Annotated in this window: 164 protein-coding genes and 3 pseudogenes (1 of these 167 only partly in view); 84 read left to right on the plus strand and 83 right to left on the minus strand. The window is 48.5% G+C overall.

Annotated features, from left to right (window positions below):
• Positions 1-32: 32 nt before the first annotated feature.
• The 6 genes from AOT11_RS16610 to AOT11_RS16635 all read left to right on the plus strand — a co-directional run bounded on the left by AOT11_RS16610 (position 33) and on the right by AOT11_RS16635 (position 8,736).
• Positions 33-389, plus strand: a complete 357-nt coding sequence (locus AOT11_RS16610; RefSeq protein WP_011082289.1) for a diacylglycerol kinase — start codon at positions 33-35, stop codon at positions 387-389.
• 5 nt (positions 390-394) lie between these two features.
• Positions 395-2,047: a phosphoethanolamine transferase gene (locus tag AOT11_RS16615; protein WP_026050572.1), complete on the plus strand. Its 1,653-nt coding sequence runs from the start codon at positions 395-397 to the stop codon at positions 2,045-2,047.
• Positions 2,048-2,057: 10 nt separating this feature from the next.
• The gene (locus tag AOT11_RS16620; protein ID WP_026050573.1) at positions 2,058-3,989 is read left to right on the plus strand and encodes an LTA synthase family protein; all 1,932 of its coding nucleotides are present in this window, start codon (positions 2,058-2,060) and stop codon (positions 3,987-3,989) included.
• A gap of 137 nt (positions 3,990-4,126) precedes the next feature.
• On the plus strand, positions 4,127-4,561 hold the full coding sequence (locus AOT11_RS16625) for a YccF domain-containing protein (protein WP_011151663.1): 435 nt from the start codon (positions 4,127-4,129) through the stop codon (positions 4,559-4,561).
• A gap of 214 nt (positions 4,562-4,775) precedes the next feature.
• Complete coding sequence (locus AOT11_RS16630) at positions 4,776-6,827, plus strand: alpha-amylase family glycosyl hydrolase (RefSeq protein ID WP_017421867.1); 2,052 nt, start codon at positions 4,776-4,778, stop codon at positions 6,825-6,827.
• Positions 6,828-7,104: 277 nt separating this feature from the next.
• On the plus strand, positions 7,105-8,736 hold the full coding sequence (locus tag AOT11_RS16635; protein ID WP_017421866.1) for an endonuclease: 1,632 nt from the start codon (positions 7,105-7,107) through the stop codon (positions 8,734-8,736).
• An 81-nt stretch (positions 8,737-8,817) separates the two neighbouring features.
• Here the strand turns inward: AOT11_RS16635 and AOT11_RS16640 are convergent, their stop codons facing one another.
• Positions 8,818-9,603, minus strand: coding sequence for a substrate-binding periplasmic protein (locus AOT11_RS16640; protein WP_017421865.1), 786 nt, complete (start codon positions 9,601-9,603; stop codon positions 8,818-8,820).
• Positions 9,604-9,722: 119 nt separating this feature from the next.
• Positions 9,723-10,007 (minus strand): hypothetical protein, encoded by a 285-nt coding sequence (locus tag AOT11_RS16645; protein WP_017421864.1) that lies wholly within the window; start codon positions 10,005-10,007, stop codon positions 9,723-9,725.
• Positions 10,008-10,192: 185 nt separating this feature from the next.
• Here AOT11_RS16645 and AOT11_RS16650 point away from each other — a divergent pair, with 185 nt between their 5' ends.
• A complete protein-coding gene (locus AOT11_RS16650; RefSeq protein ID WP_017421863.1) occupies positions 10,193-11,266 on the plus strand; it encodes a sensor domain-containing diguanylate cyclase in 1,074 nt (357 codons plus the stop codon).
• On the opposite strand, the gene AOT11_RS16655 is transcribed toward AOT11_RS16650, so the two are convergent.
• Positions 11,238-12,146, minus strand: coding sequence for a DMT family transporter (locus AOT11_RS16655; protein ID WP_017421862.1), 909 nt, complete (start codon positions 12,144-12,146; stop codon positions 11,238-11,240). The genes AOT11_RS16650 and AOT11_RS16655 overlap by 29 nt on opposite strands.
• An 87-nt stretch (positions 12,147-12,233) precedes the next feature.
• Between AOT11_RS16655 and AOT11_RS16660 the strand changes: the two genes are divergently transcribed.
• From AOT11_RS16660 to AOT11_RS16675, 4 genes are all read left to right on the plus strand, one after another.
• Complete coding sequence (locus tag AOT11_RS16660; RefSeq protein ID WP_017421861.1) at positions 12,234-13,682, plus strand: aminotransferase-like domain-containing protein; 1,449 nt, start codon at positions 12,234-12,236, stop codon at positions 13,680-13,682.
• Positions 13,683-13,806: 124 nt separating this feature from the next.
• On the plus strand, positions 13,807-18,393 hold the full coding sequence (locus AOT11_RS16665; protein ID WP_017421860.1) for a PKD domain-containing protein: 4,587 nt from the start codon (positions 13,807-13,809) through the stop codon (positions 18,391-18,393).
• A 170-nt stretch (positions 18,394-18,563) separates the two neighbouring features.
• Positions 18,564-20,411: a M3 family metallopeptidase gene (locus tag AOT11_RS16670; protein ID WP_017421859.1), complete on the plus strand. Its 1,848-nt coding sequence runs from the start codon at positions 18,564-18,566 to the stop codon at positions 20,409-20,411.
• A 302-nt stretch (positions 20,412-20,713) separates the two neighbouring features.
• Positions 20,714-22,450, plus strand: a complete 1,737-nt coding sequence (locus AOT11_RS16675; RefSeq protein ID WP_026050574.1) for a hypothetical protein — start codon at positions 20,714-20,716, stop codon at positions 22,448-22,450.
• A gap of 313 nt (positions 22,451-22,763) precedes the next feature.
• Here AOT11_RS16675 and AOT11_RS16680 read toward each other — a convergent pair whose 3' ends face one another.
• The 3 genes from AOT11_RS16680 to AOT11_RS16690 form a co-directional block, all read right to left on the minus strand.
• Complete coding sequence (locus AOT11_RS16680; RefSeq protein ID WP_011082275.1) at positions 22,764-22,973, minus strand: hypothetical protein; 210 nt, start codon at positions 22,971-22,973, stop codon at positions 22,764-22,766.
• Positions 22,974-23,177: 204 nt separating this feature from the next.
• The gene (locus AOT11_RS16685) at positions 23,178-26,846 is read right to left on the minus strand and encodes a hypothetical protein (protein ID WP_017421857.1); all 3,669 of its coding nucleotides are present in this window, start codon (positions 26,844-26,846) and stop codon (positions 23,178-23,180) included.
• A gap of 177 nt (positions 26,847-27,023) precedes the next feature.
• A complete protein-coding gene (locus tag AOT11_RS16690) occupies positions 27,024-27,779 on the minus strand; it encodes a helix-turn-helix transcriptional regulator (protein WP_017421856.1) in 756 nt (251 codons plus the stop codon).
• Positions 27,780-27,993: 214 nt separating this feature from the next.
• On the opposite strand from AOT11_RS16690, the gene AOT11_RS16695 reads away from it, so the two are divergent.
• Positions 27,994-28,860 (plus strand): TauD/TfdA dioxygenase family protein, encoded by an 867-nt coding sequence (locus AOT11_RS16695; protein WP_017421855.1) that lies wholly within the window; start codon positions 27,994-27,996, stop codon positions 28,858-28,860.
• A gap of 25 nt (positions 28,861-28,885) precedes the next feature.
• Here the strand turns inward: AOT11_RS16695 and rlmC are convergent, their stop codons facing one another.
• The gene (rlmC, locus tag AOT11_RS16700) at positions 28,886-30,016 is read right to left on the minus strand and encodes a 23S rRNA (uracil(747)-C(5))-methyltransferase RlmC (protein WP_017421854.1); all 1,131 of its coding nucleotides are present in this window, start codon (positions 30,014-30,016) and stop codon (positions 28,886-28,888) included.
• A gap of 161 nt (positions 30,017-30,177) precedes the next feature.
• Here rlmC and nfsA point away from each other — a divergent pair, with 161 nt between their 5' ends.
• Positions 30,178-30,900, plus strand: a complete 723-nt coding sequence (nfsA, locus tag AOT11_RS16705) for an oxygen-insensitive NADPH nitroreductase (protein WP_017421853.1) — start codon at positions 30,178-30,180, stop codon at positions 30,898-30,900.
• A 96-nt stretch (positions 30,901-30,996) separates the two neighbouring features.
• Here nfsA and vmh read toward each other — a convergent pair whose 3' ends face one another.
• Both vmh and AOT11_RS16715 read right to left on the minus strand, forming a co-directional pair.
• Entirely contained in the window at positions 30,997-31,842 is an 846-nt protein-coding gene (gene vmh, locus AOT11_RS16710; protein ID WP_011082269.1) for an MBL-fold metallo-hydrolase Vmh, read from the minus strand.
• A 131-nt stretch (positions 31,843-31,973) separates the two neighbouring features.
• The gene (locus AOT11_RS16715) at positions 31,974-32,876 is read right to left on the minus strand and encodes a LysR family transcriptional regulator (RefSeq protein WP_017421852.1); all 903 of its coding nucleotides are present in this window, start codon (positions 32,874-32,876) and stop codon (positions 31,974-31,976) included.
• Positions 32,877-33,270: 394 nt separating this feature from the next.
• Here AOT11_RS16715 and AOT11_RS16720 point away from each other — a divergent pair, with 394 nt between their 5' ends.
• Positions 33,271-33,585 carry a hypothetical protein gene (locus AOT11_RS16720; RefSeq protein WP_017421851.1) on the plus strand — a complete coding sequence of 105 codons (315 nt, stop codon included), beginning with the start codon at positions 33,271-33,273 and terminating at the stop codon, positions 33,583-33,585.
• Between the two features lie 104 nt (positions 33,586-33,689).
• On the opposite strand, the gene AOT11_RS16725 is transcribed toward AOT11_RS16720, so the two are convergent.
• Positions 33,690-34,289 (minus strand): TetR/AcrR family transcriptional regulator, encoded by a 600-nt coding sequence (locus AOT11_RS16725; protein WP_026050575.1) that lies wholly within the window; start codon positions 34,287-34,289, stop codon positions 33,690-33,692.
• Positions 34,290-34,496: 207 nt separating this feature from the next.
• Between AOT11_RS16725 and AOT11_RS16730 the strand changes: the two genes are divergently transcribed.
• The 4 genes from AOT11_RS16730 to AOT11_RS16745 all read left to right on the plus strand — a co-directional run bounded on the left by AOT11_RS16730 (position 34,497) and on the right by AOT11_RS16745 (position 39,176).
• Positions 34,497-35,345, plus strand: coding sequence for a hypothetical protein (locus AOT11_RS16730; protein ID WP_017421849.1), 849 nt, complete (start codon positions 34,497-34,499; stop codon positions 35,343-35,345).
• Positions 35,346-35,348: 3 nt separating this feature from the next.
• Positions 35,349-36,464 (plus strand): BamA/TamA family outer membrane protein, encoded by a 1,116-nt coding sequence (locus AOT11_RS16735; RefSeq protein WP_017421848.1) that lies wholly within the window; start codon positions 35,349-35,351, stop codon positions 36,462-36,464.
• A 6-nt stretch (positions 36,465-36,470) separates the two neighbouring features.
• Complete coding sequence (locus AOT11_RS16740) at positions 36,471-37,571, plus strand: DUF4056 domain-containing protein (protein ID WP_017421847.1); 1,101 nt, start codon at positions 36,471-36,473, stop codon at positions 37,569-37,571.
• 300 nt (positions 37,572-37,871) lie between these two features.
• The gene (locus tag AOT11_RS16745) at positions 37,872-39,176 is read left to right on the plus strand and encodes a dicarboxylate/amino acid:cation symporter (RefSeq protein WP_017421846.1); all 1,305 of its coding nucleotides are present in this window, start codon (positions 37,872-37,874) and stop codon (positions 39,174-39,176) included.
• Positions 39,177-39,290: 114 nt separating this feature from the next.
• Here AOT11_RS16745 and AOT11_RS16750 read toward each other — a convergent pair whose 3' ends face one another.
• Complete coding sequence (locus AOT11_RS16750; protein ID WP_017421845.1) at positions 39,291-40,205, minus strand: LysR family transcriptional regulator; 915 nt, start codon at positions 40,203-40,205, stop codon at positions 39,291-39,293.
• A 104-nt stretch (positions 40,206-40,309) separates the two neighbouring features.
• On the opposite strand from AOT11_RS16750, the gene AOT11_RS16755 reads away from it, so the two are divergent.
• Genes AOT11_RS16755 through AOT11_RS16765 form a run of 3 tightly spaced genes read left to right on the plus strand, consistent with a single transcriptional unit; the run spans position 40,310 to position 43,195 of the window.
• Positions 40,310-41,524 carry an argininosuccinate synthase-related protein gene (locus AOT11_RS16755; protein ID WP_017421844.1) on the plus strand — a complete coding sequence of 405 codons (1,215 nt, stop codon included), beginning with the start codon at positions 40,310-40,312 and terminating at the stop codon, positions 41,522-41,524.
• An 11-nt stretch (positions 41,525-41,535) separates the two neighbouring features.
• Positions 41,536-42,288 carry a 2OG-Fe dioxygenase family protein gene (locus AOT11_RS16760; protein WP_026050578.1) on the plus strand — a complete coding sequence of 251 codons (753 nt, stop codon included), beginning with the start codon at positions 41,536-41,538 and terminating at the stop codon, positions 42,286-42,288.
• Between the two features lies 1 nt (position 42,289).
• A complete protein-coding gene (locus AOT11_RS16765) occupies positions 42,290-43,195 on the plus strand; it encodes a DMT family transporter (protein ID WP_026050579.1) in 906 nt (301 codons plus the stop codon).
• Between the two features lie 142 nt (positions 43,196-43,337).
• Here AOT11_RS16765 and AOT11_RS16770 read toward each other — a convergent pair whose 3' ends face one another.
• Together AOT11_RS16770 and AOT11_RS16780 are read right to left on the minus strand one after the other, a co-directional pair.
• Positions 43,338-44,231 carry a LysR substrate-binding domain-containing protein gene (locus AOT11_RS16770; protein ID WP_017421842.1) on the minus strand — a complete coding sequence of 298 codons (894 nt, stop codon included), beginning with the start codon at positions 44,229-44,231 and terminating at the stop codon, positions 43,338-43,340.
• A gap of 371 nt (positions 44,232-44,602) precedes the next feature.
• Positions 44,603-45,283 (minus strand): Crp/Fnr family transcriptional regulator, encoded by a 681-nt coding sequence (locus AOT11_RS16780; protein WP_017421840.1) that lies wholly within the window; start codon positions 45,281-45,283, stop codon positions 44,603-44,605.
• Positions 45,284-45,540: 257 nt separating this feature from the next.
• Here AOT11_RS16780 and AOT11_RS16785 point away from each other — a divergent pair, with 257 nt between their 5' ends.
• Complete coding sequence (locus AOT11_RS16785; RefSeq protein WP_017421839.1) at positions 45,541-46,137, plus strand: DUF1294 domain-containing protein; 597 nt, start codon at positions 45,541-45,543, stop codon at positions 46,135-46,137.
• A gap of 187 nt (positions 46,138-46,324) precedes the next feature.
• On the opposite strand, the gene AOT11_RS16790 is transcribed toward AOT11_RS16785, so the two are convergent.
• The 4 genes from AOT11_RS16790 to AOT11_RS16810 all read right to left on the minus strand — a co-directional run bounded on the left by AOT11_RS16790 (position 46,325) and on the right by AOT11_RS16810 (position 49,485).
• On the minus strand, positions 46,325-47,053 hold the full coding sequence (locus AOT11_RS16790; RefSeq protein ID WP_017421838.1) for a nucleoside phosphorylase: 729 nt from the start codon (positions 47,051-47,053) through the stop codon (positions 46,325-46,327).
• Positions 47,050-47,802 (minus strand): nicotinamide riboside transporter PnuC, encoded by a 753-nt coding sequence (gene pnuC, locus AOT11_RS16795; protein ID WP_011082253.1) that lies wholly within the window; start codon positions 47,800-47,802, stop codon positions 47,050-47,052. Before pnuC ends, AOT11_RS16790 begins: the two co-directional genes overlap by 4 nt.
• 172 nt (positions 47,803-47,974) lie before the next feature.
• Entirely contained in the window at positions 47,975-48,817 is an 843-nt protein-coding gene (locus AOT11_RS16800; RefSeq protein WP_017421837.1) for a hypothetical protein, read from the minus strand.
• A 290-nt stretch (positions 48,818-49,107) separates the two neighbouring features.
• Entirely contained in the window at positions 49,108-49,485 is a 378-nt protein-coding gene (locus AOT11_RS16810) for a SirB2 family protein (protein ID WP_223848367.1), read from the minus strand.
• A gap of 404 nt (positions 49,486-49,889) precedes the next feature.
• Here AOT11_RS16810 and AOT11_RS16815 point away from each other — a divergent pair, with 404 nt between their 5' ends.
• Positions 49,890-52,037, plus strand: coding sequence for a M9 family metallopeptidase (locus tag AOT11_RS16815; RefSeq protein WP_017421834.1), 2,148 nt, complete (start codon positions 49,890-49,892; stop codon positions 52,035-52,037).
• A gap of 21 nt (positions 52,038-52,058) precedes the next feature.
• On the opposite strand, the gene AOT11_RS16820 is transcribed toward AOT11_RS16815, so the two are convergent.
• A complete protein-coding gene (locus AOT11_RS16820; RefSeq protein ID WP_017421833.1) occupies positions 52,059-53,003 on the minus strand; it encodes a LysR family transcriptional regulator in 945 nt (314 codons plus the stop codon).
• A gap of 113 nt (positions 53,004-53,116) precedes the next feature.
• Here AOT11_RS16820 and xapA point away from each other — a divergent pair, with 113 nt between their 5' ends.
• Positions 53,117-53,947 carry a xanthosine phosphorylase gene (gene xapA / locus AOT11_RS16825; RefSeq protein WP_017421831.1) on the plus strand — a complete coding sequence of 277 codons (831 nt, stop codon included), beginning with the start codon at positions 53,117-53,119 and terminating at the stop codon, positions 53,945-53,947.
• 105 nt (positions 53,948-54,052) lie between these two features.
• Here the strand turns inward: xapA and manA (AOT11_RS16830) are convergent, their stop codons facing one another.
• From manA (AOT11_RS16830) to malX, 3 genes are all read right to left on the minus strand, one after another.
• Complete coding sequence (gene manA / locus AOT11_RS16830; RefSeq protein ID WP_017421830.1) at positions 54,053-55,240, minus strand: mannose-6-phosphate isomerase, class I; 1,188 nt, start codon at positions 55,238-55,240, stop codon at positions 54,053-54,055.
• Positions 55,241-55,250: 10 nt separating this feature from the next.
• Entirely contained in the window at positions 55,251-56,438 is a 1,188-nt protein-coding gene (locus tag AOT11_RS16835) for a MalY/PatB family protein (protein WP_017421829.1), read from the minus strand.
• Positions 56,439-56,517: 79 nt separating this feature from the next.
• Positions 56,518-58,089 carry a maltose/glucose-specific PTS transporter subunit IIBC gene (gene malX / locus AOT11_RS16840; protein WP_017421828.1) on the minus strand — a complete coding sequence of 524 codons (1,572 nt, stop codon included), beginning with the start codon at positions 58,087-58,089 and terminating at the stop codon, positions 56,518-56,520.
• A 237-nt stretch (positions 58,090-58,326) separates the two neighbouring features.
• Here malX and malI point away from each other — a divergent pair, with 237 nt between their 5' ends.
• The gene (malI, locus tag AOT11_RS16845) at positions 58,327-59,349 is read left to right on the plus strand and encodes a Mal regulon transcriptional regulator MalI (RefSeq protein ID WP_017421827.1); all 1,023 of its coding nucleotides are present in this window, start codon (positions 58,327-58,329) and stop codon (positions 59,347-59,349) included.
• 72 nt (positions 59,350-59,421) lie between these two features.
• Here the strand turns inward: malI and AOT11_RS16850 are convergent, their stop codons facing one another.
• The 3 genes from AOT11_RS16850 to AOT11_RS16860 form a co-directional block, all read right to left on the minus strand.
• A complete protein-coding gene (locus AOT11_RS16850; protein WP_172840617.1) occupies positions 59,422-61,902 on the minus strand; it encodes a beta-mannosidase in 2,481 nt (826 codons plus the stop codon).
• 167 nt (positions 61,903-62,069) lie between these two features.
• Positions 62,070-66,269, minus strand: coding sequence for a formate dehydrogenase subunit alpha (gene fdhF, locus AOT11_RS16855; protein WP_017421825.1), 4,200 nt, complete (start codon positions 66,267-66,269; stop codon positions 62,070-62,072).
• A gap of 293 nt (positions 66,270-66,562) precedes the next feature.
• The gene (locus tag AOT11_RS16860) at positions 66,563-66,859 is read right to left on the minus strand and encodes a hypothetical protein (RefSeq protein ID WP_017421824.1); all 297 of its coding nucleotides are present in this window, start codon (positions 66,857-66,859) and stop codon (positions 66,563-66,565) included.
• Positions 66,860-67,116: 257 nt separating this feature from the next.
• On the opposite strand from AOT11_RS16860, the gene AOT11_RS16865 reads away from it, so the two are divergent.
• From AOT11_RS16865 to AOT11_RS16890, 6 genes and pseudogenes are all read left to right on the plus strand, one after another.
• Complete coding sequence (locus tag AOT11_RS16865) at positions 67,117-67,776, plus strand: HAD family hydrolase (RefSeq protein ID WP_026050581.1); 660 nt, start codon at positions 67,117-67,119, stop codon at positions 67,774-67,776.
• 265 nt (positions 67,777-68,041) lie between these two features.
• Entirely contained in the window at positions 68,042-68,482 is a 441-nt protein-coding gene (locus AOT11_RS16870) for a PTS sugar transporter subunit IIA (protein WP_017421823.1), read from the plus strand.
• A gap of 11 nt (positions 68,483-68,493) precedes the next feature.
• On the plus strand, positions 68,494-69,897 hold the full coding sequence (locus AOT11_RS16875) for a PTS fructose transporter subunit IIBC (protein ID WP_017421822.1): 1,404 nt from the start codon (positions 68,494-68,496) through the stop codon (positions 69,895-69,897).
• A gap of 121 nt (positions 69,898-70,018) precedes the next feature.
• Positions 70,019-72,839, plus strand: a pseudogene (locus AOT11_RS16880) (GH92 family glycosyl hydrolase).
• A 133-nt stretch (positions 72,840-72,972) separates the two neighbouring features.
• Positions 72,973-75,393, plus strand: a complete 2,421-nt coding sequence (locus tag AOT11_RS16885; protein ID WP_017421820.1) for a GH92 family glycosyl hydrolase — start codon at positions 72,973-72,975, stop codon at positions 75,391-75,393.
• A gap of 47 nt (positions 75,394-75,440) precedes the next feature.
• Positions 75,441-78,149, plus strand: coding sequence for a GH92 family glycosyl hydrolase (locus tag AOT11_RS16890; protein WP_017421819.1), 2,709 nt, complete (start codon positions 75,441-75,443; stop codon positions 78,147-78,149).
• 107 nt (positions 78,150-78,256) lie between these two features.
• Here the strand turns inward: AOT11_RS16890 and AOT11_RS16895 are convergent, their stop codons facing one another.
• Entirely contained in the window at positions 78,257-80,122 is a 1,866-nt protein-coding gene (locus AOT11_RS16895) for a PTS fructose transporter subunit IIBC (RefSeq protein ID WP_017421818.1), read from the minus strand.
• Positions 80,123-80,363: 241 nt separating this feature from the next.
• Here AOT11_RS16895 and AOT11_RS16900 point away from each other — a divergent pair, with 241 nt between their 5' ends.
• Both AOT11_RS16900 and AOT11_RS16905 read left to right on the plus strand, forming a co-directional pair.
• Positions 80,364-80,663, plus strand: coding sequence for a PTS fructose transporter subunit IIB (locus AOT11_RS16900; RefSeq protein WP_026050582.1), 300 nt, complete (start codon positions 80,364-80,366; stop codon positions 80,661-80,663).
• Positions 80,664-80,671: 8 nt separating this feature from the next.
• A complete protein-coding gene (locus tag AOT11_RS16905) occupies positions 80,672-81,451 on the plus strand; it encodes a PTS sugar transporter subunit IIA (RefSeq protein WP_017421816.1) in 780 nt (259 codons plus the stop codon).
• Here the strand turns inward: AOT11_RS16905 and AOT11_RS16910 are convergent.
• Complete coding sequence (locus AOT11_RS16910) at positions 81,443-82,282, minus strand: helix-turn-helix transcriptional regulator (protein WP_017421815.1); 840 nt, start codon at positions 82,280-82,282, stop codon at positions 81,443-81,445. The genes AOT11_RS16905 and AOT11_RS16910 overlap by 9 nt on opposite strands.
• A 416-nt stretch (positions 82,283-82,698) precedes the next feature.
• On the opposite strand from AOT11_RS16910, the gene AOT11_RS16915 reads away from it, so the two are divergent.
• The 3 genes from AOT11_RS16915 to AOT11_RS16925 all read left to right on the plus strand — a co-directional run bounded on the left by AOT11_RS16915 (position 82,699) and on the right by AOT11_RS16925 (position 88,172).
• Positions 82,699-84,600 (plus strand): PTS fructose transporter subunit IIABC, encoded by a 1,902-nt coding sequence (locus AOT11_RS16915; protein ID WP_017421814.1) that lies wholly within the window; start codon positions 82,699-82,701, stop codon positions 84,598-84,600.
• Positions 84,601-84,708: 108 nt separating this feature from the next.
• Complete coding sequence (gene manA, locus AOT11_RS16920) at positions 84,709-85,926, plus strand: mannose-6-phosphate isomerase, class I (RefSeq protein WP_026050583.1); 1,218 nt, start codon at positions 84,709-84,711, stop codon at positions 85,924-85,926.
• Between the two features lie 701 nt (positions 85,927-86,627).
• On the plus strand, positions 86,628-88,172 hold the full coding sequence (locus AOT11_RS16925) for a hypothetical protein (RefSeq protein ID WP_017421811.1): 1,545 nt from the start codon (positions 86,628-86,630) through the stop codon (positions 88,170-88,172).
• A gap of 132 nt (positions 88,173-88,304) precedes the next feature.
• Here the strand turns inward: AOT11_RS16925 and AOT11_RS16930 are convergent, their stop codons facing one another.
• Positions 88,305-89,429, minus strand: a complete 1,125-nt coding sequence (locus AOT11_RS16930; RefSeq protein WP_017421810.1) for a helix-turn-helix transcriptional regulator — start codon at positions 89,427-89,429, stop codon at positions 88,305-88,307.
• Between the two features lie 196 nt (positions 89,430-89,625).
• Between AOT11_RS16930 and AOT11_RS16935 the strand changes: the two genes are divergently transcribed.
• Positions 89,626-90,822, plus strand: coding sequence for an adhesin (locus AOT11_RS16935; protein WP_223848368.1), 1,197 nt, complete (start codon positions 89,626-89,628; stop codon positions 90,820-90,822).
• 24 nt (positions 90,823-90,846) lie between these two features.
• Positions 90,847-90,984: pseudogene (locus AOT11_RS24270) on the plus strand (helix-turn-helix domain-containing protein); the annotation flags it as partial.
• Positions 90,985-91,028: 44 nt separating this feature from the next.
• Here AOT11_RS24270 and AOT11_RS16940 read toward each other — a convergent pair.
• The 3 genes from AOT11_RS16940 to AOT11_RS16955 form a co-directional block, all read right to left on the minus strand.
• A complete protein-coding gene (locus tag AOT11_RS16940; RefSeq protein ID WP_017421808.1) occupies positions 91,029-91,871 on the minus strand; it encodes a hypothetical protein in 843 nt (280 codons plus the stop codon).
• A 10-nt stretch (positions 91,872-91,881) separates the two neighbouring features.
• The gene (locus tag AOT11_RS16945; RefSeq protein WP_017421807.1) at positions 91,882-92,418 is read right to left on the minus strand and encodes a hypothetical protein; all 537 of its coding nucleotides are present in this window, start codon (positions 92,416-92,418) and stop codon (positions 91,882-91,884) included.
• 586 nt (positions 92,419-93,004) lie between these two features.
• A complete protein-coding gene (locus tag AOT11_RS16955) occupies positions 93,005-93,760 on the minus strand; it encodes a siderophore ferric iron reductase (protein WP_017421805.1) in 756 nt (251 codons plus the stop codon).
• 172 nt (positions 93,761-93,932) lie between these two features.
• On the opposite strand from AOT11_RS16955, the gene AOT11_RS16960 reads away from it, so the two are divergent.
• Positions 93,933-94,862, plus strand: coding sequence for an AraC family transcriptional regulator (locus AOT11_RS16960; RefSeq protein WP_017421804.1), 930 nt, complete (start codon positions 93,933-93,935; stop codon positions 94,860-94,862).
• A 142-nt stretch (positions 94,863-95,004) separates the two neighbouring features.
• Positions 95,005-97,170, plus strand: coding sequence for a TonB-dependent siderophore receptor (locus AOT11_RS16965; protein WP_017421803.1), 2,166 nt, complete (start codon positions 95,005-95,007; stop codon positions 97,168-97,170).
• A 65-nt stretch (positions 97,171-97,235) separates the two neighbouring features.
• On the opposite strand, the gene AOT11_RS16970 is transcribed toward AOT11_RS16965, so the two are convergent.
• Entirely contained in the window at positions 97,236-98,852 is a 1,617-nt protein-coding gene (locus tag AOT11_RS16970; protein ID WP_017421802.1) for an NAD(P)/FAD-dependent oxidoreductase, read from the minus strand.
• 288 nt (positions 98,853-99,140) lie between these two features.
• Between AOT11_RS16970 and fdxA the strand changes: the two genes are divergently transcribed.
• Complete coding sequence (gene fdxA / locus AOT11_RS16975) at positions 99,141-99,464, plus strand: ferredoxin FdxA (protein ID WP_011082218.1); 324 nt, start codon at positions 99,141-99,143, stop codon at positions 99,462-99,464.
• Between the two features lie 111 nt (positions 99,465-99,575).
• On the opposite strand, the gene AOT11_RS16980 is transcribed toward fdxA, so the two are convergent.
• The 3 genes from AOT11_RS16980 to AOT11_RS16990 all read right to left on the minus strand — a co-directional run bounded on the left by AOT11_RS16980 (position 99,576) and on the right by AOT11_RS16990 (position 104,266).
• Positions 99,576-100,310, minus strand: coding sequence for an RNA methyltransferase (locus AOT11_RS16980; protein WP_017421800.1), 735 nt, complete (start codon positions 100,308-100,310; stop codon positions 99,576-99,578).
• 127 nt (positions 100,311-100,437) lie between these two features.
• Entirely contained in the window at positions 100,438-101,811 is a 1,374-nt protein-coding gene (gene melB / locus AOT11_RS16985; RefSeq protein WP_026050584.1) for a melibiose:sodium transporter MelB, read from the minus strand.
• A 334-nt stretch (positions 101,812-102,145) separates the two neighbouring features.
• Positions 102,146-104,266 (minus strand): alpha-galactosidase, encoded by a 2,121-nt coding sequence (locus AOT11_RS16990; RefSeq protein WP_017421798.1) that lies wholly within the window; start codon positions 104,264-104,266, stop codon positions 102,146-102,148.
• A 377-nt stretch (positions 104,267-104,643) separates the two neighbouring features.
• Between AOT11_RS16990 and AOT11_RS17000 the strand changes: the two genes are divergently transcribed.
• The 10 genes from AOT11_RS17000 (at position 104,644) to AOT11_RS17045 (ending at position 120,949) form a co-directional block, all read left to right on the plus strand.
• Positions 104,644-107,739 carry a beta-galactosidase gene (locus tag AOT11_RS17000; protein WP_017421796.1) on the plus strand — a complete coding sequence of 1,032 codons (3,096 nt, stop codon included), beginning with the start codon at positions 104,644-104,646 and terminating at the stop codon, positions 107,737-107,739.
• Positions 107,740-108,082: 343 nt separating this feature from the next.
• Positions 108,083-109,057, plus strand: a complete 975-nt coding sequence (gene mglB / locus AOT11_RS17005; protein WP_011082209.1) for a galactose/glucose ABC transporter substrate-binding protein MglB — start codon at positions 108,083-108,085, stop codon at positions 109,055-109,057.
• 105 nt (positions 109,058-109,162) lie between these two features.
• Positions 109,163-110,671, plus strand: a complete 1,509-nt coding sequence (gene mglA / locus AOT11_RS17010; protein ID WP_017421794.1) for a galactose/methyl galactoside ABC transporter ATP-binding protein MglA — start codon at positions 109,163-109,165, stop codon at positions 110,669-110,671.
• A 10-nt stretch (positions 110,672-110,681) separates the two neighbouring features.
• A complete protein-coding gene (gene mglC / locus AOT11_RS17015) occupies positions 110,682-111,689 on the plus strand; it encodes a galactose/methyl galactoside ABC transporter permease MglC (RefSeq protein WP_011082207.1) in 1,008 nt (335 codons plus the stop codon).
• A 181-nt stretch (positions 111,690-111,870) separates the two neighbouring features.
• Positions 111,871-112,878, plus strand: coding sequence for a substrate-binding domain-containing protein (locus AOT11_RS17020; protein WP_017421793.1), 1,008 nt, complete (start codon positions 111,871-111,873; stop codon positions 112,876-112,878).
• Between the two features lie 123 nt (positions 112,879-113,001).
• Positions 113,002-113,658, plus strand: coding sequence for a TetR/AcrR family transcriptional regulator (locus AOT11_RS17025; protein ID WP_017421792.1), 657 nt, complete (start codon positions 113,002-113,004; stop codon positions 113,656-113,658).
• Positions 113,645-114,967: an efflux RND transporter periplasmic adaptor subunit gene (locus AOT11_RS17030; protein ID WP_017421791.1), complete on the plus strand. Its 1,323-nt coding sequence runs from the start codon at positions 113,645-113,647 to the stop codon at positions 114,965-114,967. Before AOT11_RS17025 ends, AOT11_RS17030 begins: the two co-directional genes overlap by 14 nt.
• Positions 114,964-118,065, plus strand: coding sequence for an efflux RND transporter permease subunit (locus AOT11_RS17035; protein WP_017421790.1), 3,102 nt, complete (start codon positions 114,964-114,966; stop codon positions 118,063-118,065). The genes AOT11_RS17030 and AOT11_RS17035 overlap by 4 nt, the downstream gene beginning before the upstream one ends.
• A 131-nt stretch (positions 118,066-118,196) precedes the next feature.
• The gene (locus AOT11_RS17040; protein ID WP_017421789.1) at positions 118,197-119,165 is read left to right on the plus strand and encodes a GGDEF domain-containing protein; all 969 of its coding nucleotides are present in this window, start codon (positions 118,197-118,199) and stop codon (positions 119,163-119,165) included.
• An 86-nt stretch (positions 119,166-119,251) separates the two neighbouring features.
• On the plus strand, positions 119,252-120,949 hold the full coding sequence (locus tag AOT11_RS17045) for an RluA family pseudouridine synthase (protein WP_017421788.1): 1,698 nt from the start codon (positions 119,252-119,254) through the stop codon (positions 120,947-120,949).
• Positions 120,950-121,103: 154 nt separating this feature from the next.
• On the opposite strand, the gene AOT11_RS17050 is transcribed toward AOT11_RS17045, so the two are convergent.
• Both AOT11_RS17050 and AOT11_RS17055 read right to left on the minus strand, forming a co-directional pair.
• Positions 121,104-122,021 (minus strand): lipase family protein, encoded by a 918-nt coding sequence (locus tag AOT11_RS17050; protein WP_017421787.1) that lies wholly within the window; start codon positions 122,019-122,021, stop codon positions 121,104-121,106.
• A 237-nt stretch (positions 122,022-122,258) separates the two neighbouring features.
• Positions 122,259-123,656, minus strand: a complete 1,398-nt coding sequence (locus AOT11_RS17055; protein WP_017421786.1) for an SNIPE associated domain-containing protein — start codon at positions 123,654-123,656, stop codon at positions 122,259-122,261.
• A 553-nt stretch (positions 123,657-124,209) separates the two neighbouring features.
• On the opposite strand from AOT11_RS17055, the gene AOT11_RS17060 reads away from it, so the two are divergent.
• Positions 124,210-125,208 (plus strand): hypothetical protein, encoded by a 999-nt coding sequence (locus tag AOT11_RS17060; protein ID WP_017421785.1) that lies wholly within the window; start codon positions 124,210-124,212, stop codon positions 125,206-125,208.
• 103 nt (positions 125,209-125,311) lie between these two features.
• Here AOT11_RS17060 and AOT11_RS17065 read toward each other — a convergent pair whose 3' ends face one another.
• The 5 genes from AOT11_RS17065 to AOT11_RS17085 all read right to left on the minus strand — a co-directional run bounded on the left by AOT11_RS17065 (position 125,312) and on the right by AOT11_RS17085 (position 132,421).
• A complete protein-coding gene (locus AOT11_RS17065) occupies positions 125,312-126,322 on the minus strand; it encodes a DUF2955 domain-containing protein (protein WP_017421784.1) in 1,011 nt (336 codons plus the stop codon).
• Positions 126,312-127,418, minus strand: coding sequence for an HlyD family secretion protein (locus AOT11_RS17070; protein WP_026050586.1), 1,107 nt, complete (start codon positions 127,416-127,418; stop codon positions 126,312-126,314). Before AOT11_RS17070 ends, AOT11_RS17065 begins: the two co-directional genes overlap by 11 nt.
• Before the next feature lie 13 nt (positions 127,419-127,431).
• Complete coding sequence (locus tag AOT11_RS17075) at positions 127,432-127,929, minus strand: hypothetical protein (protein ID WP_017421782.1); 498 nt, start codon at positions 127,927-127,929, stop codon at positions 127,432-127,434.
• 160 nt (positions 127,930-128,089) lie between these two features.
• Positions 128,090-129,430 carry an MATE family efflux transporter gene (locus tag AOT11_RS17080; RefSeq protein ID WP_017421781.1) on the minus strand — a complete coding sequence of 447 codons (1,341 nt, stop codon included), beginning with the start codon at positions 129,428-129,430 and terminating at the stop codon, positions 128,090-128,092.
• A gap of 174 nt (positions 129,431-129,604) precedes the next feature.
• Complete coding sequence (locus AOT11_RS17085) at positions 129,605-132,421, minus strand: glycoside hydrolase family 3 protein (protein ID WP_017421780.1); 2,817 nt, start codon at positions 132,419-132,421, stop codon at positions 129,605-129,607.
• 112 nt (positions 132,422-132,533) lie between these two features.
• On the opposite strand from AOT11_RS17085, the gene AOT11_RS17095 reads away from it, so the two are divergent.
• Complete coding sequence (locus tag AOT11_RS17095; protein ID WP_017421779.1) at positions 132,534-133,403, plus strand: helix-turn-helix domain-containing protein; 870 nt, start codon at positions 132,534-132,536, stop codon at positions 133,401-133,403.
• A 167-nt stretch (positions 133,404-133,570) separates the two neighbouring features.
• Here the strand turns inward: AOT11_RS17095 and AOT11_RS17100 are convergent, their stop codons facing one another.
• From AOT11_RS17100 to AOT11_RS17110, 3 genes are all read right to left on the minus strand, one after another.
• A complete protein-coding gene (locus AOT11_RS17100; protein WP_026050587.1) occupies positions 133,571-134,854 on the minus strand; it encodes a carbohydrate porin in 1,284 nt (427 codons plus the stop codon).
• 382 nt (positions 134,855-135,236) lie between these two features.
• A complete protein-coding gene (locus AOT11_RS17105; RefSeq protein WP_017421777.1) occupies positions 135,237-136,838 on the minus strand; it encodes a glycoside hydrolase family 16 protein in 1,602 nt (533 codons plus the stop codon).
• Positions 136,839-136,942: 104 nt separating this feature from the next.
• On the minus strand, positions 136,943-138,790 hold the full coding sequence (locus tag AOT11_RS17110) for a glycoside hydrolase family 17 protein (protein ID WP_017421776.1): 1,848 nt from the start codon (positions 138,788-138,790) through the stop codon (positions 136,943-136,945).
• A gap of 412 nt (positions 138,791-139,202) precedes the next feature.
• Here AOT11_RS17110 and AOT11_RS17115 point away from each other — a divergent pair, with 412 nt between their 5' ends.
• Entirely contained in the window at positions 139,203-140,213 is a 1,011-nt protein-coding gene (locus AOT11_RS17115; RefSeq protein WP_017421775.1) for a LacI family DNA-binding transcriptional regulator, read from the plus strand.
• Between the two features lie 249 nt (positions 140,214-140,462).
• On the opposite strand, the gene AOT11_RS17120 is transcribed toward AOT11_RS17115, so the two are convergent.
• The 6 genes from AOT11_RS17120 to AOT11_RS17145 all read right to left on the minus strand — a co-directional run bounded on the left by AOT11_RS17120 (position 140,463) and on the right by AOT11_RS17145 (position 149,604).
• Positions 140,463-143,912 (minus strand): hypothetical protein, encoded by a 3,450-nt coding sequence (locus AOT11_RS17120; protein WP_017421774.1) that lies wholly within the window; start codon positions 143,910-143,912, stop codon positions 140,463-140,465.
• Between the two features lie 63 nt (positions 143,913-143,975).
• Positions 143,976-144,962 carry an ABC transporter ATP-binding protein gene (locus AOT11_RS17125; RefSeq protein ID WP_020480152.1) on the minus strand — a complete coding sequence of 329 codons (987 nt, stop codon included), beginning with the start codon at positions 144,960-144,962 and terminating at the stop codon, positions 143,976-143,978.
• A gap of 11 nt (positions 144,963-144,973) precedes the next feature.
• The gene (locus tag AOT11_RS17130) at positions 144,974-145,927 is read right to left on the minus strand and encodes an ABC transporter ATP-binding protein (protein WP_017421772.1); all 954 of its coding nucleotides are present in this window, start codon (positions 145,925-145,927) and stop codon (positions 144,974-144,976) included.
• Complete coding sequence (locus tag AOT11_RS17135) at positions 145,924-146,916, minus strand: ABC transporter permease (protein ID WP_089529833.1); 993 nt, start codon at positions 146,914-146,916, stop codon at positions 145,924-145,926. Before AOT11_RS17135 ends, AOT11_RS17130 begins: the two co-directional genes overlap by 4 nt.
• Positions 146,917-146,924: 8 nt before the next feature.
• On the minus strand, positions 146,925-147,899 hold the full coding sequence (locus tag AOT11_RS17140) for an ABC transporter permease (RefSeq protein WP_017421770.1): 975 nt from the start codon (positions 147,897-147,899) through the stop codon (positions 146,925-146,927).
• Between the two features lie 67 nt (positions 147,900-147,966).
• The gene (locus AOT11_RS17145; RefSeq protein ID WP_026050588.1) at positions 147,967-149,604 is read right to left on the minus strand and encodes an ABC transporter substrate-binding protein; all 1,638 of its coding nucleotides are present in this window, start codon (positions 149,602-149,604) and stop codon (positions 147,967-147,969) included.
• Positions 149,605-150,094: 490 nt separating this feature from the next.
• On the opposite strand from AOT11_RS17145, the gene AOT11_RS17150 reads away from it, so the two are divergent.
• Complete coding sequence (locus AOT11_RS17150; protein ID WP_017421768.1) at positions 150,095-150,868, plus strand: type 2 periplasmic-binding domain-containing protein; 774 nt, start codon at positions 150,095-150,097, stop codon at positions 150,866-150,868.
• 22 nt (positions 150,869-150,890) lie between these two features.
• Here the strand turns inward: AOT11_RS17150 and AOT11_RS17155 are convergent, their stop codons facing one another.
• The 7 genes from AOT11_RS17155 to AOT11_RS17185 form a co-directional block, all read right to left on the minus strand.
• Positions 150,891-151,913, minus strand: coding sequence for a LacI family DNA-binding transcriptional regulator (locus tag AOT11_RS17155; protein WP_017421767.1), 1,023 nt, complete (start codon positions 151,911-151,913; stop codon positions 150,891-150,893).
• Between the two features lie 152 nt (positions 151,914-152,065).
• The gene (locus AOT11_RS17160; protein ID WP_017421766.1) at positions 152,066-153,163 is read right to left on the minus strand and encodes an ABC transporter ATP-binding protein; all 1,098 of its coding nucleotides are present in this window, start codon (positions 153,161-153,163) and stop codon (positions 152,066-152,068) included.
• Positions 153,163-154,512 (minus strand): GH1 family beta-glucosidase, encoded by a 1,350-nt coding sequence (locus AOT11_RS17165; RefSeq protein ID WP_017421765.1) that lies wholly within the window; start codon positions 154,510-154,512, stop codon positions 153,163-153,165. The genes AOT11_RS17160 and AOT11_RS17165 overlap by 1 nt, the downstream gene beginning before the upstream one ends.
• A gap of 30 nt (positions 154,513-154,542) precedes the next feature.
• A complete protein-coding gene (locus tag AOT11_RS17170; protein WP_011082173.1) occupies positions 154,543-155,424 on the minus strand; it encodes a carbohydrate ABC transporter permease in 882 nt (293 codons plus the stop codon).
• Position 155,425: 1 nt separating this feature from the next.
• Entirely contained in the window at positions 155,426-156,415 is a 990-nt protein-coding gene (locus tag AOT11_RS17175; protein WP_026050589.1) for a carbohydrate ABC transporter permease, read from the minus strand.
• A gap of 90 nt (positions 156,416-156,505) precedes the next feature.
• Positions 156,506-157,750, minus strand: coding sequence for an extracellular solute-binding protein (locus AOT11_RS17180; RefSeq protein ID WP_017421764.1), 1,245 nt, complete (start codon positions 157,748-157,750; stop codon positions 156,506-156,508).
• Positions 157,751-157,770: 20 nt separating this feature from the next.
• Positions 157,771-158,775: a LacI family DNA-binding transcriptional regulator gene (locus tag AOT11_RS17185; RefSeq protein ID WP_017421763.1), complete on the minus strand. Its 1,005-nt coding sequence runs from the start codon at positions 158,773-158,775 to the stop codon at positions 157,771-157,773.
• Positions 158,776-158,888: 113 nt separating this feature from the next.
• Between AOT11_RS17185 and AOT11_RS17190 the strand changes: the two genes are divergently transcribed.
• On the plus strand, positions 158,889-159,041 hold the full coding sequence (locus AOT11_RS17190; protein ID WP_223848370.1) for a hypothetical protein: 153 nt from the start codon (positions 158,889-158,891) through the stop codon (positions 159,039-159,041).
• A gap of 4 nt (positions 159,042-159,045) precedes the next feature.
• On the opposite strand, the gene AOT11_RS17195 is transcribed toward AOT11_RS17190, so the two are convergent.
• A complete protein-coding gene (locus AOT11_RS17195; protein ID WP_026050590.1) occupies positions 159,046-160,326 on the minus strand; it encodes a carbohydrate porin in 1,281 nt (426 codons plus the stop codon).
• Positions 160,327-160,855: 529 nt separating this feature from the next.
• Between AOT11_RS17195 and AOT11_RS17200 the strand changes: the two genes are divergently transcribed.
• From AOT11_RS17200 to AOT11_RS17215, 4 genes are all read left to right on the plus strand, one after another.
• Positions 160,856-161,317: a putative pterin-binding protein gene (locus AOT11_RS17200; RefSeq protein WP_017421760.1), complete on the plus strand. Its 462-nt coding sequence runs from the start codon at positions 160,856-160,858 to the stop codon at positions 161,315-161,317.
• A 14-nt stretch (positions 161,318-161,331) separates the two neighbouring features.
• Positions 161,332-162,423 (plus strand): GGDEF domain-containing protein, encoded by a 1,092-nt coding sequence (locus AOT11_RS17205; protein WP_017421759.1) that lies wholly within the window; start codon positions 161,332-161,334, stop codon positions 162,421-162,423.
• 118 nt (positions 162,424-162,541) lie between these two features.
• Positions 162,542-163,198 (plus strand): response regulator, encoded by a 657-nt coding sequence (locus AOT11_RS17210; protein WP_017421758.1) that lies wholly within the window; start codon positions 162,542-162,544, stop codon positions 163,196-163,198.
• The gene (locus tag AOT11_RS17215) at positions 163,188-164,606 is read left to right on the plus strand and encodes a sensor histidine kinase (protein WP_026050591.1); all 1,419 of its coding nucleotides are present in this window, start codon (positions 163,188-163,190) and stop codon (positions 164,604-164,606) included. Before AOT11_RS17210 ends, AOT11_RS17215 begins: the two co-directional genes overlap by 11 nt.
• Before the next feature lie 93 nt (positions 164,607-164,699).
• On the opposite strand, the gene AOT11_RS17220 is transcribed toward AOT11_RS17215, so the two are convergent.
• Complete coding sequence (locus tag AOT11_RS17220) at positions 164,700-165,506, minus strand: substrate-binding periplasmic protein (RefSeq protein WP_017421757.1); 807 nt, start codon at positions 165,504-165,506, stop codon at positions 164,700-164,702.
• Positions 165,507-165,583: 77 nt separating this feature from the next.
• Positions 165,584-166,462, minus strand: coding sequence for a LysR family transcriptional regulator (locus AOT11_RS17225; protein ID WP_017421756.1), 879 nt, complete (start codon positions 166,460-166,462; stop codon positions 165,584-165,586).
• A 188-nt stretch (positions 166,463-166,650) separates the two neighbouring features.
• On the opposite strand from AOT11_RS17225, the gene AOT11_RS17230 reads away from it, so the two are divergent.
• Entirely contained in the window at positions 166,651-167,136 is a 486-nt protein-coding gene (locus tag AOT11_RS17230; protein ID WP_026050592.1) for a VOC family protein, read from the plus strand.
• A 110-nt stretch (positions 167,137-167,246) separates the two neighbouring features.
• Here AOT11_RS17230 and AOT11_RS17235 read toward each other — a convergent pair whose 3' ends face one another.
• Positions 167,247-169,994, minus strand: coding sequence for a M16 family metallopeptidase (locus tag AOT11_RS17235; protein WP_017421755.1), 2,748 nt, complete (start codon positions 169,992-169,994; stop codon positions 167,247-167,249).
• Positions 169,995-170,183: 189 nt separating this feature from the next.
• Here AOT11_RS17235 and AOT11_RS17240 point away from each other — a divergent pair, with 189 nt between their 5' ends.
• Both AOT11_RS17240 and AOT11_RS17245 read left to right on the plus strand, forming a co-directional pair.
• Positions 170,184-171,992: a Na/Pi cotransporter family protein gene (locus AOT11_RS17240; protein ID WP_017421754.1), complete on the plus strand. Its 1,809-nt coding sequence runs from the start codon at positions 170,184-170,186 to the stop codon at positions 171,990-171,992.
• 143 nt (positions 171,993-172,135) lie between these two features.
• On the plus strand, positions 172,136-173,461 hold the full coding sequence (locus AOT11_RS17245; RefSeq protein WP_017421753.1) for an HD-GYP domain-containing protein: 1,326 nt from the start codon (positions 172,136-172,138) through the stop codon (positions 173,459-173,461).
• 137 nt (positions 173,462-173,598) lie between these two features.
• Here AOT11_RS17245 and yghU read toward each other — a convergent pair whose 3' ends face one another.
• Both yghU and AOT11_RS17255 read right to left on the minus strand, forming a co-directional pair.
• A complete protein-coding gene (gene yghU, locus AOT11_RS17250; protein WP_017421752.1) occupies positions 173,599-174,456 on the minus strand; it encodes a glutathione-dependent disulfide-bond oxidoreductase in 858 nt (285 codons plus the stop codon).
• A gap of 153 nt (positions 174,457-174,609) precedes the next feature.
• Positions 174,610-176,037, minus strand: a complete 1,428-nt coding sequence (locus AOT11_RS17255) for an NAD-dependent succinate-semialdehyde dehydrogenase (protein WP_017421751.1) — start codon at positions 176,035-176,037, stop codon at positions 174,610-174,612.
• A gap of 295 nt (positions 176,038-176,332) precedes the next feature.
• Here AOT11_RS17255 and AOT11_RS17260 point away from each other — a divergent pair, with 295 nt between their 5' ends.
• Positions 176,333-176,878: a hypothetical protein gene (locus AOT11_RS17260; RefSeq protein ID WP_017421750.1), complete on the plus strand. Its 546-nt coding sequence runs from the start codon at positions 176,333-176,335 to the stop codon at positions 176,876-176,878.
• 118 nt (positions 176,879-176,996) lie between these two features.
• Here AOT11_RS17260 and AOT11_RS17265 read toward each other — a convergent pair whose 3' ends face one another.
• The gene (locus tag AOT11_RS17265) at positions 176,997-178,619 is read right to left on the minus strand and encodes a methyl-accepting chemotaxis protein (protein WP_017421749.1); all 1,623 of its coding nucleotides are present in this window, start codon (positions 178,617-178,619) and stop codon (positions 176,997-176,999) included.
• Between the two features lie 214 nt (positions 178,620-178,833).
• On the opposite strand from AOT11_RS17265, the gene AOT11_RS17270 reads away from it, so the two are divergent.
• Positions 178,834-179,436, plus strand: a complete 603-nt coding sequence (locus AOT11_RS17270; protein ID WP_026050593.1) for an HAD family hydrolase — start codon at positions 178,834-178,836, stop codon at positions 179,434-179,436.
• 81 nt (positions 179,437-179,517) lie between these two features.
• On the opposite strand, the gene AOT11_RS17275 is transcribed toward AOT11_RS17270, so the two are convergent.
• The 3 genes from AOT11_RS17275 to AOT11_RS17280 form a co-directional block, all read right to left on the minus strand.
• Positions 179,518-180,129, minus strand: coding sequence for a Fic/DOC family protein (locus AOT11_RS17275; RefSeq protein WP_017421747.1), 612 nt, complete (start codon positions 180,127-180,129; stop codon positions 179,518-179,520).
• Positions 180,119-180,274, minus strand: a complete 156-nt coding sequence (locus AOT11_RS23630; protein ID WP_017421746.1) for a hypothetical protein — start codon at positions 180,272-180,274, stop codon at positions 180,119-180,121. Before AOT11_RS23630 ends, AOT11_RS17275 begins: the two co-directional genes overlap by 11 nt.
• Positions 180,275-180,469: 195 nt before the next feature.
• Positions 180,470-181,651 (minus strand): lytic polysaccharide monooxygenase, encoded by a 1,182-nt coding sequence (locus tag AOT11_RS17280; RefSeq protein ID WP_026050594.1) that lies wholly within the window; start codon positions 181,649-181,651, stop codon positions 180,470-180,472.
• 432 nt (positions 181,652-182,083) lie between these two features.
• Between AOT11_RS17280 and pcp the strand changes: the two genes are divergently transcribed.
• On the plus strand, positions 182,084-182,722 hold the full coding sequence (pcp, locus tag AOT11_RS17285) for a pyroglutamyl-peptidase I (protein WP_017421744.1): 639 nt from the start codon (positions 182,084-182,086) through the stop codon (positions 182,720-182,722).
• Positions 182,723-182,806: 84 nt separating this feature from the next.
• Positions 182,807-183,994, plus strand: coding sequence for a hypothetical protein (locus AOT11_RS17290; protein WP_017421743.1), 1,188 nt, complete (start codon positions 182,807-182,809; stop codon positions 183,992-183,994).
• Here the strand turns inward: AOT11_RS17290 and AOT11_RS17295 are convergent.
• Positions 183,991-184,431 (minus strand): Lrp/AsnC family transcriptional regulator, encoded by a 441-nt coding sequence (locus AOT11_RS17295; protein WP_026050595.1) that lies wholly within the window; start codon positions 184,429-184,431, stop codon positions 183,991-183,993. The genes AOT11_RS17290 and AOT11_RS17295 overlap by 4 nt on opposite strands.
• Positions 184,432-184,552: 121 nt before the next feature.
• Here AOT11_RS17295 and AOT11_RS17300 point away from each other — a divergent pair, with 121 nt between their 5' ends.
• On the plus strand, positions 184,553-185,140 hold the full coding sequence (locus AOT11_RS17300) for a LysE family translocator (protein ID WP_017421741.1): 588 nt from the start codon (positions 184,553-184,555) through the stop codon (positions 185,138-185,140).
• A gap of 88 nt (positions 185,141-185,228) precedes the next feature.
• Here AOT11_RS17300 and rimO read toward each other — a convergent pair whose 3' ends face one another.
• From rimO to AOT11_RS17325, 5 genes are all read right to left on the minus strand, one after another.
• The gene (rimO, locus tag AOT11_RS17305) at positions 185,229-186,638 is read right to left on the minus strand and encodes a 30S ribosomal protein S12 methylthiotransferase RimO (RefSeq protein WP_017421740.1); all 1,410 of its coding nucleotides are present in this window, start codon (positions 186,636-186,638) and stop codon (positions 185,229-185,231) included.
• Between the two features lie 253 nt (positions 186,639-186,891).
• Positions 186,892-188,835 (minus strand): methyl-accepting chemotaxis protein, encoded by a 1,944-nt coding sequence (locus AOT11_RS17310; protein WP_026050596.1) that lies wholly within the window; start codon positions 188,833-188,835, stop codon positions 186,892-186,894.
• A 126-nt stretch (positions 188,836-188,961) separates the two neighbouring features.
• Positions 188,962-191,109: a 1,4-alpha-glucan branching protein GlgB gene (gene glgB / locus AOT11_RS17315; protein WP_223848391.1), complete on the minus strand. Its 2,148-nt coding sequence runs from the start codon at positions 191,107-191,109 to the stop codon at positions 188,962-188,964.
• 267 nt (positions 191,110-191,376) lie between these two features.
• Positions 191,377-193,557 (minus strand): 4-alpha-glucanotransferase, encoded by a 2,181-nt coding sequence (gene malQ, locus AOT11_RS17320; protein ID WP_017421737.1) that lies wholly within the window; start codon positions 193,555-193,557, stop codon positions 191,377-191,379.
• 112 nt (positions 193,558-193,669) lie between these two features.
• A complete protein-coding gene (locus AOT11_RS17325; protein WP_026050597.1) occupies positions 193,670-196,123 on the minus strand; it encodes a glycogen/starch/alpha-glucan phosphorylase in 2,454 nt (817 codons plus the stop codon).
• A gap of 555 nt (positions 196,124-196,678) precedes the next feature.
• Between AOT11_RS17325 and malT the strand changes: the two genes are divergently transcribed.
• The 3 genes from malT to AOT11_RS17340 all read left to right on the plus strand — a co-directional run bounded on the left by malT (position 196,679) and on the right by AOT11_RS17340 (position 201,772).
• On the plus strand, positions 196,679-199,387 hold the full coding sequence (gene malT / locus AOT11_RS17330; protein ID WP_017421733.1) for an HTH-type transcriptional regulator MalT: 2,709 nt from the start codon (positions 196,679-196,681) through the stop codon (positions 199,385-199,387).
• Positions 199,388-199,707: 320 nt separating this feature from the next.
• Complete coding sequence (locus AOT11_RS17335; RefSeq protein ID WP_049797996.1) at positions 199,708-200,745, plus strand: hypothetical protein; 1,038 nt, start codon at positions 199,708-199,710, stop codon at positions 200,743-200,745.
• A 19-nt stretch (positions 200,746-200,764) separates the two neighbouring features.
• Positions 200,765-201,772, plus strand: a complete 1,008-nt coding sequence (locus tag AOT11_RS17340) for an immunity 49 family protein (RefSeq protein ID WP_017428810.1) — start codon at positions 200,765-200,767, stop codon at positions 201,770-201,772.
• An 89-nt stretch (positions 201,773-201,861) separates the two neighbouring features.
• Here AOT11_RS17340 and AOT11_RS17345 read toward each other — a convergent pair.
• The 5 genes and pseudogenes from AOT11_RS17345 to AOT11_RS17365 all read right to left on the minus strand — a co-directional run bounded on the left by AOT11_RS17345 (position 201,862) and on the right by AOT11_RS17365 (position 207,780).
• Positions 201,862-203,832: pseudogene (locus AOT11_RS17345) on the minus strand (alpha-amylase family glycosyl hydrolase).
• A gap of 38 nt (positions 203,833-203,870) precedes the next feature.
• A complete protein-coding gene (locus tag AOT11_RS17350) occupies positions 203,871-205,001 on the minus strand; it encodes an ABC transporter ATP-binding protein (protein WP_017421728.1) in 1,131 nt (376 codons plus the stop codon).
• 121 nt (positions 205,002-205,122) lie between these two features.
• Positions 205,123-205,611 (minus strand): glycosidase, encoded by a 489-nt coding sequence (locus AOT11_RS17355; RefSeq protein WP_017421727.1) that lies wholly within the window; start codon positions 205,609-205,611, stop codon positions 205,123-205,125.
• Positions 205,612-205,698: 87 nt separating this feature from the next.
• Positions 205,699-206,709 carry a UDP-3-O-(3-hydroxymyristoyl)glucosamine N-acyltransferase gene (locus AOT11_RS17360; RefSeq protein WP_017421726.1) on the minus strand — a complete coding sequence of 337 codons (1,011 nt, stop codon included), beginning with the start codon at positions 206,707-206,709 and terminating at the stop codon, positions 205,699-205,701.
• A gap of 33 nt (positions 206,710-206,742) precedes the next feature.
• Positions 206,743-207,780, minus strand: coding sequence for a hypothetical protein (locus tag AOT11_RS17365; protein WP_017421725.1), 1,038 nt, complete (start codon positions 207,778-207,780; stop codon positions 206,743-206,745).
• A 401-nt stretch (positions 207,781-208,181) separates the two neighbouring features.
• On the opposite strand from AOT11_RS17365, the gene AOT11_RS17370 reads away from it, so the two are divergent.
• The 12 genes from AOT11_RS17370 to sstT all read left to right on the plus strand — a co-directional run bounded on the left by AOT11_RS17370 (position 208,182) and on the right by sstT (position 221,020).
• Complete coding sequence (locus AOT11_RS17370) at positions 208,182-209,411, plus strand: sugar ABC transporter substrate-binding protein (RefSeq protein WP_017421724.1); 1,230 nt, start codon at positions 208,182-208,184, stop codon at positions 209,409-209,411.
• 2 nt (positions 209,412-209,413) lie between these two features.
• Entirely contained in the window at positions 209,414-210,697 is a 1,284-nt protein-coding gene (locus AOT11_RS17375) for a carbohydrate ABC transporter permease (RefSeq protein WP_017421723.1), read from the plus strand.
• A gap of 2 nt (positions 210,698-210,699) precedes the next feature.
• On the plus strand, positions 210,700-211,533 hold the full coding sequence (locus tag AOT11_RS17380; protein WP_017421722.1) for a sugar ABC transporter permease: 834 nt from the start codon (positions 210,700-210,702) through the stop codon (positions 211,531-211,533).
• A 14-nt stretch (positions 211,534-211,547) separates the two neighbouring features.
• The gene (locus tag AOT11_RS17385; RefSeq protein WP_017421721.1) at positions 211,548-213,326 is read left to right on the plus strand and encodes a glycoside hydrolase family 13 protein; all 1,779 of its coding nucleotides are present in this window, start codon (positions 211,548-211,550) and stop codon (positions 213,324-213,326) included.
• Positions 213,327-213,331: 5 nt separating this feature from the next.
• On the plus strand, positions 213,332-214,225 hold the full coding sequence (locus AOT11_RS17390; protein WP_017421720.1) for an ROK family protein: 894 nt from the start codon (positions 213,332-213,334) through the stop codon (positions 214,223-214,225).
• 55 nt (positions 214,226-214,280) lie between these two features.
• Positions 214,281-215,087 carry a TrmB family transcriptional regulator gene (locus AOT11_RS17395; protein WP_017421719.1) on the plus strand — a complete coding sequence of 269 codons (807 nt, stop codon included), beginning with the start codon at positions 214,281-214,283 and terminating at the stop codon, positions 215,085-215,087.
• Between the two features lie 465 nt (positions 215,088-215,552).
• A complete protein-coding gene (locus tag AOT11_RS17405; RefSeq protein ID WP_026050600.1) occupies positions 215,553-216,473 on the plus strand; it encodes a polyprenyl-phosphate transporter in 921 nt (306 codons plus the stop codon).
• Between the two features lie 135 nt (positions 216,474-216,608).
• Positions 216,609-217,052 carry a hypothetical protein gene (locus AOT11_RS17410; protein ID WP_017421717.1) on the plus strand — a complete coding sequence of 148 codons (444 nt, stop codon included), beginning with the start codon at positions 216,609-216,611 and terminating at the stop codon, positions 217,050-217,052.
• Entirely contained in the window at positions 217,049-217,648 is a 600-nt protein-coding gene (locus tag AOT11_RS17415; protein WP_026050601.1) for an SCO family protein, read from the plus strand. Before AOT11_RS17410 ends, AOT11_RS17415 begins: the two co-directional genes overlap by 4 nt.
• A 1-nt stretch (position 217,649) precedes the next feature.
• Positions 217,650-218,099 carry a copper chaperone PCu(A)C gene (locus AOT11_RS17420; protein ID WP_017421715.1) on the plus strand — a complete coding sequence of 150 codons (450 nt, stop codon included), beginning with the start codon at positions 217,650-217,652 and terminating at the stop codon, positions 218,097-218,099.
• 312 nt (positions 218,100-218,411) lie between these two features.
• Positions 218,412-219,473 carry a ribosome small subunit-dependent GTPase A gene (gene rsgA, locus AOT11_RS17425; RefSeq protein WP_017421714.1) on the plus strand — a complete coding sequence of 354 codons (1,062 nt, stop codon included), beginning with the start codon at positions 218,412-218,414 and terminating at the stop codon, positions 219,471-219,473.
• Between the two features lie 326 nt (positions 219,474-219,799).
• The gene (gene sstT, locus AOT11_RS17430) at positions 219,800-221,020 is read left to right on the plus strand and encodes a serine/threonine transporter SstT (RefSeq protein WP_017421713.1); all 1,221 of its coding nucleotides are present in this window, start codon (positions 219,800-219,802) and stop codon (positions 221,018-221,020) included.
• A gap of 53 nt (positions 221,021-221,073) precedes the next feature.
• Here sstT and pdxY read toward each other — a convergent pair whose 3' ends face one another.
• From pdxY to AOT11_RS17455, 5 genes are all read right to left on the minus strand, one after another.
• Positions 221,074-221,946, minus strand: a complete 873-nt coding sequence (gene pdxY / locus AOT11_RS17435) for a pyridoxal kinase PdxY (protein ID WP_017421712.1) — start codon at positions 221,944-221,946, stop codon at positions 221,074-221,076.
• Positions 221,947-222,310: 364 nt separating this feature from the next.
• The gene (potE, locus tag AOT11_RS17440) at positions 222,311-223,621 is read right to left on the minus strand and encodes a putrescine-ornithine antiporter (RefSeq protein ID WP_017421711.1); all 1,311 of its coding nucleotides are present in this window, start codon (positions 223,619-223,621) and stop codon (positions 222,311-222,313) included.
• 65 nt (positions 223,622-223,686) lie between these two features.
• Positions 223,687-225,867 carry an ornithine decarboxylase SpeF gene (gene speF / locus AOT11_RS17445; RefSeq protein ID WP_017421710.1) on the minus strand — a complete coding sequence of 727 codons (2,181 nt, stop codon included), beginning with the start codon at positions 225,865-225,867 and terminating at the stop codon, positions 223,687-223,689.
• Between the two features lie 412 nt (positions 225,868-226,279).
• Complete coding sequence (locus AOT11_RS17450; RefSeq protein WP_011082126.1) at positions 226,280-226,726, minus strand: helix-turn-helix domain-containing protein; 447 nt, start codon at positions 226,724-226,726, stop codon at positions 226,280-226,282.
• A gap of 189 nt (positions 226,727-226,915) precedes the next feature.
• On the minus strand, positions 226,916-227,146 hold the full coding sequence (locus AOT11_RS17455) for a hypothetical protein (protein WP_015727366.1): 231 nt from the start codon (positions 227,144-227,146) through the stop codon (positions 226,916-226,918).
• 422 nt (positions 227,147-227,568) lie between these two features.
• Here AOT11_RS17455 and pulA point away from each other — a divergent pair, with 422 nt between their 5' ends.
• Positions 227,569-230,686: the 5' portion of a pullulanase-type alpha-1,6-glucosidase gene (gene pulA / locus AOT11_RS17460; RefSeq protein ID WP_017421708.1), read on the plus strand. It continues 494 nt past the right edge of the window; 3,118 of the gene's 3,612 nt are visible here — the first part of the coding sequence; it begins with the start codon at positions 227,569-227,571; its stop codon lies beyond the right edge, outside the window.

The following is a 230,686-nucleotide window of genomic DNA, read 5'->3' on the forward strand; positions in this document are numbered from 1 at the left end:
TTCCCATTAATAACAAGTAGTAGGGTTATATTTTGAAACCAGGAAAAACAGGTATTCGTCGTATTGTCGACGCAACGGGCTATTCAATGAAAGGCTTGAAAGCCGCATGGATTAACGAGGCTGCTTTTCGTCAGGAAATTCTTCTGACCGCTGCGCTAACCATCACCGCGTTCTTCCTTCCAGTGACGACCATTGAACGAATTCTCATGGTTTCTAGCTTACTGTTGGTGGTCATTGTTGAGTTGATCAACTCTGCGGTGGAAGCCGTCGTAGACCGCATTAGTGACGATTGGCATGAACTGAGTGGCCGAGCGAAAGACATTGGCTCTGCAGCTGTCTTCGTTGCCTTAGCACTGGCGCTGTTTGTTTGGGCGAGTGTATTGCTGTGACCACAATGAATCGAATCAAATCCCTGTTTAATCGTGAATGCTCATACACCACATTCACTTTGGTGCTGGCGATCTATTTCGCCACCATCGTTAATTTGCCGATTTACAAAGAGCTGTTCAGCATCATTAGCCACCTCGACTCTGTCAAGGTGGGTTTTGTTATTTCAGTACCAATCTTTTTCCTTGCGGCATTGAACTTCTTGTTCAACTTATTCAGTTGGCCTTGGCTAAGTAAGCCTTTCTTTGCGGTGCTGCTTCTTCTCTCTGCGATGGTCAGCTATGCCGGCTACAACTACGGCACTTTGTTTGACTACGGCATGATTGCCAACATCATGGAAACAGACAGCAGCGAAGCAGGATCATACCTCAGCGCGTATTCTGTCATCTGGACCTTGTTGATGGGCGTAGTTCCTGCCCTGTTGGTGTGCAAACTGAATTTGTGTCTGTCAGGCTCTACGCTGCACATGGTGGCGAAGAAAGCTGCGAGTATGCTCGCCTCCTTGGCCGTGATCGCGGTGATTGCAGGCCTTTATTACCAAGATTACGCATCTATTGGGCGAAACAATACCCATCTGAAAAAGATGATCATCCCGACTCAGTATGTGTACAGTGCCACTAAGTATGTTCGCGATACCTACTTTTCCACGCCACAGCCCTACCGCCAATTGGGCCTTGATGCCAAACAGTCAGAACTGGCTCTAAAGCAGGCGGAGCAAAAGCCGACCTTGTTGGTCTTTGTCGTCGGTGAAACGGCACGTTCGCAAAACTACCAAGCGAACGGTTATGCCCGTCCTACAAACCAATACACCAACGAATTGGGCATGATCTCGTTTCAAGATGTCAGCTCATGTGGCACCGCAACCGCAGTCTCTGTACCTTGCATGTTCTCTAACATGACACGCTCAAACTTTGATCGCCCAACGGCAGATAATCAAGACAATGCGCTGGACATCTTAAACCGTGCTGGTGTGTCACTTCTGTGGAAAGAAAATGATGGTGGCGACAAGGATGTAGCAAAAAACATTCGCCTAGTGACCATTGACCGCTCTCGTAAAGATGCACTTTGTAATGGCAGCACCTGTTTCGACATGGCGTTGCTGGAAAATTTTGAGCAAGACGTTGAGAGCTTGAATGGCAACCGTGTGATAGCGCTTCATCTGATTGGTAGCCATGGACCAACCTATTTCCAACGTTACCCGAAAGACAAAGCGGCCTTTATGCCCGATTGCCCACGCGCAGACATTGAAAACTGCTCGGTAGAACAGATCGTCAACACTTACGACAACACCATCCTCTATTCTGATTATGTATTGAGCCAAACTATCAATAAGCTCAAAGCACTTGAGGAGCGTTACAACACGGCGCTGATTTACGTTTCTGACCACGGGGAATCTCTGGGTGAGAATGGTTTGTTTCTGCATGGCATGCCATACAGCTTAGCCCCTGAGTACCAAACAAAAGTCCCACTGATGCTTTGGATGTCACCGGGTTTTGCCCAGACAAAACAGATCAATGCTGACTGCCTTGAGCAGCAAGCCAAGCAAACCGATACCTACTCGCATGATTACATTTTCCATTCACTGCTCGGCGTGATGGATGTGAGTACCAGTGAGTACGATGCCACCCTTGATCTCTTTAAGCAGTGCCGCGCGCAATAAGGAAACATCAATGCGTAAGATTAATTTAGGTCCCTTACAGCCGATTGCTGCCTTTGCAGCCGTTGCACTTGGTCTTGTAACACTCTCGCGATTCCTACTCGCTTTGTGGCAATTTGATCGCATTACCGCCGCTGATGGATGGAGCGATTTACTGTTTCAAGGTTTGCGCGTGGATATTGCCACCTTGTGTTGGCTATTTATCCTCCCTTGCCTCTTAGCTGCCATCCTGCCTGTCGACGGTATGGTCGGCAAAATTTGGCGCGCCGTGTTACGCGTATGGCTTGTGGCTGGTCTTTGGATCATGGTTTATATGGAACTGGCTACGCCACCATTTATCATGGAGTACGATCTACGACCAAACCGATTGTTTGTTGAGTACCTGATCTATCCAAAAGAAGTGTTCAGCATGCTTTGGCAAGGCTATAAGATTGAACTATTTATCGGTCTTGTAGGGTCCATCGCTACGCTTTGGTTAGGTTGGATTTTCAGTGGCAAAGTCACTGAAAATGTTCGTCAAATCAAATGGCAATGGCGCCCTGTGTTAGCCACTGCGGTTGTGCTATTGGGCGTGTTGGGTGCACGTTCATCTCTGGGACACCGCCCGCTGAATCCAGCGATGGTGGCATTTTCCAGCGATCCGTTGGTTAACGATCTGGTACTCAACTCCTCGTACTCGGTCTTTTTTGCCATCAACAACATGAAATCTGAACGCAGCGCGGACAAGTTTTATGGCCAAATGAGCCAAGACAAGATCATCGAGCTGGTGAAAGCCTCATCGGCCAAGCACGATTTTGTCCAAGGCTCACTGCCAACCCTCAACGTGAATAACGCCACTTATCAAGGCAAGCCCAAAAACCTAGTGATTTTGCTGCAGGAAAGTTTAGGCGCTCGTTTTGTCGGTGGCTTAGGCGGTTTACCGCTAACACCCAATCTAGACAAACTGTTGGAAGAAGGCTGGAACTTCACTCAAATGTACGCCACCGGTACACGTTCTGTTCGTGGTATTGAGGCCATCACCACGGGTTTCCCACCATCGCCATCACGTGCCGTCGTGAAACTCAGCAAGAGCCAAACGGGTTTCTTTACCATCGCGGACTTGCTGAAAAAACAAGGCTATCACACCCAGTTTATTTACGGTGGTGAAGCGCACTTTGACAACATGAAGAGCTTTTTCCTTGGCAACGGCTTCGAGCAAATTGTCGATGAGCCACAATACCAAAATCCGGAGTTCACCGGTTCTTGGGGTGTGAGTGACGAAGACTTGTACAACAAAGCGGATGAAGAATTTACCCGTCTTAACAAAGAGGGAAAACCGTTTTTCAGCCTCGTCTTTACCTCCAGCAATCACAGCCCATTTGAGTATCCAGCGGGCAAAATTGAGCCGTATGAGAGTGAGTTCAACACGCGCAACAATACCGTCAAATACTCTGATTACGCACTAGGAACTTTCTTCGACAAAGCCAAGCAGTCCGACTACTGGGAAAATACCATTTTCATCGTCATTGCAGACCATGATGCCCGAGTGTTTGGTTCGCAACTGGTGCCTGTCGATCGCTTCCATATTCCGGCAGTGATTTTGGGCAAAGGTATTGAACCACGAAAAGATGATCGCCTAGCGAACAACATCGATATGCCTCCAACGCTGCTGTCGCTGATCGGCATTGATGCAACATCGCCAATGATCGGCCGCGACTTAACCAAGCCTTTGGCTCGCAAAGATGAACGCGCAATGATGCAGTTTGACAAAAACTACGGTTATTTAACGCGTGACAGCTTGGTGGTGTTCTCTCCAGGTGAAAAAGTGTCGTCCTATCACTACAACTTTGAAGACAAAAGCTTAACACCAAAAGAGGTCAGCCAAGAGTCGCTCGATAAAGCCAAAGCCAATGCGCTATTTGGTTCGATGGCGTACAAATACAATTGGTACAAATCGGATTATTAACCGAGAACATGCTAGGGGCCTGAAACGGCCCCTTTGTTTTATCGCGTTTTTATTTGGCTTACGCGCTTCTCGTTCATCTCAGATTAATCTAGTCTATGGATACTCAACGCTTCATTTCACTGGGTTTAGGAACACATATGCGAACTCTCGGAAATATTATTTGGTTTTTGTTTGGCGGCGTTTTTATGGGGCTTGCTTGGTGGTTTTTTGGCATTTTGGCCTTTATCAGTATCATCGGGATCCCGTGGGGAAGAGCGTGTTTCGTCATCGGTAATTTCTCCTTCTTTCCTTTTGGTTCAGAGGCAGTCTATCGCGACGAACTGACCAATAAACGCGATATTGGTACAGGACCACTAGGGCTTATTGGCAACGTAATTTGGTTCTTGGTCGCAGGCGTGTGGCTGGCAATTGGTCATATTCTCTCTGCTGTGGCGTGTTTTATCACCATCATTGGTATTCCATTCGCGCTGCAACATCTCAAACTGGCGGTGATCTCACTGGCGCCTATTGGCCAAACCATCGTACCGGTCGAAGTGGCAGAAGCAGCCCGATACCACAACCGCTCTCGTTAACGGACGTCAGCACCACCGTTAGTGTGACACTGATTACAAAAACGCCACTTGTTCAAGGTGGCGTTTTTTCGTCCAGCGGCACAATTCGTGATCCTCACCCTGCTCTGTAGGACAAAAGATTCAATTGTCCGTGATAGCGATCTCTCATCCTCCCCCCTCCTCCCTCTAACACGTCTTATAAGGCTGATTCAGTTGGTGAATTGTTCATCAATAATTGAGCGAAAAGTCTAATAAGGAAATCAACGTGAAACAGGTACTGACTACACTCTCACTGGCTGTTACTGCCGCTTTGCTTGCCGGTTGTAATGCTTCATCTAAAATCGACACGCCTCCTACCGCCAATGCCTATCGCTGCGATGCGGTTGCCATGAACAAAGCCGACGATTTACGCATTTATCAAGTCATGGTGGAAAGTTTCGTTAATGGCAACGATCAAATTGGTCACGGTACTGGCTATGGTACCAGCCATCATAAAGGCGATATCCAAGGGATTATTGATTCGCTCGATTACATTCAATCTTTGGGTATGAATGGCATTTGGCTGACACCGATTTTTAATTCCAAGCCTAAAGCGGGGCAAGACCATTGGGCTGATCGCCTTGATGCCACGGGCTACTTTGCCACTAATTACTTCGAGGTTGATCCACGCTTTGGCACAATGGACGACGCCAAACGTTTAGTCGAAGAAGCGCATGCCCGCGGGTTGTACGTGTTCTTTGATGGCGTATTTGGTCATCACAAAGGCGATGTGGCGGCTTCCCCCACAGGCAAGCTGCCTGAAGGAAGCAACAACCCGGTCGACTATCCAGAGAGTCTCGCCTTCTATCAAGAAGTGGCCGAATTTTGGATTAAAGAGTTGAAGATTGATGGTTGGCGTTTAGACCAAGCCTACCAAGTGCCAAAAGAAGCTTGGGTGGAGATTCGCAAAACCGTGGATAACGCTTCAAAAGCCGTGACGTACACCAACAGCAAAGGGGAAACCGTCAATCCGCTTGGATACATGGTGGCGGAAATCTGGGCTGGAGAAAACCGCATCATTGAAACAGGCTATGGCAGCAATGAAAATCCGGCCCTTTGCTCCGCGTTTGATTTTCCGGTCCGCTACCGTTTGGTTGAGACTTTTGGTGTGAATGAAGCGGGTGTTGGCGGAAAATCAGGGGAATGGCTAGCAGAAGGCATGAACTTGCATGCACTCTACCCTGAACACGCCAAACCCAATTTGATGATTGGCAACCATGATTTGGTGCGCTTTGGTGATCTCCTACAACGTGGCAACATCGCTCAGCCACAAGACGAAGAGTATTGGCTACGGCACAAAGCGGTGTTTGCCTTCCAAGCGGCCTATACTGGCCCCATTACACTGTATTATGGCGACGAAATTGGCGATCAAGTTGAAAACTTTGCTGCCAAAGTAGAGCAAGATTGCGCAGTGAAAGGGTTATGTGACGATCACGTGGCGCGCTCAAGTGGCAAAGTGGAAGGCGTGACTGCCACATTGAATGCCAATGAGCAAGATCTCAAACACTATATTCAACAGTTGATGAATTTGAGAAATCAGCACCCTGCGTTATCACAGGGTAAGCGCGTCAATGTACTGGCCGACAACAAAACCTACATCGACCATAAGAGTACCGATAGCGAAGCGATCCTATATGTGGCCAACATCAGCAAGCACCTGCAATATCTGCAGCTTGATGCGGTTAAAGCAGGCTCTGAAGGGCACTTGACCGACCTTATTAACGACGAAGAGATCAAACTGATCGACGGGCAATATTTGATTCCTTTAGCGCCATTGGAAGCACGCTTCCTCAGCATTGAGCAACCCTCTAAAGCAGGACCACAAATCGCCAAAATGGCGCTCGCCAGCGGTATTGGCGAAGGCTTTATGGCGCAATGTGATAACCCGACCGTCGATGAAAAAGGCCCGATGCGCAAGAAGCTTTACGTGGTCGGCGATTTCAGTGACTCCAGTTGGCAGCATAAAGATCATCGCCAATTTGAATACAAAGGCGACGGCATTTACCAAGTGGTCACCAACGAAAAACCGGGCAGCTATCGCATGCAGTACGCTGCGAAGACTTGGACACCCCAATTCACCGCGAAAGGTCTCAGTTTGAAGCTAGGGCAAGAAAACCCACTCATCAAAGGGGGCTATGGGAAAGACACTGCCGTTACCATCATGGACGAGGGTCGCTACGTTTGGAGCTTACAGTTCGACGAACAAGGCACACCACTCAACGTGATGGCGTCAAAATGTGCTGAGTAACGCCAACTCAGTGACATAAAGCTGGGTGTCTCCACCCTGCTAGTTTGGGATGCTCTCACGAGCATCCCTTTTTTCTTTTCGCCACTCTATCGACGCGACTCAAACACCACAAAACACCCGCATAGATTGCCGTTACCTACCACCATACCGTGATAAGTTTCAAATATATTCATGAAAGCAATAGGATTGTAATAAAAAATTGAGAGATTCGTTAACTTTCTATCTTTGATGAAAATTTATCCTTAATTGATTTTTATATCATTAAACAGAAGGTTATATGCTAAATAGAATAATTACCCTAAGTACACTGGCTCTGCTCTCCGCCAATCCAGCTTCCGCACAGCTACTCAATGGCGATTTTGAAACATGGAGCGGCAATAGCCCACAAGGCTGGAGCACCATTGATTCTGGTATCGCCGTTTCTTCCGCCACAACCCCACTAAAAACCGGTAAGCTTGCCGCCGCAATTGCCGTCAATACCGGGACACAAGGCAACACTGACTTCTTGCAGATGGTCAACGTGGAACAGGGCAAAACCTATCAGTTCTCGGTGTCGGTGTACCATACCGAAGGCAAAGTCATGGCGCGATTGATTGCCGATGGCTACCAAGGTTACTCCAATAACGGGCTCACTAATCAATGGCAAGAGCTGACGTTTTCCTACACCGCCACCAGCACAAAATCCATTCCTGTAGGCCTACGCTTTTATGACGTTTCCGGTTTTGATGGCTCAGAAGTGGTGTATATCGACAACTTCCAACCAACGGAATCGGCAACCACACCGACCGAACCGGAAAGCTGCTCCGCAACCACGGCAACCTTGTCACTGACAACAGACCAATACGCGTCTGAGACAAGTTGGTTGCTGAAAAACAGCAGCGGTACCACACTCTTCTCGGGCTCTGGGTATGAGAACTCCACCACTTATAACCAAGAAATGTGCTTAAGCGATGGCCAATACACTTTTGAAATTCTAGACAGCTACGGCGATGGCATTTGCTGTGGGGTCGGTAATGGCTCTTATAGCCTTGTTGCCAATGGCAACACACTGGCTTCTGGTGGCGAATTTACCCAATCGCAACTCACGTCGTTCACCATCGGTGACTCTGGCACCACAACGCCCACTGAGCCCCCCGTCTTAGGCGACTACTACAAAGCGGCCGAAGGTAAGAGTGGCTTTGCGCTAAAAACCGCGCTCTACAACATCATCACTAACCACAATAGCCAAGGATACAGTGCGATTTGGGAACTGGCGAAAGTGGCCGATCTCGATCTTTACTACGAAAATGATGGTTCCATTTTGGATATGTATTCGGAAAAAGCCAGCGGCGCAGACAGTGTTCATTTTACCAAAGGCACCAACCAGTGCGGTCAATACAGCAAAGAAGGAGATTGTTACAACCGTGAACACTCTTTCCCGAAAAGTTGGTTTGGTGGCACAGTGGAACCAATGAACTCAGATGGACACCATATTTTTGCGACAGACGGCTATGTGAATGCAAAACGCAGCAACTGGCCATTCGGTGAGGTTGGCAGCGCAACGTACGTTTCCAGCAATGGTTCCAAACTGGGCTCGGCGAAATCTGACTTAGGCTATGCGGGCACCGTCTTCGAACCAGTAGATGAGTTTAAAGGTGATTTTGCTCGTGCTTACTTCTACATGGCCACCCGTTACGAAAACGCCATTGCGAATTGGGAAGGCAACACCACGAACGCTAACGATGTACTCAATGGCACCAGCACCACGGTCTTTGAACCTTGGATGCTCAACATGCTGAAACGTTGGCATAACGCTGACCCCGTTAGCCAAAAAGAGAGGGATCGCAACCAAGCGGTGTACGAGTTCCAAGGTAACCGCAACCCGTTTATCGATCATCCTGAGTTTGTCACAGCAATTTGGGGCAACTAAGTTACTTCCCCCTAATTGTATTAAAAAGCGCCCAACATCAAAGTTGGGCGCTTCTTGTTTTATCCCACTCTTTCTTAAATATTAGCGATAACGATTGAGGATCGCTTGATGCAGCGTAACGCCTTCCTCATTGGTTTGCTGTTTCAATATATCGATGCCTTTTTGCAATTGATCGACCAGCTTCTTGGGCACGTTTTTATTGAAGGCAAAATAGAGCTCACCCTCTTTTAAGATATAAACGGTTTTAAAGAGTTTGGGGTCTAAACCCGCTTGTGAGGTGAACCAAAGTGCCGCACTCTCATCATAAGCAAGCAAATCAATGCGCTTTTTCATTAACTGCTCAGCCAATTGCGTTACGTAGTTGGCTTCTTGCATCGCCTCACGCGGTACTCCCAGATCTAGCAACATCTGCTCACCCACATCATCACGTATCACACCTATTCGATAGTTCGCCATGTCGATGGGATCGTTGATGACGATATCGGAATCCACTCTCGCCATGACCACCGCTTTGATGTCTGAAATTGGCCCCGCCCATTGGAAGAGGTGTTCTCTATGTTCAGTGCGTGTGGTTGAGAACAGCGCCGCGTCGTCGTGGGTCAAGGTTGCGCGATAAGAACGCGGCCATGGCTGAATCACAATTTGTTCGTCTTTGATATTGGTTCCTACAATGCTTGCGGCTTGGCGCAAAACATCAACCGAGTAACCTCTGGGCATCTTGTTTTCAAGATAATTGGCTGGTGGATAGGATTCCGAGAAAAATGTGAGTTGCTGTAATGAGGTGACCGGTGGTGTTGCTGCACTGACGGAAAAGGTGAATGCAAGTAGTCCGCAAAGTGCCAAGCCGCTTTTTTGAAAGCCATTCATGATCGCTCCGTCAATCGTTTGGTCCTGTTAAAAAGCTAGTCAAAGATCACATGACCGTCTAGGGCCAAATCATCACAAACGCCATTTTTACTGGACAAATTTTTGGACAGAGCAAAAAGTCAGGTGCTTGAAATCAGGTTATTTCTCACCAAACCCTTACGCACGCTACTGCATAACTTACCAAAACGTCGAATTTCATCAAAATGGGGGATCACACCACGGTTCATTGCATGTTCCCAATAGCTCAGTTCACCATCCACCATCTCAAGCAGTTTTTTCGGGCAGCCTACACACTCCCCTTTCGGACCACAGACAAACGTCTCTGATTCGTACAATGGCAATTCTTTTTTCACCGCGTCAATGATATTGCGCATCGCGGTTTGTCTATCCGGTTTTTTAGTCATCGGTCGCACGCTTGCAAAAAAGAGCCAGAGTATAGCGTCAGATGAAAAAATCTGCACAGATTGTCATACGGATCACGTATAACGAAAACGATTAATAAATTCGATGACGTCTCAAGAATGTGATTAGATATTCAACTCGTCCCATCCTAAACTTTGTTTATTTTATAAATTACAGTTGGCTAAAGATGGAATCTTATCTAAGTAAAAAAGTCGTGCCACCAAAAGAAAGCGGGGGCAATAACGACGCTCGAGAGAACAAAAACAATTTTGCCGCCCTCCCTCTAGGCTTTCTTGAAGAGCTCGCACAGTCAAACTCATTGGAAGACATATTACTGTGCACGTCATACTGGATTAGAGAAATCTTTCAAGCGGATAGATCAAGTATTGCGCTGAGAGAAAATGATGCTTATCTCAAGCTTTATGCCCTCGATGGTAATGACGTTTTACCAAAAGACTGTTTGATTCCCATACAAAGCAGTTTTGTTGGCCAAGTGTTTTCCCAACAAAAAACTGCGATTAGCCCAGATAACCGAAAAAGCAACATGATTGACTGTCAATGGCTTGTGGATGGTGGTCTGCTTTGCTGCATGGATACCCCTCTAAAATACAAAGAAGAATGCTATGGCACTTTAAACGTAGCTCACAAACAAGTGGATAGCTACAGCGAAATTGATGCGAAAATCCTAGAAACCATAGCCAAATGGGTAGCCGCTCAAATCTATAAACACAAACAAATCAACAAGATGATTGAACTCGCGCACCTTGACCCACTCACTGGCGCGCTCAATCGGCGTGCGTTTGTTGAAGCGACTTACTTTATCAATGACAAACCAAGGCAATACGACCACAAAACGGCACTACTGATGCTCGATCTCGACAAGTTCAAAGCGATCAACGATGCGTATGGACACCCCGTCGGTGACAAGGTTCTGATTGAAATTGCTCAAATTCTTAAAAACAGCGTACGATCTGATGATTTGGTGGCAAGATTGGGTGGCGAAGAGTTTGCTATCTTGCTACGCCACGTCAACGCAGATGAAGCCCTAAGGCTTGCAGAATTGCTTCGAGCGATGGTAGAACAAACCGTGGTTGAACATCAGAATCAAGCTATTCACTGTACCATCAGCATTGGTATCGCTCTTCCATTGCCGACCGATCAAGGTTTTGAAGAGTTAATGCAACGCGCCGACAACGCCTTGTATGTGGCCAAACGAAAAGGACGCAATCAAATCATTCTGTCAGGTATGAGTGAGACTTAACAGACTCATTCTTCACCTTTTTGGGCTTCCTCACGACCAAATACACCGCCACCGCAGCCAATAGAAAACCCACCATGGCTTTTGTATCAAACGACTCGCCAAACATCAGCCAAGCTTGCAACGCGGTGACGGGAGGAACGAGATAAAAAACCGATGCCACACTCGAAGAGGCGCCATTTTTCACCATATAGAGCAACAGCAGAATAGCTGCACACGACAACACCACCACGAGCCAAAGCAGTGTCAGAACAAAGGTTGTAGTCCATTGCACTTGCATGGTTTCAAACTGCCACGCAAAAGGCAGAAACAGGCATGCCGCGGCGAAATACTGCACCATAGCACCACCCACCATATCCACCCCATGGCAAAAACGTTTTTGGTACAAGGTGCCTAATGTGATCCCCACCAGCGCCATTAGGCACAGCGTAATCGCAAGCGTTTTGTGTGCTTCGGTTTGCCAATCCATCTTGCCAGAAAGCACCAAGCTGATACCTAGCAATCCCAGCGCTAAACCCAACCACTGCGAAAACCGAAAGCGCTCTTGAACCGTGACCACCAAAATCAGGGCGGTTAAAATCGGTTGAATCCCCACCAATAAGGAACTCAATCCGGCAGGCATCCCCAATGAAATGGCCCAATAGGTTCCACCGAGATACAACCCATGAATACTCAGCCCCACAACACATGAGTGCCAGAAGGCTGCCCCTGTCGGCACTCGGCGGCGTAGCAACACAATCAGCAACAAAAACAGCGCGATGTTTGCCAACATCCGGATCGCCAGCAAGGTTGCGGGTTCGGCGTATTGCAGGCCCAATCTGGCACCAACAAAACCTGAAGCCCAGAGCAGTACAAACAAAAAAGGGATCAAACGGAGCAGCATGGAAATTCCTTGTGGCTATTATTATCAACTTGCTGTTACTGTAATTGGGTACAGAAATGAAAATAAGTGACAGTTTGAAGGGAATTTATGGGTACAGATGAGCGTGATATCACACACAACAAGTACTTAGTGGTCGAGCAATATGTGCGCTCGGCCATCCAATCTGGCCTGTTCCAACACGATGAAAGACTGCCTTCGATTCGTCGTCTCCAACAGGAGCTGTCAGTCAGTAAAAACACCGTGATTCGTGCCTATCAAGAGCTGGAAGCACAAGGTTGGGTCTATTCTGTTGAACGCTCGGGTTATCGAGTGAAACCCGCTTTGATCTCTCCTGAGCGCACTCATACCAAACCCACCAAGGTCGATCTGCTTTCTGTCTGTAAAGAATTTCTCACCTATCCGCACGAAAAAGAGCAACTGCCAACGGGGTCTGCGCACCCCAACATCGATGCCCCTGCCATCAAAAGTTTGTATGCGGAAATTGGGCGTCATAGCCGACGACAAAGTCAGCTTCCTAGCCACTACCAGTTGCCTCCGGGCGATACCCTTTTAGTAAAACAGCTGGCCAAAATCACCGCCGATCTTGGTGTCCCTGTCCAACTTTCCGAGATCATCACAACCCACGGCGCGCAACAAGCCATCAGTCTGGCACTGCGAGCCACGACGGTGACTGGTGATATAGTCGCTGTTGAATCTCCTTGTTATTTTGGCAACCTCCTTCTACTCGAATCCCTAGGGTTGAATGTGTTGGAGATCCCCAGTTGTCCTAAAACGGGGATGGAAGTTGACGCACTCGCCAAAGCAATGGAAGAGTGGCCGATCAAAGCGATTTTAGTCACACCAAATTTTACTAACCCCACCGGCGCCACCATGACGCTGGAAAAGCGTCTGGCCCTTTTACAAGTCAGCCATGATGTACCGATCATTGAAGACGACGTATTTGGCGCATTGAGTTTTGAAGAGCCCTTGCCGACCCTAAAATCACTCGACAAAGCCAATCGCGTCATTTACGTCAACTCGCTCTCCAAAACTTTAGATTCGCGTTTGCGCATTGGCTGGCTGTTAGCCGGTCGCTACCAGGCTCAGATTGAAAAGCTTTTGCTGTGTGACAATATGGGCAGTTTGAACCTGATGCAAAGTGCGATCGCGTCGTTTCTCACCACGGGCAAATACCGAGCTCACACCGCCAGAATGCGTCGACAATACCAGTGTCAAAGTAAGCGCTTCCACGCCATGCTTAGCAAGGCATTAAATCAGATTCCCGCGCTGGAAAATCGCTATCAATTGCATCTCAATCAAGGGTCGTTTTTGCTGTGGTTAATCCTGCCTGAAGGGGTGGATAGCCATGCGTTGTATCTCGATTGTCGCAAAGAAAAAATTAGCCTACTACCGGGGACGGTATTTGGCACACACAACCAATATCAACATTGCGTGCGTTTTTGTGTGGCGAACTTTAGTCATGATAGAGATTGGACGCTTCCCATCTCTCAATTAGCTAAATTAATCCGCCATCACAGCCGCAAAGCAGCAACATAGAAATGCAAACACAATTTGATGATTACCGTTGTTAAGCTGTTATTTTTATGAGCCTTTCCTTGAACATATGAAATTCATTGTCTAGCTTTAAAATCAAAGAATCTTTTTAGTGCAAGGAACGGCAATGAAAAAAAGAACAATGCTTTTGTTGGGTTTTGTCGCGGTATTCAGCATTGGGTGTGACAACAACACAACAACACAACAAGAAATATTACCGATTGCGAATGCAGGGCATCCAATATCCAGCGGGCGTGGAACAACCGTCGTACTCAACGGCAGTCAATCCCACGACCCAGACGAAAAATCATTGACTTATCAATGGACAATTATCGAAAAACCGTCAGGTAGCCTTTCAACATTAATTGACAACACATCCCCTTTTCCCAGTTTATATCTCGATAAAGTGGGCATTTATAAAGCTCAGCTCATCGTCAGCAATGGCGAGAAAGAGAGCCAGCCTTCCATTGTCACCATTTCAGATGCAGACACTCCTCCCGTTGCCAATGCAGGGAAAGACATAAAACTATCGGATCTTGGTTTTGTCGTTCTGGACGGAACTGGCAGTTTCGACTCAGATGGAGACAAGCTCGAATACCGCTGGACTTTGGTAAAGAAACCTCAAGGCAGCAGTGCCAGTATTCTCCAACCAACAAGTGCGACACCCACACTAAACTACGACTCTTCTGGCGAATATATCGCAGAGCTCGTTGTGAGTGATGGAGTGTATCAAAGTACACCAGATAGAGTGGTTTTGACGGATAGCAACATTGCCCCCATAGCCAAACCAAAGGCCGCTGCTTTTATGACCCTTGGACAAGCGGTCGCTTTAAGTGGATCTGAGTCGTTTGATGCGGATGGTGATACTTTAAGTTACCAATGGCATATGGTCGCAAGACCAAACGGCAGCCAGGCAAACTTACTTGATGCGACCACGCCACAAACGTCGATCACTCCCGATGTGGCAGGCGATTACATCGTAGCGTTAGTCGTAAAAGATGGGAACAACGCCAGTAGCCCAGCCACCGTGACCATTCATGCTGCTTCCAGTTTAAATCAGGCTCCCATTGCGGTAACAGGCCACGATAGGCAGATAACCACTTCACAGGAAGTGCATCTCGATGGCAGCGCCTCCCACGATCCGGAAGGTAATAGCCTGACTTATCGCTGGTCACTGGTACATAAACCTTCTGGCAGTCTGGCGCAGCTCAGTGAGCCGTTCAGCGTCCATCCGTTTTTTACTCCGGATATCCCCGGCAGTTATGTGGCGCAGTTAATCGTGAACGATGGTACGCGAGACAGCCTTCCGACTAGCGTTCTCCTGTCTGATAGCAACCTTCCACCTGTCGCCCATGCCGGCGGCGATCTCAAAGGCACCCCAGGGCAAACCGTTCAGCTTGATGGCAGCTCTTCCACCGACGGTAATGGTGATCCTCTCAGTTATCGCTGGCATATTGTGAGCCAGCCTTCAGGAAGTCAGGCAGTATTAGCCAATAGCACAGCGGCACAACCATCATTCACTCTTGATGTACAAGGTCATTACGTTGTTCAACTCGTGGTCAATGACGGCTATGCGGACAGTGCACCAGATACTGTGGTGATAACCGATGTAAACCTAGCGCCGATAGCGGATGCGGGTAGCGACCAAAAAATCAGTAAAGGCAGTACGGTTAACTTAAGTGGCAGCCGCTCCACCGATCCCGAAGGCCAGCCACTGAGCTATCGCTGGAAACTATTGAGCCAACCTGCTGGCAGCGCGGCGCTGCTCAGTGCGACCGATACCATAACCACTGACTTTGTGGCCGATGTCGGTGGCGATTACATAGTCCAACTGGTGGTGAATGATGGTGAACTCGACAGTACACCCGCGACCGTCATAGTGCGTGATTTTGACAAAAATACTTTGCCAGTGGCCTCTGCAGGTGCCGATCTGGCCGCCGAAGCGGGGCAGAGTATATTGCTCGATGGCAGCGCCTCCTACGATGCCGACGGCGACAACCTGAGCTATCAGTGGGCCTTGCTGACCCGACCAACTGGCAGTGCCGCCCAGTTAACTGATGCCGTCAGTGCCAATCCGACCCTTAAAACCGATGTGGTGGGTGATTACGTGGTGCAACTGGTGGTGAGTGACGGTAAGGGCAACAGCTTGCCGGATACCGTACTCATTCATGATGTTGCCAAAAATGTCGCCCCGGTTGCCGATGCCGGCAATGACAGGCAGGTTGATTTGGGAAGTGTAGTGACTCTTAACGGCCAGGCGTCCTTTGATGCCAATGGCGACTCCCTGAGTTACCGCTGGGCGCTCATCAGCAAGCCCGCAGCCAGTGCGGCTTCGCTGAGCAGTACCAATCAAGCCAGCAGCCAGTTTACCCTGGATATCGCCGGCAGCTATGTAGCTCAACTTATTGTTAACGATGGCAAGCTCGATAGCAGTCCGGTCACTGTCTCCATCAGCAACAAGCCCAGTTCGGGTATTGGTGCCAACCCTGTCCCCAGTGGTCATACGTTGATTTTAAGCAGTTCTCTTGGCGGGGATGAGCAGGTCGGTGGACTCTATTCCATCAGCGAGAAGAACCTCAATGAAATACACCCACTGATGAGCCTGAAGGGCAAACCCGGGGTACAAACAACTGACTATTTGGGTCTGGTGTTCAGCCCTGAGCGGGGCAAGTTCTTCTTTATGCTGCCGAATGAGGGGTTGTACGGCGGCGCGACAGTAATGAGTTTTGACCCGGCAACCAAAGCGGTGGAGGTGTTACGCCACATTGAATATGAAGTCGTCAATAGTAACCGCGTTTATGGGTTTGCCAGCCGCTTGCTCATTCATCCATCAGGTAAGGCGCTGTTTGGATTGGCAAAATATGGCAGTTTGCTAAATGCCGGTCGAGTATTTTACCTGAACATAGATCCAGCAAGCCCCGACTATCTTACATTTACCTGGATCGCCGACCTTGGTACCCCAGACGTGCTGGGTGATACCTTCGGCCGCGGCCCGCTAGCACATATGCAGTGGAATGGTGACAATCGCATTTTTATCGCCAACCAAAGTAAAGTAAACGCGACCAAGACCAATGTTTTTGAGCTTACGCCTTCCAATTCAGCGGATTTAAGTCAACCCTGGGTTCCCAGCCCCTTCCTTAACTCACGGTATATCAATTCATTTATTTACAGCTACAGTGGCAACTACATCAGTGCTTCTGGGGACTCCTTTGTCAGTGCAAATAACTTTGACGGTAAAACTATTTTTGATGTGAGTACCCGTGAAGGTGGTGGCTCTGGTACCGTCAATTTTGACTGCAGAAGAAGCCTCGGGGTATTCAGTTGGCTTGGAAGAAACCGCTACTCAGTCTGCAGAGGAGACTCTTCACGCACACCTTTGCTGACGGAAGTCAACACAGTCAATGGTGGGTCAAGTGACGTGCGGCGTTTTTCTGGCTGGGGAGGCGCAATCGCCACCGGATTTGCACCATCCTCCACTGGTGGCGCACTGTATATCGCGAATGGCGATGATGCGGCATCCGCATTTGCCGATGGGGTGCGCAGCAGCGGCTCAAATGTGATTGCAGGCTTTACAATAAAACCTTCGCAGATCCGCAGTGTAGGTGGTCTCAACTATGCGGACAGCGCCTTTATCGTTGGCGGCGCAGACAGAGGCTATATCTTCGTCGGAGATCCCGGTATCGCCGATTTCCCCAACGACAGCATCAACGACCGGTATGTCTCTATCTTAAGCTATGATGGCGGTGCGACCCGCAATGGCGCTATTGTCACCAAGGACCGTTTGGATGACAGCGTAACCGTGACCAGCCTGGGATATGCGGCAGGCGCCTACCCGATTGGCAAACCCTTAGTACATTCCAGTGGCAATATTATCAGTAGCGTTTGGTTCGCGCCGGGATTTGAAGGCTGGGGGGCAACGTTCAGTTACGATCCAACCAATGCTCTGATCAAGTACGGCACCGGCAACCAATCTGTCCGTCCGGGCATTGCACTGAAAGAAGATTCGCAAGGTCAGCTGATAGGCCTTGGAACCGACACGAACGATGCGTTCCGACAGGTGCTCTACAGCATAGACCCGGATACCCTCACCTATTCTGCCATCGCCAGCTTTGACAGTACCGGTCAGGCTGAGGCGACCACTGAAGTGGCTGTGAAAGACTCTCAGGCATGGGTTATCTCGGACAGTAATCTCTACTGCTTTGATTTGCTAACAAAGGCGCGCGCCAACACTGGCTCCTTTACCAGCAACGGCGCCCATTCTCCTGTCAGGGCCTTGACCTACTCTGCTGCGAGCAGCCTTTGGTATTTGCCTACGGCGGCGAGCGGCGTGAGTGGGCAGGGAACCATTCAGCAGATCACCGATGATTGCTCTGCCCCCATCAGAACCGATGCCGTTACTGGGCTTGTAGACATACCTTCCACGGCTCTGCTTGCCGCCTCTGACGGCAAGCTGTACTACGGCACTGAGAATGGCAAACTGATGCAGTTTGACCCTATGCTCAATCAGGTGCAGCAGTTCGCTGCATTAGGGGTAGGCAAGGTGGTAGGTTATCTTACCGAAGACAGCAATGGCGACATTCTGGGCATACTGCGACTGGATGGCAGTGACGTGCTGTTTGCAGCACCTCTGGCGGGTGGCACGGTTACTTCCAAAGCGCTACCAAGTTCCTCACCAGTAGATGCCTATTACCCTGGAGTCGTCGAACTCAAATGATGACCTTAATAGCCAGCCCAGTTTAATCTGGGCTGCTTCTTTCCCCTGTAAACGCTAAGTACATTTCCCTTTACGACACTGCCGTTAACCGTACGAAAGGGAGATTCGTCATTCACAATTCATCATGACATAATGCCCCATTCTTCAGGCAACCATTTTAAAGGACAAAAATGACTGCAACTGCCTATCTTAATGAGCTAAACCAACAATATCTGACGATTCATCGCACCAAAGAAGATTTCTTCTGGGAAACCTACATGGGGATCAGCGACGATCATCAAGGCTCAACCAAAGCACAGACCGAGTGGACCAACTTCCTTTCTCAAGCTTCAAAAATTAACGAAATTAGACAACAACTTGAAGCCGCAGAAACCATCGCAGACTCAAGCGAGAAAGCGCAGACGATTCAAGGACTCAATGGCTGGTTAGCCATGTTCCAATCGCACGCTATTGAATCCCCCGAAGCGGGCGAGCTTAAGAATGATCTGATTCAGTTTGAAGCAGAGATTTTTGAGAAGAAGCAAAAGCACGTGCTTACTTACGTGAACGAGAAGGGTGAAACGGTGGAAGGCAGCCTGCCGATCCTGAGCTCGGCAATCCGCGCCAACAATCAGGAATCCGTTCGCCAATCTGCGCATCAAGCGTTATTGGATCTCGAACAGTGGCTACTGCAAAACGGCTTCCTTGAGCTGGTGAAAAAGCGTAACGCCTTTGCCCGCACCATGGGCTACGCCAACTTCTTCGATTATTCTGTGGTGAAAACCGAGCACATGACCAGTGACGAACTGTTTGTGATTTTGGATGATTTCGAACAGCGCACTCGCCAAAACCATCAAAATAGCCTGGATGCATTGGCGCAAGAGAAAGGCAAGGACGCCTTAAAAGGGCATAACTTTGTTTACTCTTTCTCTGGCGATGTCATGCGTGACTTGGACCCATATGTGCCGTTTTCTAAATCGCTACGCCGTTGGGTAGAATCGTTTGGTCGCCTCAATATTGATTACTCCGGAGCGGAGCTCACACTCGATCTGTTGGATCGCAAAGGCAAATACCCGAACGGTTTCTGTCATGGCCCTATCCCTTCTTTCTATGACCAAGGAGAGTGGATTGCCGCTAAAGTGAATTTCACTTCCAATGCCAAACCAGACCAAGTCGGTTGTGGCTACGATGGCATGAATACCTTGTTCCACGAAGGAGGCCACGCCGCTCACTTTGCTAATGTGAAACTCAATGCGCCTTGTTTCTCGCAAGAATTTGCGCCAACCTCCATGGCTTACGCCGAAACACAATCGATGTTCTGCGATAGCCTGCTTGACGACGCAGATTGGTTGAAGCGCTACGCATTGGATGACGCTGGCAACCCAGTACCAGACTCGATCATTCAAGCGATGGTCAATAATCGTCAGCCGTTCAAGGCTTATGCAGAACGCAGCATTCTCGTTGTGCCGTACTTTGAGCGTGCGCTTTATCAAATGAGTGACGAGCAACTCACGGCAGAAAGCGTGACCCAGTTGGCCCGAGATACCGAAATGCGCATTCTAGGTTTGGCGTGCAGCCCACGTCCACTGATGGCCATTCCACATCTGCTGTCTGATGAAGCCTCTTGTGCTTACCAAGGTTACTTGCTGGCTCACATGGCGGTGTACCAAACTCGTGCCTACTTCACCGAGAAATTTGGTTACCTATGTGATAACCCAGAAATTGGCCCTCTGTTGGCAGAGCATTACTGGCATGCAGGCAACAGTGTGTCTCATTCTGAGTCGATTAAGCGCCTGACAGGTGAAGGGTTCAATGCGAAATACCTCGCCGACGCCTGTAACCAAACTGCACAGCAGGCGTGGGAAAAAGAGCAGCAGAAAATCGCCGCCCTTGCCGAACGAGAGATTCACACTCCTGCTAGCCTTAACGCAACCATCACCATCGTCGATGGCAGTAAGGTGTTGGCTTCGAACGCCATTTCTGACGCCGATATGTGCGATCAATTTGAAGCGTACATCGTCAAAACCTATGGTCGATAACTGATCGATATCCAGAGCCAGCAACGTGCTGGCTCTGCTTTTTCCCCTAGCACTCTCTTCCTCCAGCTTCTTCTTCTCCTCGACGCCATCGCTGAATGTCTGACCGATTCCAAAAGCAGAGACACAACACTCATCTCAATAAATAACGCATTGAATAACAAGCCAACTTATATATGATGAGACTACAAAACTAATTGCATATATAGCATAGCGTTTTGTTTTATTATCAATGATCAAAACTCTCCCACTCGTCTGCATAGAGCGAGAGATGAGAGAGTCAATAACAGACAACGGAGTTGGTCGTGAATAAAATTATCCTCGCTTCTGCAGTTGCAGCGGCTGCCGCTAGTGGCGCGTATTTCTATAAAGTAGGACTCAATACTCAAGCAGGCGATGACTTCTTGGCTTATGTACCCGCGGATACCCCGCTGATCTCTTTGCAGACCAACGCCATTAATCATTACGAGTACTTAACCTCTATGGGTTATCAGAATGAAAGCTTCGCCGATGCGTTCGATCTGAAAGAGCTCACCCCAGAGCAAGCCTTTCTTCTCGCCTACTTTGATGGCTACCTTAACAGCGCCAGCAATGAACAAAGCCTCAAGAATTACCTTGGTACAGGCGACAACGTGAAACCACTGCTCTACACCTTAGGCATGGTACCGGTTTACAAGTTCGAGATTGAAAACCCAACGGCTTTCTGGGCCACCATCGATAAAAAGGAAAAAGAGACAGGTGCGACGCATGAAGTCGGTAAACTTGGCCAAGCTGATTACCGCCGCTATGTTCTCGCGTCAGAGCCAAGCGCAGAACAAAACCTTGGTTTTGTAATCGCCCTGGAAGGCAAGGTGGTCACCTTCACGCTCGATGTCCCGATGTTTGGCGCTGAGAACACATTGAAAATGGCACTTGGCGCAGAAAAACCTCAACACTCGTTTGCAGATAGCGGCAAGTTAGCCGCACTTCAAACTAAATATGGCCCAAATTACCAATTTTACGCCTACCTTGATAACCAAGAAGTGATCAAAGGGATCACGCTCAAAGGCAGCAACCAGTTGGCTCGTCAAATTGATGTGCTGCAACAACTCTCTCCAGAAGATCAAATTGACGTGCTGCGTCAGCCGACTTGTCATTCTGAATTGACAACCATCGCCAACAATTGGCCTCGTATTGTGTCTATCGCGAGTTACCAATCCAAAGACAAACAACTGGTTATGGATGGCAGCATTGTCGTCGAGAGTAACAACCAAGTTCTCATCAATGCACTCAAAACCGTACGCGGCTTTATTCCTAGTGATGAAATTAACCGTGACAGCATCTTTGGTATGAGTTTTGGCCTCGATGTTGCCAAATTAGCGCCAGCGATCAGCAATATTTGGAACGATTTGACGCAACCAAGTTACTCTTGTGAACTCCTCGCAGACGTCCAACGAGAGATTCGAGGTGAGAACCCTGCTGCGGCCGTGAGCATGGGTGCTGGCATGGTAAATGGCGTAAAAGGCATTCAGTTTAGCCTGAATGATATTACGATGAACTTACAAGGCCAGTATGGGCCTGAATTTGAAAAACTGGATTTCCTATTCAGCCTCTCAGCAGATGATCCATCACTTCTGGTGCAAACGGCAAAAATGTTTGTTCCACAATTAGCAGAAGTGAACATTGAACCCAATGGCCAAGCCGTGGATCTCAGTGCGCTGGTTGAAGCGCAAACGGGGATGAAAACGCCACTCTTTGCGCGCATGAACGACAAACACCTCACGCTCTATGCGGGTGAAAAAGCCGCAGCGGAGTCAGAAGTCGTGCTCAAGCAGCCGTTAGAAGCAGGGGGGTTGTGGCAAGCCTATATGAACACCTCACGCGTCCTTGAATTCGCAACGATGGCGGCTGAACTCAGTGGCGAGCCAATTCCAGAAGAAGTTAGTGAAGCATTAACGGTGGATGCCACACTCAATTTTGTTTTTGACGCGAACGATAAAGGCCTAGAAATGCGTTACGACTACCGCATTGATAAGTCATCCATGAATGTTGCCAATCAATAATCACTGTCGCGATTGTGCGTTTATCCAAAGGGACCATTGGTCCCTTTTCTATTCCCGGCTATTTCTACTTGCTAACAGGAGATATACCCAAACAACTTGGCGTTGCAGCCAACACCGCTTCAGCTTCAAGTAGCAAAGGGATAGAACCCCATCCACTGACGCTCCCCCTAACTTGGGATGGTTTCATTCCGCACATCACCGAGTAAGGCAAACGCGCTGGGTCCTGTGCATTTTTCTGGCATACCAGCACAAAAAAAACGGCCACCAAATGAAACAATATTCGCTGGTGGCCATTTATCTATTCGGTTTGGGTTTACTTCATTGGCGTACCGTCAGCAGGGTTGATAAACGCCGTCTGATCGGGATCGTCAGAATGATAGAGAGAGGCTTGTCGGTTGTGAATGAGTTGAGCTGCTAACGAAGGGCTTACTGCTCTGTGCTCACCTTTTTCCACTCTGAATTCGCCATCCCAAAAGTTATCCCTGAAGCGTCCTGACTCGAGGAACTCAACAACAACCTTCATCGCTTTCTCCTTTCTACCGCACTGGGTTAATTATAGATATGTCAATATAAGAAGTGATAATGCGAAGGTGTTATAAGCAAAGGAGGTATTACAACCAAAATCCAGTTTTCATGGCGCGATGTATTGAGCCAGAGAGACAATAAAAATGGGCTGAAGAAACAGCCCATTCGACACTCTTAGTGATTATCGTCTAAACACAAAGAGTTAGCGGAAACCATCAAAACGATAAACTTGATCGAGGATTTCGCCTTCTCCCGCGTTCACATCGCTCCACTCCGTACTATGCCAAAAGCTTTTTAAGGACAGATCGGTGGCGTCTGAATTGATCAGTTCGCTGATTTCGTAGGAACCGACGTAATCAGCGTGTGTGACGTCAATTCTCAACTGACCATTTTCTATCGCCCAGTTAAACGGAAACTCTCCATCTTCAGCATCGACAAACGCCCCAGTGCCCTGCGGATTAAAGTAAAGCCATTCGTCGGCGGTAAACACACGTTGCTGATCGATGTACTCGTAATAGCCCACCGCCCAATAAGCGCTTTTGCCGCTATCGGTGCCAGCCATGAGTTCGGCAGTCAGTACGCTTCCGTCCCCCATTTGTGATTTACATTGCGCCACTGCGGCTTGATAAGCTTCAAAGCTTTCGTAGTAAACGGGTTTATCATTGGGCTCATCCCAAGGAGTATTGCCCGTATCACAGCTCACCGCGGGATCACTCTGTGGCGCATATTTCATGTAGTCGACAGCGACGATTTCGGAAAGTCTCTCACTTTCTTCTTCCGTAACCACTTTGTTCCATTGGAAGTACCCTTTGAGGTAGTAGCCCGTTTTATGCTCGCCAGTGAGAGCAAACATATCCACATCGTCATCCAGTGGGAACCGAATAGTCACGATCCCTTTTTCATTGATTGTCCAGGTGAGATCCTTGAGATAATTGCCGTTTTCAAGCATCACCCCTGCCCCCTCTTCATAGAAGAGGTAACTTTCATGCACGCGGTCTTCGGCATCATAGTAGTGCCATTGCATTGTCACTAACTGCTCTGGGGTCAGCGGTAGGTACAAACACGTCTCTAAGGCTTGATAGAAATCCGCTTCAGTCGGTGAACCCGCTGGGCGATTATTTTGTTCATCCCAACCCGTGTCACCATATGTGCAGAGTGATTGCTGTGCTTGCAGCACTTTCAAACGCTGCTGCGCTTTTTCACGGCTGGCAAAGTACTCATCGCCTCGTTCAGTCATAAACGAAATGCCGCTACTGTCCGCTTGTGCATTCTGCATAAAGATCGCTCGAGGAATGATCTCCTGCCACTGTTGTGGCTGTTCAACTTTGCCTTTCAGTAAATAAATACCGTTCACCACATCGAACACATCAAACGCATTGGCCAATCCACCTGGAGTAAAGGTGATCGCTTGCATGACATAACCCGATGCGTCATAGAAAGGATCATCGGTGACCAAATACCACACGCGCGGATCACCATTGTCGTGGTAACGGAATGATGGTGTAAACGCAGGTTTGGCATAGAGATTCAAATTCGGAATCATCTCTGACGTAATTTGGTCAACCGGCACACCTTGCTCTAGCAAGCTATCCACTTCAGCGATCAAGTCGATATTGCGATCAAACCACTGGGTATAGCTGTAACCCATCCAGATGTCGTCATACAAATTGAACACCGTGTATTGATGACCAAAGACATTCTCGGACGCGGTAAAATCGTACCCTTCCAGTGCAATATGATGCCAAGTTTCGTAAGCGCGTTTCTCCGTGGCAGATATTGTGCGCTCATGAAGTGAGAACTCACTGAATTTCTCACCATCTGGCTTCTCTGACGACGTGCGTTTTATTGCATCCGAATCGGCAAGCAAGTAGCGCGAGCCAGACACTTTCGTACTGCTGTCTGCCAACAACTCGGTGGTTCTTTCCACCCAATACGCGGTGCGATTTTCCCATTTTTGGTTGTTGTAGTTATAGTCAGCATACTCTTCGTAGCTGTTGTCTGTCGGGCTCGACCAAATAGGTTGATGCTCCGTTAAGCGATAGGTGTTTTCGCTGTCAGCAACAAACAGGCGGTATTGGTTTGTCGAGCCATTAGCTTGCCAATCCCGGTGTTCTTCCAGCCAAACAGGGATCTGTTCGCGACGTTTTTCTACGCCACGGTAGGCATAATCTTTCACGTGGGTCGCGTCATCATCGATCTTGAAGCCATTGACGGCAAATTGATCCAACTGCGTCGTCACGCTAGCCAGTTCACCATCCGTTCCCTGAGTGACGGTCACATATTGAATGGTGTCGATACCCAGTAACGTTTGTGGATGTTGTCGGCTGGTAAAATTCACGCCATCGAACGTGCGTCCTCCGCCATTGTCAGCCCCTTCCAAAGCGGCATCCGCTTCATCAATGTATTTCCAATACTGCTCACCCTGCGCGGTTTTCTTCCCGATATCCAAAGACCGGCCAACAAACAAAATCTCGCCGTCTAAGTTGAAATCATATCGCCATTCGCTAATGCGGCTAAAGCTGCCATCTTTTTGCGTCTGTTCAATACTATGTTCTTCGCCCAGTAAATCCCCCTCTACGGTACGGAAAGTCCGTTCAACTTCGGTGGTGACCAAGCCACTGTTAAAGGTTTCGACGCTTGTGTGATAGGTCACGTCAAGCACTCTGGCTTCTTTACCGAGGTGGGTCACCGTTGGCCAGCGATAGCTTAGCTCTGTGCTTTGGTCTTGGGTTGATTTGTCCGCATTGTCGGGATAGGCATCCACGAGGCTATCCACACCATCGTTATCGTGGTCGCCCGCTTGCGTGTTGTCGTTCGGGAACTCATCCACCACACTGTCATAACCATCTTGGTCATGATCCCCCGCCAATTTCGGATCGGTTGGATATTGATCCACCAAGCTATCAAAGCCATCCTTGTCTGGGTCACCCGCTTGCGTGTTGTCGTTCGGGAAGAGGTCATCGACATCCTTCACCCCATCGTTGTCATCGTCAGGGTCGGCGTTATCTCCCAGCTCATCACCGTCAAAATTGCGATATTCGGTAGCATCGTCTGGGTATTCATCAAACAAATCAGGAACGCCATCACCATCATCGTCCATGTTGCCGTCGTTGTCGGCATCATAATTAAACTCAGGCTTCTTATCGGCCAGATCTTCTGCAGACGTATCTTCGATGGTCTTCTTAATGCCCTTATTAACCTGTTCCGCAGTATGCGCCATTTTTTGGCTAGCCTCTGGGTCATCCATCGTGGTTTGATATTGTTCTGGAGTTTCAGCTAGCACGACGCCTACTGTCACCAAACTACGCGCCGCAAATGCCGCTTGTTGATGCTCTTCATCCAAGAAGTCACCCAAAACTTGTTCATCCGTTAAACCTAGTTGCTCGGCAATGCGCTTAACCGATTGTTGCTGCTGAGCGGCGATGAGTATGGGGTTAGTTTCGCCTTGCAGGCGATTCACCATATCAACATGAACAAGGGTAGAAAGTGGCGTGATGGCCGCTTCACCAGCGGGGGCAGACATGGTGTATCCCGCGGTGATGGGATCGACATTTCCGCCTTCCGTATCGATGGTTTCACCGGCTATCGCTTGCACGATAACGGGAAAGCTTTGGTAGTTAGCAACGTTGCTGACGTCCAATTGCGCGACGCCCTGCTGATTTGAGTAGGCGATGGGCTCACCATCATCGTGAACCCAGTTAGGGGTGGTGTCCAACCACACCTTAGCATTGTGAAGATAGCCATCAATGGCTGTGACACTATAGGTATCAGGCACCGTAGGTGTGCTGCTGTCTGATGAGTCACTACCACATCCAACCAAACTGACCATCCCCGCCACGCTTAGTGCAATGACGATTTTATTGGCTCTCATGATTCCCTCCGAATTCCTTTTTATTTTCTTCTCACATCGCAATGTTGCGCGGTTACGCAACGGTTATATGCAGCTTAAAAAGGGAACTCAGTCACTTCATCACCCATGTGGGTGACGCAGCACGAGCAATTGAGCGGGGTTTGATTTACATCAATAGAATTAATAATAAGAGACCATTCATACAACTAAAGAATAAGATCCTATACGGTAATAGCGCGAGATCAATTGATTTTGATGACGGCACCCTGTCTTGTGCAAAATCCGTTTAATCTGAGTACGAACCGTCTCTTTCGAGACAGAGCGATAGTGGGCAATTTCACTGCCATCCATCCCTTGCACCAGAAGTTCCAGCACTTCCAATTCGGCATCCGTCAGTACATCACCGTTATGCACGATCGAACGAATAGGGCTGAGCTGAGCAAGTCGTTTTACCATGCTTTGCTGGGCGACCCAACAGTTGCCCCATGAGATCAAAAACTGCCACAACCTCTTGAGATGATCACGCTGCTTAGGCGGTAATGCACTGAAACCATGACAACTCAACATCAAGTAGTGGTGCTCAACCAGTCTAAACAAACCGCAATAGGAATGATGAAGTTTCATGGTTGGGATCAGCACTTCACGAAAGACGGGGTTGCGGATCTGTTTCACTGGCAGCATCTCTTGCATGTAAAGATACTGGCCAATCAATCCCTTACGCAGGTAATACTGTAAGAATGAATCGTGATGTTGATTTTGCTGATAAATGTCCAACTGTTGGCTCGAAAATCCGAAATCAAACTGCAACCGTGGCACCTGATAAGGGTCCAAAATCATGAACACCACATTCTCGATACCCGCCTGAGCCAGTTCGCGCAAGACGATCTCTTCAAGCTCAATGGGTGAAATATTCACGTGATTAAAATCGAGTAAGGTCGAAAAATCTGATTTCATCATTTGCCCCGTTCGGTTGCTGTTTGTCCGGCCATACTGCAAGTGAACGCCTTGATAGTTTCACCTCAAATATTAGTTGAACAAATACTCAACCAAAGTACTAGAAACCGAACCAATGATCTGACGCACGTTTGTCGCGATATTGACTGCCAAAAATGAGGGCTATGAATGAAAATGGAGCCAAAGACGGTCTGATGTTCACTCCCTAAAGCCAGTGAACAAAATTGAGCGAGAAGCCATGAAAATAACCCCTGTAGCGGCATCGTTTGGCGCCTTAGTTGAAGACGTTCAGCTCGGTGCCATCAACGAGCGACAATTTGAGGCGTTGTACCAAGCGTTCTTACATTACAAAGTGCTGTTCTTTCGCGATCAGTTGCTGACAGCAGAGCAGCATTTGGCAATCGGGCAATGCTTTGGTGAGCTGGAACCGATCCACCCTTTCTTTCCTCATTTGGCAGACGCCCCACAAGTGGTGGTGATTGAAACCCGAGAAGGATTGCCACCTGGAGAGAGCTACTGGCACACCGATCTCACTTGGAAAGCCCGCCCCTCAAAATGCGCTCTGCTTCATGCCCAGCACTGCCCAGCTTCTGGAGGCGATACGATTTGGACCGACATGGAAGCGGTTTGGCAATCGCTTGATGATTCATTAAAGCAGCAGTTGAGACCGCTGTTGGCCACCCATGCTTTACACGCTTTTGAAAATAGCCGTTATGACCACAAGGATGAAGATGGGGAAAGCTACGTGGTGAAGAAATCGCGCGAGTTTCCAGCGGTACATCACCCTGTGGTAGCGCAGCATCCGGAAACTGGACGAGAGACACTGTATATTAATGAACAATTTACCCGTTGTATTGACGGGTTGGAGGAAGCGCAAAGCCAAGCGCTGCTAGAAACGCTTTTTGCCACAGCTCGAGAAGAGAAATTTCAAGTCCGCTTTCAATGGCAAGCAAACTCTTTGGCCATTTGGGATAACCGCGCGACCCAACACTTTGCCGTGACCGATTATGGCGATCAGCCACGTCGCTTGCACCGCGTCACCATTACTGGCGATGCACCACAAGCAACGCAACTTAAGTAAGCTGAATTCAGTTAAGGCTAAGCGCTTATTGGCGCACCAACAGCATCATCACTTCAGCGTGATCAGTATGCGGGAACATATCAAACCACTGAGCACGCTCGACTCGGTAGCTAGGCAGATGCGCTAGGTCTTGCTGCATCGTCACTGGGTTACAACTGGAGTAAATCAAATATTGTGGTGCCAGTTGCTCCAACTGTGCAGTCAGCGCTTGGCCCAAGCCGCGGCGTGGAGGGTTAACCAAAATAAGATCCGCGGCTTGCGTTTGTGCCTGAGAATACGCCGCCGAATCCAACGCAGAGAAACTCAAATTATCAATGCCGAGTTGTTGAGCCGAAAGCTTCGCGCTGTTGATCGCTTCTTCTTCAATTTCAATGCCAATCACTTGCTCTGCGTGCGGTGCGCAGTGAAGCGCAAAGCCACCAACGCCGCAGAAGAGATCCCACATTTGGCGTGGTTTGAGCTCGGCTACCCAATCGCGGGCAGTGGCGTAAAGCTGGGCCGCCACATGCGGATTGGTTTGGAAAAAGCTTTTTGGTCTCACCACCATCGGCACACCGTTAAATTCTTCCAACAAATATTGCGCATCAGTGAGAAAGATCTCTTGCTCCCCTTCCAAGCGAGCCATGTGGATCGGCTGAATGTTCGCGCTGATGACACGAATGGCAGGAAACGCCTGTTGCAACCTCGGCAAGTTGTGGCGAATGCGTTCAAGTGCTGCCTCACTTCTCACCACAAAACGCAGCATAAACTCGCCACGAGCCTGACTACGAGTCAGCAAAACAAACTTAAGCTCACCTTTTTTCTTCACTTTGTTGTAAGGCGGAATGCCTGATGTACGTATCCATTCTTGCAAGTAAGCCAACAGCGCTTGGCTATCTTGAGTGTAGAGCGGGCAATGGACTAAGGAGATGGGCGTGCCGTCTTGGACACTTTCGATCCCTAACGTGGGTTGATGCGCGGCACCAAGCGCGACCATTTTCGCTTTGTTACGGCAATGCATTGAGTCACTTTGAACCGGAGCCAACCACGCACTTTGTGCAACATCAGAAAACAAGGTATGTAACGCATTGTCTTTCATTTCAAGCTGTTGAAAGTAAGGAGTATTCATGTGTGTGCAAGAAGTGCAGCTCTTTTGCTCAAAATAAGGACAGGACATGGCAATCGCAACAAAAAAAGAAAACGGCAGTCTATTCCTCTGCCAGCAATTAACCATTCCAATTATTTGTCATTACGATTAATAGGGGCAATAACAAGAGATTCGACATTTTTCATCATAGCAGATAAAGTTTGTGCACATTTTCTGCTAAGGATTGAGCCATGAACGCTGTTATTGACACTCTGCTTTCCCACCGTTCTATTCGCAAATTTACCGACCAAGCGATAACGCCAGAGCAACTCGACACCATCATTCGAGCAGGGCTAGCCGCTTCTTCTTCCAGTTTGCTACAAGTGGTCTCAATCATTCGCATTACCGATCCAGCCAAACGTCAGCAGCTTGCCGAGCTCGCGGGGCCACAACACTATGTCGAAACGGCTGCCGAATTCCTCGTGTTTTGCATTGATTATCAACGCCACGCCACCCTCAACTCAGAAGTACAAGCGGGCTTTACCGAGCTGACATTGATCGGCGCGGTGGATGCCGGCATCATGGCGCAAAACTGCTTATTGGCCGCAGAGTCGATGGGGTTAGGTGGCGTTTACATCGGTGGGCTGAGAAACAAAGCCGCCGAGGTGGATGCCCTTCTCGAACTGCCTCCATTCAGTGCCGTCTTGTTTGGTATGTGCTTAGGCCATCCAGACCAAGACCCTGATCTCAAACCACGGCTGCCCGCGGAGGTCATTCTCCACGAGAACCACTATCAGCCGCTCGATCTCAATAAAGTAGAGCAATACGATCAAACCATGCTCGACTACTATGGCAAGCGTTCATCAAACCAAAAACAGGCCAGCTGGTCTGAACAAGTAACGGGCAAGCTGGCGGGGGAATCTCGCCCTCATATCTTGCCTTATTTACACAGCAAAGGCTTGGCGACAAAGTAACGCCTCACCACAGTGAGATATCTTAACGACGAAAAGGCAGAACCCAAGTTCTGCCTTTTGCTGTCTAACCCAATCTCACGAGTGGTTTTAGACCAGTTACCACTTCATTTCACCCATGCTCACCTTCGCCCCAATGGTGACGCCTTCATCTGCCGTCAGTAGTGGGTATTGCGCCGTGATCTTTTCAATCAATTGCGTCGAGTTGCTTGATTGCTCTACATAGCGCTGCCAATCCATCACATACTGTTTCGTGAAATCAACCGCCTCTACACGAGGGGGAACTTGCCCTAAGTAATGGCCTGGGATCACGCGCTTTGGCTTCAATTGCTTCATACGATCGAGTGATGCAACCCACTCAAGACGTTCCTCTTTGGTTTGACTATCAGCCATCCAGACATGAATGCCACTGTAAGTGGATACCCCACCCAATGCGGTTTTAAGAGACGGGATCCAGTAGTACGCGTTATGCGTACCCGCTTCTTTTAGCTCAATCTTTTCACCTTCAAGCAAGATGTCGCCGTTGTAGACCTCTGGCACATAAAGCTGACTTGGCGCACCTTCGCCAAGAATTGGCCCCCAGTAACCGATCTTTTGATCTTTTGTGTGATTGATGTGATCAACGATGGTTGCCGTCGCTTTAATCTTTACTTGAGGAAAGGCTTCCACGATCGGCTGAAGACCAAAATAGAAATCTGGATCACCACCAGTAATGTACACCGTGGTGAGTTCTTTGCCCGATTGACGAATCAACTCCACCAGCGCTTTACCTTCGGTAGTACTGAACTGTGCATCGAACAAAATGGCTTCTTTTTTCCCCGAAATCAGCGTCGAGCTGACCGGAAAAATGGCCTTTTCTTGTGGGTTATAAGTGGTCAGTTTCAGTGCTGCCAATGCTGGCTGGCTCAGGGTTGCGAGTACCGCAACGGCAAGTATTTTCTTCATAGAGTTGGCCCTTTGAGTTATCTGTTATCAACGGGCTCTAATGTATTTCGTTTTATTTGCGCGAAATAGCCACACATACACACATCACTAGTGCGAATTATGCACCAATAGTTCACACTCACCGTTCTCGTTTATAACGCCTGCCACAGCGGATCGCTTGCCATTCGCTGACAAATAAAATCAATAAACTGCCGATGTAACGGCGTGATCTGCTTACGACTTGAATAGACGAGGTAAACCCCTAGTTCATCAGGCTGCCAATCCGGCAAGACGGGCAATAGACGACCTTGTGCAAGATGTGGCGCCACCGCAGCATAGGGCTGCTGGCTGATGCCACTTCCATGCAGTGTTGCCGATAACACGATCGTAGAAATATTGGCGGTGATAGGGCCTTGAATATCGATACTTTCTCGGCGGTTATCTCGGGTTAAATACCAACGGTTTTTGCCAAAGTAACTGAAGCTTAAACAACGATGTGCTGGCAAATCGCTGGGCTGCTGCGGATGACCAAACTGTTCAAGATACGCAGGTGTGGCAACAAGGGCACTACGACACACACCCATTTGCCTTGCAATAAGCCCTGGGGCCAAATCATTGGTAATTCGTACCGCCAGATCCACCCCCTCTTCAATTAAGTGGGTGCTGCTATCGGCCACCAGCAGTTCGATCTGTACCTCTGGCCATTGAGCACAAAACGCTTCCACGGCTTGCAACAAGAAATGCTCAATTAAAGAGTAGGCCGAAGCAATACGAAGCTTGCCAGAAAGCGTATTGTTTTGCCGATCTCGTATCGCGCTCACTTCATTAGAAAGGGAAAGCATTTGATAGGCGAGTTCGAGCGTTTGCTCTCCAGCATCCGTGAGGCTTTGTTTACGGGTGGTGCGGTGAAGCAAACGGCTTCCAACCCACTCTTCTAACTCACTAAGATAGCGTGATACCTTGGTCCTCTCGATTTCGAGCACGTTTGCAGCGCCAGACAAACTGCCTTGTTCTGCAATTGCTACAAAAGCCCTGAGAGCCTCTAATCTGTCCATTTCTCACCTCATCTCGAGAGTATCTACTCTAATTCATTACATTTCATTACATACTCTCTTTTATCTCTATTAATCAACAATTTAATTAATAAAAGGTCACATCCACTCACAGAATCATAGATTGCATGAATTAATTATTTCACTACACTGCCCACCGAACGACAACCAAGCATAGATAAAAATAATTTGCGTTAACAATGTCTTAACGCATCGATCTGAGCGATTGGCGCAGATTGGATTCTTTTTCTTGGCAACTTTAATATTGCTTACCCAACAATTTGGCTGCACATGCGAACCATCCACATTTTGGTCGTGGTGATTTCTCACTCATACGCCCAGCGTTACGACTAGGCTGAGTATCGTCAAATGGGTATACCACAACACAACAAATATTATGATTACTATTACTTCGGATTCACTCAATATCGCTTTAGCGCTTCTTAAAGAAGCAAACTTTACTCGTGACCAAATTTTTTATAACGACGGGGTACGCAGCCATCAAGTTCTGGGGCTGAATGTTAAATATGAAGATTTTGAAATCGGTGGAATGTATCTCAGACAAGAGACCCGTTACACGTTAGTTTTGCACGCAGCAGACTGCATCGAGTTCTGGTTTGATCGAGAGCAGGTTCGCTTCGAATCACGCAAAATCGTTCTGCCTCATTCTAATGTGGGTCTTCCTTCCGAGCTTGCTCAGCATAACTTTTAAGTCCTAATATCTTCTGCAGGATAGGCTCTGAGTTATTCTCACCTGTAGAAGCGATAACCCGAACTTCCAAGGAGAGGAAGAACGGGTTATCCATTACCCTCTCTCTAATCTGCTACGTAAGCGCGCAAGAAGATACGCACCATTTCATTGATATGCGTCTGTTGATCTTGCTCGTTGGGCTGCGCAAGGTTTGCCACCAATTGCGGCCATAGAAATTGACCGTGGAACAGATTTAACAAGGTAGCCATGATCTGCTGGCTATCGCCAGAGATCAGCCTTCCGTCACTGATGGCATTTTCTATCCATTGTTTGAGTTCTACGTCTTTGCCCCCCATCAAGGCGAGGTATCGCTGTGCCAGCTCGGGCTCTCGAATGAATTCACCCACGATCATACGCACCACAGGCAAACCCACTTCACTGTAGAGACCGATCACTTTGCGCTGCAAGTACGCTTTGAGCTGCGAGTCCAGCGCCCCATGAGCTTGATATACAAAAGTGGTGTGCTCTTTTTGCTTTTCCACCATGGCATTAATGGCTGCAGTGAACAGCAACTCTTTGCTTTCAAAGTGTCGATAAAGGGTGCGTTTTGAAGTGGATGCTTTTTCGCATACACGATCCATGTTGGCGGCATTAAAACCAAATTCTATAAATTCATCTTTGGCGGCCTCAATAAGGGCAAGCCGTTTTTGCTCGGTAACTTTCATAGCCATCCTCTTTCCATTGCCGCTTAGTATAGAGCAAAAATAACAAAAGTACACTTTCAAGTTTACTTGTAAAAAATTAGGTGTATGATCGTGACAAAATGGCGTTCAACGGATGAGAGACCATTGACAGGTGCCTAAACCAAGGCGATGTACAACAATGGCTGAACCACTTATGTTGGTTTTGCTCTATTTATTGATGTTTAACGAATGAAAAAAGCCGTTCTGCTCTCCTTACTGTTTGCTGCTTGCTCCACCCCAACCGTAGCAGACTCCTTTTCACTGCCTATCTGGAAAGAAGACGCAGAAGCGCTTGGTTACACCTTGCCAAAACCGATCGGTTTTAACTTGAGTTACATGACGATGGAGCAAGGTATTAATGTCGATTCCATCGATCTGCAAGGGTTGGACTTCAACTATCTCGATATCGGTTTGGATGCAGAACCCGGACGCCAATATACCGAAGTGCTGACGTTACGGGCTGATGTTTGGCTGTTCCCCTTTCTTAACTTGTACGGTTTGGTGGGAAAGCTAGATGGCTATTCAACCACAGACGTTACCTTAACCGCGGGCTTTAACCCCAACAGACCGATTATCACCCATAAAATCCAAGACTTTCGCTTGGATCTGGATGGCTACACCACGGGCTTTGGCGCGGTGCTAGTCGGCGGTTATGAAAACTGGTTTGCGTTGGTGGACGCCAGTTTCACGCAAAGCCGTTTGACCGTCATCGACGGCACCATTGACGCGATCGTTGTCTCTCCTCGTGTCGGTTATGATTTCAATCGCCACGGGACACCGCTGCGTATTTGGGCTGGTGCCATGTATCAAGATGTTGAGCAAACACTCAAAGGTTCGCTTTCCGATCTTGGCTTGCCCTCGTCCTTAACCTCACTGCTGCCTAGTGATGCTCGTTTCGAAGTTCAACAACACTTGCAAACCCCATGGAACCCCATTGTGGGCATGCAGTATCAAATTAATGAGAGTTGGTATCTGCTCGGTGAGTTTGGTTTTGGTGACCGCCAGAGCATGTTCTTCTCAGTCGATCGGAGATTCTAACCCATGGGCAAAGTTGGGTGTTGCGCTCTGCTGGCTCTCACCAGTGTCAGTGCCTTTGCAAAACCACAAAGCAGTTGGGTAGATAACCTACTGGAAAAACTGGGTGCCAGCGACACGGTCGATACCAGAAAACTGATCGACTGGGGCGTGTTACCGGGTCCCTTTGTCAACCCAGAGCAAGGGCTCGGTATCGGCATCGCGGCCGTGGGATTGTATACACCAACAGGCTGGCAATCTACAGATCCTTATTCCACCTTAACCCTGACTTCCTACGCCTCAACTTCAGGCTCTTACGGATTAGGGGTTGAAAATCGCACCTATCTTTCTGGTGATCGCATTCGCTTACTGATCGATGGTTGGGTGAGCCATACGCCCGGTTATTACTGGGGCCAAGGCGAAAGTGCGGCGCAGACCGACAACAACAAAACTCAGTACAATGCGCAACGTTACCAGTTCAACCCGAAAATCGCTTATCAGATTGCGCCAAACGTCTATCTCAAAGCGGGATGGCACTGGCAAACCTACCAAGGGGTAACCGTTGACGATGAGACCCCCGTGGCCAAAGCGCTGAGCAACGGCAGAAGCAGCGGCATGGTGCTGGGTATGGAATACGACAGCCGCGATTTCGAGCCCAATCCGGCAATGGGCAGCTATTGGAATCTTGAATGGAGTGACTTTCGCCAGCAGTACGGCAGTGATACCAACTACCAACAATGGTTGATGAATGTACGCCATTACCTGCAAGTTTCCTCACAAACCATTGTGGCGATGGAACTCTATAGCCAAGCGTTTACCGGTGACGTGCCTTGGTACGATCAAGCCATGCTGGGCGACGACCAACGGATGCGCGGCTATTATCAAGGCCAATATCGCGATCGCAATCAGCTCTCCACCCAAGTGGAGGTGCGCCATAGCTTTAATCAACGTCATGGGATGGTGGCTTGGGTCGGCGCAGGCACCATTGCCCCTCACTACAACGAGTTGCTCGAACAATCTTGGCTCCCCACCGTCGGCATCGGTTATCGTTTTGCCTTCAAAGCGCGTATCAATGTCCGCGTCGATATGGGATTTGGCAAAGAGAGCAGCGGTTTCTATTTTCATGTCAATGAGGCGTTTTAGAAAATCATGATGAAAATGAACAAAACAACTCTTCTTCTGTTGCTCGCCAGCTTCTCTTCCTCGGTGCTTGCCGAGGTCGATGCCCCCGTGGGTGTGCGCCCATGTTGCGCCTTTGGTTACGACCTAAAAGCCCAGTTGGGAGGCATTCCCGTCCCGTTCTTTTCAGTGGGTAACGTGGTGGACGCCGACAAAATTGGCCAGCACCGCTACAACGATGGCTCACAATCCGTGTCGGGCAATTTGCTCGGACTGGGCGATGAAAGCAACGGCCTCATTTTTACCCAACACGCTGGCTTTATTGATACCGCCCACGTTCGAGACACCGCGGATTACACCTTCTATCTCTATCAAGAAAACCTCACCCATCTTGGTCAGGAATATCAGGTTGAACTCAAACAAGAGCTGCGTGTGCGGCAGATCCATTGGCAGCCTCAGTTTCAGGCGGAGTCTCTGAGTCAAGCCGAAAAAGTACAACGTAGCGCTGACGCCGCCGCGTTCATCGCCTTTCAATTAGCGCAATGGCATGAAATTGCCCAATGGTTTGGTTTGATGTCCGTCGGCGGCTTCGACGAGTTAGCGTCGGCCTTCTCTCCAGAAGATCTCTACTCCAACATGCTTGGCGCACAACTGGCGAAACAGGTGATTCTTGCCACTCCTACCTTGGATAAGAAAACCTTCTCCAAAAACGTCGATCACGTCCTACAACAACGCCTAAGCGAACTCAAAGCGCAATCGAAAAAGATCACTCAACAGAAGATTGAAGCGCTCGATGGGTTATGGTGGGACAGCGCACGCCGTTTGCCTGACAAGTGGCTGCTGCTCAAGCGTGACTACCAGCTCGCTTATACCCTTCAGCCTAATTACCCGGGAAGCGAGCATACTCTGTCACTCAATGCGCACTTTTCTGATGGTAGTCCGATTTCCGATTGGGTCAGTCTGAAACTGATTGCCAGCAACGAGGAGAAGCACTTTTCAGCCTTGCCTGACACCCTGAAAAAAGCGCAAGTCTGGACGCATCAGAACTTTGCGAATTTGGCCGATTTTGCTTATCAACAAGATGCTCGTCATCACCCTAAGTCATTCTCTCCTCAGGTAGGTGAAGAGTAATCAAGTGCATAACTTGCGCTTGTTTATGCAAAATCAAGAGGCATATGCATAGCGATTATCATCTGGTAAGAATTGATGGGTTTGTTTATCTATCGATAAAAAAGATAAACAACCTAATTCAACAGATAAATATTCTAGCTTACTTTGTTATCACCTTGTGAATATACTAAAATTTCAGGTGATATAGATCACATCTATTAATCCAATTCATCAATTTACTTTTTTATTTTTAGTGGACACTGCTACCCTGCTGCTCCCCTTGAACTGAACTCAAGGTGCATAACTATAAGGAGTGTTCATATGAATACCAAGAAACCGATGTCGCTAACCGGCCGTGTAATTCTTGGCATGGTTGCGGGTATCTTGACAGGATTCGCGATTCGCGCGCTATTTGCTGACAATGGATTTGTTGACGCATACATCGTAAATGGACTTTTTGAAGTCGGCGGTAAAATCTTTATTGCCAGCTTAAAAATGCTTGTTGTACCACTGATTTTTGTTTCGCTTGTTTGTGGTACCAGCTCACTTAAAGATATCTCGACCCTAGGTCGTATGGGTGGTAAAACCCTGGCGTTTTACATCACCACCACCGCCGTTGCTATCACGCTCGCTCTGACCATGGGTACGGTATTCCAACCTGGATCAGGTGCAGATCTCACCGCAGCAAGCTCGTTCAAATCGGCAGAGGCACCGTCATTGGGTCAAGTGATCATCGATATGTTCCCGACCAACCCAATCAGTGCGATGGCCGAAGGCAAAACGCTTCAAGTGATCGTCTTCGCCCTGTTGTTTGGTATTGCCATCAGTGCAGCTGGTAAACCGGGTGAGCGCATTGCGGCGATCTTCTCTGACCTTAACGAAGTGATCATGAAGCTGGTTGCGCTACTGATGAACCTGGCCCCTTACGGCGTGTTCTTCTTGATGGCGAAACTGTTTACTGGCCTAGGTTTGGGCGCAATCATTAATCTAGGTGAATACTTCCTAGTGTTGACGGCGACACTGCTCATCCATGGTTTGGTCACTTACAGCTTGATGCTAAAAGGCTTCACTGGTCTAAGTCCATTGACTTTCTTGAAGAAAATGGAAGATGCCATCATGTTTGCCTTTTCAACAGCCTCGTCTAACGCGACCATTCCAGCCACCATGGAAACGGTAAAAAACCGCCTAGGCGTAGACAACAAAATCGCCTCGTTTACGGTTCCGTTGGGCGCAACCGTCAACATGGATGGAACAGCCATCATGCAAGGCGTGGCGACCGCATTTATCGCTCAAGCATTCAACATCGACCTTAGTATGGGTGACTATGTGATGGTGATTCTCACCGCAACATTAGCATCTATCGGTACCGCTGGTGTTCCGGGTGTTGGTCTGGTCATGCTGGCGATGGTACTCAACCAAGTGGGTCTACCACTGGAAGGTATCGCGCTGATCATGGGTGTCGACCGTCTACTGGATATGATCCGCACAGCTGTCAACATCACTGGTGATGCGTGTGTTTCGGTGATTGTTGCGAAATCAGAAGGTGCTTTAGATCTTGACCGCTTTGCCGATCCAAAAGCAGGCGAGAAAGAAGAAGAAGTACACCTAAAACGTGCAGACGCTTAATCAGCAATTGCATCGTTAATAGGCACGAACAAACAGCGAAAAATAAACCCCGTAGAGAGAACTCTCTGCGGGGTTTTTACTTGGGGTCACGCTGACCGTGATGCCATCCACAGGCTATGAAAGCACCATGCGTTGTTGAAGGTATTCTATAAAGGTTTTAATCTGCTGCGGCACGTACTTTGACTGCGCATATTGCGCCAAAATCTGCCCTTGATAATTGCCGCCAAGGTGCCAGTCACTGAGTAACTCGGTCAATGCTCCCGACTCAATATAAGGACGAATCGCAAACTCAGGAAACACCGAAATGCCAAATCCTCTCAGCACCGCTTCACGGCGAATTTCACTGTGATTGACCGCAAATGAGCCCTTCACATTCACCGAAATTTTTCGGCTGCCGATGGTAAAATCCCACACCCTATCCCGCGGATTTTCTCCCAAACACAAACAGTTGTGGCCCACTAAATCATCTGGATGGTTCGGCGTGCCTTGCTGCTGCAAATACTCTGGGCTTGCACACAACACCAAACGGCAGCGACCTAAGCTACGAGCCACTAACCCTTCGGTTGGTTTGTCAGTGATTTGGATGATCACGTCCACCTCATCGCCTATCGGGTCGATATAGTGATCCGCGACTTTCAGTTGCAGCGCCACTTTGGGGTGATCAGCAATGAAATCGAGCACGAACGGCATCAACACCTGACGAGATAACGCTTTCGGCGCGGCAATGCGCAGTGAGCCCGATGCTTCACTTTTGTCCGTTTGCGCGGCGGAAACCGCCATCTTCGCCGCATTCATCATATCACTGCACAGGCTATAGACCTCTTGCCCCGTCGCACTCAACCGCATTTGTCGCGTTGTGCGCTCAAGCAGTTTCTTTTCCAGCACATTTTCCAAACGAGTTATCGAGCGACTGACCGAAGACGGCGACACACCAAGCTTTTGCGCGGTTTTCGAAAAACTGCCAGATTCGACCACATTAACGAAAATTGCCATCTCAGAAAGCAGTGGAATTAGCCTATTTGTGTCCATGGCGCAATTATCCTTTGCATTTTCACTGTATTGTTCCGTTGAAGTTACTTATAGATACTAAATAAGTCAATTGACATTAGTCAGACAACATCAAGGACAGAGAGATGAAGAAAATCAGAAGTATTGAGGATGTACAAAACGTCGCGAGCCAAGCCAAACATGTGTTGACGCTCTTTAGCGGCGGCTTAGATAGCTCTTACTTGCTCGAAATTCTCAAGAACAGCCGCGCAAAAGTCACCGCGGTGGCCATTGATCTTGGCGATGACATCGAAGAATCCAAACTCAAGCTCATCACCGATCATTACGGCTTCGATTTAAAAATCCTCGATGCAAAACAGGAGTTTGTTGAACACAGCCTCTTTTGCGCCATACAAGCACAAGCGCTTTACCTAGGTGACTATCCGGTCAGTTCCTCACTCTCTCGACCAATCATTGTTAAAAAAGCGGTCGAGCTGGCGCAGAATCTCGGTTGTGACGCCATCATCCACACCGCAAATCAGTCGCAAAATAGCTTACGCCGTCTCAATGGCGCGATTGAACGTTCAGGCTACCAAGGTTTCTACGGCTCGCCTTATGAGTATTCCGCCATCAGCCGCGAAGAAAAAGCTCAGACGCTGTTTCACTCCGGTTTGGTTGGCTTTAAATCTCGTAATGTCAGTGGCGATTCCAATTTATGGTGTCGCGAGTTTGAATCCGGCATCTTGGACGATCCGGAAAACTTCACCCTCGCCGATTCGCTTTTTACCTGGTCGCGTTGGCAACCAGAGCACCATCTTGAAGGCAACAGCATCAAGATCGGTTTCAAACAAGGTTATCCGGTTACCTTAAATGACAAACCGATAACTCTACTCGAGTTAATAGCGTTTATTAACAACCACGTTGGCGCGTATGAGATAGGTCGTTATGTAGGGTTCGACCATCTCGATCAAGACGAAAAAGTGTTAGAGGTGCGCGAAGCACCCGCCGCAATGCTCTTGATGAAGGCTTATAAGTTGCTCGAAACGGCCACTTTACCTACCGATGTTCTCAAAGCCAAAGCATGGCACAACGAAACGTGGACTCAAGAAGCGGTCGAAGGTCGCTTCGGTAGCCTGTTGCAAAATGCCAGCTATGCGTTCATCGCTCACACTGCCGAGCATGTCTCTGGCAGTGTCCTCTTTCAACTTTCCCGAGGTAATGCAATCGCCACCAGTATTGTTGCAGATAATGCACGATACCTGCGTGATCGCGACAATTGGGAGATAAACGTGGCGCATACCCGCAGTATGCGCTCGGTTCAACTTGAACCGACATCTGATAAACAGCATCAAGTCGCGTAACGGAGGCGCAGATGACAATGACAGAAAGCACGACTCATAAAACCAAGCAGAGCGTTCTTCCCATTTCGCAACAGCTGAAAAAGTACAAATACGTCTTTATCAATGGACGACAAATGACGTTACTACTCAGCACTCATGTTGGCGAAGTGATTCGATTCAAAAACTGCTGGAACCAACTAGAACGCGATCGCTATATGGCTGACGGTGGAACATACCGTTATCGTCGCTATGGTCAGTTCACTAAACTTGCGCGGAGCAAAGAAATTGTGATGATGCCGCACGAACCCTATGTTCAACCTGCGTACATCAACACACTCAATGGCGATATTGAACGTCACTTTGAACCGTTAACCGACCGCTTTGTGACCTCCCCTGTACTAGAAAAACTGCTCAAGATGATGAGCGAAATCTATGACGACGTCGAAGGCGAACCGCAAAACTGGAATATCCGTTTGCACCCCTATCGTATCACCGCAACGGAAGCGGAAGCAGGCGAACCAACGCCTGAAGGGTTGCATCGTGATGGCGTGACTTATATCGCCTCGATGATGATCAACAAGATCAATGTATCCGGTGGCGAAACCCGCATCACCGATGACAATCAAAATGAGCTCGAGCGCATCACGCTCGACAAGACTTTCGACATCGTCATGGCGGATGATGCCGCTACGATGCACGAAGTCTCCACTATTACCCCCGCGAGCAGTGAAACATCAGCATCTAGGGATGTACTCGTTATCGCTTTTACAAAAATGGAGAAATAACATGACAATAGCGACGAGTTCGTTAAAAAAAGGAAGTTTTAAGTTTCCCCTCACTGAAACACTGCTGCTGTTAGTGGCCGTGTTTTGGGGAACCAGTTACGGGCTCACCAAAAGCGCTCTTGTGTATACCAGCGTTTTGCTCTTTATCTCGATTCGTTTCTCGATCACTTTCCTGTGTATGCTACCTGTCGTGATTCGAGACTTTCGCCAAGGACTCAATAAAGACTGGAAGATTGCCATACCGACCGGCTTTATCCTCTCGGCGATTTTTTTCTGCGAAGTGTTTGGGGTTTCACAAACCTCTGCATCCAATGCCGCATTTTTGATCAGCCTCACCGTTATCCTAACGGCGTTTGCGGAACTGGTGATCAACAAAAAGCGCATTAGTAATACCTTGCTGGCTCTCACTGTGTGCAGTGTCATCGGTGTACTCTTGCTCACCAGCGAGCAAGGCATCGAGCTTTCACTCAACACTGGCGACTACTTTATTTTAACTGCGGCACTGCTGCGTGCCTTAATGGTCACCATGACCAAACGTTTCACCGAAGGCAAAGAGATCACCACCACCACCCTGACCTCTCTACAATCTTTTGTTGTGGCCAGTTGTGCAATCGTCGGCGTGTTGGTGTATGTGCCAGCTGCAGAGATCGTATTGCCCGTCTCGTTGGAGTTCTGGTTAACCGTCGCCTACTTAGTATTGTTTTGTACCCTGTTTGCTTTCTATGTACAAAACTACGCCGTGCGAAAAACCTCACCGACTCGCGTTTCACTCCTGATGGGCAGTGAGCCATTGTTTGGTGCTATTTTCGCCATGGTATGGCTACAAGAATCCCTCACCGCGCTGCAACTGCTCGGTGGCGCACTCATCCTGTTTAGTGTGATTGTTACCTCGACTCGGGATAACTGATCGGATTCCCCTTCTTTGAATCCATCACTTTAAGACAAACCAAGCGAGCCTCGGCTCGCTTTGGTTTATTTGGCTCACTATGAGCCTAGACATTATCAACTTGCGCATAACCAGGGACCTAGGTGAAAGCAACAAGCATCGGTTACTGAAAATGAAGTTCTCTTTGTAACCATTCCTTGAAAGCGTTAATCCTTAACACACGTGATGACGAAGGATCACTGATCACGGAGATGCGAACGCCAGGTTTGAGCCCGATGTTAAATGGCTTGACCAACAAGCCGCGCTCAACGAAATCGGCGGTAATGCTCTCTGTCGCCAAGCAGGCACCATGACCCGCAACAACGGCATTAATCGCCATATCGAAGGTACTGACTTCCATCCATTGGATCCCTTCACGCTTGGCCTGAACATTGGCACAGTGAAACCACTGATCCCAGTTGAAGGAGGTAGAGTTAAAGTCAATCAGCCAACAGCGTAGCAGTTGTTCTGGCTCAGTAAACTTCATGGATTCTGCTAACTGTGGTGAGCAGTAGGGAAAAATGGCCTCTTCAAATAACGTCTCTTGCTCAAGCTCAAGATGCTCGACGGTGTCATCACCTTGCCAAATAAGCACATCCGTTTCTGTGTGGCGGATATCAATGCCCTTAGCGTTTTGCACACGAATAGGTACATGAGGGAATTCCATGGTGAATTTCCACAATCTAGGCATTAACCAGCGAGTCGAAAACGAGCGAGGGGCACTAACATTCAACACGCCTTCAAGCGGTTCGTTTTGAATTCGATTGAGCCCTGTAACAATGTTTTTGAAGCCATCATTCACATGTTTTTGCAGGATCTGACCCTTATCGGTGAGATGCATTTCTCGCCCACGACGAACAAACAATTTGCACCCTAAACGATCTTCAAGCTGGCGTAATTTTTGGCTAATGGCAGCTTGGGTAACATGCAGCTCTTCGGCCGCTTTGCTGTAACTTTTTAGCCGCGAGGCCGATTCGAAAAAACGCAGTGCTGAGAGATAACGCAGTCGATTGTCCATAAGCTGAGGTTATAGTTCCTTTAATAAATCGTTGTTCGTAACCCATTTTGTTTGCCTTGATAATAGCGCTAACTGATAAGTAATCAAGGACACCACAATGAAGCCAGCTAAATACATTCACATCAAGAAAATGTTTAATGTATTGAAATTTAGACTAATATTTTCAAGCTCAAGCAGAAAAGAAAAGTGTACGACCACCATGAGTGACCATCTCAAGAAAGACATCGGACTAGAGTGTGATGAGAAAGATAAATCACACCACTCTAGGTTTTTATAATGTGAACTAATTTACTAATGAAGATGAAATATTCATCCAATTAAAGAGAAGCGGTTTTGTATCCACTGCCCTTTTCAGCGGGAGCAAGTAAAAACTACTCACTGCTCTCAAGAAAACGTCTGAGCTGCTCTTCGTCGACAATCTCTAAACCGTTTTCTCCTTTGCTAACCAGGCCTTTGTCCATCAGTTCTTTGACGGCACGACGGTAAACGCGGCTTGAAGTGCCAAAACGCTCGGCTTCTTGGTTGACCTTATCAAACCCACCGAGCATGACTGGGTGCTGTTTTTGCTGCAATAAATCAAAAGCGATGTTGTACGCAATGGGGTGAAGCAAGCGGCTAGTGTAGATCTCCATCGAATCTTGATAATCTTCCGCCAGTGCAGAGGCAAAAAACACCATCATTTCCGGCTGCTGCTCTAATGCTTGAGCCAAACGATGAATGCAAATGAGGTCAACTTGCAGATGTTCGTCAGCCGTAACCGTCCATTGACAAGGCGTTTGCGTAAAGAACTCCATTTCACCGAAAATATGGTCATCGCAGTTCGCTTCTCCGAGCTGAAAGCGTCGACCATTAGCCGCTATGATGTTCATAGAAACGCGCCCCACTGGCACAACAAACAGTTGTTCTAGCTTTTCCCCCTGACGGAGGATCTCCGTCCCTGCATCAACGTAGTAACTGCTGACTTGGCAACGGTAGATCAGCTCTCGAAAAGCTTTGCTCTGCTCTGCTAGATAGGCAGAAAAACGGCCTGTTGAGGAAGGCGTGATTCTCATGTTTCACCTCTGTGATGCGTTATAGGAAGAGTACGTTTCCTTGGCTAAGATGTCATCCTTTTGCAGAGAGTTTGACGCTCTTGCGCTATCACGATGCAACCAACGTCGAGATCATTTGGCTTCAATCGTGCCTAACGATGTTCCTTATAAAGGGCGATATCTTTCCTAAGGCGTGTTTTGTGATGAAATTTATATGCCAATGATTGCTTAAAGTGTTATAAGACAAATCCAAAGACATCACCATGGGATAGCGAAGGATGGCAATAAAAGGCCAAATAATAGAATGGAATGACGAAAAAGGTTACGGGTTCATTTCTGCCATTGGTGGAGAACTGAAAGTATTCTTTCATATTTCTTCGGTCACAAACCGTGGCTATCGCCCCAAAATAAAAGACAGTGTCACTTTCGACGTGGCTGAAGACAAAAAAGGGCGATTCAACGCTGAAAATGTTGTCGTTCTTGGTGTGCATGGTTTCCCTTTTACCGTTTTGTTTGGTTTTAGCTTTTTAGTTGCAGCAACCGCCTCCGTTGTCCTATTCGATGGGGCAAAAATTCTCATCCCATTGTATGTAGTGTTGAGTATGTTCACCTATCTGATGTTTGCTAAGGATAAACAAGCAGCACAGGAGAATAGTTGGAGAACGCCAGAAAACACCTTGCATCTACTCTCACTACTCGGTGGTTGGCCTGGGGCACTGTTGGCTCAATTTTCGTTGCGACACAAATCGAAAAAACAGCCTTTCAAACTCATTCTATGGCTGACTATCACTCTGAATATCGCCGGTTTTCTTTGGCTATTTACCGAGTCAGGTCGACACCTTGTTCAGTTTGTTTTTGACGCATTTTTACTTTAGGGTATTTTCACCCTAACGCCGTGAGTCAATCGATCTCAAACCATCGATTCCAAACACTGGTTCTCAGCAATAGCTGTTATTGGCTAACTATAAGCTTCACTGAAATTTGGCTCTACACTCACGCCCTTTTCCAAACGAAAAACGGCATCCGAAGATGCCGTTTTCTATTGCAAGAAAAGACGCTTGCCTATTGGCAAGAAAGCGCGGTTAGAGCCGCCAATGACGCACGTTTTTCGCCCGCCATCATGGCGTCATCATCATTCACGTATTGGCTTACTCCTTCTTTCACATCTTGCTGGTAGCGTACGACATTATTCAGCACAGAAGCCACGTGCAAACCACGTAAACGACCCACTGTAAACAACGCCGAGGTTTCCATATCGGCTCCCAAGATGCCTTTTTTGTTCCAGTATTGGCACAAAGTTTCTTCATCATCGGTATAGAAGCTGTCGTGAGAACGCACTACGCCCATATGGTAGGGAACAGTTTGCATTTGCAAATAGCCATCCAACCCTTTGAGCAAGCTAAAGCTCGCATAAGCAGGGTAAGCCGCGTCAATGTAGGCTTTTGACCCCCCTTCATCGCGCACTGCCCCTTCCGCTACGATCAACTCACCCAGTGCGATATTCGGTTGCATCGCACCTGCAGAACCAACACGAATGATGTATTTCGCGCCGCATTGCTTGAGCTCTTCAACGGCAATAATCATTGAAGGTGCACCAATGCCCGTGCTGCAAACGGTGATGGCTTTACCTTGAAACTCACCGTTGAAAAGGCGGTATTCACGGTTCTCTGCTATCAGTTCGGCGTTTTCTAGTAACGCTGCAATTCGGTTCGCGCGATCCGGCTCGCCACACACGATCACTCGTTCTGCGACTTGCGTTTCATCAACACACAGATGAGGCTGTTTACTCATGCGACTGCCTCATCGGCCGATTTTTCTGACTTCTGTTGCGTCGATGCTTGGTTACGCTTCGCTGTACGTGCCCATTCACGCGTACCATTCGCAGCAATAAACATTAGGATCGCGTACTGCAGTGACATCGCATACACCCCTTGCATGGCGTAGATGCCGACACTAATGATGTTGATCACCACCCAAAGTACCCAGTTTTCAACATATTTTCTGGTCATGAGGATTTGCGCCACAATGGACAATACCGTCATCGTCGAATCCCAAAATGGGAAAGCGTCAGGCTCCAATACTGGCTCAGCAAGCCCAGCGCCGAACACATTCATGGTGTCCACTGCGATATTTGCCAATGCGAAGAAAAATGGATCGATGTACACGGTCAATAACGCAATCGCACACACGCAGAGGCCCGCCGTGATCACCATTTTCTTTTGGCTCAGCCAGCGCACTTCCAGCAAATCCCCTTCGGCATTTGGTCTTGTCCATGCATACCAGCCATAAACGTTAGCACAAAAGAAAAACAGCTGTAGCAAAAGCAATCCATATAATTGAATTTGGAAGAAGATCACCGCAAATAGTGTCACGTTAATCAAACCAAATAGATAGTTGATGGTTTTTTCTTGGCTGGCAAACCAAATGCAAAGCAAACCAAAAATGGTCCCAATGGCTTCAATCCAGCTCATCGCATAGCCATCACCAATCGGAATATTCACAAGCGTATTATTGATATCAAATAGGGAGAACAGCTCCATATTAGGTCCTTTTTATCGAGTGTTATTGGATAGAAAGATGGTATATCCCGCAACAAGCAAAAAGGGAGGACATTTGTCCCCCCTAACTGGTGTGCGATCATAATTTGAATCAATCGTTCTTTCTATGATTGATTCGGTTCTCTCTAATAGGTCATGCAGCAAAGAACTGTGTTCAGTTTATTTTGCTCCAGCTCGAGACTTTGGTGTTGATAAAGCCACATTCGATCAACGCCCGCTCAATGGTCCCCTTTTGTCTAAGGATCGCGATGCCTTGATTGAGCGCTTGAGCCAGTTTTTCGCTTTCAGGGAATTGTCGAGAGAGAATGAAATGACGCGAACCTGTTAAGCCAATTTTCACTTTCGGAATAGGGTAAAACTGAAAACCTCGGGTGGTAAACGAGAGATCATCAGACACCTGAAATGGCGCCAGCAGGAAATCGACTCGGTGGCGGCCCACCATATCAACCATATTGCCCCAATCGGCCACATTGAGTAAGTTACTCAGCGGCAAAGCTTTTAAAGTGTTCCAATCGCTCACCCATTGTGAACTACTGACGGCAGAGAGCTGATCAATATGAATGGGCTGCTGCTCGTTGAGCAGATCCTCGCGGGTGCTAACGGTATACAGGCCCGCTTCAAACTCCCCTTGGCGAATCACCGCATCACTGACCCATAAACGATCGCCATCCCCACCCACTGCGGAATCCCAAATGGTGTTCGCTGCCATGGCATAATCGGGCAGCATCGACATACGGCGAATACGTTCAGCCACCGGGGCGGTATGAAACTCTAATGTGACGGGCACCCCACCCAACATAAACGCTTGTTGAAGCAACACAATTTCTACCGTACTGCGCCGGGCTTTGGGGCCAGTAAAATCGTCGATCGTAAGCGGGTCTCGATCATTGACGAAAGCTAGGTAATCTTTCAGCACCTTCTCTTCAACCACGACGGGCAGAACAAGTGCAAAACTCTGGCTAGAAAACAATAATAAAATCAGCAACAACCGCATCATTTTGCTCTACTCTTTCAATTGAGAAAAACCAGCCACTTAATTCTAAATTTATGATTAATGCTATTAAGCGTAGCACGCCCTACTAATCTAAAGGAGATTCGCCTAGATGACTGGCAAGTTGAAGCAAACTGCGGCCCAGTTTGCATTCCATTGCTTGCTTGAAGTGTTTGCTGCAAACCGGCTTGGAATACGCTACTTAATTTTACCTTCAACTCATCACCGCGTTTGTGTTGTGGCGCAGCCGAGTTCGGCACATTCGCTGAACTCGGTACGTTGGCTAAAGCGCAGTGTTAGCTGAGAAGGATTGGCATATGTGTTTTTGCGATGTAGAAAATCATCACAAATAAAATACACGTCACCGAGGTAAACACCATGCGCAGTTGGCGATTGAGCTGAGGTTTAAACGCCAACTGCGCAAACCCCACATAAGCCACCAGCAATAGCAATTTTTCTGTTAGCCAAGTATCGGCAAAGGGATACTGGCTGATCGTTAGGCACAGGGCGATAGCGGAGATCAACATCACCAAAGTAATGACTTTATGCACCTTCAAAGGCCATTCTTTCATAAGCCAAGTCGACGCTTTGAACCCCCAATAGGCTCTCAGGGCAAAGCTGAAAAAACTTAATACGATCAATCCAATATGCGCTTTAAGCAGAAGTAAATACATCATCATCCCTAATTGATTTCATTTTCAAACGGATGTTTAAAGTAATTGCTCTTTTCAAGCCGCGCCTTGATGTGAATCAAATGATGCCAAAATGTTTAATTTGTAAAACAAAAGGCATTTACAGCTCACCTTTCAATCAACTTCGCAGGCTGCCATCGTCTGCTTCTCGGTATCGCCATGATCCCCACTTCCAAACTCGACGAGAGCCTTGCCATCTGGGTTCTAAGATAAAATAAAGAATCAAATACAGAGTCAAGAAGTTTAAATATAAGTTAAAAATCAAGCTAGATATTTTTCATCAAAAATAAACAAATAAAGATAAATAAAATCTGCTTATTGGGTCATCAATATAAATAATTTAATTTGTAATGGCCCTATAGATATAGTTCGCGCGGACTTTATTTATGGATATTATAATGACATTACAACAAAATAAGCGATCCATCCTCGCTCTAGCCATTATTTTAGGCTTGAGTGGTTGTGGTGGCGACTCTGGTGGTAGTTCCTCTTCTCCAACCGTACAACCTGATAAGCCCGATACGCCGACGACCAATCCGGATGATCGTTTTACCAAATCCGGCCAATGCGCAGCAACTCAGCTTATCGCTGACACATCAAGCTTTGCATCTCAAATCGCGAATGCCGATTACGATTGCATGAGTTCATGGTTTAGCGCCAGTCAAATCGAAGCTGATGCCTTATTCTCTGAGAAAAACTTAACACTGGTTAATGAGGCGTTATTAGAGACCGTTAATCAATATCAAGGCGAAGAAAAAACTGCCAAGCATATTTACTATTTGGCAGAGTTCATCAAAGCTGCCTATAAAAACCGTCACGATACGTATGCGAGAAAATTAGCTCCATTTAGCACAGAGTTAAGCCAGAATATCGCAACAACATCAGCTATCTTCCTACGTAATACCCATGCACTTGAAATGGGCGACGAACAGATGAAAGCATTGGGATCGATGTTGATCATCGTCGACAGTGTGCGTCAGTTGCATGTTGCAGCAAACGATGTTTTTGCTCTACTTAACCAATTTGAGCAGCGTTTGACGGAAAACTACTACTACCGCAAAGCCATCAATAACATTTTCGTTGCGATGGCAGGCCACTCACAGAGTGATGGTTTTTATCAACTCTTAGCCAATGATCACCGTTATATCGATACCTTGTCGACTTTTGTTAGCCAAAACCAATGGGCGCTAGGCACCGACAGCGAGTTTCTCATTGGCAATGCTGCGAGAGAGTTGGCGCGCTTAATCAAAACCGATGATGACAAGCTAAAAGAGAAAATGACGCAAACTTTGGCGGCGCTGCTTCAACAATTTCCTCTTGGCGGGCAATCGGATCGCGTCTGGGTCGGCATTGCGGAGATGGTCAATGCTTATGCGCCAGAGCGCGCAGCGGAACTTGGTCTGCAAGATGCCAAAGAGCGCCTTCGCCAACGTATCATGACCTTTAGCTACGATTGCCAAGGCCCAGCACAAATTCTGGCGCAAACTATGACACTCGGCCAAGCAGAACAAGTGTGTCGTACGCTGAATGACAAAGAAGTCGATTTCCACACCGTCGCAAAAACCAATCAACAACCCGTCCCCGACGACAATAGCGATAAAGTCGATGTCATCGTTTTCAAAACGAAAGACGACTACAGCACCTACTCTTCGTTTTTATTTGGCAACACCACCAACAACGGTGGCCAGTTTCTCGAACGCGATCCCTCCCAAGCCAACAACGTTCCCCGATTCGTTGCCTATCAAAACGGCTGGGATGACGATTTTTCGATTCTGAATCTCGAACATGAATACGTGCATTACTTAGATGGCCGCTTCAACCAGTATGGGGACTTCCATACAACGATGCGTGAAGGCCACATTGTTTGGTGGCTCGAAGGCTTCGCCGAATACATGTACTACAAAGAAGGCTATCACGCTGCATTGGTGTTGGGTAAAGAGAAAACCCACACCCTACCAGAGGTGTTTGCCACCAGTTACAACGATGGAGTGAACCGCATTTATCGTTGGGGTTATTTGGGCGTACGCTTCTTATTCGAAAAACACCCTGAAGCTGTGGAACAATTGCTTCAGCATTCTCGTCTTGGTGAATACAAACAGTGGGTCGACTACCTTGATCAAATTGGCCCGATTTACGCCAACGAGTTTTCGCTGTGGTTAGACGACGTCACTAAAGATATTGATGACACCGTGACGCCGCCAAGCAAAGAAGAAAAACCGCAAGAATTGGCGATCAATACACCATTTTCCGTCAGTGGCGCGCAATTTTCTGAGAAGCTTTTCTTTGTCGATGTTGCCGCCAACACACGCGAACTTACGTTGACGATCCAAGGTAGCGGCGATGCTGATCTTTATGCCTGCTTTGATAAAGTGTGCCATTACCATGACTATCAATGGACAAACTTTACCCAAGGCAGCAACGAAAGTATCCAGATTGAAAAAGAATCCGATGGCTATGTGAAAGCCGGACGTTACTATCTGAGCATCAGCGGGCGTGAAGCGTTCGATGTGCACGTCACCGCGCAAGCGCAGTAAGTGATCCGAACCGCCACCGCCTCACTGAGGCTGGCGGTTCATTCTCCCCGGCTCTCTCTCCGACTGTTTCTCTCTCTTTTCTATCGCTTGCTTGAGCTCATCAATCATCCGCTTGATGTTGCTCTGAGTCTCAGGATGATAAAGCGCATAAACACCTGCAGGAATGCGTTGTTTTAATGGAATAAAACGAACTTGAGGCCAAGATAAATTGGCATAACTCTGCGGCACAATCGACACGGCCTGACGCGCCGAAATCACCGCCAAAAGCGTATTAGGCTCCACCACTTCTTGCACGATGTTAGGCCGATAACCAGCCTTGGCGCAGTACTCAACAATTAGACGCGTGGACGAAGAATTCTCTTGCTTTAGCATCACAAAATCGGCCGATTTTAAGTCACTTAGCGTTAACTGCCCTCGTTGCGCTAATGGGTGCTCATTGGGTAATGCCACCACCATGAATTCTTGGTAGAGACACTCACTCATGAGTGGCGCCACATCACGGGTATCGGCAAAACGCACCAGTCCCAGATCAATTTGGTGCATCAACAACTGGCGAACCTGCTTCTCAGGAGAGATCTCAAGTAAGTTCAGCGTGGCATGCGGCATAAGCTGTTGCAGTGCATGAAAGGCGGGGCCAAAACCCGCCCAGAAGATCGAACTCATCAATCCGATATCGAGTTGCTGCTTCTCTTCGCGCGCGCACTGCTTTACCCGATGAATCGAGCGCTCAAACTGCGTAAACAAAGTGATGCATTCTGCCTGCAACTGCTCGCCTGCCTTAGTCAGTTGTACATTCCGCGTGTTTCTCTCAAACAGCGCCGTGCCCAACACCTCTTCCAACTCTTTGATTTGTGCACTTAAAGGAGACTTGGTGATATTGAGCTGCTCCGCCGCCCGACTAAACTGCCCCAACTGCGCCACTTTATCAAAGTAACGCAACATTTTAAGCGTGATCCTTTCTTCCACTTACCCACCTCACTTTGTGCCATTATTCAGCACAATCATGCCATTTTAAGCGATTTTTGCCATACAACATTTGCGCTAAAGTGTTCATCAGATAACAAGAAAGAGGAAACACCATGACATTTGATCCAGTCAACCAAGCGCTTGAAACCATTTACAGCTACAAACCCAATTACCAACCTAAAGTCGCCTTTATTCTCGGCTCTGGCCTTGGCGTGATTGCTGATGAACTCGATGACAAAATTGTTATACCGTATCAAGAACTGGAGGGTTTTCCGGTTAGCACGGTTGAGGGGCACAGTGGCGAGTTGGTTCTGGGCAAACTGTTCGGTATCGATGTCATCTGCATGAAAGGCCGAGGCCATTACTACGAACATCAAACCATGAAAGTGATGACCAACCCTGTGCGCACCTTTAAGCGCTTAGGTTGTGAATTTCTTCTGGTCACCAATGCCGCGGGTTCACTGCGTCCCGAACGCATCGATGTGGGCTCCTTGGTGGTCTTTAGCGATCACATCAACACCATGCCAGAATCCCCGATGACGGGCCCCAACGACGACACCTACGGGCCAAGATTTTTCAGCCTTGCCAATGCCTACGATAAATCGCTGCGCAGCGAAGCACTGACCGTCGCCGAGGCCGAAGGCATTCTTCTCAATCAAGGGGTCTTTGTCTCATACACTGGACCAAACTTTGAAACCGCCGCGGAAATTCGCATGATGCAAATCATCGGTGGTGATGTGGTGGGCATGTCGGTGGTTCCTGAGGTCATTTCAGCCGCTCACTGCGGCTTACCCGTATTGGCCTTGTGCGCCATCACCAACATGGCAGAAGGGCTCAGCGACGTTACTCTCTCTCACGCTCAAACCCTCGCCTGCGCAAAACTGGCCGAAGCGGATTTCATTAAACTGATTAAAGCGTTTATTAAGAGCCATTTTTCGCTCTAGTTCGATATAAGCGGATAAAACAATCTAAGAGCCCCAGAACCGTAACCCGTTCTGGGGATGCAGAGAAAGCTCGCAACAGACCATTTTCTCCTATCTCAATCGTTGCTAGTTATAAGCCCGCGCTAACATTCCGTCACCCTGATATTGGTAGACTTTAGAGTCATTGGTGATGAAGACTGACTCCCCAGCTTTGAGTGTGATACTCGTTTCTGCTACCGTCACCGCCACACAACCTTCAACACAAAAAACGATCTCCGCACCTCGCACAAACTGCTGTTGAGTGTCTTGATTCGAGTACAAAATATCAAAACCAAAATCATCGACAGGAATCGGATAGCTGAGTTTATTCTCCTTGTGGATGGGGGCGAGTTTTATCTGCTCTGGTGGCGTAATATGGAACGAGGTATTTTCCACTAATTCTGCAACATCGATGTGCTTTGGCGTTAACCCAGCTCTCAGAACATTGTCCGAGTTTGCCATGATCTCTAGCGCCGTCCCTTGGACATAAGCATGGGGCGTTTCCGCTTGCAGGAACATCGCTTCGCCCGGTTCTAACTCAACAGTATTGAGGAATAGCGGTGACAGCAAACCAATATCGTTGGGGTAATGTACCTTAAAATCCGCGACATAGCTGAGCACTTCTCTTTCTAATGCGGTTTTGGGGCCTCGTGCCAATGCGAGGTCCAGTTCCAACAACGCTTGGTGCTGACGTTCCTCACAAAGTGACATAATCGAACTGAAGAAGGTGCGCAGGCCATTTGGGTTTGGTTGGGCTTCAAGGGCGTTCAGCTCTTTCTCTAGGCTGCAGATCGCCAAATGGCGAAACAACGAGAGCGTCTGTTCTATCGGGCGAAATCCGTTCATCGCTCGATAGAACGTTAATGCATAAACCAGTTCTGGCTTGTGGTTGGCATCTTTGTAATTACGATGAGGCGCATTTAACGCGATCCCCTGTTCATTTTCGCGCGCAAATCCCACTTCCGCTTTTCGCTTACTCGGATGCACCTGAATAGAAAGGGGGGAGTCAGCAGCAAGCACTTTGAATAAATACGGCAGCTCACCAAATCTCATCACTGTGTAGTCACCAAACATATTTTTTCTATCTTTGGCAATGACATCCGACAGCAACTCCCCCGTCGCGGCCACTCGTGAACAGCCATTCGGATGCGCACCCATCCAGATTTCAGCTTGTGGCTGAGCATGGGTGTTTTCAATACCAAACAGTTTTGAAATCGACTCTTTGCTTCCCCACGCATAATTTTGAATCACATTATCCAGCTTTAGCAGTGACATCTTAGATACCTCAAACGTCAGACTCGCGTAACAACTTAATCGCACCGCTCAACGACTTCACTCCCAACTCGACTTTCGAGCGAGGACAGCCTAGGTTGAGCCTCAAATAGCCCTTCCCCACCTCGCCATACACGTCCCCAGACATAATGGCGACGTTAAAGTGGTCAATCAGCTCTCGATTCAACTTCACCATATCGAGATTGAGTGGAGAGAGGTCGATCCAAGCAAGGTAGGTGGCCTCAGGGATGACGTAGTGGACCTCTGGAAAGGCCTGTTCGAGAGAGTCTCGGACAAACTGATGATTGGCTCGGACATAATCCTTCAATGCGTCAAGCCACACCTCACCTTCACGGTAAGCCGCCATCGTCGCTAACACGCCAAGTATGGAAGGAGAAGAAAGCCCATCCACCGCTTTCAGTTTGTGTAAATACTGCTCACGAGTTGATTGTTCGGAAATCAGCGCGTAAGCCCCGTTTAGCGCGGGAATATTAAAAGACTTCGAGGCGGAAGTGACCACCGCCCACGGCTGCCGCCCAAAGCCAACATAAGGGGTATGACATTGGAAGCTAACGTCCATGTGGATCTCATCAGAAATCACCTTAACATCATGTTTGTCACAGAGATCGGCTATGCGTTGGAGTTCTTCTTGGCTCCAAACTCGTCCTGTTGGATTGTGAGGGCTGCACAGTAAAAGCACCCTATTATTCGCATCAGCTAACTTGCTTTCCAAATCTTGCCAATCAATCTCAAAGCGATTTCGTTGCTTGATGAGAGGAGTGCGTACACACTGTCTCGCTTGCCCCTCAATCATGTTGTCAAATGCATCGTAAGCTGGGGTGTGGAACACCACACCTTGACCAGGGGTCGTCCACAACTCTATCAACTTGGAGATAATGTAGATAACCGAAGGGCCATAAACCAGTTGCTCTTGATCAATCGAACAATTAAATCGAGTCTGATACCAATGGCTGATCGCCGATTTAAAATCATCGTGATTCCAACGGCTATAGCCCAGTACGGGATGTTCCAATCGTTGTTTCAACGCTTTCAAAACCACATCTGGCGCTGCAAAATCCATATCTGAAATGGTAAAGGGCAGCAAGCCAGACTTACCAAATCTGTCTTGAACATAATCCCATTGCGTACAGTAGGTACCTGTGCGATCAATCGGCGTATCAAAGTCAACATTCTGATTCATATGAAAAGTCCAAGGTTAGAGCCCCTCAGCACCCGGGGGTAAAGGCGGTGCCAAGGGGGAGCATCAAGAAAGGTGAGAATTAACTCGCAGACATGATGGCTTGCATCTCATTTTTCACTAGGTGAACTTGTGTGCCAATCACCACTTGTAAGTTGTGTTCATCAAGCTTCACGACACCCAATGCGCCATTCGCTTTCAACTTCGCATCATCAACCAAGCTCATGTCTTTCACTGACATGCGTAAACGAGTAATACAGTTGTCTAACGCGGTGATGTTTTCTTTTCCACCTAACGCCGCCAAAACTGCCGCACCTTTACCAGATTCATTGATGAATGCGGCTTCTAGCTCTTTGTCTACTTCCGCAGTATCCACTTCACGACCAGGTGTTTTAAGGTTGAACCTTGTGATCGCAAACTTAAATACTGAGTAGTAAACCACAAACCAAATCCCCGCCACGACAGGCACCAAGTACCATTTCGTCGCTGTACCTTGCAAAATACCAAAGACGAGGAAGTCAATAAGGTTGCCATCGGTGTTTCCTATGGTGACATCCAACATGCCCATCACCATAAAGCCTACGCCCGTCAAAACGGCATGCACGAGGTAAAGTGCTGGCGCAACAAACAGGAATAAGAATTCTAGCGGTTCGGTGATCCCACCCACCACACAAGCCACCACACCAGAAATGAGCAGCGCTTTGATTTTTGAGCGGTTTTCTGGACGAGCACAGTGATACATTGCAAGTGCCGCGCCCGGAAGGCCACCTAAGAAGGTCGGCATTTTTCCTTGAGACAAGAACGCCGTCACTTCTGGTGTGAAGTTAGTCACTTCAGGGCAAGAAAGCTCAGAATAGAAAATGTTCAACGCTCCGGACACGGTTTGTCCACACACTTCCATTGTGCCGCCTGCTTCCGTGAAACGGATCAGTGCAACGAGAATATGGTGCAAGCCAATGGGCAGCAGCAAACGCTCACCAGTACCAAACAGCATTGGGCCAAAATCACCCGCACCTTCAATCACGTGACCGATGCCATTGATACCTGCAGCGAAGTAAGGCCAAACGAAAGGAATAAAAACACCCACCACACCCAATACGATAGCAGAGATAATGGGAACAAAGCGCGCACCACCAAAGAAGGCAAGTGCATCTGGCATTTTGAAGGTGTAAAAGCGTTGATGCAGCTTGGCAACAATGACACCAACGATCACTGCGCCAAGAATACCGGTATCAATAGATTCAATACCAATGATGCTTTTCACGCCATACGCCGCGCGCTCAGCTTGGCTATCCAACACGCCAGCCACAGTGAGAAAGAAGTTAATCGCCAAATTAAAGGCTGCGTAGCCAACAAAACCGGCAAAACCCGCCACACCTTTTTCTTCACGAGCCAAGCCGAGCGGAATAGCGACAGCAAACATCACTGGCAAATAGATGAAAGCGACCAGACCAATTTTGGTCATCCACATAAAGAGGTATTGCAACAAGGTGTTGTCTAAAAGGGGGATCGCTTCTTTGATCGCAGCGCTAGAAAATGAGCTGCCGACACCAAGCAGAATACCTGAAAAGGCGAGCAGTGCGACAGGTAACATGAAGGTCTTGCCGAGGCTTTGCAAGAACTCCCACATTGTTGATTTGGTTGGATTAGACATAGTACGTCTCCGGGATTTGAGAACTTGTAGGGTTCATGCACATCACTTGCGTTGTGCATAACGTGTTTTTGTTATGCGCTCAATATACGCCGCTAAAAAAATTGATAAAACGTTTTACCAACATATCTGTGATCAAGTTAAACAAGTTTTTCCATGTTCGGCGTAGGGCTTTTAAAATACGGCTAATGAGGTTAAAGTTTGGTGATAAAACGTTTTTCTAATCCATAAAGTGAATCTATGTCGTTAAAAAAAGTGACCATTACAGAAGTCGCTAAACACGCTGATGTCTCTGTTACCACGGTTTCGATGGTACTCGGGAATAAAGGCCGAATTTCACCTGATACCATCGAAAGGGTGAATGCGGCGGTAGAAGAACTGGGTTATATCCGCAATCGCGCGGCGGCAAACCTTAGATCTAATACCAGCGAAATCATCGGACTGATCTTAAAAGACATCAGTGATCCTTACTATGCTGAAGTCGCAGCAGGACTCAGCGAAGAGATAGAGCAGCAAGGCTACATGCTGTTCCTCGCTCAAAGTGGCGATAGCCAAGAGAAGTTTGAGAAATGTGTACTCACCATGGCGCGCCAAGGTGTGGGTGGCATTGCTTTTTGCCCAATAGGCGAGAGTCAGCAATTTAATGTCGAGAATCTGAAACAGCATAGCCTTCCGATGGTTTGTATCTCACGAGCATCGGTTGACAAACAAATCGACTATGTTGGGCCGGACAACATGTATGCTGCCAAGTTGGCAACTGAGCACCTTATCAAGAATGGACACCGTCGAATTGCCTATGTGGGCGGAACGATCAGCTCATTATGTCGCGCTGAGCGCATCGGTGGCTACTGTTCAACACTGATGCAGTTTGGTCTCCCTTTTAAGCCCGAGTGGGTTGTTGAGTGCGGCAAAAGCCAAGCAGCTGCTGCGCAAGCGGTTCAGCAATTACTCATTGAACATCCTCATGTCACTGCCATTCTATGCCATCACTCTTCAACCGCATTAGGGGCAGTCTACGGCATTCATCGAGCCGGGCGATCCATTGGAAAAGATCAATTCATTGGCGAACAAGTTTCTGTCATCGGCTTTGACGACGTCGAGGAAGCCGAACTCACAGAACCTTCTCTGACTTTCATTAACTCCAATGCTCGCGAAATGGGTAGGCAAGCCGCCAAACGGCTGATTAATCAGTTAAAACAAGAAGACAGTGAACCATACAGTTTGATTCTGCCACCCAAGCTGATCGTTCGAGAATCCGCGTAATAATTCAGAGTTTGAAGACAAAAACACCAGCCATGTTCGTGGCTGGTGTTTTGTATCCTTATCTTGATCGTTTTACTGCATCAAATGATGCACCTTGAGGGTGTTGGCCATGGCCTCTGTGTCTTCTCCGAGAAACTCAATGGTCACGGCTTGGTTTGCCAGTAACGTGATGCTGGAATCACTGAATCGCCCCTCGGTATCGCATTCTAAATGGACATAAAAGGCCGGTTTGTCTGCGATCAAGGTGATGTGATTACCTTCAATCGTCACCTCAATGTCTGCTTTGGCCATAGGCAAGTTCTTGAGCTCGTGAGTGGAGAACCATGTGTTATTGAGTGGAGATAAGGCCGTAATGGTATCGCCATTCACACTGGCTTCAACGTAAAAGAATCCGTGCTTGAGGTGCGCTAAATTCAGCTCATGTTGCCACACCACTTGATTGCTATCTGCGCCCGCACTTTGCGTAAAACACCAACTTTGCTCTACCTCACCTTGCCAATTGATCCAACTGACCCGTCCGCTCACTTCACAGGCTTGGCGGGTGTCGTTAAGCAAATGCAAGTTCAACGCTGCGCCGCGCGCTTCATTCTGCGACGTTTGGGGCTGAGAGAAGATCAGATGCACTGGCGCGAAGAAGCGTTTCGCTTGGTAGTGAAGCTGTTTCCAGCGGCCACTGTATTCCAGACTCGACCACGAGCTCACTGGCCAGTTGTCGTTGAGTTGCCAGTAAAGAATGCCTCGACAAACTGGCGAGATGGCGCGCCAATGTTCGCTGGCGGTTTTTATTGCCATCGACTGCTGCACTTGGCTGAGATAGAGCATCTGTTCAAAACTCGTTGGGAAACGGAAGTAACGCGTGAACATCTCGGTGATGATGCTATTGCCTCTTGGGTTCTTTTGGTGCACTTCAAAAGTAGGCGAGGTGATGTTCCAATCCTCCTCTGGTACAAAGCTTTTGACTTCCGCCAAAGAAGGCCAAGACTGAAAACCAAATTCCGAGCAAAAACGGGGGTTAACGCTTTGGTAAGCCGTAAACGGTTTGCCGGAATGCCACACATCCCAAAAGTGCATGTCGCCTTTGTTGTCGTCGTGCCACGCGTCACCAAAATCGAGTTCACCGTTACAGGGGGAGCTTGGCCAAAAAGCTCGGCTGCCATCAATACCGGCAATGGTTTTTTCAATATGGCGATTGAGGCGATCGTAATTGACCGTGTATTTCACTTTGTTTTGTCGCGATTCGTCGTACCAACCAATCGCGCCAATGACTTCGTTATCACCGCACCAAAGCGCAACGCTCGGGTGTTCACGTAACCTTGGAATTTGATACGCCAGTTCTTGGGAGACCTCGGCCAAGAAGGCATCGTGACTGGGGTAAAGTGAGCACGCAAACATCATGTCTTGCCACACCAGCAAACCAAGCTCATCACAAAAACGGTAGAAAACATCGCTTTCGTATTGCCCACCGCCCCACACGCGAATCATGTTCATATTGGCATCCACCGCACTTTGTAAGCGCTGGCGATAGCGCGCCGGTGTTTCTCGAGATGGCATCGCATCGACGGGGATCCAGTTCGCCCCTTTGGCAAAAATCGGCACGCCATTGACGACAAACTCCATTGCTGAACCAATATCGTCTTGTTGTGTATTCAGCGACAGTTGACGTAGGCCAATCCGTCGGCAGAGATGCTGTTCCTCACAACGCACGGAAGCGGTATAAAGTGGCTGTTCGCCATAGCCATTTGGCCACCATAATTGCGGTTTTTCGATCTCAAACTCGCACACAACAACGCCCGTTTTAGTCACTTCTACCCGCTGCTCTTGCTCTGCTAAACGGAACTGAAGTGACGTCGGCAACGTCGTTTCGATGTCGGCACTCAGCAACACCTTGACACTGCCATCCTCATGCCATTGCTGCTCAGTAGTGAATGATTTCAGCCAAGTGTGATTGACCACTTGCAGCTCTATGTCGTCGTAAATACCAGACACCATCAAGCAGATACCCCAATCCCAGCCCGAATGGCATTGGGTTTTGCGGATTAAGTTCATGTGCGGCAGTTGATTGTTGCCCATCGCAGAAGGAATCACAAAAGGCAGTGCTTTGGCACGCTGATTCGCCTCTTCGTCTACTCGGCGAAATTCTGCGCGTACTTGGTTTTCCCCTCGCTGCAAAAAGGGGCGAATATCGACTTGATGACGCGCAAACATGTTGCTGCATTCAAGCACTTTGTGTTCGTTAATAAACAGCGTCATCAAGGTATCAACACGCGTGAGGCTCATCCATATGGCTTGGGCCTGAAGGAGAGATTCATCAAGCCAAAGCGAGCGTTCAATGTGCCAATCAACCTCGGCGATCCATTGCGCTTGTTTTTCGTTTTCACCCCAATAAGGGTCGTCGATGATGCCCGCTTGCAAAAGTGCGGAGACGTTATCACCAGGAATGGGCATGGGCACGCAAATGTCGGGGCGCTGAGGAGAAGTGAGTCGCCACTCACCATTTAAGTTTATTTCGGCAGAATGTAAGCAATGGGAAGCAGATGTAGAATGCGAGGGCATAAGAAAACCTATTGTGTTGTTATCGGCTTTGCTCAGTTTAGTGGCGAATATCCCTGATTTTTTCATGGCATTGTTAACGACTGATAAATTGCGGCGCACTTCAAGAAATTAAAAAGGCTCACACTGGGTGAGCCATTAAGTATAGGGAGTTGCGAGTTAGTCGTGGCTTACTCCACCAGCGCAGTGTGCAGTTTCTCAATGCGTACCGCCGCCACTTTGAACTCTGGGATCTTCGCATGAGGATCGGTCGCCGTGGTGGTGAGTCGATTCACTGGCGACTCAACAAAGTGGAACGGAATGAACACCACGCCCGCTTGCATACGCTTAGTGACAAACGCCGCGATTTCAATTTCACCGCGACGGGTTGAGACTTTCAGCATGTCGCCATTGCCAATGCCGAGTGCCTCGGCATCTTGCACGCTGATCATCGCTCGTGGCCCCGCAAGATTGTTCAAACCCTGCGTTTTGCGCGTCATGGTACCGGTGTGGAACTGCTCAAGAACACGCCCTGTGGTCAGCACCAGTGGGTACTCTTCATCAGGCAGTTCTGCGGCATAGCGAAACGGGATCGCCTCCATCTGGCCTTTACCACGGGTAAACTGCGTTTGGTGCATGATGCGCGTACCAGCAGGGTTGTTTTTGTTGCTCGGCCACTGAACGCCCTCTGGCGTGATATTTTCCCATTTTAGCCCTGCGTATTGCGGCGTCACGCGGGTAATTTCGTTGGTGATGTCTGCCACCGAACGATAATGCCAATCACTGCCCATCGCATTGGCGATCTCTTGAATGATTCGCCAATCTTCTTTTGCTTCACCAGGCGGATTCACCGCAGGAGAAATGCGCTGAACGCGGCGCTCCGTATTGGTAAAGTGACCCGATTTTTCAGCAAACGAGCAAGAAGGCAAGACCACATCGGCGTATTGTGCGGTTTCCGTGAGGAAGATGTCTTGCACCACCAAGAAATCCAGCGCCTCCAATCCTTCAATCACATGCGCCTGATTAGGGTCGCTCAATACTGGGTTTTCGCCCATCACATAAAGCGCCCGCACATCACAGCGACACGCTCCATCGATGATTTCAGTTAAGGTCAATCCCGGCTCCGCAGAGAGATGAGGGGCATCCCATTCAATGACAAATTTCTCGCGCACCAATGGGTTATACACTTTTTGATAGCCCGGGTAGTTGTTCGGCAACGCGCCCATATCACACGCGCCCTGCACGTTAGACTGCCCGCGCAATGGGTTGATGCCCCCACCCTCGATACCAATGTTGCCACACAGCAATTGAAGATTGGCGATAGAGCGAACGTTGTCATGCCCCGTGGTGTGCTGGGTGATGCCCATTGAGTAGTAGACGGCGGTGCGCTTCGCGGTACCGATCATCCGGGCCATGGCAAAAATATCGTCGGCTTTTACGCCCGTCACCAGTTCGACTTTGTCGAGAGAATAGGCCGGCGACATCACCTCTTGCAGCATGGTATCAAAGCCATCGACACGTTCTTCGATGTACTCCATATCGTACCAGCCGTTTTTGATGATTTGCTGCATCACGCCATTAATTAACATCACATCCGTGCCGGGGCGATGCGCCAAATAGAGCTCTGCGTGGTCCGCCATACCGATGCGTTTGGGGTCCGCCACGATCAAACGCGCGCCATGATGACGAACCGCTTGTTTGATGTGAGACGCAATCACCGGATGCGCCGCCGAGGTGTCCGAACCAATGATGAAGATGACATCCGAGTGCTTAATGCTTGGAATGTCGTTGGTCATCGCGCCACTGCCCAGCGACGCTTCCAACCCCGTAACGGTCGATGCATGACAAAGCCTTGCGCAGTGATCGACGTTGTTGGTACCCAGTTCACGACGCATGAATTTCTGGAAGGCGTAGTTATCTTCATTGGTGGTTTTCGCCGATGAGAATCCTGCCAATGCGCGGCCACCGAAATCTTGCTTGATGGTGCTGAACTTATCCGCAATTAATCGGATGGCTTCTTGCCAGCTGGCCGGCTGCAACCAACCATCTTTACGGATCAGCGGCGTAGTGAGCCGCTCTTCACTGGCGACAAAATCGAAACCATAGCGCCCTTTGACACACAACATGCCTTCGTTGACTGGTGAATGCGCCCCTTCGACATAGCGAATTTGGTTGGCGGCTTCGTCAACATGCATGGTCAACTTACAACCGACCCCACAATAGGTACAAATGGTGTCCACTTTCTTCAAGAGCGTTTCTCGGCCTTGCGAGCGATCGCGTCCATCAGTCATCGCCCCCACAGGGCACGCTTGCACACAGGCACCACATTGCACGCAGCGTGAGTCGCCCATCATCACTCCCTGACCACCGAAGTTCGGACGGCAATCCGGACGCACCACAGGGCGGCCTTTTTCAAGGTTCATGAAACTCAGTACACCTTGCACCGACTGTTCACGGCAAGCTTGAATGCACTGACCGCAACTAATGCAGCGGTTAGCATCAAAGACAATAAACTCAGAGCTGTGGTCGATCGGGTATTTATGACGTGGGTCGTTTTGACGCAGTGCTTGCCACTCATCATGGCTTTTGATGTCCACCGAATAGTGGAAGTGTTGTTCCGCGCCATACTCAGTGGCGTAATCGCGCAGGTCACACGACGTGTTGACTTGGCAACCACATTCTAAACAGCGTGCCGCTTCCGCCATCGCTTCGGCGTTATCAAAACCCAACTCGACTTCTTCAAAGCTTTGCTCGCGCTGCTGAGAGGTCAGCTCAGGCATGATGGTACGCGCCACTTTTTGCAGGTGAGAAAAATGAAGCGGGTCGACCTGTTTCAACTTCTGCTCTTTACGAGAATTGAAGGGCTTAAGGGGAATATTTTCCATGTCGCCATCGAAGAAACGATCAATGGCCTGCGCAGCGATGCGCCCATCCGCCACCGCTTCAACGGCGGTGGCTGGGCCACGGCGAAAATCGCCAATACTGAAGATATTGCCAGTGCCACTGTGCATGGTTTCTGGATTTGCATCAGCGGTATTCCAACGAGTCAGAGGTAGCGTTAACGCTTCCCCTTGCATAAAGCTCAAATCGGCTTGCTGAGAAACCGCAGCGATCACGGTATCAAAGGCTTCGGTGAAATACTCACCCGTCGCTTCAGGTCGACGGCGGCCAGAAGCATCGGGCGCACCCAGCGCCATTTTTTCCAGCTTCACCGAGCACACTCGCCCTTGTTCGTCGGCGATGTTCTCTGCAGGATTGGTCAGGAAGTGAAACTTGACGCCTTCATGCTCTGCTTCTTCGATTTCGTAATCTTCTGCGGGCATTTCATCGCGAGTGCGACGATAGATCAACGTGGTATCCGCCCCCGTCCTCACTGCCGTCCGTGCGCAGTCGATCGCCGTGTTACCACCTCCGATCACCGCCACTTTTTTGCCTGTGATAAAACGCTGCTCGGTGACGAAATCTTTCAGATAATCCACCCCCAAATAACAACCATCAAGATCGCTACCCGGGTAATCCATCGCCACCGCTTTTGAAGCGCCTACCGCCAAACACACCGCATCATAGTCTTGGCTTAACTGCGACAAACTGATGTCTCGACCCAGTTTTTTGTCGGTATGAATCGTCATACCGTTGCGACACATCAACTCGATCTCTTTATCGAGAATGCTCTTAGGTAGGCGATACTCGGGAATGCCATAACGCAGCCAACCACCCGCTTGTGGCATCGCTTCAAACACATCCACCTGGTAGCCTTCATTGGTGAGGTAATAGCCCGCAGTTAAACCACCCGGGCCACTGCCCACAATCGCAACACGTTTGTTTTTGTCCGCTTTTTTCTCGGGCGTGTAGGCTTCTTGCGCAGCAAGGTCGGCGTCCGCGGCGTGGCGTTTCAGTTGGCGGATGGCAATCGCATCATCCACCAGCGAGCGGCGACATTCGGATTCACAAAACGCAGGACAAACGCGGCCAATCGATAAAGGCATCGGCAGCGTACGTTTGATCACTTCAATCGCTTTTTGATGGTCGTTTTGCGCAATATGGTAAAGATAGGATTGAATGTCCACGCCCGCAGGACACGCGGTTTTGCACGGCGCTTCGCAGTCGGCATAGTGGTCACTCATGATTCGGTTGAGCGCTTGTTTACGATGCGCAGACAACGCTTCGGATTGCGTTTTTACCGTTAGGCCGTTGTAGACTTCAAGCTCACAAGCTCGGCGGGGGCCGCCACTTTCAACCTCAACAACACACAAATCGCATGGAATCTTCTCACCGGAACGATTCATGCCACACAGAGACGGAATCTCAACCCCACACACTTTGGCGGCTTGCAGAACGGTTTGCCCCGCCTCAACGATACGGTATTTACCGTCTATGACAATTTGGATCATACGTTACCCCTTAGGCCGGGATGTTTCACCGGACTTTGGCAGCAAAAAAGTAACGTCGTTACTTTAAACGAGGCCACTTTCCAGCCTCGTTGAGCTACTTCAATTGTTATCATTTTTAACCCTAGTAAATTTAGGGGAATCTCCGTGTGACATCATACTCAATATCCATAACTTTCCTAGGGAAATGTCATGCAGAATGTGAAGCGGATATAAGCAAAAAGGCGCCGCACAGCAGAGCCTTTACTCTAATTTATTCGAATGATAGACGAGGGAAATAGCAGAAGAATTGAGCATTAGTTGAGCGGTTGTTCACTTTCCTTGAAGCGCTGATCGGCCAAACCAAACTCACCGAGCACATAAACAACACTCCCAATCACGGCCAGCGTTTCATTCGGCTCGCGTGGCGGTGCATCGGCAGTAGGGACAGTGCTGCGCATCCCTTTTTCCAAACAAGCGTCGCTAAAACATTCCGGCGGAATGGGCGCCTCTTCAAGTAACTTGGACTCGGTTAATTGATGTAGAAAAATCTCTGACTCTTGCGCCCATACTGGCAAAGAAACAGCGCATAACACCGCAAATAGAGACTTCATATTCAACACCCTCAACTTATTGATGCAAGGAATGATAGCAGTTCAATTTAATTTTGCACGGCGTTTTTTATTTTTAGTGACCTCAACCAAACACTCAGAGGCGAGAGCCGTTTCTCCCGACGCACAATAACTCGCGCAATAACTGGCAAAAGCGCCTGACATAAACCTGCAATAGAAATGAAGTAATCTCATCACACCATGCTTGCTCCTCTCTCTGCGACAGTCGAGCCAGCCAACACCAACCCAAGAGATGTGATATGTCTTCACCCCTATATGTATTTGACCTTGATGAAACCTTAATTCAAGGCGATTGTGCGATGATCTGGAATGCGTTTCTAGTGGATAAAGGCATTGCCACCTCTGCGGATTTTATCGCCGAAGACCGACGCCTTATGGCGTTGTATGCACAGGGAAAAATGGACATGGAAGATTACCTGCGCTTCTCCATCGCTCCCCTTGCAAACCTGACCACCAGTGAGGTTGAGCAGTTGGTCAAAGAGTGCGTTGAAACGCGCATTGTGGATAAGCTTTTCCCGCAAGCGAACACGCTCATCAACCATTTGGCTAATGAGGGAATAGATATGCTGATCATCTCTGCCAGTGTCAGTTTTTTAGTGGCAGAAGTGGGGCGATGTATCGGGATCCGACAAACTTTGGGCATCAATATGCGCGAAGTCCATGGCCACTATAGCGCAGAAATTGAGGGCGTGCCGAGCTACCGCCAGGGTAAAGTCACTCGGTTACAACAGTGGCAAGAAACTCAGCCAAAGCACTACAGCGAGATTCACTTCTATACTGATTCCATCAACGATTTACCCTTGTGCGAGTATGCCGATTTCGCCTATTTGGTGAATCCCTGTCCGCAACTTAAGCAACATGCCCATCGCCCAAACTGGACGGTACTACATTGGGGTTAGTTTGTTCGTCCTCCTTTTTACTCACGAGTGTGATAGCTTGGTTGTGGTCACTGACTATCGCGCTATTTTTCAAGCGAAAATGACAAACAATATATAAAATCCCCTTCAATTACGCTCAATTCCGATCATCTTTTACAGAATGACTTCCATCACACTTAATTACGTGTGGTACAAAAGTATAGTGAGTGAATTATTTTTGCTATTTCGGTAAAACTCTACATCCATTAATTTTAGCTCATCAGTTAAATACTTTATGAGAAAATAAATGATCACCAAACTCACCAACGTCAATTTAATTAAAGGCAACCTTCAAGCAAATAATAAAAATGAAGTCTTTGCTGAGCTAGCACAAATGCTATTTGAAAATAATCGAATCAGCAGCAAAGAGGCGTTTTTAACCGACATTGAAGCACGCGAAGCATTAAGCATAACGTCAATGGACGGCATCGCTTACCCACACGCAAAAAGCAAAGCGGTTATCGAGCCTGCCATCGCTGTTGGCGTAAAGCGCGAAGGCATCGAGTATGGCGACGAAGAGGGCGTCAAACCGACCGTATTCTTCATGATTGCCTCACCCGATAACGGTGCCGACCACCATATTTATGTTCTTCAAGAATTATTCGGAAAATTTAGCGAAGAGTTTATTGAAGATATTCATAACGCAAAAGACGAACTTCAAATCCTTAATATTTTAATTCAATCATAAGGCGTGAAATTATGAGTACCCTAACCGCTCAAGCTACTAATAATAGTAGCGATTTCAAAAAAATTCTCAGTACCATGAAAGGTCACCTTTTATTTGGCACTTCTCACATGCTGCCATTTATCGTTGCGGGTGGTGTACTACTGGCGCTGGCGGTAATGGCATCAGGTAAAGGTGCGGTTCCTGCGGACGGTTTATTGGCGGATATTTCTAATATCGGTATTAAAGGTCTGGTGCTGTTCCCAATTATTTTGGGTGGCTTCATCGGTTATTCCATTGCAGACAAACCAGCACTCGCTCCAGCAATGATCTCTTCTGGCATCATGGCTGACATGGGCGGTGGTTTCCTTGGTTGTATCGTAGCGGGCTTCATCGCAGGTGGTGTGGTATTCCAACTTAAGAAGATCCCTCTTTCTGCTAACATGACTGCGTTGGGCGCTTACTTTATCTACCCTCTTATCGGCACGCTTATCTCTGCAGGTATCGTTCTATGGGGTATCGGTGAGCCAATCAAGATCTTCATGGCATCTATGAACGAGTTCCTAGCTTCTATGGCGGGCGCTTCTAAAGTGGTTCTAGGTACGATTCTTGGTGGTATGACGGCATTCGATATGGGCGGCCCTATCAACAAAGTCGCAACGCTATTCGCTCAAACTCAAGTGGACACTCAACCATGGTTAATGGGTGGTGTGGGCATCGCAATCTGTACGCCTCCTCTAGGTATGGCGCTAGCCACATTCCTATTCAAGAAGAAGTTCACTAAGCAAGAGCAAGAAGCAGGTAAAGCGGCAGCAATCATGGGCTCTATCGGTATCTCTGAAGGTGCTATCCCATTCGCAGCAAACGACCCAATGCGCGTTCTTCCTTCAATCGTTGCTGGTGGTATCGTTGGTTGTGTGTTCGGCTTCCTAACAGACGTACTACTGCACGCACCATGGGGCGGTTTAATCACAGCGCCTGTATCAAGCAACATCCCAATGTACGTTGTTGGTATCGCACTAGGTTCGCTAACAACCGCTCTTATCGTTGGCTTCTGGAAACCAGTTGCTGAAGAAGAAGCAGAAGACGAAATCGCAGAAGCAGCATCAACGCAAGCTCAAGCGGCTCCAGCAGCAGGCGAAGGCGAGTACGACATCGTCGCAGTCACCTGTTGCCCATCTGGCGTAGCACACACATTCATGGCAGCGAAAGCACTAGAGAAAGCCGGTGCAGCAGCGGGAATCAAGATCAAAGTAGAAACTCAAGGTCAAAACGGTATCCAGAACCGCATCACTGACCTAGATGTAGCAAACGCGAAGCTGGTTATTCTAGCTCACGATATCCAAGTAAAAGACGCTCACCGCTTTGCAAAAGCAAACGTTGTTGAGTGTTCAACGAAAGAAGCGATGCGTAACGCAACGACTCTTGTGAAAGCTTAAACCTTAAGCTCCTCCCCCTAAGAGCCCTTTCCCCCAAAGGGCTCTATTTCAAGTTTTTAAGTTTTAGTAATACCTCTGTTTTCAACAACTACATAAACCTACAACTTACAAGGCTTTAAAAATGAAATTCAAACCTTCCCTACTCGCTTGCGCAGTTCTCAGTGGTCTAGTCGGTCTGACTGGCTGTAACGACGACACAACCAACATTTATGAAGGCGGTGATACCAACCCTGCGCTGCCGGATATTCCTGACGGCGGCAAGCCAGTATGTCCTCCAGTTGGCGATGGCGATTGTGATGACAAGCCAAACCCAGAAACACCTGAAATCGACATGGGCGTTCACATCCCGGTAGATTTCGCCGATATGGACGTAACACGCTACGTCAACCCATTCATCGGCACAGGTAACCTAGGCAACACCTACCCTGGTGCAACCACACCACACGGCATGGTGCAACTTTCTCCAAACAACGGTTCTAACGGCTGGGAATACATTTCAGGCTACTACTACCACGACGCACGTACTTCCGGTTTCTCTCATACCCACCTTTCCGGAGCAGGTGCTGGCGACTTGAACGACATTCTCGTCATGCCAATCAACTCGCGTTCGGATTACATGATTGATGAAGGTTCGGCAACGCTAAACCTAGAAGCGTCTCGCTTCCAACATCGTGACGAGCAAGCGACGGCAGGCTACTACAAAGTCGATCTATTGGATTACGACATCAAAGCAGAATTGACGGCGTCTGATCGCGTTGGTGTCCATCGTTACACCTTCCCTCGTGATGAGAAGTCAGAAATCATCGTGAACACTGGCTTCAAAATTAACTGGGACTACACCTCAGATTCTTACTTGAAATGGGACAAAGACAATAACCGTCTAGAAGGTCACCGTTTCTCTGACGGCTGGGCACCAAGCCAAAAAGAATTCTTCGTGATGGAATTCGACCAACCAATCAAAAACGTTCGCTTTGCTTACTATGATAAAGAGCAAGGTCGTTACATGGACGTGCCAGAAGGCATTACAGAAATCGGTAACGAAACACGTGGCAAGTATCAATACGCACGCGCTTACATTGAGTTCGACACATCCAAAGACGGCTTAACGGTTGAAGCGAAATTAGCGCTATCAAACGTTGAGATCGGCGAGAACGGCAAGTCTGGTGCTTCTCTTAACATGACTGAAGTTGCGGGCATGAACTTCGACCAAGTACGTGAAGCGGCAACGAAGAAATGGGAAGACGAACTCGGCAAGATCCAAGTCTCTGGCGACGAAGATTACAAACAGACCTTCTACACCGCGATGTACCACTCGTACCTAGGTCAGACCATTCACTCTGACTTAGATGGTCGCTACCGCCAAGTTCACCAAGGTCGTAACGCTTACCCAGATGGCAACACGCCTTGGGGCGATAAAATTGATACGCTGAAAGAGTCGATCCGCACTGCCGATGCTAACAAAGATGGCAAAGCAGACTTCACGCGCTACGACACTTTCTCTTTGTGGGATACCTACCGCGCAGTTCAACCGCTGTCTTCGATTCTTGAGCCTGACCGCCTAGCCGACGTGGTGCTGTCTATGCTGTCTTACGCCGAAGAAGAATGGGTGGATGACAAAGGCAACGTGCGCAAAGGTCGTCTGCCTGAGTGGACATTCAAAGGCAACGAAACCGGCATGATGATGGGCATGCACTCAACGCCTGTGATTCACGATGTGTTGTCGAAAGGCTCACTAGAAAAACGCATGATCGATCTTGGCTTTACAGAAGCAGAGCGCAAAGACGTTAAAGAACGTTTAGTTGAAGCGATGATCACAGACGCGCGCGCCGCAACGAGCCAAGGCGTAGCATGGATCAAAGAGTACGAAGAACAAGGTTACGTGCCAGCGCAATTGCACGATACTCCACCAGATTCTTACGGCGGCCACTCACCATTTAAAGACTCTTGGACAGCATCTTACTCGCTTGAATACTCAATGAACGACTGGGCAATCGCGCAATCGATCAAAGAAGTATTTGGTGAAGAAGATCCACGCTACACCGAGTTCGCTAACCGTTCTAAAAACTGGCAAGCGCAATTCGACTTCGGTGGTAAGCAATACCAAGGTTGGTTCAAAGCACGTGACTACGATGGCGAATTTATCGATGCAGGTTGGGTAGACCCAATCACTGGTCGTGCGGTGGGTAAAGACTGGCGTCCAGACATGTTCAACTGGGCATTCTCTGAATCAAACGGCTGGCAATACTCGTTCAGTGTTCAGCACGACATTCATGGCTTGATTGACCTGATGACACGCTTCGACAAGACACAAAACCCTGAAGCAGAACGCGGTGACTTGTTCGCAGCTCGCTTGGATGAATACTGGTCAACCTACCCAGATCGCAACGCAGGCGACAACCAATTCCCAGTGTTCAACACAGGTAACGTTGGTCAGCACGTTCAAGGTAACGAACCAGATATCCACGTACCGTACTTGTACAACTATGTGGGTCAACCTTGGAAAGGTCAGGCAGCCATCGCCGCAGCAACCAACATTTGCTACAAGAATACCGCTGACGGCATTTGTGGTAACGACGACTTCGGTACGCTCTCTGCGTGGTTCGTGTTCCGTGCACTTGGCTTCTACCCAGTGAACGCTTCTTCTGGCATCTACGAAATCGGTACTCCGCTGTTTGAAAGCGCGTCTATCGATGTCGGCAACAACCAGAAGTTCACCGTTACCGCGAAAAACGTTAGCCGCGAAAACATCTTCATTCAATCGGCTCGCTACAACGGCAAAGACTTCAACCGCACTTACCTGACTCATGACGAAATCATGTACGGCGGTGAGTTGGAGTTCGTGATGGGCGACAAACCAAATCAACGTTGGGGCTCTCTAGAGCAAGATCTTCCACCAGCACAAGGTCTTGCATGAAGACGAGATGCCAGCAGGTTCTCGTTAATCCTAATAGTGACAACTCAGCCGGGAGAGCGCATCTCCCGGCTATCCCTACAAGAAAATTTTATAAGCAGTTCTTTATAAACAGTCTCTTATAAACACTTTTTATATACGAATAACGACAAAACGGTATGCACATGTTTAAACGTAATCTTATCTCTTTGGCTATCCTGGTTGGTCTGACGGGTGGCTTGGCTGGCTGTAACAGCGACAACGATTCTTCCTCTTCACTGCCGGGCGATCCAATTGTTGATCTTGCGGTATTGAAATACGTCGATCCTATGATCGGCACAGCAGCTTCTGGTCATACATTCCCGGGCGCGACGGTACCGGCAGGTATGGTTCAACTGTCTCCAGATACTTTCATCGGCTCTAACATAGACCATGAATCAGGACTTAACCCTTGGCACTCGGCATCTGGCCACTGGGATTCATCCAACTACGAAACTGGCGAAGTAGTTAACACTGACGTTCCGCTGTACGGCTTCTCCCATACTCACCTTTCAGGTACAGGCGCAACGGACTTAGGCGACATCTTGGTTCTACCATACGCAGACATGGCGAACACACAACTGAACTCGTTCGACAAAGCCAATGAAGAAGCAAGCGCAGGCTACTACAAAACCAAGCTAAAACAAGGTCAAATCGAAGTAGAGCTGAGCGCAACCAAACGCGTTGGTTTGCACAAATACACCTTTGCTGATGGCGCAGACCGCAACGTGAAGTTCGATTTAGGTCATACCCTAATGAACAACAACGGCAAATCTTTGAAGAACAAAGTAGAAGTGGTGGACGAATACACCATTCGCGGTCGTAAAACATCAACAGGCTGGTTCCAAGGGCAAGATCACCAAGGTCAAGACATCTTTTTCTACGCGAAATTCAACCAACCAATCGCGAAAGCACTGTTGGGCGAACAAGACCTAGAACCAACACGCGAAATGCGTAATGGTGCGGTTTACTCCGGCGATGATCTGACTGCTTACCTCAACTTCGGCACTGGCGAAGAGCCAATTGAAATCCGCGTGGGTATCTCTCCAGTTAACTGGCAAGGAGCACAGAAAAACTTAGAAGCAGAAGCACCAAGTTTCGACCTGGCTCAAGTGAAAGAAGACGCGGAATACGCGTGGGCTGAGAAGCTAGCAAAAATCAAAGTAGAAGGCGGCACAGACGCAGAGAAAACCAACTTCTACACTGGCATGTACCACATGATGATCGCCCCAATCGAGTTTTACGATGTGGATGGTCAATACGTGGATATGCTTGGCACAGTGCGCACACTGAAAGATGGCGACACACCAAACTACTCGATTTACTCAACGTGGGATACGTTCCGCGCGGTTCACCCAATGTGGACCATCATCGACCCAGACCAAGCAACGCTATACGTGAAAGACTTGATTCGTAAATCTAACGACGAGTTTGGTCTATTGCCGAAATGGGAAGGTCACGGCTCAGAGACTGGCACCATGATCGGCTACCCGTCGGCAGCGATTCTGGGCGATGCGGTAACCAAAGGCTTGATTGATGCAGAACAAGCTTACACGGCGTCAGTGAAATCAGCGCGTTACACACCGCATGAATACCCACAGATTCATGACGACATCCTAAGCTCACTCATGGCAGGTCAGTTGAACTACCACGAGAAAGAACAGTGTGTTCGCTACCCGAACTGGAACTCAGTGTCGTACTCGTTGGAATTCTCATTCTACGATTGGACGATCGCAGAAATGGCAAAAGCCGCTGGCGATATGGACGCGTATGAAGAGTTCAAAGCTCGTTCTTACAACTCTTTGAAACACTGGGATGCAGAAGCAGGTAACGCAGACGGCACGGGCTTCTTCGTACCAACAGAACTGAAAGAAGGCGATCCATGTGCACTGAAATACGCTTCAACTGACTTCGACCCTTACAAGTCTGACGCGTTCTACTACACAGAAGGTAACGCGTGGCAGTGGCAATGGGCGTTCATGCAAGACTTGGACAAGCTGACTGAAATCATGGGCGGCACGCAAGGTCTGAACGACAAGCTGAACAACCTATTTACTGCCGATCCAAATGGCGGCGAAGCGCACCAAGACATGACTGGCTACATCGGTCAGTACATTCACGGTAACGAGCCTTCGCACCACGTTATCTACTTGTACAACCGTACTGAAGAATCTTACAAGGCGCAGGAATACCTAGACCAAGTTTATGACCAGTTCTACAAACCAACGCCAGACGGCATCATCGGTAACGAAGACGTAGGTCAAATGTCGGCGTGGTACTTGATGTCAGCACTGGGCTTCTACCAAATCTCGCCAACCGATCCAACCTACAGCATCGGTCGTCCAATCTTCGACAAAGCGACGGTAGACATTGGCTCTGGCACCTTCACGGTAACGGCTGAGAACAACGGTCCAGACAACATGTACATCAAAGAAGTGACCATCAACGGTAAGCCTCTGGATGTGTACAACACCTTCCAGCACAGCGAATTCAAAGCAGGCGGCGAACTGCACTTCGTGATGACAGCTGACAAGTCTGAAGCAATGCAAGCCAACCTAGGCGAATAATGATTTTGAGGGGACCTGGTGTCCCCTTTTCTCGTGGAACAAAAACAATGAAACTAAAAAGAACCCTACTCTCTACCGCAGTGTTAACCGCCATGCTTGGTCTTGCTGGTTGTGGCAGCGACTCTGATCCAGAAACTCCAGTTATCTCTACCCCTACTTTGGAATTCGTTGATACCTTGATCGGCACTAAAGGTCTTGGCAACGTCAACCCATCTCCAGTCATGCCAGAAGGTATGATTCAACCGTCACCAGATAACTTCGATCCAAACGGTTGGAATGGCAAAGGCTCACCTGTTGAATACGATCCAGTACACAGCCTGCTTTCTGGCTTCTCAATGACCCATATCTCTGGCGCAGGTAAAGGCGACCTAAACGACTTCGCCTTCTTGCCATACACAGGCTTCAATACCGATGCCGTAACCATGGATAAAAGCTCAGAAGTGGCAGAGGTTGGTTACTACTCGGTTGACCTTGTAGAAACCGGCGTAAAAGCTGAACTGTCGGCAACCGACCGCGTGGCGTTCCAACGTTACACTTTCAAACCGGGTGAAGATCGTAAAGTGCGTATCGACCTGCAACACGAACTGTTGGAGCAATACGGCAACCATTCTCGCAGCATCTACTACAAACGCGTTAACGACACTACAGTCGTAGGCGCGCGTACCTCAAACGAATGGGGTCAATGGCAAACCGTGTTCTTCGCAGCAGAATTCTCTGATCCAATCATCGAAGAAAACCTGTACACCAAGCTGGCTTCTGAAAGCAAACTGACTCCAACCGACGCTACCGAAGTCGGCTTGGAAGATTACCGTGGTTACGCAGAACACAAACCAATGCCGGGCGAACCAGAACCTGATCCAGAACGTTTGGCAAAACGCGCAAACGATGTCCTGACGCATTTGAACTTTGGTAAGAGCGACGAGCCATTGGTGGTCAAAGTAGCAATTTCTGGCACTGGCGTTGACGGCGCACTGAAAAACCTAGAAGCAGACACCAACGGTTGGGATTTCGACACCGTCGTACAACAAAACCGCGTGGCTTGGGAAAACATCCTTGGCGAGTTTGAACTGGAAGGTGGCAACAAAGCCGACAAGACCATGTTCTACACCTCGCTCTACCGTACGTTTGTTGCTCCATTCCTATACCAAGATGTGGATGGCAAATACCGTGGCATGGATGGCAAAGTGCACCAAGCAGAAGATGGCTTGGTGAACTACTCAGTGTACTCAATGTGGGATACTTTCCGCGCCGCACACCCACTGAAAACCATCATCGATAAAGACCGCGCGATTGAACACGCACGCGATCTATTGAACAAATACCAAACGGGCGGTGTGCTGCCAAAATGGGAACTGCACTCGGATTACACCGGTGAAATGGTCGGTCATCCTGCGGTCTCGGTTATTGCCGATATCATGGTCAAACACCCAGAAGCCTTTACCGCAGCCGAGTTTGATTTGGCGTTGAAAGCCGCTGACGAAACAGTCAACTTCAACCTTGATAAAACAGAGAGCTGGGTGCCTTACCAAGATGCTTGGAACGGTGACAAACGCTTCACGATCATGACGCGTCACAACGACTACCAAGAAGACGTCGGCTTTATTCCAGCTAACACCAAATGGGCGCCGGACTCTGGCGACAAACCGGGTTACGTGGAAGGCTTGAAAGTCGATAAGTACGACGAGCTCGTGAACGAGTCAGTGTCTTACGGTCTTGAGAACGCATACTACGACTGGTGTATCGCTCAGATCGCTAAACTTGCGGGCAACGACCAGCAGTACGACCGCTACATGGCACGTTCTGAATCGTTCAAGAACTACTTCGATTACAACCCAGAGCAATACGGTAAACTGCAAGACACCAAAGGCAACGCATTGGGTGCGACGGGTTTTATGCGTCCGGCTTACATGAACAGTGGCAGCAAGGTTTGGGCAAACAACCTGAAAGCCGAATGTTTGGACGAGAACATGGCGCTGTCTATCCCAGACGGTATGGACTACAACGCGTGTAAAGACCGCAAAGCACTCAACGAAAGCGACGTGTTCTGGCCTTACCGTGCTGAGCACCGTGGTGAAGACTTTACCGAAGGCAACACATGGCAATGGACATGGTTTGCACCGCACAACTTGAACGGTCTGGCTAACGTGATGGGTGGCGAGCACATCGACCGTACTGACTTCTCTCTTCCTGAAGACGTAACCGAACAAGGCAAAGCGGCATTCCTCGCTAACTTGAATGCGCTGTTTAATGCAGACTCCAACGCCGATACGAGCCAATCACACGATATGTCGGGCTACATCGGTCAGTTCGTGATGGGTAACGAGCCTGATCACCACGTACCTTACCTATACAACTGGACGGCAGAGCCTTGGAAGACACAAGAAATCGTCGACCAAGCGATGAACGAGTTCTACCACCCAACGCATGAAGGTCTGATTGGTAACGAAGACGTCGGTCAGATGTCGGCTTGGTATGTGATGTCTGCGTTGGGCTTCTATCAAGTCATTCCGGGCGAAGCAAGCTACACCATCGGTCGTCCTCTGTTCGACAAAGCCGTGATTCCAGTCGCGGACGGTAAATTCACCATCACCTCAGAAAATAACAGCCAAGAGAGCATCTACGTGAAGTCGGTGACCATCAACGGCAAACAATTGAGTGATAACTTCAGCTTCGCACACAGCGATTTGAAAGACGGTGGTGAACTGCATTTCGTTATGACTTCAGACAAATCTGAAGCGATGAAAGCACCTCAATAAACGTCTATCACTCTTCCTCCTTCAAAGGTCAGTTAGTAAGAACTGACCTTTGATTTTCAGCGAAAAATTTCAGCTTTAGGTTCACCTAATAACTTCGGTATCGTTGGCTACTTTTTCATCTGCATCAATGCTGCGGCATTTAAAATCGCGTCTTTGGTGGTGACGTCGATGACCTTGATGTGCTTGAAACGCTCGGGTTCTTTGATGGCGACGTCGTGGGCGAAGATCACAAACTTAGCCCTTTGAACATCTTTGGCCGTAATTCGATTAATGATGCCGTTGGCACCTTGCGTTTCCACTTTGATTTTCACCCCGAGTAGGCATGCCGCCTTTTCCAGCGATTTCGCCGCCAAGAAAGTATGCGCCACACCAGAAGGACACGAAGTGACAGCAAGAATATCGGCTTGACCTTCCCCCACTACCGAAGAGTACGCCAGTGTATCGCCTTGCGAGTTCTCGTCTTCATTGACGGTTTTCTTTAGAGCAATCGCAATCAGCGCCGTGGTCATGGCACCGGCAAGCGTGCCAACAATATAGCCCACTTTTCCATCGACAACAGGAAGTACAATCCAGCCGCCCCAAGGCGCGTGATTGAGTACTTGGAAGAGAAAACCAATCACATTGCCGACAATACCGCCAGCAACAATCGCCGGCAGCACACGTGCGGGATCCGCCGCGGCAAATGGAATAGCCCCTTCACTGATACCAATCATGCCCATAATGCCGGCCGCTTTACCCGCTTCACGCTCATCACGCTTGAATTTGCTTGGTGACAACAGCGTGGCCAGCGCCATCCCCAATGGTGGGGTACAAATTGCAATGCCGACTCCGCCCATCAACCAAGGTTGGGTGTTCACTTGCGTTTGGGCAAACAGCGTGGCGACTTTGTTGATAGGCCCGCCCATATCAAACGCGGTCATCGCCCCGAGCACCGCGCCTAAAGCAACTTTGCCAGAATCGGCCATCGAGGCCAGAAATTGATTAAGCCACAACATGCTGCTGGCGATAGGAGAACCAATCACCCACATGATCGCCCCACAGGTAATAAACGTTCCGAGCAGAGGATAGATAAAAATAGAACCGAGCGAGCTCATGCTGTCGGGAAGCTCGATCTTTTTCAGTTGACGCACCACAAAGCCCGCCCAAAAACCCACAATGATCGCGCCTAAAAAGCCCGTATGGTATTGATTGACCGCAATCCAAGTGCCAATCATCCCCGGCGCTAAACCCGGTTTGTCTGCCATGGAATAGGCAATGTAGCCGCCGAGCACCACGGTAAACAAAGTCAGGCCAGCAATGCCCATTTGCGCTATGTCCGCCAATACTCCCTGCTCTGGCACCGCGCCATGGCCAGAGATCATCACAGAAAGCGACAATAGCACCCCGCCCGCGACAATAAACGGCATCATATGAGAGGTGCCAAACAGCAAATGCTCCTTAATACGCGCGACGCGTTGTGCCATTGGGCTAAGCGGCTGATGAACAAACTCACCCATGCCACGCTCTTGCAGGGTATCGACGCCGTTGTGGCCCACAAACAACGCTCGCGCCTGATCGATATCTTCCGCGGCTTTGAGCTTCTCGACAAAACCCTCTTCAATCAATTTACTGGAGATTTGTGCCAACACTTCAATGTGGTGATGATCCTCGCCATCGGGGGAGGCGAGCATAAAAAACACATCGGAAAGCTGACCATCTTCCGCTCCGTAATCAATCCCTTGGCGGCTGATCCCCACCACCACAGCAGGTAAGGCAACGGCGTGACTTTTGGCGTGGGGAATGGCAATCCCCTCTTCAAAACCGGTATTGCCAATCTCTTCTCTTAGCCAAATATCCCTTAAAAATTGCTGTTTATCGGTCAATTTTCCTGCTTTATCCAGCATCTCCACCAATTCGATCAGCACGTCTTCTTTGCTGTTGGCTTTCAGATCTAAGCAGATGACTTCGGGTTCGATCAGGTTGGTCATATCCACGATGGCTTTACCTTGCGTTGTCCATACTATCCATACTCACTCATTGAGGCGTGTATTGGTTCGCGCACGCGCGCGTAGGCTAGAGTAACCAGCCAAGCGGTTTCAAAACATAGGACGAAAGATGCAATAACTGGATTTTTGTAACATCAAAAGCGAACTGTGAACTGGGTCTGCTGTGAAAAAGCCGCATTTGCCTTACGCTGTGCTAATATCCTGCCAAACGTTACCACGAGATAGTCCGATGAAAGTTGTTGCGGTCACCGCTTGCCCAACGGGCATTGCCCACACCTACATGGCGGCCGATGCATTAACCAAAGCCGCACCAAAGTACAATGTGCAGATCAAAGTCGAAACCCAAGGTGCGATGGGAATCGAAAACCAACTGACGCCTTATGATGTGGCCCATGCAGATAAGGTATTGATTGTCTCGGATATCGAAATCGAACAACCTGGACGTTTTGAAGGCATGAACGTGGTGAAACTCGCCATCGAAGATGTGCTGCTCAACGTCGACAAAGTGTTTCTTGTCCACTGTCGCTGAACGCCAGCATGATGCATGAATATCAAGTCACCTTCTTGGTGAACGATGTTAACGCCAGTGCCCATGTGGCCCAACCATTGTCTCGTGTTGCGCGAAAGTTCAAAAGCACCCTACATATCATCAACATCACGCAAAATCGCAGCGCAGAGTTGGCAAAGTCACTCTCGGTACTGCAAGTAGGGTTGCAAGAAGGGGATTTTTGCCAAATCACCGCCATTGGCATTGATGCCGAACTCGCCTGCTTTGTGATTAAAGACATGCTGTCGGATCACTTCACCGTGGTCGGTTCAAAGATCAACTATGAGTTCTCCAGCCATCTGGCCGAGCGTCTACCGCAAATTTGCCCACCAGCCGAGGTCAAATGGCACTATGCCAAAGCACACACCGAACTCACCAAATTCGAGTGTTTGAAAGGGTTAGCGCAACTGATCTACCCCGTTTCGCCCGATGAACTGATTTTGGCGTTTATCAAGCGAGAAGAGCGCTCTTCCACCTGCGTTGCCCCCGGCATCGCGATTCCTCATGTAATGTTTGAAGGCATTGAACACATTGCTGTGGCGGTGATCAAAAACGATGAATCGATGGATTGGGCTTCCAAAATGGGCGACGTGCATTTAGCCATTGCCTTGGTGATGCCAAGCAAGCCTAATCGAGAACAGATCATCGCCGCGACCAATTTAACGCGCAATTTACTGTGTGATCAAATGGTTGAGCGCCTACTGCTGACTCACAGTGGCGTTGATCTGCAAGCGCTGCTGATGTACGCCATGTCGCGCCTACTAAATTGAGGCGCGATAATCGCTTGGTGTGCGCCCCGTGCGATTTTTAAACACGCGGCAGAAGTAGTTCACATCCTTAAACCCGCAGCGCAGCGCCACTTCATTGAGCTTAAAGTTATACTTTTTGAGCATAAACTTGGCGCGATCCACCCTTACCCAAGTGATGTAGTCAGCCAACGTCATATGCCCTTGCTGGCGAAACAGTCGCGATAAATGATTGGCGGAGATGCTAAAACGCGATGCAATGCTTTCACGGGTAATTGGCCGATGGAAGTTCTCTTGGATATAAATGCAGATCCCTTGATAGAGATCTTGCACACGGTTATGCGACTGCTCAACCGGTGCATTGAGCATGGTTTTGGCGTATTGCAGCAAGGCTTGCAGCAGCAACTCGTCCATCGGCTTTTTGTGATTTTCACGCGCCAATGAGCTCAGAGCTTCTAAGATGTTATCGATGGCAAAACCTGAACGGGTTTGGATACTGTGCTTTTGGATATCGTAAAAGTTGGCTTCGCCTTTACGTTTGCTCACCAAACTGAGCCCCAACTGGCGGCGACCAAACAACATGCTCAGCACCGAACAATCGGTATCCCAATTCGGCTTATTCCAGCAGTTAGAAGGAATAAAAATCGCATCACCCGCTTTGGCGACAATTTTGCTTACTTTGCGATCGTGGCTTTCCATTTCATTAATGTATTCCCCATCCAAGACTAACTCCAAACGGGGAAAGTTAACCTGATAGCTAAATTCAGGTGGCGTATGAAAATCACCAGCGAACCAAATATGATGAAAGGATTCACGTTCATTTAGTACCGATGAAATCAAATCATCAAACATCATCTCTAGGCTCTCATCGCATTGCTCAATTCGTTTCGGCGTAAGGTATACAACGATTCTTACCAGCGCTCCTTGAACAAAATCACACTCTCGCCAAAATGATACAAAAATCCAGTATCAGCACCAATTCTCTAGTGCTCATCCTGTTATTTAAAAACAATAAACACACTTTAACCTAATGAAATAACTACAATTTAACATCAATAATGGCCATTTATTCGTCCAAAATGTTTACAGAATCTCATAGCGATCCAAATCACATTCAACTCATACCGATACAATTATCCAGTAAATGTTCTATTTCTTCACTACTCGCTCGATCCGCAAAATTAAACAATATCTCTGACAAATACCCAGGCCACTTGGCGAAGTTGCGTGAAGCCGGCGCGGGATAAAAAAGACAAAACACAGAGGTTTCTATGATCAACCAACTGATTAATGCCAATTTAATTCAGCTTGATCTGCAAGCAAATAACAAACAAGCCGTTTTTGAAGAGCTGATTGATATCCTACATTCGCAAGGACGTATTTCAGATAAAGCGGCCTTCCTACAAGACATCCAAGCGCGTGAAGAGTTAGGCAACACCGGATTTGAAGACGGCGTCGCGATCCCTCATGCGAAAAGTGCCGCCGTTACCCAACCTGCCGTCGCCATTGGCGTGAGCAAACAGGGCATTGAGTACGGCGCAGAAGACGGTTTGCCTTCCAAACTCTTTTTCATGATCGCGTCACCCGATGGAGGCGATAACCACCATATTGAAGTGTTGGCTGAACTCTCTTCCAAGCTGATCGAAGAAGGTTTCATCGACACATTCCTCAATGCCGAAAACGCCGAGCAAGCACTGCAGTTATTGCTGAAAAAGGCCGAACCTGCGCCAGACACTACCCCATCAGAGAGCAAAGGGTTGATCATTGGTGTGACGGGTTGTCCTGCAGGCATCGCCCACACTTACCTCGCGGCGGAAGCACTGGAAAAAGGCGCGGCGGCGTTGGGCTACGAAATCAAAGTGGAAACCAACGGCTCGATTGGGGTGAAAAACAGCCCAACCGAAGAAGAAATTGCACGTGCAGAGGCGATCGTTGTGGCGTGCGATAAGCAGGTCGACATGGCGCGCTTTGCTGGTAAACGTGTTGTCAAAACCAACGTCAAAGCACCCATTCGCGACGCTCAGAAGCTGATTAATGAAGCGTTAAACGCGCCAAGCTACCAAGCCGAAAGCGCCAGCACGCAGTCGGTGGCGAACAAAGCGTCCCAAGCGCGCTCTGATCTCTATCGTTTCTTGATGAACGGCGTGTCTCACATGATCCCATTCGTGGTCACAGGGGGTCTTCTGATTGCCTTAGCCCTTGCGGTCGGCGGCGAGCCAACCGAAGCGGGCATGGCGATTCCTCCCGGCAGTATGTGGAACCAAATTCTTGAAGTGGGCGTGGTTGCTTTCACACTGATGATCCCGATTTTGGCGGGTTACATTGCCTACGCGATCGCAGACCGACCAGCACTGGCTCCGGGTTTAATTGGTGGTTGGATTGCTAACAACGGCTCTTTCTACGGCGCAGAAGCGGGAACAGGCTTTATTGGTGCCATCATCGCGGGCTTGCTTGTTGGCTACTTCGTTAAGTGGATCACCTCAATCAACTACCACAAGTTTATTCAACCACTGGTTCCGATCATGATTGCGCCTATCACCGCATCGCTGTTCATTGCTGGTCTGTTCATCTTCGTCATCGGCGCCCCTATTGCCAGCTTAATGGATGGTCTCACCGCACTGCTCACCAGCATGAGTACAGGTAACGTGATTCTGCTGGGCATTGTGCTGGGTGGGATGGCCGGCTTTGACATGGGTGGCCCGTTCAACAAAGTGGCGTTCTTGTTCTCTGTCGGCATGATTGCCAGCGGCCAAACCCAGTTCATGGGCGCGATGGCGTGTGCCATTCCGGTTGCACCACTTGGCATGGCGCTCGCCACTGCGATGGGTCGCAAGTTCGATTTATTTGAATCGTCAGAAATTGAAGCAGGTAAAGCGGCGGGCGCAATGGGCTTAGTCGGTATCTCGGAAGGGGCGATTCCATTTGCGGCGCAAGATCCGATGTCGGTTATTCCTGCCAACGTATTGGGTTCTATGGTTGCTGCAGTGATGGCGTTCTCTTTCGGCATCACTAACAGCGTGGCGCACGGTGGCCCTGTGGTGGCACTGCTTGGCGCGATGAACTACCCACTACTTGCGCTGGTTTGTATGGCCTCAGGTGCGGGTGTCACTGCGATCACGTGCGTGACGCTCAAGAAAATCCGCGCACAAAAACTGGCGGCCGCAACCGCTTAACTCCCCTCTTTTCACCGTATGGCTTGGGCGCACGCTCAAGCCATCTTTCCGATGGTGACTTTTCTGAAGGTCACTTTTCTAAAGATAACTTTTCTGAAGGCAAGAAAGATGTCTGAGATTCTAGCTTCGCAAGCAACCCTGCCGCAGGCGGTGTTTTTCCCTATGACCAACCCGATACAAAACTATGCGTGGGGCAGCAAAACCGCCATGCAGCAATTGTTTGCCATCGAAAATCCAACCAATGAACCCCAAGCAGAGCTGTGGATGGGAGCGCATCCCAATGGTTGTTCATGCGTCACGATGGCAGGTCAGCAAGTTAAATTGTCTGACTTTATTGCGCAAAATCCAGCGCTGATTTTAGGTGAGCAGACCGCCGCACAGTTTGGGGAGCTGCCTTATCTATTTAAAATTCTCGCCGCTGAAAACGCGCTGTCGATTCAGGTGCACCCCAACAAGCAGCAAGCTGAATTGGGCTTTGCCCGTGAAGAGCAGCAAGGTATTGCGTTGACCGCCGCCAACCGCAATTACAAAGATCCAAACCACAAGCCAGAGCTGGTTTACGCGCTTACCGAATACCACGCGATGAACGGCTTTCGCGCTATCGATGAAATTCTCAATGTCTTCACCGAGCTGGCGATTGACGAGTTGAGCTCCCTCGTGGATGCGTTCTCAACTAACCCAACCGAACCAGGGTTGAGTGACTTTTTCTCTGGCTTACTCTCATTGCAAGGCGAAGCGAAAACCAACGCCGTAGAGGCCTTGATCCACCAAGCAAAACAGGTTGATTTGCCGCTCTTTGCCTTGATTGTTGAACTGGAAAAACAGTACCCCAACGACATCGGCTTGTTCGCGCCATTGATGCTCAATGTAATTACCTTACAGCCGGGGGAAGCGATGTTCTTGCACGCCGAGACACCGCACGCCTATTTGCATGGCACGGGCTTAGAAATCATGGCCAACTCCGACAATGTGTTGCGCGCGGGTTTAACACCAAAATACATGGATATTGATGAATTGGTGGCGTGCACTCAGTTCAAACACAAGCCGTTGGAACAACTGCGCCTTGAGCCAAATCTGCGTGACGGCAGTCTGCACTACCCGATTCCTGTCGCCGACTTTAAATTTGCGATTTTACCGCCCGCAGAGACGCTGACGGTCAACGTTTCCAGCGCGGAAATCTTGCTGCCTCTGGATGGCGATCTCGAACTCAACCACGCTAATGGCGAACGTTGTTTGCTCAAAAAGGGCGAATCGGTGTTCATTCCCGCTTACAGTGAACACTACACCATCACCAGCCAAGGCCGAGTGGCAAGAGCGTTGAGTTAAGCACCTTCGAGGGGCATTATGCCCCTATTCTTGATGTGACAGCACTTCAAATGATTAGAACTTTTTAAGCCTGACAATAACTAAATAACTGTTGCTAATTATGCTTCACTTTTGTCGTACGTGACCACCGCTGGGAAACGGCGAAACGTTATCCATAAAGTATCATGTCCGCTTTAAGAGTTACCACATTGCACTGCATTGATGCTTCCGTTTTACCGCTTAATGCAACGCATGCCAAATCCTCTCTGAGACGATCAACACTCGCGAGGGCAAGTTTGAACAACTGAAAATCCTTGGAAAGCTGGGTAATTTAATATCCAGCAAAGCTTATAATCTTGACGCGGAGAACTGTCGGTTACTGAAGCGGGGTAAGTCGCGAGGAAATGGAACCCATAGCGGTAGCGGTCGTCCTAGCCGTGGAACCGAGCCTTTAATTAATATCAACACTATGCAACTGAATCCACGCAATGATAGGATCAGGCTGGGATGCAGGCCAACAGGTAAGTCTGCTCAGTTAAACAACCTTTCACAGGCGATGTCCAGCTTCGCTTCAGAAGGTTCTGTAGGTGCTTTGGTTGGCTTTGACTTTGAGCAGGCCAGTGCTCAGCAGTCTAACTTTGGCGCAATATCAAACCGCCTGTAATAACCACTGACACTCTGGGCAGAGCCTGGGTGCTGCCTAATGTAAGCTAAAGAGAAAAATGAAACGAAGAGTTCTGTGTTTTTGTGCCACGCTCTGTGTAGCGATAGGCTTTCCTGCCGTGAGCCAGGATTTTCTGCCGGTTCAACAGGCTTGTGATAAACGCTATACCAATGACTTGGAAGAGCTGAAAACGACCGAGCCATCGAACTATTATTATTATCATTATATAGCGAGTGGTGGCTGTCCCGGCATTGAGTTAAAAGAGGGGCGTTTTGAGCGTATTAATTACCACTTTGCAAAGCTTGGTAATTTTGATGCTCAGTGGGAGCTGAATAAGGATTATGCGACTCTGGTTGAAAAAGCGGTCGCTGGCTCTATTTCCGCCAGAGCAAAAATCGTTCTGTCCAATACCGTGCCGCAAACAACACAATATAGCCGTGATAAAGGCCTTGAAAAATTGCAACTCTCTGATGAGATAAAGCAGCGCTATACCCCGCAGATATTGGAACTTGCAGATAGAGGAGATATCAGGGTACTTCAAATCGCTATGGCGTATTATTTGCGGAAGCCTATCTCGTTATCTGGTGACGATGATGACGCTTTGATGGCAGCAGAGAGGCTTAAAAAAGCGCGCCGGCTGATGGAGTTGTACGGTAATGATTACTTATGGCTGAACATTTTATACAACAATTGGCTGTTGGAAGCTAAAAATATTAGTTGGTGCGCTGAGAATATCAAAGGTAGGCAGTACTCTTCAGAGTTTGAAAAAGGGCTCTATAGTTTTAGCAGACCACTTTTTTGTAGCAGCGTGTTTAATAAAGAGCTATTTAATGGAATAGAGCTAATGAGTAACGTCAGCCGTCTGCGTTTCTTTAAAGAGCAGGTGGCCTCACTGGAGTTCGATTTTTCCGGTAGTCATCAGGCCAGATTAGATCAACTAAAAAAGTGGGACCGTACGCTTAACAAGCTGGCACTGTTAGCTCATTTTGATGTGCCATTAGTCAGAGAAACTATCGCTTTTTCTCTGATGTCACTACCTTACGAGCCTAACCGTGATCTTGCCGGGTTCTACTGGCTGGATACGGAACATTCCCCTTCTCCTCTGATGCGCTTAGTAAGCAGCATGTATGGCAAAAACGGTTATGACGTTGAGCTGAATGTTGATGAACAAATTATCCCCGAGATTTTGGCGAGCGAAAAATACTTTGGACTGGCATACGCTTACCTAGACAGAAATGATGAATACTACCAGTTTACTTTAAACAGAGTATTGCCAAAGGGCGATTGGGGTTCACTCTACACTTTTTACCTTATGTATAAGTATGAGGATAACACACGTGCCTGGGCGATGATTAAAACATTAGAGCAATATGACGAATATATCGCAAAGCAGGTGGAAGAGGACTTTTTTTTAGGTGGGCTTAGCGAACCCGATAAGAAAGCGGTTGAAAATGCGATGGAAGAAATACGGCCATATCTCCCAGAGAAGAGTAAGGAGCACTTTTCAAAGGTATCCTGGCAGGGAGATATAAAAACCTATCTGTTAAAGCAACTGTCGTTGCTTATTGAGCAAGAGGAAAAGAAGTCGAGGCTGAAGGGCTGATTATTTACCCGTCATTTCCCAGCCAAGGCCGAGTGGCAAGAGCGTTGAGTTAAGCACCTTCGAGGGGCGCTCTTCGCCCCTATTTTGGATGCGAAAGAGGGCTTGGTTGCTGAACTCAGCTCACCGAGTACTCTAACTCAGAGTAAAACTCCGAATGACTTTAGCAACCAGTTCAGCCTGATTACGGGTTGCGGTCTTCGCTAGGCAGGCTTTAATCTGCTGTCGAATCGTGTTGCTGGTTGCAGCACGTAGCACGGCAATTTCATCAACCAAAGAGCCAGAGCAAAGTAAACTGGTCACTTCCGCTTCCGCTAAGGTCAATGAAAACAAAGACATTATTTCTTGAGGATGAATTTTAAATCGGCTCGCGCAAGCTTGCACCATCACTAAACAACAAGCGACATTGTGTGGCCCAATCGGCGTCACGACTTGGTAAAACCAAGGCTTTAATGTCACTCGATAAACCATATGCGCATCCCAAGCATAAAAACGCTTATCAAACTCTGCGCCAAGGATAGCCGCGGATTGATTCAAACCGAGTTTAAATTGAGCATCTGTCTCTGCTAAAGCGAAGCTTAATCGGCGTGAAAAGAAAGCCGACGATTGAAACAACGTGCTGTCAGACAATAAGCGTTGAGCCGATGCATTTAAGTAACGCAGCTCTGCATGGTAGTCACAAACAAAAATGGCTTCAGGTAACACATCCAGTAACGCATGCTGTGCACCTGCCGCGTTGCTCTGCTGCATACGCAGTGACATCCCTAGAGCGTGATCAATATGAGGAAGAAACGCATTGGCCGCCGCCACCTGCTGCTGAGAATAGTAAGCCGTGTCAGGCCCTGACATAAACGCAATTTCGGTGATCAATTGGCTATCCGGTTTAGCGAGTAAACAGCCAATTGAATTTCTGATTGCCGCGGGCTTCGCAAAATCCGAGTAAATTTCGGAACCAACAAAATCCTTATCATTGCAAACCAAATGGCTAGCATGAAACTGGTTGGCATCATGTCGTGCCAATCCCTGCGTCCACAAATCTACTTTATAAAAATGCTCTTGATAGGTTTCAAAATGGCCTGATTCAAAGCCATGAGCAACAAATCGAGATGGCGAATGATCAACACTCGATCGGCTAGCAATAAATGCGTGCGAAGACCCTAATACTTCACTCAGGCGGACCAACACCTCTTGCCATAATTCAGGCTTCTCAATGGTGCTGTAAATCTGTTTTACAATATCCACCTTATCAACTTGACTCATATCCACCCATCAATCAGAAGCAGTCAACTGCGCAAAAAGTATTAAACCTCCACTCCGCATTGTCAAATAAATGTGAAAAATGTTAATAGCATTACCCATATGGGTATTGTTGGGCAAAATGCTCGATGAAATACTCGGCTTCGATGACAAGACAAGGTTTGCCTTGTGCAAAATAATAAAATCGATTGGAGCACATATGAAAATACGACTACTAACAGGATGTGTAGCACTTGCTTTGGCAGGGTGCGGCGGCAGTAGCGATTCATCTACCCCGACACCACAAAGCAAAACGGGGGTCTTTTTAGATAGTCCCGTCATAGGCATGAATTATCGCACTGCAACCATCAGTGACGGTATGACAACGGAAGACGGAAAATTCACCTATTTAGAAGGTGAAACGGTCACCTTTTACCTTGGCGATCTCACCTTGCCAGCCGTCAAAGCTGGTGCTCAGGTCACGCCGGCTGATATCGGTGGAGGGCTAGCCACCACCACCACGGTTAACATTTTGCAATTGCTGCAAAGCTTGGACGATAACGGCGATCTCTCGGATGGTATCACCATTATCGATACCAGTAAGGATGCTTTTGTCGGCACAGGATTAGATCTCAGCAGTGATACTTTTGACGCGTCTGTTAGCGCCATTTTAACCAGCATAGGTAAAACCTTAGTCACTGAAGAAGCCGCTCAAACTCACTTTACCGACACCTTAAAAGGCCAGTTGACCGGTAGTTGGTTATTTAGTGAAGGCGCAGGCAAGCGCAATATACTTACCTTCTTCAACGACAATAACTACATCATTGTGCATGAACATTCAGACTTCCCTGACGATGGCGACCAACCTGCTGGCTCGGCTGAATACGGCACTTATACCTACGATCCTGCCACCCAAATGTTGGCGCTTAACGTGATTCGCGAATCGGATAATTCCGGCGGATTAGCAGACGACTTTGGCTCAATCACTCTCGAAGTTCAGGCCACACAAACGACTCTAGACATCACTTTCGCTGATGAAGACGGTGAACAGGTTCGATTTAGCAAAATCACCGACAGCAGTAATGCTATGGTGGGTGCTTGGTACTTGAGAGAAGATGACATCAGCAGCGATAACATCTTGACCATACTGCCGAATAATCAATATGTGATTGTGCACACCAATAACCAAGAAGCCTACAACGGCGCAGAGGTTATGGCCACATCTGGCGAATTTGGTAGCTTTAGCCTCAATGGTGGTGTGTTCACCGTCACCAGCATTACTTCCGAAGCAGACGGTCCGGGCGGGTTATATGATCAGGATAGCCCCATGTTTAGCGCGACTATCACGGTAACAGACAATGAAAGCCTCAACTTTACTAACTCGGATGAGAATTTCACCTTCAGCCGAATCAAGTAAGCTCTTGAGAGAGAGTTTCTGGCTGCAACCGATGCCTTTCAAAAACAACTGATCTTGCGAGCATTAGAGTCGAACCAAGGTAACTGGGCCGCCACCGCAAGGCAATTAGAGCTCGACAGTGGCAACCTCCATCGTCTAGCCAAGCGATTAGGTATTATGTAACAAAAGGGGCTCAATGAGCCCCGAAACATAACGATGTACCGAATCTACTGCTCACCTTGGCTTGAGATGAACACGATCTCGTGCTCAGTAGAGGCATCCACCAAACGAGAAATATCCAATGTTTCGAGTATTTTATGCTCGAAGGTTTCATCCGAAGAAAGCAGCCACTTTCGGAATTTTTTCTTCGAAGCTTCGCCTTCTAATCGATATTTAAACTCAAAGCTCAATATATAGTTATCTTTAATAGGCAAATTATATAATCTTCTAAAGGTATTTTTATAATCTATGTTCCCCTCTGCATACTTAGAATAACAATATTTTCCTATTTTCACAGATTCACATTTTATTGGTGGATATGACCTCAAATACGAACCAAGCAGGTAGTCATTTTTTTCTATAGAATCATCGTCACTATCTGGTACATTCCCCCAAACTTTATTAGCGTATCTGTATGCATTTTCCATATCCTCGGTATGCCTTCCGCGTTGGCTTTTATTATCTGGATTTGGATCGTGATAATAGTCAACATACTCTTTTTCAAGAATACGACCAAGGGATTCAACATCGGCAATGTTTTCTTTCACTTGTTTTATTCTAACGATAGCAAGTAGCAAACCCTGACTACTACATGGAAGTAAAGGATTTTTGATGACATTGCTAAATCGATAGGACACAAAACCAAGATGAACAATTTCTTCATGGCCTTCATTAACAAAAGCATCATTAGATATAGGTAAAGACACACATTCCATCTCATAGACAAAGCTAGAGTAATTGTTTGGAAATGAGCATTCGTAAAAATAATCATCTATTTTATATTGAGCCAGTTCTAATCTTTCAAAATTAGGTTTGCCTCTAAAACCATCTCGAAAGTTTTTAATAAACATAATATATCTATCACTTAACTGAAATAGAATTTAAATGTGAGTCGAACAAACGAGATATCTCGAGCGTTTCAAGGACTATATGTTCAAACGTTTCATCGGAAGAAAGCAGCCACTTACGGAATTTTTTCTTAGATGATTCGCCTTCTAAGCGATATTTAAACAAAAAGCTCAACATATAGTTGTCTTTGAGCGGAAGGTTGTACACGCGTTGGAAAATATGTTTGTAGTTAATATCACCTTCAACGTACTTAGAATATGTCTGTTTACCAAGGGTAATAGATGTACATTTTATTGGCGGATAGGCCCTCATATAGTTTCCTAAAATATAGGCATCTCTTGATTTTTTATCCTCATCATCTGAATACTTATCCCATCTTTTCTTTGCATATTCAAAAGCGTGATTCATATCCTCGGTATGCCGACCACGCAACGTTCTTTCTACTGGCACAGGATCATGATAAAAATCTAGATATTCTTTTTCTATCACTGCGTTTAGCGATTCAACACCATCAAATGATTGTGGCACTTTTTTAAGTCTCACGATCACTAGCAATAAGCCTTGACTATTATAGGGATCGATAGGGTTGATAATGACGTTGTGAAATCGATATGAGAAGAAACCCAGATCAACTTTATGCTCAAAAAAGTTAGGATCAGCACTGTCACTAAGTACGTCTAAGTCCGTTTCCTGAAGATAGTATTTAAAACTAGAGTAATTATCGGGAAACGAGAATTCATAGAGATGATCACCGATTCGATATCGAGCATGAGATCTGCTTACAAAATTGGGTTTTCCCCTAAAGCCATCAATAAGATACTTAATAATGATATTTTTCCTCTGATAAAAATCACCATCAGCCCTTCAATGACGTTCGCATTCAGTTTTATGGATTTGTCAAACAGGTTTGTCATTGCAAATATCAATATTAAATTAAAAATTCACAGCCTCAGATCAAATGCTCATTTCATTCAGAAAAATGAGACGTACCTAAGTCACCTGTGAAAGTAACTTTTTTGTAGATTTCATGAAAATCGCGTCGAGTAATAGACACCAACGTTCAAAAGCCCCTCTTCAAACACGACATGCCAGAGTCGATCACCAAAACACTGGCATTCCCCCAGCTCACAAGCCTTTAATGTTTGTTCGTGGAAAGTCTGGGGCAATCTTGGCAAAGGGTTCCGTTGCGGCACTTGTATGCTAAACAACAGCTCATCCTAATGTGTTTGAGCCCGCTTTCAGTGTCTTCTTTGATTAGACTCGCTAAGTGCTTGTCAGATAGATGAAATGCATCCAACCAAAGTTTCGCTTGCTGCTCGATATAGCTATTGTCGAGTTCAGGTCTCATGGATTGAAGCTTGATCAGACAACTTAAAATCAGATCGGCGAGCAAGTGGTTGGTAAATCCAGGGCGAATTCGTGTCCATTGGTTGATTTGTTGACGGTATTGTTCGAACAAACGTAATAGCTGCTCACCAGCTCTCGGGACCAATACCTCCGGCTCGCCATGCCAGTGCATTTCAGAGGCAAAGCGGTATCCTGCAATAAAACCACGATGCTGGAACTGGGCAAAGTTCGCAAAATCTGGCAACGACTTTAGCCCATAGATAGAGAGAAAACTGAGATAGATAGGTTGCCAGCAGAGCAAGTCCCAGGTGCGTGTTAACCAATAACCGCTGCCCGCTTCTGGATTGGCCTGTGCAAGTTGGTGATAAATGCTCTGTATGATGGCAGTGCTGTTTGGATTTCCGACCAAGATGCACGCTTTCGGCAACTCACCGAACGAGCCTTTTAAATAGGGGGAAACCTGCTTCGAATGCGTGAAAATTAATTGATAAATAGCGGGTGGAGGCGGACGAAACCAAAAAAGTTTGAGCCATTCTGGGCGCATAGACAACAAATATCGAGTGTGAGTTGGTCAATACCTTAACGCAGCGGGAATTGTAAAACTTAACAATACGGTGCAAAATGATAACCATTCTCTTTTGATTGACTTAACAGTTGTACACTGAGGCCACCCTCATGGTTGAGGTACAATTCAATCCGCATGGTTGGTATTCATTGTGGCAACAGCACAAAGTAAAAACAGATCGATATCGACATTCAATCGCATCAGCAAGGTGTTGTCGTTTATTCATAACAACCTGGATGCTTCACTGTCACTGGAAGAAATTGCGGAGCAAAGTTGCTGGTCACGCTGGCAATTGCAACGCGTCTTCCAATCGGAAACGGGCTTAACCGTCGCGCACTATGTACGTGAGTTGAAACTGAGCACTGCCGCTGAAATGCTGTTGGACACGGATCAGCGAGTCATTGATATCGCCCTTTCCCTTGGCTTTAATTCCGAGATCGCCTTTAGCCGCGCATTCAAGCAGTTGTTTGGCGATAGCCCTCGCCTCTATCGCAAGCAAGCGCAACGCTTTGGCCTAAAGAAACCCATCGAAATATCAGAAGTTAATCACGCTGGCATCAATACAAGCTCGTTTGTTGAAGTGAAAGTCGACACCAAAGAAGCGTTTTTGCTGAAAGGGGTTCATGGGGAAATTAATGGCTTATTTTCTCTTAAGCCCAATTTCGCGCAAGTCGTCCCTCTGCTTTGGAAAAGCCTTGAAGAGGCGGCTACAAACCTTCCGCCATTAACGAACCGAAGGCTTGGTGTCGTGGATGTGACCCAAGCGAGTTTCGATGGTAGCCGCATCAAGTATTGGGCGGGTATCGAACTTGATTCGAACATCTCCCTTCCTGAACTACCCAGTTTGATTTCTGATCAACTCGAAACGCTGGCAGTGCCCGAACAAACTTACGCGATCGTAAAACACAAAGGCCCGATTGAGCGACTCCCGAGAACGTTAGAATGGTTCATTATTCATTGGCTGCCAAATTCTGGCTATCGCGGTATAGATGGTTATGAACTGGAAGTCTACCCCTCTGACTATCAACTCAACTCACTCAATGCTGAAATGGAGTACTGGGTACCGATCCAAAAAGTATGAGGTTATCCAAGACCATGCGTATCCCAAGTAACTTTAAGTTTGTGTTGAAGTTGCACCAAATTGTTAACTATCTTTTGAGCCGCCCAATACAATGCAAATGAGAATTACTACCATTAAGTATGCATTGGTATTTAGGGACAATATGAACACAACAACTCCATTTAAAACTTCCTCTATCGCGCTTGCGATCATGGCGACGTTTACCACTCCTCTTGTTGCTGGCGCGCAAAGCAGCGTCGAAAACACTCAGCTTGAAACTACCCAACTTGAAACCATTACGGTTCTTGGCAAGGTCTATCGCAATACGGCGACCAAAACGGCGTTAGAGCCCGAGGAGACGCCACAAGGTGTGACGATCATTGATAAAGAGCTGCTGGATCAGCGCGGTGTTAAATCGGTCAATGAAGCCCTACGCTACGCTCCGGGCGTAGTGACGGAACAAAAAGGTGCTGCGGTCACCATGTACGACAACTTTTCTATCCGCGGCTTTGAGACCAACAACCAGAACTATTACGATGGTTTGATCCTGCCTTACTTAGCGGGCTGGAACTTGCATCCGCAAATTGACCCAGTCGCGATTCAGCAAATTGAAGTGTTTAAAGGCCCAACCTCGGTGCTCTACGGAACCATGCCTCCGGGCGGCATGGTCAACATCATTGCCAAATCACCTCAACAAGAGCAAAGCACATCGGTAGGGCTGGCAACGGGCTCACGTCATCTTGTGCAAGCGTCGCTGGACTCTGCTGGGCAAATCGGTGACAGCAACCTATCCTACCGACTGGTGGCCATGGCACGTAAGCAAGATAGCCAAGTCAATGGTGCAGAAGAAGAGCGTTATCTCATCGCGCCATCTCTCGACTGGCAAGTGACCGATCGCACTCTGATCAACGTGAATCTTTACTATCAGAACGATCCCGCCATGGGCATCAACTCTTCCATGCCTGTTGAAGTGGTGAAAAGACAATCACCTTCGGTCTCGATGGGGGATACCAATTGGAGTACCTTCGAGCGCGACGTACTCATGCTTGGCTATAAACTCAATCACGAGTTCAATGACAACTGGTCATTTCTACAAAATGCCCGTTATACCGATGCCTCTTTGTACCAAGAGAACACTTATCACCTCGATACCGGCTTTACAGCGGCGACGGGTGCGCTGTCTCGAAATATCTATACGACCGATGAAAGCTATAAGAGTGTGGTGATAGACAACCAGCTTTCTGGTCTAGTGACGATGGGCAATTGGCAACACAACTTGCTGGTTGGCGTCGATTACCAAGATCTCGATGGGGATTCTTCATACAAAGAGTTCGCTGGCAACGCTGCTTTTTATACCTTCAACGCCTATCAGCCAAACAACCATCTGTTAGACAAAAGCCAACTCAACGAAGTCTATTCAGAGCGCCACGACATTGGCTTTGAACAGTTGGGCGTCTATTTCCAAGATCAAATACGCCACGGCCAACTGATTTTGCTGGCGGGTGGACGTTACGATCTGTTCAAATCCCACGATGATAAGACTAGTACTGCGCCAACGTATGATGGCAAAGAGACGTCCGATCACAACCAGTTCTCCTACCGTGTTGGTGCTTTATATGAGCTTGGCAATGGCCTGTCACCCTTTGCCAACTATGCCACCAGCTTTGAACCCGCGGCAGGCACCGACATCAACGGTAAGAGCTTGAAACCGCAAACGGGTGAGCAGATCGAAGTCGGCTTTAAGTACATGTCTGCCGACATGGCCAACATGCTGACCGCGTCTTACTTCCACATTACCAAATTTGACTCCATTGCCGCCGACCCTAACGACCCGACATTCCGTGCAAAAATCCAATTGGGCGAAGTAACGTCTCAAGGTGTCGAGCTTGAAGGGCAAGCCTATCTTGCTGATAACTGGGATGTGCTGGCCTCTTATACCTACCTTGATATGGAAGTGAAAAAAGCCACCGATGCCACGCTTGTCGGAACGACCCCAATTTATGTGCCAAAACACAGCGCAAATCTTTGGACCAACTACTACCTCACTTCCGGCGCTTTAAGTGGTGTGCGCATTGGTGGTGGTGTACGTTATGTGGGCGAAATGGAAATGGACGCGACCAACACCCAAGGCAAGGTGCCATCGTACACGGTTACTGACCTCTCGCTTGGTTACGACCTGGGCAACGCGAGTGATTCGCTCAATGGCGCGCAAGTCAACTTGGTGGTGAACAACCTGTTCAATGAGCAATATTACTCATGTTACAACCAGACCAACTGCTGGTTTGGTGCGGAGCAAACCGTCGAGCTCAACGTGAATTACGGCTTCTAGCCAAATAGAATCGACAAAAAAAGCAACTCTTTCGGAGTTGCTTTTTCTATTTCACTTCGCTTCAACTAGGCATTTTCTAGCTGAGCAACCATGCTACGCGCCACCGCTTCGGCCACTTTAATGCCGTCGATACCCGCAGAGAGGATACCGCCTGCATAACCTGCACCCTCACCCGCTGGGTAGAAACCTTTGAGGTTAACGCTTTGGTATTCTTTGTCGCGCTTGATGCACACAGGAGAAGAGGTACGCGTTTCCACACCAGTCAGCAAACCGTCTTCAGAGGCAAAACCTTTGATCTTGCGATCAAACGCAGGAATCGCTTCACGGATCGCTTCAATCGCGAAGGATGGCAACGCCTTCTCAAGGTCCGTCAGTTTGATACCTGGCGTGAACGATGGCTCCACGTCACCAAGGGCGCTTGGATCACGGCCTTTCAGGAAGTCACCAATTTTCTGTGCTGGTGCGTCGTAGTTTTCACCACCAAGACGGTAAGCATTAGATTCAAGCTCGCGTTGGAAACGGATACCCGCCAGCGGATCGCCCGGGTAATCAATCTCAGGAGAGATACCCACCACAATCGCACTGTTGGCGTTACGCTCAGCACGCGAATATTGACTCATGCCGTTTGTCACAACGCGGCCTTCTTCAGAGGTCGCCGCTACTACCGTGCCACCTGGACACATACAGAAGCTGTAAACCGTGCGGCCATTCTTACAGTGATGCACCAGTTTGTAATCTGCCGCGCCGAGAATTGGATTGCCCGCGTTTGGACCAAAACGCGCTTCGTCGATCATCGACTGTTTGTGCTCGATACGGAAACCGACAGAGAACGGCTTCGCTTCCATATAAACGCCGCGCTCATGCAGCATTTCAAAGGTATCGCGCGCACTGTGACCCACGGCCAGTACCACATGGCGAGATTTCAGCTCTTCACCGTTAGACAGCGTTACACCCGTGATTTGACCATCTTCCATATGGATATCGTCAACGCGCGTGCTAAAGCGGATCTCACCGCCGAGCTCAAGAATTTTCGCGCGCATTTTTTCGATCATCGTAACCAGCTTAAAGGTACCGATGTGCGGCTTACTCACGTAGAGGATCTCTTCTGGTGCGCCTGCGGCAACAAACTCGGTGATCACTTTGCGGCCGTAGAAATTAGGATCTTTCACTTGGCTGTAAAGTTTACCGTCAGAAAAAGTGCCCGCACCGCCTTCACCAAACTGTACGTTTGACTCCGGATTCAGCGTACGCTTACGCCAAAAACCGAAGGTATCTTTGGTACGCTCACGCACCTCTTTACCACGTTCAACAATGATTGGGTTGAAACCCATTTGCGCCAACACAAGGCCAGCAAACAAGCCACAAGGGCCAAAACCAATCACGATTGGGCGCTCAGTGAGGTTCGCTGGCGCTTGAGCAACATACTTGTATTCCATGTCCGGCGTTTCACGAACATGGGGATCTTTACTGAACTTCGCCAACAACTTATCTTGGTTCGCCACTTCAATATCCAGCGTGTAGATCAACTGGATATTGGTCTTTTTACGCGCATCGTAACCACGTCTAAACATGGAAAAAGAAAGAACCTGCTCTGCGGGAATGCCGAGCTTGGCGGTAATGGCTTCGAGAAGCGCGCCTTCCTCATGGTCGAGAGGAAGTCGAAGTTCAGTTAAACGTATCATGGGATGTCTCGTTACAGTTGGTGTCTTAGCCTTGCTAAGTCATTTCCTTTTAGGGAAAGCAACCAGCGCAGCTCACAATGGCGCGCATTTTACGAGAAATTGCATTCTATGTCATACAAAAAGCAGAACTGGGTCATACTAAAAACCAGAACGAGGCAAAGTTCACCATAACAATCGCCGTCACCAATGTTGAATTTTGCCTTGGGATCAGTATCATCCCCCTTCTTCATTTTTGACCGCAACGTGTCATTGAAGAATGTGTTTCACTGAACTAAAGAGCGCTATGTCATGGCATTTGTGGTAACTGATAACTGTATCCAATGTAAATACACGGATTGTGTCGCCGTTTGCCCGGCGGATGCCTTTCACGAAGGGCCGAACTTCATGGTGATCAACCCCATCGAGTGCATCGACTGTGGTTTGTGTGTGGACGAGTGTGCCGCAGCGGCAATCTTCCAAGAAGATGAGCTGCCAGAAGATCAAGTGATCTACAAAGAGCTGAACGCGGAACTGGCAGAGCTCTGGCCTGTACAAACTGAAGTGAAGCCAGCAATGGATGAAGCGGAAAAGTGGAATGGCGTGCCAAACAAGTTGGACATGCTCGAAAGATAAATTTTCCCACCAAATCGATAGGTTAAGCAGATTTGAGAAAAACGGAATCAATAAAAAAGCGTCGTATTCCACGACGCTTTTTTGCTATTTCACAGCTGCAAAACAATACGCTTAACTGTGCTGACGGCGAATGTTGTCGAGAATAATGCCCGTTGCCATCGCCACATTGAGCGACTCTGCCCCACCAAACGCCGGAATGGTGATCTTGTCGGTGACGAACTTTGACGCTTGTTCACGAACACCGTGAGATTCGCTGCCCATCAGCAAAATGCCTTGCGCTGAAAACGTCGTTTTGTGAACACTTTCCCCTTCGAGAAACGCACCGTAAATTGGCAAGTTTGCCTGCTCTAAGTAACTGGGCAGATCAACCAAGCTCACCTGCACACGGCCAAAGCTGCCCATGGTGGCACTGATGGTTTTCGGGTTGTATGGATCAGCGCAATCGCTGCTGGCAACAATGTGTTTGATGCCGTACCAATCCGCCACGCGGATGATGGTACCAAGGTTACCGGGGTCAGACACACCATCAAGGGCGATCATCAAACCTTGTGCTTTTGGCGTTTCAATCGCAGGGATCTCCACCACCGCAATCGCCGCGTTGTTGCTCACCAGCGTGCTCGCCTTCGTCAAATCATCCAACGATGCTTCAATGCATTCATAACCAGCCAGCTCAACCGCATGTTGCTGTAGAAACTCTGCCGTGGCAAAAACCTGTTTCACCTTGAGCGTGCTGTTGGCCAACTCAAGGACATTTTTTTCACCTTGAACCAGAAATAAGCCAAGCGCTTTGCGCTGTTTCTTTTGCCCCAAAGCTCGAAGCAGTTTTAGTTGGTTTTTTGAAATCATTGCATTGTCCCAGATAAAAGCGTGCGAATTATAGAGCAAAGCCGCGATGAGCTAAAGGGGATTAAATGGAAACAGAATAAGCAGAAAGCATCAGTCTGGCGCAGCGCCAGACTGATGCTTGTTCGGGTTAGGCTTGAGCCAAAGAAGCCGTTCCTTTTACCTCGGATTCAACTGCAGACTTATCAAACCCTTCATGCAGATGGTAGTAACGTTGGTAAATCACAGCACTGATCGTCATCATGATGGCAGGTAAACCAATCATCATAAATTCAAGCCCCATGATAGTGCTTGCCGATTGCTCTACGTTAGGGACGTAACCGACAACCGACAAGCCCACACCTACAATGAAGCCACCTGCTGCGCCTGCGAATTTCACAAGCATGGTTTGTACTGAGAAGATAACACTCTCGCTACGACGACCGGTTTTGTGCTCGCCGTAGTCCACAACGTCCGCCAGCATCACCGTTTGCAGCGCGTTCGCAATACCTACACCGAATTTAATTGCCGCCCCCGCCATACCAATCATTAGCGCGTTAGCTGGTGCAACAAAGCCCATCAATAGTAGAAGTACACAAGACAGAATTGGGAAGCCACAAGCGATAGGCCATAGCAACTTGCGTGGTAGTAGAGCAGCAATGCGAGGGAACAAGAACACACCCGCCACTTCTGCCGCGCCTGCCACCGCCATGTAAACTGGGAATAGCTCTGCGTTGCCCAGTGCGTAAGAGAAGTAGTAAATCGCAAAGCCGCCCACCAATAGGTTCGCAATTTGGAAAGAGAGAACCGTGCCAATCAGCGCTTTAAGCTGGTCGTTTTTGCCAATGATGGTCAATACGTCTTTGAAGCTGAACTTCTCTGCGGGTTTCGCGTTAGCTGGCGCCGCTTTCTCTTTGACGTTACGAGCAATCAAAAATGCGCTCATCACAAAAAGAACCGCAATCAACATCGCAACATTAAAGAAACCGTCACCTTGGTTGCCGTTACCCAACTCACCGACAATGTGCAGACCGTAAGTCCCCGTAATGAACCATGCAAGGCTTGCAAACAGGCGCGGCCATACCACCAGCTTCTCGCGCTCTTGGCGAGAACTTGATAGCGCCGGAATCATTGACCAATAAGGAATATCCATAATGGTGTAGGTTAAACCCCAAAGGATATAAGCCGCGGCCGCGTAGATGTAAAGCGTCGTCCCTTCAAACATGTGCGTACTAAAAAGGCCAACTAAAACGATCGCATTTAACAGCGTACCAATCACAATCCAAGGGCGGAACTTACCGAACTTAGAACGCGTATTGTCGACGATCACCCCCATCATTGGGTCTGTAATCGCATCGATAATACGTGCAGCTAAAAAGATGGTACCGACGAAAGCGGCAGACAAGCCGGCCACGTCCGTAAAGTAGAACATTAAGAAGATATAGATTGGGGCACAGGCAAAGTCTTTACCGAGTGCGCCAAGACCGTAGGACAGCTTGGTTTGTAGCGTAATTTTTTCAGACATAATCATTCCTTAGTATCGTATCGCGCAGCACTCCCTAACGAGAAGCCATCACGTCGACGTCTTTTATTTAGTTTTCGATGCTCATGCTACTCACCGACAGGATCCATTACCACTTTATGGAAACGTTTACAGTTCAATTTTCAAAATGAGACATTGAACAATTTTATTATGACCATTTCCAGAAAATAACGTTTAATTCCCTAACTTTAACATCAAAGTTCATCAATAAGTCATGATAACGATTTCAGAAAAAACAAAAAACAACGCAAAAAGCCGTACAGATCTGGCCTCTGTACGGCAATAAAAACAAAGAAGAAACAACGAAGGCGTCTATTTAGTGAATACGTTCGAACATCAACAACATCGCACTTTCTGCATCAAGAATTGGCATGGTTAAACCGACCTCTTCACACCATGCGCCGGACAGTTCGCAGCCCGATTCTGTCCAAGGTGGTTGGTAATTCACGATGTCATCGTAGTTAGACGGCTTATCCAATACCGTCACTCGATATGTGGCTTGTGGATCTAAACCCGGTATGCGCAAATGCCCACTGAGAGAGTTCGTCGGCATCGCGAGCTGAGCAATCATCACCACAGCTTGAGAGTGATCGTTTGCTACCACCGCATGAATTTGATGCGCTTTATCATCGGTTGGGACACGCCAAGTTCTGCCACTGTGTAGCAGTGGACGCAGCATTTTGTGCAGTTTGATATAGCGCTCAAAGCCTTCTTTCTCGGCTTGCGCTTCTTTGACCGGATCAAGTTCAATCCCCATATGGCCGAACAGTGCCGTAAGCCCACGGAACTCGATACTATGGCGACGGCGCGTGCTATGACAATGGCTGGCACCAATATGGCTGCCCATCACCTCCGGCGGGAAAAAGTAGCTCATGCCACGTTGAATCGTTTGGCGCTCAAGCGCGTCATTATTGTCTGAAGCCCAGAATCGATGTGTGCGTTTCAGCACTTCAAAATCAATACGACCACCACCTGCCGCGCAAGATTCAATCTCGACTTTCGGGTGCTTTTCGCGAACTTTATCGACTAACTGATAGTAACGTTGGGTTTGATTGTGCCCTGCAGCTTGGCCTAAATGCGCTGGCTGCACCACTTCACGGTTCATATCCCATTTGATGTAGGCGATATTGTAAGTCGAGAGGAAATGATCCAATCGTTCAAACAAAAAGTTAAACGCATCATCGTTTTGTAGGTTAATCACATACTGGTTGCGACCGGTTGGCTGTTGGTAACCCTCAACGGCCAATAACCAATCAGGGTGCGCGCGATACAAATCTGAATCTTTGTTGATCATCTCCGGTTCGAACCACAAACCAAACTCCATGCCCAGTTTGTTGACGTGCTCGACGATCGGTTGCAAACCATTTGGGTACTTGGTTTCACATAAGAACCAGTCCCCTAGCCCAGCTTTGTCGCCGTTGCGCCCTTTGAACCAGCCATCATCAATGATAAAGCGTTCTACACCCATCTCCGCCGACTGAGTTGCCATTGACATGATGTACTCTGGATCGTGATCGAAGTAGATGCCTTCCCACGTATTGAGATGAATAGGGCGCAGCTTGTTGGTGAAATCCTCAGGCAAAATGGAATCACGAACGTGCGAGTGGAAATGGTGGCTCATGCCATTCAAACCACAATTGCTGTAGCTCGCGTACAACCACGGCGTGGTCAGGCTTTCGCCTTCTTTTAGTGCCACTTCACCTGGAAGATAAATCACCTCCGCTTGCATGTAACGGCGACCATCGGCTTTGACGTCCACACGAAGCCTATGATTACCACTCCATGCGAAATGGAATCCCCATACATCGCCACTCATTTCGTCAAAATGCGCGCTGCCAGCAACCAACGCAGGATAATGTTCATGGGAAGTGCGTCCACGACGGTTCTCTTGTTGGTAGCCGCCTTGTAGCAATGGCTGGCGCACCGTTTGGAACTCGTGAACCCAACGGCCGTAGTAAGTCATCAACTCATTCGCACGGGCAGGCAAAGGCAAAGTGTTCGCTAAGCGGTTCACTTGGTATAGACCCGCTTTAATGTTGGTGAGTGTGTGGCGCGTTTTGATCACATCATGCAGATCCAGCATCAGCTCGGTTGTCAGGCGAAGGCCCGCAATCGCATCTTCGCTTTGAATGATGATGAAACCTTGGCCATGTTCAATATGGGAGATGACAAACACGGGTGCCCAATCTTGGCCATCACGATGCCCTTCCACACCCGGACTACTGAACACACCACGGCCAAGTTCAGGATGCAGTGTCATAGCAACATCAGTATCAAGGCGACCATATGGCACAGGGCGATGCAGTGCAATGCGAGCACTTTCAAGCTTCCCTTGAATCTTGTTTCCCCAGTGCAGAATCTCCGCGTATTCGCCGAGCTCGACCATCAACTGAGTTTCCCGACCGCTTAACTCAATCACTGTTTTGTTCGTCATCATGCCTTACCTAAAAACGAGAAATTACGCCGCATCATAATGAAACGGGCAAAATAATCTGTGAGCCACTGCAAAATCATGAAAACGTTTCCAGATTTATTCAAACTCAGTGCCATCGCCCCCTTTAAAACCAAGACCGAGGCTCTTATTCAACATTTTAAGCACTCACACGCATCACCATGGCTGGTGGCAAAACAACGATCATTCTCACATTGCTATGGATTTATCTTGTGCGAGTGGAAAAATGCCACACGCATCATGAAAACGTTTCCAAATCTTCATTACACTCAGGCTCAATTAAGAACTTGTTACTTGCTCGCGCTGCTCTAAAACACACTGACTTATCCGCCTGCAGGTAACATCAATCATATAGGCACCACATGACTGCATTTTCAGAAATTCTCCAACGACGCGACTGGGAAAACCCGCAATCCGTGAACATTCACTGCCTAAAGGCACACAGTCCGCTCGCCAGTTTTCGCGATATGGCCCACGCTCGCGATGGTATTCACGCCCAGCGCCAATCGCTAAATGGACAATGGAAATTCAAACTGTTTGATGCGCCAGAGCAGGTGGAGGGCCAGTTCACGCAGGCCGATTTCAATGACGCTGAATGGGATGAGATCCCCGTGCCGTCCAACTGGCAACTGCACGGTTACGACAAACCCATTTACGCCAATATTAAATACCCATTTGACGTGAACCCGCCGTTCGTGCCCCGTGAAAACCCAACCGGTTGTTACCGCACTAGGGTATCGTTGTCGCCAGAAGATTTGCTCAACACCCAACGCATCATCTTCGACGGTGTGAACTCGGCGTTCCATCTTTGGTGTAACGGCACTTGGGTTGGCTACAGCCAAGACAGCCGTTTGCCTGCCGAATTTGATCTCACATCACACCTAGTCGCGGGGAAAAACACACTTGCGGTCATGGTGATGCGTTGGTGTGATGGCAGCTATTTAGAAGACCAAGATATGTGGTGGTTAAGTGGTATCTTCCGCGACGTGACTTTGCTGTCTAAACCACAACATTGCATCGAAGATGTGTTCATCACGCCGGAGCTCGACGCCTGCTATCGCGACGGCTCACTCTCCGTTGTCACCACCATTACGGCACCAGAAACCTATCAAGTACAGGCTCAATTGTTTGAGGGTAAGCAAGCGGTCACTGAGCCAAACATCGCTCGCCCACACAACCGTCGCATCGACGAGCGTGGTACTTGGAATGATGTGGTATTCCAAACCTTGCACCTGCGCGAACCTAAAAAATGGAGCGCAGAAACGCCGAACCTCTACCGCTTAGTCGTTTCACTGTTGGATGAAAACGGCACACATCTCGAGAGCGAAGCGTACCCAGTGGGTTTCCGTAAAGTGGAAATCAGCGAGGGTCAGTTGAAGCTCAACGGCAAGCCGCTGCTGATCCGCGGGGTCAATCGCCACGAGCATCACCCAGAGCTCGGCCACGTGATGACAGAAGAGGATATGATCCGCGACATCTGCCTGATGAAACAATACAACTTCAACGCAGTGCGCACCGCTCATTATCCAAACCATCCTCGTTGGTACGAACTGTGTGACCAATACGGCTTGTACGTGTGCGATGAAGCGAACATTGAAACCCACGGCATGCAGCCAATGAGCCGCTTATCGAGCGATCCGCAATGGGCGCATGCATACATGAGTCGCTACACCCAAATGGTCCTGCGCGATAAAAACCACCCCTCAATCATCATCTGGTCTTTAGGTAATGAATCGGGCCACGGCAGTAACCACAACGCCATGTACGCGTGGTCGAAAAACTTTGACCCGTCACGCCCTGTACAATACGAAGGCGGCGGTTCAAACACCAGCGCCACCGACATCATTGCGCCGATGTACGCTCGCGTGAATACCCTTGTTGCAGATGAAGCAGTGCCAAAATGGCCAATCAAAAAATGGATTTCGCTGCCTAACGAAACGCGCCCATTGATCTTGTGCGAATACGCCCATGCGATGGGCAACAGCCTGGGCAGTTTTAATGACTACTGGACGGCATTTCGTGAGTTCCCACGCCTACAGGGCGGCTTTATTTGGGATTGGGTCGACCAAGGCTTGAGCCAATGGGATGAAAATGGCCAACACTTTTGGGCCTACGGCGGCGACTTTGGTGATGAAATCAATGACCGTCAATTCTGTATCAACGGTTTGATCTTCCCCGATCGCACCGTGCACCCCACGTTGGAAGAAGCCAAATATTGCCAACGTATGATCACCGTATCGCTGCAAGCACAAACCCAAGCAGCCTGCACACTGTTGGTGACCAACGAGAACCTATTCCGTGCCACCGATAACGAGCAACTCAACTGGTCCCTATTGGAAAATGGCCAAGTCATCCAAACGGGCTCGCAAGTGCTTAATGTAGGGGCAGACAGCCAAACAAGCCTTGAGATTGCACTGAATTTCACGCCAAAAGCGCAGGCGCAATACCACTTAAATATCGACATCTGCCTTATTGAAGCGACGTCATGGGCTTCCGAAGGCCATGTGGTGGCGACAGAACAAATAGCGCTGCGCAATCACGCTGGCCTTGCCATGCCAACCTTGCGCACACAGCCGGCACCTAAGCTGACCCAAAACGGCCACGCCATTGTGGTCCGCAGTCTGGATGAAAAGCATCAATGGCGCTGGGATAGCCAAAGCGGCTTGCTGGTGGAATGGAACGTGGATGGCAAAGCGCAAATGCTGGCCGCGCCACAAGACAACTTCTTCCGCGCCCCGCTGGACAACGACATCGGCATCAGTGAAGTGGATAACGTAGATCCCAACGCTTGGGTATGCCGTTGGGAGATGGCGGGCATTGGTCAGTGGCAGCGTCACTGTGTTCATTGCGAGAGCGAAACGCTCGCTCACGCCGTAGTCGTGACCACCACGTTTGCCTACCACTTTGGCGGCGAAGTGCAAGCCATTACCAAGTGGACGCACACACTCAGCAACGATGGCGAGATGCAATGGGATGTTGATGTCACACTGGCAGACGCTCTGCCGCCAATGCCGCGTATTGGCTTGGAGTTGCAACTGCCTCTTCACCAAACCGACACGCCGATCACATGGCAAGGCTTAGGCCCATTTGAAAACTATCCAGATCGCTTGGCCGCAGCACGTTTTGGCTTACATACACAAACGCTGACGCAGATGCACACACCGTACATCTTCCCAACCGACAGCGGCCTGCGTTGTGGCACGCACTGGTTGCAAGTGAACGAATTGGCCATCTCGGGTGACTTCCAGTTCAGTGTTAGCCAATACGCTCAGCAACAATTGGCAGAAGCGAAACATACCCATGATTTGGTAGCACAAGAGCAGATTTACCTGCGCCTAGACCACCAGCACATGGGGGTTGGCGGTGACGATTCTTGGAGCCCAAGTGTGCACAAAGAATTCCAACTAACCGAGAAACACTACCGCTACCAGTTGCGATTTAGCCCGGCTTCACGCTAGCGCTCATTCGCCTCCAGGCTTTCTTTCTAAGCCAAATCCTATAAGCCAAGCCTTTGATTTTGCGTCCAAGGCTTGGCTTTGTCGTTTTAGTGCGTTTTCTTGCACTCGAACACTACTTTTCTGACCAACGTTTACACACAAGATAAAAACCACACTCAAATCACAAAACCCCTACAAACATTAACATTCGATTACAAATCTGGTGAAATTTTTATCTAGTTCACATTAATTGATTCGTTTGTCACTATACTCAAAGGGTAAACGTTTTCACCAATTATAAAATTAATTGCAGATTACGAATTACCCCTACAGCAAACCAATAACAAACAATCAGGATTTTTCTATGAGAAAGGTTACTCTACTTGCTCTGCTCACTGCTGGTGTAGGCTTTGGAACACAAGCTCTAGCGGATACCACCCTTGGATTTACTATCTACAAGTACGACGACAACTTCATGTCGGTTGTGCGCCAAGCCATTGAAAAAGAAGCGGCATCAGACAAAAGCACTCGTATTTTGATGAACGATTCGCAAAACAGCCAGTCGATGCAAAACGACCAAGTGGACGTCATGCTGGCTCGTGGCGTGCAAGCGCTGGCCATTAACCTGGTTGACCCTGCGGCTGCCCCAACCATCATCCAAAAAGCGAAAATGGACGATGTGCCTATCGTGTTCTACAACAAAGAACCCAGCCCACAAGCGCTAGCGAGCTACGACAAAGCTTACTACGTCGGTACCGACTCAAAAGAATCGGGCATCATTCAAGGTGATCTCATCGCGCAAGCGTGGAAAGCCAACCCAGCATGGGACAAAAACGGCGATGGCGTATTGCAATACGTGATGCTAAAAGGCGAACCCGGCCACCCAGATGCAGAAGCTCGCACCACGTATTCTGTACAAACCATCAATGAAAACGGCATCAAAACCGAAGAGTTGCACATGGATACCGGCATGTGGGATACCGCGATGGCGAAAGACAAAATGGACGCTTGGCTCTCTGGCCCTAACGGCAGCAAAATCGAAGTGGTGATTGCCAACAACGACGGCATGGCGATGGGCGCGGTAGAAGCACTACGCGGCGCGGGCGTGAAACTGCCTGTGTACGGTGTTGATGCTCTAGCGGAAGCGTTAGCGCTGGTCAAATCTGGCGACATGGCCGGTACCGTACTCAACGATGCCGAATCCCAAGCGAAAGCGACCTTTGAACTGTCACGCAACCTAGCCGATGGCAAACAGCCTGCAGAAGGCACTCGCTGGCAAGTCGTGAACAAAATTGTTCGCGTGCCTTATGTTGGCGTTGATAAAGATACCTTGAACTAATTTAGTGCCCGGGGGAGCACGCTCCCCCTATGCGCTTTCTTCATTGTCACACTGTCGTTAGAGAACATTTCTGTTGTCCGCCCATTGACGAAATAAAGAGAGACCATGGTAAATCAAACACATGAATTCCTGTTGGAAATGACAGGAGTAAGTAAAGAGTTTCCTGGGGTAAAGGCATTAGATAAGGTTAATTTAAAAGTTCGCCCTCATTCTATTCATGCATTAATGGGAGAAAATGGGGCCGGCAAATCAACACTATTAAAATGTCTATTTGGTATTTACGAGAAGAATGAAGGAAATATTCTCTTTCTCGGCAAGGAAGTGAATTTCACCTCGTCAAAAGAAGCATTGGAATCCGGTGTTTCTATGGTTCACCAAGAATTGAACCAAGTAAAACAATGCTCCGTTATGGACAATATTTGGCTCGGTCGTTATCCAAAGAAAGGGTTCTTTGTTGATCACGATAAAATGTATCGCGATACCAAAGAAATCTTTGCCGAACTGGATATCGATATCGATCCTAAAGTCAAAGTCGCGACCTTATCCGTGTCCCAAATGCAGATGGTTGAGATCGCCAAAGCGTTCTCCTATGACGCCAAAATCGTCATCATGGATGAGCCCACCTCATCGCTGACGGAAAAAGAAGTCGGCCACCTGTTTACCATCATCAACAAGCTCAAAGAGAAAGGCTGTGGCGTGGTGTACATCTCGCACAAGATGGAAGAAATCTTTGCTATCTGCGATGAAATCACCATTTTGCGCGATGGACAATGGGTCGACACTCGCCCTCTCAAAGGGCTCGATATGGACCAGATCATCGCCATGATGGTTGGCCGCGAGTTGACGCATCGTTTCCCTGAAAAAACCAACACACCGAAAGATGTGATTTTGCAAGTGGAAAACCTCACCGCGCTTAACCAGCCGTCGATTCAAGATGTCTCCTTTGAACTGAAAGCAGGCGAAATCTTAGGCGTTGCTGGCCTTGTGGGTTCACGCAGAACCGACATCGTCGAAACGATTTTCGGTGTACGCGAACGCAGCGAAGGGCACATTCGCTTGCATGGTCGTGAGATGAAAAACCGCGATGCGCACGAAGCGATCAACAACGGTTTTGCCCTCGTAACCGAGGAACGTCGCTCCACCGGCATCTACGGCAACCTCGATATCACCTTCAATGCATTGGTGGCCAACGTTGATGAGTACAAAACCAAAATGGGCCTACTCAGCGACAAAAAGATGAAGAGTGACACGCAGTGGGTGATTGATTCCATGCGCGTGAAAACTCCCTCTCATCAAACCCACATCAGCTCTTTGTCGGGTGGTAATCAGCAGAAAGTCATCATTGGCCGCTGGCTGCTCACGCAACCGGAAATCCTCATGCTGGATGAACCGACACGCGGGATCGACGTTGGCGCGAAGTTTGAGATTTACCAATTGATTCTCGAATTAGCCAAGAAAAACAAAGGCATCATTATTATTTCTTCGGAAATGCCGGAATTACTGGGTATTACAGACCGAATATTAGTCATGAGTAATGGCCGCGCAGCGGGCATCGTTAATACCAAAGAAACTTCACAGAATGAAATATTAGAACTGGCTTCTCGCTATCTCTAGGGAATGAATTATGGACGCTGTTAAATCTTTCGCATTAAAGCATTTAAAAGAGAGCGCAATATACGCGGTTCTCCTTATTCTACTGGCTGTTATTGTTATTCAAGAGCCATCGTTTCTTAGCTTGAGAAACTTAAGTAATATCCTGACTCAATCTTCCGTGCGTGTCATCATCGCTCTCGGTGTCGCCGGCCTGATTGTCACCCAAGGCACCGACCTTTCCGCCGGTCGCCAAGTGGGTTTGGCGGCGGTGATTTCGGCCACCTTGTTGCAGTCGATAGATAACGTCAACAAAGTGTTCCCAGGCATTGGCGAAGTGCCCATCGTCGCGGTGATCATTTGCGTGTGCTTGATCGGTGCCATCATCGGTTTGGTCAACGGCGTTATCGTTGCTTACCTGAAAGTAACGCCTTTTATCGCCACATTAGGCACTATGATCATCGTTTACGGCATCAACTCGCTTTACTACGATGCGGTAGGCGCCTCTCCGATTGCGGGCTTTGATGAGCGTTTCACTACCTTTACGCAAGGCTTTATCAACCTCGGGGGTTTCCGTTTCTCCTACATCACCTTCTACGCCATCATCGCCATTGTCTTTATGTGGGTGCTGTGGAACAAAACCGTGTTTGGCAAAAACATTTTCGCCGTGGGTGGTAACCCAGAAGCGGCCAAAGTGTCTGGTGTGAACGTGCCACTGACCTTGTTGAAAGTGTATGCCCTTTCTGGTGTGCTTTACGCCTTTGGCGGTATGTTGGAAGCTGGCCGTATCGGCAGTGCCACCAATAACTTAGGTTTCTTATACGAGCTTGATGCCATCGCCGCGTGTGTGGTCGGTGGTGTTTCATTTGCCGGTGGTGTCGGCAGTATTGCTGGTGTTGTCACGGGTGTGTTGATCTTCACCGTCATCAACTATGGTATGACCTACATCGGCGTCAGCCCATATTGGCAATACATTATTAAAGGCTCCATCATCGTCTTCGCGGTCGCGCTCGATTCGATGAAATACGCCAACAAAAAATAACCCCCAACTGCGCCTAGCGCCCGCCCTGCCCTTACCGGCAGGGCTTTTTTAACACCGTTCGGAGAAAAATCCTCTCGAAACTTGAGCTTATCCGACATTTATTCGGTTGCCATTTGAGTTATCGCCATGGGCGGTGTTAAATGGCGGCGTAAACGAACAATAACAACAAAAGTAATCCCTTATGGCGACCATCAAAGACGTGGCAAAACTGGCTGGCGTATCCATAGCCACTGCCTCACGCGTTATCAATAACGCCCCTCACACCAGCGAAGCGGCAATCGTCGCGGTTAAAGAAGCAATGCAGTCTTTGGGGTATCGTCCCAACGCCAACGCGCGCGCACTGGTGAGCAAATCTTCCCACACCATTGGCGTTTTGGTGAATGACGTCTCTGCGCCTTTTTTTGGCACCATGGTCAAAGCCATCGACACCGTGGCCTGCGAACAAGGCAAACAGTTGTTGATTGGCAGCGGCTATCACGACGCCAACAAAGAGCGCAACGCCATCGAGTTGTTGATCAACAGCCGTTGTGAATCTTTGGTGGTGCACAGCAAAGGCATGAGCGACCAAGAACTTGTCTCACTGGCGGATGAAATTCCCGCCATGGTGGTGATCAATCGGGTCGTCAAGGGCATCGAATCACGCTGCATTGCGCTCGACAACCATCGCGGATCCTACCTTGCGACGGAGTTTTTGATTCGCAGTGGTCACAAACACATTGGCTACATTTGTTCCAGCCACAACATCGACGACGCCAAAGATCGCCTCGCGGGTTATCGAGATGCTTTGCGCGACAACGGCATCGCGATCCGTGAAGAATACATTGAATATGGCGAGCCAGACGAAACCGGCGGTGAGCAAGCGATGATCAGCATCATGGCGAAGAATCTCCCCATCACTGCGCTGGCAACATACAACGACTACATGGCCGCAGGGTGCCTTTCATTGCTGCTGGAAAACGGCATTCGCATTCCTGAAGAGATGTCGCTCATCGGCTTTGATGATGGCCACGTAGCACGCTATATCTACCCACGCTTAACCACGGTTCGCTATCCGATTCAGGTGATGGCCAGTGAAGCGGTAAAACTGTCGCTGCAATTGGCCAATGGTGAAGTACCGGATCGCAAAGAGCACAAACTCTTTATGCCCATGCTGATCCGCCGAGCCTCTGTCGGCGCGCCTGCAAAATAGCCGCCATTCAACACTATTTTTGTGTAATTAATCACTTGATGAAATATTGATTAATTATTCGCGTATCACCGCCAAATTTAGCCGCCTATAATTAATCACACGTTTAATTTTGAAGGGCGGCTGATGACGGAACTCAACCCGCGCCGAGGACGGCCAACGCACAACATCGACACGAGACAACTGCTGATTCACCACGCACGCGAGTTGTTCACCGTCATGGAATACAACAACGTTTCTACCCGCTTAGTGGCGCAAAAAGCAGGCGTGAATGTGGCCATGATCCGTTACTACTTTGGCAGCAAAGAAGGGCTGTTCGAGACCATGCTGCGAGAAACCCTCGCGCCGATGCAAAAACAAATGCAAGCACTGGTGCTCGAAAGTTCAGAGAAAAACCTGCTCGATATCATGCGCACTTATTACCGAGAAATGGTCAAAGTGCCTCAGTTTCCCCGCTTGATTGCGCAAGTGATGCGCATGGCCCCCTCCGATACCCAACGCAAATTGATGGAAAAAGTGATGAACGACATCACCCAACCGATGCAAGGGTTGATCTTCGATCGCTTGTTAGAAGGCGGCATATTGCGCCAAGGCGTCGATGCCAAATTAGCGCGCATCACCTTCATCAGCTTGATGGTGTTTCCTTTTATGGCACCACCAGCGCTCTTGTCGATTCACGGCATCGAACTGAATGAAGCTTTTCTCAACCGCTTGTTTGAACACAATATTCAACTGATGAAATACGGATTTTTGGACTCAGGAGCAGCCCATGACCCTCAATAAAAAATGGCTCTTTTTCCCCGCATTAGCGGTGGGCGTGCTGGTGTTGGTACTGGCGGTCAAACTCAAACCCGAACTGCCGGTGAAACCTGCCGATGATCGTGCTCGCTTGGTGGAAACGCTGCCGCTGGAACTCAAAGCCGTTGCCCCTTTAGCGATTGGTTTTGGCAAAGTGGCCCCCAAAGTGGAGTGGAAGGCGATTGCCGAAGTCTCTGGCAAAGTGATCTATCGCCACCCACGCTTAGAGAAAGGGCAAGTACTCAAAGCCGGCACAGAGATTTTGCGCATCGACCCGCTCGATTACCAACTCAAACTGGTGCAAGCTCAAGCCGACCTCAAATCTTCCCAAACCTCTTTGGCTAAGCTCAATCAAGAAGAACAAAACCTCAAAAGCAGTTTGAAGATCGAATCCAACCGCCTCGCGATTGCCAATAAAGAGCTCGAACGCAAACAGAACCTGCGTAAAAAAGGGCTGAACTCGCAATCGGATGTCGATCAACAAGAACAAACCACCCTTTCACAGCGCAAACTGGTGCTCGACATTGAAAACCAAATCGCCCTCATGCCCGATGAAAAGCGCGTGGCAGATGCGCTGATCAAGGTCAACAACGCCAAGGTGGATGAAGCCAAGCGTGCGCTGGAAAAAACCATCATCACCCTGCCATACGATCTGCGTATCGCGCAGGTGGACATCGAGCAAGATCAGGTGGTTAACCAACAGCAAACCATGGTTACCGCGCACGGTATTGATGTGATGGAAGTGGAAGCGCAGCTCTCAATTCATGACATGCAAACCCTCGCCGCCAGCTTGGGCGAGTTCGCACGCGATGAATCGGGCATTCCACAACCGGATATGACCTTCATTCAAGCTTACATTGAACTGAGCAGTGGCAATTTAAGCGCCAGTTGGCCGGCCAAAGTGGCGCGAGTGAGTGAAACAGTGGATGCCAACCAAGCCACTGCTGGGGTGATTTTGGAGATAGAACAAGACTACCGTGAGCTCAATCCAACCTCATTACCGCCGCTGGTCAATGGCATGTTTGTCCGCGCTTACATTGAAGGCCAAGCCAACCCCAATTGGGTCATCCCTGAGCGTGCGCTGCACGGTGGCAAAATCTATCTGATGGATGAGCAAAACCGCTTGCGCATCGTGCCAGTCACCGTCTTATTCCGCCGCGATAACCAAGTGGTGATCGATGGCGAACTCAGCCACGGGCAGAAACTGATCGTCAACGACCTATTGCCCGCGATTGAAGGCATGTTGTTGAAAGAGGCCACCAGTGAGGCGAATCCAGAGGAGAGTGGCTCATGATTCGTTTTTTCGCCAAACACCCGACGGCGGCCAACTTGTTGATGTTAGCGCTGCTGATCCTCGGGATCTCTTCACTCTCCACCATCAAACGGGAAACCTTTCCCGAGTTTGATCCGCCTTACATTATGGCGGCGGTGGTCTATCCAGGTGCTTCGCCCCAAGAAGTGGAAGAGAGCATCTGCGTGCGCATGGAAGATGCCGTGGATGGCCTTGCCAATATTGTCGAAACCCAATGTGAAGCGATTGAAGGCTCGGCGCGCTTAATCCTGAAGCTCAACGAGAAGGCCGACATCAGCCGCATGCTGGTGGATGTGCAAACGCAAATCAACGCCATCAACGATTTCCCTAAAGAGATCGAATCTCCGGTGGTGCAAGAGCTTGATTGGAACGAACCCGTGGTGGATGTGGCAATTACCGCCGACACCACATGGCCGGAACTCAAAGCGTATGCAGAACAGCTTAAGCGAACGTTAAAGCTTGATTATGGCGTCTCTTTGGTGAGCGTAGCGGGCTTTTCTGATCACCAATATCGTGTCGAACTCGATACCCAAGCGATGCGCCAACTCGGTTTAAGCGTTGGCGATATTGCCGAACAAATTGGCCGACAAAACGTCAAGCTCCCGAGCGGCAATGTGGAAACGCCCGACAAACATTTTCTGATCCGCTTTGATGAACGCCGCGTCACACCACAAGAGCTCAGCACCATAGTCGTAGGCTCAGGGCCGAATGGTTCATTAATCCGCTTGGGCGATATTGCCACCATTAGCGACCGCTTCGAGCTCGATGAGCAAAAAGTGCTGTTTGATGGCCACCCTTCAGCGCTGCTGAAAATCAGCAAAAACAAAGAAGATGACGCCCTGCGCATCAAAGATCGCGTTACCCAGTTTGTTGCAGACCAACAGGCGATCGCCCCTGATGGCGTGCAACTGGAAATGACCAACGATCTCTCATCTGTCTTGTGGGATCGCCTCACCATGATGGTGAGAAACGGCTGGCAAGGGATTGTGCTGGTGTTTGCCACCATGTGGTTGTTCTTCAGTTTGCGCTATTCCTTTTGGGTGGCGGCTGGTTTGCCGGTGGCTTTTCTTGGCGGGCTATTTTTGATGGCGCAACTTGGGCTCTCCATCAACATCATGTCGTTGGTTGGGTTATTGATGGCGATCGGCATCATGATGGACGATGCCATCGTGATCGCCGAGTCGATTGCGGCGCACCTTGATCGCGGAGAGAAGATCGACGATGCGGTGATCAAAGGGGTCAACAAAGTCCTGCCGGGGGTGATTTCTTCCTTCCTCACCACCGTGTGTATCTTTGGTAGTTTGCTGTTTTTGCAAGGCGAAATGGGGGCAGTGCTCAAAGCGGTGCCACAAGTGCTGATTTTGGTGCTCACCTTAAGCTTGGTGGAAGCCTTCCTCATTTTGCCCAACCATTTGGCGCATTCCCTACACAAACAAAAACAGGAAAGACCGGACCTCAAGTTCAAACAAACCTTACTTGAACACTTTGAGCACTTTCGCAACACCACCTTGGTCAATGCGGTAGAAAAAGTGGTGGAATTTCGCTACGCCTTTATGGGTGGCGTATTAGCGTTGCTGCTGATTTCTGCCGCGACCTTGGCGGGCGGGCTATTGAAGTTTCAACCCTTCCCCGAGCTTGATGGCGATATCGCCGAGGCGCGCATCATTTTGCCGCCGGGAGCCTCTTTGGCACAAACCGAAGCCGTGGTGGATAAAATCGTCGCCTCTGCGCAAAGGCTGGATCGCCAGTGGAGTGAAGAAAAAGAAAATGGTACGCCTTTGGTGCGTCATATCACCAGCCAATTTAATGCCAATGCCGATGCCAATGAATCGGGCCCGCACATTGCCACTGTGCGGTTGGATCTGCTCGGCGCTGAAAGCCGCAACACGGTGATTGACGAGTTTATTACCGCTTGGCGTGACGATGTCGGTGAACTGGCCGACCCGATATCACTGGTGTTTAAGCAGCCGACCATGGGGCCGGGTGGGCGCTCAATTGAGATCCGTGCCAAACACGACGATCTCGATGCACTCAAAGCTGCGTCTATCGACATTCAGCAATACCTCAACCAGTTCGCAGGCGTGCATGGGGTGCTCGATGACATGCGCATGGGCAAAGAAGAAGTGTTGGTCAAACTGCGCCCCGGCGCGGAAGTGTATGGTATCAATGGCCAGTTGATCGCCAACCAGTTGCGCGCGGCTTTCTTTGGTCAAACCGCCGATGAAATTCAGCTCGGCGTCGAGAATATTTCGATAGAAGTGCGGCTGGATAAAGTGCAAGCGGGCGATTTGCAGCAGTTAGCCAACTTCCCGATCATGATGGCCGATGGCAGCCAGATCCCGCTCGCCACCATTGCCACGCTCGATTTTCAGCGTAACTACGTGCGCATTCAACGCATCGACGGGCTAAGAACCATCAGCGTGTTTGGCGATGTGGACAACACACAAGCCAACTCCACCGCGATCATTCGCCAGTTCCAACAACAAGAAGCACCGAAGCTGATGCAAAAATACCCCGGCTTACGCTTTGATTTTGAAGGCGAAGCCAAAGACACCGCCGAAACCGGATCTTCAATGGGCAAAGGCTTTTTGCTGGGTCTGTTTGGGGTGTTCGCCATTTTGAGTTACCAGTTCCGCAGCTACTTAGAACCCTTTGTGGTGATGCTTGCCATTCCTCTTGCCTTTATTGGCGTGGTTTGGGGGCACATTCTGCTCGGTCATTCGCTGAGCATGCCAAGCATGATGGGCTTTGTTTCGCTGGCGGGGATTGTGGTCAACGACTCGATTTTGCTGGTGCAATACATTCGCCATCATGTCGATGAAGGCGACAGCGTGCATGACTCTGTAGTGAAAGCGAGCCGTGAGCGCTTTCGCGCGGTGTTTCTCACCTCCATGACCACCGCTGCAGGTTTGTTGCCGCTGCTCACCGAAACCAGCTTGCAAGCGCAGGTTATCCAACCTTTGGTCATTTCCATTGTGTTTGGCATCCTTGCTTCGACTTTGTTGGTGTTGTTTATGATCCCAGCCGCTTACGCCATTTTGGCCGATTTTGGTTTGGTGCATAAACACCAAGAGATATGAAGCAAAACGAGTAAATAATCGGCAAACGAGCGAGGCCCAGCGCCTCGCTCCCTCGCTTTGTGACCTTGCTGGCAGCCCCATATGGCGCTTTGAACTATAGTTAATGCAATCCTCATTCACTGGCCGACTCAATGCAAACACCTGAAAAACCGGACAACGAACCGCAGCGAATCGCGGATCTCCATTCGCTCCACATTTTAGACACCGCCGCGGAAGAACGTTTTGATCGCATCACTCGCATCGCACGTCGGCTGTTTGATGTGCCGATAGCCTTGGTCAGTTTGGTGGATGAGGATCGCCAGTGGTTTAAATCCTGCATTGGTCTGAATGCCAGTGAAACGCCACGCGATATCTCCTTTTGCGGCCACGCCATTCTCGGCACTGACACCTTGATTGTGGAAGACGCCAGCCAAGATGCGCGCTTTGCCGACAACCCATTAGTGACTGGTGAGCCACACATTCGCTTTTACGCTGGCGTTCCGTTGATGTTTGAACACAGCTCCTGCTTAGGTACCTTGTGCATCATCGACAGCAAACCGCGCACACTTAACGAAGACGAGCGTTTGGATTTGATCGATCTGGCCAAAATGGCCGAGCGAGAACTCGCCGCCACGCACAGCGCCGCCATTGATGACCTCACGCAGATTTCCAACCGCCGTGGGTTTATGACCTTGGCGAAAAAGAGCATGGCCTATTGCGAAGTGGGCGGCTATCCCTATTCCATCGCCTATTTGGATCTCAACGGTTTTAAACCGATCAACGACCAATTTGGCCACCAAGAGGGTGATCTTGCACTCAAAGCGTTTGCCGATACGATGAAAAAAAGCTTCCGCGAGTCTGATGTCTTTGCCCGTCTGGGTGGAGATGAGTTTGTGGTGTTTATGTCTGGCGCGTCTCGCTCTGTGGCGCAAATCGCCATTCAACGCTTTACGGAAGCCTTGCAACGCTACAACCAAAGCGCCAACCGAGGCTATGATTTGTCCTTCTGCGCGGGGATTGTTTCCGTCGAACCCGATGCCAATATCAGTTTGGACGAGCTTCTTTCTCAAGCAGATAAAGCCATGTACCAGCAAAAAGGCAACAAAACGCCACGCAGTTGATGTGACTCAACGCCCTCGAGCGATGGAAATCCTAAGCAAAATAGGTACAATCCTCGCTCGATTTTTTGACTTGCGCGGACTCCCTCATGCACACGCCGGACCCTTGCTTTACCTCATTCACCACCGCTATCGACGGCTACGCCCTGCCCGAGCGCTTTACCTTCCCGTTTTACTACACACCGCACCCGTTGTGTGTGTTGGCAGCAGAGCAGTTGCAACAGCATTTGCTCACTCAGCAAGAGTGGCAACACAACTTTGGCTTGTTGAGCGGCGAAGTGGTGAGTGACGACGAGAGCGCAATTGGCAAAATGTTTGGCGTGCTGCTGGTTGAAAATGCACAAGGCGACATCGGTTTTTTGAGCGCATTCTCAGGCAAAATTGCCGACCAAAACCTATTGCCCGGCTTTGTGCCACCGGTGTTTGACATGCTGGCAGAAGAGAGCTTTTTCCGCCGCGAGTTATCGGAAATCACCGACATCAACCATCAGGTAAAACAGTTGTCGCAAAGCGCAGAGCTGGCACAACTGCGTCAGCAAATTGAGGCAGACCGCCAAGCTTACCAAACGCAAGAACAGGCCCAGCGCCAAGCCATGATTGAAGGGCGCGCTGCACGCAAGCAACAGCGCGAGCAAGCGGAAGCAACGCTCACTGGCGATGCGCTCAAAGCGGTGTTGGATGATCTCGCCAAACAAAGCGTGGCTGAAAAAAACGTGCTCAAATACCTCAAACTGGAGTGGGATGAAAAACTCGCTAGTGAAGAGGCGCGTTTGCAAGTGCTGCTCACTCAACTCGACACGCTCAAAGAGCAGCGCAAAACCTTATCGAACGCCTTGCAACACAAATTGTTTGCTCAGTATCGCTTCCTCAATGTGCGCGGGGAGCAGAGCGATCTCAACGCGATTTTCGCCCCCACCACCAGCCCCGTGCCACCAGCCGGCTCTGGCGAATGTGCCGCGCCAAAACTGCTGCAATACGCTTTTACCCACGGCTTGAAGCCACTGGCAATGGCGGAATTTTGGTGGGGCGTGTCACCGAAATCAGAAGTGCGCCAACACAAAAAGTTTTACCCATCATGCCACAGCAAATGCCACCCCATTTTGGGCCATATGCTGCAAGGGCTGAACATGGACCCGAACCCGCTGGAAGAAAACTGGGCAGAAGACAAAGAGCTGGAAATCGTCTATCAAGATGAGGCGATGGTCGTCGTCAACAAACCCTCAGGGTTGTTATCGGTGCCGGGCAAAACCATTACCGATTCCGCTTATACCCGTTTGCAAGCGCTATTCCCTGACGTGGAAGGGCCGTTTGTGATTCACCGCTTAGACATGGCGACATCGGGACTGTTAGTGTTTGCCCTCACCCGCCGCGCCAACAAGAGCCTGCAAAAGCAATTTATTTCTCGTGGCGTGCAAAAGCGTTATGTGGCGATGCTGGAAGGTGAGGTGTCGCAAAGCCAAGGGGAAATCACCCTGCCGATGCGAGGCGACCCAGACGACAGGCCGCGTCAGTTGGTCTGTTTTGAACACGGTAAACCCGCGCATACCGATTGGCAGTTGATTGAGATCCGCGATGGCCGCAGCAAGCTTTACCTCTACCCAAGAACGGGGCGCACTCACCAACTTCGTGTTCATTGTGCCCATCACCTTGGTTTGAACATGCCGATGGTCGGCGATGGGTTGTATGGTGAGAAAGCCAACCGACTGCACTTGCACGCCGAGTCGCTTGAACTTGACCACCCTTACAGCAAAGAGCGCATGCATTTTCAAGTGGATGCCGAATTCTAGTTCGTGCCTTCCAGCGTGTGGCGCTGGCCGCACAAGCTCCCCACCGAACCAATCTCGAATCAACATTTTCGCTCTATTTACCGTGCCACTGGCCACAGAGTAAATAGAGCGATATATCGCTAATCGGTTTGAGCCGTTAGCAACTCACCCGCAGTTACATCCACTGGTTCAGTAAGGTAATGAACTTCGGATGAATCAAATAGCCAATCGCAGAATGAGGGTTGGACTGCCCATCTCTCACACACAAATTGTAGATGGGGTAAATGTCTTTCATCCCGCCTTTGACTAAGCCAAGTTGCAGCATCTCTTTGAAATCGTTTTTGATGCGATTGTCGTGAGAAATGTAATCGTCTTCCGCTGAAATATTGCACCATTGGTGAAGATTGAGTGGGTAGCGTTTTTTACCGCTTAAGCTGCTGCCTTTCAAACGCGCCTTCACATTTTCATCCCCCAGCGGCGAGCCTAAGGTGACTAAGAGATCGACTTTCTTTTCAGCGCCGTAGTCGTGGCGATATTCGCCATAATGAGAGAGCTTCCACAAACAATCGTAACTGATCATGCTGCCCAAGCTGTGCGCGACCATCATAACCTCATCGCCACTATCAAGTGCTTCTTTCAGTTCTTTGGTCAGGCGCGAGCGCAAGTCACTGCCGTAATAACTGTCTTCGTTCCAGTAATGCGCCATATCGGGGGCGACACTGGTGATCAGCGGCTCTGCCAGTTTTAAGTGGCCTAATACGGCTGAGAAAGTATCGGCCAAGGCTTCCGCTAAGAAGCCCGCTTTAGAGACTTTTTTGTAGTTCGTTTTGGTAAAACCATTGCGCGTGTATTGCTTGAGTTTATCCAGCGCGTCGATACGGCTTTGCGGATGTTCGGTTGGCGCTTCGAGCAGTTCGTTGGAAAGATCGCCATAGTAGATAAACCGCTTTTCTATCTGCTTAAACGCCTGAACACGGCTTTCACCGTAATCTCGCTGTAAACCATGTTCAATGGCGTTGAACCACAATGTTTGTAAATCGTTTTTGTCTGGTTTCGGCGCTCGGCCATGAATAAAGAGTATTCGCTTTGCCATAGTTCCTCCTGACGTGAAATGACGCGTTACTCCAAGATCGGATCACGCATCCTCAGGTTAGGAGTGGGAAACTACCACGAAAGTGACACCCATTGCATAAACAGCGCAACCCTTGCGAGCTGACGCTGTTTTTGTGCTGAGTCTTAAAGGTGGAGCAAGAGGCTAAGAAGTGAAACGCCACTCGGGGAGTGGCGTTTCTTGCTGAACCAACTGTTTATGTCTGTTGGATACTGTTTTCTACAAAACATCAGCAAATTGGGGTAAAGAGTTAGATTGCGATAGCTCTTGGTTCAATTTTCCCTCTCGAACAAGACGCTGTTTGTTCATAGCCTGTGTTTCGTAGTAATCCTGTGCGACTGCTGTTTCAATAAACTCCACCGATTGCCCTGTAAAATCATTCACCGCACATTTTATTTCTTCCAACGAAACACCAAAAAACTCTTTTCGACGGTTAATCATATTTAAACGCTGGCTATCAAATCTATCGTGGAGTTTTTTCTCTAGCATCGGAGCATCATCAGTATGAATCATTGCATGTACATCAAATGTAAATGGCACAGAAGCATCCCCAAGCTCTCTAACCCTATCCATTGGTTCCAAACGGCGAGTCATACCTATTTTGTAAACATCATCTCCAAATGATCCTATGTTCGAAATTATGTAAACATGCCCCTGCTTAGTTTGCTCAGCCATTGACTGTGCGCGTTGATGTTTTTTCTCAGCTTCTTCCAAGTTTGCCTGTAAATGCACAATTTGTTTTTCTAATTCTGCTTTGAGTTCATCACTCGCTTTCTCTAGCTCTTTTCTAGCTGCTTCTAGTGCTTTGTGATAACGTTTTTCTTCTTTGATCGCCTCTTCTTCAGCTTTTTTAATTTCAGCTTCTACTTTTGCCTCTTCACGCATTTGTGCTTTAATTTCCGCCTGTTCTTCTTTTTCACGTTGCTTCTTTTCTCGATACTCATAAGTGAGCTGGAGCTCTTTTAATTTTTCCATGAGATAAAACTCAGTTATATGTATCGCATTCGGCTCATTTAGCTTATTTATTGCAGCAAAAGCTTTCTTTATGCGTTCTTCCATCTTTGTTACGTTTTTCCACGTACAATTAGCAATAGCTGCCTCACACTCATTATTGAAAGCTCTAGCAGTAAGGCGAATACTCTTGTGCGTCATTTTCTTTCCTTCACTTCGAGAACCATCCACCGTCCATTCTCGACTACAATATATTGCACCAGAAGCAGAGTTGATTTTTAACAAAACCTTCTGAACTTCCTTACATTTTATTATTTCTTCTTTGAATACTTCAGATGCATCAAAATCGAATTTTGATTCATAAAAACCTAGTTCAATAAGTTCAATGTCTTCACTAAAAATAGCAATCTGATGAGTTAAAGAGTCGTAGGTAGCTTTCTTAGTTTTGTAGTCGCTCTTTAAGTCTTCGATTTGTTGCTCTTCTAATTGACGGTTCGCAACTACTTCATCTCTCTTTAGTTCTATTTCGCGTAATGTTTGGCGTTCCTTATCTTCAATTTCTTTCTTATCTGATTCTAGTTGCTTTTTTATTTGCTCACATTCAGCTTCAAGGTCTATGACCTTGGCATATTTCTCTCTATACTTTGCGACTTCCTCTTCTGCCACTAACAATCGAGTTCTTGCAATTTCTAACTTTCCACTTAATTTTATAGATCTTATTAAAAAAAAGATAAAAATAATAAACAAAGTAGCTAAAGAACCAGAAAATACGTATATTAACGAAAGTTTTTCTATTTACCACATCCTACCTAAACAGTTATGAAACGAATATATACGTTTATACTCATTTAGTTCTTAATCTAGCGACAATTATATTCAGAAAGTGTGAATTAATCAGTGTTATGTACAGACACAAATTTCGAGATGCTTCATATTGGTATTTTCCCTGAGTATCTATGATTTAGGATATAAGTTAGCTTTAATCTAGCATCCTCCCTTCCTCTTAACCTTTTTCCTCATATCAACACACCATCCCATTACTCCCATCAATCTCAACTCTGTGATCTTGCTGCTTTCTCTATGCTTTTCCTGTTGAAAGTTTGTACAAGGGTGTCATTATCTACCACAAAATAAATGGGTTACATTTTGCGCCGTTTTTATCGGTGCGGTGTGACCGAATAAGGACATCAAATGGGTGTGTCACCTATCGAGGTATACCATGCAATTTTCTACGATTTCTCGCGCGCTGTTGGCCGTTTCTACGATGACGTTGGCGATGCCAACTCAGGCTATCAAACTCACCGAAAACCAGATCGAACTGGGCATCAATACTCAAATCGCTTGGATGAAGGACTCTGGCGCATTTACCCAACTTGCGGCTTGCAGCGGCAAGTCGGAAGCCACCATTATTCAAGGCTTTCGCAAGTTTATGGATAAGTGTGCGAGGGGCGATGAGAGCCAATATGAGCTTTGCTACAACAATGAGCTTAAATCACTGCTTGGGGTGACAGACGCACGCCTAGAAGCTTGTATCAATCAGTATGGTGATGATGACGAAGAGCGTTATTACGCACTGAAAGAGAAAGAAGAAAAGTTGCAAGCCGAGCTCGATCAGTTGAATAGTCGCAATGACGATTCCGACGCACACTGGAATAAGATCGAAGCGCTAGAGAAACAACTTCAAGATCTCTATGCAGAGATGGAGCCGCTCGAGCAAGCAGAAGCGGATCGCACGCAGCGTGAATGGGAAATAGCGACCAATGAAGTGCGCAAAATGAACAAAAAGCTCGCTCCGCTGAAAGAGCATGCCCCCCACAACCTACCCACTGGCCTTGATGAACCGTGGCTAGGTATGACACCGAGCTTTGATCACCTCCCACCTGAGTTGGCCTCAGCAAAAGAATCACAATGGGCCATTTGCGCCAATATGATCAAAGACGTGACCTTATCGGCGGAAAGCATTGGTGCGGTGAAGCATCAACCTGAAGCGTACGGCATTACCGATGAGCAAAATCAGCAAGCATTACGCGAGATGTACCATGCTTCCAGCGGCACCTTCCTCGATAAGATCGACGCGAAGATTGTTGAAATCAGCTTAAAGGATTGGCAATTTGCCCATACAGAGAAAGGGATGTACGACATTTCGAAAAAAGCGTGGGACTGGTGCCAAGCGCAACCTGCTGAAAATTTCGTCGGCCTTGATGACTCTCGCCTTTAATCACAAGGCGTAAAACACGCCAGCCCCCCTCCACAATAAAACGCGAAAAGTAAAAAGCACTGAGTGAGTTCAGTGCTTTTTTGTTGGCGAGTATAAGCGCGGCTTACGCAGCGTTTTGGCTTGCTGGTCGCGTTTTGGGATGCAGGATGATGAGGCTCATGATACCGAGCAATACGGCAAGCATCACTGAGGCAAAACGCACGAGGTCATCAGCAATGGCACTGATGCTGGTGGAGGTAATGCCGTAGAACACCAATACGACATAGCTGGAATACATCAACTGTATCGAGTTGAAGCTGGCCTTCCTCTCAATGGCATGAATACCCATGAACAACGCACTGACGATAGCGGCCCCCATGGAGCCCACCAAGTTGACTTGAAAGAGGCTGACAACCAATGGTGGTATGGCATACAACACGCTGGCATAAGTGGTTATTAGCCTTCTGATGCCATAATCATGGCCCACGATGGGATCGGGGTCTTTCAACACCAAGGCGACAATGATGGTGATGATGGTGCTTTGCTCCAAATCCATACGGATGGTGGTGACCAGCACGGCCATGATCAGCACGGTTTTCGCCATGGTCTGCCAATCGAGCGTATAGCGAATGGTGGAGGTTCGTCCTTGCACATTCGCCGCCATTGGCTCGCCCCCTGGGAACAGGAAGTAAGCCAAATACGCGACAAAACCCGCGATGAAGATGTTCGCTAACAAGGCAAATGGGATCTGCTCGACATCGATCCCTTTTTGTTGAGTAAACACCGCTATCATGGCGGTGGAGACGACCAAGAGTATCGCCAACACATCTTGCGTGTTCTTTTTCGTGCGCTCCATACACCAGTAGAAGACGCCAAATAAGAACAAGTAATAGACGTGTGGATAGTCTATCAACAAGTTGCTGACAAACGCCTGCATCCAAGCGGTGGCAAACAAAATGCCCCCCATAACCAGTATCATCACTGGCGGCGGTGGCTCGTGAGTGGTGGTGAGAAACACCACGCACATCGCCGGTGCGAGCAAGGGCAAATCGGTACCGAAAACGTATTGCCAAAACAGCAATAAGATTGGAAACAGCGCGACTCTGATCAGAGGGTTCGCGGCGCTACGATACATAACTAATATAACTCCATGCCCACATCCAGAGGTCTTGTAGTCGCTCTGCGATGTAGCTTTCCTCAGGATAGAAACCGACCACTGCGCGGCCACTGTATCTTAGAGTGATGTTGTCTGGTAAATCGGAAAACTCAATGTTGACCGGAAAACGCTGTGCTTTCGGGTTGTTCGTTGGTGAGGTCATTAAGCCTGTGCCAGCATCAACCGCTAAACTGCCGTTACCACTGCTGCCCCAACCAATGGAGGTGATGTTGCCTTCGAACACTTCACCTGGGTACGCATCAAAGACGATTTTCACTTTATCGCCCGTTTGTAGGTACGCGAGTGAGTTTTCTCTCACCATGGCGGTCAACCATAGGTTGTGATTATTCACAAAAGTCAGCAGTGGTTGGCCTGCACCTGCGTAATCGCCCACGGCCAAATCCATATTGGTGATCACACCATCAGCGGGAGCCGTCAGTTTGGTGTGGTTGAGGTTGAGGAGCGCTTGTTCAAGACGGTTCAACACCGCTTGGATCTCTGGGTTTTCTTTGCCACGAGGACCAAACTCTTGTTTGGCTTTCTCTAACGCCGACGATGCTTGAGCTAGGTTAGCTTCAGCGGTATCGAGCTCGGCAACGATGTTATCCAATGTGGCTTCGCTGATGGTGCCTCGCTCTGCCAACACACGGTTACGCTCTACGTTTTTTCTCGCGTTAGCCACTTTCACGCGTGCCGCCACTTCATTGGCTTTGGCCACGTTGATCGCTGCAGAATCCGCTTGGTAGGATTGCGCCGCTTTTTGCAGATCGAATCGCGCCGCTTTGACGGCCAACTCAAAAGGTCGGTCATCAATGTTTAAGAGTGCATCACCCGCTTTCACTGCCGAGTTATTAACTATGTGAATTTCTGAGATAGGGCCAGAGACTTCTGGGCTAATGCGGATCACTTGGCCATTGATGCGCGCTTGGTCCGTCATGGGGGTGACTCTATCGGCCCATAGCGTGTATACCCACAGAACCAGCACTGCGGCAAAAATATAGTAGGTAAACGAGCGCGCTTGTTTGAGCTTTTTGTTGTCGTCTGATGCGCTTGTTGTGGTGTTTTGTTCTGACATCATTGTTCCTCAGTTAAATCATTTTTTGCTCAAGTATATTCACTTTCTTATAGATAATGCTGCTCTTGGTTCTCACTTCAACGACAATCGTAATCACAAAAGCAAACAGCCCTGTCAGCACAACCGCCGCCATTGGCGAAACCATCACGACGCCTGCGTACTTAGTCCAGATCACCGCCAACGCAACAAACCAGCCAAACAAAGCGCCTGCCTGCATTAAGGCGATGGGCAGGAGATCTTTCCAAAATGAACGTTGCAGTTCATGGCGATATTGAGGGTGACTGATTTTAAGCTGACGAAGAAACAACGTTGAGGTGATCAAAGACAAAATGATCCCCAAACCAAACGTTAAGGAAATCGCCTGTCCCCAAACGGTCACTTGCGAGTTGGAGATCATCTCCATCGACATCGGGACCGAACTCATTCCTTTGAAGTGGTGACTTGCGATATAGCCGTTAATGGCACCGTTTATCAGTCCTGCGATGAATGAATCTTTTACTTGGATATTCATTATCTACCACCTAGCGAGCGTGAAGAATAAGGGCGGGGAGTATAATCCCATCACTCTACTGAATGCATACGCCAGCCTTGAAATCTCATATTCCAGCTTTGTATAGAATAACGGACACAATGATAGTGCCCGTTAATTTTTTGGTACAAAACGCGATGCGTTAGCTGAGTTTATAACGCGTCCAAACTTGCGAGCGCCAACGCCTTGCCATGATGAGGCCGCGGAACCACTCGTCGAGGGCAATCGCCATCCATGCACCGAATACGCCGTAGCCCCAGTGAATACCGAGCAGATACGAAAACACCACGCCCAAGCCCCACATGCTCAAAATGCCCATTTGCACTGGGAATTTGATGTCCCCCGCCCCTTTGAGCGCCGAGATGAAAATCAGGTTAAACACACGCCCCGCTTCCAACACAATGGAGCCCATAACTAAGGAGCCGGCTAACATGAGGATCTCCGGCTGCTGAGTAAACAGAGTTAAGATCGCATCACGCATAAAGTAGATGGTGCTCGCCACCGTGACCGAAGAAGCAAAACCAACCAAGAAGTAGATTTGCACCCGCTTGGTGATGTTCTCTATCCACCCTTTACCAATGTAGTAACCGGTTTGAATTTGCGTTGCTTGGCCAATGGCTAAGGCAAACGCAAAAGAGAAACGTGCGATGTTCTGCGCGTAGGTAAACGCCGCAAGAGATGAAGTACCCATCTGCACCACAAAATAGACGATGGTGATTTGCGCCATGTTGTACGAAAGCACTTCCCCTGCGTTCATACCGCCGATTTTGAGGATTTTCTTATAGACCGCGCTGGGCACTTGTGCGAGAGAACGCATCGGCAAATCAATTGAGCTGCGCCACAGTAGCACGCCCAAAATCGTCGTGCCGATCACTTGGCTGGCCACCGTTGCAATCGCCACGCCTTGCACGCCATACACGGGCAAACCAAACGGCTGATAGAGCGCAATGTAATTGCCGATGATATTGAGCACGCCGCTGATGAGGTTAACCGTCATGGGCGAGCGCGAATAACCGTGGCTGCGCAAAATGGTGGTAAACACGATGCCAATGGTGACGTTAAAAGTCATCGCACCGCTGATGAGCAGATACTCTTGCGCGTATTGTTCCACCTGCGCTTCCAAACCGTAATAGGGCAACAAATGCGTTGCACCGAGCACCGCCAACACGCTGAGGATCACCCCAATCACGCTGGAGAGCGCAATACTTGCCACACCAACGTGGGTGGCATCTTGATCGCGGCCTGCACCGTTGTATTGGGCAATGAGAATCCCAGTGCCGCTGCTGACAAAGGTAGAGACAATGATGAGGAAGAATGTCAGTTGGGTGATCACGCCCACCGCGGAAACCGCTTTGTCTGAATAACCAGAGAGCATGAATACATCACTGGTGCCGAGCGCTGTCCGTAGCAAAATCTCCACTAATATCGGCCACGCGAGCGTCACGATAGACATGCGCTGGTTGATATTTTGGGTTTTAGCCATTTTGTTGACCTTAAATATGAAAAATCGATCGATCGTCGGAAAAACGAAAAACTGCTCCACAAAAGGGTTGCAGAGCAGTCTGAATGAACAATAAAAATGTGCGTCTTATTGTATAGGAACTGCGCAAAAAGACACACAAAATTCATGGCTAAATGTGGTGCAAACTGGCGGCGCTTATTGCTCTTGTCGCTCAAAGCGTAAGGTTTGCAACACTGCGCCTTTTTTCACAAATTGGCTTTCTAGCCAGTACACACCCGATGACAGAGAGATCGCTCGACCTTCCACTTTGACACTCTGCCCGTTGGTACCATTGGTCGACAGTGACATAGCAATCTCACCATTGATACTCAAACTGCAAGACGATTGCGCCAACGCTTCTCGATCGTAGGCCATCTGAGCAAAACAAAGGTAGGTGCCGCTGTGTTCTACCTGCAACAAACACTGGCTGGCGCTTTGGCTGTTGAGTTCGATGGTTTGATCCGCAAAACAGATGGGGGCCGATTCAGGCACGGCGTGACGTGCCTGTGCCGAAAGTGGCGCAAAAGGTTTCACCGCTTGATACGCCTGCAGCGGTCTTTGCATCACAGGCGCTTGCAAAATAAAGCGGCAGATGTTCATCGCGCTGCGTTGCAACTCGCCTAACGTCAACTCACCTTGCGCTAACGCCTGCAATGTGTCGTCGTCCATCGGGTTGCGCTCGGCGGCGTCGTTTTCCACCACCATGTAGAGATCATTTTGCGCTCGTAGCATGTAGCCAGTGAAGCGCTTACTCTCTTCGCCCCCGTCAACGGGGTGATTCATTTTTGCCCACCAGTCGGTCATCACAATGCCGGTGTAGCCCCATTCACCACGCAAAATGGTGGTGTTGAGATCATAATTGGACGCCGCCCAATGGCCGTTGACCGGATTGTAGGAAGTCATGATGGTGGACGCCTGACCATACTTCACCGCCATTTCAAACGGCTTGATGTGAATTTCACGCAGCGCGCGCTGCGACATCACGCTGTCCACATCCACGCGTGCGGTCTCTTGATCGTTGGCCGCAAAGTGTTTGATGGTGCCAGAAACGCCCGCTTGTTTTAAACCTGTGGTTTGCGCCGCCGCGATCCAACCCGTTAATAACGGGTCTTCGGAGAAATATTCGAAATTACGGCCATTGAGTGGGTGGCGATGAATATTGATGCCTGGGCCAAGTAACGTATCGATTTGGTACGCTTGCAATTCTTGGCCAACCAGATAATACAACTGCTGATTGAGCGCCGAGTTCCACGTGCAGGCAAGCAGCGTTCCAATCGGCACTTGCGTCGCTTGATGGCCACTGTCCATACGAATCCCAGACGGACCATCGGCCGCCGCGGCCACCGGAATGCCCAGCTCAAACAGCGAATCACACACCCCGCCAAACGCCGCCGCCGTACCCGGTGTCACTTTCGGGCTGCACATGCCTTCTCCACGGACTAGAGTCGCCAATTGCGCTGGCGTCAGTTGGGCAATGAAGGCTTCTAAATCGGCTTGGTCTTGGGCAACATCGGCCAACTTAATCCCTTGATCGCCCGTAAAAGCATAGGTTGGCGGCAAGTTGGCTTCAATTCGCTGCGCCAAATCCACTGTACGCAATGGCACAGGCTGATAGCCAGTTTGATAGACGCCATTGGCTTGGCGCTCGGCGGGCACTAGGCGTTCAAACTCACGTGTTGGGGCACAGGCTTCTGCAAGGGTTTCTAGCACCCGCAGTTGGTCGAGTTGCCAAACGGCATCAAGCAGCTCCGCTTGGCGTACGCTCCCCCCAAGGTAGAAACGGTATTCACCCGCTTCCAACACATAACTGTTTTTGTGCCCTGTCACGCCGCTGTCGTCATAGGAAGCCAAAGCCCATACCGGCACGGTAATTTGCACTCTTTCACGGCCATTCGGTGCAATTTCACCGCTTTTATCAAAACCACACAGCACACGTGCGGGTTTGCCGAGTTTTCCTTGCGGCGCTTCCACATAGAGTTGCACCACTTCTTTGCTGCTAAATTGTTGGCCGACATTACGAACCTCAATATCAAACGTCAGCGCGTTGGCATTGGTGAGATCGCCGCCAGCATCGGCCACGTCACTAGAGCACTGCACCAAACGGCGTTCAAATTGGGTATAAGATAAGCCCGCACCAAACTCAAACTGCACCGCCTCTGGGGCAAAGGTTTCAAAGTAGCGATAGCCGACGTAAATATCTTCAACATAGAGATTGAAGTCTTTGCGGCCAAAATGGGCAGATGAAGGGTAATCTTGCAAACGATAGGCGATGGTGTCGGTCAAACGACCACTGGGTGAGACAGTGCCAGAGAGCACATCGGCCAGCGCGTGGCCCCCTTCCATCCCCGCCGCCCAGCTGTAGAGCACCGCTTTGATCGCTTGATGGTTTTCAAGGTCAGTTAACCACGACATATCGATAATGTTGGTCACATTCATCACCACGATCACCGACGTAAAGTGACGGCACACTTTGGTTAGCATGTCCGTTTCCAGCTCGGTTAAGCGGTAACTGCCGGCTTCATCGGCGTAATCTTTATCTTCACCGGCAGTGCGACCAATAAACACGATCGCTTTGTCAGACTGCAACGCCGCCTGTGCCACCAGCTCATCGGTCAATGGCATTTCATGTTGAAACCACGGCTCAGCCGCCCAACCACCGCCGCCATCATCAAATGGATGATGCGCCAGCCAAGCTTGATAGGTCGCGATCAGCGCCTGATTCAGCGTAAACGATGCATTAGATTGCAGCCCTTGCAGTGCATTAACGGCATACGGCACATTGACCGCCCCGCCAGACCCTGTGCCACTGCGATAGGTATCCACTTGACAGCGGCCAAACAGAGAAACCACCTCTGATGGCTGAATAGGAAGGGCTTGGTCGTCATTTTTCAGCAAGACGATGCCTTCTGCCGCCGCTTGACGGCTCACCGACACCAGTGCTTGCTGCGCTTTGTCTATCGCTGGGTTTCTCATCGCTCTATCGCCTTATTTTTGCCTTTGGCATTCTCATTGATTGAGCTTCAGTGTAAGCTTGCCAAGTGCGCATTTCTACCAATATACCGACCAATAAAAGGAAAATAGCGACATGAGCATCACTTATCAACTGCAGGAGCATCTGCGATATCCGCATGTAAAATTTGCTTATGTTGATGGCCACCATCACAGTGATTTTGGCCTGCACAAACACGACTTTTCTGAGCTATTTTTGGTCGTCAGTGGCAAAGGCAACCATGTCGTGGCATCGCACGTTTATCCCCTCAGCGCGGGGGATGTGTTTGTGATTAACGGTGACATTGAGCACGCCTTTCAAGATGTTGAGCAGTTGGAAATCATTAACTTGATGTTTGAAGCTGGCACGCCCTTTTTCGAAACGCCCTCATTGAGGATGTTGTCGGGTTATCAGGCGATGTTTAAGGTCGAGCCGATTGCCCGTCAAACCGGTGAATATCGGGCTAAGCTCACGCTTGATAGCGGGCAACTGCCGCAAATAGCGCGGTTGATTGACGCGATTCGGATTGAATACCAGCAAGGGGAAAACGGCTTTGAAACCATGCTCACCAGTTTGATGCAGCAATTGGTCATCACCCTGGCACGCATGTACCAGCAACAAACGCACGATCTGCCGAAAACCACACTGGCACTGAGCCGAGCGTTAATTTTTATTGAGCAGCACTTTACCGATGCTGGCCTTCACAGCGGAGAAATTGCCCAAGCGGCGTTTGTCAGCCAGCGACAACTCGAGCGGCTGTTTAAGCAGTTTCTCAACACCTCACCCAATCTTTACTTGCGTGAAATGCAGCTCAACTATGGGCGTGATCTCTTAAGTAATGACCGTGGCGTTTCGATTCAGCACATCGCGGAACGGTGCGGATTCAATGACAGCAACTATTTTTCAAAGTGCTTTAAGCAGAAATTTGGCCAAAGCCCACGCCAATACATGACACAACAAAAATAAAAAAAGCCGCTGCTGTCAGCGGCATAATGAATGGCAGTGGTATGCATTCATGCAACAAAAACAAGTTCCCCCGTGTAGCCTGACTTGCCAGTTGCAAAATCAGGAGTGGCGGTCCCCTAAAGTGCCACTCCCTACTGGGTAATCTCTCCCATTACCCTACAGGTGGCTTACCACCACATGTCTGCTTGGATACCCACAAGGACGTCTGCTTTGTCACGCATTGATCCGTCTAGGTAAGTCGCTAGGAAACGAATTTCAGGTGCTGGACCAAAACCCGTTGGAACGATAATGGTTGGTGCAACCGTCAGTTTGTAGTTAGTGGCATCGTCACCCACACCGTTTGAATCTTCCCATTTGTTGTATTGGAAGCCCGCTTCTGTTGCGATGAAGAAGTTCTTTGACACAGGGAAAGAAGGACGAATCATCGCCGATGCCCAGCTGTCTTTACCGCCGTTGTCGAGATCGTTGTATTGACCTTGGATAGAGTGGAAGATGCTCACGCCATTTTCAAAGAAGTAGCCACCCCATACCAATGCACGCGCAGAGACATCACCGCTTTCCACTTTCTTCATTTTGGAAGGGCCTTCCAACGCGCCATTGCCTGGTTTCCATGCGTTGTAAGTGGTGAGCGTGCCGCCAAGTAGCTGACCAGAGCCAAGGCCTTTACCTGCCTGAGCGATGTACTTGGTAAAGCCTTTGTCAGATAGACCAAACACTTTGTCTGAATGAACAATCGCGGTCATCTCAACACCGTTGCTGGCGTATTCTGTACCATCGACGAAGTTGTCTGGCAGGTATTTACCCATGGCGTGCAGTTCAACACCATCAAAATCAACACCTACGTGCACCGCGTGCATTGGGTTGTTCGAGTTGGTTGCCCAGAATGAATCTTCTGCGTTATCACTGGCGATATACGCGAAGTCCCACTTGTAATCACCCAGTTGAACGCCTTCGATACCCACACCGGTACCCGACATATCAGTGTAGAAAAAGTCGGTCATGAAGATGTAGTTGTCTTTGCCGTAGAAGCGCGTACCGCCCCAAACGGTGCCCGTTTCGGTGACGCCATCAAACTCAACGAAAGTTTCCACCATACCGATGCTGCTGTTCGCCGCATCTGCGTTGGTACCTAGCTGGTTGTTACCACCAGATTGTGCGTTGTCCGCGCCTACACGTGTTTTGATACGAATTTTTTGGCCGTCATCGTTTTCAAAGTTTTTCTGTAGCGCAAGCTCAAAGTGGTTGTCCGATTCGATACCCAAACGGCCTAGACGTTCTTTAGATGCTGGGAATTTTGAACGCTTGAAATCGTCGTTTTTGCTGTAGAGAGCCCCCGCACGGAAGTAACCGTGGAACTCAAAACCATCAGATTTTTCAGCGTGAACAACTGGCGCTGCGGATAAACCCGCAGTCGCAACTAGACAAGCGAGGGTAAGCTTAGAAAGTTTCATATTAACTCCATGTTCCATCATTAGCCCTTAAAAGAAAGCGCTTTCTTTATTCTTTATAAAAAAACTGAACATCGATGACGAACGCAAACCAAAAACTTACGTTCAACTATGCAATGAAGCTAATAAAATAAAAGCCTCAACCGCCTTGTTCAGTGCAAGAGAAGTATAAAAGGATCTTCTAAGATAAAACCGTGATCACCCTCATTAAAGAAAGCGCTTTCTCGGATATTCATCACAATTTGATATTTCACTGATCAATGAATGGAAGAAACGCTTTCAAGCCGTTTTGTCCCTTAAAAACAAAAAATGCTTAAAAACGAAAAGTGCCTAAAAACGAAAAAGCCCGTGATGTTCACCACGAGCTTGATCGAGTGCGTATTGATCAGCGTTTTTCGAAACGAATGTTATCCAAACTGAATGTCATCGCAGCCGTCGGTTCAAACACCAATAAATTGTTGATCATGGTGGGATCCGCTTGATTGCCAGCAACAAAGCGGTTTGACTGAGCGAGTAAATCCGCCAGCTTGATGCGCACTTCACCCCATTGCCCCATCGCTGGCAACGCCACCGTCATATCACTGGTTTTTGGCCAACCACTGTCGATTTTCACCATCAATTCACTGCCGTCGGTCATCGACTCCACTTTGATATCAAAGATCAACTCGCCACTCTCTAACCAATGGCTCACGTCAGTCGTGGGTGAGCGGAAATAAAGGTTACCCGCGCCGTTTTTCTTGGTGATTTTCAGCACTTGGCCGTGATCACCATCGGCCACTTCTTGGTGCGAAACAATGTCCATGGGATCGTAACTGCCGTACGCCAAGTTACTGTTGAGGCTTTCAGAGAAAATATCTAAGTTTGGCCCATCGGCGTAGCGGTCATCTTGCGCCAAAATCGCAGGCGCTTGATGCCCTTTGACCTTCACCGCTTGCTCGCCGATCGTCGCACAACCTTTGCCTTTCCAGCGATCCGCCGAGCAGCGATAGACTTTCACGTAATCCACCAGCATGGTTTTTGGAAAGTCCGACTTATCGATTCCTTTTTGGTTGGCATTGGCCGACCAAGAGCCGCCCACGGCAAGGTTGAGCAGCAGATGGAAACGTTCATCAAACGGTGCTGCGCCTTTGGCGTTGACCAAAGCACCATCGACTTTGTATTGGCTGTACCACTCATCTTGCGTTTGTGTCGCGTAGTGAATGTTGTCGACATACCAACGAATTTCCCCTTCTTCCCACTCAATCGCATAGGTGTGGAAATCATCCGCTGGGTTGATGTTGTTGGGCAGCGAAGCACCTTGACCACTGTAGACGTTATCTGGCCATGCTTTACCATAGTGCAGGCTGCCGTAAATGCGGTTTTCACCATCACCTGCTTGTGCTCCTGGCGCATCGGATTGCGCTTTCAGGTTGACCGCTTCCATGATGTCGATTTCACCAGAGGCCGCCCAAGTGCCATATTTGTTATCGGTCGGCAGCATCCAAATTGCTGGCCACGTTCCTTGCCCAGATGGCAATTTGGCGCGGATTTCAAAGCGGCCATATTTGTGGTCACGCTTGTCTTTAGAGCGCAGACGTGCCGAAGTAAATGGCAAGGTTTTGTTGGCACCAGCGCCGACTTTACCCTCTGGATTATCTGGCCCACTGTAGCTCTCTTTGTGCGCCACAATGTGCAAATAGCCATCTTGTACATAGGCATTACGCGCACGTTTGGTGTAGCACTGCTGCTCGTTGTTGCCACCGCCCCAACAGTTTTCTTCTAGGCTCCAGTTGCGTTTGTTGATTTTGTCGCCATCAAACTCATCGGCCCACACCAATTGCCACTGTGCGCTCGGTGGCGTGGGTTGATCCAGCAGCATCACTGGCTTTTTGGTTTGAACGAAGTCGGTTCCGGATGCACTGTCACCCGTTTGGCTGCAACCCGCTAACAAGCCAAGAGAGACAGCCAAAGCAAGCTGGTTAATACGATTACGGTTGTTCGATGTCATGATTCCTCCGCACGGGATACCCCGTGACTGCGTTGTCAGTGTGAAACCCGCTGAACGGCAAACAGGCTATGCCACTGGCATAGCCCTTCGTCGCGGATTAACGATTATTTGTTGAAGACCACATTGCGCACTTCCACAACACCGCCATCAATGTCAGCAGTGCCACTGAAGTAGATCAGTGAGGTAACATCGCTAAAATCGGGGTTACCTTTGATCAGCTCACTCATTGGGATGGTGTACGCCGTCCATTCGGTGCTAATCGCGCGGCCTGTTGGACCAAACAGCACAAAGTTATTGGTTTGCGGGCGATCGTTGTTACCCCATAAACCCGTTTGAAAACCGATGTTGAGTACCGAACCTGTGGTGCCTTTGAGCTCAAACGATAGGCTGCCATTTTCAAAACCCGTCAGGTTTGCACCGGCTTGACCTGCCAGCACAACGCCTGCGCCCCAGCCCCAATCTTTCGCGGTACCCGCCGTTGGTGGCGTAGTAAGCGTCAGCACACCCGACTCTTCAGCAAGGTAGGCTGTGCCTTCCCATGCAATCGCTTCGCCGCCATTCAGCAAGGTGCTGTCGAGCACAATGAACTGATCGGCGTCAGACGGTTGATCAACCACGGGTTTGGCATTGGGTGCGAGCACGCTGTCCAATACGTTTTGTTCCACACCACCTTGGCTTTTCACAATGTTCAAGCCCGCACGAGTGATGCCGTTGAACGCGCCTGCGTCAACCAGATCCCAAATCACGTATTTGGCATTGCCGTTGATGTCGATAAGGCCAAAGTGTTTCTCAGAATCCCCCGGATTATCCGCAGCCCCTTTCCATGGCTCATCAAACGCTTGGAAGAAGAACAGTGACGCACCAAACTCTTGCGACCAAGCACGCATCAAATCAAAAAATGCTTTTTGCTTGTACTCGTCTGCCGCTTTCGAGCCTTCATCGCCATACATAACGTTGGTCTCTGACGCCCAGCCGGTTTCACCAATGTGGATCTGCTTATTCACGCCAAGGCCGGCAAGGTAGTCTTGCACCAGTTTCACCTGAGAAAGCAGATGTTGCTTGGCACGCAGCATCGCCGCATCGACTTTTTCAATCGTGGTCAGGCTTTGCTCTTCTTCTGGCACCAACCAAAATGCGTTCGCATAGTGGGTGTCGTGGAACGGGTAAGAGTGGAGTGAAATGTAATCAACCGCTTCCACCAACTTAGCGAGATCGGGATGGTTGTAGTCACCTTGGCCAGCCCAAGAGGCGAAGTTGTCAGAACTGGTGATCCAAACGTTCGCTGGGATCTCGCCGTTATCGCGTTTCTCACGCAACGTGTTGACATGCTCAAGAATGATGGTTGGTGTCACGTGGTAAGGTGCCCAATGCACCATCGCCTCATTCCCCACCGCCAGCACTTTGATGATCTCAGGATAGGCATTGACCATCTCAATCGCTTTCGCCACTTCGGCGTAGTTAGCTGGGTTGTTTTGCGTTGGGTCGATAGGGTTGCTTGTCCATGAGTTCAGCGCATCAATCCAAATGCCCAGCATCACGTACATTTCAAAGTTTTCATCTTCCGCCATCAGTTCATCAATGGCGATCAACAAGTTCGCCGTATCGCTAAACCCTTGGGTGTTGTAGGTGCGCAGCACTTTGATGCCCATCGCTTCCATTAAGCGAAGATCTTCTTTCAGTTCAGCGACCGAAGGCACATTGGCCTCGGTACGCTCAGTGGTACGAAATGCGCCATAAGAAATGGCTGGATAATTGGCGTTACCCAATAACGGCTCACCATTGCGCGCGGTTGGGTAGTTGCCCTCTGGCGCAGGCTGAGGCGCAAGCACCACTTCATTTGGCGTTCCGGTATTACTGTCTGCTTCTGTTTTGCTGTCACTTCCGCACGCGACCAACAAGCCAGAGAAACCGAGCAGTAACGCGGACTTGATGATGTTTTTCATCAGATTCATTCTTAGTGTCCTTACGTTATGGATTGGAACAAAAACAAAAAGAAAGCGCTTTCTTTTTGTTTTAAAAAAAGAGCGAGAAAACGGTTCAAGAAGACAGAACGCTCTCGCTAAACGACGGCAAGAAAGTTGACAAACCCATAGTTTGCAATGTTCTCAGTCGATAAAACCATTCTAGAAACAAATAAGGATGAAAAACGTGAGCACCACCAATAAGCAAGCGCTTTCTTTGTGCATGGATCACATTATAATCCCCTCCAACACGGTTAAATTGCTCAAAGCGTGAACATTCGTTCTTGCAGGGCGTTATGCAGTTCAGAGTTTTGCTATCTTCGCCACCAGAGTTCTAGGCGAGAGAACATCACACAGGTACACTGTCCGCTTGAACTCAAAAGGCAATATAAGGGGAGTTCCATTGATCACCATTAAAGAAGTATCCGAGCTGGCGAATGTCTCTCAATCCACCGTATCACGTGCCCTGAACGGACACCCAACGGTGAAAGAAGCCAATCGAAAAAAAGTCTTCGAAGCGATTGAAAAGCTAGGCTACAAACCGAACGCCTTTGCACAAGCACTGGCATCCAGCCGTTCTAACAGCATTGGTATGTTGGTCGGCTCGTTAGACGGCCCGTTTTATGGCCCACTGATGCACCATGCCGAAGACACGGTAAGACAAAACAACATTCACTTGATCGTCACCAGTGGACAGGAATCTCACACCAAAGAGCAAGATTCGATCAACTTCCTGCGCTCAAAACAGGTGGACGGATTGATCGTCCATTCCGATACCCTTTCTGACGATGAACTGATTGACGTGGTTGAGCGTCAAAATGCCACGATTGTGTTGAACCGCTACATTCCAGAAATTGCCGATCACTGCATTTTTATCGATAACGAACTTGGTGGGTATCTAGCCACCAAGCATCTGTTGGAACATGGCCACAAGAAAGTGGCGTGCATCACCGGTCAACTGAGCAAGGTCGATAGCCGCGATCGCTTACAAGGTTATCGCAACGCTTTGGCTGAATTTGGTATTGCGTATGACGCGAGTTTGATCGTCGAAGGACGTTTTGACCATCAAGGTAACCACGAGGCGGCGCGTCGTCTGCTTGACCGCGATCCACAAATCAGCGCTATTTTCTGCCAAAACGACAACATTGCTCTGGCGGTTTACGATGTGGCCGCAGAACGCGGATTGGCGATTGGCGAGGATCTTTCTGTGGTCGGTTTTGATAACGATACCCACAGCCAGCACATTCGCCCACGCTTAACCACGGTGAACTTCCCAGTGATGGAAATGGGCTGCGAAGCCGCCAAAGGGGTATTGGCCTTGGTCAACAAGCAGAGTTACCCATTAAAGCACAAGCTAACGCCAGAGCTGGTCGTGCGAGATTCGGTGAAACCACACCAATCGAAGGCCAATTAGCGCAAGCTCGCCTCTCGCCTTCCTTTCTGTCAGCGAAGTCCGTAGCGCGCTCCCCATGCCTTGACTCTGCTCGCTGGTTTTGGCGCTGACTTTCATGGCTAACACACGGAAATAAAGAACCCCACCAAAAGGTGGGGTTCTTTTTTCTCTCACGTGGCCTCTACCACGAGGCCATGTTTCTGTTTGAGTGGCCAGTTGGCTAAGCGCTTAAATCTTAAAGCTTAACGATTAGCCATTAGCGCTTAGTGATTAACCGCGATACAGCATCGATTCCGGCAAGCTCACCACCACTTTCTCCACCTCGCCTGTGCGAGCGAAAATCGCTTGGCTGATGCGCTCATCAAGCTCAAGTTGCTCAAACAGCTGCACGCTGTCGTCACGCATCATCACTTCAATGTGGCCTTGTGCTTGCTCACTGAGCTCATAGACAAAAGGAACTTGACAGTAAGTGAACGCTAACTGACCCGCTTCCACCACGTAGCTGCGTTTCTCACCAGACACACCCAGACAACTAAAGGTGGTTGCTTGAGTGAGGAACTCTTGCTTTCTCAATAGCGTTGGCTGAATACCAATACGCTGCGCGTTCACTTCGATACCCAGTTCGGCAAAGCGCGTTAGCACTTCTTCTTTCACTTGGCCGGTCATGCCAGGCTGCTGCGCGCCAGCGTGTTTTGGCGTATGCGAGTACGGGTCGGTTGGGAACGCGCCGTAATTTTGCGGCGTTTTGTTAAAGCCAATGCCCTGACGAACGCGGTAGTAGTAGTGCGCCAACTGCTTGGTTTCTTCGCTGTTTGCATCTTGTTCCAACGCAAACTGGTAGTTTTCTTGCACTGCCAGCAGCAGTTTGGAGACCATGTGCCAGTAGATACAACCCAAACCTTCGTAACCAAACATGGTGCCAGAACGGCCAGTAAACGCACGGTGGTTAAACACCTGCTCATAGAGAGCATCGAGCTCGTCCCATTGTTCTTTGCTGAGCTCTGGGTAGTCCATTTTCACTTGCGCGACCGCTTTGCGCAGTCCATCGACGTTTTCAAACGTCGCGTGGAAATGGCAATCGCCTTGAATGTCGCGTTGCACGATGCGTTGATCGCCCTTGGCCAGCATTTCACTGATCACACGGTTGGTTTCCACTTGTGCAGGCGCAATGCGGTTGCGCTCAACAAACGCTGGCAATTCACGATCTGGGTAGAGCATGAAGCTTTGCTGATCGTCACGGTACATATCGCTGCTAAACAGCTTATCCAACAACTCAACGGCTTGTTTTGGTGTGAGCACACCCGCACTCAATACCGCCACTTGCCCTTCCAGCATTGGGTAGAGATTTTCGATATTTAAGCTTTCACCCGAGTAAGTCAGGATGTTGTAGGCGTTGTACAAACCATCTTCACGCAAGTTGTTTTCGATGCTCGAATCAAGCACCACAAGGCTCGCTTCCAACAGTTTCTCAAGTGCACTTTTCTCCACTTTGGTTTTGCCTGAAAAACCATTCATGCGGTAGACACGTTGTCTGAACTCATCGGCCGATTTTTCGAGCAGCGTCAAAATCGCTTTGCGTGTTTGACGATTCACCGTGCCTTGGCGGATCTCTTTGGTCGCATCTTGCAAAATGCGGGTGATAGAGAGCATCCAATCAAACACTTCTTTCGACATCGAGACCGATGACGGCAGTTCGCTCATCAATCCCTGCAAGAAAGCCACATAACGACGCATGTAGTACAAGGTAACCATAGAGAGACCATTGCCGACAATCGCGTTGTTGGCATCGTTCCATTCCGGACGTTGAGTGTTGAGCCAAATACCGCCATCCAGCACCAAATTGCTCAGTTTCGACAACAAAGGCACCAGCACTTTTTCGCACAAGTTCACCATGTAAACGCGGTCTTCGCCTTCGAGGATCAAACGGCCATCACTGCCCAGCTGTGCCACTCTCTCTTCGATACGCTGTTGCAGTTCGTGGTTGAACGACACCGTGTCTTTTGGATTGGCGAACAACTTGTCCACGCCACACAGCTCGTACGGCACATTGGCGTAGCTAAATAGATCACTGGTGAGCAACTCGCTAAGCTCTTCACGTTGATATTTCTTCGCCAACTCAAGGAACTTCAGCAAGTAGATGATCTGGTGATCGCCCCAGTAACCGATGTTACTCCATGGGTCATCCGCTTCCAGCAGTTCCCAATCGATGCCGTCTTTGGTGATGCGATACGGGTTGTAGCCATCCATGGTCGAGGCGTTAACAAACTTCGCCATGAATGAAGAGATGAAACCCGGATAGCTCAGCGCCAGCGCTTCCCAGTTTTGGAAAATATCGCGCCAGTTGCCTTGGTAAGAGAGTAAACGCTCACCTTTTTCATCTTTCAGTTTGATTTCGTAGTGGTTCCAAGGGCGGCTTGGATCACCATGACGACGACCAAACGTCAGTGGCAAGTACTCATAGCTTAAACGCACCAACTGCGCGTCACCCGTGAGCTTCGCCAGGCGAACCAGTTCAGCATGGGTAAAGCTCGCCGGCAGATCGGCAAAGAAGGTTTGCTGACGCGCCACCACTTGTTGGTTGGTTTTGCGCATGGTTTTCAGCACATCTTGCTTGTCGAGTTGGTAGTTGTTTTCAATCACGCCGCCACGCATGCTGTTGAACAGCACGTTAGCGTAGTGGTGTACAAACGTGGTTTCCTCTGCGGTCACTTGCCAAGCATCCCCGCCCGACATCAGGGCAATCAGCTCTTGCTGATTTTGCGCGATGCTCGCCTCGATCTGCTGTTCCACTTTGACCGGCGTCGCCAGCTGCTGCTCTAAAGCACGCACATCACAATGGTTTTTGTCGATATCGGCAACGATCAACCAGTGCTTACTCTGCCCCGCAGGAAGCTTGATGGTTTTGTTGATCAAGTAGCTGCCGCGCACGCCACGCGTCAGAGGCTCGTTGACAATCGGCTCACCACAGCGGAACGCACCGAGCTGTTCACTGCTGAGAAGAATTTGGCCGTAGTCATTGTCAATGCTAAACACCGTGGTCGCCAACAGTGATTCGGCAGGCTCTGCGCGATCACTCAACTTGGCGTACATGGTGTAGAGCGCCAGTGATGTGCCTTCCACTTGTTCATTCCACTTGTAGGCATCCACCAAGGCACTGCGCGTTTGTAACGCCGCCAATGGCGCGCCCGATGGCAACAGGTTTTGTAAACCGTCGAGAATATCCAGCTCACGCTCTTGGCCAGAAAGATCACTAATTTGCGCGCGGCGAACAAAGCCAAAATCGTCACTGCTGGCCCAAGCGTATTGGAACTTCAGTTTTAACGTGTGGTTAATCTCTTCAAAAACGATTTTGTCACCGATGCTGTTTTTGTAGAGATTGCGCTCTACTTGGTACAAGCCATCGTGGAAGCGGTTGAACGGTTCCCACAGAACCCAGCGGCCATCTTGCTGCACACGAACAATGGTTTTCGAGCCGGTGTTTTCCGCGCTTTCATGAATATGATCCACCGACTTGTACGGGAAAAGAGCATTTTCAGGGCGAATGCGGCCCGCCGATAAACTGCCTGTTGATGAGATAAACAGCCAATGGTCACTGGAGGAGACCACGCTAATGAAAAATGGGGCCATTTTGTCAACATGGGCAATTTTGTAGTAACGCTCACCGAGCAAATCGACAAATGAGCCTTCAACGTTCTGATTTTTTTGATGTTCTAGCTTCATAATTTCATTCCAACAAAAAGAAAGCGCTTTCTTTTTCGCTTTTTTTAAAAAGTTAACTGGCCATCACCCAGCAAGGTGATGGCAGCGCGCAAAGTGGTTTTCCGCAATTTGTGTCGGCTCAGGCAGAGAACGCGTACACAACTCGGTGGCTTTAAGACAACGGGCGGCAAAAGGGCAACCCACACTGCTTGGCTTCCACAGTGGGATTTCACCTTTTTTCGCCTGCAGTTCGCGTTTACCAGAGTTGCCGACTTCTGGCACGGCAGAAAGCAGCAGTTGCGAATACGGGTGCTGCGGGTTTTGCGTCACGCTGTCGCTGTCGCCCCACTCCACCATATGGCCGACATACATCACTGCGGTTTTTTCAGCGAAGTAACGTGCCGTTGCAATGTCGTGAGTGATGTACATAAATGAGATGCCGTGCTTGTCTTTTAGATCCGCCATCAAGTTCAAAATACCTAGGCGTACAGACACATCCAGCATAGAGATAGGCTCATCGGCCAAAATCACTTCAGGGTCAACGGCGATAGCACGGGCAATCGCAACGCGCTGACGCTGGCCACCACTGAGTTCGTGCGGGTATTTTTCCGCCGTCTCTTTCGCTGGCGACAGACCCACCAGTTCCAACAGCTCGTACACCAACTTAGGAATCGCGGCGTTATCGGCACGCTTATGAATCTGCAATGGCCGCGCAATGTGGTGGTAAATGGTGTGAACCGGGTTGAGTGAGCCAAAGGGATCTTGGAAAATCATCTGCACCTGACGCGCGTATTCCAACTCGCCATTTTCTTTAATGTAATCGGCCAGCGGCTGGCCTTTAAAGGTCACTTCCCCAGCAGTTTTATCGTATATGCGGGTTAAAATGCGCGCCCCCGTGCTTTTGCCCGAGCCAGATTCGCCCACAATCGCCAGCGCTTCGCCTTTGCGCAGATCAAACGATACGTCGTTCACCGCGCGCATGAGATTGCTTTTGACCGACTGGCCAAGCGGGAAATCTTTCACCAAATTCTTAATCGAAAGAATCACTTCAGGTGTGTTTACTTGTTGCATGTTTCCACTCCCTACACCAAATGACACGAGACAAGGCTGCCGTTATCGGCACGCATTAAATGAGGGTCTTGCTGCTTACAAACCGATGTGCAAACACCGCAACGCTCTTGGAAATTACACCCTGTTGGGATGTTGAGCAGGTTCACTGGGTTGCCCGGAATACCGTAAAGGCACTCTTTCGGCCCGTGAATGGTCGGGAACGATGAGATAAGCCCTTTGGTATAAGGATGTTGCGGATTGCCAAACACTTGCTTCGCTTCGCCCAACTCAATCAGGTTGCCTGCGTACATCACGCCGATGCGGTCGGCGATTTCACCCATCAAGCTCAAATCGTGGCTGATGAATAAGATTGAAAAACCAAACTTGTTCTTGAGTTCATACAGCTCGTTGAGAATCTCTCGCTCAACCACCACATCGAGCGCCGTGGTTGGTTCGTCCATGATGATCAGTTTTGGCTCAAGCGCCAATGCAACCGCAATCACCACACGCTGCCTCATACCGCCACTGAGTTGATGCGGAAAGCTGCTCATGCGATCGCCATGAATCCCGACGATTTTCAACAACTCAACCGCTCGCTCATGAGCTTGTTTGTACGGCACTTTACGGTGCGCCAAAATCACATCCGTCAGTTGCTCACCAATGGTAATGACTGGGTTGAGTGAGTTCATCGCGCTTTGGAACACCACCGAAACATCGTTCCAGCGGAAATCGCGTAACTGGCGATCGTTCATCTTCAGCACATCTTGCCCTTTGTAGAGGATCTCCCCCTCCGAGATCAGCGCTGGCGCTTTATGCAGGCGCGAAATCGCGAAAGCCAAGGTACTTTTGCCGCAACCCGACTCGCCCGCTAACCCCACGGTTTCACCCGGTGAAATGGTTAGGCTAACGTTGTTCACTGCACGCGCAACGCCGTTTGGTGAGACGTAATCTACGCACAAGTTATTGATTTCAAGTAAATGACTCATAGTAGACCTCGACGTTTATCGGCTTGCTTTTTCAATTGATGCCACAGTTTGATGTGTGGACCGGTGCGCAGTTTCGGGTTACTCACTTGGTCAATCGACATGTTGATCAGCGCCAACGCGCCGCCAGTAATCGCCAGTGCCGACGCCGGAACCAGCATCTCCCACCATGCCCCTGTGTAGAGCGACGAGGAAGTTTGCGCCCAGTAAAGCATGGAACCCCAGCTCACTTCGGTTGCGTCACCTAAGCCAAGAATGCCTAGGCCCGCTTCCGCGCCCATGGCGTAAATCACGGTGCCTAAGAAGCCACCGAATACGATGGAAACGAGGTTTGGCAGAATTTCGACCAAGATGATGCGAATTTTTGACTCACCCATCACTTCTGCCGAGATGATGAATTCTTTGTTTCGAATCGCCATGGTTTGCGAACGTATTAGCCGCGCCCCCCAAGGCCAGGAGGTAATGCCGAGCAGAACCGTAATGACTAAGGAGCCGACCTGGCCGAGAAAAGCCGCGAGCACAATCAGCAAGGGCAGTTGTGGGAAGACCAGAAAAACGTTCGTCAGAAAGTTAAGGCGCTCATCGATTTTGCCGCCAAAGTAGCCGGCTGATACACCGATGATCACGGCAAGGCTCATGGCAATCACACCTGCGGCGATGGCCACTGTCAGTGATTTGCGCGCACCATGCAGCACTTGGCTGTAAACATCACGGCCACTGCGCGTGGTGCCAAGCACGTATTCTGCATTTGGCGCAACGTGCGGTCGAGCAACGCGCTTTTCTGGGTTGTGCGTCGCCAATACTGGTGCAAACAGCGCACCGCAGAGAATGATGGTCAGCAACAAGCCACCGATAATGGCTGGCGGGTTGCCATAGAAAAATGCGTATATTTTACCCAGTGTTTTTTTGGTCTTTTTCCAAGAGAAACGAGGCTCACGAGCGATCATTTCACTGGGTTCGGACGCATTATTAGTATTGATTGTCTTGTCCATGGTACACCTTAGTTTGAAATGCGGGGGTCAAGCCAGACGTAGAGCAGATCGGCAATGAAGTTCGCCGTCAGTACTGCGGTAACGAGAATCAACAAGATGGCTTGGATCAATGGATAGTCACGCGCCACAATGCCTTTAAGCAGGATGTTGCCCAGACCTTGGTAGTTGAACACCACTTCCGTCATGATCGAGCCGGCGAAGGAGAAGCCGATTGCCATAGCAATTGCGGTCGCCACAGGCAAAATTGCGTTGCGGCCTGCATAGCGGTACATCACGCGGAAACTGCTGAGTCCTTTCGCTTCCGCCATGGTGACGTAATCTTCACCCAGTACGTTGATCATCGCGTTGCGCATGTTGAACACCCAAGTCGCGATGCCGACGACCACCATTGAGCCCACTGGCAATATGGCGTGCTTGGCAACACTGGTTATAAACTCTAGGTTGAAACCGGGCTCTAATGAGGGATCGTAGGTGTACGCCAGTGGCAGCAGCTCCAACTTCAAACCAAAGAAGTAGAACAGCAGCAGCGCCGTGACAACATAAGGAAAGTTACTGATGAAGGCCAACACCGGTGGCACCACTTGGCCAAACAGGCCCTGACGATGATACGAGGCGTAAGTCCCGATGCTGACGCCAATGATCAACGCCACAATCAAAGAGCCCAGCGCGAGGAACATGGTCCATGGCAGCGCCATGGCAATCACATCCGATACACTCACTGGAAACATCAGTACCGAGGGGCCTAAATCCAGCGTAAACACGCTTTTCATGTAAGCCAGATACTGCTCAAACAGGTTGCCATCGACAAAACCATACATCTCACGAACTGCGTCCATCTGAGCGGGGTCCATTCGACCTTGTGCTGCGGCAAACAGAGCATCCACCGGATCCCCCGGCATCAAGCGCGGCAACATAAAGTTGAATGAAATCGCAATCAGGAAGGCAGTAAAATAAAAGCCAAAACGGCGAACTAAAAACGACATAACACACCTTTTAACCTAGGAGCCACCACCGTGGCGGTGACTCCTAACAATTGAAAACACAAATCCCTTATTTCAGGTGTAGGTTGTTGAGGATGATCACGCGCTTACCGCCGTCATACCACACTGGCTGTACATATGGGTTTTCTGCATTTGGCCAGCCAACAATCTTCTTGGTGCTGTATTGGAACCAAGTTGGGTTAGAGAACAGAGGAATGAACGGTAGGTTTTCTGCCGTGTATTCCTGCAGTTGCGAAATGATCGCTTCTTGCTTTTTCGCATCGCCGATTTTGCCGAAGCTTTCAATCAACTTGTCGATCTCTGGCGAGTTCACACCGTGGCCCGCGTGCCATGTTTTGCCGATACGCGATGTCGCGAAGTACTCTTGGTAAGCCAAAATAGGGTTGGTGGCGACCATCGACCAGTTGATCGACATGGTGTATTTGCTCTCTTTCAAGTTGGCGTCATACACTGCCCAGTCAACGGTTTTCACGTTCGCTTTGATGCCGACTTCTTCGAAGTATTCCGTCACCATCTGCACCACTTGAATCCAGTCTGTCCAGCCGTTCACCACTTCGATATCAAACTCAACCGTTGAGCCATCTTTGTTATCGCGGAAGCCGTCGCCGTTACGGTCAACAATGCCGGCTTCTTCTAGCAATTGTTTTGCTTTTTCAGCGTCGTATTGCGTGAGATAGCCGTATTTTTTCGAGATTTGTGGATCGATGTGTGTTTTGTACAGCTCGCCGATACCGCCAACGTTGTAGTTTGGCGTTGGGTAGCCATAGGCAGCAATATCAACGATCGCTTCACGGTCAAGCGCGATAGAAAGTGCTTGGCGAACACGCAAATCATCAAATGGGGCTTTCTTGGTGTTCACGTAAAGGTGAATCGCATCGTTGGCTGGATACCAGAAGTGGTTGTTGGCTTTGTCTTGTGCGACAAACGTGGATTCCACATCTGCGATGAAGTTTGAACCCCAGTCGATTTCACCTTTGATCAACGCAGGTTGAATTTGCGAGTTATCGTTGTAAGAACGGAAGTTCACACAATCAAGGTATGGGCGGCCTTCAAGGTAGTAGTTCGGGTTGCGGCACAGTTCCATTTGCTGTGGCTTAACGTATTTCACCACCGTCATCGGGCCGCTGCCCACCGGATTTGGGTTGGTAAAGGTGGTTAAGTCTGCCACTTTTGACCAAATGTGTTTAGGAACAATGTGGTAACGCTCTAGGTTCCAAACAAAAGTCGAATCTGCTTCGTTCAGCGCAAACACAACCGTTGTAGCGTCTTTAGCGGTAATCGTCTGTAAGTTCTTACCTGACCAAATACCTTTTTGGTCAAACGCTGGTGCGTCTTTGGTCAGCATAAAGCTGTAAACCACATCTTCTGCGGTCAATGGCGAACCATCCGACCATTTCAAACCATCACGTAGTTTGAGTGTGATGGTTTTTAGATCGTCCGAGTAAGCGACCGATTTTGCCAAACGGAAATCCGTTTCACCGGTCATGTTGTTGAACACCATCAGAGGTTCAAACATCACACCGTGCAACAGATCTTTGGTGGTATATGGGTTGAAGTTGTCAACGAACCCCGTGTTGATGATTGGCACTGTCAACGTACCGCCCTGTTTAATCTCAGCCGCGGTGGTCGCGGTTGCAGTTAACATAAGACCGGCAGCGAGAGTTGCGAGCAGAGTTTTCTTTTGCATCACATTGTCCTTGTTTTAGTTACACCCCATGAAAGCGCTTTCTTGTTGTTATAAAAAATTTTTCGAAGAGAGATGATTTAACTTGATAGAATCAACCCAAAACGAAAAAGAAAGCGCTTTCTTTGTGAGGATTTTTCCTCTTTCGTCGCTAAGATTCAAATCAATATCGATAAAACTAACCACAGATCACAGATCAACTTAATCCATAATTATCAATAAGATAAATAAATTCAGATTTGCACAAAGTTCAGAAAACACTTATATATCAATAGTTTATGTTTTTGTTCTCTTATTGAATTTTGTGACATAAGAAAGGTTTTATTCGGCTCTTTGTCGCCAGAGCGCCTTGGCATTGAGTTTGTCGCACATCCGTTCACTCTATCCAATAGTAAAGAAACCGCTTTCTTTTTGCTATTTCTCATGGAATGATGACGCCAAATCAACGGTGAACTCACCGATATGCGAAGGATAAATACAGAGAGGCAATCGCATGATTCGATTCTGGAATGGCAACAAATCTCCGACTCGTCAGCAACATGAGTTAGACGTGCTATTGGCGCTGCGTTCTACATTGCAGGCATATTGGCCCATGGTTGAAGACACCACGCCATACCCAAATGCCAAGGATGAGGGAGCCGTGTTCGAAAAGGGGGCGGATTTGCTCACCACCGTAGCGGGCAATCAAAAATTTGCTCCTGGGCAGTTTCTTGAAGTGAGCCACGCGCTGTGTGGCGGTGTTCTTGGTTGCCGAGTTCTGGTGATTCGAGCCGCCGACACAACCCACTTTGCGGATGTAACGGAAACTCAGCTCAAAGCCATGATTGCGGGTATTCCCGCCACTTGGGCCGACGCCGACCTGCTAAGGCACAATGGCTATCGCGTGCTGGAGAAAGGCTCTCTGGATGAGATGTTTCTGCTATTGCAAGAAGGCTTGTGCGACTTTATTCCCCTTGGAATCAACGAAGCAAAAAGCCTACTGGATGCTTCACCCAACGCCAGTGATAAGCTGACGGTCGAGCCTAGCATAATGATCTACTACCCTTTGCCAGTGGTCTTCTACCTTGCCCCCCAGCATTCAGAGTTAAAAGAAATCATCGAAATGTCGCTGAATGAACTTGAACAGCAAGGAAAACTGCAAAGTTTGTACAACAAGCATTACGCGCAGTCGGTACAAAAGATGGATCCTCAAGCGCGCCGCGTCTTTGAGTTATTCAACCCAAATCTTGGGCACGCTTGGCAAGCGTTTCAGCCCCGTTATCTGTGATTTCGCCTTGCTGGCAAAATCATCAGCGAAACTTAGATTGCGTGGACTCACGCACCACCAGCTCAATGGGAGGTAAACGCTGTACTTGGCGATCACCATTGAGCAAATTCAATATGCTGCGCGCACTGATCTCACCAATCTCTTCTATCGGCTGTCTCATGGTGGTGAGTGCTGGAGTGAAATACTGTGAGACGGGCAGATCATCAAAGCCAATCACAGACACATCTTGCGGTACGCGCAAACCATGGTCGTGCAGCGCTTTGATCGCCCCGTAAGCGGTTTGATCATTGGCAGCAAAAATCGCCGAGAAGTAGCTGCGAGACTGAATCAGTTCAACGGTTTTTTCATAGCCCGTTTCACTACTGAAATCCCCTTGTTTGATCAGCGGCGATTGCACTTTAATCCCGGCTTCTTTCAACGCTTTTTTGTAACCGACAAAGCGGGCAACGGCATCAGGCTGGTTGAGTAAGCCTTTAATATGGGCAATGTTAACGTGCCCTTGCTGAAGCAAATGGAGCGTGGCCATATACCCCGCCAGCACATTGTCGACATTCACACTGCGTACATTGGGCCCCGAAACCTGATAGCCCACGGCAATCACCGGAATGCGCTCTGCGTACGCCAAAATCTGCTCTTCACTCAAGCTGCCCGTGACAATGATGACACCATCCACATGGCTTTTGGCCAAATACTCCAAAGCGTGGGTTTCTAAGCTGCGCTGCCAATGCCCAGTCGCAATCACTAACGAGTAACCTTGCTCATTGAGCACTTTTTCCATGTCATTGAGAATACGACTGGTGTATGGGCTTTCTGGATGCTGAACCAACACACCGATGGTCATCGAGCGGGTGTTTTTATCTCGATTCATCAGATAGTTGGGTTTGTAATTGAGGGATTTGATCGCTTTTTCTATCCGGTCACTTTTGTCATCGGCAACATAAGTAGTGCGATTAAGAAAACGGGAAACGGTGCTAGGCGACACATCAGCCAGCTTGGCAACGTCGTAGATCGAAGGGGCTCTTTTTTTCTTTTTTTGGGTATTCATTGATTATCCGGCAAGCTCAACTTATCCACTAAATCACTGCAAATAGCAGAACTTAGCGACAATGACTCTACTATAGTTCTCCTATTCCACAAGCTCAATCAAACCGCGTTCCCCCATTGAAAAACGCGGCTTTTCTCGTGTGTCAGCGGACTTTAAGCAAAAGTGGCGAGCGATTTCTCACTCAGCGAATCAAACAGATGAATGGCATCCAAATCGAGGTACAAAGTGATGTGGTTAACATCCACTTCCGCTGCTTGGGTCTCCACCATCAAAGGTTGCCCAGCCACTTCGGTTTTGAGCAAGATGCTCGCGCCGAGCAGCTCTTTGTCTTTGATCGCTACGTCAATTGGCAACACGCGCTCGTGCGCCACTTGCTCGGCTCGCAAATGAATGTCCGTTGGGCGAATGCCAAAATGCAGCGCCAAGTTTTTCGAGGCATGCACATGAAAACGCTCTGGCAGCGGAATGGAGATCTCACCCAATTGGATGTTCCAGTCGCCTTCTTCACCAATGAGCTTGGCATCAAGCATATTCATCGATGGATTGCCGATAAACTGCGCCACGAATTTGTTGGCTGGGCGTTTAAACACCTCCGTTGGCGTGCCCACTTGCGCCACATAGCCATCTTTGAGGATCACAATACGATCAGCCAGCGTCATCGCTTCGATTTGGTCGTGAGTAACATAAATGGTGGTGGTTTTCAGTTCTCGATGCAGTTGTTTGATCTCTTCTCGCATGGTGCCACGCAGTTTGGCATCCAAGTTCGATAACGGCTCATCGAAGAGGAAAACTTTAGGGGTGCGCACCATGGCGCGACCCATCGCCACACGCTGACGCTGACCACCGGAAAGCTCTTTGGGTTTACGTTCTAACAGCGCTTCCAGTTCCAACATTTTGGCCGCTTTGCGTACTTCAACGTCGATTTGTGCTTTTGCCATGCCTTTCAGTTTGAGGGCAAAGGCGATGTTTTCATACACCGTCATGTGTGGGTAGAGCGCGTAACTCTGGAATACCATCGCCAAATCGCGATCTTTGGCGTCGATCTTGTTCATCAGTTTGTCGCCAACGTAAATCTCTCCCGAGGTGATGCTTTCTAAGCCCGCGAGCATGCGCAATGTGGTGGATTTTCCACAGCCCGAGGGGCCTAAAAACACCACAAACTCACCATCTTCCACAGTGAAATCAAAGTGTTTGACCACTTCCACATCGTCGTACGATTTTTTGATATCGCGAAATTCAACTCGTGCCATTATTGCTTCTCCTCTGCACGCGCCAGCAGCGTATTGCGATACGCGATCGCGCTCTGTTTTAAGGTCCGTTTTTGCGTGGCGTAATCCACATGCACAATGCCAAAGCGCTGTTTATAACCGTAGGCCCACTCGAAGTTGTCCATCAAGCTCCAAGCAAAATACCCTTGCACATTAACCCCGGCGCGAATGGCTTCATCCAAGGCCAATAAGTGGCTTTGGAAATAGCGCACGCGCTGTTCATCATTCACTTCACCGTTGATACACGTATCCTCGCCGGCTGCACCATTCTCGGTAATGTAAACCGGCGGTAAGTTCGGATAGCGCTGTTTTAAGCGCAGCAATAAATCGGTCAGCGCTTGTGGGTAAATTTCCCAGCCAATGTACGTGTGCTCTGCATCTGGCTGAGGAATGCTTTCTAGCGCGCCATTGGCATCAAAACGTACCACGCAGCGGGTGTAGAAGTTGATGCCGATAAAATCGAGATCGCCACGGATGATGTCGAGGTCACCGTCTAAAATCATCGGCATGTTGTGCGCTTGGCGCTCTAACACGCTTTGCGGGTATTCCCCTTTCAGCACTGGGTCAATAAACCAGTGGAAACCCTCGGCATCACTGTATTGGGCCGCGGCGACATCCTGCTCGCTATACGGGTAGGCCGGTGTGGCATTGAACACGCAACCATGCATCGATTGTGGGGCGTTCTTACGCATGATTGGCATCGCCAAACCGTGCGCCAACATCAAATGGTGCGCCGACAAAAAGCCTTCACGCTCGCCCTTCTTGCCCGGAGCATGCATACCCCAACGGTAGCCCAAATAGGCCGAACAAAACGGTTCGTTTAAAGTCGCGTACGAGTCGATTTTGTTGCCGAAGTAACCACTCACTACCTCTGCGTATTCGGCAAATTTGTAGGCGGTTTCACGATTGAGCCAACCACCTTTGTCTTCAAGATATTGCGGTAAATCCCAGTGATAGAGCGTGACAAACACTTTTAAGCCGCGCGCGTGGCATTCATCAATAATGCGCTCGTAAAATTTGAGCCCGTCTTGGTTAATTTGGCCATCGTGCGGCAAGATGCGTGGCCACGCCATGGAAAGGCGATACGCATCCACGCCTAAACCTTGGATCAGTTCGATATCTTGTTGCCACAAATGGAAGTGGTCACACGCCACATCGCCATTGTCCATGTTGTCCACCGCGCCGGGTTGGTTGCAGAAGGTATCCCAAATCGATGGGGTGCGCCCACCCAGTTGTGCGCCGCCCTCGATTTGATACGACGATGTGGCGACACCAAACAGAAAATCCGCCTGACGTAATTGAGAATCTTGGGGTAATTGGTATTTATTCATGGTTCTAAACCTATATTATTTTTGATTCACTTAGCCTTTGACTGCGCCGGAGGTAAGGCCGCTGATCATCTGTTTCGAGGCAAATAAGTAAGTAATCACTAACGGTAGAATGGAGATGGTAGTGCCCAGCATCACCGCGCCCCAAGGCGTATTGGGAATGCCTTGCACACTTCGCAGCGCTTGAGTAATGACGTAATTCTCTGGCGTGGTCAGCACCACCAGCGGGTTCATGAAGCTGTTCCAGAAAAAGACAAACTGAACAATCGCCAAGGTCGCCAGTGCTGGTTTCATCAGCGGCAGTACCACGCTCCAATAGGTGCGAAATTCTCCAGCACCATCGAGTTTCGCCGCTTCGAGTAGCTCTTTGGGAATCGATGCCACCACGTGCTGACGCATCAAGAAAATCCCGAATGGCGTGGTGGTAAAGGGCAGCCAAACTGCCATGTGGTTATCGAGCAAACCGAGGAATTTGACGATCATAAAGTAGGGAATGAGGCTCAATACGGGGGGGATCATCATTGAGCCCACCAGCATGCCAAAAAGAAAATTCTTACCCTTGAACTGGTAAACGGCAAAAGCGTAGCCACCCATGCTGCAAAACAGCAGTGAGATGGTGGTGCCAAGGAAGGCAATGTAAATGGAGTTAAACATCGCCTGCCAAAACGGCATGATTTCCAACAGTTTGGCGTAGTTCACTGCCAAGCTATCGCCAATGGCAAAGCTGATCCCCGTACCAAAAATTTCTGTACGATCTCGTGTGGACAGCAGCGCCGACCACAAGAATGGAAACACCGTCATGATGGCAGAGACAATCAGCACCACCGCCAGCAAGACCATCAGGCTTTTTGTCAGCAGTGCCAAGGCTTGCTCACTTGGTTTCCACGGCAATAACGCGTTGTGTTTGGTCGACATCTTATTGCTCCCCTAACCCTTTCTTACCAAAGAAGAAAAATTGCACTGCGGTACAGCCCGCAATCAAAATAAACAGTAGCCACGAAATCGCAGACGCCGTGCCCATTTCCAGCCATTCCCACCCCACTTTGTACAAGTACATCGAGATGGTTAAGCCAGACTGGCCCGTGCCTCCGGTACCGCGCGTCAGCACAAACGGCTCTTCAAACAGCTGCAAGTTGCCGATGATGGTCATGGTGACGGCGAAGAAAACAAACGGGCGAATCATTGGCAATGAAATGCTCCAGAAACGACGCCACGCATTGGCACCATCCATGCGCGCTGCTTCCAAAATCTCTTTCGGTATGGTCATGAGGCCGGTGGTGTAGAGCACGATGTTGAAACCGGTGTATTTCCAAAACACCATAATGGCGATGGACGGCTTGACCATACTGGCGTCATCGAGCCAGCGAACTGGTTGATAGTCGTTCACCCAAGAGAAGGCCCAACCCAGTAGTGAACTGTCTGCCAATGCCATCAAGCTTTGGTTGATGATCCCCGAGTTCGGCGAATACATGTTGAAGAAGATCAGCGACGCGGCAACGGTTGAAGTAATGAACGGTAAGAAATAAGCCGATGTCAGCCAATGACGCAGGCGGTCGCTCATCGACACCAAGATGTAAGCCACAGGTAACGCCACAAGGTGTTGCGCCACGCCTGAGGTAATGGCCAGCCACAAGGTATTTTTGAGTGAGCGCCACAACCAAGGGTCAGTCAAGGCGATGTGGTAGTTCTCAAGCCCCACATAGTTCATCGCCCCCAGTCCTTCCACGGGGTTCCACTCATGAAAGGAGAGAAAAATAGAAAACAGTAACGGGAAGACCCCGAACACAGAAAAAATAATCAAAAACGGCAGCAAAAATCCATACGGTGTAAGCGCTTTCAAATTGAGACGAGAAAAAAAGCTCTTACGCTGTGATGTTTCCATAACCTTGCTCGCTGCATGATTCATAGTCACGACCTCTTGCTCAGGAAGGAGCTTCCCCCTTCCCTGCTTTACTGAATTGCCTTGATGGCTTCGTCACTGAAGCCATCGGCAAGATTACATATTGCGTGTACGGCGCTTAATCAGACGTTCCGCTTCTTTGAGTGCGGTTTTGATGTCTTTGCCTTCGTCCAACACTTCCATCAAAGCGTTTTCTAAAATGATAGACCGTGCAACGTGATCGCCCTTCGCTGGCGCAACCGGCTTGATGTTTTTTGCCACATCGGCAAACAACAAGCGCGCTTTCTGGCCGCCTAAGAAGGCAATCTCTTCTTGAAACATAGGATCATCGTAAGTGGTGGTGTTGGCAGGGAACGCCGCAATGGTGGCGAAATGCTGCAACTGAATATCACGACGCGTCGTCATGTACTCGATCAGCTTCCATGCTTCATCCTGATGTTTCGATTGGGTTGGAATCGAGAGGAACGAACCACCCCAACTGCCGTAAATGCCATCAGGCAAGTGAGAGACACCCCATTTTCCGGCGGTTTCTGGCGCAATCCAGTTATTGAGGTGGCCCAGTAGCCATGCACCAGAAAGTTGGGTAGCAAAAGTGCCGTTGCGGAAGCCTTCATACCATTCGTTTGACCACGCCAAAATACGGCCATCTAACCCTTTGTCGCGAATGGTTTTCGCCACTTCAAAAGCGTGAACAAAGCGTTCTGAGGTGACGACTGGGTTGCCCTCTTTATCAAAGTAGAGCCCTTCTCCTTCTGGTACGGTGGTGAAAATGATCGCTTGAGCCACGTCCGCCGCAGAGGCAATCAACTGCACGTTTTGTTGCTTGAGTTTTTCACCCGCCGCGATGTAAGAATCCCAATCTTTGATCGCTTCTTTTACATCAATGCCCGCTTTGGCAAAGATGTCGCTGCGGTAGTACATCACCCCCGGGCCAAGGTCGACAGGAATACCATACATATTGCCATCGGCCCCTTTGCCTTGCGCCCATGCATACGGCGCAAAGCGTTCTTGATATTTATCGGCGCCATATTGCTGCGAAAGGTTAACCAACCCACCCGAGGCGACAAATGGACCAATCTTCTCAACATCCACCACAATCACATCCCCGGCACCTGAACCGGTGGCGAGGTTGGTGGTCAACTTGGTGTGGTGATCGCCGTGGTTATTCATCAAATAGTCCACTTTGATGCCCGTTTCTTGCTCAAATTCCGGCAGCAGCACTTTTAAGCTGCTGTCGAAATCGGGAAAGCCATCGAAGCGAATTTTCTGTTCTGCGGCATTCACCGTGGCGGCGAGTCCCAGAGCCACACTGCAAGCAAGCGTCAATGATGTCAGTTTCATGGTATTGTCCTTAATGGTTTTTATAGGGTCGAACTCACGTTAACGGACTCTCGGATCACCAAGGTTGGCGATAGGCGAAAATTCACGTCACGTTTGTTTTTATTCAGTATTTGCAAAGTGAGCTGTACTGCCTCCAGACTCATTTGCTCAATGGGGAAGTTGACAGTGGTCAGCGCGGGAGTTAAGTAGCGCGCAAACAAAATGTCATCAAACCCCACCAGAGAAACGTCTTCGGGAACTCGAATTCGTTGCTCTTTCATTACCTCGAAAGCCCCAAACGCCATGTGATCGTTACACGCGAATACCGCAGAAAAAGTGTGTCCGCGATTGAGTAATTTTCGCATGGCACTTGCGCCACTCTCTTCGGTAAAACCGGCCTCGGACACCAACGCCTCGTCATACTCGATGCCCGCCGCTTCTAAAGCTTTGCGGTAACCTTGTAAACGCCCCCGTGCGTCAGATTTGTCCAGAGGTCCGGTAATACAGGCGATGCTGTGGTGACCACGTTGCAACAGATATTCCGTTGCCATTCGTCCCCCCAGCTCGTTATCAATATCAATACAGCTGCTGGCGAGCTCGGGTATAAAACGGTTCACCAGCACCAGCGGAATGCCTTTGCTTTCCAACTCAATTAAATAGTCATCCGACAGGTTTTGCGTGTGGAGGATCATCGCGTCCACTCGCCTGCCAAGAAGAAACTCCACCGATTCCCGTTGGCTCTCTTCACTGTTGTTACCGGCGGTGACAATCACGTGGTAACCAAAACGGCGAAACTGTTCTTCAATGCAGTGCAAAATACCGGAGTAAAACGGCCCACCCAGCTCGGGCACGATGATGCCAATACTGCCGGTGCGGCTAGAAGCTAGGGCTTGAGCGATGGCGTTCGGCCGATAGCCCAACACTTGAATCGCTTTTTCAACGCGGAGCTTTTTATCGTGGCTAACGCGGCAAGAGCCATTCACAACCCGAGATACGGTTGCTTGAGACACCCCTGCGTATTCCGATACATCTTTAATCGTTGCCACTCTTTTGCTCCTTACGTTTGCGCCTTGTTCTCGAAACCGCTTTCATGCTGCTAAGTATTTCTGATCTCCCGACAAACTCGCGTGATCGAGATCGCATCAAACTAGGGGTTAAAATGAGTAAATGCTTAAATAATGAAGGCCAACTCACTTTATTTGCCTCTCATGAAACTGTTTCATGGTGGCATTTCACGGCGAAGCGACGCCTGCTACTGCTGAGCAGTTTAGGCAAATGCATGGCCAAAGATTCCCCTGGCCATGCGCGTTAGCGTGTTACCACCATGCTTCCCACATTGCGCCCACACTCAGCGTATCTTGCTTGGCTTGATCCACACCGGAGACGGTGCTTTCTACATCTCCCACCGTGGCATAAAAGCGCAACATCGGACGGCTCCATGGCAATCCCCCCATCGAGATGTTTTGCGAAAGCGTGACTTTCCAGCCCGATTTTTCGTCACCGTTATCGAAATCTTCCAGCGCATAACCCGCTTCTAGCCAAGTGGAATGAACATCGCTCCAGTTGTACATTGGCCGCACGATCGCCGAGTATTCGTTTTTCTCATCCACATCTTTACCCGCGATGTTTTTGAAAGACGCTAAGTAGTCGATATACAACGGCTCTGAGGGGTTAAAGCTGCCTTCCCAACTGAGGTAAGTCACTTGTTGATCGCCCGCTAAATCAAAGGCGGAGTTATCCGCGCCATCGGCGTATTTCATCGTCAGCTTATTGCCGCCACCAAAATCCACCACCGCGCCCACTTGCCAAGCGGTTTCCCCTTGTTTTGCCGCATCCGCTTCATCAGAAGCAAAACCATAGTTGGCATAGAGATCGAGCGTCGCCGCACCCAAATCCATCGCGTGCAATCGAGAGGTTAAGGCATAGATACCGGTGTCATTGCCCAGCGCGCCACCATCCCCGTTATCCACTTGGCCGACAAAGCCAAAATCAAACTTAGCGCCGCCTAAGTTAAGGTTTTTGAAGCCACCACCTTGGCCATCGTGGCTCATCCAAAAGTAGTCATTTAACCCTTGTTGTGGACGTTGATGGAAATCACGCCCCGCCCACACATAAAGTTCAGGCTGGCTTTCAAACAGATTGGTGGCCCCCGCGTAGGCTTTTTTCAAATTCAAACCACCCGGTGAGCTCCATTGATCAATGCCCCATTGATCCATCATGAAGACGATGTCCCAAATCGCTCCGCCGTCGGTCTTAAAGGCTTTCGCAAGTTGAAACTCACCGCCGTTTGCTTCGTTGCCGAGACGGCCCACCGCTGCGCCACTGCTGCCCACTTGCACGTAGCGATTATCCCCCGCTGCATAGTGCGCGCCGTAACGTGCATAGCCGGAAAACACAATGCCCAGTGGTACTTCGGTGTCTGGTGTGAGCACCGCAGGTTGTTGATCGTAGACGTAAGCGGTTTCCAGTTTGGCTTCGAGCTCCTGAATGCGTTTTTCCAACGCATCAAGATCAGATTCCGAGGTTGCAAAGGCAGAGACAGAAGCAAGCGAAGAGGCCACCGCAAGAGCAAGAGGTAAAAGTCGTAAGGTTTTCATGTGTGTTCCCTGTTTATGGTTATTGGTTGCCATAGTAGGGAATGAAAGGCTTGAAAATGTCGCCCCGCTTCACAGGCTGTTCTGACTCGAAGCGCCATGAAACTGGGCTAGGCAAGCGTGAAACCAGATTGTGTTTTGAGATCAGAAAGATAGAGAAACATGCAAGCCGAAGAGGACATTTGAAATCGGTTTCATTTCATGGCGATTAGCTAATGTCATCACGATTTCGAGTCACTGTTTGTTGTTTGAAAAGCTCATGCTACGTGAAATATTCATGACGGTGAAAGTTTTCATGATTGCGTGGTTATCGCTTACCGAGCTCAAAGTTATCGTTTCATTCAGAATTCATAAACACACTCAATATCATAAACTTACAGACTGACTTTCGTCTTATTATTAGGAATAATTACATTAGAATTACATGACATTTGAGCCGCTAAGAGAACAAATAACCACCAGCATGAGATTATAAAAACAGCATACCGAGGCTATAATGACTGCATAATCAATAACAATCGGGTCACAGGAAATGAAGTATCTTGCTCTTGTTTGGGGCTTACTCATTGCACCTCAGGTGTACAGCTATAATTTGCAAATGGATATCCCCCATGCCCCAGCGGTTGTGTTAACCGTTCAGGATTTAGAGCAAATGGAAGCCACGCAATACACCACCATGCTTCCTTGGCTTAGCGCGCCAGCCACCTTTACCGGAGTCAAGCTCAGCACCCTTTTAGCGCAACAGTATGGCTTTATTCCTAATCGCGTCACTCTGCGCGCCTTAAACGACTACGCCGCCGACATCGATCTCTCTGATATCGAAAAATATCAGCCTATCGTTGCTTATTGGCAAGACGGCAAACCCATGCGAGTGAGAGATAAAGGTCCTTTCTGGCTCATCTACCCGCAATCTTCGTTTCCAAAAGAACTGAATATCGAACGCTACCATTCCCAAATGGTTTGGCAGTTAAAACAAATACATATCGCGAAGTGATGTGAAAACGAATAATGCAAAAAACAAACTTAAATCTTTATAAAGGGCCCTTTTCAACTTCAGCAAAACTGACTTTGCTGGCAGTGACCGTCTGCTTGTTGATCGCCAATCTTGCCCTACTGCAGGAAACGAGAACCTTGGCACGCTCTTACTCAGACTCACAAAATCAAGCCACTTGGTTTCTTTTCAATCTCTCGAAAGAGCTCTCTGAATTGGTGAGTGAATCGAGTCGCGCCGAAGACAGCAGCTACGACCTCAAGCGAGTCGAACTGAAATATGAGCTCACTTGGAGCCGTTTTGATTTGTTGATCAACAGTCGAGAAAGCGACACCTTTCTCTCGCGAAACGAAGTAAAAAGCTTTTTCGTCGATCTGTTTTACCAGTTCCAAACGCTAGAGCAGCCGCTGCAACTCGCACTAAACGGTGATGACAACGCCGCTAAACTGTTTTACCGCGAAACCAGCCGCCTTTATCTGTCCATGATCGACTATGTGACGCGCAATTTCCGCGTCGCCAGCCCTTTGTATAAAGAACAGCAGATGCGCGCACAACTGCTCTTCCAAGCTCAGTTTGTGCTGTTAGGCATTTTTGTCTTGTGTGCTGGCTTCATGGCTTATTTCTTCTACAAAGAAGCCCGTTTTCACAAAAAGATGTCGTTAACCGATCCGCTGACTCAATTGCCAAACCGTATCGGTATGTTTTTGCACATGGATAAGTACATCCAGGACAAAGAGCATTTTTCGATCTACCTATTGGATCTCAATGGCTTCAAAGCCATCAATGACAATCTTGGCCATCAAGCGGGCGATGCCGCATTGCAAGAAGTGGCGCTGCGATTAAAAAAACTGGAAAACGCCTCAGTGCGAGTGTGCCGCATGGGAGGCGATGAATTTGCCGTGCTGTGCAAACACGTCACCAATGACGAACATCAGGTGCTCAATCAGGCGATTCATCAGCTGTTTGTGCCACCGATTGCCCTCGAACAAGGCCCAGCTAAGCTTTCCACCAGTTTAGGTCGAGCCTGTTTTCCAGATGATTCAGAAAATGTGGATGCGCTCATCAATCTAGCTGACAAACGCATGTACCGCATGAAGTTTTCTCGGTAGGGTCGTCGATCTATAATGCTTTATCGAACACCCATTATTTGCTTTCTCCACTAGCACCCAATAAGTATTCCATCGATAATTGGCAGGCAACACTGCATTGGAGAAACTGAAATAAATCATGCGATTACTACTGATTGAAGACGACACACTGCTTGGCCAATCCATGGTGACTTCGCTAAGTCGCCATGGCTATACGGTCGATTGGTTAGAAAAAGGCTCGGGCGTCACCAGCGCACTGAAAACCGAAGATTTCACGGCGGTGATCCTCGATTTAACCTTACCGGATATCGATGGCTTGGACGTGCTGCGCAACATTCGCAGTGCTGGCTTCAACTTGCCAGTGGTGATTTTGACCGCCAGAGACGACATCAAAGATCGCGTTCAAGGCTTAGACCGCGGCGCGGACGATTATCTGGGCAAACCTTTTGCGCTCGAAGAGTTGTTGGCCCGTTTGCGAGTGGTGATTCGTCGTCAATCTGGCAGCGCTACGGAAGTGATTGACGTGGGCGAATTGAGCCTTTCCCTTTCCGAGCAGTCCATTCGTTATCAAGAGGCCGTTTTAAAACTGACGCGCAACGAGTTCAAAATCCTTGCGGCGTTAATGACCAATGCCGGACGAGTGATGAGTAAAGATCAGTTACAGCAGTCTCTACACGGTTGGGATGACAGTGCCAGCGACAACGCCATTGAAGTACACATTCACAACTTGCGCAAAAAGGCACCCAACGTGCCGATAAAAAACATTCGTGGCGTGGGGTACATCATTGAAAAGTAGCCAACCTTTCTCCATCAAGCGACGCTTAACGCTCTCTGTGAGTTTGCTTTCCTGCTTTTTGCTGATCATGACCATGTATTTCAGCTACAGCTCTGCGCAGCATGAAGTGGGAGAAGTGTACGATGCGCGCTTGGGTCAAACAGCAAAACTGATGTTGATGGCATGGTCCATCGCACCCGAGAAAGACAGCCTGCAGCAGCACCAACAACAGTTTGAGCAGTGGCGCACCAACTTACGCCGCCTCGCTCGAGAAGATGATGACGAAGGCACCGCATTTGGCCATCCTTACGAGCAAAATCTGGTGTTGCAGTTTTTCCGTCATGGCGATCTGATTTGGAGCTCCGATTCATCGTTGACGGCGCTAGGCTCAGAGAAGCAAAAAAACGGCTTTCGTGATACTCAGATGAATGGCGAACGTTGGCGTATTTTTCAGCTTTATTCCCCTCCCGATTCCGGCCATTCTGAGTGGATTGTAGTGGCAGAAAATCATCGCATTCGCAATGAAATCATTAGTGAAATTGCCCTTTCGACCGCTCTGCCACAACTCATTTTGCTACCCGCTTTGTTGGTTTTGCTACTGTGGTTAATCGATAAACATTTTCACCCTATTGAAGAGCTGAGAACGGCGATCAGCCATCGCAGTGTCAGCAAACTCGATCGAATCAACGTAGAGCACCCTACCCTAGAACTTGACCCACTGGTTGATACTCTCAATCAGTTGTTAAACGAGTTGGAACAAGCGTGGCAACGAGAAAAACGCTTTACGCGCACCGCGGCTCACGAGCTGAAAACTCCTCTCACTATTTTGCGCCTGAATGCAGAGAATGCTCTCGCCAGCGAGAGTCCGCAGCAACTTTCCCACGACCTCAATAACATCCTCAAAGGCATCGACCGTACCGACCGTTTGATTCACCAGTTACTGACCTTAGCCAAGGTAGATAACGCCAGTGATCTGGCGTGCGACAGCGTCGAACTCGATAAGCTGCTGCAAAGTGTGATGGCGGACATGGCGTTGTTGGCCTTAAAGCAGCAACAAGAGCTCAGCTTGCAGAGCGAAGAAGTGTCGTTGCAAGGTGACAAAACTCTGCTCGAAACGCTGTTTCGTAACCTACTGGATAACGCAATCCGCTACTCGGGCGCACAAAGCGAAATTGACATCAGCGTAATGGAAACCCATCAATATGTGGACGTGTTGGTGGCCGATAATGGCAGTGCAATTGACGAAGCCAGCCGCGGCAAGTTATTTGAACCCTTCTTTCGCGCCAACAGTGAAAAAGGCGATGGTGCGGGTTTGGGCATGGCAATTTGCCAAGACATTGCCAAATTACATAACGCCACACTCGAATTGCTCCCTCGCAGCGAGCATCGCAATGTCTTTCGTGTGCGCTTTTGGCGAACTCACCCGTAAGTGCCAACGAGCATAAAAGGCAAAATATCACGACAAAAAGGCGCAGTTCGCGCCTTTTCTCTAATTTTTCTGGTTGCAATTAGGCTATCGCAATCACTCAAAATACTTACGGTACAAGGCTTGGGTCCAGCCTTCCATTTCCATTTGATGAAGAGCTTGCCGGAACTCATCAATCACCGAACCGGGCACTAACTCCATCGGCATGTTGTTCCAAGCTAAAGGTAAGTTGGGGTCATAGGCCGGATTCTCTTGGCCTTGAAACAAAGCCGAGTTACGGCTAAAACCTGCCCAAGAGGGTGTGCTGCGATCAACAAACTGAGGGTGAATCATCATATCGTTTAGGCCCTCCGTTTTGAGGTAGTAACGTAAAGTGTCTTCCTCATAGACATAGAAGTCCGCTCGTCCACGACGTAAAAAGGTCATGGCTCGTCCTACGTCTAGTTCAGAAACCGTAAACTGATTCATTTTCGAGGTATCGCGACCCACAAGGTAATCAGGATTTCCCAGCGCCACCAGTTGCGTGAACCCGTCAAGGCTGGTTGCCTGCGTCATGAGTGGCCGTCCCTTGAGCGTGACCGCCACGTCACGTTGATAAGTGCCATTGGGTACCCAATAAGCGTATTTCACGCGTTCCAAATCAAAAGCGAAACCGGGGTAGAAATCGATCTCGCCCGCTTCTAACGCCAACAATACTCTCAGCTTGGGCAAACGCACCACTTTGAGCTTTGCACCAATCCGCTTGGCGGCCTCATCATACAGCTCGAAGTAGAAACCATCATCACTGGGCTCCGCATGAATGTAGGGCATTTTTTCCGTCGTGCGGTAGCCCATGATGATCTCTGTCGTGGCCAAGCTGGGATAGATAAATCCACATAAAAGCAGCAACAATCCAAAGCGCATGATCTTTCCTCTGGCAGTTTATGACTCCATCAGAATAACCATAGACCATCTCGCAGAGATTAACGTTCTTTGCTCTTCTATAGTGCCTGTCTCATCGCATGGGCAATCACCTCAAAGCGTGCTGGCAGAGTGCGCGCTTTTTTGCTGATTAAGTAAAGTGATTCCTCCACTCGCTGAGCGCTTGGGTAGATGGCCAAATGCTCCGTCAATGAAAATTGGCTCATTGCCGAGTGAGGCAATACCGTGAAGCCAAGACCTTGAGCGACGGGCAATAAAATTTGGCTAAGTTGATTCACATAGCCCCTTGCTGGAATGTGTCGCGTGTCCATTTGGCTTTGATCCGTTTCACCACACAAGGTCAAATAAAGCTCTAAATAATGGTGGGCATCCGGGTGTTCAATGAGCCCTAACGCGATTATGTCGTCCAATGTTTTCCCTTGATATTGAGCTGGATAAAACAGACACAGTTCATCGGTGCCCATTTTTTCAACCTCAAACAAGGCAGGTTGAGGAAGGTGAGTAACAATGCCTAAATCGACATCGCCATTGAGAACTTCTTGAATGATTTTATGATTAGGCGCCACTTCCAACTGCGGAATCAGTTCTGGGTATTTACATTGTAAATCGAGCAATTGCGGATAGAGTTTTAACCCCAGCGCCCCAGAACACGCCACCCGGAAGACACCCGCATGTGGGTTGTCAAACTGCAAACTTTGCAGCAGTTCTGCTTGCTCACTTTCTAACTGCTTTGCGTATTGATAGACGCGCAGCCCCGCTTCGGTGATTTCAAAACTCTTCTTATCACGCTCAATGAGCGCAGCGCCACAGCTCTCTTCTAACTTGCGAATGTGTTGGCTGACGCCCGGCTGAGTCATAAAAAGCTTTTCAGCGGTTTTGGTAAAGTGGCCGACCTCAATCAAGGTTTTAAAGGTCGTCAACCAAACTGGATTTAACATCGCTTACCCACCTCCATTGCTGCTTAACAATAAAAACAAAAAATTATTAAAATAATAAATTATGATAATTTCAAGTAATAATTCTAACTCCCTATACTCTCTCCATCGAAACAGATTAGCCAATCACAACGGATTAACTAATCGAATCTAATCAACGAAAAGAACCAACAAGAGCTTGGAGAAGAACGATGAAAATGAATCACGTAGGCATCATGGTCGGCGACATGGACAAAGCGGTAGAATTTTACACCCATGCACTTGGCCTAAAAATCGTCATGAACAACACCAAAGTGGTGGAAGAACGTGAAAGCGCCATCGGTAGAATGTGTATTGCAGTATTTGGCGAAGGCTTTAAGGGCTTTAACATCGCCCACCTCGTCACTACCGACGGCATTGGCGTTGAACTGTTTGAAATGAAAGAGCGCCAAGAGCGTCACGTTGTGGACTTCTCTCGCCTTGGTATCTTCCACTTCTGTCTACAAACCGACGATTTTGAAGGCGTCATTAAACGCACAGAAGAGTTTGGCGGCAAAGTGCGTATGGACATCATGCGTTACCACCCAGAAGACGACAGCAAGCCTGCGAAGATGGTCTACCTAGAAGACCCATTTGGTAACTTGTTTGAGCTTTACTCGCACACCTACGAAGAAACCTACGCCTCAGATTACGAGTAATCAGGTATAAAAATGGGTTAGCGTAAAAAATGGATTAGCCGAAAAGCTAATCCATTTTTATTTCAAGCACATGGCAGGGCTATCACTCGGTGCTGCCGTTTTTGTCCGTCCTATTTAGGCTCCAACAACAACGTCATTCGTTTCGTACCTTCGCCAAAAGTATTCTTCGCTCTTTGTTGAACCTCTTCCAGCGTGACGCTTTGTGCGGTTTGCTTATAGTTCAGCAGGGCATCAATCCCGTAGTGGTTAATCAAATAACGGGTATAGAATCCGTTACGAAAGCGTGGATCGCTGTCCAGTGATCTTAAGTCAACACTGAGCTGTTTTGCCGCGGTGTCCACTTCCTCTTGCGTGATATTTTTCGCCAACTCAGCAATCACTTGTTCGATTTGCTGGTCCATCAACTTAGCGTCTTTGGGCGCTATCTGCGACTCAAAGAACCAATCTGACACCGTTTCTTGGTCTTGCATCATCGGATACACCGCTGGGCTGTAATCCAAACTCGCTTCTTCACGCAGTTGCGTGAGCACTCGCGCCAAACTGATTCTTTGCAGCATGTCTTCGATAAACATATCTTTGCCCACTTTTGCTGCAACGTGAGGATTCAACACGCGTACTAAATGCAAGGTTGACTTCTCACTGCCCTCTTTCACCACGCTGTAAGCCGGTAAGTTGTCTTTATACACAACGGCATAATCCAACGCTGGCGCGGGTTGCATCTCGATAGACGCTACATATTGTCTCAGCAATGGCGCCACTTGCTCTGGCGTAAGATCGGCAATCAGCACCATTTTGAAACCACGATTTTGACCAAACAGCGTCTGATGAATCGCGTCGATTTGCTCCACGGTCACGGGGATCACTTCGTCTGCCGTCACGAGGCGATGTCGAGTATGATCTGGATAAGAAGACTGATTGCCCTTCAAGACCAACTGACCAACACCGGATTTCAAATAAGCTGAACGGTTTTGCTCAAACTCTTTCTTTACTGCCTGAAGTTGGCGAGGATCGATATTGATTTCTGTAGCAAGGTTGTAGAGCGCATTCAAGGTGATGGCCAATTTTTCTTTGGCACCTATCATTTCCACTCCATGATAGGTGGTGCCCAAAATAGGATTGAGCATCAAATCATTTTTGCGCAAGTAGCTGTCCAGTTCCGTGCCGGAAAAATCCCCCAAGCCACTGCGAACGGCGGTATGGGTTGCTAATTCATAGGCGGGATACAAACTCGGATCAATCGCAGCTTTGCCACCGAGGCTGGCAAAGTTGATGTAAGCGCGATCACCCGCTTTGCTGTCTTGCTGGAACCAGACTTCGACACCATTGGAAAGCGAATAGACTTTAAAACCACCTTCATGGTCTTGAACATCGACAATTTGCCCAGCCTGCTGCGGCTGAAGAAAACCTTCATCTTTCGCAGCAAGGGTTAATGGCTTCACTCCAGGGCGTTGATACGCTTCGGCGATTTTCATTGGTGTGGTTGCCCACGTTGCCATGCGATCACCAGGCCCGAGTCCCATTATGAATGGCACGGGTTGATCAAGTACGCCTTGCAACTGCTTGTTGGCCGTTTCAAGGGAATTCAGCTCAATAAATTGGGTAAGATTGGCTTGATAATCTTGCTTCGATTGAGTGACGTTGTTTTGGTCCAAATCGATCATCCGGCTATCAGCGAAATGAAAGGGCTTACGTTGCTGCCAATCGCTTTCCAAATTCGTCAACTCGCTACGATAACCAGACATCACGCTGTCGAGCTCTTGCTGGCTAACACCATAGTCGCGCAGCGACGCCAATGTCTCAACAAACAAACGGTGCATGTCGTGCCGTTGGCCCGGCGCAAACGACACCCCACCTGCGATCAGGCGGCTGTAGTTGTTGGCAAACGCATTGGCGTAGGCGTACTGAAACGGCTCCGCAGCATCATTGAGCACCGAATAGAGACGCTGTTGAATCAACTGAGCACTGACATCGTCATGCCACATCTGTTGTTGTTGCGCTTGTGTACGCATGCCAACAAACCCACGGTCGATAGCGAAATGGACACTTGGCGATTCCATCACGCTGCTAAACAGCACTCTCGGCTCTGTTTTTACTGGAATGTCACGGCGTTTCTCAACGGTGTTGTTGGCCGTTGCCTGCCAACTGGCAAACTTTTCATCAATGATGGTGGCGATCTCTTCAACGCGAACATTACCGGTGATGATCAACTCAGAGTATTGCGGTTGATACCAAGTTTGGTAGAAGGACTTCAAGGATTCTGCCGTGGCATTTTCAATGGATTCTTGATCGCCAATCGGATCATGCTTCTCATAAACAGTGCCATCAATGGAAGCGTAGTAAGCATTAAACGAAAAGGATGTATCTTCAGGTCGTGAGCGTCGCCACTCGCCTAAAATCACGCCTTTCTCTTTCTCCACCTCTTGTGGTGCAAACTCGATGCCGTCACTGACATCGCGCATCCAAGTGAGAGCGTCTTGCAAATGAGCACTGTCATTAAGCTCAAGTTTGTAGGTGGTTTGCTGATACGCGGTAAACGCATTGATGTCAGCGCCAAAACTGCCACCCGCTTGAGCGAACAGCTTGATCACCTCGTTACCCGAAAAGTGTTGGCTACCATTGAACGCCATATGCTCCACAAAATGGGCATACCCTTTTTGCTGCTCGTTCTCTTGGAATGACCCAATGTTGACCGTAAAACGCAGCGAGATTTCCTGATCATCCGTCGGGTAAATGTGGTATTTCATGCCATTGGGCAACTGACCAACGCTCCAGTTGGCGTCTTGTTGCAATGGTGGGGAGTTGGGGGTTAAAGCACAACCTGACAGTAGTAATGCTGGGAAGAACAACATATTTCGCATAAATCTCGTCCCTAGTAATAATTCTCTTAGAGAATATATCGCCATCGTCCTATTCAACCTATTTTATAGAGTTACGATGGCGTTTTTTCAGGACATCAATCGCAAAATTCGTGTCAGAGACTTTTCCTCATAGCGCGTAAAATCTGTCTATTCTTATTAGTGATAATTAAAACAATTAGAGTGGTCGCTATGATGATTTTGAGCCGTTTTTTTGCCTTTCTGCGCTCAGCACTGTTTGTGCTGGCTTTATTCCCATCCTTCCCTATTTTGGCCGACACTGGCGCGCAAGAAATCGACTATCTGCCCATGACGGTCGGGCTTTTAGGTGGGCTGGCGATTTTCCTCTACGGCATGGAAAAAATGTCGGATGCGCTTAAACGTGCCGCAGGCAATAAGATGAAACAGTGGCTGGCTAAACTGACCACCAACCGCGTTGCAGGGGTACTGACGGGCACGGGCATTACGGCGATCATTCAATCCTCGTCGGTCACTACGGTGCTGCTGGTCGGTTTTATTTCTGCGGGATTAATGTCGCTACCGCAAGCGGTCGGTGTCATCATGGGGGCCAACATCGGCACCACGGTCACCGCGCAAATCATTGCCTTCAAAGTCACTAAGGCGGCATTAGTGATGGTCGCAATTGGTTTTATGATGTTTTTCACTTCGAAAAAGGAAACCACCCAACACTACGGCAACATGTTGTTTGGCCTCGGTTTGATCTTTCTTGGGATGAACTTGATGAGCGAAGCGATGGCGCCGCTGCGAAGCTATCAGCCGTTTATTGATTTGATGGCGCACATGGATAACTTGTTGCTGGCAATCCTTATTGCCGCTGCCTTTACGGCTTTGGTCCAATCCTCATCTGCCACCACAGGGATTGTGATTGTGCTTGCTGGCCAAGGTTTTATTCCACTCGATACTGGGATTGCACTGGCAATGGGGGCCAATATCGGTACTTGCGTCACTGCCGTGTTGGCTTCGATTGGAAAACCAAGAGAAGCGGTACAAGCGGCGGCCATCCACATTATTTTTAATGTCATGGGTGTGGTTATTTGGCTGCCACTCATCGGGATATTAAGTGAACTTGCGATGTTTATCTCACCCCTGCATCCTGAGCTCGTGGGTGCTGAGCGAATGGCCGCCGAGTTACCTCGCCAGATCGCCAATGCCAACACTCTGTTTAATATGTTAAACACCTTGATCATGCTTCCGTTTGCCAGCGTGTTTGTATGGCTGGTTCGAAAACTCTTGCCCCATACGTCAACAGAAAAAAGCGAAGCCTCAATTCAAACCAAGTACATCAACGATGCCTTTTTGCCAACGCCCGATATCGCGTTAGATCAAGCGCAACTCGAGCTCGGCCGAGTTGGCAGAAGGGTGTGTAATATGCTCAACATGCTGCCCCCTCTCGCGCCAGAATGTAAAGATGCCAACGAAACAAGCTTAGTTCGTGAAAGCCTTAACCAGATCGAATTGATTGAAGAAGAAGTTGATCAACTGCACAGCACCATTCTGTCTTATTTGGGTCGCTTGCGCCGCGAGCCGCTCTCCGATGCGCAAAGCGCGCGACAAATCAAACTGATCAGCATCACCGATCAATTGGAAAGCATCGCTGATTTGGTGGTGAACTCCTTACTCCCGTTGGCTTACAAGGCGCTCAACGACGATATTGTGGTCAGCCCACAAATGCGCACCACCTTGGATACGGTGCAAGACAAAGTGAACCGAACCTTGCTCGATTGCGTCAACGCGATTCGCCGCGATGACCCCGCTACCGCTCAGCTAGTCTTGAATGCCAAACGCGAGCTGAACTCGCTGATTGATGCGGTGTTGGCGCACCAAGCGCAACGTTTATCGGAAGAGCAGCCCAACCGCCTGCGGATTTTCCGTTATGAAATGGAATGGGTGGAAACACTCAAACGCATTTATACCCTTACTAAACGCATTTCTAAACTGCAATTGCGTCAGCGTGATATTTCAACCCCGACGCAAGGTTAGCCTCACAGTTTTGTGTTTGCTCAAAAGGGAATTTGGCCGGAAGGACAACGGCTCAACGAAACTCGACTAAACTTTAAGCACGAGAGTGCATATTAGTAATGCAACGTTAGTGTTAAAGCACGTCAGCAGTCTAGGAGTCGACAATGGAAGCGATCAAACCTGCAATGCATGAACCGTTTTGCGTGGATCTCAAACACGCGTTGATCTGGGTGGCACGTGCCTTAGATTATGTCGGCATGGACGATCTTCACCACAACCATAGAGTCGCTTACACCGCGTATGAGTGTGCAAAACTGCTTGGTTGGGAGAAAAAGAAACAAGAATTCAGCTTCTTAGCGGGCTTAATTCACGACTGTGGCGTCTCCCAGACGGCAGAACATTCGCATCTCATCAGCGACATGCTCCCCAGCGAAAGCGAGCAGCACTGCCGAGTGGGTTTTCAAGCCCTCGAACAATGCGATATGCTGGCGCAGTTTGCCAACATCATTCTCTATCACCATACCGATTGGCTCCATTTGCAGCACGCGCCAATCAGCCCCTATGAGAAAGATGTCGCCGCGCTCATTTACTTAGCCGACCGGCTAGACTTCTTGCGAGCCAAATACTTAAGTCATACCCAACCAGATCTCATCACCTTGTACAAAAAGGCGATCAGTGAGGAACTGTATTTTTACCGTGGCACACTCTTCTGCCCGACCTTTGTTGACGCGTTAGTCACACTGATCCACCGAGATGGTTTTTGGTTTGCGATGGACTCAACCCATATCGAAACCGTCCCGTTCTCTTTTAGCCAATTGAAATGGTTACATCAAGATCTGTCGATTTCCGCTCTGATTCAACTGGGCCGTTTTATTGCTGGCATCGTCGATGCGAAAAGCCCGTTTACGTACCAACACTCCTTAAAAGTGGCCGAGTTAAGTGAGTACTTAGCCCTGCAAATGGGCCTTCCCAAATCCACCAGCAAGCTGATTTACGTTGCAGGTTTGGTGCACGACATTGGCAAGTTGAGAACGCCCGATAGCATCTTGCACAAAGAAGGGCCACTGAGTGAGATCGAATACATCCACATTAAGCGTCATACCGTTGATACCGCCGTCGCACTCAATATGATTTTCCCTCATTCCAATATCGCCCAGTGGGCGGCCAATCATCATGAAAGGCTCGATGGCAGTGGCTACCCGTACAACAAGAGCGCTGAACAACTTGATTTGCCATCACGCATCATTGCGATTGCCGATGTTTTCCAAGCCCTGTCGCAAAACCGTCCCTATCGAAGCAAGTTGTCGCCACAAGAGATCACCGACATCATGTGGCCAATGGTGGAACAAAACCAATTGGATGGCGATGTGTACGCAAAACTCGAGCAGAACTTAAACCACTGCTATGCCATGAGTACGGCGCTGTCGTTGAAGGTCTCTGAGGGAGAAACATCGGTTGATGAAGCGAGCTCACTCGTATATTCGCAATAAACATGCATCGAAGAAGAGCCATAAAAACGTCATAACAAAATCGATAAAAGAAAACCGATAAAAAGCCCCTCCAATCTAGGAGAGGCTTATTGCTGTTGATTGCTCTCACCAATTCAATGATGAGAAAGACAGAGCGCTTAAGGTTGCGTTGCGAGTGCTTGGTCGATGTCACTGGCGCTGTGGCGCTCTTCCACCATCTCCCACGATTCGCCCCAGGTTTTATTGACGATACGGCCACGTTTTACTGCGTCACGTTGTTCAATGTCTTTCGCCCAACGCACCACGTTTTGGTAGCTCGCCACGTCTAAAAACTCAGCCGCATTGTACAGTTTGCCCAGCACAAGGTTGCCATACCAAGGCCAAACGGCAATGTCAGCAATCGAATATTCATCGCCACCGAGGTAACGATGTTTCGCCAATTGCTTATCCAGCACGTCTAATTGACGCTTGGCTTCCATGGTGAAGCGGTTAATCGGGTATTCAAACTTCTCTGGCGCATAAGCGTAGAAATGGCCAAAACCGCCCCCAAGATAAGGCGCTGAACCTTGCAGCCAGAATAGCCAGTTCATGACTTGAGTACGCGCCGCTAAATCTGTAGGCAACAACTTGCCAAACTTCTCGGCGAGATAAACCAGAATATGGCCCGATTCAAACACATTGATTGGCTCAGCTGCGGAGCGGTCAACCAAGGCGGGAATTTTTGAGTTGGGATTCACCGCGACAAAGCCCGACGAAAACTGATCCGCATCGCCAATTTTGATGATGTGCGCATCGTATTCGGCTTCTTTCACGCCAAGAGCCAACAACTCCTCCAGCATGATGGTCACCTTCTGACCATTGGGTGTACCCATAGAGTAAAGCTGGAGTGGGTGTGAGCCAACTGGCAGCTCGCGTTCAAATCTCGCACCCGAATCTGGACGGTTGATGCTCGCCCACTGACCGCCGTTTTCTTCATTCATGGTCCAGACTGCTGGAGGAGTATAGGTATTTGCCATGATGTGTCCTTTTTTGGTTTGGAGGTAATTACCTGTTTAATATCAGTCCTTAGACCTCAAATTAAAAGGAATACTTTCCAACGAAACTCGTCTTAACTAGAACGATCGGTTATATATCTTTTCTGAGCTCAGTACCCGCCTCAATCACACCTTTTATAACCCCATCAGGATGTACTTACTTTCCATGTAATCATCCATGCCAAGGAATGAACCTTCTCTCCCTAAGCCCGATTCTTTCACGCCACCAAACGGCGCAACCGTGGTGGAAATCAATCCTTCATTGATACCGACAATGCCCGCTTCAAGCGCTTCCGACACGCGCCAAGCTCGTGAGAGTGATTGTGTATAGAAGTACGCGGCAAGGCCAAAATCGGTGTTGTTGGCACGCTCCAGCACTTCCTCTTCGCTATCAAAGACAAATAGTGGCGCCATTGGGCCAAAGGTTTCTTCCTGCGCCACCAGCATCTCATCCGTCACGCCACTGAGCACCAAAGGCTGCACAAGTCGACTGCCTGCCGTGGGTAGTTGACCACATTCAATTTGCGCCCCTTTGCTTTGGGCGTCTTCGACGTGTTGCACCACCTTAGCGACTGCGGCATCGTTGATTAACGGGCCAATATGCACGCCTTGGTCAAAGCCGTTGCCCACTTTAAGCGCCGAGACTTTCGCCACCAGTTTTTGACAAAATTCAGAATAAACCGAGCGCTGAACATAAAGGCGGTTTGCACAGACGCAAGTTTGCCCAGCATTGCGGAATTTGGCGATCATTGCCCCTTCAACGGCGGCATCCAAATCGGCATCTTCAAAGACGATAAACGGGGCATTGCCACCCAGTTCAAGAGAGAGCTTTTTGATGTTGTCTGCCGATTGACGCATCAGCAGTTTTCCTACCGGCGTTGAGCCCGTGAACGATAATTTACGAACGCGCTTGTTACTCGTTAGTTCGCCACCAATCGCGACCGCATCGCCGGTGATCACGTTAAATACCCCAGCAGGAAAACCCGCTTTTTCTGCCAGCACAGCCAGTGCAAGTGCGGTGAAAGGTGTATCCGGCGCGGGTTTTAAAATCACCGGGCAACCTGCTGCAAACGCTGGGCCGCATTTGCGGGTGATCATCGCCGCGGGGAAGTTCCAAGGCGTAATCGCAGCCACCACGCCGATCGGCTCTTTGGTCACCAAAATCTTGGCGTTTGCTTTATGGCTCGGCACGAGCGTGCCATAGGCTCTGCGTGCCTCTTCGGCAAACCATTCAATAAAACTGGCGGCATAAAGCACTTCTCCCTTCGCTTCTGCCAATGGCTTACCTTGTTCTAACGTCATGATGTGGGCCAACTCATCGCTGTGTTCTAGGATCAACTGATGCCAACGATGCAGTAGATTGGCCCGTTCTTGTGCCGTGAGTGCTTTAAACTGCTGAAACGCTTTGTCTGCACCCGCGATCACCTCTTGGGTCTCCTTTTCCCCCATATTCGGCACCGTACCAATCACTTCGTCGTTAAAAGGATTGGTAATGGTCATGGTTTGCGGCGCGCTGCGCCATTCACCGAGCAGATAACATTGCTGCCTGAATAATGAATTCATACTGGATTCCTATTGAGCGTGGGAATGCCGTACACCTGCACGGCATTCAGTGTCGATGCCCCAATTATAGAGGGCCTAAGCGAAGATACTATACGCCGAATCGTCACTATTTGTAGTGTCACAAGCTCCTTACCTAAGATTCACGCACTCACCCAACCATTGCCGCCTAAACTGTGTGCTATCACAAACTTCAATCAAGTAATTGAAGTAACACTTTCCGCTCTGTTGCTTTTTTAGACGCCCATATCCAATAGTGAAAGAAGACGGGAACAACGCGATAGATAAGGAGCCCTTGATGGCTGATATTCAGATCCCCAAATCCCTGCATGAAGTCTTTGGCGAAAAGCAATCAGCCTTGGAGATAGCCTGCGTGTTTGCCTTTGCTTTTGTCGGTACTGCCATCGTGTATTGGCACTTATACTTGCCGATGAATGCGGAGTTAAACTGGAAAGTAGCACTTGGCTTCGTGCTGATTGCCGACGTTTTGGCCGGTTGTGTGGCCAACTTCACCAAAGGCACCAACCAATATTACGCCGCTCGCCCGAGTAGCCGATTCACCTTCATCGCTATTCATTTTCATATCATCGCGATTGCGTGGTTGCTTGGAGGCTCACTACTGAGCGCTTGGATTATTTGGGGGAACACCATTGCTGCCGCGATGGTTATCAACTCGCTCAAAGGCCATAAGTTTCAATTATTTATTGCAGCAAACCTGTTGTGCTACGGATTATTGCTCTTACTGATTCTGCCATTAGAACCTTGGCTTTTGGCTTGTTCGCTGTTTTTCATGACCAAAGTGATGTTCAGCTTCGCCGTTGATCACTACGCTAACGCAGAATAAACCTTGCACTTGAAATTTGGATTGGGCTGCGCACCACTGCTCTCGCAGCCCTTTCGCGATCATACCAACCGCGAAAAATATCAGTCACGGAAAGTATCAATCGCTAAAATACAAACCGCTAAATTTTAAACCTTCCCAGCAGGGTATCTAACTGTTCGCATTGTTCATCGAGCCCCTCACAGGCTTGTTGCACCTGCGCCACCATACTGACCATCTGTTTTGAACTGTCAGCAATGTTCTGCACATTCAGGTTTATGTCGGCGCTGACGGCGCTTTGCTGAGTCGCTGCAGAGGCAATCTGACTGTTCATGTCGTTCATATGCACAATGGAAGCCCCAATTTGGCCTAATGAATCGGTCGCGTTGCTCGCTCGATGTAGCGTTTCTTCACGGCTATTGGCGCTGCGTGACATCACCACGACCGCCTCCTGAGCGCCTTGCTGCAAGCGTTCTATCATCGCTTGTATTTCACCCGTACTGTCAGAAGTTCGACTGGCAAGAGAGCGCACTTCATCCGCGACTACCGCAAAACCTCGCCCTTGCTCTCCCGCCCGCGCCGCTTCGATCGCCGCGTTGAGTGCCAACAGATTGGTTTGGTCGGCAATGCCACGAATCACATCAAGCACCGAAGCGATGTTACTTACCTGGGAGTCCAGTCGGTGAATCACTTGCGTCGCACTTTCAATTTCATCCGACAAATGCTCGATCGATTCCACCGTTTGTTGCACCGTGTGCTGAGCTTGCTCTACCTGCTCACTCGCAAGGGAGCTCGACTGCGCCGCTTCACCTGCGCTATCACTCACGGATTGACTGGTCGCCTGCATTTCATTCACTGCAGCAGCCACGGTGTGGCTTTCTTGTTGCTGCCCATGAGAAAACTGGCTGATTTGCTGTGTCGATTGCAAAATCAAATGCATGTCACTGCGCACGCTTTGCGTTGCCGCCACCACCTCTCCAATGGTGTTGTGAATGCGGCTGGTAAATTGGTTAAAGGAGTGCGCGAGCTCGCCCAACTCATCGTGGCTGCTAATGTCGATACGGCGAGAAAGATCCCCTTCCCCCTCGGCAATATCGCGCATCGCCACCTGAATTTGACACATCGGCTTCATCACAAAACGCTGAATCACCCAGTAGGCAAACGACACGCTGATCACCACCGCCGCCAGACCAATGAGGATCACGTTGTCGACAAAGTTCTGGCGTTCAACATATTGCTGATTGAGCAACATCAACTCATCATCAATGGCATTACTCAGGGTTTTGAGTTGAGCACGCATCAGCACAAACTCATCGTGAATGTTTTGCTGATTGTTGGCGTAATAATGCTCCGCTAAATCAGGCTGATTAAATATCGGTTCATACAATCCGATCCAACTCTGCGTTATTTTCACCAACCTATTAAGCTCCCCTTGCATTGCGCGAGGAATGAGCTGCGCATCAATTAATTGCTGTACTTTCTTCATTCGCGGAATGGCTTTGTAGGCATTTTCTTTAAATTCCCCGAGATGGTAGTTCTTTTCATCCTGCGATGAAGCCAGCAGCCAACCTTGCACCGCATTGCTCGACTGGTATAAGTCTCGATAGGCATCTTCTAAGCTCATCACCACCGGATACATACCGTTATTAATATCGTCGGCTATTTTGGCTTGTTTCTCGGATAAGGAATAATTAATAAATGAGACGACTAAAAACGTCAGTAAAATAATGCCAACGGGAATCGTCAGCTTGTGTTGAATTTTCATATCATTACCTAATTACTGTTTAGGCATATTGTCTGGAAAAGCCATTTTCCATTCTATGACTGATATAAAAGTTTAATTTCTGCTCAATTTATATTTGAGTCAGGAGTGACTCAAACTCATAAAATAAATTGATACTGCTATGACACAACAGAAACGCTTGCGCTTTTCATCGCCTCTCACTATAAACAGGTATCCCCTTCGCTTAGGTATTCGCATGCATCTCGCCCTGTTTGATTTCGATGGCACCATCACTCATGAAGATATGTTTTCGCTCTTTTTGAAACACTCTGCGTCTCCCAAGCGAAAATGGCTAGGTCGGCTCGCGATCATGCCGTTTTATGCCCTGTACAAACTCAAGCTGTTGCCCGCACATGTGATGCGCCCGATTGCCAGTTGGGTGGCTTTTCGTGGCCGTAATGCCCACCAACTGCGCCAACTGGGAGAGCATTTTTCAGCGGAGGTGATTCCTCATTACCTCCGAGTGGAAGCGATGGAAAAACTGGCGTGGCACCAAGCCAAAGGCGACCGTATTATCTTGGTTTCTGCCTCACTCGACCTTTACCTTGCGCCTTGGTGTAAAACCCAAGGTATTGAACTGCTTTGCAGCGAAATGAAAATCCACCACGGCACGTTAACTGGCACCTACCTCAATGGCGATTGCAGCAAAACGCGCAAAGTAGCCAGAATCCAAGCGCACTGCGATATCAACCAATACCCGCGCATTTATGCCTATGGCGATACCGATGAAGATCGCCCAATGCTGGCGTTGGCAGACGAAGCGTATTTTCAATGGGAAAGAGTTGCGCCGGAGGGGTGAATGATGTGGTGAGTCGAAATAATGTTCAACTTAGTCTAAGCAAAATCGAACCAGCTAGCATTCGATATGCGTAGTATACGATTAGTTAGTAGAGTGATATTTATCACCACTGATTGCGGCATCAAAAATAGATTCAAGAAATGATGTGTTACCCAAAAAGCCTTGTATGTTGGCCTCAACCCACTCTTCTTTTGATATCTCTGGCCAATTAATATCATAGCCAGCAATAAAAACCAGTTCTTCGAAAAAGAAACGGGTTGCCCGACCATTGCCTTCTCGGAATGGGTGAATAACATTAATTTCACAAAAGATATCAGCGATAAGCCGTACAGCTGAAATGCGATCCTTGCAATGCCTTAACTGAGGAATACGTCCCAACTCTTTTACAAGACTACGCTCTATAAAAACACAATGAGCAAAACGAGAACTACCTTTACTTATATCAACATCTCGAAACTCTCCAGCCCACCCATATACATCCTGAAAAAGAACCCAATGAAGGTGTTTAAAATGAGTGATATCCATTTCTTCCAGTGTTAACACTGAACTCGAATATTCGATATACCTAAGTTCAGAAAATGCAACTTCTGCTTTGTCTAAATCGTCGCTATCACGGATATCAAGCAAGTTAACAAGAGTGTTGGAATCTGGATAGCAATAATGATCCTGCTCTGCGCCGTACTTATCTCGCATACTGCCGCTTTAGTGCCTCCAATGTTTTTTGCTTACCGCTTGAAGTAAGACCTTCATAAGACGCACTAACTTTAAAGTTTCTCGCTTTAGGTACAAAACGACGCTCGGTATCTGTTGTACTCTCTTCTTTCTTATCATTTTTCATCGCGATACTCTAACAACATGTCTAATGTCGTCATTTTAGCTTTCAAACCTATAACTAGCAAATTCAGCAGCGCAATGCCATTTATAAGCTCAACTCTAGTAAGGCATAGACAATCGCAAATCATCGCAGCTTAAACGAGATTCTCTTAGCCAAAAGGAGGCCGCAGCCTCCTCAGTGTTGAAGCATAACAATGGCTTAACGCCAAACGCCCCACTCGCCAGTCGTCCCCGGCTCTTCACCCGTAGTCCACCATTGCGCAGTCCATTCTCGGCCATTGTGGCTAACCACATCACCCGCGACATACACTTTATCTTTGCTCCAACCGTTGGTAGGTAACGTTGGAGGCGTGGTATCCGCTTTGATCAACGAAAGCGCGTAGCTAAAGTTAGCGCTAGGTGCATGCACTTGGTTAGCAAACAGATTGCTGCTGTCGTACATGTAGTGGTTCATCTCTTGGTGCCAAATGCCGATGTACCAATCTTTATGTTGTTGGCCATTAAATTGCCCCGCCAGCTCCGCAGCCCAAGTGCCGGTGTTGTTGGCAGAAATAGCCAATGAGATGTCCACTAGCTCAGCACCAGTTGCGTCAAAGGTACGCAAGCGAACCGTATCACCGGATTCAACAGGGCCAAAACCTTGTGGTACGAAATAGCCAAGTACGCTGAGGTTGTTACCTGGTTCCGTTGGTGGATCGGTTGGGTCTGTTGGCGGCGTAGTGCCTCCACTTCTCAAGGTGATGTCACTGCAGTTATAAAAACCTTCGCCAACCACATCAATGCGCTGCCAACGAGTGTAGAGAATGGCATCGCCACTGCGATCCGCCGGGAAGGTCACTTTCATGCGGTAGCGTTTTTGTTCATCCACCACGATGTCCCCAGCTGTATCAATCAAGTCGAGATCATCCCAGGTTAACGGCAATGACGCATCGTAGCTCGGCTTAGTTAAATAAAATTCCCAGTAAGATGGGTTGTGCGGCGCTTTACCAAAGAACACCAGTTCGATTTGATTGTTGGCATCTGGTGTGATTGACGTGCGCTGCCAATAGGGTGAAGGGATGTTTAACCCGGCTTTGGCGGAATCACCCGCAGAACAAAGCTCGCCATTTGGAACGATGGCTTTGACATGCGCCATATCGCGGTAATTTGGTACGTTCGCGGCAATTTCACTGCGTTGCACAAATGGGTAAGCGCCAGAGGCATCAAACGCCGCCTGACACGCTTGGTTTGGGATCTCGTTGGTCCAAAAACCGCCATCTTCATAACAGGTATTTTGTCTGGCACTTGGGTATTCAACCCAACCATGAGCCTGAACCTGAAAGGTGCTTAACGCGGCAAGAACACTGGCGCTAGCCAGCGAAAAAGAAAGTGCTTTTTTCATCCTATTTCCTTTTGTGATTGTCACTCCCTCTACGGCATACGGGAGAGTATACCCTTCCTACTTGATGTCACCGCGGCGTTGGCTACGCTCGCTCCCCCCCTATCACATAGCCATTCTATGCTCATAAGGATTCACTCACTGGCCGCCCACCTGCAACTCCCCGTAGTTTGGGTAACAGAACCTCTAATCCCGATCTTATTCGGGTGTAATAAAGCTAGCAGGATGTCTGTTTCATCGTGTGGATAGGGCAAATTGTCGGGTGTTTTTGTCGCGAGTTTGCTACCTGCTTTCCAGACGTTTTGTAGCACGGTGATCGGTGCAACAAACATTTTCGAGTCACTTCAAATTGAGTCTGCAGGGTTTATAGAGGATTCGTTGGCAAGCCGACGGATTTGATGCATAGTGCAAAGCGGTTTTTTAAGGAAGTTATCCATGCGCAAGATACTAGTCACCGGATTTGAACCGTTTGGCGGCGAATCGCTCAATCCCTCCCTTGAACTGGTCAAGGTACTCACTCAGAAAGAGCGGACAAACATAGAAATCATTGGCTGCCAAGTGCCTGTTGTTCGTCATCAATCTATCTCGACCGTCATCGAGGCCATTGAACAACACGAGCCTGAGTTGGTGTTCATGATTGGTCAAGCTGCTGGCCGCGCAGCCATTACACCCGAGCGAGTGGCGATTAATCTGGATGACTATCGCATTGAAGACAATGCCGGTCATCAACCAGTGGACGAGCCGATCATAGCAACAGGCCCTGCGGCCTATTTTTCGACTTTGCCAGTGAAGGCGATCACCCATGCGCTGCAACAAGCGGGAATACCTTGCCAGCTCTCCCACAGTGCTGGCACATTTGTCTGCAACCATTTGTTCTATGGCATTCAGCACTACTTGCAAGCACGCCCCATTCGCAGTGGATTTATCCACATCCCTCTGTTGCCAGAGCAAGCTTCTGCTTCTAATCAACCGAGTATGAGTTTAGAGACATTGGCACGTGGCTTGGAAATGATGATCATGACCTGTCTTGAAACAGAACAAGACACCAAACTCACGGGCGGCACGATCTGTTAACGCAATAATGACAATGCAAAGGGAACAGAGTGAAATCAGTGCAGTCATATAGGCGTCTCCAAAGCAAAAGAGAATGACCCCTTTATGCATACACGCTTACTCGTTTTTGCACTACCGGTATTGGCTTCGTCGTTTACTATGGCAAACGAGGTTAACTATCACATTCGCATCAGCCCAACCTCTGAGGATCAGTTGCGCTTTAGCGCCAATACTCGCAACTTGGGCAAATTTACGGTGGAACCGCCTCGCAGCCTCACATCAGCAATGCCACCAGCGCTTTCTTGCTTACAAGATGAACGCTTCACCTCCATTCAATATGGAACCGAGGTCGAGTGCGACAGAATTGAATGGCAAACCACGGCTGAGAAAGTGCCCGATCAAGGGTTTGAACCGTCGAATCAAAACGACAGCTACTCACCGCAACAGGGGTGGTATTTCGTCTCAGAATACGACACCTTGCCTCGTATCCCGCAAGCCGACATCACCTTAGTTTGCACGCCCGACCAACACTGCTATACCTTGCCCAACCCAACACTTCCGCCACTTTTTTTAGTTTGGGGCATGGATACCGCCCTAATCCCTATCTCTGGTCAGCACGTTCGTGTCCATGTCGAGGATGCCAAGGTGATCGACGCGCAGCAACGCTGGCTGCCGACGATGCAGAAGCAGTTGTCCTATCTACACCGTGTTTTTCCTCAATCAAACATGGCGGGTTGGGAGTTGGCGTTCTTCAAACGCGACAAAAACGCTGGAAGTTTAGGTGGCGCGGCAGGCACTAACATGCTGCTAGTGAACAGCTTACTTGACCAAGGGGAACTGACCGATGAGTCGTTGCAGCTCTTGCTCAAAATTTCCGCGCACGAGTCGATTCACTATATGGATAAGCGGAAAAATTCTCTTTGGAAATCAGAAAGCTTGGCAGAGTACTACGCCCTCAAGTCTCTGATGAACACCGAGATCACTTTCGAGTCACCAGAGGCTCTGTGGCAACAATTTGCGCAGAAATACCCATTTGCTGGTACAGGGCTGTATGAGGCTGAGCACCAAGTGCTTGAGCACGGTAACCGCCAATACTATCCACTGTTTTACTTCAAGGGCGCGGCGTTTTGGTACGCGCTGGATCAGGCTCTGCAAACCCACGGATCTTCGCTGGATCAATGGCAGCAAATCGAGTTGGGACGTGAAGCCGAGTTCAACGCTAAGATCATCACCCAACTGCAAGCCATTATCGGCGAAGAGAGATGGCAAGCATTGGCTGAGAAATACCTCTAACGCTCATCTTTCGGCGAATCCATCACGACCATGGTGGTGATGGATTTTACCTGCTCGCACTCCCCCAGCACATCGGCGTGAAATTTCTTATACGCGACGAGATCTTTGGTTTCGACCCGTAACAAATACTCATTGGCACCGGTAATGTTATGGCATTCGACGACTTCATCAACGAAGCGGACGTGATCTTCAAACTCTTGCTGCGCTTTTTTGCTGTGCGATGCCAAACCAATCGACACGTAGGCAACAAAACCAATCCCCAATTGGTTGCTGTCCAATACCGCACGATACCCCTTGATAACCCCTTTTCGCTCTAGATCCTGTACGCGGCGCAAAGTGGCAGAAGGGGAAAGCCCAACTCTTTCTGACAACTCAACATTGGAAATTCGGCCATCTCGCTTGAGGGCGTGCAATATTTTTTCGTCAAATCTATCCATGGTGAAATTTTCTTGCGCACTGTTTGTTTGGTGAACAAATAAAAGCACAAAATTGCGATGATAACTACCTATGATTGTGTTGACCGGTCAGAAAACAATTATCAACGTGTAGGAGAGAAAAATGGAGCTGTCTCAGCTTAGCGCCTTGGCGCTGTTTGCCTTTGTATCAACGTTTACCCCCGGTCCCAACAACATTATGTTGATGACATCCGGCGCTAATGTCGGATTTGTTCGTACCATTCCGCACATGCTCGGTATTACGCTTGGCTTTGCGGTGATGGTGATGCTCATTGGTGTGGGTTTGATGGGGCTGTTTCACAGCTACCCACTCTCGCACCAAATTCTTAAGTACCTCAGTTTGAGCTATTTGGTTTATCTGGCGGCGAAGATTGCCTTCAGCGGCAAAGCCAGTGAGCGAAAAGATTTTAAGCCGATGAGTTTTTTGCAAGCGGCAAGTTTTCAGTGGGTGAACCCAAAAGGCTGGACCATGGCGCTGACGGCAGTCAGCGTTTACAGCACGGGGAGTCAATGGTGGGAATTGGCTTTGATCGCTGGGGTATTCATCTTGGCCAATCTGCCTTCGGTCAGCTTTTGGACCTCCGCTGGAACTCAGTTACAGCGCTGGCTCACCACGCATACCCGAGTAAGGTGCTTTAATATCAGCATGGCGTTGCTGCTATTGTTATCAACGTTACCAATGCTCAACTAGCCGTAGAAAGAGAGTGACAGAAAAAACAAAGAGCCGAATCATCGGCTCTTTGTCGGTGTGACTTAACACGGTGAAGTTAGGCGTGAAGTTAGGCGCGAACCAACGCGCCCCACAGGTCGTATTCGTCAGCGTGCTCGATAAGCACGTCCACTAACTCACCCGCTTTGAGACTGGTTTCACCGTTGAGGTAAACTAAACCATCGATTTCTGGGGCATCCGCGTAGCTGCGGCCAATCGCGCCTTCTTCGTCCACTTCATCGATGATCACTTTCATGGTGCTGCCAATGCGTTTTTGCAGCTTCGCTGCGCTGATTTCTTGTTGAACCAGCATGAAACGATCAAAACGCTCTTGCTTCACTTCTTCCGAAATCTGATCGTCAATGTCGTTTGCAGCCGCGCCTTCTACTGGCGAATATTTGAAACAGCCCACGCGATCCAATTGCGCTTCTTTTAGCCACTCTAGCAGCATCTCGAAATCTTCATCCGTCTCGCCTGGGAAACCAACGATAAAGGTTGAGCGAATCACCAACTCAGGACAGATCTCACGCCATTTTTTGATTTGATCGAGCGTGCGTTCCGCACGGCCAGGGCGCTTCATCGCTTTGAGTACGTTCGGGCTGGCGTGCTGGAATGGAATATCCAAGTAAGGCAAGATTTTTCCTTCCGCCATCAGCGGGATCAGATCATCAACGTGTGGATAGGGATAAACGTAGTGCAAGCGCACCCAAATGCCCATTTTGCCCAGCTCTTCACTCAGCGCTTTGATGTTTTGACGCACAGGTGAACCGTTAGCAAAACCAAGGCTGTGCTTGCTGTCCACACCGTAGGCACTGGTGTCTTGGCTGATCACCAATAGCTCTTTCACCCCTGCGTTTTTCAGGCGTTCGGCTTCACTGAGGATTTCTCCCACCGGGCGGCTGACCAAGTCACCACGCATCGACGGGATGATGCAGAAGGTACAACGGTGGTTGCAGCCTTCCGATATTTTTAGGTACGCATAGTGTTTTGGCGTCAGCTTCACGCCGTGATCAGGCACGAGGCTGGTAAACGGGTTGTGCTCTGGCTTTGGTGCAAACTGATGCACGTGCTCTAACACGTTTTCATACGCATGTGGACCCGTAATGCCTAAAACGCCAGGGTGCACTTCGCGAATTTCATCTTCACGCGCGCCCAAGCAACCGGTCACGATCACTTTGCCGTTCTCTTTTAGCGCTTCGCCAATGGTGTCGAGCGACTCTTGAACCGCACTATCAATAAAGCCACAAGTGTTGACGATCACCACGTCCGAATCGTGGTAGCTGTTGACGATGTCATAGCCTTCGGTGCGAAGTTGCGTCAGGATTCGTTCAGAATCAACGAGGTTTTTGGGACAACCTAATGAGACGAAACCGATTTTGTTGCCGCCGCTTGGCGTTAACTCTTGGCTCTGTTGCTCGATGGTTTTTTTGGCCGTATCCAACGTCGTGGTTTGGTTTGGCGTAAACGTTTGAACTGTCATTACTTGCTTTGCTTCCAGTGTTGATTGGTGCCAGTCATCAGTGATCGAATCGCCACTGTTTGCTGGTGAAAAATCGATAGCTAAAAGGCTTCTGTTGCTTGTTAAAAGCCGCTTAGGTATCGCGAGCGCGAATTATAACTGAGGATAAAAAATTGCATAGATCCTGCAATGTATTTTTGAGCAAAAAACAAACAATAAAAAGAGCGCTTGAGAAGATTTTTTCTCAGCGCTCCTTTGAGTAAAACTTGACGCTTTACGCGGTTTTGAATCGCTTCATCTGAGTTTCCAAATCCTGCGCCACCACCGCCAACTCTTGTGCCGATTCGGCGATGTTTTTCACCGCTTCATTGTTGTCTCGGGTGATGTTGTAGGTTTCGGTAACACTTTCGCTGACGTTGGCGGTCACCATGCTCTGCTCCTCTACCGCCGCTGCGATTTGGGTATTGGTGTCATTTAACTCTTCAATCAAGGTTTGAATATTTTCTAAGTTCGAGGTGGTCGACTGCGCTTGCTGCGCCGCCCCCGTTACGGTGTAGTGGCTTTGGTCGATGGAGTTCTTTGCCTCTTCCGCACCGTGCTGCAACGAGCCGATCATGGTTTCGATCTGTGCGGTGGCTTCTTGTGTGCGTTTTGCCAATGAGCGCACTTCATCCGCCACCACGGCAAAACCGCGGCCTTGCTCACCCGCTCTGGCCGCTTCAATCGCGGCATTGAGCGCCAACAAGTTGGTCTGCTCTGCCACACCATGAATGACTTCCAGAATAGAGCCAATATCCATCGACTCTTGATACAAATCGCCAATCTGTTTCGAGCTGCCTGCCATTTCGTGCTCGGCTTTTTCGATCGCGTCTAAGGTTTTGTGCACCTCGTCCAGCCCCTGACTGACATTGTGAGTCGCACGTTGGGCAAAGCTGGCTGAATCTGTCGCACTTTGCGCAATCTCGGTGGTGCTGGTGGAGAGCTGTTGCACCGAGGCGGAAATCTGTTCCATTTCACTGTTGAGGGCATTTGATGAGTGACTGGTGGTGTTGGTAATGGCACTCAGCTCTTCTGACATCTGGGCCACTTTATAACAAGAGAGATTCACCTTATCGACAATGTCTCGCAGTGAGAGAATGGTTTCACGCATGTTGGCCAACAACTCGCCGATTTCATCTTTCCCTTCCACCAAGACCTCAATCGATAAGTTCCCTTTCGATAATTCGGTGGAAATGCGTTTCACCTTACGGATACCCTTGCCAATTGAGCTGGCCACGGTGTAGGCACACGCAATGCCAATGACCACCGCTGCCACCGCGAGTCCCAAAATGACTTCAATGGTTTGCTTTTTCTTTTCTTGCAATTCAGCGGTTAACTGCGTTTGTTCTTCTATCGAAAGCAGTTTTAATGCTTCGAGATCGGATGACAACAATTCTCCATACTCAGCCAACTTCTTCCGATGGCCATTTTGTTGGTTTTTCAACATCACCGTGTGATCAAACGCTTTGATGAAGAGCGCTCTTTGCTGCACAAACGCTTGCAGCAAGGCTTTTTGCTCTTCACTTTCAATCACAGTGCGAAACTGCTCTTCTAGTTGCGGCAAGGTTTCGGACAATGTCACTCGAACTTGCTGGAAGCTTTCCTCATTCTCTTTATGCACATAATTAAGCACCGCCAAATTCGCCAAGAGAAAGTTTTCCATCAGCAGCGCGGCGTAATACTCAACCTCTGGCTTGAGTGAGCGATGCGCATTGTCCAAGATCGCTTCGAGATCGTGTAACGCTTGCTTCTCGACCTTCACCATATCTTGATAGATCGCCTTGTCGACTTGCTCAACATTTTGCTTCAACTGCCCAAAGGTGTGATCGAAATGCTTCACCTCAGCCAGGGCTTTGTCTAAGTAGGCGCGATGCTTGTCATCGTCAGTGCGTGCAATATCGTCTTGAATCATCTTGGTGATTTTTTGCACACGCTGCTGGTAGGTACTGAGGTGGGAGTTTTCTAAATTGGCCAGATACTTATCAGCACTGAGCCTGACTTTTAAGAAGTTGGCTTGAATTTCACCCGCTAAGGTGGTTTCTCCCGCCAGTTCACCGTAATGACGGAAGTTACTCGCCGTATTGACCATCCCTTGATAACTCACGTAAGAGGCAACGATAAAAAACAGTAGGCAGATGGCAAAGCCGAGGCGGATTTTGTTGGCGATGGTCAAGGTCATTGAGAGTGCATCCTTTGCAAACAGTCCTATAAGGACTATAGACCACCAGAACCGTTTCATCGCCTGAGCTGACAAAAAATAGGGAGCCCTTGAGCTCCCTAGTGTGAAATGCCTAATCACTTGATTTTAGACCAGCTTGTAGAACAGGGTCGACAGGGGTGGTAGGCGCAACACAATTGACTGAGCCAAATCTTCACTGACCACCGCTTCGCTCTTGGCCTCCACCACAACCTCGTAGCCACTGCCCGCGTATTTGCTGTCGTCGGTGTTGAGCAGCAATTGGTAGCGGCCTTTGTTTGGCACACCTAAGCGGAATTCATCACGTGGCACTGGGGTAAAGTTACTCACCACCAAGATGCGCTCGCCTGCTTCACTGATGCGCTCGTGCGCAATAATGCTCTGCTCGGCGGCATCTTGTAAACGCCACTCAAAACCGGCTGGAATGCAATCTTGATCGTGCAACGCCGCTTGGTTGCGATACAAGTGGTTGAGGTCACGCGTCAAGGCTTGCACGCCTTGATGACGGGGGAAATCAAGCAAGAACCATTGCAGTTGGTCATCGTGATTCCACTCCGCCGTTTGGCCGATCTCTGCGCCCATAAAGTTGAGTTTTTTACCCGGTTGACCATACATGTAACCAAAATACGCACGTAAGTTGGCGGTTTGCTGCCACTCATCACCTGGCATCTTGTTGTGAATAGAACCTTTGCCGTACACCACTTCATCGTGGGAAAGCGACAAGACGTAGTTCTCACTGTGAGCGTAAACGAGCGGGAACGTGAGGGTATTGTGGTGGTATTTGCGATGAACAGGCTCTTCTTTGATGTAAGAAAGGCTATCGTGCATCCACCCCATATTCCACTTAAAGCCAAAGCCCAAACCACCCATAAAGGTTGGTGCGGACACGCCTGGGAAAGCGGTCGACTCTTCCGCTATCGTCATCGCATTCGGGAAGTATTTGTACACTTCCTCATTCATCCATTTTAGTGTGGCAATCGCATCGTAGTTTTCGTTGCCGCCATCCATATTTGGGATCCACTGGCCATGGCTGCGTGAGTAATCGAGATACAGCATCGACGCCACCGCATCCACCCGAATGCCATCGATATGGAACTGCTCAAACCAATACAGTGCGTTAGAAACCAAGAAACGGCGTACTTGCTCGCGGCCAAGATCGTAGATAAACGAGTTCCAGTCTTGGTGCCAACCACGGCGTGGGTCTGGGTCGTGGAACAATGGCGTACCATCAAAATTGGCCAAGCCATGATCGTCCGATGGGAAGTGCGCAGGCACCCAATCCAGTACCACACCAATGCCAGCTTGGTGACAGGCATCGACGAAGAATTTGAAATCATCGGGTGATCCATAGCGGCTGGTTGGCGCAAAGAGACCCACAGGCTGATAACCCCAAGAGCCGTAGAACGGGTGCTCAGAGACCGGCATCAGCTCAACATGGGTGTAGCCCATATCCACTAGATATGGCACCAACTCGGCGGCCAGTTCGCGATAATTCAGGAACTCACGTTGCTCGTTGCGCTTCCAAGAACCGGCATGCAACTCGTAGAAAGAGAGCGCTTCTTTGCGTTTCTCGGTCACTGGGCGAGTTTGCCATTGGTCGTCTTGCCACTGGTAGCGGGCGTGATCGTACGTGACGGAAGCAAAAGACGGGTATTGCTCTGCATAGAAACCCCAAGGATCGGCTTTGTGTGGTAAGCCTTCCCCCTTCGGCCCCTTCATTTCGAATTTGTAGCTCACCCCTTCGGTTAAAGCGGGAATAAACAAGCCCCAAATGCCGTAATCAAGGCGCTGCATTGGATGACGTCGGCCATCCCAATCATTGAAACAGCCCACAAGACTCACTGCGGTCGCATGCGGTGCGTACACCAAGAAACGGATGCCTGAGATTGATTTGCCATCTCGCTCAAGCGTCATGAACTGTGAGCCCATGTGTTGATACATGGTTTTCGGGGTGTGGAGATCGTCATACTCGGCGTAGATACCGTGGTATTGGTATGGGTCATCGACAAGTTGTTCGACGCCATTCCAATCGATCGCCAATTGATAATGGGTAAGATGCAGATTGAGATCGGCTTTGAGAATGAAGGCGCTCTCTTTTTCTCGCTCAAGCGCAATACGTGGCTGGCCTTCTAATACCAATGCCACCCCCGTTGCACCCGGCATCCAGACTCGCAGTGCCCCTTGTGTTGGGTCAATAAATGGACCTAAAAATGCAAACGGTTCTGAACAAGCGGCTTGAGACAGTTTCTCAAACATCTGATTCACTTTACTTTTTACTAATTTTTTCAAACCTTTTTTCCCTCGCCAAACAGCCAACGTTGTGAACACAATCCTAATTCACGACCGCGTACTTATTCTTGTTCATCCACAAGGTACGCAAATAATAAAAATGCCCGCTATTGGTGCGGGCATAATAACGGTACCTCATTCTACCATTTTACTGGTAAACAGAGAGTGACCCAGGCTGTAGTTTCTGTCTGTAAATCAAGTCATTACATATGGGTCATCTCATTGAGTTCACTCTTATTTGCTCGCTTGTGCGCGCACTTCCGTTAGACGACGAGCAATACGATTCACATCTTCGCGACTGAAAATCTCTTCAAGGTTCATCGACAATTTACGACGCCAGTTCGGGTACTCATCGACCGTGCCCGGGATGTTGACTGGGTTGTCCATTTGCAACCAGTCTTCAAGCTGAACACTGAGCAGCGCGGAAGAGCCCGCTGCTACATGCAACTGCAATGCTTCACTTAAGTGCGCATCCATTGGCACGTATTGCGCATCGTGGCCAATGCCTTCTGGCAAGTAACCATGCCAACGCACGCTATCCAGAATGCCTTGTTTGCATTTTAGGCGATCGTCGAACAAGCCATTGAGCTGTTCTTCGTTTGGATAGAGGCCAATTTCGCGACCCATTTTGAGGTCATCACAATGCCAGAAGCCGCGTAGCGTTGGCATATCGTGGGTACACAAGGCCGCCATTGACTGATCGGCATAGTGTTTTGGCGAAATGAAACCACCATCTTCTTTTGACGTTTCGAAGAAGAACACTTTGTACGAGTGCACGCCCGCATCACGCAGAATATCAACGATTTCATCTGGCACCGTACCCAAGTCTTCGCCGATCACGCTGCACTGATGACGGTGAGATTCCAACGCCAAAATCGCTAGCATGTCTTCGACTGGGTAGTAGAGGTACGCCCCTTCTGTCGCTTTTTCGCCTTTTGGAATCCACCATAGGCGAAGAAGGCCAAGTACGTGGTCAATACGCAGTGCGCCACAATGTTTCATGTTGGCACGCAGCAGTTTGATGTACGCGTCATAACCGGTGGCTTGCAGCACTTCAGGGTTGAGTGGTGGCAGACCCCAGTTTTGGCCCAGTGGACCAAGGATATCCGGTGGAGCACCGATGCTGGCATCCAGTACTAGGTTGCCGTTATCTGCCCATGTTTCGCTACCAGAATCAGCCACACCGACCGCAAGGTCACGGTAGAGACCAACGGACATGCCTTTCTCTTCAGCCAGCGCTTGCGCTTCTTTGATCTGGCCGTCGGCAATCCACTGTAAGTACATGTAAAGGTGTACTTTTTCTTGGTTGTCTTTGATGAATTTCTGCGTCGCTGCCGAATCAAAGCGGCGGTATTGCTCAGGGAAAACCGGCCAGCCCCACACGTTTGAATCTTGCGCGTGCAGATCTGCGTGCAATGCATCGAATGCCGCTTGGTGCACCAGGCTGTCACCGCCTTCTTCCACAAACTCTAGGAACTCGCGAGCACGATCGCTGTTTTTGTCGAGATGGCGAGTTTTGAACTCAGCAAACAGCAGTGGCAATACGCTCATTTTCAGCTCTGCCACTTCGGTGTAGTTCACCCAATGTGATTCGCGCGCTTTTTGCAGACGCTGCTGGAATTCGGCACTGCCGACTTTCTGTTGTGCCAGTGCACTAAGCGCAAACTCAGGCACAGAGCTCACATCGATATAAAGAATGTTCAACCAACGGCGAGACGATGGGCTGTATGGGCTAGCGCCTTCTGGGTTGGCAGGGAATAGCGAGTGGATCGGGTTCAGACCGATGAAATCACCACCGCGAGAGGCGATGTCACTCACCAACAATTTAAGATCGCCAAAATCACCGATACCCCAGTTGTGCTGGGTGCGTAGGGTGTAAAGCTGAATACTTGGGCCCCAGAGTTTTTTGTTCAGCTCTAGAGAATCTTGTTTGAAACAAGCGCGTGGCGTGATAATCAACGCCATTTCATACGGTGCTTTACGACGCTTACGGCTCACGTATAGTTTGTGATAACCCCAAGCCAAATCTTTTGGCAGGGCAAACACTAGAGGGCCACCCTCGGCACGTTCATCGCGAACAATCTGTGACTGAAGATAGCCTTCCAGTACCTCTCCTTGTTCTGTTTCTAAACGCCAGTTGAACTCGCTTTCACGCGCACTGGTGCCAAGATTCAGTTCCACTTCCACCGGATCGCCATCACGCAATACCAATACTGGCGCTAATACGTCTTTCTTGTGTTTTTTCTCAGCTGAAGCCAGTAGTTTTTCATCGCTGCTAGTGTCATAGCCAAGAGAGTTGAGCAGGCGGCGTAGCGTTTCTTCGGAGACCAATGCTTCGTCTCCCCAAGCGCTGACATAGCTGTCAGCTAATCGTGCCATTTCTGCGACTTTCTTTAATGCTGTTTGTTCTTTCATCGCTCTCTCCGAAGGTACTTCTGAAAACCTTCAATGTAGGGTTTATTTGCTGCTAGTCATTGTCTGTAGACAAAGGACCAAGGCAGCCATTGGGCTACCTTGGTTTTGTTGATTAACGGTGAACCGCTTCGAGTTTCCAAATGTTGTTCACGTAATCGCGGATGGAGCGGTCTGAACTGAACTTGCCAACCAAAGCGGTGTTCAGAATCGCTTTCTTCGCCCAACCGGCTTGATCGCGGTACTGCTTGTCCATCGCTTCGTGCGCTTTCACATAAGAAGCGAAGTCTGCAAGACATAGGTACGGGTCACCGCCATCTAGTAGGCTATCGAAGGTCGCTCGTAGCAGGCCAGGTTGACCCGGAGTGAACTCTTCACCAAGAAGAAGATCCATCGACGCTTTCAGTAGTGGGTCTGCGTTGTAGTAATCGAATGGGTTGTACCCTTTCGCTTTCAGCGCTTCTACGCCATCCACTTCTAGACCAAAGATGTAGATGTTGTCATCGCCCACTTCTTCACGAATCTCAACGTTCGCGCCGTCCATAGTGCCGATAGTCAACGCACCGTTCAGTGCCATCTTCATGTTACCAGTACCAGATGCTTCTTTACCTGCGGTTGAGATTTGCTCAGACACATCCGCCGCTGGGATGATGATTTCAGCCATGCTCACGCGGTAATCAGGAATGAAGACCACTTTTAGCTTGTTACCGATGCGTGGATCGTTGTTGATCTTCTCTGCAATCTTGTTCAGCGCAAAAATGATCTCTTTCGCTAGGTGGTAACCCGGTGCCGCTTTCGCTGCGAAGAACACCACGCGTGGCGCCATGTCGAAGTTCGCATCGTTCAGTAGGCGGTGGTACAGAGACAAAATGTGCAGCATGTTTAGGTGCTGACGCTTGTACTCGTGTAGACGCTTGATTTGCACATCGAAGATCGCATTGGTATCGAGATCGATGTTCATGTTCTCTTTCACCCAGTTCGCTAGGCGCTCTTTGTTCGCCTTCTTAACCGCCATGTATTCCTTCTGGAATTTCGCGTCATCAGCAAACTTGGCAACACCTTCTAGCTGCTCTAGGTGTGCAGGCCAATCCGTACCAATCTTCTCAGAGATCAGTGCAGACAAACCTGGGTTACAGAATTTCAACCAACGACGTGGCGTCACACCGTTTGTCACGTTTTGTAGACGCGTTGGGTAAAGCTCATCAAACTCTGGGAATAGGTCACGTTTTACCAATTCAGAGTGCAGTGCGGCTACCCCGTTGACTGCGTAAGAGCCAATCACACATAGGTTTGCCATGCGAACCATACGGTGGAAACCTTCTTGGATGATAGAAAGCTTCTGCTGCTTCGCAACATCACCAGGCCACTTCGCACGCACTTCTTGTAGGAAGCGGTGGTTGATTTCGTAAATGATTTCCATGTGACGAGGAAGTAGGTGCTGAATCAAAGATTCGCTCCACGTTTCTAGTGCTTCTGGCAATAGCGTGTGGTTGGTGTAGGCGAATGTCTTCGAGCTGATCGCCCACGCTTCATCCCAATTTAGGCCTTTTTCATCAATCAGAATACGCATCAACTCAGGAATCGCGATGGTTGGGTGCGTGTCGTTCAACTGAATGGTTTCAAAGTTTGGTAGCGAAGCCAATGTGTGGCCAGCGGCTTCATGACGACGAAGGATATCGCGTACTGATGCTGCACTGTGGAAGTACTGCTGCATCAAACGTAGCGTTTTGCCTTTTTCGTGGTTGTCGTTCGGGTAAAGAACTTTGGTGATGTTGCCCGCATCGATCAGTGCGTGCTGCGCTTCAAAGTAGTTACCATTATTGAAGCTCTCTAGTGAGAATGGCGCAATCGCCTGACATTCCCACAAACGCAGTGGATAAACCGTTTCGCTCTCGTAACCCACGATCGGTAGATCCCATGGCATCGCTTTAACGTGCATGCCTGGTACCCACTGACGGCGCTCTTTGCCACCTTCGTTGATGACTTCAACGTGACCGTAGAAACCAATCTCTTGAGCCAGTTCAGGACGAGCCACTTCCCATGGGTAGCCTTCTACACCACGCCATGCGTCTGGCGCTTCTTTTTGACGACCTGCTTCAAATGATTGTTTGAATAGACCGTATTCGTAGTGCAAGCCATAACCCACGGTTGGGAACTCTTGCGCCGCCAAAGAATCCATAAAACACGCCGCTAGACGGCCTAGACCACCGTTACCCAATGATGGGTCACGTTCTTCTTCAAGAAGATCCGTTAGGTTTTGGCCAAGCTCAGCCATCGCTTCAGTGATCTGCTCGTACAGACCCATGCTGATCAAGTTGTTACCGGTTAAACGGCCAATCAAGAATTCAAGCGATAGGTAGTTGACGCTTTTCGCTTCAACGATTTTTTTGTCTGTCTCTGTTGCAAGCAAATCAAAAGTCGTCAGCTCTGCTAACGCACGGCCCATTGCAAGATACCAAGCGCGGCTATCTGCGTTTTCAAGCGTGTGTGCATACGTTGCTGACAGGTGTTTTTTAACACTTTCTTGGAACGACACTTTGTCGAACTGTTTCTGTTGAGTAGGTTTCATTACCGAAATCTCACTTTTGGTTCTAATCCATCTGCGATACATCGTGCATGGATGGCAATGAATAAACATCCTCCTAGTTTTCAGCCTCTACAGGAGGAGGGGCAAGGGCGTAGAGGGGGGATTGGGGGACTGTTAGTGATCCGTCTCTCACCTTTCCCTCTAAGACACCAGATTGCAGTGATTGAGATCACAGCCATCAACTAATAACTCTAGATGGCAAATATGACGCTGAGGTTGAAGAGCGAATTTAGAAAATCCATTTTTGTAAATTCGATCACAATAAAGTTTTGGTTTATGAAAAATGTTGCAAAATATTGCGCAATGCCATTCTTACTTAACGATTCAGATGGAGAATTTATAGATCAAATTCACAAAATTGGGGCGTAGTTGGCGTCAAAACCATCAACTCTTGAGAATTAGGAAGTGGATCAAAGTCTGAGGTGATTTCTTTAACGTAACATGCCCAACAATTCGAGCATTTTGTCTAATTTTTGTTCGCTGGCTACATCCGGTTTTTCTGCCATGAAAAACCCAATATAAAAAGGAAGTATTAGAATGTGGATTCCTTCAAAACTCACACGCCCAGGCCGACTGCATAATGCGATTGTCCGCCCGAGAGTGTTAGAGCTGCTGCAACAAGCCCCTTACTATAAGTTGGTGTTGTTCCGCTCTCCCGCTGGCTACGGAAAAACCACCATGGCTGCGCAATGGTTGGCCGACAAAACCAACGTGGGTTGGTACAGCATCGATGACAGTGATAACGACGGTTTCCGCTTCATTAACTACCTGCTACAAGCACTCAATAAAGCGACCAATGGCAACTGCAACAATGCACAAAAATTAGCAGAAAAGCGCCAGTTTTCCTCCCTGCGCTCGCTGTTTAGCGATGTGTTCGCTGAGATGGTCGACTTTCATCAAGAGTGCTATGTGGTACTGGATGACTACCACGTGATCAACAACGAAGAAGTGCACGAAGCGATGCGTTTCTTCCTAAAACACATGCCAGACAACCTCACCCTTGTGGTCACCAGCCGTGCCAACCCACCTCTGGGCACAGCCAACTTGCGTGTGCGCGATCTGATGATTGAGATTGGCAATGAGATGTTGGCCTTCGACACCGAAGAGACCACACGATTTTTCAACCAGCGCGTCGCCGATGGCATCGATGAAGATACCGCCAACAATCTGCGTAACTATGTAGAAGGCTGGCCATCGGCATTGCAACTGATCGCCCTTCAAGCACAGCATCAAAAGCGCACCTTAGCGCAATCAGCCGAATCGGTTTCCCAGTTTAACCATGCCCATCTCTGGGATTATTTGGTGGAAGAGGTGTTTGACCTGCTCGATGCCGATACACGCAAATTCTTGATGCAGGTGTCGGTGCTCGATCACTTTAACGATGAGCTGGTCTACGCCCTCACCCAGCGTGAAGATGCACTAGGGATGATTGAATCTCTCAACCGCTACGGCTTATTCATCTATCCGCTTGAAGGTGAGCAAAACTGGTTCCGCTTCCACAATTTGTTTGGCGAGTTCTTGTCTCACGAGCGTCAAGCGCGTATTCCACAACAGGAGCAGGAGCTTAACCGCAATGCTGCCATTGCGTGGTTGAAACAAAAATCCCCGCATCAAGCGATTCGTCACGCCCAAAAGGCGTATGACGGAGAACTGGTGGCGGAGATCCTCAATGAGTTTGGTTGGAAAATGTTCAACCAAGGCGAGCTGTCTACTCTGGAATCTGCCATCAACCTGCTGGAAAAAGATCTTCTGTTCAGTAACCCAAAACTGACCATGCTACGCGCTTGGCTTGCACAAAGTCAGCACCGCTACAACCAAGTAGGCACCTTACTGGCCGAAGCAGAAAATGAGCACAAAAAGCGCAATATTGATCTTGATATCCAATACCAAGGCCAAGCGAATGCATTACTTGCTCAGGTAGCGATCAACAGCAACGATCCAGAAAAAGCCCTCGAGCTGGCTGAACTGGCATTAAGCCAGCTGGATAGCACGGTTTACCGCAGCCGCATCGTCGCGACTTCAGTCGTAGGGGAAGTGAACCACGTGATTGGCCGCCTTGATCGCGCTCTGCCAATGATGCAGCAAACCGAAAAGCTGGCGCGCCAATACCAAGTTTACCACCAAGCGCTGTGGGCGATTTTGCAGCAAAGCGAAATTCTTATCGCGCAGGGCTATGTGCAAGCCGCGTTCGAGCTGCAAGATTCCGCCTTCCGCCTGATTGAGGAGCAGCAGCTTCAACATGTGCCTTTGCATGAGTTCTTGCTGCGCGTGCGAGCGCAAGTGTTGTGGTGTTGGAACCGTTTGGACGAAGCTGAAGAGTGCGCTTACAAAGGGCTGCAAATTCTGGAAAATCACGCGCCAAGCAAACACTTGCACAGTTATTCCATGCTGGCTCGCATCGCCATTGGCCGTGGCGAGCTCGATCGCGCAGGCAAGTTCATCGAACACATTCAACATTTGATGAAGCAGTCCACCTACCACGTGGATTGGACCGCCAATGCTTCACTTTCACTGATCCTATACTGGCAAGCGAAAGGCAAACTCAACGCGATTCAAGAGTGGCTAGACACGGCTGTGCGTCCTGAAAATGCCTGCAACCACTTCTGCCAATTACAGTGGCGTAATATCGCTCGTGCTCACATCAACCTTGGTCAATACGACCAAGCGCGCCAAGCCTTGGATTTCTTGCAAAGTGAGGCCGAGAAAGCGAATTTAGTCACCGATCGCAACCGTAACCTGATCATTGAGGCAATTTTTGCTGTTCATCAGAAAGATGAGAATCAAGCCAAAGTGCTGCTTAAGGAAGCACTGCAGCTCACTAACCAAACCGGTATGGTCGGCAATTTCTTGATTGATGGCGCGACCATTGGCAACTTGTTGGAAAAACTCACCAACCGCCATGAGCTGGGTGACTTAGAACGCCACCGCGCACTGCAATTGATGAAAGACATCTCTTCTAATCAGCGCAGCCGATCGGTTCACTTTGACGAAGAATTTGTCGAGAAACTGGTCACCCACCCGAATGTACCTGAGTTAGTGCGCACCAGCCCACTGACACAAAGAGAGTGGCAAGTGCTGGGCTTGATCTATTCTGGCTTTAGTAACGAGCAGATCGCCCAAGAGCTCGATGTCGCGGGCACCACCATCAAAACCCACATCCGCAACTTGTATCAAAAACTCAATATCGCCAACCGTAAAGAAGCGGTCACCACCGCAGAGAACCTCTTGCAGTTGATGGGGTATTAAATACTCCCGATATCAGATAATAGTTACAACACTCAAAAGCCGATCAATCGATCGGCTTTTTTCTTTCATCAGTCAAATCCGTTACGAACGTTCAACTCTGTTTATCGCGCTATCGAATCCCCAACAAAATTGAATATAACCGATTGATATTGTTTACTATCTAGTCAAATTTATAAAAAATCACATCAAAATCACACTTAGATAAATTATTTAGGTGAATTCGACTCGGTTTGATTATTATCGAGAAATAATGAGTTTCATTCTCATTTGATCAGTAAGACAGCAAAGCGACATAGAATAGGTATCCGAAAAACTAAATCATGAACATACGAACAAAACCGCACCATAAATTTTCGCTGTACATGGGTGACAATCGTTCAGATTATTCCGAGTGTGAAATCGACAGTATACAATTTAATATTCATAATTTTGACATGTATACCTCAAACTCTACTTACATACAGAACTATGCCGCTTCCGACGATATTTTCTATCGAATAGCAAGCGCTATTCTTTTGCATTGGTCTCGGCCCGCAATTCAATATTTGATTGGTTCGGCGTCAGAGCTGGCTAAGATGCATTGGGCGATTCACTGCCAGCCGAACCAGACCATTGAGGTGGACTATTTTACCCAGCGCTTGCAAGTCACCACAGTAGAAAAGCAGCACGATTACAACAGCTACGACTCTTTGATTCATTGGTTGGATGGCGCAAGCATGGCGATTTTAGCTGATAACCCACAGGCGAAAGCGCAGATCAACGCCGTTCCCGCTCATGAAATCTCACGGAAAACAGACCTCACCGATTTTCGTCCGATTGAACAAGATTTCTTTCACTTGTTTAAGGCGTTTTTGTTTGGTGAGCAAAACAAGGAGCAACAGGCCGCACTGCTGCAAGCGGTGGTTCCCTACCTCACCAGTGAGTTAATTGCGGAAAAAGGCCACCCTTACTGGATGGATTATTATGAGTTTCTTATTTTTCCGCTCTACAGCCTGATTGCGATTAGCTGGGGATTTGAAGCAACACCGCTAGACCAAGCGGTGGAAGCGTCTATCGAGGCCAACTATCAATGGTATGCCTATTTTGCCGAACAAAATGGCGGCAAAACCGGAGAAGAGAGCTTGCACCTTAATGACCGTAGCTGCTTGTTTCACAACATTCTCACCGCGTTTTTAAAGGTGCACTACCAACAAACGGGTGAAACGCCAAGCTTCGATTCGCTCTACACGCCGATGTGGTTGATCAAAGGCGAAGGCCCAAGCTTTGAAGCGCTCAAGGCCAACCCGCCCGAGTTCACCGTTGAATCCGTGTTAGCCGAATCCTTGGGTTGCAAGGGCAACAAGCACTCATCTCTTTGACTATAAGCAAGGCTGAACCATGAATACACTCCTAAAACCACACCACAAGTTCACGTATTACATGATTGAGAATCGTACTGATTACACCATCTGGGGAATTGAAGATATTCACTTTTATCGTGCTTCTTTTGAAAAGAATTCATCAAACTCAACCTACATCCAGAATCATGCAGCGTCAGCGACAGTTTATCATGCAATAGCGCGCGCAATTCTTTTGCATTGGTCTCGGCCCGCGATTCAATATTTGATTGGTTCGGCGTCAGAGCTGGCTAAGATGCATTGGGCGATTCACTGCCAGCCGAACCAGACCATAGAAGTGGACTATTTTACCCAGCGCTTGCAAGTCACCACAGTAGAAAAGCAGCACGATTACAACAGCTACGACTCTTTGGTTCATTGGTTGGATGGCGCAAGCATGGCGATTTTGGCTGATAATCCACAGGCGAAAGCGCAGCTCAACGCCGTTCCCGCTCATGAAATCTCACGGAAAACAGACCTCACCGATTTTCGTCCGATTGAACAAGATTTCTTTCACTTGTTTAAGGCGTTTTTGTTTGGTGAGCAAAACAAGGAGCAACAAGCCGCACTGCTGCAAACAGTGGTTCCCTACCTCACCAGTGAGTTAATTGCTGAAGCTGAAAAAGGCGAACCTTACTGGATGAATTACTATGAGTTTCTTATTTTTCCGCTCTACAGCCTGATTGCGATTAGCTGGGGATTTGAAGCAACACCGCTAGACCAAGCGGTGGAAGCGTCTATCGAGGCCAACTATCAATGGTATGCCTATTTTGCCGAACAAAATGGCGGAAAAACCGGAGAAGAGAGCTTGCACCTTAATGACCGTAGCTGCTTGTTTCACAACATTCTCACCGCATTTTTAAAGGTGCACTACCAACAAACGGGTGAAACACCAAGCTTCGATTCGCTCTACGCGCCGATGTGGTTGATCAAAGGCGAAGGCCTAAGCTTTGAAGCGCTCAAGGCCAACCCGCCCGAGTTCACCGTTGAATCCGTGTTAGCCGAATAGTTGGGTTGCAAGGTAAAAATCCGATAGCCATCGCTATCGGATTTTTCTTAAGTAAATGTTTATCCAAGCATTAATAGCGTAGCTTAAGGCTAGAAAGCACCTTGGGTGGCATTGCTACTGCTGCTCAGTTTATTGTTTGCACCAGATTGCCAAACCACGTTCAACGCCGGATTAGTTTCATCCCGTTTTAGGCACTTCCACTCAATATTTTGCGCCGCTGGTACGCTAATCGTTGCACCCCACGTTGGGTACTGAGCTGGGTCAAGCTTCACTGCACCTGAGGCAGCCCAGTTACCAAGCTGCGCAACACTGCCGACCGCGTAAACGCTTTGACCAAGATTAGTGTAGCCGTTGTAGCAAGTGAAAGTGACACTTTTCAACGTTGGATCTATGCTACCACTGCCTGTGGCATGCAGTACTACTGCTTGGTTCTGTGCTAAATGGAACGTTGCCTGTCCACCACTCACGTTGATACTTTCGTCACCAATCAAACTGATGTGGCTACCGTCTTTTAGTGACAAGTTACTGACCGTGATAGAGGTTGCTGGCCCTCTGTTGAGTGCCACCGTCACCACATCATCACCTTCTTGACGCTCATACACCAATACGTCGTCATTGACCCAGCGTTGAGTATAGCTACCACGTTGGATGGCCAAGCTTTTTTTGCGCAGTGCCGTCAACGCCTGAATGATCTTAAAGGCGTCAGTATCCTGGTTGAAGCTTGGCATTTTTTCTCGGTTGTAAGGATCGCTTCCCACCTGACCAAACGCGTTTTGCGTAAAGTTGGCGGTGTAATGTTCGGTGCCATAGTAAATCGCAGGAATACCTCGAACCGTCATAGTGGCCACCAAACCTAAGTTCACTCTTTGTTTCGCGAATGCTTCAGTTTGATTACCACCCGATTCGTTATTGCCTGGGCCAAAGGTTGAAGCATCTGACCGAAGTGCTGTGGAAATTCGTGCCATATCATGATTATCCATAAACACCACTTGCCAATCGTCACTGGTGAAAACAGATTTACGCGTTTCCAGATAGTTGTTCAGCGTTTTCATGCTGTTGCCCGGTCGGTTAGCGAGCACTCGCTCCATCGTATCTCTAAAGCCAAAATCTAGCAGTGCTGAACCAGAGGAGTTCGCATAGTCAATCGCATAACCATCAATACCTGTAGTTGTATTAGCACTAGCACCAAACCACTCGCCAAAGAAGTAGAACCCTTCACGGCCAAGAGTTTTACTGTAGTTGTAGATATCAGTAGTCCACTGTTGAATAAAAGACTTATCCATGTGTTTGATCGCATCAATACGAATGGCATCGACACCCGCATCAATCCAACATTTTGAGCCATCAAGCAAATACTGATATACACTCTCATCCGATTGATTCAAGTCAGACAAGTTAAACAGGTTGTGATTACGAACCTGATACCAGTTATTCCAGTCTGTTACCCCACCGTTATGGTGATACCAGTTGGTACCAGCCGCCACATCGGCATTGTAATCCGTGATGTACTTACCATCGCGATACAAGGCGCCATATTCATTTTCATCGTTTCCGTTTGAGTGGTTTGGTGCGTAGTCAAGCACCAACTTCATGTTGTATTCCGCGCTATGCATTTTAGCGGTCAATTCTTTGAAATCGTCTAACGTCCCGAAGTGCTCATCCACACGGAAAAAATCTTTACCCCAGTATCCATGGTAGGCTGCCCCCCCATTAACATCCAGATTGTCCGCATTATCAACTGGCGGAGTAATCCATATAGCTGTCACACCGAGTGACTTAAGATACGGTAATTAATTGATTAACCCACGGAGATCACCACCAACATACTTTTTCAAGTTATTTGGATCGTACGTCGCAGGATTGCGACCAGCGTTGTTGCTCGCATCACCGTCACTAAAACGATCAAGGAAAACAAAATAAATGGTCTCCTGTCGAAAATCGAGAAACGAGCCCGGTTCCGCTTGTGTTGACGTATTAGCAAGTACAGTAGGGCTGCTAAAGAGCCCATTTGCGGCAATAGCAGCCAGTAGCGCACTGCAAAGCAAGGTGCGTTTTTTCATTGGAGATTCCCCCGTGGGTTGTGAAAATAATCCGGTGGTTATTCCCGGATGTTGGTTAAGTTCTTTTCACTGTAGAAATCAAAAATATGGCAAAACGCAGTGTTGAGATTAAAGCGCATCGGTTTACCGATATCTGCGGTCGTGATGGTTTGATCGTTCACTCTGGCGATCAACTCTTTACCACCCACTTTAAAGTAGAGATATTTCTCATTACCCATATTTTCGACCACCGTTAATATTCCCTCAACGGCGTTAATTTTGTCACCAGGTGCAGCAACCCGGATATGTTCTGGACGAATACCAAAGCAGACTGGTTTGTCGATGTATTCGCTCAGCAACTTCTGCTTTTCCACTGGAATAAACATGCGAATCTCATTGCCTATTTCAATGTAAAGTTGGCCATTCTCTTCGCGGATCACGGTATCAATTAGGTTCATGGCAGGAGAGCCAATGAAGCTCGCTACAAACTTGTTAGCTGGAAAATTGTAAAGGTTCGCAGGCGTATCCACCTGCATGATTTTGCCTTGATTCAATACGCAAATGCGATCTCCTAGCGTCAACGCTTCTGTTTGATCGTGCGTCACATAGATCATGGTTGCAGGATTGCCTTCTTCTTTGAGCGATTGATGTAGTTGAGCAATTTTTACGCGCATCGACACACGCAATTTTGCGTCAAGATTGGACAACGGTTCGTCAAAAAGGAAAACATCAGGCTTACGCACTATCGCACGCCCCACAGCTACACGTTGGCGCTGTCCACCAGACATTTCTTTCGGTTTTCGATAAAGAAGATCGGTAATCTCCAGTTTCTCTGCAGCTTCTTCAACCCGTCGTTTGATCTCATCTTTAGGGCGCTTTTGCATTTTCAAACCAAAGGCCATGTTATCGAAGACCGTTTTATGTGGGTAAAGCGCGTAATTCTGAAACACCATCGCGATACCACGATCTTTCGGCGGTAAATCGTTCACCACTTGATTACCGATACGGATTTCACCACCTGAGATACTTTCAAGGCCCGCAATCATTCTCAACGTGGTAGATTTGGCACAACCCGATGGGCCGACAAACACCATAAACTCACCTTCATGAATCTCTAAATCTATGCCATGGACAGCTTTGAAGCCGTTCTCATATTTTTTTTCTACTTTACGTAGGCTTACCGTTGCCATGAATCTCTCCACATACCTCAGGGTATTCAAACAGGTTTTTCATTTACCCAGACAGACTGAAAGCACCAATCTATCTGGGTAAATGTGACCACTCACCTTGATGAGCGGTCAAATCAACTCGCTATTGGCACTCCATCACCATCGCCCATTGCGGCTTCTTATCCGGCGACAGTTGAATCGTCCACAAATACTTAGCATCTTTGGGCAAATACACGACGGTGTTTTTAGCAAAACCACCGCGTTTAAGCTCTTTAAGTTGCCCAACGGCCATTTCCATACCAGAAACCGTGAACTGAGGTGTCCAACTCATGGTGGCAAATTGCAAGCTAACGTTACCTGCTTTTTCTTCGCTCACTACTTGGTAAATGCCATCTCCTTTGTAACCCATTTTACGGTTATCCATGTGAATCCACTGACCATCGGGGAAGGTACCCACAACAAATAACGACGGTTTAATTGGGCCACGCTCGCTTTCCAATGTTGGTAAACGGCAATCTGAAAAACGAGCATCCACATTGGTGAGTTCAGGAGCAGCTTGCTCTGGAGAAGTACTGGCACAACCGGCGAGAACCGTCGCTGTCACGGCGGCAATCAAAAAAGTACGTTTCATAACAAATCCTTGAAAAATCAATTTTTACTCGATAACTGCTGAGCCCAACCCCTTGAGATCTCAGCGATGGTTGGTCCTCACCAGCCATTAGGCTGATTTCTTGTCAAACAGCCGAGCAAACCAGCGTTTTTGCTCTGGCCGAGAAGCTTTCATGTGTTCGTATTGCTGGGTGATTTTGTTGAGTACCGCTAAGTTACGGTAATACGCTTTGGACTCTTTGGCGGGATAACCAAACAAATCGCTACCAGCAGGAAAGGAATGACTCACGCCAGATTTGGCTTTAATAACGGAGTGGCTCCCGATAATAATATGCCCCGCAGTGCCCACTTGCCCGTGAGCCACGACGTGATCTCCCATGATAGTGTGTCCCGCAAAACCACACTGAGAGACTATCAGGCAGTGTTTGCCAAGACGACAGTCGTGACCAATCTGCACTTGATTATCGATTTTGCTACCTTGGCCGATTATCGTATCGCCTAATGTGCCACGGTCTATGGTGTTGTTACAGCCGATCTCAACATCATCTTCAATGACTACTCTACCGACACTTTCTACTCTTTGATATTGCCCGTCTTTGCCCGACATATATTCAAAGCTGTAGTTGCCAATAGAGTTGTTTGAATCAATGGTGACATTGTTACCAATAACCGTTCCTTCTTTAATCACTGTATTCGCGTGAATTGCCACGTTGTTACCAATGGTGACACCATTCATGATGCGAACACCGGGCATGAAGTGACAACCTTGACCAATATGGCAATGTTTTCCTATGTAGACCCCTTCAATTGTTGAGGTATTTTCTTGATCAAAGAGCTGATATTTATGCACTTTGTAATATCGAAGCAACTGATTGAGCTTGTCGACTTCAAGCTGTTCAATGACCACATGAGCTTTGGCTGAACTCTGAAGAATGGCTTCAGGTCCAACCAATACGTCCGCTTGCGATTTAGATACCCACTTGAGATCTGACCGTGCAAAGACCACTGCAAGGCCACCCGTTTGCTGACTTTGTATCGGTCGAATGGTATCCACAATGATGGAACGATCTCCTTCAATACGGCCAGACAAACATTGTGCGATTTCTAAAACGGTTAGCATGACGCCCCCTCATGAATTTGGTTGAACGCTGAGTTAAAAGCGGTACAAAGCTTGAAGATAGAGAGTATGCTGCTTTAGCTCACTCTCATTTTTAGCTTCCCATCCAGCCAGTTTACTTTTTTCTTCAATTTCATTCGCATACTCATATTCACCTTTTAGCAACCAGTTATCACCGACTGCCTGTTCATAACCAAGCGTGGCTTTACGAATATCTTTAAAGTAATCAACATTGGCGTTGCCACCACCGCTGTTGGCAGCATTATTGGTTTCATTTTCACCAACACGAACACGTGCGTAAAGAACACCCGCATCATCAAAACTGTATTGCACAATAGGTTCGATATACTTCTCAGTGAAGTCACTGATTTCATTTATGCCGCCACTAGCTTGGCGATCTTCGTTGTCTTTAATTTGGTAGTAAAATTCAACACCGAGCTCCCAACTCCCCAAGCGCTTGTATGGCTTAAATAGAATGCTGTAGCCTTCTTCGATGCGTTCCCCCCAAGCACTTTTATCTTCTTTGCTATAGAGATACTCAAGGTTCGAATAGAAACCCCAGTTGTAATCGTTGTTAAAGTAAGTGAGATAAGGACGTAAGCTGTGCTCGGCGAGCTCTTTACGCAAGCCCGTCACATAGGGTGAATACACTTTGCTCTTCGTGAACTCTAGATCGTAAATCACCCCAGTCGCCCAACCATTGCTGAGGTCGAAGCCTTTGTTCAACGACACAAGATGTTTCATACCATCTTCGTTCTCGTGATACCCAGGCTCGACTTGAGAACGATCTTGTGTTTTCAGTGAATACAACGCGGTTAAGTTCCAACGCGCATTGTTGTAGTAGATACCAAAGACTTCGTTGGTGGTGGTTTTTTCTTTCTTCTTGTTGCCATTGAAACCATCCGTGACTTTATCTTCGTACTCGATAGAAGTACCAATATGGCCACCGAACTGTAAGGCTTCATCGAAGAAGCTGTTTTCTGCATCCAACCCACGACCACTGGCCGCAACTACGGATGAAGAAGAAAGAGCAAGCGCCGTTGCCACGGAGACAGAAATTAACGTTCTTTTCACGATAGGTCCTTATCAACCATTCAGGTTGTAAATCGTCTGTATTGTTTAGTTGAATTTTTAGTAGTTCACTGTGAACGCCTACTCATTCTTCAGCATGTAATTCTGTTTTTCCTCAATACTTTTCTTCAAATGAGATACCCATCACTTTCATCACCGAACTTAAGTGACATCAATCACAAAAATACACAAATATGCGTAAAGTAAAATCAAATTGTGCGCACTTCTTGCCCACCAAAGTTACACCTATACACACATACCCATCCAGTAAGGCAATTACTTACCACAACAACCTTTGTTGAGAAAGATCACATTTAGACAGTATGAGCCGTGAATATTAATTGACTTAAAAATCGCCGCATCTAACCTAGTAGTATATTCTGAACTACTACAGAGCTATCACTATGAATAAGACATGGATTAAAGCTGCACTGATCACTTCACTGTTTGGGTTACCCGTCGTTTCACATGCTCAAGAAATTGCCCCAGAGTCTGGTGCCGATTTATTGGTGTGGACAGATACGACAACACTCGACTACATGAAATACGCTGCGGAGTCGTTCAACCAAGATTTTGGCTACAACGTTAAATTCTCATTCCGTGGGCTAGCCCCCATTGATGCGGCATCGAGAATGATTCAAGACGGTGGTTCTGCTCGAGTGGCAGATATTGCAGAGATTGAGCACGACTTGCTCGGTCGCCTCGTTGTCGCAGGTGGCGCAATGGAGAATTTAGTTTCTGCAGCGAGAATAAAATCCACCTTTTTACCTAATGCCACTTCTGCAGCAGAATACGCAGGAGCAAGTTATGGCTTCCCTGTCAGTTACGCCACTTTAGCGCTGTTTTACAATAAAGAGCTTCTGCCAAATGCACCGAAAACATTTGAAGAAATCATCGCGTTTGGCAAAGCATTCAACAACGCCAAAGAGAACAAGTATGCGTTGCTTTGGGATATTCAAAATTACTACGAATCGAGAATGTTCTTAACCTTGTATGGGGCTTACGAATTCGGTCAAAACGGCACTGATGCTAAAGATCTGGGCATCAATTCACCGCTTGCACTGCAAGGAATGGAAGCAATGAAAAGCTTGAAAGCGGCGAATAATTCCAACCCTGTTGATATGCGCAATCCTCAAGTGAGACGCGGGCTCTTTGGCGAAGGAAAAGTTGCAGCGATCATTGATGGCCCTTGGGCAATCCAAAGCTATGACAGCAGTAACGTCAATTATGGCGTCGTTCCTATTCCAACATTTGAAGGCCAGCAACCACGTACCTTTTCGACGGTAAGATTGGCGGTCGTCTCTTCGTACAGCGAATACCCACAAGCGGCTCAGCTATTTGCCGACTATCTCAGCTCGGACAAAATGTTGATGAAACGCTATGAGATGACAAAATCAATCCCACCCGTTCAGGCTCTAATGGAAAAAATCATCGTCGATGCTAACGAAGCAACCTACGCCATCATTGCACAAGGCTTCTATTCCGATGCAATGCCATCTATCCCTGAAATGGGCTACTTATGGTCACCGATGGCAAGTGCGATCACCGCCATGTGGGTCAACGATCAATCCCCTAAGAAAGTGCTTGATCATGCTAAAGCGATCATCGAAGAGCAGATCGCATTTCAGGAGTAATCATGCTGTTGTCTCAAAACATCAAAATCCCCACGTTGCATTCCTCTTGGTTGATCATGGGCGCAACCCAGCTGGCTAACAGACATTGGGTGAAAGGGGCAATATTGCTGACTATCCAATGCACGTTCATTGTCTATTTACCTGACATGGCCAGCGCACTGAAAGGATTGATCACACTAGGTGACGTTGCCCAAACTCGTCAGGGCTTCAAGGTCATCCAAGGTGACAATTCGATCTTTATGCTGGTAGAGGGGGTCATTGCCACACTCTTCCTCTTCCTCTTCCTTGTGATTTATTTCATGAACGTGAGAGACGCCAAGCAATGTCGCGTCTCTCACCTAAGCGTTGCGCAACAAGCGAAATCAATTTATGAAGAAAAATTCGCGTTCATCGTGCTGTCACCAGCCTTTGTTGCCAGTATTGCTTTCATTATCATGCCGATCGCTATTACGGTCTTGGTTTCATTTACCAACTACTCATCACCACACCATATTCCTCCGAGAAACTTGGTGGATTGGGTCGGATTTAAGAACTTCCTCACCTTATTTGAGTTGAAAATCTGGTCGAGCACGTTCGTCGGCGTGGCTACGTGGACGGTAATATGGGCCATCGCTGCCACAGTGTGCACCTGTGGTTTTGGTTTTGTCTTAGCTCTGGCACTGGAGAATCGCAACATCAAAGCGAAAAAACTGTGGCGCTTTATCTTTATTCTGCCTTATGCCATTCCAGCCTTTGTCACCTTATTGATGTTCCGCTTGTTGTTGAATGGCATCGGCCCAATCAACGCCACACTGAATTCTTGGGGATTCGAATCGGTCGCTTTTCTCTCCGACCCATTTTTGGCAAAACTGACGGTGATCGCCGTGAGCGTTTGGGTAGGAGCCCCCTATTTTATGTTGCTGATTGCTGGCGCATTAACCAACATTCCACGCGATATTTATGAAGCGAGCGAAGTGGATGGAGCCAGTAAGTTTCAGCAATTTCGAGAAGTCACGCTACCAATGGTACTTCATCAAGTTGCTCCATCATTGGTGATGACCTTTGCGCATAACTTCAATAACTTCGGTGCAATTTTCTTGCTGACAGAAGGTGGCCCTATCAACCCGGAATATCGCTTTGCTGGTCACACTGACATCTTAATCACATGGATTTACAAACTCACCTTAGACTTCCAGCAGTACCAAATTGCGTCGGTGATTTCGATCGTCATCTTCCTCTTCCTATCCGTCATCGCGATATGGCAGTTCCGTCGTATGAAATCCTTTAAAGACGATGTGGGGATGTAACTATGAGTCGTGTATTAGAAAAACTGGGGACCGTGATCGTCTATCTTTTTTTGACGTTAAATGCCCTTTTGGTTTTAGGCCCGGTGCTATGGACCATCCTCGCGTCATTTAAACCCGGCAATAACCTGTTCAGTTCATCGTTTGGTGAATGGGCCTTCACTTTAGACCACTACCAAACACTGTTTACCGACACACCATATTTAGATTGGTACAAAAACACTTTTATGCTCGCAACAGCCAATATGTTGATCTCTTTAGTGATTGTCACTATGACGGCATTTGTGTTCTCTCGATACCGTTTTCAGGGAAAACGAAACGTACTCATGAGCATCTTAGTGTTACAGATGTTCCCTGCGTTTCTCTCGATGACCGCAATTTACATTTTGCTGTCTAAGATGGGGTTGATTGATACCTATCTCGGTTTGTTGTTCGTTTACGTAACGGGCTCCCTGCCTTTCATGACCTGGTTGGTAAAAGGTTACTTTGATGCAATACCTACCTCACTTGATGAAGCGGCAAAAATCGACGGTGCTGGCCATATGACCATCTTCCTCGAAATCATCTTGCCTCTTGCCAAGCCCATACTGGTATTTGTCGCACTCGTCTCCTTCACAGGCCCATGGATGGATTTCATTTTGCCAACACTGATTCTGCGTAGCGAAGAGAAAATGACCTTGGCAATTGGTATCTTCAGTTGGATCTCTTCTAACTCAGCAGAAAACTTCACTTTATTCGCGGCAGGTTCGTTGCTGGTCGCTGTACCGATCACCTTGCTGTTTGTTGCCACACAAAAACACATTACAACTGGCTTAGTCAGTGGCGCAGTAAAAGAATAACTTTAGGAATAATTATGATTACTAGAAGCTCACTAACTCACTTGGCAAAAAGTGCGGACAGCTACGCCTATAACAATGAGACGTTGCACATCCGTTTTCGCAGTGCAAAAAACGAAATTGATCGCGTCACCCTATGGATTGGCGATCCTTACCAATGGGCCGAAGGTGGCTTAGATGGCGGTAACCTAGGTGGCAGCGATGCACATGGCTGGATTGGAGGTACGGAGGTTAACATGGTGCTTGAGGGACAAACGGAGCACCACGACCATTGGTTTGCCGAATTCTCTCCACCCAAAAAACGCGCTCGTTATGGGTTTATCCTGTACGGGAAACACGGAGAAAAACTGCTCTTTGGTGAAAAACGCTGTGTGGATATTCACGCTCCGCGTGACGCAGAAAGAGAGTTGAGTAATTTAAGTAATTTTTTCTGCTTTCCGTTTATCAACCCCAAAGACGTATTGAAAACACCAGATTGGGTACGTAACACCATCTGGTATCAAATATTCCCAGAACGCTTTTGCAATGGCCGCCCAGAGGTTTCACCTTCGGATGTACAACCCTGGGGAAGCGAGCCCAAAAGCGATAACTTCATGGGAGGAGATCTTTGGGGAGTGATTGATAAACTCGATTATTTACAAGAGTTGGGGGTCAATGGACTCTACTTTTGTCCTATTTTTACAGCTAACGCAAATCACAAATACGATACCGTCGACTATTACAATGTGGATCCTCATTTTGGTGGTAACGAAGCTTTTAGAGCCTTAGTAAAACAAGCGCATTCTCGCGGTATGAAAGTGATGTTGGACGCAGTTTTTAACCACATTGGCGATCAATCTCCTTTGTGGTTAGACGTGGTGAAAAAAGGCCAACAATCCGCTTACGCAGACTGGTTCTGGATTAAACAGTTCCCCGTTTATCCTGATAAGCCAAAGTCTCAGTGGGACTACAGCAATCTCAACTACGAAACGTTTGGTAACGTGGCAGAAATGCCAAAACTGAATACCGAAAACCCAGACTGTCGCGCCTATCTATTAGATGTAGCCCGCCATTGGGTGGAAGAATTTGATATTGATGGCTGGCGTTTGGACGTGGCGAATGAAGTTGATCACGCATTTTGGCGCGATTTTCGTCAGGTCGTGAAAGAGATCAAACCAAATTGTTACATACTCGGAGAAATCTGGCACGAAGGAATGCCTTGGCTAAGAGGCGATCAATACGACTCGCTGATGAATTATCCCCTCACTCAAGCCATTACCGATTTTTTTGCTCTGGGTGCCGACGACAAAACCACATTTATGAACGCGGTGACTCGCGCCTACTTGGCGTATCCGCGTAACGTAAACGAAGCAATGTTTAACTTGCTTGAAAGCCATGACACTACACGCTTATTGAGTTTATGTGGGAATGACAAGCGTAAAGCCAAACTCGCTTATCTATTCATGTTCAGCCAGGTTGGCTCTCCTTGTCTTTACTATGGCGGCGAAATTGGCATGGATGGAAAACGTGGAATGGGGCTTGAACTCAACCGAAAATGCATGACTTGGGATAACAACGAGCAAGATCTGGAGTTCAAAGCGTTCATCCAACAACTGATCACTTGGCGTAAAACGAACCCCGAGTGGAATGCCCCTGACCTTTGCTGGTTAAATATTAACCACCCCGACATCATTAGCTACCAAAGAGGAGACTCTCAATTTTTCCTCAACAATAGTGACTGTTATGTTGAGGTGATGTTTGAAGAGCAAACAATCTCGTTAAGCCCATACGGCTACCTGCTATTAACGGTGTCATAAAGCACATGATCAAACTTGGCTTATCACTTGATTCACACTGGATACGAGGCGTTTTGTTAGATAATCAAAACGTTCTCTATCGCACTCAAGTCAGGACTCCAAGCACACCATTGCAAGCAGCAAGCACCCTTAGCTACATGACTGCCAATATGCAACGAATGTTTGGGAGCATCTCAATGGCAGGCCTCAATGTGATGGAAGATTGCTGGAAAGACGAATTCACGCTGACAGCAAACAACAACTTGCCTAGAGTCCTTGCACAATCATTGCCAGTGCCATGCAGCCAAATGAGTAGTGCTATCATTGCTCTAAGCCAAGTAAGTCATCTTCCTAAAGGGAACATTCTAAGTGCGGTTCTAGATGATAGCTGCGAACTTTGCATGACCACCAACCAAAATGACGAGCAGTGGATTGGAAATACGTTGCAATTGTCTTGGGCTCATAAGCCACTTAAAAATTATCAAAGCCTCATTGACGGCTTAACGCCTCTCTGCTGCTGTGGTTCAGATGAATGTCATAGACAGTACTTAACTCAAAAAGGCATTGAGCGACAGTATCATCAGCTTTCGCTTCGAACTCTGGGTTATCAAGACATTCTACAAAATGTGGCTAATCAACAATCATGGGCCATTCGAATCTATCGAATATGGATTGACCAACTGGCGCGCGCACTGACTGAGCCTATTCTGCGTTTCCAGCCAAGCTTGCTGCTGCTAAGTGGTAGCTTAATCCAGAATGACGATCTTGCTCTTAACCTAAAAAGCACCTTAAGTCGCCATTGCGCGATTGACTACTCACTCAACATACAGTGCTTACCAGTAGACGAGTATCGATTTGCCCATGGAGCAGCGTCAATGTGCGACATAAATCCAAGACAAGTCTCTACATTCACTGCGTGATGAGTGATAACCTACATAGGAATATAAAAGCGTGAATCAGTACCGAGGAGCCCCCGTGACAGAGCTGGTAACAAAATTGATGGATTTCGGTTTTACTAAGACCGACGCCTTGGTTTACATCAATTTGCTAAAAAATGGCCGAGCAAGCGGATACAAAATTGCCAAAGAGATCGGTTTATCACGATCCTCTGTTTATTCTTCCATCGATAATCTTTACAAAAATGGCTGCATTTTTATGTCTGATGGAGAAACAAAAGAATATGAAGCGAAGTCGCCCGATTTAATCTTCAACCAAATTGAAAAAAAGACGATTGAAAACATTCAAATTTTGAAGAAAGAGCTCTCTCGCATGATGCTGCAAGAAGAGAAAGAGTTCATCTACAACGTGACTGGGTTTGAAAACCTTCTGCAAAAAGCCAGAGAGATGCTAAACCTCGCTCAGGTGGAAATTTACCTCAATACCGATTTTCATCTAGAGTTACTCTCAGAAGAGATCAGCCAAGCGATTGAGCGCGGCGTCAGAGTGATTGTTTTCTCCTTTAACCGACTCGCTATCCCTCACCCTAAAGTGGAGTTGTACTCGCGCTCAGAGCAAAGCGAAAAACGCTATCCTTCACACCGATTTATGCTCGTGGTGGATATGAAGCAAGCGATGATGTTTTCACACCGCCAGGAAACTCAAGGGCTGTATTCTAACAATCGCTTGATTGTGAAAATGATGGCCGAGCACATCCACAGCGACATTTATCTCACTGAGTATGAAAAGTTAGACCCTGAGAAACGTTGCCGTATCGCGACCATTCACGAGCTCGAAAATGACATGGTTGTGGATGATCGTCAGCAAGTCCACATACCTTCTTGAGCCTTCCGCTTTTTACAGGCAGAGCAAACGTCCTGCCTGTCATCCATCTCCCAAATCACAAGCAAAAAAAAACCAACCGCAAAATGAGTGCGATTGGCTTATGTATGATGTGAACAATGTGTATTCACTAACAACGTCAGTTGGCTAGGTGACCCTCGGCTTAATAAGGGTCGACAAGTATTATGCATTAATCATGCCAACTTTAAAAGGGCTATTTTTGGGCTGAATATCCCATATATTAACTCTTGCTAAAATAATTTTTGCATTTTGCAAAAGCATTTTGCAAATGACTATGCAAATAGCCATTGTGAATACAGTTGCGCTTAAATTTTGCACGATGAATATAAAAGATAAGAATCGTGACCATTGTTCGAAGGCAAGGAGCGTTATGTCCACGTAATTTCATACTTTTTTGACATGAATCTGGGTATACTCGCTGCACTGCTTTTTTACGATTTCTACGACATGAATTATTTGTTTACTTTCTTAAAAGGTTTAGCGATGGGCGCCGCCGACGTGGTGCCAGGTGTCTCTGGTGGCACCATCGCGTTTATTACCGGTATCTATGACACCTTGCTCGAAAGCATTCGTCGCATTAACCCTGGCGTGATAAAAATCTGGCGTGCAGAAGGCTTTAAGGCGGCGTTCAACCACATTAACGGCTTTTTCTTAATCGCTTTGTTTGGTGGCGTACTGACCAGCATCGCAACGCTTGCCAAACTGATCACTTGGCTTTTGGCCAATCACCCTATTCCAATTTGGTCGTTTTTCTTTGGCCTCATCTTGGTGTCGGTTTATCACATCCTCAAACAGGTTGAGAAAAAAGACCTCACTCGTTTCGCTCTGTTGTTTCTCGGCATCGCGTTTGCCTACAGCATTACCGTGCTTAAACCACTTCATTTAGAACCCACGTCCATCAATGTCTTGATTGCGGGGGCGATTGCGATTTGCGCGATGATTCTGCCGGGTATTTCGGGCAGCTTTATTCTGCTGCTTATCGGTATGTACGCGCCGGTTCTTGGCGCGGTTAAGAGCTTCCAAGTCGATATTCTGGCGCTGTTCTTAGTGGGCTGTGTGACAGGGCTGCTGACTTTCTCTCACGTGTTGTCATGGCTGCTGCGCAAGTTCCGCGATTTCACTCTGATGTTCTTAACGGGATTGATGATCGGCACACTGCCGAAAATTTGGCCTTGGAAAGAGACCATTAGCTGGCGTTTGAATTCTAAAGGTGAGCAAGTGCCATTAGTGCAACACAACCTGTCACCTTTTGAGTTCGAAGCGCTGACCTCGCAACCTTCGCAATGGGTGATGGCGATTATCATGGCGCTGGTCGCCATTGCTTTGGTGCTGGGCTTAGAGAAGTTTGCCGAAGCCAACGCAAAATAACCCCAACCTAAATCAGTTCAAAGCGGAGAATCCTCTCCGCTTTTTTATTGCTAACGCACAATTTTCAACGGCTGTCGCAGTGTTTCAAATGGAATGTGGTAGGATCGCCTCACGCTTCTTCCTGCTTCAAAAACAATGAACAACATACTGAAAATTATCGCGTTTATCCTCGCTCTCTCGGGCGGATTCTTTGCTAAAGATATCGTCCAGCTGTTTTCATCCGACACAACCGCTGTGACTCAATCTGCGCCTAAGTTAGAGGACTATTGCATGCTCTCAACCCAAGCTTGCACGCAGCAAGCAGTGAGCATGACGCTAAGCAACGATACCGCGCAACCGTTGGTGGCCAGTGAAGTTCGTGTCGAATGGCCCTCTAGCAAAGAACCGCAATTAGTGCTCACTCTTAGTGGCTTAGAGATGGACATGGGCAAGCCAAAGTTTGTGCTTAAACAAACTTCGCCAGGCCACTATTCCGGTGAAGTGATTCTGCCTGTTTGCACTACCGACGCCATGACGTGGTTAGGCGAGCTTACCGACGGTACTACCACGGTTTACCCTGCAATAAGGATGCAACGATGAGTAAAAATTGGTCTCTCTTTCTGGTGGTCGCTTTTGTGCTTGGATTTGCACTCAAAAGCTATTTGGATCTGCAAGGTAAAGTGGAAAACGAAGCCACACCACCAACGCACTCAGCCGCAATGCTCTATGGTCAAGACGGGCAAGCGGTGAACATTTTTGACACGGAAGATACACGCATCCGCGTAGTCTATTTTGGTTTTACGCGCTGCCCAGATGTGTGCCCGACGTCTTTGGCGATGCTCTCTGGCGCTTTAAACGAGTTGGACGATGCTACCAAGGCGAAGCTGCGCCCTCTGTTTATTTCGCTCGATCCAGAGCGTGATGACGCAAAGCTTTCTGCGCAGTACGCCCACTATTTCCACCCAATGATTGAAGGGCTCTCTTCTTCACTGGAGGTCACCACGGAACTGGCCAAACGCTACGGAGTCATTTTCCGCAAAACAGAATTGAAAGACTCAGAGTTGAAGTACACGCTCGATCACAGCTCTTACTTCTACTTTTTGCAGCCCGATGGCACCTTGATCACCAAAGTGCCACACACCTTAACTCCCGCTCCGATTGTCGAAGCAATAAAAACGATAACCCAAGGAAATTAGGATGAAACTTAAAGCTCTCGCGCTTGCCGCACTACTTGTCAGCCCGTTGGTTAGCGCGCAAATGGATCTCATGGCTCACCACCCTTATGCCCGAGCGATGGCCCCGGGTGCCGTGAACAGTGCGGTCTTTGTGGAACTGATGAACCGCAGTGACAACGTGCGTACGATTGTTGCCGCAGAAACGCCAGCAGCAGGCAAAGTGGAACTGCATGACGTCATCAAAGAAGGCGATGTGATGAAGATGCGTCAAGTTGAATCGATTGAAATCCCAGCGAAAGGCAAAACCGTGCTCAAACCGGGCAGCCTTCACATCATGCTGTTTGATCTCAAAGCGCCATTGAATGAAGGTGAGCAGATCGATGTCACAGTGACTTTCGCCAACGGTGAAAAGATGACCTTCCAAGCGCCAGTGAAAAAAGTGATGAAAGGCATGCAGCACTCAGGCCATTAAGCCCTCGCCAGCCGCAACCAAAAAGCAAAGTGCAAAAAAGGAGCAACTCAGTTTGCTCCTTTTCTTTATGCAACGTATACTCATGCGGTTTCTATCACTAACTGGAGGAATTCTGATGATTGTAACAAACCAAACTCAAAGGGCATGGTTGGGTTAACGGAAAGTCCGTTTTCAATTTTATTATCGCATTACGCGACTTCTCCCTTCCCTTCTCAATTTGCCCGGTCAAACCGGGGTGATTCTATTTGATTTACGAATGAAACCCTGAAGCTATTACTTAGTGGGTGCTTTTGCGCACCGGGAAAATTCGCAATGAACAACACAATGACGTCTTCTCAGCCTTACACTTTGACTCAACTAGGCTGGAAACCATTTTTTCAACAACAACTGACGCTTGAAGATTATGAAAATACGCAAATCTGCCGAGTGATCGCCCATCATCGCAGTGGTTATCAGCTTTGCAGTGAACAAGGACGCTTTCACCTTGCCATTCACCATGCACAACCGAAAATGACGGTTGGCGATTGGGTTTTGCTCGATGATCAGCAACAGTTTAAACGTCTACTTGAACGCCAAAGCGAACTCAGTCGCAAAGCGGCTGGCAGTAAAATCGCGGAGCAGTTGATTGCCACCAATGTCGATACACTGTTTATCGTCTGCTCGCTCAATGATGACTTTAACCTCAGCCGCATTGAGCGCTATTTGAGCATTGCAAAAGAAGCGCACATCGAGCCTGTGGTGGTCCTCACCAAAGCCGATTTATCTCAGCAGGCAGAGCAAAACATCACGCAGGTTAAGCAACTCAGTGCAGCGCTATGGGTAGAGGCAGTGAATGCGCTCGACCCTGCTAGCGTCGCGGCATTACAACCTTGGTGTGCCAAAGGCAGAACAGTGGCCTTTATTGGTTCTTCCGGTGTGGGTAAATCCACACTCACCAATACCTTACTTGGTGTAGAAACCCAACAAACCGGTGGGATTCGTGAAGATGACAGCAAAGGCCGCCATACCACCACGGCTCGCTCTGTTCATATGATCCCTGACGGCGCATTGATCATCGATACACCGGGAATGCGTGAACTTCAGCTTGCCGATTGTCGTGAGGGCGTCAGCGAGACGTTTGCTGAGATCGAAACGCTCGCGCAGCACTGTCGCTTTAAAGATTGCCAGCATCAGCAAGAGCCAGGATGCGCAGTTCAACAAGCGATTGACTGTGGCACACTAGAAGCCCGACGTTTACAAAACTACTTTAAGCTGCAACGAGAACAGGCCTACAACGCTTCAACGTTTGCAGAGCAAAGGAGCCGAATGAAGCAATTTGGCAAAATGTGTCGTCATATTCAAAGTGACAAGCAAAAACTCAAAACCACCTATTAACCTCAACGGTTAGTAACTTTTTCATAACCAAAGTGGGCAATCATTCACTTTGGTTATGCTTTCCTCTTACCAATCGTCGCGGCAAATTTACCTCGCATCAACATTTTTAACCATGCATCACAACATTGAACAAACAATAACCCCAAAAACAAACTAAAACTAGACACAAAATATTACCAAGCTACTATAGGTTCCATTCAGCATAAAAATGGCTGAATTTTTATTACTTTTATAAAACGATTATTCAAATATCCTCACGCAACTTGATGTTTCTGCTTCAAGTAGCAAGGGGATAACTATAATTCTGATAAATGCAGGAATGATGTATGCAACATAACAGTCTTATCGCCCGATTTGCCCGAGGCAATCTGGTGATCCAAATTTTAGTCGGTATCATCCTCGGTATCTCGCTGGCCTTAGTTTCACCAAGCTCAGCGGAAAGTGTCGGCATGCTGGGCAGCTTGTTTGTCGGCGCACTGAAAGCGATCGCTCCAATTCTTGTTTTCATTTTGGTCGCCGCGTCTATCGCTAATCAAAAGAAAAACCAACACACCCATATGCGTCCTATCATTGTGATGTACCTAGCGGGCACCTTCTTTGCAGCTCTGACAGCCGTTGTTTTGAGCTTCATGTTCCCGACGACATTAACCTTGGTCACTGGCGCTGAAGGGGCAAATCCTCCTCAAGGCATTATGGAAGTGATCAAAACCTTGCTGTTCAAGTTGGTTGATAACCCAGTTAATGCACTAATGAGCGCGAACTACATTGGTATTTTGGCATGGGGTGTCGGCCTTGGTTTGGCACTTCACCACGCATCAGACACCACCAAAGCGGTATTTGAAGACCTGAGCCACAGTGTTTCTCACATCGTGCGCTTCATTATTCGTCTTGCGCCATTTGGTATCTTTGGCTTAGTGGCGTCTACATTCGCTACTACAGGTTTCGATGCCTTAGCTGGCTACGCTCACCTATTGGTGGTATTGCTGAGCGCTATGGCGATCATTGCGTTGATCGTTAACCCAGCTATGGTTTACGCGAAAACCAAGCAAAACCCATATCCATTGGTGTTCCAATGCCTACGTGAAAGTGGTGTAACGGCCTTCTTCACCCGTTCGAGCGCGGCAAACATCCCTGTGAACATGTCATTGTGTGAAAAACTGAAGTTAGACGAAGATACTTACTCTGTCTCTATCCCACTGGGTGCAACCATCAACATGGCGGGTGCGGCCATCACTATCACCACACTGACGCTGGCTGCCGTTCATACCATGGGTATCGAAGTAGACTTGATGACAGCGCTTCTACTGAGCGTCGTTGCCGCAGTGTCTGCTTGTGGTGCATCTGGTGTTGCTGGCGGTTCTTTGCTCCTGATCCCACTTGCGTGTGGCCTGTTTGGTATTTCAAACGACATCGCGATGCAAGTGGTCGCGGTTGGCTTCATCATCGGTGTGATTCAAGATTCTGCTGAAACGGCGCTAAACAGCTCAACGGACGTGGTATTTACTGCTGCTGTCTGCGAGTCAGAAGCGCAGAAAGCAAAAGGTTAACTGTGACTCTCCGTTAGTCTCAAAAAAAAAGGAGCCCTACATGGCTCCTTTTTCTATTCAACCGTTTTCAACGTAACTTCTTCCAGCGGAAAGTGCTTGCTAGGCTCAACAAATTCTTGCTGCGCAGCGATGGTTTGCAGTTCCCATTCGCCCGCTTGGTAAGTCGCGTTCAGCACGCCGTAGCACGCATCGTGACAGTGCTGGAAGGCTTGTTTTGGCGTCCAACCTTTCAATAGACCCGCAGTGAAAATCGCCGAAATCAAATCGCCCGCGCCAACCGGGGCTTTAGCAAATTCAAAATGAGGGCGCTTCGCTAGGTAAGTACCTTCTTGCGTCGCAAGTAGCATATTGAAGCTATCATCCGACAAACAGTAAAGGTGTTTCACCAACACCACTTTAGGACCTTTTACTAGTGCACGCTGGCAAGCGTTGAACGCATCATCCAACGTGTGAATTTCCATTTCGGCAAATTGGCTTAACTCGAACTGGTTAGGCACAATCACGTCCGCCATTGGCATGAGGCGGTTTAATAAGTTTTCCGCAATCCCCGGCGCGACAATACAGCCTTTGTCTGGCGCGCCCATCACGGGGTCACACACATAAAGCGCTTCAGGATTTGCTTGTTTGACTTTGGTGACGGTTTCTTCGACTGCCAGACATTGCTCAGCACTGCCTTGATAGCCAGTCAGTACCGCTTGGCACTTCTCAAGTGCACCAATATTGTTAAGGCCACGAACCAGTTCGCTGATGTCATCAGCCGAAAACGCACGACCGGTCCAACCTTCTTGGTACTGGGTGTGGTTAGAAAATTGAACCGTGTGGATCGGCCACACTTCAAAGCCCATGCGTTGCATTGGGAAGACAGCACTGCTGTTACCGGCATGGCCATAAGCAACGTGTGACTGGATGGAGAGGATACCTTGCATAGTACCAGACCTCTTCTTGTTGTTATCAATAGTTCAAAGACAGCGGCAAGCGCTCAATTTACGAAACCAGTAGTGTATTCGACAAACCAAGATTCTCGAACTCAATTCTGAAGCGAATGGGCTGAGAGTTGGTCATCCATACCTGACTCTTGATTTCTCTCTGTCTTTTCAAGCGGGAGGGCAAACACTCGTCAACTCGCTCAAGCAACTACAAAGGTATCGGCGTCGAGTGTAACAGCCGCTTGAGGGATTGGCGTCTGCTAATTGTTGAAAATCAGTTTTCACCGTGTCGTCAATGGTCACGCATAAAATGAAAAAACGAGCCTTCCACATTAAGTTGGGGAAGGCTCTTTCTCGATGATGTTTAATTGGCTAAAGGTTCGTGCTTGGCCGCGATCAAGCCATAAGCACTCCAACCTAGGAAGGTAACGATTGAACCCCACATCATGGCTTCGTAGCCCGAACCATACAACGCGTAGAAGCTGTAGAGAGAACCAACCAAAGCGATGATGTTGGTGGTTTTCATTTCGCGCTCAGGCACGTGCGCTACTTGCTGCATGATGAAGATTGCGCCCATACAGAGAATGTAAGGAATCACGTTGGTTACTACCGCAAGGTTCACCAGCGCTTCAAACTGCTCGTTCAATGTGGGTGAGATAGTCATTAAAGACAACACCGATTGGATAACCGTGATGGCCACCATCCCTTTGATGGGCGTGCCGCGTTTATCAACTTCTGAGAACAGTTTTGGGAAGAAGCCAGCATCCGAAGAGGATTTGAATACCGACGCGATAGTGAACTGCCAACCCAGTAGTGAACCGGCGCAAGCCAGTACCGCCATACCCGCGACCATTTTGCCAGCGGTTGAGCCTAGCATCACTGTCCATACGGTTGAGAATGGCGCTGTCGATGCCGCAAGATCAGCATTCGCCACAATGCCAGAACAGATGTTGGTTGAAACAATGTAAACCACCGCCGCAATCAGCGTACCGCCCAATACTGCAATCGGCACGTTCTTTTCTGGGTTGTCCACCGCATCGGAGTTGGCGCAAGCCGATTCCAAACCTAAGAACGCCCAAAGAGTCATCGCAATGGATGCACTCACCGCTTCACCAAATGGCAGATGATGTGGGTTCCACGCTTCTACGTACATGGTTGGGTTAAACCAGAACCAACCCACAATTCCCAAAGAACACACAGGAAGGATAACGCCCCAAACCGTAAACGAGCCGATTTGACCCGTGATCTTCGCACCACCAAAGTTAGCGAAGGTACAGATCCAAAGGATAGCGATGGTGTACAGACAGGTTTCGACTGGCGACAAAGTCACTTCGAAGAAAGCCGAGCCATAACCGACACAGGTAATCGCAATCGCAATGTTGGCAATCAACAATGACAAGCCGTAGGTCCAACCCGCCATAAACGCACCCGATTTACCAAACGCGTACGAGGCATAACCGTTCATCCCACCATCACGCTTACTAAAACGACCACACTTTGCAAAGACATAAGCAAGAGCCAATGAGCCCGCCGCGGTGATCAGCCAAGATAGAATCGAAATCGTGCCTACTTGCGCTAACTTACTTGGCAACATGATGATGCCCGAGCCAGCCATGTTAATGAACGTCAGAATGGTCAATTGCACCACCGACATTTTTTTGGTTTCAGTACTCATAAATTATTCTCCACGAATAAACGGTTCGCACCGCGACAACCAAGTCACGATGCGAACGGGGTAGATTAATCTTTAAGGGCGTAACAATGGGCGGTGGTGCGGCCATTGACGTCTTCTAGGTAGACACCTTGAATCTCTGGTGCGAAGCCTGGGAATCGGTTGATGCCTTCTTCTAGAGATAAGAAGTAATCGACCACTTGTTGTGTCCAGATTTCGCCCGTGATCACACAGATAATGCCTGGAGGGTAAGGAAGCGCACCTTCTGCAGCGACACGACCTACCGCTTCTTTCAGCGGCAAGTAATCACACTCGCCGCGGAAGTATTTGCGTGTTGCCACATCCGGTTTGTGCACCATGGTTGGGAAGTATTCGCTGCGGAACATCGCTTTTTGTAGCTGTTTCACGTTCAGCTCTTTGTACATGTCATGCATTTCCTGACAGAGCTGACGAATGGTGTAGCCGCGGTAGCGCTCTTTGTTCGCTTCGTAAACGCGAGGCAGCACGATGTTTAGCGGCGCATCATCACGAATGAATTTCTCGAAGCGGTTAATTTGCGCCACAAGATGACGGATCTTACCCATGTCCTCTGCTGGTGTGAGAAGGAACAAGATAGAGTTCAAGTCACACTTCTCTGGGATGATGCCGTTTTCACGTAGGAAGTTCGCCAATAACGTGGCAGGAATACCAAAGTCTGCGTAACTGCCATCTTCCGCAATACCGGCGGTGGTTAAGAGCAATTTACATGGGTCAACGAAGTATTGGCCTTCGCCGTAACCTTCGAATTTGTGCCAGCTTGCGTTTGGCTCAAACATAAAGAATTTCTTGTTGGTGGCGATGACATCCGTATCGTAGCTGCCCCATGGCTGACCATCGACTTGGTCAGGAATGAACGGACGGATCAGCTCACAGCTTTTGAGGATTTCTTTACGCGCTTCGATACCCGTCTTCACCGCATCACGCCATAGGCGCAGACCCGCTTCACCATCGTGGATCTTCGCGTTGACATCCAATGCCGAGAACAGCGCGTAGAACGGTGAGGTTGACGCATGCATCATAAACGCGTTGTTGAAGCGTTTGTGGTTACAGTATCGAGCCTGACCTTTGATGTGGTGGTCTTTTTTGTGGATTTGCGAGGTTTGAGAAAAGCCAGCTTGTTGCTTGTGAACAGACTGAGTCACGATCACACCCGCATCTTCTGGTTTCAGATCCAGTAGCAGTGGCGAACAGTCTTTCATCATAGGAATGAACTGCTCGTAGCCCACCCATGCCGAGTCGAATAGGATGTAGTCACATAGGTGACCAATCTTATCCATCACGTAGCGTGCGTTGTAGATCGTACCGTCGTAAGTACCCAATTGGATGATGGCAAGACGGAATGGACGCGTATCACGCGCACGTTCGGGCGACACTTTGGCGATTTGGGCGCGGATGTACTCTTCATCAAAGCAGTGCTCATCCATACCACCGATAAAGCCCCAAGGGTTACGCGCTGTCTCTAGGTAAACAGGCGTGCCACCCGCTTGGATTAATGCGCCGTGGTGGTTTGATTTGTGGTTGTTACGGTCAAACATCACCAAGTCGCCCTCGGTCACTAACGCGTTACACACCACTTTGTTTGAAGCCGAAGTGCCGTTGAGGACGAAGTAGGTTTTGTCTGAGTTGAACACTTTTGCGGCGTGCGCTTGAGCTTGGTGTGCAGAACCTTCGTGGATCAACAAGTCACCTAAATCCACGTCCGCGTTACACAAGTCACTACGGAATAGGTTTTCACCGAAAAAATCGTAGAACTGCTTGCCCGCCGGGTGTTTTTTGAAGAACTGACCGCCTTGGTGTCCTGGACAGTCAAAGGCGGAGTTGCCCATTTCCACGTAGTGCGTCAGTTGTTTGAAGAAAGGCGGCAATAGGCGGCATTCGTATTTGGTTACCGCTTCATTGATTTGGCGGCTGTAGTATTCGATGGATTGTCTTTCTAAATCGATAACGCCGGTTAACCATACGTAATCTTCAGCTGACACTGGGGTGGCGTCCGTCACCAAAAATACCGGAATACCATAACCTGTTTCGGAAATGACTTTGTGCAGGCCCGCTTTAATATCTGCCGACGTAATAATGGCAGCACCAACATCGGTTAATTCTACTTGCTCTAAAGGATGAAGATGACGATTAAATTGTTCATCTAAAGATTCAGCTAATAAACTAAAATCTTCTGGCATGTAATTACTAACACCAATAACTAAACGCTTCATTTGAAATATCTCTTATTTGTTCTTTAAAAACGACAAGCACAGATATTACAAATGGAATTTAGATTTAAAATTTAAAAAACAAATTTCGTGATTATTCGTTCATAATTAAAAACCTTATTTACTCGAAATAAAATTTCGAGATCTTTATCACTTTCCTTTTGATAAGCCAATGATATTGGATTGAGATTAAATTTAAATTCAGATAAAAAATTATGTGACCAAACCAGTGACAAATAGAAACAGAATCAAAAGAAAATAAAATTTTGCGATTTTCATCACTCTATATTGTTCGTTTTTGATTTATTAGCGAGAAATAAAAACATACCATTTAACATTTTATAAACCGCAAACAAAAAAGCCATCAACATTTCTGCTAATGGCTTTTCATTTATTGTAGGGAAAAGAAACAAGATCAGTTAAATAGATGACTATCCAGCTTAACGCCATTGTTCGACCACTGTAGATACCGTTTCACAGCGATACCCGATGAGTACATCGTATGCTTGCAGTCCATACATTCAACAAAGTACAACCCACTCATGCCTGCCATAACGTGCAACCGACGGCTATCGCAACGCTTACAAGACAACCTTTGGACCTTGTTATTAGTGTCTATACGGCGAGCAAAATTAAGTGTTTCATGGGAGCATAACGCTTCCATGGCACTCTCCTTAAAAGGATGTTCACTGAGTAGATAATTGATGGCGTAGTCGTAAACAGGGGGAATTGAAGATTTTCCACTCTCTATATTGGTTATTTTGGCAACAGAGACTCCCAACAAAGAGGCAAATTCCACTTTGCTGTATTCCAAGATAAACCGAGAAGAGATGAACTTATCTGCACTTATAATTCTCAACATACACAAATCTCTAATAATAATAAACCGAGTACGTTGTACTCTGTTCATTGTTGAAACATGCAATAAAAGTCACTTCCAATTGTATTTATTCGAACAGTATGTTCTATTTGTTTTTTATTATCATGCTACTAATTGATTTTAAAATCAACAAGCACAATTTAGTAAAATCATTATTTACATTAAACATGATTAAATATTTTCACTTATACAAATAAAGAAAAACCATAGAATGGTTAAATACTTCCACTTATTGAGCATTAAACATTGCATTTTATAAAGAGGGAATCCCCCCCTTTTTACATAGTTTTCACCATCATCAATCACTCGTAACCAATGCTGTTGACGATGCGAATAAATAACCAGCAAACTCGTCAAAAAATGGCGTGCTATTGTCTGCCAGCATTCAGCAACCATAGCCATCTGTATCGCTCCCATGCAACCATCATGAACCATTCAGCCGCATCCAATCTGCCCCCATGCGGCGCATTTCCTCAATAACAGACTGTAAGCGCTTTTTGGTGATTACGTTGATCTTAATTTTCAATAAAAAACAACTCGGATAAAAATCGTGAACTGCTCCGCATTGAGCGGAGAGGGTGACTTAGCTTCCGGCACATCTTCCTCCGTGCATCGCTCACAAAATCGCCTCATCCTCCCCCTTTCTACGCCCTAAATTTGTGCATCATTTCACGCCTTCTCCTTCTACCATTCGTGATCCCCATACCTGCATTGCGTTATTTATCAATAACAAAAATCTTTGCTGATTTTTCTCACATTTTGCTGGCAAACGAAATTCATAGCATATCTGGGCTTTTTTATAATTACGCATATGGATATAGAACGTGAACAAACAACCTTTCAACTTATCTCTGCTGGCGAAAGCCATCATGCCTATAATGGCAACCTCACTGCTCATTGGCTGTAACTCTTCTAACGATGGAGAGACGGCGAATCCACAACCAGACACTGGCAAAGTGGCTCGTGTCTATTTCAAAGCGAGCGAAACTGCAACTCGAGCAGCAGCTGACAGCAGCGCTTACGACAAAGCGACGTTATACGTTTGGAATAACGACACCTGTGGTGGCTACGCCGAAACCGACGAAGGCCATGATGATTGGGGCACAGGTATTAAACCCACTGGCGTAGACGATAAGTTTGGTGCCTACTGGGATCTGCAAGTGCGCAGCGAAGCGACCCAGTGCATCAACTTTATTCCTCGCGTTGGCAACGATAAGCCCCTTGGCGAGTTCGATGCCAAACTCGATCTGACCCAAACAGGCAAAAATAACGCCGTCTACACCCAACAAGGTGTGGCCGCCGTTTACCCAGAGCTGATCTCAACTTCTGACATCCCGGCCAACACGGCACGCGTTTACATGAACACGCCAGATGGTGATGAAGGGCACTTCACCTTACATGTTTGGAACAACGACACCTGTGGCGCTTTTGATGGCAACGACACTTCATGGCCAGGTATGGAACCCACCGGCTTTAGTGATGTGTACGGACCCTATTGGGATCTGCCAGTGAAAGGCGCAGAGGGTTGCATCAACATCATTCCAAACAACAAATCCAACGGCGACTACCAAACTTCAGACCTTAAGTTTGAGTTTGATAAAACCACCGCGATTGGCAATGTCGCGTTTGTGTTTAAAGGCACCAACAAGGTGTACTACACCGCATTGGCACAAAAGCCTGTGGCACAAGTGGAGCTAGCGGGCGCAAGCGCGATTTTTGCCGATGACAGCGTGATTCTAGTCAACGCCAAAGACGCCACCAGCGTCACACTCTACTACTCAGAAAGCGGTGAACTGGCTTTCGATAGCGCCAGCAAAAAAGTCACGGGTGCAACCAAACAAATCACTTCAAGCAAAGCAGCGAGCGCCGATTGGAACAAAACCAAGCCACATCTGAGCAACGATTTTATCGGTTTTGAAATGGACTTCAGTGGCGAAGGTAACACGCTGAAAGATCTGCTGAAAGGTCAATTGATCTTGGTGGCCAGCGATGCGACAGGCGTCATTAAAGCAACCGAAGTCCAACCTGCCAGCGCATTAGATGCACTCTACGCCGCGGCCGCGACCAAGCTCAGTTATGGTGCGGTGATTAACCCAGACAGCACCACCACATTCCGCCTTTGGGCACCAACGGCGCAGAGCGTCAAGCTGATCCCGTACAATGCTGAAAAGCAAGCGCAAACCGCCATCACAATGACATTTGATGCCACCAGCGGAGCCTGGGTAGCAGAAAACACCGCACTCAAACACGGTGATTTCTACCGCTACGAAGTGACGGTTTACCACCCGGCTACAGACAAGGTCGAAACCTACCAAGTGACCGACCCCTATTCCTTGAGCCTCTCGATGAACTCGGAATACAGTCAAGTGGTGGATCTGGCCAACGCGGAGCTGAAACCGTCGGGATGGGACGCACTTTCTGCACCACACAACCAAGCAAACCCAGCCGAGTTTGTCTTGTATGAAGCGCACATTCGTGACTTCTCAGCACTGGATGACTCAACGGCCGAAGCCAATCGTGGCAAGTACAAAGCCTTTACTCAAGCAGGTGCTGCGCCTGTCGAGCATCTCAAAAAACTGGCTCAATCGGGCGTTACACACTTACATCTACTGCCGACCTTTGATATTGCGACCATCAATGAAGACCCAACCAAAGTGGCGAACATCAATCAGCCATTTGCTAAGTTGTGTGAACTGGATGCAAGCGTGAAAAACGATGCCGATTTCGGCAACTACTGCGACAGCAATGAAACGCTGAGCACCGTGTTTGAAACACTGGCAAAAAAAGACAGCAAAGAGAGCGCGGTAGTACAACGTTTGAACAGCCATGTGCGCAACCTAGACTCATTTAACTGGGGTTACGATCCATTCCACTACACGGTGCCAGAAGGTTCTTATTCATCGGATGCTGAAGGTATGGTGAGAATCAAAGAGTTCCGTGAAATGGTGATGTCGGTGAAAAAAGAGATCGGCATGAACGTGGTGATGGATGTGGTCTACAACCACACCAACGAATCAGGGGTATCGTCCAAATCGGTCTTGGATCGCATTGTGCCTTGGTACTACCAACGCCTCAACGAGTTCTCAGGTGCGGTGGAGCAATCGACCTGTTGCTCTAACACGGCGCCGGAAAACCAAATGTTTGCCAAGCTGATTGACGATTCCATTAGCACTTGGGTGAAAGAGTACAAGATCGATGCGTTCCGCTGGGATCTGATGGGCCACCACCCACTGGCGCAAATGAAGCAAACCTTGGCTGCTGCCAAAGCCGTCGATCCAAATGTCTACTTCTACGGTGAAGGTTGGAACTTCGGTGAAGTGGGTAACGATCGCATGTTCAAACAAGCCACTCAGTTAAACCTTGCAGGTACGGGCATTGGTTCATTCTCGGATCGTCTTCGTGACGCAGTCCGCGGCGGTGGCCCATTCGACAGCCAAGATTCGCTTCGTTCAAATCAAGGCTTTGGTAACGGTATTTACGTTCAAGTGAATGAGAAGAACGAGCAAAACGCGGCGCTGAAGACAACCGCGCTGCACCTTGCCGATCTGACTCGTTTGGGCATGGCAGGCAACTTAAAAGCCTTCCCATTCACCGATAGCAAAGGCAAAGCGATCACTGGTGCTGAGTTGGATTACAACGGTCAACCCGCGGGTTACGCGCAAGATGCGTGGGAAATCCAGAACTACGTCTCCAAACATGACAACCAAACCCTGTGGGACAACAACCAGTACAAGATTGCCTATGCGACCACGGCCGCAGAGCGCACACGTATGCAAGCGGTTGGTTTGTCTACCGCGATGCTTGGCCAAGGCGTACCATTTATCCATATGGGCAGCGAGTTACTGCGTTCTAAATCGATGCAGCGCGACTCGTATGACTCAGGCGATTGGTACAACCGCGTTGACTTCACTAAGCAAGACAACAACTGGAATGTTGGCCTGC

Source organism: Vibrio vulnificus NBRC 15645 = ATCC 27562, from assembly GCF_002224265.1.
Lineage (GTDB): Bacteria > Pseudomonadota > Gammaproteobacteria > Enterobacterales > Vibrionaceae > Vibrio > Vibrio vulnificus.

What these genes read in the sequence shown, in the direction of transcription:
- AOT11_RS16860 (WP_017421824.1), bottom strand. Translation starts at nt 66,859, where the DNA reads ATGAAGTCTCTATTTGCGGTGTTATGCGCTGTTTCTTTGCCAGTATGG.
- AOT11_RS17375 (WP_017421723.1), top strand. Translation starts at nt 209,414, where the DNA reads ATGCTGTTGTCTCAAAACATCAAAATCCCCACGTTGCATTCCTCTTGG.
- AOT11_RS17165 (WP_017421765.1), bottom strand. Translation starts at nt 154,512, where the DNA reads ATGAATAAATACCAATTACCCCAAGATTCTCAATTACGTCAGGCGGAT.
- manA (WP_026050583.1), top strand. Translation starts at nt 84,709, where the DNA reads ATGTCTGAGATTCTAGCTTCGCAAGCAACCCTGCCGCAGGCGGTGTTT.
- rimO (WP_017421740.1), bottom strand. Translation starts at nt 186,638, where the DNA reads ATGACAGTTCAAACGTTTACGCCAAACCAAACCACGACGTTGGATACG.
- AOT11_RS16915 (WP_017421814.1), top strand. Translation starts at nt 82,699, where the DNA reads ATGATCAACCAACTGATTAATGCCAATTTAATTCAGCTTGATCTGCAA.
- nfsA (WP_017421853.1), top strand. Translation starts at nt 30,178, where the DNA reads ATGAACGCTGTTATTGACACTCTGCTTTCCCACCGTTCTATTCGCAAA.
- mglB (WP_011082209.1), top strand. Translation starts at nt 108,083, where the DNA reads ATGAGAAAGGTTACTCTACTTGCTCTGCTCACTGCTGGTGTAGGCTTT.
- AOT11_RS16785 (WP_017421839.1), top strand. Translation starts at nt 45,541, where the DNA reads ATGGCAATAAAAGGCCAAATAATAGAATGGAATGACGAAAAAGGTTAC.
- AOT11_RS16640 (WP_017421865.1), bottom strand. Translation starts at nt 9,603, where the DNA reads ATGAATGGCTTTCAAAAAAGCGGCTTGGCACTTTGCGGACTACTTGCA.
- AOT11_RS16760 (WP_026050578.1), top strand. Translation starts at nt 41,536, where the DNA reads ATGACAATGACAGAAAGCACGACTCATAAAACCAAGCAGAGCGTTCTT.
- AOT11_RS16810 (WP_223848367.1), bottom strand. Translation starts at nt 49,485, where the DNA reads ATGTATTTACTTCTGCTTAAAGCGCATATTGGATTGATCGTATTAAGT.
- AOT11_RS16665 (WP_017421860.1), top strand. Translation starts at nt 13,807, where the DNA reads ATGAAAAAAAGAACAATGCTTTTGTTGGGTTTTGTCGCGGTATTCAGC.
- AOT11_RS17140 (WP_017421770.1), bottom strand. Translation starts at nt 147,899, where the DNA reads ATGTCGTTTTTAGTTCGCCGTTTTGGCTTTTATTTTACTGCCTTCCTG.
- AOT11_RS16620 (WP_026050573.1), top strand. Translation starts at nt 2,058, where the DNA reads ATGCGTAAGATTAATTTAGGTCCCTTACAGCCGATTGCTGCCTTTGCA.
- AOT11_RS16885 (WP_017421820.1), top strand. Translation starts at nt 72,973, where the DNA reads ATGTTTAAACGTAATCTTATCTCTTTGGCTATCCTGGTTGGTCTGACG.
- AOT11_RS16635 (WP_017421866.1), top strand. Translation starts at nt 7,105, where the DNA reads ATGCTAAATAGAATAATTACCCTAAGTACACTGGCTCTGCTCTCCGCC.
- AOT11_RS17075 (WP_017421782.1), bottom strand. Translation starts at nt 127,929, where the DNA reads ATGAATATCCAAGTAAAAGATTCATTCATCGCAGGACTGATAAACGGT.
- AOT11_RS16815 (WP_017421834.1), top strand. Translation starts at nt 49,890, where the DNA reads ATGGATATTATAATGACATTACAACAAAATAAGCGATCCATCCTCGCT.
- AOT11_RS17145 (WP_026050588.1), bottom strand. Translation starts at nt 149,604, where the DNA reads ATGCAAAAGAAAACTCTGCTCGCAACTCTCGCTGCCGGTCTTATGTTA.
- melB (WP_026050584.1), bottom strand. Translation starts at nt 101,811, where the DNA reads ATGTCTGAAAAAATTACGCTACAAACCAAGCTGTCCTACGGTCTTGGC.
- AOT11_RS16930 (WP_017421810.1), bottom strand. Translation starts at nt 89,429, where the DNA reads ATGAGTCAAGTTGATAAGGTGGATATTGTAAAACAGATTTACAGCACC.
- pnuC (WP_011082253.1), bottom strand. Translation starts at nt 47,802, where the DNA reads ATGGAGCTGTTCTCCCTATTTGATATCAATAATACGCTTGTGAATATT.
- AOT11_RS17020 (WP_017421793.1), top strand. Translation starts at nt 111,871, where the DNA reads ATGGCGACCATCAAAGACGTGGCAAAACTGGCTGGCGTATCCATAGCC.
- AOT11_RS17050 (WP_017421787.1), bottom strand. Translation starts at nt 122,021, where the DNA reads ATGGCAAAGCGAATACTCTTTATTCATGGCCGAGCGCCGAAACCAGAC.
- AOT11_RS16745 (WP_017421846.1), top strand. Translation starts at nt 37,872, where the DNA reads ATGAATACCAAGAAACCGATGTCGCTAACCGGCCGTGTAATTCTTGGC.
- AOT11_RS17210 (WP_017421758.1), top strand. Translation starts at nt 162,542, where the DNA reads ATGCGATTACTACTGATTGAAGACGACACACTGCTTGGCCAATCCATG.
- AOT11_RS16765 (WP_026050579.1), top strand. Translation starts at nt 42,290, where the DNA reads ATGACAATAGCGACGAGTTCGTTAAAAAAAGGAAGTTTTAAGTTTCCC.
- AOT11_RS17240 (WP_017421754.1), top strand. Translation starts at nt 170,184, where the DNA reads ATGATGATTTTGAGCCGTTTTTTTGCCTTTCTGCGCTCAGCACTGTTT.
- AOT11_RS17280 (WP_026050594.1), bottom strand. Translation starts at nt 181,651, where the DNA reads ATGAAAAAAGCACTTTCTTTTTCGCTGGCTAGCGCCAGTGTTCTTGCC.
- AOT11_RS16755 (WP_017421844.1), top strand. Translation starts at nt 40,310, where the DNA reads ATGAAGAAAATCAGAAGTATTGAGGATGTACAAAACGTCGCGAGCCAA.
- AOT11_RS17175 (WP_026050589.1), bottom strand. Translation starts at nt 156,415, where the DNA reads ATGAATCATGCAGCGAGCAAGGTTATGGAAACATCACAGCGTAAGAGC.
- AOT11_RS17130 (WP_017421772.1), bottom strand. Translation starts at nt 145,927, where the DNA reads ATGAGTCATTTACTTGAAATCAATAACTTGTGCGTAGATTACGTCTCA.
- AOT11_RS17200 (WP_017421760.1), top strand. Translation starts at nt 160,856, where the DNA reads ATGAAGTATCTTGCTCTTGTTTGGGGCTTACTCATTGCACCTCAGGTG.
- AOT11_RS16780 (WP_017421840.1), bottom strand. Translation starts at nt 45,283, where the DNA reads ATGAGAATCACGCCTTCCTCAACAGGCCGTTTTTCTGCCTATCTAGCA.
- AOT11_RS17235 (WP_017421755.1), bottom strand. Translation starts at nt 169,994, where the DNA reads ATGCGAAATATGTTGTTCTTCCCAGCATTACTACTGTCAGGTTGTGCT.
- AOT11_RS17160 (WP_017421766.1), bottom strand. Translation starts at nt 153,163, where the DNA reads ATGGCACGAGTTGAATTTCGCGATATCAAAAAATCGTACGACGATGTG.
- yghU (WP_017421752.1), bottom strand. Translation starts at nt 174,456, where the DNA reads ATGGCAAATACCTATACTCCTCCAGCAGTCTGGACCATGAATGAAGAA.
- AOT11_RS17340 (WP_017428810.1), top strand. Translation starts at nt 200,765, where the DNA reads ATGAATACACTCCTAAAACCACACCACAAGTTCACGTATTACATGATT.
- AOT11_RS16680 (WP_011082275.1), bottom strand. Translation starts at nt 22,973, where the DNA reads ATGAAGGTTGTTGTTGAGTTCCTCGAGTCAGGACGCTTCAGGGATAAC.
- AOT11_RS17335 (WP_049797996.1), top strand. Translation starts at nt 199,708, where the DNA reads ATGAACATACGAACAAAACCGCACCATAAATTTTCGCTGTACATGGGT.
- AOT11_RS17410 (WP_017421717.1), top strand. Translation starts at nt 216,609, where the DNA reads ATGAACAACATACTGAAAATTATCGCGTTTATCCTCGCTCTCTCGGGC.
- fdhF (WP_017421825.1), bottom strand. Translation starts at nt 66,269, where the DNA reads ATGATCCAAATTGTCATAGACGGTAAATACCGTATCGTTGAGGCGGGG.
- AOT11_RS17030 (WP_017421791.1), top strand. Translation starts at nt 113,645, where the DNA reads ATGACCCTCAATAAAAAATGGCTCTTTTTCCCCGCATTAGCGGTGGGC.
- AOT11_RS17000 (WP_017421796.1), top strand. Translation starts at nt 104,644, where the DNA reads ATGACTGCATTTTCAGAAATTCTCCAACGACGCGACTGGGAAAACCCG.
- AOT11_RS16730 (WP_017421849.1), top strand. Translation starts at nt 34,497, where the DNA reads ATGAAAAAAGCCGTTCTGCTCTCCTTACTGTTTGCTGCTTGCTCCACC.
- AOT11_RS16870 (WP_017421823.1), top strand. Translation starts at nt 68,042, where the DNA reads ATGATCACCAAACTCACCAACGTCAATTTAATTAAAGGCAACCTTCAA.
- vmh (WP_011082269.1), bottom strand. Translation starts at nt 31,842, where the DNA reads ATGAAGAAAATACTTGCCGTTGCGGTACTCGCAACCCTGAGCCAGCCA.
- AOT11_RS16990 (WP_017421798.1), bottom strand. Translation starts at nt 104,266, where the DNA reads ATGATGACGAACAAAACAGTGATTGAGTTAAGCGGTCGGGAAACTCAG.
- AOT11_RS17390 (WP_017421720.1), top strand. Translation starts at nt 213,332, where the DNA reads ATGATCAAACTTGGCTTATCACTTGATTCACACTGGATACGAGGCGTT.
- AOT11_RS17455 (WP_015727366.1), bottom strand. Translation starts at nt 227,146, where the DNA reads ATGGCTATGGTTGCTGAATGCTGGCAGACAATAGCACGCCATTTTTTG.
- AOT11_RS17415 (WP_026050601.1), top strand. Translation starts at nt 217,049, where the DNA reads ATGAGTAAAAATTGGTCTCTCTTTCTGGTGGTCGCTTTTGTGCTTGGA.
- AOT11_RS17225 (WP_017421756.1), bottom strand. Translation starts at nt 166,462, where the DNA reads ATGTTAAATCCAGTTTGGTTGACGACCTTTAAAACCTTGATTGAGGTC.
- malQ (WP_017421737.1), bottom strand. Translation starts at nt 193,557, where the DNA reads ATGAAAGAACAAACAGCATTAAAGAAAGTCGCAGAAATGGCACGATTA.
- rsgA (WP_017421714.1), top strand. Translation starts at nt 218,412, where the DNA reads ATGAACAACACAATGACGTCTTCTCAGCCTTACACTTTGACTCAACTA.
- AOT11_RS17380 (WP_017421722.1), top strand. Translation starts at nt 210,700, where the DNA reads ATGAGTCGTGTATTAGAAAAACTGGGGACCGTGATCGTCTATCTTTTT.
- AOT11_RS17355 (WP_017421727.1), bottom strand. Translation starts at nt 205,611, where the DNA reads ATGAAACGTACTTTTTTGATTGCCGCCGTGACAGCGACGGTTCTCGCC.
- glgB (WP_223848391.1), bottom strand. Translation starts at nt 191,109, where the DNA reads ATGTTTGAGAAACTGTCTCAAGCCGCTTGTTCAGAACCGTTTGCATTT.
- AOT11_RS16875 (WP_017421822.1), top strand. Translation starts at nt 68,494, where the DNA reads ATGAGTACCCTAACCGCTCAAGCTACTAATAATAGTAGCGATTTCAAA.
- AOT11_RS17150 (WP_017421768.1), top strand. Translation starts at nt 150,095, where the DNA reads ATGATTCGATTCTGGAATGGCAACAAATCTCCGACTCGTCAGCAACAT.
- AOT11_RS17045 (WP_017421788.1), top strand. Translation starts at nt 119,252, where the DNA reads ATGCACACGCCGGACCCTTGCTTTACCTCATTCACCACCGCTATCGAC.
- AOT11_RS17370 (WP_017421724.1), top strand. Translation starts at nt 208,182, where the DNA reads ATGAATAAGACATGGATTAAAGCTGCACTGATCACTTCACTGTTTGGG.
- AOT11_RS16790 (WP_017421838.1), bottom strand. Translation starts at nt 47,053, where the DNA reads ATGAGTAAACAGCCTCATCTGTGTGTTGATGAAACGCAAGTCGCAGAA.
- pdxY (WP_017421712.1), bottom strand. Translation starts at nt 221,946, where the DNA reads ATGCAAGGTATCCTCTCCATCCAGTCACACGTTGCTTATGGCCATGCC.
- AOT11_RS16690 (WP_017421856.1), bottom strand. Translation starts at nt 27,779, where the DNA reads ATGAAATCAGATTTTTCGACCTTACTCGATTTTAATCACGTGAATATT.
- pcp (WP_017421744.1), top strand. Translation starts at nt 182,084, where the DNA reads ATGCGCAAGATACTAGTCACCGGATTTGAACCGTTTGGCGGCGAATCG.
- AOT11_RS16740 (WP_017421847.1), top strand. Translation starts at nt 36,471, where the DNA reads ATGATGAAAATGAACAAAACAACTCTTCTTCTGTTGCTCGCCAGCTTC.
- AOT11_RS17270 (WP_026050593.1), top strand. Translation starts at nt 178,834, where the DNA reads ATGCATCTCGCCCTGTTTGATTTCGATGGCACCATCACTCATGAAGAT.
- malT (WP_017421733.1), top strand. Translation starts at nt 196,679, where the DNA reads ATGTGGATTCCTTCAAAACTCACACGCCCAGGCCGACTGCATAATGCG.
- AOT11_RS17195 (WP_026050590.1), bottom strand. Translation starts at nt 160,326, where the DNA reads ATGAAAACCTTACGACTTTTACCTCTTGCTCTTGCGGTGGCCTCTTCG.
- AOT11_RS17025 (WP_017421792.1), top strand. Translation starts at nt 113,002, where the DNA reads ATGACGGAACTCAACCCGCGCCGAGGACGGCCAACGCACAACATCGAC.
- AOT11_RS17360 (WP_017421726.1), bottom strand. Translation starts at nt 206,709, where the DNA reads ATGCTAACCGTTTTAGAAATCGCACAATGTTTGTCTGGCCGTATTGAA.
- AOT11_RS17260 (WP_017421750.1), top strand. Translation starts at nt 176,333, where the DNA reads ATGGCTGATATTCAGATCCCCAAATCCCTGCATGAAGTCTTTGGCGAA.
- AOT11_RS16670 (WP_017421859.1), top strand. Translation starts at nt 18,564, where the DNA reads ATGACTGCAACTGCCTATCTTAATGAGCTAAACCAACAATATCTGACG.
- AOT11_RS16910 (WP_017421815.1), bottom strand. Translation starts at nt 82,282, where the DNA reads ATGATGTTTGATGATTTGATTTCATCGGTACTAAATGAACGTGAATCC.
- AOT11_RS17325 (WP_026050597.1), bottom strand. Translation starts at nt 196,123, where the DNA reads ATGAAACCTACTCAACAGAAACAGTTCGACAAAGTGTCGTTCCAAGAA.
- AOT11_RS17405 (WP_026050600.1), top strand. Translation starts at nt 215,553, where the DNA reads ATGAATTATTTGTTTACTTTCTTAAAAGGTTTAGCGATGGGCGCCGCC.
- AOT11_RS17450 (WP_011082126.1), bottom strand. Translation starts at nt 226,726, where the DNA reads ATGTTGAGAATTATAAGTGCAGATAAGTTCATCTCTTCTCGGTTTATC.
- AOT11_RS16770 (WP_017421842.1), bottom strand. Translation starts at nt 44,231, where the DNA reads ATGGACAATCGACTGCGTTATCTCTCAGCACTGCGTTTTTTCGAATCG.
- AOT11_RS17120 (WP_017421774.1), bottom strand. Translation starts at nt 143,912, where the DNA reads ATGAAGCTAGAACATCAAAAAAATCAGAACGTTGAAGGCTCATTTGTC.
- AOT11_RS16750 (WP_017421845.1), bottom strand. Translation starts at nt 40,205, where the DNA reads ATGGACACAAATAGGCTAATTCCACTGCTTTCTGAGATGGCAATTTTC.
- AOT11_RS17220 (WP_017421757.1), bottom strand. Translation starts at nt 165,506, where the DNA reads ATGCGCTTTGGATTGTTGCTGCTTTTATGTGGATTTATCTATCCCAGC.
- rlmC (WP_017421854.1), bottom strand. Translation starts at nt 30,016, where the DNA reads ATGTCCTGTCCTTATTTTGAGCAAAAGAGCTGCACTTCTTGCACACAC.
- AOT11_RS17085 (WP_017421780.1), bottom strand. Translation starts at nt 132,421, where the DNA reads ATGAGAAACCCAGCGATAGACAAAGCGCAGCAAGCACTGGTGTCGGTG.
- AOT11_RS17385 (WP_017421721.1), top strand. Translation starts at nt 211,548, where the DNA reads ATGATTACTAGAAGCTCACTAACTCACTTGGCAAAAAGTGCGGACAGC.
- AOT11_RS16615 (WP_026050572.1), top strand. Translation starts at nt 395, where the DNA reads ATGAATCGAATCAAATCCCTGTTTAATCGTGAATGCTCATACACCACA.
- AOT11_RS17095 (WP_017421779.1), top strand. Translation starts at nt 132,534, where the DNA reads ATGAGCATCACTTATCAACTGCAGGAGCATCTGCGATATCCGCATGTA.
- AOT11_RS23630 (WP_017421746.1), bottom strand. Translation starts at nt 180,274, where the DNA reads ATGAAAAATGATAAGAAAGAAGAGAGTACAACAGATACCGAGCGTCGT.
- AOT11_RS16800 (WP_017421837.1), bottom strand. Translation starts at nt 48,817, where the DNA reads ATGATGCGGTTGTTGCTGATTTTATTATTGTTTTCTAGCCAGAGTTTT.
- AOT11_RS17230 (WP_026050592.1), top strand. Translation starts at nt 166,651, where the DNA reads ATGAAAATGAATCACGTAGGCATCATGGTCGGCGACATGGACAAAGCG.
- AOT11_RS16685 (WP_017421857.1), bottom strand. Translation starts at nt 26,846, where the DNA reads ATGAGAGCCAATAAAATCGTCATTGCACTAAGCGTGGCGGGGATGGTC.
- AOT11_RS17350 (WP_017421728.1), bottom strand. Translation starts at nt 205,001, where the DNA reads ATGGCAACGGTAAGCCTACGTAAAGTAGAAAAAAAATATGAGAACGGC.
- AOT11_RS16905 (WP_017421816.1), top strand. Translation starts at nt 80,672, where the DNA reads ATGATGCATGAATATCAAGTCACCTTCTTGGTGAACGATGTTAACGCC.
- AOT11_RS16725 (WP_026050575.1), bottom strand. Translation starts at nt 34,289, where the DNA reads ATGAAAGTTACCGAGCAAAAACGGCTTGCCCTTATTGAGGCCGCCAAA.
- AOT11_RS16715 (WP_017421852.1), bottom strand. Translation starts at nt 32,876, where the DNA reads ATGGACAGATTAGAGGCTCTCAGGGCTTTTGTAGCAATTGCAGAACAA.
- AOT11_RS17180 (WP_017421764.1), bottom strand. Translation starts at nt 157,750, where the DNA reads ATGAAACTGACATCATTGACGCTTGCTTGCAGTGTGGCTCTGGGACTC.
- AOT11_RS17245 (WP_017421753.1), top strand. Translation starts at nt 172,136, where the DNA reads ATGGAAGCGATCAAACCTGCAATGCATGAACCGTTTTGCGTGGATCTC.
- AOT11_RS17290 (WP_017421743.1), top strand. Translation starts at nt 182,807, where the DNA reads ATGCATACACGCTTACTCGTTTTTGCACTACCGGTATTGGCTTCGTCG.
- AOT11_RS17155 (WP_017421767.1), bottom strand. Translation starts at nt 151,913, where the DNA reads ATGAATACCCAAAAAAAGAAAAAAAGAGCCCCTTCGATCTACGACGTT.
- AOT11_RS16980 (WP_017421800.1), bottom strand. Translation starts at nt 100,310, where the DNA reads ATGATTTCAAAAAACCAACTAAAACTGCTTCGAGCTTTGGGGCAAAAG.
- mglC (WP_011082207.1), top strand. Translation starts at nt 110,682, where the DNA reads ATGGACGCTGTTAAATCTTTCGCATTAAAGCATTTAAAAGAGAGCGCA.
- AOT11_RS16970 (WP_017421802.1), bottom strand. Translation starts at nt 98,852, where the DNA reads ATGATACGTTTAACTGAACTTCGACTTCCTCTCGACCATGAGGAAGGC.
- AOT11_RS16645 (WP_017421864.1), bottom strand. Translation starts at nt 10,007, where the DNA reads ATGACTAAAAAACCGGATAGACAAACCGCGATGCGCAATATCATTGAC.
- AOT11_RS16940 (WP_017421808.1), bottom strand. Translation starts at nt 91,871, where the DNA reads ATGTTTATTAAAAACTTTCGAGATGGTTTTAGAGGCAAACCTAATTTT.
- AOT11_RS17295 (WP_026050595.1), bottom strand. Translation starts at nt 184,431, where the DNA reads ATGGATAGATTTGACGAAAAAATATTGCACGCCCTCAAGCGAGATGGC.
- xapA (WP_017421831.1), top strand. Translation starts at nt 53,117, where the DNA reads ATGACATTTGATCCAGTCAACCAAGCGCTTGAAACCATTTACAGCTAC.
- AOT11_RS16935 (WP_223848368.1), top strand. Translation starts at nt 89,626, where the DNA reads ATGAAAATACGACTACTAACAGGATGTGTAGCACTTGCTTTGGCAGGG.
- AOT11_RS17205 (WP_017421759.1), top strand. Translation starts at nt 161,332, where the DNA reads ATGCAAAAAACAAACTTAAATCTTTATAAAGGGCCCTTTTCAACTTCA.
- AOT11_RS16835 (WP_017421829.1), bottom strand. Translation starts at nt 56,438, where the DNA reads ATGAATCAGAATGTTGACTTTGATACGCCGATTGATCGCACAGGTACC.
- AOT11_RS17255 (WP_017421751.1), bottom strand. Translation starts at nt 176,037, where the DNA reads ATGAATTCATTATTCAGGCAGCAATGTTATCTGCTCGGTGAATGGCGC.
- AOT11_RS17035 (WP_017421790.1), top strand. Translation starts at nt 114,964, where the DNA reads ATGATTCGTTTTTTCGCCAAACACCCGACGGCGGCCAACTTGTTGATG.
- AOT11_RS17275 (WP_017421747.1), bottom strand. Translation starts at nt 180,129, where the DNA reads ATGCGAGATAAGTACGGCGCAGAGCAGGATCATTATTGCTATCCAGAT.
- AOT11_RS17105 (WP_017421777.1), bottom strand. Translation starts at nt 136,838, where the DNA reads ATGACATCGAACAACCGTAATCGTATTAACCAGCTTGCTTTGGCTGTC.
- AOT11_RS16900 (WP_026050582.1), top strand. Translation starts at nt 80,364, where the DNA reads ATGAAAGTTGTTGCGGTCACCGCTTGCCCAACGGGCATTGCCCACACC.
- AOT11_RS16955 (WP_017421805.1), bottom strand. Translation starts at nt 93,760, where the DNA reads ATGCGCCCAGAATGGCTCAAACTTTTTTGGTTTCGTCCGCCTCCACCC.
- AOT11_RS17135 (WP_089529833.1), bottom strand. Translation starts at nt 146,916, where the DNA reads ATGGACAAGACAATCAATACTAATAATGCGTCCGAACCCAGTGAAATG.
- AOT11_RS17125 (WP_020480152.1), bottom strand. Translation starts at nt 144,962, where the DNA reads ATGCAACAAGTAAACACACCTGAAGTGATTCTTTCGATTAAGAATTTG.
- potE (WP_017421711.1), bottom strand. Translation starts at nt 223,621, where the DNA reads ATGAGTACTGAAACCAAAAAAATGTCGGTGGTGCAATTGACCATTCTG.
- AOT11_RS16735 (WP_017421848.1), top strand. Translation starts at nt 35,349, where the DNA reads ATGGGCAAAGTTGGGTGTTGCGCTCTGCTGGCTCTCACCAGTGTCAGT.
- AOT11_RS16925 (WP_017421811.1), top strand. Translation starts at nt 86,628, where the DNA reads ATGAAACGAAGAGTTCTGTGTTTTTGTGCCACGCTCTGTGTAGCGATA.
- AOT11_RS16965 (WP_017421803.1), top strand. Translation starts at nt 95,005, where the DNA reads ATGAACACAACAACTCCATTTAAAACTTCCTCTATCGCGCTTGCGATC.
- AOT11_RS16625 (WP_011151663.1), top strand. Translation starts at nt 4,127, where the DNA reads ATGCGAACTCTCGGAAATATTATTTGGTTTTTGTTTGGCGGCGTTTTT.
- AOT11_RS17110 (WP_017421776.1), bottom strand. Translation starts at nt 138,790, where the DNA reads ATGAATCTGATGAAAAACATCATCAAGTCCGCGTTACTGCTCGGTTTC.
- AOT11_RS17080 (WP_017421781.1), bottom strand. Translation starts at nt 129,430, where the DNA reads ATGGCTAAAACCCAAAATATCAACCAGCGCATGTCTATCGTGACGCTC.
- mglA (WP_017421794.1), top strand. Translation starts at nt 109,163, where the DNA reads ATGGTAAATCAAACACATGAATTCCTGTTGGAAATGACAGGAGTAAGT.
- AOT11_RS17420 (WP_017421715.1), top strand. Translation starts at nt 217,650, where the DNA reads ATGAAACTTAAAGCTCTCGCGCTTGCCGCACTACTTGTCAGCCCGTTG.
- AOT11_RS17170 (WP_011082173.1), bottom strand. Translation starts at nt 155,424, where the DNA reads ATGTCGACCAAACACAACGCGTTATTGCCGTGGAAACCAAGTGAGCAA.
- AOT11_RS17300 (WP_017421741.1), top strand. Translation starts at nt 184,553, where the DNA reads ATGGAGCTGTCTCAGCTTAGCGCCTTGGCGCTGTTTGCCTTTGTATCA.
- manA (WP_017421830.1), bottom strand. Translation starts at nt 55,240, where the DNA reads ATGTCACTGCTAAAGCTGGATAATGTGATTCAAAATTATGCGTGGGGA.
- AOT11_RS16655 (WP_017421862.1), bottom strand. Translation starts at nt 12,146, where the DNA reads ATGCTGCTCCGTTTGATCCCTTTTTTGTTTGTACTGCTCTGGGCTTCA.
- AOT11_RS16850 (WP_172840617.1), bottom strand. Translation starts at nt 61,902, where the DNA reads ATGCCCTCGCATTCTACATCTGCTTCCCATTGCTTACATTCTGCCGAA.
- AOT11_RS17060 (WP_017421785.1), top strand. Translation starts at nt 124,210, where the DNA reads ATGCAATTTTCTACGATTTCTCGCGCGCTGTTGGCCGTTTCTACGATG.
- malI (WP_017421827.1), top strand. Translation starts at nt 58,327, where the DNA reads ATGTCGTTAAAAAAAGTGACCATTACAGAAGTCGCTAAACACGCTGAT.
- AOT11_RS16660 (WP_017421861.1), top strand. Translation starts at nt 12,234, where the DNA reads ATGGGTACAGATGAGCGTGATATCACACACAACAAGTACTTAGTGGTC.
- AOT11_RS17265 (WP_017421749.1), bottom strand. Translation starts at nt 178,619, where the DNA reads ATGAAAATTCAACACAAGCTGACGATTCCCGTTGGCATTATTTTACTG.
- malX (WP_017421828.1), bottom strand. Translation starts at nt 58,089, where the DNA reads ATGTCTAATCCAACCAAATCAACAATGTGGGAGTTCTTGCAAAGCCTC.
- speF (WP_017421710.1), bottom strand. Translation starts at nt 225,867, where the DNA reads ATGAAGCGTTTAGTTATTGGTGTTAGTAATTACATGCCAGAAGATTTT.
- AOT11_RS17070 (WP_026050586.1), bottom strand. Translation starts at nt 127,418, where the DNA reads ATGTCAGAACAAAACACCACAACAAGCGCATCAGACGACAACAAAAAG.
- AOT11_RS17310 (WP_026050596.1), bottom strand. Translation starts at nt 188,835, where the DNA reads ATGACCTTGACCATCGCCAACAAAATCCGCCTCGGCTTTGCCATCTGC.
- AOT11_RS17065 (WP_017421784.1), bottom strand. Translation starts at nt 126,322, where the DNA reads ATGTATCGTAGCGCCGCGAACCCTCTGATCAGAGTCGCGCTGTTTCCA.
- AOT11_RS16650 (WP_017421863.1), top strand. Translation starts at nt 10,193, where the DNA reads ATGGAATCTTATCTAAGTAAAAAAGTCGTGCCACCAAAAGAAAGCGGG.
- sstT (WP_017421713.1), top strand. Translation starts at nt 219,800, where the DNA reads ATGCAACATAACAGTCTTATCGCCCGATTTGCCCGAGGCAATCTGGTG.
- fdxA (WP_011082218.1), top strand. Translation starts at nt 99,141, where the DNA reads ATGGCATTTGTGGTAACTGATAACTGTATCCAATGTAAATACACGGAT.
- AOT11_RS16720 (WP_017421851.1), top strand. Translation starts at nt 33,271, where the DNA reads ATGATTACTATTACTTCGGATTCACTCAATATCGCTTTAGCGCTTCTT.
- AOT11_RS16865 (WP_026050581.1), top strand. Translation starts at nt 67,117, where the DNA reads ATGTCTTCACCCCTATATGTATTTGACCTTGATGAAACCTTAATTCAA.
- AOT11_RS17100 (WP_026050587.1), bottom strand. Translation starts at nt 134,854, where the DNA reads ATGAAACTTTCTAAGCTTACCCTCGCTTGTCTAGTTGCGACTGCGGGT.
- AOT11_RS17190 (WP_223848370.1), top strand. Translation starts at nt 158,889, where the DNA reads ATGAGTAAATGCTTAAATAATGAAGGCCAACTCACTTTATTTGCCTCT.
- AOT11_RS17040 (WP_017421789.1), top strand. Translation starts at nt 118,197, where the DNA reads ATGCAAACACCTGAAAAACCGGACAACGAACCGCAGCGAATCGCGGAT.
- AOT11_RS16890 (WP_017421819.1), top strand. Translation starts at nt 75,441, where the DNA reads ATGAAACTAAAAAGAACCCTACTCTCTACCGCAGTGTTAACCGCCATG.